A 213,230-nucleotide genomic window follows, 5' to 3' on the forward strand; every position below is an offset into this window, starting at 1 on the left:
CTCGATGGCATCCACCTTGCCGGTGCTGGTGTCGTAGTTGTTGATCGTGTCCTGGCCCCAGCCACGGCTGAAGCGATACACATCGCTACCCGCATCGCCGCTAAGGCTATCGTTGCCAGCGCCACCATCGAGGATATCGTTTCCGTTTCCACCGTATAGGTGGTCACTACCGTCAGCGCCTCTTAGTTGATCGTTACCATTTTCACCGTATAAACGATCAGAGCCCTCTCCTCCGTTTAACCAATCGTTCCCAGCTCCGCCATAGAGGTAGTCGTTACCGCCAGCTCCCTCTAAGAAATCTCCACCATCATTCCCCGCCAGCGTGTCATTAGCCTCTGCTCCAAATAGAAAGTCAGAAGAAACTCCACCAGTCAGCTTTCCATTTATAGATGCCGAGTTAGCAAATAGTATGCTACTTGCAGAACCAAGCTGTGCTTGCAATACAGCATATTGAGTCGCATCAAGCTGCCGGACCCAGTCCCCCGCCAGAGTTATTTCATCCCCGCTCCACCCAGCACGCCCAGTAAGAGCAGCTCCAAATTCGAGGAGATCAACAATAGCTTTAATTGGATTATTTTCGTGCACCTGAGTGAATCGCTCAATAGCACCACTGTAGTCCCAACTCAAGCCCGCTTCTGTTACGGATAACGAAACATTATCGTAATATGGCTTCAGACGTGTCTGCAGTAACAACCCCTCGTAAACAGACTGCATCAAGTTCTCATAAGCACTATTAAGCAGTCTAATCTGCTCAGCATTGAACGTGAAATCCTCCTCCGTCAAATAGACTGTGCGCACACTGCCTACCAGCATGCTGAAGCTACGAGAAATAGTTCCAGAACTCAGCTGGAAACTCGCACTCTCTTTTCCTGTAGCATCCGTTTTGCTAGTGCTTGAGAAATTGAAAAAATTCTGCCCATTGAAAATCTCCAATATTCGAATTTTTTCAAGCAAATTTTGCTTTTCAAGTTGCGCTGCCGTGGGCTCCTCCTGATTAGATCCACCAGTCAGTGCGCTACCGCCCCCTGCAGTGCCTCCAACAGATCCGGAGCCAACACCATCATTAACAGGACGCTCCCATGAGTAAGCGAAGCGCACGTCAAGTCGCTCGCTCCCCAGCAGTGCAATACGTTCATCCCATGTACTGAAATCTGAAGTGCCAGCCCACGCACGAACCAAAGCATCCAGGTTCGCAAACTGTTCCTGTCGTGTACTGGCAGATGCATATGCCGTCAACGCGCCAGTGAGCGCCTCACTCCCAACTATGGCTTCACGCAGGTCGCGGACAGCCCCAGAACCTTGCATGCCCGGGAGCGCTTTAGCCTGATCGGTTAGAGCGACCTGATCCGTAAACTCTCGATAGAAGGGATTGCTAGCCAAATCCAAATTGGCTGCAAGGCTCTGATTATCGCTCAGCCCCCCAACACTACCATCGCCATGAACGAAAGTACCGGTAGCATTAATGATGTTGCCATTTGAAGTTAAACGAGTAGGGCTTGAGTCGAGATTTATGGCAACAATATCCAACTCTTCCAAGCTCTTCAGCTCATTAGCTTGGGAGTTACCATCCTGATTGAGATCTTGCCAAACACGGACATTAGCAAACTGGGCATCCTGAATATCAAAAACCCCATCGGCATTACTATCCAGCTCCCGAAGAGCATCGAAACCATCCGTAGCTTTCTGGCCATTACTCTTAATTGTGTCTACACCAAACAGCTCAGCACCGGTGTCGATAACACCATTACCATTCAAATCCAGTGTAAGGAAGCCGTCATCGCCCTTGATCCAGCCTGTACCAGTTTCTAGACCATCACCGTCAAAATCAAACGTAATTCCGCTATTAGCACCTACAGTTTCAATACCATCACCATCAAGATCCAGGGCCAGAGGATCACGACGCATAACAAAATTCAGAGCCGCCATAAAATCAGAGTTGACATCTGAATCAACACTATTCTGATTTTTCTTCTTTAACCACTCGAGATAGGAGTCGGTAGTTTCGCCATTTAAATATTCCTGGGTCCACTCATCACGACTACCAGCAAGCCGCCCTAACCAAGAGTCTTCCACAGCGTTGTAAGCCGCCTCAGCAATATCTGTAATACTCTTCCCAAGAATTTTTATCTCGCCATCCAGTCCATATGTCCACCCTCCCTCAGGAGTCCACTTAAGCTCTCCAGCGACCCCGATGGATGCCACACCATTGCCGATATCCACCGCTGTAGCGGTTATAGTAACTTCAGATAAAGAGATAGAACCATCTGGATTGATTTGTGACTTTGTTTTTATCTCACCTATGCCTGCCTTAGCGGAAAGTGTTACTGTACTATCAGCCCCCACCGTAATGGTTGAGCTACCTGCGTTATAAGTTACGTTCGCAGAGCTGGGATTAAAATCCAGCTTATTCCCAAATCTATCGGTAAAGGTAACCTTGCCGCTCGGATCAATGTCAGCGCTATAACCTTCAGTATCCGTAATATGCAGACCATCCATATCAGCGGAAGAAGATCTTTCATACTGTCCAATGTAAGACATATTAAACTCCCTATTGTTTGCTAGTTAACGCTCACTAAGACTTTGATCCTGATACTCTTTGAGGGGACTCAAGAAATAGTCAATAACTTTCCGTTTATTCGTTTTCACTTCAGCTCGCACCGCCATGCCCGGTGACAGCTCAATCATGCTCTCACCGACCTGGATGCTGTTCTCCTTCAGCTGAATCCGCGTGCTGTACACCAGCCCCAGCTTCTCGTCCTCAATGGCGTCGTTGGAGATGCTCAGTACGGTACCGTGCACTACGCCGTACTTGGTGAAGGTAAAGGTCTCGACCTTCACTTCGACTTCCTGCCCAGGGCGTACGAAGCCGATATCCTTGTTCTCCAGCATCGCTTCCACTTCCACCGGCTGCCCCTTGGGCACGATGACCATCAGCGGCTGTGCCTCGGTAACCACTCCTCCTGGGGTGTGAATCGCCAGTTGTTGTACGGTGCCATCTACTGGGGCGGTGAGACGGGTAAGGCGGTCGCGCTGCTCTGCTTTGGCCAACTCCTGCTGCAAGCCGGCTGCACGCTGCTCCGACTCGTGCTGCAGATCGAGCATGGTGCGACGGGTCTGGGCTATCACGCCTTGGCGACGCCGTTCAGCCTCTAGTCTGGCAGCCTGCAGCTCAACGACGCGGGCTTGCTGGATGGCCAGTTCACGCTCCTGATCCATTCGTCGCTGCTCGCGCTCGAGGAAGGCATGCTTGCCAAGGATGCCTTTGTCCAACAGGCGCTTGTAGTCGGTAGCCAGTTGGCGAGTGATCGGCAGGGACTCTTGTAGTTTGGCCACCCAAGCTTGAGCAGCCTGCATCTCGGCCACTCGCTGGGCTATCTCGGCGTCGCTCTGCTCCAGGGAGGAACTAAGTTCGAGGTACTGACCTTGCAGCCAGGTCTGCGCGGAGTCTTGTTGCTGTGGCGAGGCTTGAGGAATGCGCACAGCCAACGAGCCAGGCGGCCGGTTGCGCTCGATCGACTCCAGCAGCGCGCTAGCTCGCGCGCTATCGACCTGGGCGGCGAGCAGGTCACTCTTCAGGCGTTCGACATCCGCACCAGTAATCTCTGCATCCAGCTCCACAAGCAGCTCTCCGGCCGTGACCGACTGACCGTCGTAGACGTGGATTGCCTTGACCACCGCTACTTCGCTGGGCTGGATGATCTTGCTCTTGCCGCTGGGCACGATCTTGCCGCTGGCGGTGGCGACCACATCTATCTCACCGACGCAGGCCCAGATCAGTGCCAGTACGGCGAAGGCGATAATGGTCCACTGGATGATCCGCGGCGCCGGGTGCACCGGCGCTTCCTGCAGCGCCAGGGCGGCGGGCAGGAACTGCACTTCATGACTCAGTCGCGCGGGGGCATCCATGGCTTTTCGCCGCTGCCAGGAATGGCGCCAGGCACTGCGGTAGCGATTGAGTAATTCACGTTTTGCGCCCATGGCTCAGCCCTGCTGGAGTCGGTGCAGGCGCGAGTAGTGGCCGGCTTGGTGGGAAAGAAGTTCGGCATGGCTGCCTTGCTCGACAATCTGCCCGCGGTCCATAACCACGATGCGGTTGGCATCGCGCACGGCAGATAGGCGGTGGGCAATGATGATCACCGTGCGCCCCTTGCAGATGGCCTGCATGTTCTGCTGGATGACCCGCTCAGACTCGTAGTCCAAGGCACTGGTGGCCTCATCGAAGATCAACACCCGCGGGTTGCCGATCAGGGCGCGGGCGATGGCGATGCGCTGACGCTGACCACCGGACAGCGAGGCGCCGTGCTCGCCAACCACTGTGTCGTAGCCTTCCGGCAGTTCGAGGATGAACTCGTGGGCACCGGCCAGTTTGGCAGCCTGGATTACAGCTTCAAGTGGCGCACCAGGATCGGTCAGGGCGATGTTCTCGCGGATACTGCGAGCGAACAGCATGTTGTCTTGCAGTACCACGCCGATCTGCCGGCGCAGCGAGGACACATCGGCCAGGGCCAGGTCCATGCCATCCACGAGCACCCGTCCACGTTCGGGGGTATAGAGGCGCTGCAGCAATCGGGTCAGGGTGCTCTTGCCGGAGCCGGAGCGGCCAACCACACCGATCACCTCGCCGGCGTTGATTTGCAGGCTGACGCCACGTAGCACTTCCGAGCCATCCGGGCGATAACGGAAGTGCACCTGGTCAAACTCGATTTGGCCCTTGAGCGGCGGCAAGGCACTGCGGGTGGCCTGGGACAGCTCGGTGCGTGCGTTGAGGATGTCACCCAGGCGCTGCACCGACACCCCGGTCTGCTGAAAGTTGGTCCACAGCTGGGCCAGGCGCATGATCGGCTGCGAGACTCTTCCCGCCAGCATATTGAAGGCGATCAACTGTCCGACTGTCAGATCGCCCTCGATCACCAGGCGAGCCCCCAGCCACAAAGTGGCTACAGTAACCAGCTTGCCTACGAAGCCCACGCTTTCATTGGCGATTGTCGACAGATTCTGAGTTTTGAAACTGGCGGCTACGTAGCCGGCCAGTTGGTTGTCCCACTTGCGGTTGATCTGCGGCTCCACCGCCATGGCTTTCAGGGTATCGATGCCGTTGACCGTCTCGACCAGGAAGGCTTGGTTCTCCGCGCCGCGCGAGAAGCTCTCGTTGAGCCGCGCGCGCAGCACCGGAGTGATCAGCAGGGATATCAGGAAGTAGAGCGGCAGCGAGAGGATCACCACCAAGGTCAGCCAGCCGCTGTAATAGAACATCACAGCGATGAAAACCACCGAGAACAGCACGTCGAGAATTAGAGTGATGGCGTTGCCGGTCAGAAAGCTTCGAATGTTCTCCAGTTCGCGCACTCGCGCTACCGAATCGCCTACCCGCCTTGCCTGGAAGTAGGCCAGCGGCAGGGTCACTAGGTGGCGGAACAGCCTTGAGCCCAGCTCCACATCGATGCGACTGGCAGTGTGGGAGAATACATAGCTGCGCAGCCCACTGAGCAGGGTCTCGAAGACCATAATGCCGAGCAAGCCGATGGCGATCACGTCTAGGGTCGACAAGCCTCGGTGCACCAGCACCTTATCCATCACCACCTGGAAGAACAGTGGCGTGAGCAGCGCGAAGATCTGTAGCACGAAGGACACTAGCAGCACTTCGCCCAGAAGCTTGCGGTACTTAACGATGGCTGGGATAAACCAGGTGAAGTCGAACTTGGACAACTCGCCGGCCAGCGAGGCCTCGGAGCGAATCAGCACCAACTCGCCAGTCCAGCGTTGCTCCAATTGCTCAAACGCCAACACCTCTGGGCGCTGTGCACGTGGATCGTGGATCAGCGCCTTGCCGTCGTCGATGCGGGCAATGATGAAGTAGCGACCTTCGTGGTCAGCGGCGATCGCAGGCAGCGGCGTGGTTTCCAAGCGACTCAGCGAGCTGCGCGTGGACTTAGCCTTGAGACCGAGTTTCTTGGCAGAGAGAAGAAGCTCCGCACGACCGAAACGGCGACCATCCTCAGCAAACTCATGGGCCAGTTGTTCGGGCGCAGCAGCCACGTTATGGAAGCGCGCAAGCATAACCAGGCACATCAACCCTGTGTCCGCCTCAGGCGGAACGCCCGATCCTTGGGGTTCGTCTAGCATCTAAACTTTGCACCTGTCTCAGAAACTTGATAGAGCAAAAGGCAAGAGACGAACAGGAGAATGCTACCGTTGGCACTCCCTTGCCTTGAGTGCTGGCAATTAACCATCACAGATGCGGAATATCAAGCATCCTCACTCGGTAATTGCGAACAGCTCCACCAAGCGGACGCTTCTAGGTAGCAGCTACCTGAATCTGCCATATGCCACTGCGAGCAGGCAGAAGGGCGCTATTCCCAAACGGGCAGCCCCACTGCGCTACGCAGTAGCTGTAGCCTCCGCATGAAACCCACTAGCGATAGTCCTTTGGCATTGCCGTCTACTCGAAGAGAGGTAGGCCAGGAGCAACCTATCGCTAATTTTCACTATCAACGACAGACGAGTGCTGTATAGAGAAAACTATAAAAAACGACCCGCAGAAATGCGGGTCGTTAACTCACTTCGACTTTGTTTTATTGCCAGCTTGCAGCAATAACCACGTTGAGTTGATCGCGCTGCGCTTGTGTCAGACTAACTTCACCAGCAACCGGGCTCCCAAAAGCAGCCATGGCATCAACCAAACCCTGAATCTGGCCTTCTAGGATCTGACTACCGCTAGAAACCTTGAAACTATCAAGGCGCAATTGTTCACCTGCATACCAGTCACCAATCTCTATGGAGCCCTCGCCCCCCAATATATCCACTCTCAGATTGTTACCAGACCGACTAAACCAGATATCTTCAAGTGAGATACTCTGGCCAAACTGGAGTGTATCAACGCTAGAGGAATCACCTCCATTATTGTAAATAACGTCACGACCATCACCACGCCCATAGATGTAGACATCGGAGCCAGCTCCGCCATAGAGAGAATCGCTTCCCTGACCGCCTACAATGGTGTCATCACCATCCCAGTCTTCGACAACATCCGCCCCATCACCTGCATTGACATAATTATTTCCAGCTCCCGTGGAAATGTAATCATCGAAAGCAGTGCCATTTATTAAATCCGAACCATCTCCACCCTCGATATTATTATAAGCACTATACAAAAGCAGCTCATAACTTACCTCTCCCCCTCCCGGGTAACTGGCAGTAAATATGACATGATCAAACCAACCCACACTCTCAAGGGTGCCCGAGACAATGCCAGTCTGCGAATCCAAACTCAACCAACCAGGCAACGATTGCCCATTACCCAGTGAGGCGGAAAAAACAGGAGCCTGATTATTTTCATCCACATCTAGAGGAAGTTGAAACGACCAAGGCTTACCACTAATCAAACTTTCACTAGACAAAAGCCTGCTCGGATTGACCCCAACCAAGTCAATTCCAAAATCGCCCATCTCAAAATCTGGCACAACAATTGACATGCCATTTATATTGATAACAAAACCATCTTGCCCCAAAACTGCAGAGTACCCACCCGTTCTCGACTCCCAATAATTCTCGCCAACGGAGACAAGCCCACTCTTATCAACTGCTTGCCCATCTATATATATACAACCCTTGCCGTCACTATCATAAATAAAAGTGCGACTTAGCGAGTCGGAAAAATTCTCAGCAAGGAAATAATAATGATCTGCCCCACCCCCTCCAGCCAATATATCCCAACCCTGGCTACCGCACAGAATATCATCGCCTCCACCACCCAGCAGATAATCATCACCAGCCCCTGAGTACAAAGTGTCATTACCTTGCATACCTTGCAAAGGAAGCCACTCATAATTCTGGTAAATATCGTCAGCCTTAAGCACCTGCCCTTCAGCAGATATATCTGGAGCCACCCCCAGACCAAAGTGATCCAGCAGTTGCTTATGCGACAACACAGTACCATCGGAAAATTGATAAAGCTCAATACCTGACCCTTGCGGGCTATCAGGCTGAGGTATAACGACTCGAATGACTTGACCACCATCAAGTGAAATATCAAGCGTTAAACACATCCTCATTGATCGATAGATGTCAAACTCACTTCTACTTCTATGATCACCAGACAGCCTTTCTTGGTTTTCACTAGGCAAAAACCATTCAGCCTTACCAGAATTCACCTCAGCTAAAGCCCTACCCCACTTAACTTCAATATTCTCTAAAGACACTTCTGGCGGCAGCACAATCTTGTCAACTTTAGCGAGCTCGGAAGTTTCTAGATAGATGCCATCCGCCTCTTTAATGAAATCAGTATAAGATGGCAACGGGAAATCATTTACTATATCTACGCCACCATCTGAGAAGAAAACATATGTATCTGCGCCTCCTCCTCCCATCAGTAAATCATCTCCCACGCCACCGACTAGATAATCATCGCTATATGTGCCCAAAAGCGTATCTTGCCCATCCCCACCCGATAGGAAAACTCCATCATCAGCAGCGCGCTTGCTATCAAAGCCCTGCAAACTTGCAAAGCCCATCATAAAATCATCCCCAGCCCCCCCTCGGATAATATTCCCCTCAGTAGCATAGAATGTCCGCCCTACATCATCACCCGTAATAACTCTGTAAATCTCATCCGTCCACGAGCTACTTTTAGTATACGTAACAATGCTTGATTGCAGTCCAGATCCTGATGCCTGCCCCTGCCCCAACCCAAAAATTGCCCCTATAAAATTATCTGGATCACTTGACGAGTAGACCGGCGCGTATACACCTGGCACTTTAAAACCAGCGCCTTGATTCGCAAAGAATAGCTGCAATTCATTAGCAGAAACGAAGGTATAACCAGATGAACCATTTGAAGAAACACCGCCGCCCGCAGCGCTATAAATTGGTCGACTTACCTCACTGCTCTCCCAATAAGAAGACGAATCCCTACTAACCCATGAATAATGAACTCCGTCATGCTCAAACCCATAAGCCTCATCAACGGAAAACTCTTCAAATACCACTCTGACAGCATCGTTTCTCTCCCACCCTCTCCCTTCGCTGTAGTGGTGGTAATACCCATCCGACCCAAGCTCAGCACCCATCCCCTCTTGATCTAGTGAAAATGAGTTCTGAATCTTCTGCTTGAACAAGCTCTCCCAAAAATTAATATCGACGACAGTATTTCCTGCGAGCTCATTAACAAATGAATCCATGGACTGCTCACTGCCACTTGCATCCACTACCTTCCAGCCATCTGGATTATCATAATAATTTTCAATACTCAAACCTTGACTGCCATCCTTGTAAGATATCAGCAAGTCATTGCCTTCTCGCCGGCTTTTCAAGTCGCTACGTTGTATTGCTGAGGTCAACTGCAGAACGGAATACTCGCCTTCAACATCTCGAATGAGATCGAATCCTGAGCCGGTGGAAAAAACATAGGTATCAATTCCCGCGCCACCTACTAATGTGTCATTCCCGGCCCCGCCAGACAGAACGTCATCGCCGTCTGCACCATCAAGTAAATCGCTGCCATCTCCTCCGGAAATCTCGTCACCCCCGTCGCCCCCCCACAAAGTATCCTCACCCGCCCCCCCAATTAGGGTGTCGCTCCCTGCATCACCTTGAAGATGATCATGACCAGAGCCACCTACCACTCGATCATCACCACTTCCCCCCAACAAACAATCATCACCTCCATTTCCATAAAGATGATCATTCCCTGCAAAAGCGGTTATGAGGTCTCTGCCTAAGCCCCCCGAAAGAATATCGTTCGAATCACTTCCCAAAAGCTCCCCGCCAGAGTCAGAAGCAAAGAGTGTAAGCCCCCCCGTCTGAGTCAGAGCCTCACGCAGAGCCAGCCTAGATCCATCAGAGAAATAAAAATCAGAAATGGCACCAGACATGCCATTTTCAACAAATATCTGCCCACCTTCATAGTTAACAGTGAGGTAGCTACGCCCTTCGAAATTATAAAACTTCCCAAAAGTCAAAGACTCTGCCGAAATACCCTCACCGAACAGGACAGAGTTAAAGCCGTCTTCGTCTTTAATAAAATCTACGCCGTCACCCAAAGAGATGAGATAAGTATCATTACCTTGCCCCCCTTGGAGCATGTCACTTCCACCACCACCACGAATGGAGTCACCGCCACTACCGCCGAGCAGCAGTTCATTACTTGAGTCACCAACAACGGAAATAGATGTATGGATAGACGCTAGTAGATCGGAAAGGGACTTCGTTTTCCCTGAAACCTCAAAATTGGTTGACAACCAGTTCTGATAATTCATGAATACCACCTCATCGCCTGTGGTATTCGCGATCTTCAGTGCATTCACACCATCAACAAGGTTGTAAACAGTGACCGCCATCGTGGCTAGGTCATAGCCAGCCCCCAAGGTGACTTTGTTGGTTCCACCTAGATCGCTGACGGTATCAACACCATCGCCGCCTTTAAATAGATAGTGGTCATCGCCCAGCCCCCCGCCTAGGGTGTCGTTGCCGGTACCGCCCTCAAAGTAGTTATTCCCATCGATGTCACTCAGAAGGTCTGCATCACTTCCTCCCAACAGGGTGTCATTGCCAACTCCGCCCCATAGAGTGTCGTTCCCAGAACCACCATCCAGGTAATCATCGAATGCGGCTGCAATGTCAGGGTTGTCGCCAATTAGCTGATCATCACCCACTCCGCCCAGAAGCGTATCCGCGCCGCCTTGACCATAGAGGGTGTCATTGCCAACGCCGCCATCGAGTGAGTCATTTCCATGCCACTCCAACTCAAGGCCAATCAGATCTCCATCTAATACATCATTGCCGTCCCCGCCTAGCAATGTATCGGCACCGCCCATGCCGATGAGCGTATCGTCCTGCCCGCCGCCATTGAGTAGGTCGCGGCCATGGAACTCTCCGGGAGTAATGCGATCATCACCAAGGAGAATGTCTTTGCCGGCCTCACCGTAAAGCTGGTCATCTCCACCATTACCGATGACACGGTCATCTCCAGCGCCGCCAAATAAAATGTCTCGCCCATGGTAGCGACCTGGTAGGCCTAAAGATTCAGTATCATCAGCGTTATCGTCATAACCATCGCCAATAAGAGTGTCATTATCCTCACCGCCTATAACAACGTCATTACCTCCACCACCAATTAGATAGTCGCTGCCCACACCACCATCAATTAAATCATTGCCACCCGCCCCATACACCCAATCATCGCCACTACCAGCCAATAATGTATCATTACCATATGCCTGCCTATCAACCCAAGAACTGGCAATTGACTCGATTGTGGTATAATTTTCGTCTCCAATTCGAATATTTACATATGCCAAAATAGGAATATTTGGCGTATTCCCAGTAAAAGTATCGCCAAAAATAACATCATTCCCTGCTCCGCCGATAACCAGATCAGCGTCACCCCCGCCAAACAACCCGTCATCTCCACCCGAGCCTGTTAAAGTGTCTTTTCCATAACCACCATCAAGCCAGTCACCAGAGATACCAATGGAGGGATTAGTACCAGCGCCTTCATCACCTATTAAATTGGCGATCAATAAATCATCACCACTTCGTCCAAATAGACGATCAATGCCTTCACCACCAATCAAAGTATCCGAGCCAGCTCCACCTGCTGCGTAATCATTCCCAGCCCCAGTATCAATATAATCACTCCCCCCCACCCCACTGCCCGAAGTCCAATTTATATAATCGTCACCCGCGTACGACAAAATCACATCATCTTGGCTTGTGTCATCAATGGAGTCGCCGCCATTATCTCCATAAATATAACTTGAAGAGCTCGGAACTAGCACATTATGAGCACCAGGTTCTTCAAGGGTTAAGCCAAGCATTCCATTTTGGAACCCCTGAATCGTGATCCCATCTCCATCTCCGTAAAGAATTAGAAGGTCTCCAGCGATTAATTTAAAAATCACTAAACCATCTACACTCAGCCATACGTCCGAACCAGCAGCCAACTTACGTGCTGTGTCATAGTGAGTACCATCAATCCAGATCTCACCCTGCCCACCAACATCTATGACCAGATCCTGTCCATCACCACTCCTGAAGTTGTAACAATCAAATCCACCCCCTCCACTTATAGTATCGGAGCCTTTGCCTCCATCAAGGGTGTCATTTCCAGCACCCGTTTCGATGACATCAGAAAATCTAGTTCCTACGACTTTTTCCAAGCCTTTAACATAAAACTGACCATTAACAGAGAAAGCACCTCCACCTAGCCCCTCCATAATCAGCGCCGCATCTGCCAATGAAGCGTCTAGCAAGTCTCCTTTGTCGCCATTTTCACCAAAATCGATGCCTAAAAAATCTTTGATCTTGCTGAAGTCCACACTCCCCAGGATCAGGGTATCGTCACCCCTCCCCAAGTAAAGATATTCAACGCCATAGAGATAGTCTCTTCCTACACCCTTATCCACTTCAACACGAAAGTCATAGTAGGCACCTGCGGCTAAATCAGTATTAAACTCTAGGACAGCCTGAAAATTAAGACCGGCATAGACAATTGTATCTACACCCTCAGCGCCATCTATAAGATCAGAATCAGCAGACGCCATGACCAAATCATCGCCCAAACCAGCATTTAGTATGTCGTCGCCGGAAGTAGTGGTTAAGCCAAAGTCGTTGCCATACGTACCTACTATATACTCCTCAGTAAACTGGGATAACTCTTTATCAAAAGGCAGATTATCCCCCGGATCAAAGCCATCGCTTTCAATTAGCCCGTAGTGCCTCCAAAAGAATGCATCCGCAGAATTTATGAGATCTTGCTGATCCGGCTCAAGCACCTCCAACTCAAAAAGGAGGCTTTGGATGCCATCATATATATTATCAAAACCCGCATTAATGGAAGCTATGCGAGAGGCCTGTATGGCTGCCACAAGATCATACGATCCAGCAATGTGCTTTACCTCGGTCAATACTCCATCAATGACTGCATTAAGCGGCGTGCTTCTGAATAAAAAATCTTCGGTAAATCTGTCGAAGCCTAGGTATGGGAATAGCAGCGACCCCGCCCAAGGTGCATAATCCCCGCTGCCATGCGGCCCCATTTGAAACACAGTACTTGCAGCCCTACCTGCATCAATCGCACCTAAGCCCTCATGACCAGGCAGCTCCCCTTCGTACTTCAAAATATCTTTGATTAGAGCAAAGGCAATTAGGTTCGAACTTGTTTGATTTAGGTCGGCCGCCAGATCCGGATTGCCACCACGAAGCATGTACTGCGCCTTCGTATATTCACGAATATAATCAGCAAAAAAGCCCTGACCAGAGTTCACATCTGGAGCCCCCTGAATCCACCGCCATACAGCAGGATCAACTCCCTCCTTAGGAACCTGCCGCTCTTGAGCACCAATGACCAATCCGAAATTATCGTATATCAATATCTCTTCTGTATCACTAATAAACCCTAACAGCATTTCATACAGTGGCTTCCCAAGACCTAGCTCTTCGTTTTTTTGCTCATAGAGACCTTCCTGCATATCAAGCAGAGCGCTAAGTTGTCCCTGCTGATCTTCAGTCAACGTAATACCGCCAGTGCCGCGAGAATAAACAACAGTATCTGCCATGCCATCCTCCTTGACTTCTATATTATTTAGCCCAGATATAATTCTTCACTCTAGCGGCCTCAATATAGCCACGCAGAGCCCGATCAAATTCCAGGAAGCTCGACATCGGTACATCTTGCCTATAGAACTCATACGATACGTTTATATTTTCTTCAAGCTTATAATCAACTCGACAAGCTCTCCCTCTGCTCGGAGACACAGATGGCCCAGTACATAGCACTGTAAGTTTTTCACCGAGCGGCGTGCCATAATGCTTGAGGCTTGTCTGATACCCCGAAATCTCCATATCCCCTGCAAGGCTTTTTTCTGTAGTTGGCTTACGACAGGATATCAAGCCAACTATTGATCTATCACAATCCCCATAGGACTTTCGTATTCTTTCAAAACCAGACTCATTCACTCGCTGCAACCCAAATCCTTCTCGACTACTTGCGATGATATGTAGACTTACTACATTTTTAGCCTCGACAGCTTTGTCCTCCCTCGTATCCTGATATCGGTATAAAATGAGGAATCCTTTCCCCCAGAGCGGATTACCTGGACAACCCTCTTGTTCTGCTTGATCCCTCCGTTTCGGTAAATTGGAGCGCGACTCAGCACTCATCCCCCGAATCGAAACAAGATCTTTATAGGAAACTTTAAAGACCGCATCCCGCACAGAGAAATAGACCATTCCCTCTGCATCTTCCTTACATTTTTCTGGATCGTAACGCAGCTGCTCATTATCACCGCCAGACCTGACCGCACCCTTATCTTCTAGCGCTGCTACAGTTCCCGAAAAAAAAATACAGCAAGCAAGTATCTGACCAAACGATAACTTAACAATATCCATACTCTTCAATGCACGCCCCCCTGATTTATACGCCGCATAAATTGGCTCGATAGCTCACTCTCACGCAACGCTTTTAAATACTTCCCAAGCCCACCAAGTGAGCTATAGTCTAAAACTGCCGCCTCGGCACAGTTACGTATGCACTTATTATTCTCATTTATGAAGCAAGTAATATTGATAGCTAGCTCCTGACTATCAAAGAAATTCACTAACATCCCATTTTCACCATGCGTTATCACTTCTCGCACCGGTGAAGTATCTGCCCCAAGTACCAAGCATCCACTCGCCAAGGCCTCCAGTAACGACCAAGACAGTACAAACGGGTAAGTTAGATAGACATGTACCGCCGACACCTGCAGTACCTTGCGGTAAATGTCGTAAGGCACCTTGCCGAGAAAATGCACTCGCTCCAGATCGACCGGATTCTCGCGCAGCATCTTGACCCGCCAGTTCGGCGCATCCTTGGGCTTGCTGCCGTAGCTCACTCCGTCGCCACCGACTATCACCACCTGACATGTCGGATGTTCTTTCAGTACTTGCGGCAGCGCACGCATGAAAGTGTGGAAGCCCCGATAGGGCTCCAGGTTGCGCGCCACATAGGTGATGATGGGCTCGCCGGCCTTGAGCACTCGCCCGTTGGGCAACGTCAGCGTGGCGTTTGGATCGGGGCCGAGCTGATCAGTGTCGATGCCTTCGTGAATGACCTCGATCTTGTCTCGATAGGCCACCGGATGCAGGCTGTGCTGCCAGTGAGTCGGGGTGATGCCCTGGTCGCAGTTCTCCAGGTTGAGCAGATGTAAGGCATTGCGACTACGGATGCGTGCGAAGTCGTCCACAGTAGGCGGAAACTCGGGATCGAAGCCCAGGTCCGCGCCCTGTGCATGGTAGTAGTACTCGCAGAAATGGATCAGCCGGGCATTGGGAAAGGCGTCCTTGGCATAGAGGGTCTCGCCCCAGCCCGGGTGAGCGACTATCACGTCGGGCCGGTACCCCCTGGCTTTGAGGTCCAGCAACAGCCGTAGCACTTGCTGGCCATGCAGCACAGCATCCTCGAAGGAGCGTGCGTAGGGATGGGTCTGTGAGCTGGCCTTTCGGTGTGGCTTGTAGCGCAATAATTTGACGCCCGGCAGACCTGGCGCAGTGTCCCGGCCGATGGCTAGCACCTGGAAATCGGGCTGTTTGGCCAAATGCGTCGCGATATGGCGAAACTGGCCAGGGAAGTTCTGGTGTATGAACAGCACTTTCATCGTGATGCGCTCTCCCTGGCATCGGTACTGTTTTAGAGTTCTCGGAGGCTCAGGCCTTGGTATTTCTTGAGCGGACTCTGCTTGGGGCGCAACTCACGCGAGGAGTGAATCTTTGCCTTGCCATTGCTGAAGCGGGCAGTGATGAAGGAATGATTTTGGGAGGCAGGCATTGCTAGAAGCGGCACTGTAGCTAAGTGCCGTAGTGAGGTACGTATGGACTTGGCCTTGAGGCTCAGCCTTTCAGCAGAAAGGAGAAACTCCGCACGATCAGAACGGAGCTCATCTCTTGCGGAGTCACATTCGAGTTGATGGGGCGAAACCGCCACATTGTGGAAGCACACCACCGCGGACATATATGCCACGCAGACATGAGGCCCGGAAACGGCTCCCGATCCTTGGGGTTCGTCCAACATCTGCATTTCCCTGCATAGACAAGATTCTTGTCACGGAAGCTACCATTTTGCCGGTAGCGGTCAAGAGGGTTATCAGCGCAACGATCTGAAGAACATCTTTATGCCTGCTTTTGGCCGATTCCAGCCGGAACAGACCAGTAACAATAGTTATAGCGAACGGTGTATTCCCAAACCGCTGACTCCAAGATTTCGTTGGCGTTTAGCCTCCCCTTGGAGTCACCTGAAAGCCCGCCTTATGGCGGGCTTTTTTGTAGGGCCCCAAAGCGCCACATCAAGTTGGTGCCAGGTAAGCTTGGATTGCACTCTCAATCCAAGCTGGGAAAGAACCCTTCGCTCCCACCAGTGCTACCCATTCACTGTCGGGCAGAAGCGCATGGAGTCTAGGTAGCGCTTTCGCGGCAAAGGCTGGACCAAGCCACTCCAATGCCCGTACGGCGTCCCCCGCTCTTGTAGCGCCCAGCGCCATCATCCATGGAGGCGCATGTCGAATTGAGACGATAGTCTTGCCGACCTGCAGCTCTCTGGATCGCCCCGTGGTTAGAAAGATATACCGAACAGGATTCTAGGTTGTCAGTCCTAAATTATTTGCGGCACTAGCCCCTGTGATGACTATCAGCTCGCCCAACGCTTTTGCCAGTGAGCGGACGACCAACACCGGTGCTGGCGGGCGTACGCCAAAACGGCCATAGACTGCAGAAACATAAAATCCCCGAGCAACACGAAACAGCTTCCCACCTACGATCAAATGGGAAAGACTTCGCTGCACTGCAGTGCGAGATCCAAGATGCAGAAATGAGCCTGGGGTTATGACTTCACCTTCTGGAAGCTCTTGAATGATGCCTAGGATCTTCTCGGGGAGAGTCTTCATTGATTGGAAAAACCTCGATTGGGCTCTATCGAGAACCCCGAGCGACTACGGCCACTATGAGCGGTTCAGGATCCTGCCGTTGTCTTGACTGCCCCAGATGTGACTGCGATCAAGCAGGCTGTCGAGGTCAAAAGGCTCTTCCCTGAATCTAAGCTTTTATGTTTAGAAGATATAGAGGTATTGAGTAAAACCATCTTCCCAAGAGCCTTAACTAGGCTACTAACAGAGCCCCTATACCCAACGCCAGCTTCGGGCAGAAAGCGGACAGCCTCCAAGGGCCGCTATGGGCCTAATACAGTCATTCAGTAGAGCCGCCCAAAACCTGTGGCGATGGGGGGGGGGCGACAAAAAACTCTCGACGCTTTTGACTACAAATTCATAAGCTCCTGAAGCTCGTCGACGTCGCTTTTATCAAGACCCGGGAGGAAATACATCATGTCGAAGTGGAGAACACCCGGTTCATCATTAACGACCATGAAGGCATTCATATCGTTCCACAGATGAATCAGATCTTTGTCGGCAGTAACAAAGAAAGCATTAGCCCTATGATTTCGAATTTCACTCAGAAACAGAATGAGTGAGTATATGTCCAGGGCACCATTGAACGAGTGACCTTCCTTGATGTAATTAGGCTTGTTGAACTTCAGCAATTTAATAATTGGATTGTGTCTCACACCAGTTACTGCTTTGAACACAATTGCCGCAAAAAACAGGTGAACATCCTGTACGTTCGCCGCCTTGGCCAAATCGAAGACTGCTTTAAAACCCTCTAGATTCTGCGTAAATTTATGACCTGACTCATATTTCATGTAAACCGCATCGATGAAATCAAGAATCGCTTCAAGGCCCTGGAAGAATATAGCGCTCGCCTTGTGCAATAGCGGAATCGACTCGTCGGTTACCTTGATGGTCAGATTCGGCGCCCGTTCCTGCATCTTGGTGGTGAAGTAAACCAACTCCTGCCGCATCTCTTCGAGTGACGGGAGCCGTTTGTCAAAGCGGTTGTTCCCCTCAAGAAGGATAGGCTTGGGATCGATAGTTATTTTTCTGTGTTGGAAAAAATCAACCACTACACTAATGGCGTTTGGCTGAGGATTGCCGTTCTTATCTATGTGCTTCTTGATCGTACCGAAGGCATTTTTGTCAAAAAGGACGATTGCGCCGTTAGGAATGAAGGCCAGAGGACGCCAACCCGCTGGCGAGAGGGCAATCGCGTCACCTTTTGCATGTATAAATCTGACAGGAATCTCAGAGTATTCCTTGAAATCCTTTTCCCCATTCATTTCATATGAAACGTTCTTGGCCTTGAGCTTGACCTCCAGACCTTCGTCATACTTCACATAGTCGTCCCAGTTGAAGTCAACGAAATTGATTTCGTTGAAACTGGCAACTAACTTCTTGTCGAGCCTAATCCAAAAAACGTCATTCTTTGGCACAAGAAACTCCCTTTCGTTTACATGGACCCTATAGTGCCCTCGGCCGCACTTAACCTGTCTTTTAGACTGCTATGGCTAATCAGGATCGCATTTATGGACGCCGCTCAACGACTGCTATGGTCGACTGCGGCCAGCCATGACAGTCCAATCCTGCCCACCAGCTGCCTTTCGGCCTTCACCTACGCATCAAACGGAAGAGATCGCGCGCGCCTGGCGTTTTAAGGGGGCAGGCATGGCAGCGTCTGGGCTGTTGCATGTCAGAACTTGAAGAACTTGCGCGCTGCGGCGAGCTGGGCCTGCAAGTGCTCGGCGGTGCAGCCTTGCAGAATGCGGGCGATCTCCTCCTCAATCTCGTCCCAGCTAGAGCCAGCCATTTTGATCAGGTTGCGTGCTTCTCGCGCCCGCTCCAGGTCTGAGGGGTGCCCCGCAAAGCGCTTGTCTACGATGCCGAATGCTTGTTTAAGTGGTTGTCTCCACATGGTGTAGCTCCTTGTTGGGGCGGCGTCATAGAGTGCCACCGCCGGCCCTGTGAAATAAACAAACACCTAGCCTAAGTTGATCCGGAAGAAGGGACTGATTTTTACCGGGATCACTGCCGGCCTCTGGCTAGATGCGATCATTGGCAGCAGGCCAAAGGCTTCTACGAAAATTTGAGGCGACTCACACTGAGCTATCCTCGGAGTAGCTTTAAGCACCAACTGCGGCAAGTGAGCTCAACCTACACAAGGATGTTTACAGTGAAGTTTGACCTAAGGAGCGCAATCAACAGCATCTCTGATGTAGTCATGAATCGGCCCGCCCCGCTGCGGGAGTTCGATCAGATCTACATGAAGGTGGCTGACATGGTCGTCCAGGCCGAGTATGTCGCCCGTGTTTTCAACAACAAGAAGGTCGTTTTCGTAGGCGATGGCGATGGCATCGCCCTGTCAGCTGCGCACCTCAAAGCACAGGGTGTGATTGACTATGGCCCCTCATCGATAACGTTGTTGGATTTCGACGAACGCATCGTCAACTCGGTTCTCCGGTTCGGCGAGAAACTAGCTCCGAAGGTGGCTATAACCGCCCACCTGTACAACGTTGCTGACCCGCTCCCGAGTGAGCATTTCGGGGCCTATGACGGCTTCCACATAAACCCTCCCTGGGGCGCGAGCAATGCCGGCCAAAGCGTCACAGCATTCCTGGAGCGCGGCAGCCAAGCCACCCATGAAAAGGGCCTGGGGATAGTAGTTATCGCGGATGATCCCGACCTAGCCTGGACTCAAGAGGTGCTCCGCGACACCCAGAAACGAGCCATCGATCTGGGCTATGTTGTGTCTGAGCTACTACCCCAGCTGCACCTGTATCACTTAGATGATGCTCCAGATTTGCGCTCGTGCTCCTGCCTATTTCGCCGTGTACAACCGGACCTGATGGAGAAGTCCTCGGAGAAGCTCTCGAGCGATCGCCTGCAGAACTTCTATGGGAAGAACAATCCGCTGACCTACAAGTACGTAAGGGAGAAGCCAGACCTTAACGTGAACCGGGAAGCAGAACAGCGCTACTCACTTGAACACTACCGGGAGTCTCCAGATGCCTAACCAGCTCGTTGAAGGACAGGGTGTGATCTTCATGAAGGTAGGCCTCCATGCTTCGGAGACCCTTGAAGATATCGTCAAAAGGAAGCAGCAAGAGTTCGAGCAGGCCGGGTCAATTTTCTGGGGATATGGCGGTAGTTCCTGCCACCCAAGAACGATGGTGCAACCTTTCGGCAAGACGATGGCGGATGCAGGCAAGCACCTCCTCATCATCATGAACGAAATGAACTCCAAGCATACTGCCCCACCCGTGGCCGCAACCGAGTACTCGGAAGATGGTGTCGACTGGCTGGCGGTGCCACAAGGGATTGAGGTCCGCGGCTCACGCTATGCCCTAGTCCTCGATGAGCTTTTGATTGATGAGTTCGACGTCAACCTCAACGACTTTGAGGTCGGGCTCGGCCAATCCCGGGGTAGAGCGGCATCTGACTATCTGCGGGGGCAGAATGATAAGGGCTGCCTGATTTTCCATGAGCCCCATATCCCCCTGCCCCCAGAGCAGCGCGTCACTAAGCAAATAGGCCTAGTGGCCAGAGTGAAGCCCCCGTATGCCGTCTTCTTAAGGAACTGACAGGGGATTGAGGATTGGGAAAAATCATCTATCTGACCGGGGCCCCGGCCACGGGAAAATCCACGCTCTCTGTAGACCTAGCTACACGAGCATCCCAGGTGACTGTTTTCACGTATAGCAAGGAGCTCGCCCGGGTTACCTCGACCCGAGTTGGGCCGGTAACCCAGAACGACATGAGGGAGCAGTCAGCCAAGCTGATCACTCGAGAAGATGTCGGAGTGGTGGATGCCGAGCTTATTCAGGAAGCACAACGCCTCAAGCAAACCGATGGCTACCTGGTCATCGATTCGCACCCTGTCACCATCGAATCCTTTGGCTTTAGGGTTACCCCCTTCACCAAAGAGCTGCTCCAGCAGCTAGCTCCAGATGTGATTGTCTGCCTTTATGCGGATGCCGATACTTTGACCTCACGCATCATGGCTGACGCTGCCGGCCGCCCACTACCTCCGAAATCAGAGCTTGAGCGGCACGTTGATCTGCAGAGCCAGATCGCCTCGATCTATGCCATCGAGACCGGTGCATCGCTGTACTTTCTGGATGCATCAAAGTCACGAGCGGAGGTTCTGAGCAACTTTCTGAAAGTCACTCGCATACCCGATCTTAAATAGCGGCGCTTAAGCCTTGGTTAGCGCTAAAAAGATCGAAGGTCATGGGGCTGCGGCTCTCCGAACTGCGCTTGCTGCGCAGCCTGGTTACAAGCTGATTCCAGTCCTCTAAGGATCCGCAGGAGGACACCTCCCCGATCGCCTCAACATCACATTGGGAGAGCAACTCGGGGTCAGAAAGCTGCACGGAATAGGGAGCAGCCATGCTGGCGATAAAGCTCACCGGATACTTCTTAGCAACGTTCCCGCTAATCGCATACTCAGCGTTTCGTACTACCGCCGTCACCTGGGATGCTCCCAGCGGTTTGTCACTTGAGAAGTTCCTCAGGAATGCGGCCGTCACCTGCATTTCCGTTCCGCCACCCAAGCGATCGAAGGATCGACAAACCAGCGCGTAGTGGCTGGATTTGCGGCGCCCCGAAGGCAAATCAGCCCGACTGGTGATCAACACATGCTTCGGCAAGGGCTGGGTATTACCTCGCTCATCTACCCAGCTATTCCAGAGAAATACATCGCCCGGCGTCACATCGATGGCCTTCGCCTTACTAGGCATGGGAGAGAACAAAACTTGAATCTCGTCATCCATGGACCCAGCTGCATCGCGAGCATTGTCGCCTAGCGATTGGCCTATACCCCAGAAAAACAGGCCATCGCCCAACTGCCGCTCCCACTCCTTTCGGCGAATGATCAGGTCGAGAGCTTCGCCTGACTCGACGCCCATTTTGGTCCAGCAAAAAGTAGGGGGAATCATCACAGGGGGTTCCAAGATTGCATGACGGTCAGTCTATCAAATTCTATTCATTTATGAAATCAAATAGCATATATTGAATATTATGAATAGAAATCACGTCCACGAATCTTATGCTCGCCTTGCCACAGCCTTACAGCAAGACTCCCGTAGCGATGCTGAAATAGCACGGCTAAGTGGGGTATCTCAGCCCACGATTTGGCGTCTACGCAATCAAAGCACAGCCAGGGTCAGAGCAAGTGGTCAATTCACTAAGCTATGCAGTTTCTACCACCTTAATGAATTGCGTGAGGCGCCTCATGGGGCTTCATTGGAGGGCGAGCTGAAGGGTGCAATAATGAATATCTGGGACGGCTCGGAAGCCCATGCGCGAGCCTTGATCAGGGTTATCCGAAGTCTCAAAGGGCTCGCTCAACCCCAGCACTCGCTCGAGACCACCAATGAAGGAGGTCGAAATGCCGAACACGCACATTGACCGTATTTTCGGGGCGCTCGAGTCTGCAGGCTATCCGCGAGACTTCCAGCATTCGCTTCTTCCTAATTGGGTCACCAGCGAGGTTCTCCAGGATGAAGGAGCAACCCTTGAGGTAGCGGCTATTTTGGCAAAGCGGCTGGGCTTGAGAGTCGCCCCCCTCTTTGCTGATAACCCTGGCCTTGAGGAGCTCCGCAGGAGGGATACGAAGTACAAGCGCTCGATCCCTAACAAATCCAAGAACCTCAATGCTGCGACATCGCTTGCTATGTTCGTAGCTGAATCGGTTGCATACGCGACCCCCTTCCAATACCAGCCGTTCCCGACTAACCCGCTTGAGCTGCGAGATGAAATCCTAGGCACTGAGGGCGGCAATTGGCTCGGCTTACGGAACGCACTGAAAGCATGCTGGCGACATGGCGTGCCAGTAATCTATTTGGATCATGTCGGGGAAGGTCTCCCCAAGATGGACGGAATGGTCACCGCCGTAGATGGCCGTCCAGTCATCATCCTGTCCAAGAAGAGCACATCTTGGGCGTGGCAGCTGTTCATCATTGCTCACGAGATTGGCCACTGCGCTCTAGGACACATAGGGCCGGACGAGATACTCATTGATGAATCTCTTGGCGAGCAATCGTATGCACTCGATGATCCGGATGAAGACGAACAAGCAGCTGACCGCTTTGCCATAACCCTGCTCAACGGCAGGGAAAACGCGTCCTATGCCTCAGAAACAACCAGCATGTCCGCGCGTGGCCTTGTACAAGCCGCTATGGATTATGGCAAAGCGAATAAGGTGGACCCAGGCCACGTAGTCCTCAACTTCGCGAAGCACAACGATGCCTGGCCCCTGGGAATGGCAGCCACAAACATGCTGCAGGAGGGGAAGCCCCCCGCGGGCATAGTCATCAATGACTTGCTATGGAGATGCATTGAGCAGAAAGCACTCCCCGATGACACCCTAGAACTGCTAAGCCGCGTGGCACCGGCCAAATAGGGGCTCATATGGCGCTCAATCTCTTCGTAGACAACGACGTGATTTTGAAGCTTGCCCAGTACGGGGTACTTGAGCGCCTACCCGAGTTGTTTAGCAATCAGGACGAGCCAGTCCAATTGATTGTTCTGGACTCTGCCAAATACAAGCTCCTACCTAAGCGCAATCGCTTGGAACTCTGTGGAACCGAGGGAGTGGCACTTCAGGTTGAGCATTTTCTTGATGTCGCGACGAAGCTATCACCCGACGCGGTTGATCTAGATACGTTAGAGATTTTCAACGCTGCGCCAGGAATTGATGTTGGAGAGGCCCTGCTTTTCGCTGCCGCCGCAGGTGATGACAACGGCAGGGTCCTAACAGGTGATAAGCGCGCACTATCCAGCCTGCTTTTGCAGGATTCCGTGCAACTGACTACCTGGTTAACCAACAAGCTGATCACTCTGGAGGCGTTGATCCAAGGATTTGCCGCCCTAGATCTACCCGCGATTCAGCACACGGTTAGAGCCAACGCTGGCGTAGATAAGGCCCTCACCAATGTGTTCGGTGTCTCTGCTCCAGCCTCCGCAGACAGCGTGCGAGCAGGCCTTAACTCCTACGTTGAGCATTTAAGAAAGCAACTGGGAGGACTCATAAACAGCGGCCCTCCGTTTACTTAGCTCGACTGCATCCCCCTTGCGCCAGCCCCACTCGCCTGCGCCCCCGGCTCGGCGCGTAGCTGCCATGAAGCATCTACGAGGGAGAACCGAGGCCGCCTCACTTCACTGAATTACTTCACTGAATTACTTCGCTGACGACTACCACCGGAACGATGTCTGTGTAGTTTTCCCGATCGGCGCTGAGGACGGCGCCTTCTGCCGACATCGCAGCCATGAAGCTGCCGAGATCGTTAAAGAAGATATGTGCTGCCGCAACGCTCGTATTCACCACACCATGCTGGTCGGGCAAAACCCTATCGACCTCAAGCTTCACAAAACCATGGGATGCCAGCTTGTCGCGGATCAGTTGAGCATGCGCGCCCTGATAGTAATGGTGATCAAACTTGTACCCTTCGGGAGGCGGGTACGAAACAGTCATACGGATCATCGTTTTCTCCAGCTGTAGTCATTCTTAAAGCGTCGAGTTACGCGCGTAGCTGGCTCGCCGTGCCGCTGAGCACTTTCAAAGTGGCCTCAATCACAATTTCGATTGGGGCCGCAAGCCACTACGCACCCAAACCACACCTGCATGTATCACTGCGCCGGCCAGGGCCACACCCACGTACTGCATCTGCAATAAATCCTGCTCGGCAGGCTGCCCACCATCGCCCTGTAGGTAGTCCATCATCAGCTCAGCTATGCCAGCCGTATAACGGTTGTACAGATCATCAAGTCGCCGGCTGATACCAAGCACTTCGCTATGGGTGATACGGGCGAACTGGGGGTTGATCAGTGCCTCGAAGTAGCAGCGCAAGCCATTGCGGATACGGGGCTCGAACTCTTCGCTTGCCTGGTCGAGCACCTGACTTAGCCGATCCCGGTAGTCCTGCATTAACTTCTCGTAGCAGGCTACGAGCAGGTCCTCCATCGTCTCAAAGGACTCGTAGAAATACCTGTTGGTCAGCCCCGTCGCCGCGGTCAGGGTCCACATGGTGGTGGCGTGGTAACCGAGCGTGCCGAATAGCTCGATACCGACCTCGATGAAGCGCAGACGCCTCAGCGCTGCTCGCTCTGTGACGGCGATGCCGGAATAGGTACGTTCTGCCGAAGCCTCGGCGGAGGAAAGTAGATCGGTCATGCGCGCATCTTAATATGTAATAACGGACGTTATCACACTCCAAAACGACATTACCGCCAGGCAGACGGCGCACGCGAACCGGTGGCATAGCGCGAGATCACTTGAATGTGGAGCTGAACACCGGCCCCATAACCCCAATGGGCAATGTCTCCGACTCCTCCTCTATGCGACCGGCTAGGATTACGTCGTCTTGAGAGGGGAAATGGCGCAAGAGGAACTTGGCTTCATTTCGCACCTCGTCTGGCATCGCACTATCTCGAGAAAGCCGCACAAGAAAGTCGCGCGTCTTCACCACCGCCCTGGACCGCTCATCTGGCATCGTCATCCAGCACCTCCGAAACATGAGCCTGCTGCCCTGCCCGGCCAACGATCATAGTGGCCTAGCAAGAAGCCTAGACGTGCTTCGCTGGCAGCTACTGATAACTGAGGCCACCGGTTAGGAAGTAGTCGTGCTTGAGGATGTACTCAGCCATTTCGGGACGACCCATAAAACCTTCTAGGTTGAAGATGGCGTCTTCAGCTAAAGCGCTTGGCGAATATCCAGCAGAATCCATCTGCCCCTCAGGGATATACCCTCCATAGATGAACGCCTCGATGACAAGCTCTGAACAGAACAATGCGTCCTTGGGCTTGTTCCGGGGAGCATGGGTCGAGCCACGATAGTGTTTACGTTGGTACTGGAGCTCTCGAAGCTCAAGCGCGGGGGACTTTAGAGCTCCTTTTCCGTTGTATGGAGTCTTGGCCATCGCATGCCGCTGACAGAACTCAACAACTTTAGCGGCCAGCCCAGGTACTCCATTGGCGTTTACACCAGGACACCTGCCAACAGCCACATAGGCGTAGCGGGCGATCACCTCGGCCAGCGAGCTCTCGACCACGCCTTCCTGGATCGCCTCCACTACCCTGCCCGCACCGATGTACACCGCGGCATGCACGTAATCACCAGATGACCCGTAGGAAATCAGGCCGTGAATCGGGTTGTCTTCTCCACCAACGCAGAACAGCACATCTGCAGGAGCAAGATCAGTCTCCTCAAGAAAGACAGGCTGGGACGGATCCATCAGGATGCCTGCATAGCGTCGATCGCTGACACACTTCTCGCGATGAAGGGGCCGCAAAAGAGCACCGAACCAGGACCGAATAGGCGCTCGATTCCGGCGCAAGAAAATGAGTTTTTTGAACCACTGCATCGTATGAAGACCTTAAAAATTCGGACCACGCCACCCAAGAGATCTTGATTGCCACTCACAGGTAGGTCTTCCGCTGGTAAAGCCCTCCCCCGTGCAGCCACAGCCTCGGTGCAGCTCAAATAAACCCATCCTGCTGCGCAACCAAGAGAGCCTCTTCAGCATCCTGCGAGGACTTGGACACATCTATTCTTACACCTGTTTTCTGCTGCTTAATCGCGCACACAACATGGTAAAAGCCGAGCGAAAGCTGAATAACGTCACCAACAGCAAGCGGTTCAGCTGCCTGATAGGTGCGCCAGTTAGCGTCATCCGCGTCAGCAAGATAGTGAACTCTATAGTTGAAATTTTTGTCGCCCGACATTACCAACCCTCGCACTATCTTTTACTAATTAATGTTTTATCTTTCGGCTTTGAGCTAAATGGCGCGGACGCATAGAAGTTCAAACCAGCCAGGCGCGTCCAGTTGTCATAGTTGACCGGCTGATCGCAGTCCAAGCCCTCTTTACCCTTCCTGGTATACCTTGCATTGGGCGTTTTTCGCAGATGGTAGGCACATCCTTTGATCTGGATATACCCATTGTTACCCTCGATATCAAAGTGACCAGCAACGCGCAGTCGCTCTCGGGCCTTGGTATCAAAGTCTAAGAAAATCCGAATTGTTGCCCCATCCTTGAAGCCTCTCACCTGGCCCTCCGGCCAATTCGAGTCGGGAATACTGAAGCTGCCAGTTAAGGTGCTGTCCGTAGCTTGCTTGAGCGTCATGATGCCCATCTGCCCGCCGACCTCGATCTGCCATGTCCCGGAAAGGTTGACCCGATTGGTGTCGCTGCTATCCAAATGGGGGGCTTCTTCAGCTTTAGGCTCAGCGATTTTGAAGCTCAAGATATTTGATTTTACCTGCAGCTCACCCGAGGAGAATGTGGCAATCACATCAGCTGTGTCTGCCGCAGCAAGGGCCTTAAACTCCGTCTTTCCGCTGACAACGGTAGATCCTTTGAACTCATCAGTTTTGATCTGCGAGCCGGACACCTTTGCCAAATGGGTAGCGTCTGCGGAAAACTCCACAACACCCTGCCTAACAGCCCGGCCACCAATTTGGTGTAGCACGGCCTTGATCTCGATATTGCTATTTACCTCTACAACTCCGGCATCAGCAGATATCTCCAACGTGGCCAATGGCGGGTCAAAATAGTCAAAAATCTCTTCTTTAAGAGCCATGAATGCAGCAAAAGTACCAGTACCAACAGCGGCAAGAAGTGCACCTGCCATTGTTAAAATACCGGCGTAAGTTCCAAACCAGCTAACCAAACGATTCATTTATTCAGAAGCCCCAAGCGCAAGCCTCTGATCAAATCTTACGGCGTTAGGAAAGTACGAAAGCCCTGTATCCCCGAAGCTCAAGCCACTTTTAGGCAACAGAATTTGAGCACCAGAGCCACCGTCCATAGCCAAGGCTCTGAGAATTTTTAGCGCGCGTCTGTCGGCAATCTTTTTATAAATCTCTGCAGATTCGAGAATCGTGGCTGCCTCTCCAAACTGCTGAAAAATTCCAACAATAAGAATGTCACCGGCATATGTAACCCCGATAGCGACCCTATTGAATGGGGCATCATGGAGATTCTTGTTAACGTCGACTTTGCCTTTGAATACGATAATCGGCTTGGACTGCACAGCCTCGGACCAGCCGCCAGCCTGCGTCGCGTTATTAGCTGGAATTATCTTCACCTGCCCTTGCTTGTCAGAGACAAGAACGCCTCCATATGACCAGGGCATAAGGGCCGTACGGCGAACACCAGATGCCCTGACCAACCCTATAGGGGTTTCATTGCCGGATCTGCTGTAACCAAAGAACCCGCCATTCACGACAACAAGAGTTTCAGGATTAATAATGCTCTGGTATGCAGACTCCGAAACATCCTTTGCCAGTATCTCGTGCACAGACATGTTTACGGCTTCAGACCGAAGAAAAATCTCTACGACCTGATAGTCATCAAAAATATGGAGGGACATTGAGCCGTTCTTGCCAAGGCTCTTATGCTCTACAGCGTGATTTTTCAAGAAGGCAGAGAACACGCCCTCGGCCTGAGAGACCGCCGGCGCTGCTGAAAAAGCAAACAACAACAGCACACTATGAATCCACTTCAAAGAAACGCTCCCTTGAAACCAAAACGCCAAATGGCTCTGTGCCATTATCTATACCGCTATAGACATAAGCAAGCCGCAGCATTGTTTTGATCGGGAGAGATTTGCAGATTCTATAGCCGGGTGCACGGGCGCTGCCATACACCACGGAACCACTACCGAACAAATTGAACGGCAGGCATAGAGAGACGCTAGAGCTAGCGCCCCAAGGGATTGGGCGCGGTGGTAAGGTAAGAGGATATCCCCATTATCATTACCAGGGTGATATCTACCATTCGATCAATTGGCCGCAGGTAGTTTTCACGAGCCCAGATTGCGGTAACGATAGAAACAGCACCCGTAATCGTGGCGCCAAGCGTTACGATATCTTCTTCTGGGATATTGAGGCCTTTTAGCTTCTCAGCATCCCCAATTGCTGTCCTCAAAATCAAATCACCATAGTTCTTCAATGCACCAAAATACATTCTATCTACGGATTCGCTAACGCCTAGTATTTCGATTTGAGTAATACGCAGGAAGGACGGATCTGTTACGGCCTCGAAATAGCATCTAATCCCAGCTCTAACCAATCCCTCAAGACTGTCATGCTCTTGTCCCAAAATGGCGTCTAGCTTCTTGCTAAAGCCGCTCATGAGATGCTCATAGCAAGCAATCAGAAGCTCTTCTTGATTCTGAAATGACTCGTAGAAGTATCGAGTAGCAAGCCCCGACTCTGTAATGATCGCCCTTACAGTGGTCGCATGGTAACCGCTCGCCGAGAAGAGCCTGATTCCTGCTTCAATGAGCCTTTGACGCCGCTCGGACTTGCGCTCTATGGCTTCCTGGCCGCCGTAGACCCGCTCGCGGGGCTTACTTTCTGCATCGCTCATAGCTCGACTCAAACCCTAATAGCTGACTGAGTACAACGATATCAAGATCCAATATATTTAACAATTTCATTTCAGAGTTATAAGTCAACCTATTTCGCACGCTGAAATCCGAGCAAACTGAAAGGCATAAAAATCCATAACCATCCCAGATAAAAAAAAGCCCCCTGCGCGTTACAGGAGGGCTTAAAGAAAGCTGAGCATTTATCGGGAGGGATGCACAGCCTTTGCATGCCCATCGATATAGGCAGCAAGCTCGGGGGCAAGCTCTGAGGTCAACTCATGCCGCATACCCTGGATAGATACAAATTTTGCACCCTTTATTGCGTTAGCCGTAGCTTCGCCACCGCTCGGGTGAACCATTTTTTCAACGTCACCATGCAACACTAGCGTGGGAGCAACAATTCTTTTGAGCTGAGCGGTTCGATCTCCCGACTTCATAATTGCCCCAATCTGTCTCCCTACAGAAAGATGCAAGCTCATTCCATCTGTTCGACCCCATGCCTGATCGGCATATTCACGACGCATTGCTTCTCTGGCTTCAGTCCAAGAAGAACCAACATGTCGAAGTACTTTCAGCATGCCATCAATTCCTTGCTCTTTATTCTTCGGAGCAAACGCAGAGGCTATCAACTTAATTGTTGATTTAGCAGGCTGCCCAACCGACCGGTCGCCTGTTGTCGAAAAGATAGAGGTGAATGTTCTCACAAGCTCTGGGTATCGCGCGGCAAGAGTTTGCCCAATCATTCCACCCAATGACATGCCAACAACATGAACTGGACCTCGCCTGATGTGCCGGATTAGCCGTGCAGTATCATCAGCCATATCGCCAATATCGTAGTTATCAGCAGGAGCCACTTTAAACAGATGGTTCAGCTTGCTCGGGCCGGAGGTGTCAACTCTGGAGGACCTGCCAACATCGCGATTGTCGAAAGCGATAACGAAGTAGTCGCGGCTAATTAGCTCTTCGATTAGCTCCCGCGGCCATGAGTCAAGCTGCAATCCAACACCTGCGATTAAAAGCAATGGTTCACCGGTCAGCGGCCCATAGGTGCGGTAACAGATGCGCATTCCATCAGCAAGAATCGCGTACATATCTCGCGTCCACACATCTTCAACAATCATATTCATTCTATATAGCCTTCACGCCTTAGCCCTGAAGCCTGCTTAAGCGAGGCTCATAAACTGAGTTTCTGCACTGTCTCTACCTCGGGTATATTCACCCAAGCTGAGGAATGAGGGCCCAGATGAAAATGAGCCCTTTCGTGCAAGTAATTTCAGCTCGCCCTGGCTTTGCGTCCCTTGCGCATCATCGATACAAGAATGCGCTGGTACAGCGCCGGCATAGTCCGCGGCATAAGATCGAAGATATATGCATCGCCACCAATAAGAATTCGGCGCTTGTCCTTCTGGACACCGTTAAGAATGACCTCTGCCGCCTTCTCTGCGGTGGTGCGCATGACCTGATCCTGGAACGCTTTACGTACCGCGTCAGGCTTGGCCCCAGTCACTTGGCCTACGCTCTCGTTCATACGAGCCGACTTTGCAATGTTGGTATGAATGCCACCCGGGAGGACGCAGCTGGCCGACACCCCGCACTCCTCCATGTCTAGTTCCTGACGCAGAGACTGAGTGAAGCCATGAACTGCGGACTTGGTCAGGTTGTATGCGCTCATACCAGGTGTGGCGAGCAGCGCTGCAGTACTTGAGACGTTAACGATATGGCCGTCACCGGTTCGTTTCAGGTGAGGCAAGAACGCTTTGGTGCCATATAGTCTCCCGAAGACCAGGGGGCTCGATCGCTCTCCCGTTGAGGCCAGAACACTTCGATAGTCGAATGAAGCGCGAAGCTAAGGCGCTGAGTGAGTCGCGCCATCCGATGCCACGACCATGAGTTTGCTCATGTACTCTCGCGAGCTTCGCAAGCATCGTCGCGTGCGACAGCGGTTCGGTTACCGCGCCCACAATTCACAGGAGTTTTGAGTTGAGCAATTTCTCGCAGAGCACGCGCGCGCACGGGAGTAACAGCCGTATGAGATGGTTTGTTGCTATCACAGTGGTCGCTTTGGTCGCGCTCTTGGTTGCAGCAGCAGTGGTTCAAAATCGTGGGCTGCAGCTTGATGCGAAGCAGTATGGGATCAGTGTGAAACTCGACCCGGCCGCGCAACCGGCTACCCCTACTATGACCACCCACAACGCAGGTTCCCCCATCGTCACTGCGCCAAATGCTCAGGTCGAGGTCCACGTCATCGGGCCAACTACATCGGCATCTGCACAACTCTCTGCAAATGACGGCATCTCCACTCGTGGAGCGGCATCACCGATCGTGACCGGGCAAGGCGCCGTGGTTAAGTCCGTAGTTGATACCCGGCCATGAGGGGGGCCACATTTCGCAGTGCAGCAGCAATGCTTTCGATGCTGATGATGCCCCCACTGGCCCTGGCGCAATCGCCAAGCATGCAGACCACGGGCCCATGCTCGTCCATCGTCAGCGGTGAGGGTGCATCGGGAACGAGCTATTGCATTGGTATCACCGACGAAGCTTTGAAACGCCTAACCAACATCACTGCAACCACCCAAGACCGCAGGCTCTTTGTTGCTGAGACTTGGCTCAGCCCGACAGCGATGTTCGGACGGCCCAGCGGTGATAAGAAATCTGTTAACGAAATAGCTTTCTTGTCAGTACGCGCGACGAACATCACCGCGGCGCCCATTGTACTGACAGCCGCCAAGTGGGAGATCGTGCAGGCGAGAAATCTGTCGAAAGCAGGCGGCTCGTACGGCTTCAAGAACTTGCTGTGGCCTGCGCTTTCAGCGAACAAGCCAATCAAGATCGAGGCCGGAGAACAGGTCGATATCAAGCTCGGTGAAGGACTACAACTGACCGGCATGGCCAGTCGACTGCGTAAAAACCGTGACTTGGACAGTGCCCCTACGTTGCCTCTCGAGCCAACTCGGCTTAACGGAGACAGACACATCAACTGGTTCGCCGAGCAGATGAGGCTGCTGTACGGAACCGATGCCAAGCTGCGACTCACGCTGTATGAAGGGGACTACAAGCCTATCGCCAGTGTGTCTCTACCACTCGCACAGGGCGTGGACTTCTTCTATCGCGGCGAGGCGGTGGATGTGAAAGGCCGTGTGCAATATGCGCCCCGCCTAGCGTACGACGCCTTCCTCGGGCAATACCTCGAAATGCGGGCAAATATGGCGCAGCCGGAAGTTTTGCGCTGAATGCTCAGGCCGCATGCAGGCGTTGAGGGGTAGCCCTTGGCACCTGGCTGCATCACAGGATCGTGCCGGCGTCTGTCGAATTTGGATTCAGCAGGCGTGAATGATTGGCTGCATTCATACAGGCACGTAGATGGTCGCTAGTCAGCCGTTTTCAGGTTCATGCGGAAGCAGAGCGGGATAATCAGTGCCGCCATGATGGAACAACTCATCACGCCCCAGTGCTGAGCCTCCTGGATAGACCCCAGGGAAAGCGCCAGACCGAACACAGCGATACCCAGAGCCCCTCCATAGTTTCGAGCGGTGGTGATGAAACCCGTAGCGGCCCCAACGTGCCGCATGGGGCTAATGATTTGGATGAACAAGATCAGGTTGGGATACAAGAATCCAAGTCCCAACACGTCACTTAAAGCACCAGTTAACTCAGCACGCCCAACGGGGCATTTAAGGTGCACATGGGGAACCTGCCAGTCCCACCATGTGCACCTCTTTTTTTCTGATGCGACAATGTGCTAAACGATCAAGCGCTATTCACATCGTCAATATTCAGAAAATAGCAATTCAATGCGATTTCAACGACGGTAATTAGGAAGGTGCGCAGCCACGAATTCTATTGATTCGCATCAATACTCCTGCACCCAGCAATATGGTTGGCTGCATAAAAATCCACGCACCTACAACATACAGCTCCACTATTGAAATTAGCCGAAAACAGTGATATCAAAACAACATCACACGGAGCGAATGGCTTAAATGATTTCTACAGATTCCCTGCGGAACGCAGCTTTCGGGCGATCAAGGTTCAATACGCAAGGCAAACTCGCTGGGCAGTCCACGATCTTTCTTTGCCATAGCCACAAAGACCAGAATCTTGCGTTCGGATTCTCGCAAATGCTGCAAAACGCAGGATGCAAGGTTTATATCGACTGGCTAGACGAAGAGATGCCGGAAACGCCAAACAAAGAGACAGCCATTCGAATTCGGCAGAAAATCAAAGAGAACGAATACTTTGTATATCTAGCGACGGAGAACTCCTCTCGCTCTCGCTGGTGTCCTTGGGAAATTGGTTATGCTGATGGGGTAAAGGTGCTTGATAGAATCATCATCGTCCCAACAAGAGATCGCGCCACATCCTACGGCCAAGAGTATCTAGGGATTTATCGCCGTCTTGATATAGCTTCAGATGGTCAACTGGCGATATTTGATCCGGTCACGAACGCCGGACGTTACGTTAGGAACATTTGGTAAACAAACGCAAAGGACTATGTGATGGCCCGTAAATGCTTCTTCAGCTTCCACTATCAACCTGATAATTGGCGCGTCAGCACCATTCGCTCAATTGGCGCAATTGAGGGTAACCAGTCCGCACTGGACAATGACTGGGAAAAGGTCACCAAAGGTGGAGATGCTCAGATCGAGAAATGGATTAACTCTCAAATGGAGGGTCGTACCTGCGCAATTATCTTGATCGGTACGAACACTGCCAAACGGAAGTGGATCGATTACGAGATCAAAACAGCGTGGGCTAAAGGGATGGGGGTTCTTGGAATCCACATCCATGGCATAAAAGACTCGCAGGGAAACACATCTCTCAAGGGTAGCAACCCATTCGCGCACTTCACCCTTGGTAGCGAGAAAACGCCACTGTCTTCAATCCTGGAGGTTTTCGACCCTACCGGAGTAGACAGCAAGGCGAAGTACAATCAGATCGCCGACAACATTGATGGCTGGATTGAAAGGGCCATCAAGATCCGCAACAAATATTAAACCTAACAAGCCGATTACTGCTAAACAGTGAGCGGCTTTCGCACGGGTACATAAAATGAAATTCAACGGCGAGATCAATAGCTTCATCCGTGACTTTGTTAAGGATCTCAGCGAGAACAATGCTGCAATTTTTGCAGGCGCTGGCCTCTCAAAGCCATGCGGTTTTGTGAACTGGAAAGAGCTTCTAGCTGACATTGCAGAAGAGCTTGAGCTCAAGATTGATCTCGAAGACGACCTGATCTCATTAGCTCAGTACCACGTCAATAAAACAAAAGGCACAGCCAAGCTCACTCGAAAAATCGTGGAAGAGTTTTCACACCAGGCTGAGCCTTCTGACAACCACAAAATCCTATCTCGGCTTCCGATCAGAACGTACTGGACAACCAACTACGACACCCTCATCGAGGACTCTCTGAAGAAGGCGTACAAGGTTGCAGACGTTAAGCACAAGCTTAGCCAGCTGAATGTCACACGCCCCAAACGGGACGCTGTAGTTTACAAGATGCATGGATGCGTCTCAGATGCTGCCCATGCCATTCTCTACAAGCAACAGTACGAAACTTACTATCGCGACCATGAGCCGTTTGTCACGGCACTCAGCGGCGATCTGGTTTCGAAAACGTTCCTGTTCATTGGGTTCAGCTTTACCGATCCCAACCTGGATTACGTGCTCAGCAGGCTTCACACCTCAACGATCAAAACGCACTACTGCTTTGTGAAGCGCGAAGACGCCGACCCTCGCGATGATGAGGAGACCCAGCAGTACAAACGAAGAAAGCAGGACTTCCGAGTAGAGGATCTCCGTAGGTACGGTATTCAGCCGCTCCTGGTAGATAATTACTCAGACATAACTGAGATTCTCGAGGAGATTGAGCGACGCTACCTCAAGAAAACCGTGTTCATCTCCGGTAGCGCTGAATCCTACGGCGCCTGGGGAAAGGACGAGGCATTGAAGTTCATTCATAACCTCTCTTCAGTGCTGGTTCTGAAAGACCGTCGCATCGTGAATGGATTCGGCTGGGGGATCGGCAGCGCCGTGATCAATGGCGCTCTAGATGCGATCTACCAGCACCCGGAGAAATTCTCCGAGGATCAGTTGGTCATGCGGCCGTTTCCGCAGTTCGCCAGCTCCGATCAGGATCTGAAGGTGCTTTGGGAAGAGTACCGCCAGCGCATGATCGGCCTGGCCGGGATAAGCATTTTTGTATTCGGCAACAAGCTCGATGGCGAAGAGATTGTCATCGCCAACGGCGCAATTCGTGAGGCCGAGATATCCATCGAGCAGAACAGGATTGTCATTCCGGTCGCAGCAACAGGGTTTGCAGCAGCCGAGATCTACAAGCTCGTGAAGGCGAAGCCTGAGCTGTATGACTCCCACAAGTGGCTTCTCACTGTCATCGATGAGATCGCAGATCCAGAGCTGCCCTGGACCACGATCGTGAAGAAGATATCCGAGGCCATTATCAAACTGGATCGGTAGCGGTAGCCCCCTGCCTTAGGGCCCTATATGAGGCCCCTAAGGCAAGCATCACCGGCGCTGAAACTCAGTTGGTGGCCATCACCACCACCCGCTGCTTGATAGAGAACCGGGTTCGCAGCATCTATCACCGACCTGTAGAGACATCCCGCCCAATGCAAGCGATCGCCGACAAGATCCGTCACTACCGCAAGACGTTCCGCCCTCAAGCCTTCTATGCGCTCGATTCACTGGCTCTGTGGCTATCCATCACACTGGCAACGACCATTCTGGGCTTGCTGTTCTTCGACCTGTACCTGCGCATCGCCGAGAGCACACATTTGCTGGGCAAATCCGACCAGGCATTGCTGATGGTTTGCGAGTTACCCATGGTGTTCGGTCTGCTGCAAACCTACTTTCAGGGCGCAGAGCGTCGCTATCGCATGCTTTACCCGGCTGCCAAGCGAGTCCAGCTCAGGACGCCGCATGACTCGCTGGCGAAAGAAAAGCGAGCCTATCTCCGTGAGACCTTCGGCCACGAGGGTGACCTCCGCGTATTGGCCAAAACCCTCATTGAGGAGTGGGAGTGGCGACGTGAGCTTAAAGCTAGAGGCCAAGAACCTTTGCTACGTCGCGCTGCAGGATTCTTCAAGCTACCGTCACCTGGCAACTTCGCCGCTTACCTGACAGGTCTTGTCGCCATCCTGGCCGGTATCGTCATCGCCACGCTGACTAGAGAAGCGCTCTTTTCCGACCTAGAGCAGTTCCTAGCGGATGCCTGGAACCTGATCCTCCAGCTCTGGCTAATTGTCGTGCTCCCAGTAGCCATCTGCATGCTGCCCAGCGCGGTGATCCTGACAGGCCTCAAGCAGATTGGTGAATCGCTCCTCGAGCGATTGGACGATCAGTATCTTAGCTACACCGACTTCTACCGGTTCATCTCAGAACTGTTGGAATTGCACGACAGAGGTGAGCGCCTGCTCTTGCGAAAGACAAGAGCGTGGGCTTACTGGACCGTTCGACTGACTATCTCCCCGATACAAGACCTACCACGCGTGGTGCGGCGTATTCGCCGCTCCAGAGCTCTGGCTCGTCGGGTAGCTAAAGCCCGGCATCCGGTCCTGCAGTAAGCCGGCCCGCAAACGAATCAGCCGGAATGGCAGCATAGGAAAGCAGCTCGTATATTCGAAGCCTCGACCAGCCCTCAGGCATCCCCATCTTGAAGAGATCATTTCGAAGCGCGCGAACCTGGTTTAAATCAACGCTGCCATTCTTTAAGCGCACTCTATTCATTGCATTATCCGTGACCGTCTTTTACCAAGGACTCTGCGCGAGCTACCGCCTGCTCGATGATGGAATGATCGAAGGCAGCGACTTCGTCACCCTAGTAATCACGGTAGTGGTAGCCAGCTTTGCCCTCGCATTCCTGAGCGAGCTTTCTGAAGTCTCGATCGGCGGCTATGTGATAAAGCTCCGCGAGGCGAAGAGAGAAGCAGAAGTAACCATCAGCCAACTCCGCGATCTACTTGTTGCGACCTTTGAGCCACAGCTCGAGATGGCCATGCAGGCGGGGGGAATGTTTGGTGACGCGCGAGCCTCAAGGGACTCTAGGGTTGACCGATTCCTTCGGTTGGTGGGGTCAATCGACAAAGCTGGGGTTACAGAGTCTTTGAAGCCTCAGATACGAGACAAGGCGACGCTGCTTGCAAAGCTTCAGTACGCCCGGGTGTCCGACCTAACGAAGGCTGAAGCCATTCGCTTTGATCCTGGTATCCCACTGCCGCTTCCAGCAGAGGTCAAAGCTGGGATATTTAAGGAGACGTCACGGGATACCGTAGCTCAGCTGTACCGTCTCACTCCCGCCGCCATGCAGGAGCTGGCCGATGACGCGGTCGAGGCCTACAGCAAGCTGTACACGCTAGCCCAGCTGTAGACCTCAATCTGTCATACCCAAACTAGAGGGAGACCAGCTCCGCCAGCTTCGCCGCGATGTTTGCCATCGAATCCTCCGCGGTATTTAGGCCACTTCTCGAACCCAGCAGCGGGCTCACTTCGCGAAGAGCTTCGTATGTCGTGCCATGAACGATGGGAACGAGCAGATCACGCGCCAGGAGTGCCGAGAGCTTCTTATCCGCAATCCCCTCTCCCGCGAGGCGACGTAGCAACGCAGGGGTCACCAGCACGACCCCTACACGCGACGCTGCCAGCCCCTTATCGATTTCGCGGAGCAACGTTGTCCCGAGAAGAACATCCTTCTCGCTGAACCAAACGGAAACACCGCGCGACTCGAGCAGGTCGTGCAGATCCATGGCCGCGCCGTTCCGGTCGTCCCATGCATGGCAAAGAAAGACGTCCCGAAGATTGCTTACAGCAGCGCGCTTTTCGACGGTCTCACGGAATGGCGTGTAGAGTCCGCGCCTCGGCCGGCGTATACACCAGGTAGGAACTTGATCGCGACCAACGAGGTTTTTACGCCGCCGCCACCTCCGGCACTGCTGCGGCCTCCCCCACCACTACCTCCGCTCACGAACGATGGATAGGGTGATGGCGAGTAGGTGAGTCGACCGTTTGTTGAGACCAAGCCTCAACCTCTCCGGAGAGAGCGAAGGTACTGGTTATGCTCATGGTGATTCCCATGTCTTATTGGTTTGTAACAGTCGCAAGGCGCATCTGAGAAGATGCCGTTATCAAAATATATCTGAGTACGACTGTTGTCAATAGTGAGCAATGGCGTGCCTAATCGCGCCCAAATCCATCCATCAAAGCCCTCTAGAATGGGCATTTCATGGCATTTGTCATTCAGGAATGGCGAGTCGGACCTGTACGAATATTCGACTGAAGCGCTATAGGTCGCGCAGCAGAATGGGGCAACCATCGGCTGATGGGCCCAGAAGGGGGCAGATTTATGAGCCTGGAAGGCTAAGCAGGTCTCGCCCGAAAACGCATGCTCGCCGGACTTGGAGGCCTACCTGATCGGTATCGACAAGAAGATGCCGAGGGAACGAGATGGAGGGCAAACCCGGAGAATCACTAGATGGTTGATCGACTGGAAGGTCAGGCCCAATCGCTCATTGGATTACTCGTGCTTGGAAGGTGCGGTACCGAAGGGGTACCGCACAGCACTGCCTTACTGCAGCCAGCTCTCTACTTTTTCGGCGCCGTACTTTTCCTTCCAGGCCTTAAGCACTTTGTGGTTCCCGCCTTTGGTTTCCACCACCTCACCGTTTTCCGGGTTCTTGTAGACCTTGACCTGGCGCTGGCGGCGCGGGCCGCGACCGGCCGAGGAAGACGGAGAAACTCGGCCGGCTTGTGGGTCGAGGACGTTAATGACATCGCGCAGGCTCATGCCATATTCACCCAGCAGCGCGCGCAGCTTTTCTTCAAACTCAATTTCCCGCTTGAGATTGCCGTCGTTTTTCAGCGCATCAAGCTGTTTCAGTTGAGCGGCGATTTGGGCTTCAAGAGCCTTGAATTCTGCAAGTTTGGACATTGATAAGCCTGCCAGATAGAAAGTTGGTATTTGCGCCTAAGGCACTGTCAATTTAACAAGACTATCTACAAATTATCCAGCTTAAAACATAGTAAAACTCTTATCCCGAAATAACTGCACTCATTTGGTTCGAATTGGAGGAGCACAGTGGAGGCAGCGTCAGCCCCATGGGTAAGAGAGCACGCCCACTAGAGCTCTTCTAAACATGAGTTAAACGCCCTCCGAAGCGTTGGCTCAAGTACTTGGCTCAACGCGCCTTGCGCTTTCACGCGCCATCTACTTTGCTGTCATGGCTGTCTGCCATCACTAAAAAGGTCGTCACGGAGGATGCCTGTTCGAGTGCTTCCGTCGCGCCACTACTCGCACGGAGCATGGAAGATGAAGGCACTTTTCTCACTCACAGGCGCAGCAGTGATGCTGACCCTCAGCGGCTGTAACCTCTTTACAAACTACAAGGTGCTTGAAGCAAACGAGCGCCTGGCAATCGTTACCGATGCGACGGAGCAAATTGGGAATGGTCAGTCCGAGGACTTCTCTATTACTTGCCCAGAGGCTAGCCCCGACGCCTTGATGATGTTGGCCGGTAGCGTCAGCGGTGAATCGAAAGCAGGCGTGAATCTCGCAGCAGCGTTCTCTGAAAACGGAGCCAACATTGGCCTTCGAACCCATTCGATACAGCTTCTGCGCGATCAGCTATTCAGCATCTGCCAGGGATACGCAAACCGAGGTCTGAGTCGATTTACCTATCAGACGCTACTGAAGAAAAACCAAGAAAACACGATCGCGCTAATGGCTATAGAGCAGTTGACCGGCGTCCTCAAAGCTCAACAGGTAACCATAAAAACTGACGCAAAAGCGGACGCCTCCTCACTAGTCAAAAAGACCGACGATCTGGCGAAGGCCCGCGACAAGCTAAAGGCTATTAAGGATCAAGAATCGCAAGAGGCTAAGGACCTAAAGACTTCGATAGCCGCCCTTGAGAAAGACCTAGAAAACAGCCAGAAATCCACAGCCACTGCTAGTGGGACCGCTGTCGTCGCCGTTCCCGAGACCAGGGACTCCAACCTAACTGCTGCTAACGTGCAGACCATTACAGCAGCCGTAACAACTCTGGCCCTTGAGGTTATAAGAAACAATAAGGCTGACATGATGTTTACGTGTTCTGACGTTCTGCAATCTCGACCGTACATACTCAAGACAGAGTTAAATGCGAAAAAGAAACCCGTGAATTTTACCCCACTTGAGTCCGCTTGCCGTGACTATGTAAAAGCGAAGCTCCTCGCTGAGACCTCCGAAGCAAACCTGCAATTAATTAAAACTGACAACACAGGCCAGACGATAAATCCGATTTTGTTTCAGAAGTTGAAGGAGTTACGAGAAACGGAGGCAGCGCCGTATACGACTCAGTGACTGAGATTCACTACCTCAAAAGGTCACGCGTCGCTTAGGAGCGTTTGAGTTAGGGGATCAGTGCTATCCTCTGCTCGCTGCCCAAGAGCTTCCTCTCCCAGACCACGTGCTGGTGATGAAACTTGGTTTCGGCGGCCTCTCGGGGCCGCCCTCCCCTCAGCGATACCAAACCCAGGTTTCACACACCTCCAGCAGCAGCGCTAACGCCTGTGTGCTGCGCTATGCCCCACCTCGACTCAAGGAAGAGCCGATGCGACGTCTGTTTCTCCTCCAACTGCTGGCATTGAGCTCTTGCACCCCGGTAGACCTCATCTCGCCTACACCAGAATCACCGCGGGAAGCTCCTGCAGTCCTTACCGACGGAGCTCCACTGGAGAAGCTCGACTATGGCCGCTTCCAGATCTGGTATGACTGCCAGCTGGGTGAGCCTCATCGCTTCACATACATCGTCGGCCGCGACACAGGGAGCCTAGTGCGGGTAGACAATTTCCGTATAGACAGAAGTCTTCCTCCAGATTGCAAAGGCCAGCACTCTGCTGAGTCATATAAGGAGCCCAAAGGATTCCATCGTGGTCACCTCGCACCGAACAACCATTTTGACGACAGTCGCCAGGCGATGAACGCCTCCAACCTGATGACCAACATCGTCCCCCAGCTCGCCTCCCATAACTCGTATACCTGGTACCAAACCGAGAAGCTGACCGAGTGCCTGCGCGATATCAGGCCAGTCCGAGTTATTGGTGGAGTGGTTTTTGGCGATGGCCCTAAAGATCTGGAGAACGACGGCTTCGTTCAGTCTCATGGCATAGCCACGCCGGAAGCTTTCTGGAAAGTGCTACTGACCGAGGATCAGGTAGGACAGCCCATAGTGATTGGGTGGTGGATACCACACGAAGCCAACCTCGGTACCAATCTTGATCCCTTTGTTCGGACGGTCCGTGAGATCGAGATCCTACTTGGCCCCTACGACCTACCGATCGACGTACCCGAGGAGCTAAAGGACATTCGCCCCTCCAGCAGCTGGCCAGTGCCTGCAGGCTGCAATACCGAGTGATCGCTTACCAAGCGATCACACTCGAAACTCGGTTTTAGATGCAGCTTTAATAGGGATAGCTGCAATCAGCACTTGGCCACTTAATTTGTTTGCAGCAAAAGCTGCAAACAAATTCTCCTTGAGATATTTACTGCTCAATACTGGATTAGCTTTAAACCCTCAGTCTCTGCAGAGTCCTTCCAGACATCCCGCAAATTTTTCACGACCACGCCTGCCTGCTCTGCTGACACAACAAAACCCCTAAAGTCATCAAACAAAGAGAACATCATTCGATAGTAGCCCTGTACAGATGAACCAACACGCCCACCCACGCGGCGACGGTACATCATTTCCTTCATTAGTTTTTTAAGCCCAGGCCTCATCCAATCCAGCACTGAATTCTGACAGTAATTACTTATGGCAAACTGTCTTGAAATGTCCTTCAGAAAGCAGAGATCGTAAAGCCGCTGCCAAACAACCTCATCTACATCATTTAAGCTGTAAGCCCCCTCATACTCACTCAAGTCCTGCAAAAATTTCGCATACTTCAACTGCAGAGGGTCTGCATTTTTGTCTGGGGCGCAATCCCTCAGAGAGACCCCGCAAGAGCAACCGTTCCACAGGACATCCATTTTTTCTTGCGACACACCATACGCCGCAGCGCAGCCAGGGCAACGAGTAATCAAATTAACATTGTGAGCGCTACAGACTAAAACATTCTCCCTTTGATGACCTCTACGCCAATATGTAAAGCCGTACGCCGCCCAATCTTGCTTAACGCAAGCGATACAAATTCTTATATCTCTAGGTCGGCATGCATATGCACCCATGAACCCTAAATCCCTACCCTCTCCCTCAAACTGCCTACCGACGTAGCAGTGGGTATGCCGCAAAGCAAATTCATAAACACCACCGCTGTAACCAATGCTTTTCGCGAAACCCTCTAATTTGGAGCGACTCCACTTTGCAGTTGGCGGACGTATCTCACCGCTGACGTATGAAATACTTCGTTTTTGGTGAAACATCTTCTGCCTATACAGGTAAGACCCAAGCGCCTCATCTACTTGAATTTTTAACTGCACATCTATCACCCAATTGCCTATTTAAACTCAGGAGAGAGCCAGCTCTAACCTGACGAAAACCTCGCCGCTGCGGCAATTTGCAAGACTACACGGTTCTTACAATGCGGCGACTCGCTGCCGTGGCGAAAGCTCGATGCTAAACAGCCCTACCAAAGCTCAGCCAGCAATCAAACACCTAACTGGGCAGGATGGAACTCTCCACCTCCCCCAGCACCCGGCCGACCACAACCCAGCGGCGGGCGACAGACTTTGTTTTTGAGCGACAGACTTTATTTCCAGGAAATAAGGGCTGCGCGACAAAAGCGCACAGCGCATCTAGAGCAATTACTCTAAACAACCTAGACTGGCGACGCCCTATAACCACAACAAGGAGCCGTCATGAACCTCTCACCCACCGCCGTCGCCCTGCTCGGGCTAGTCGCCTGGCCCCTGCTGTTGCTGTTCCTGATCATCAACCAGCGTGGCCTGCTGGTGCTGGGCGGGCGCATGCGGGTCAACGCCTTCGCCCCGGACGGCAGCAATACGCCGAGCGCCTTCGGCCAGCGCGTGATCCGCGCCCATGCCAACAGCCTGGAAAACCTGCCGCTGCAGGCCGCTGTGCTGCTCTATGCCCTGCAGGCCGGGCAGACCGCGATCACCGACCCGCTGGCCTGCGTGCTGCTCAGCGCGCGCATCTTCCAGTCACTGGCGCACCTGATCAGCACCAGCGCGCTGTTCGTCTGGCTGCGTTTCGCCGGCCTGCTGGTGCAGATGCTGGTCCTGGCCTGGTGGCTGCTGCGCCTGTCCGGGCTGGTCTGAGCCGGCGCACAGCAGCGGATCGATCAGGCGCTGCCAGGCGCCGTAACCCTCGGCATTGAGGTGCAGGCCGTCGCCCAGGTAACCCCGCGCGGTGACCACCGCCTGCACATCCAGATAGCGCCAGCCCTGCTGGCGCGCCCACTGCCGTAGTTGCCCATTCAACTCGTCCACCTGGCGATTGATGGCCTGGTGATTCACGTGCAGCGGCGTCACCCGCAGGGTCGACTGCAGGATCGGCGTGATGCCGGCGGAGTCGAGCTGCATGAGAATTGCCCGGTAGTTGTCCAGCAACACCTCCAGCGGCACACCGTGGCGCAGGTCGTTGATGCCGATCATCAGCAGCGCCTGCTCGGCGCCGGCGGCCTCGGCCAGTTGCAGATGGCTGCGCAGCTCGCCGGTGGTGGCACCGGACACGCCGAGGTTGAGCGGCACCGGGCAACCGGGGCCTGCACTCCAGCGGCGGCCGGCGGTGATGGAATCGCCGAGCAGCACCATGCGCGCCTTGCCTTCGGTGGCATGCAACCTGGCGTAGGCCTGCGCCACGCGCTGCTCGCGGCTGAGTGCAGGCGCGCTCTGCCGACCGGAATCCAAGGCCTTGTAGCAGGCAAGCAGCAGCACCGCGGCGAGAAGCAGCAGGCCGGCGCGGCGGCGGAAGTCGGGAGAAAGTGGCATGCGTCGATCTTGCCGCAGGCGCAAAGAAAAAGGGGAGGCTCCAGGCCTCCCCTTTTTCTTGTCCGTCGCGTGCAATTTTGTCACCGCTTCTTTCCTCGCCCGCCTGGTTGGGCAGTGCGGACCCGGGAGCCTGCACGATCCGGTGGGACCGCCGGCACCGCGGCACCTGATTGAGCGCCGTGGGTGGACAACAACGTCCGGGCCTTGAAACTGAGGGAAAGCTTAACGAGCAGAACCTGCCAAGGGATTGCGAATATTGCTCACCACAAGCTCACTTGCGCAATTATTCATCACTGATAGATTATTCAGCGCAATCCACGCATAAAGAAGGCGAGCAATGAACAAACTGGACCGTTATGACCTGCGCATTCTTGCCGAATTGCAGCGCGACGCGCGCATCTCCAACCAGGAGCTGGCCGAACGTATCGGCCTGTCACCCTCGCCCTGCTCGCGCCGGGTCAAGCAGCTCGAGGACGACGGCTACATCGCCCGTCAGGTCGCCCTGCTCGACCGCAAGAAACTCGGCCTGTCACTGACCGCCTTCGTCCTGATCGGCATGGACCGCCACACCCCGGAGCGCTTCGAGCACTTCCAGTCGGTGATCCGCCAGTGCCCCGAGGTGCTGGAATGCAGCCTGGTGACCGGGATGGACGCCGACTACCAGCTCAAGGTGGTGGTGCCGGACATGGACCACTACCAGAAATTCCTCCTCGGCCAGCTGACCCGCATCGAGGGTGTGACCAGCGTGCGCTCCAGCTTCGTGCTCAACCAGGTGCTGTCCAGCACCGAGCTGCCGCTGGAACACCTGCGCGGCTGAACGTCGCAGCGCCGACCGGCGTCTACTGCGCTGCGCGCGGGCGCGCGTATAATCGCCGCCCCGCCGCAGTCCCAGTCATTCCCGCGAGGTCGCCATGGAAACCGAACAGTTCGAAAACCTGATGATGTACGTCCTGGTCGGCGGCCTGATGCTGTTCATGTTCTTCATCATCTGGGACCTGGCGAAGAAGTCCAAGGCCGGCCGTCTCGGCACCGCCATCCTGTTCCTCGGCCTGGGCCTGTGCCTGTTCGCCTTCCTGGCCAAGCCGCTGATCACCTACATCATCGAAGTGACGCGCGGCATCCACGGCTGAGTGTCGATTTCCTGAGCAACGGGCGCCAGCCAGCGCCGTTGCTCGGCGGTAGCCATCGGCTCCCAGACCATCCACAGAGTCATCCACAGCTATCGGGGATATCTCGGGGTGCCGTTCAGTCCAGGCGCGCCGGCAGATCCGTCCACTCGCCCGGTTGCAGCCCGTCCAGGCTCCAGGGCCCGATACGCACCCGCACCAGCCTGAGTGTGGGCAGGCCGACGGCGGCGGTCATGCGCCGCACCTGGCGATTGCGCCCCTCGCGGATCACCAACTCCAGCCAGGCGGTCGGCACGCTCTTGCGAAAACGCACCGGCGGATTGCGCTCCCACAGCTGCGGTTCTTCCAGACGGCGCGCCTCGGCCGGCAGGGTCGGGCCGTCGTTGAGCGGCACGCCCTCGCGCAACTGCCGCAGCTGCTCCTCGCTCGGCTCGCCCTCCACCTGCACCCAGTAAGTCTTGGCCAGCTTGTGCTTGGGGTCGGCGATGCGCGCCTGCAGGCGACCGTCGTTGGTCAACAGCAGCAGCCCCTCGCTGTCGCGATCCAGGCGCCCGGCCGGGTAGACGCCGGGCACGGCGACGAAGTCCTTGAGGGTGGCGCGGCCCTGCTCGTCGTTGAACTGAGTGAGCACGTCGAACGGCTTGTTCAGCATGAGCAGCCGCGGCTCGGCCGGCGGCGCCTTTGCCACCCGGCGCGGGGCGGGAGCTGCGCTAGAACGGCGCGGAGCGGGGGAACGGGGAGGACGCGGCATGGCTGGGTCACGCTGGGGAACAAGGCGGCAGTTTAACCGAGCGCTATCAACGGCGCTGATGATGCACGCAGAAGGAGGCTCTGCGACTATGCTGCTCGCATCGAATCGACCGCAGGGGACGCACCATGAGCAACGAACTCGCCACCTTCACCGGCTGGGCCGCCACCGCACCGGGCGCCCCCCTCGAACGCCACAGCTACGACCCCGGCCCGCTGGGCGCCGAAGAGGTCGAAGTGGCGGTGGAATACTGCGGCATCTGCCACTCCGACCAGTCGATGATCGACAACGAGTGGGGCAACGCCCGCTACCCCTTCATCCCCGGTCATGAAGTGGTCGGCACCGTGGTCCGCGTCGGCGACCAGGTGCGCGGCCTCAAGCTCGGTCAGCGCGTCGGCATCGGCTGGTACAAGGGCAGCTGCATGCATTGCGGCTCGTGCATGGAAGGCTCGCATAACCTCTGTCGCACCGTGAAACCGACCATCGTCGGCAGCCACGGTGGCTTCGCCGATCGCCTGCGCTCGCACTGGGCCTGGGCCGTGGCGCTGCCGGAAGGCCTCGACCCGGCGCTGGTCGGCCCGCTGTTCTGCGCCGGCTCCACGGTGTTCAGCCCGCTGCTGGAATTCGACGTGAAACCCACCGACCGCGTCGGCGTGGTCGGCATCGGCGGCCTCGGCCACCTGGCGCTGGGCTTCCTCAACGCATGGGGCTGCGAAGTCACCGCCTTCACCTCGTCGCTGAGCAAGCAGGACGAAGCCAAGCGCCTGGGCGCACACAAGGTGGTGGCCTCCACCGACAGCGCAGCGATGAAGGCGATTGCCGGCACCCTCGACTTCCTGCTGGTCACCGCCAGCGCCGACCTGGACTGGAACGCCCTGCTCGCCACGCTGCGTGGCAAGGGTCGCCTGCACTTCGTCGGCATCGTGCCGAGCGCCATCCCCACCCATGTGTTCAGCCTGATCCCACAGCAGAAGAGCCTGTCCGGCTCGCCGGTGGGTTCGCCGAAAACCATGGCGACCATGCTCGAGTTCTGCGCCCGCCACCAGATCCTGCCGCAGGTCGAACAGTTCCCCATGAGCCAGGTGAACGCCGCGCTCGATCACCTGCGCGCCGGCAAGGCGCGTTACCGCGTGGTGCTGGACGCCAGCAAATGAGTGATCTGTTCCACTGGCGGCGCACTGCGCCCTGGCACCTGGGCGCAGTCGATCGCACCGACCGGCCGCGCCTGCTGGAAGTGTGGGAGGCGGCGGTGCGCGCCACTCACCACTTCCTCGCCGAGGAGGACATCCAGTTCTACCGGCGCATGATCGGCGAGCAGTATTTCGACCTGGTGCGCCTGACCTGCCTGCGCGACGCCGAGGGCGCCGTGCAGGGCTTCTCCGGCACCGCCGAGGATCGCCTGGAGATGCTCTTCGTCGACCCCGCCGCCCACGGTCGCGGCTTCGGCAAGGCGCTGCTGCAGGACGCCATCGAGCGCCACGGCGTGCGCCTGGTCGACGTCAACGAGCAGAACCGCGAGGCCCTGGGCTTCTACATCTCCCAAGGCTTCGAGCGCATCGGCCGCTCACCGCTGGACGGCGCCGACCGGCCCTTCCCGCTGCTGCACCTGCGTCTGCGTTGAGTGCAGTGGCGCCTGCGCGCGCCACTGTCGCAAGCCGCGCGACACACCCATCTCCAGCCCGACCAAGGCCAGCATCACCAGTGCCAGTACCAGCAGCGACAGGTAGATCGGCTTGAGCACCTGGCCGACCTGGCGCTTGAACAGCGCCACCAGAAAATCGGCCTGGAACAGTTGCTCCACCCGCGCATCCAGCACCTGCAGCATCACCTCGCGATCCACCCCGGTGTACTTGTTGGCCTGCTCGATCGCCGTATCGCGCACCAGCTCGCCGAGCAACGCCACCTGCAGGTGATTGAGCAGCTCCGCGGAGAGCCGCTCGGCCCAGGAAGCCTCTTCCAGCTCGGGAACCCGCGCCAGCAGTTGCGCCTGCAGATACTGCGCGGCCAGGTGGTTGAGCAGTTGCTGCACGCTGCTGGCCTGCAGCTCGTCGAGCAGCGCCTGCTGATCCTGCTCCTGCAGATAGCCCGAGAAGCCTTGCCAGACGCCACCCGCCACCACTTGCAGCAGCGGCGCGTAGGTATCCAGATGCTTGTTCACCTGTTGCTGGCCGCCATACAGCAGACCGGCCTGCGCGCCGAGGAGAGCGCCACCAAGCGGCAGCAGGAGGAAGTACAGTTTGAGCAGCCAGTGGTGCCAACGCCGCTGGCGAGCGAGCCAGCCATGCCGTTGCCACAACAGCACCAGCAACAGGCCGCCAACGCTGCCGAGCAGCAGGCCCAGGCTGGCGTAGCCAAACAGAGGAAGGAAACTGAACGGCTCCCACAGACCATTCAGCAGGATCTGTGCTTGATCCATGCGCGACACTCCTTGTCGTGAACGAGAGCCGCGCAGCCTAACCCAAGCTCAGGCACGGCGCGTCACGAGCATGGCGCGTTGTGCGTGAGTCGACGAACTCAGCGGAACGGCGGTTCGTCGAAGCTGCGCAGCTTGCGCGAGTGCAACGAGTCGAGCTGGCAGCGCAGCAGGTCGAGGGCGGTGATGCCGATGGCCAGATGCTGGCTGACCGCGCGTTGGTAGAAACCGGTGGCCGAGCCGGGCAGCTTAATCTCGCTGTGCAGCGGCTTGTCCGACACGCACAGCAGCGTGCCGTAGGGCACCCGCAGGCGATAGCCTTGCGCTGCGATGGTGCCGCTCTCCATGTCCACCGCTACGGCGCGCGACAGGTTGATCAGCGGCCGCTCGTGGGCCCAGTGCAGCTCCCAGTTGCGGTCGTCGTAGGTCAGTACGGTACCGGTGCGCAGGCGCTTCTTCAGCGTCTCACCACGTTCGCCGGTGACCTGCGCCGCCGCTTCCTGCAGGGCCTGCTGCACCTCGGCCAGGGCCGGGATAGGGATGTTCGGCGGCAGCACGCGATCCAGTATTCCGTCCCTGCGCATATAGGCGTGGGCCAGTACGTAGTCGCCGATGGTCTGCGACTGCCGCAGGCCGCCGCAGTGGCCGATCATCAGCCAGCAGTGCGGGCGCAGCACAGCCAGGTGGTCGGTGATGTTCTTGGCGTTGGACGGGCCGACGCCGATGTTGACCAGGGTGACGCCGTGGCCGTCGCTGGCGATCAGGTGATAGGCCGGCATCTGGTAGCGGTGCCAGACCACCGCGTCGGCCACCGCCTGGGCATCCTCCTCGCTGGCGTCGCGTTCGATGATGACGTTGCCCGGCAACACCATGCGCACGAAACGCGGGTCGTTGCGCAGCTGCTCCAGGCCGTGGCGGATGAACTGGTCGACGTAACGGTGGTAGTTGGTCAGCAGAATCCACGGCTGCACGTGGCGCCAGTCGCTGCCGGTGTAGTGCTGAATGCGCTTGAGCGAGAAGTCGGTACGCGCCGCATCGAACAGCGCCAGCGGCAGGTCGCTGTCGTCACCCCAGCCGTACAGACCGTCGGCCACCGAGTCGGTGGCGGCGGACAGGTCGGTGCTGGGGAACACCCGTGCAAGTTGAGCGGCGGTCACCCCAGAGCCGGACAGCTCGTCGCCCTGGTCGACCACATAGGGATAGGGGATGTTCTGCTGACTGAAGCCCACTTCGACGGTGACCGAGAAGTCCTCCATCAGCGGCCGCAGCTGGTCCAGCAGATAGCCGCGGAAAGCCTCCGGCTGGGTCACGGTGGCGCGGTAGGTGCCCGGCACCTGGACCTTGGCGTAGGCGCGCACGCTGCTCGGCACTTCGCCCTGGCAGTGGTAGGTCAGGCGCAGCTCCGGGTAACGGAACTGCGCACGCTCGGCCTGCCCTGGCAGGGTGCGCTCCTTGAGGTAGCGCTTGAGCGCCAGGCTCAGGGCATCGGTGGCCTGGCGATGCAGGTCGGCGAGCCGCTCGACGGCCTCCTCGGCAGTGGCGGCGACGATGAAATCGGTAGCGGGCATTGCAGTCACGGGGCAGCTTCCTGGCTGGGATCACGGCTCTATCTTGCGCTCATCGCACCGGCAGCCGCCAGTCGAGTGGCACTTTGCCGCCACTCGGCGGCTGCACGGCAAGACCGCAGCCGAGCATCTAGGCTTGCCCCATGGGTTTCGAGGAGAACCGTCGTGCGCGCCCTGCCGATCATCTGCCTGTTTGTCTGCAGCACTTCACCACTACTGGCCGCCGAACTGGACGGCCGCTACCAGGGCAGCCTCGACGAGCGCCCGGTCGAGCTGATCCTGCGCAGCCATGAGCAGCAGGTGGAAGGCGAATACCTCGAGGGCCAGCAGCGCTTCCGCGTCACCGGCAGCTTCGACGGCCAGACCCTGCAGGCGCAGATCAGCGAGCCAGCCTCCGGCCAGGTACTGGCCAACATGAACGCCAACTACGCCAACGACATGCTCGCCACCAGCCTGGCCGCGCGTAATCCGCACAACGGCGAGACGCTGCTGCGCGAGGCGATGTTCCAGCGCGTGGCACCGCCCCCACCACCGCCAGACCCGAACAAGGACCCGGCGCTGGTCGGCACCTGGGTGTACGAGCAGATGACCAACAGCGAGGGCCTGGAATACGCCTCGCTGACCATGGTCACCACCCTGCGCATCCGCGCCGACGGCAGCATCGAGCAATGGCGGCGCAGCGTGGCCGGTGGCAGCGAATGGACCTACGACCGCCCCGGCGAGCTGCAGTACAGCGGGCGCTGGCGCAGCGACAAGGGCCTGCTGCTGGTGCAGCTCAAGGGTGCACCGGAATTCCAGCCGGCGGCGCATTACCGTTTCGACACGCCCTACCTGGTGACCGAGAGCAACACCGGGCGGATGATCTGGCAGCGCCGTTGAGCGGCGCCGCGTTGACCCACCGCAGCCCGCGCCCTAGACTGCGCGCCCCGCTGAATCACCGAACCCGCTAGCCATGCTGTCGTCCGCCCACCTGCCCTGCTCCGCCCAGCCCGATCCGCGGCTGCTGGCGCGCACCTGGCCGCGTGACGCCAAGCTCAAGCGCCGGCGCAGCGTGCTGTTCGCCTTCACTTTCTCGCCTCCCTCCGCATCTCTCTGAGTCCGCCGGCGCCCCGCCGCGACTCGTCCTTCGTGCCTCGCACCCGCCCCGCCGCCGCGCGTGGGCACTCGTCGTTTTTTGGCCGCGCCCGGGCCGCAAACGGGCTGGAGAGAGAAATGAACAACCGTTATCTGCTCGGCGTGCTGATCTTCGCCGTGTCCGTGGTCGGCCTGAGCATGGGCGCCACTCTGCCGCTGGTTGCCCTGCGCCTGCACGCCGCCGGCGCCGGCAGCCTGGCCATCGGCCTGATGTCGGCCCTGCCGGCGGCCGGCATGATCCTCGCCGCGCTGCTGGTGCACCGTCTGTGCCGCCACTTCAGCGGCCGCCAGCTGTACCTGATCTGCTTCGCCCTGTGCCTGCTGGGCAGCGCCGCGCTGCTGGCGGACCAGGCCCCGCTGCTGGTGCTGGCCAGTGCACGCCTGCTGCTCGGCGTGGGCATGGGCGTGCTGGTGATCCTCGGCGAGTCCTGGGTCAATGAGCTGTGTGACGAGCGCAAGCGCGGCCAGATCGTCGCGCTCTACGCCGCCTGCTTCACCGGCTGCCAGCTCGGCGGGCCGGCGATGATCAGCCTGTTCGGCGCGAGCAGCGCCTGGCCGGTGTGGCTGGTGCTGGCGACCAACCTGATCGCGCTGGCGCTAGTCTGGCGCAGCCTGCCAGCGGACCTCGCGGAAGCCGCCGAAGACGCGCCGCGGCGCTTCTCCCTGCTCGGCTTCGTGCGCATCGCCCCGGCCCTGTGCCTGGGCGTGCTGTTTTTCGCCTTCTTCGATGCGGTGGTGCTGTCGCTGTTCCCGGTGTACGCCAGCAGCCACGGCTGGGCGGTGGGCGTGGCGGCACTGATGGCCAGCGTGATCCTCGGTGGCGACATGCTGTTCCAGGTGCCGCTGGGCTGGCTGTCCGACCGCGTCGACCGCCGTGCCTTGCACCTGGGCTGCGGCGTGCTGACCCTGTCGCTCGGCCTGGCCCTGCCCTGGCTGATCGGCCAGGGCAACCTGCTGTGGCCGGCGCTGGTGGTGCTCGGCGCGGCGGCCGGCGGTATCTACACCCTGGCCCTGGTGCTGATCGGCCAGCACTTCCGCGGCCCCGACCTGGTCACCGCCAACGCCTGCGTGGGCATGCTCTGGGGCGTCGGCAGCCTGCTCGGCCCGCTGCTCAGCGGCGCGCTGATGAGCACCGGCCCGCAGGGCCTGCCACTGGCCCTGTGCCTGGCCGCCAGCCTGTTCGTGGTGGCCGCCTTCGGCGCGCTGCCACTGGCGCGTCGGGTGTTCTCCTAAGGACTGATGGCAAGCCGCCGGCGATTGCGGCATAACGGTAGTCGACGACGACCGGGGGAGGCGTCTCGCCATGATCCATCAACTGCCACGCTGGGTAGAGGTCGGCGGCTTCTGCCTGGCGCTGATCGCCGGCAGCGTCAATGCCATCGCCCTGCTCGGCTTCAACCACCAAGGCGTGTCGCACCTGTCCGGCAGCTCCAGCCTGCTCGGCGTGGAACTGGCCCAAGGCGCGCCGGACGAAGCCCTGCACCTGCTGCTGATCCTGCTCAGCTTCGTGCTCGGCGCCGCCATCAGTGGCTGCGTGATCGGCAACCAGTCGCTCAAGCTCGGCCGCCGCTACAGCGTCGCCCTGCTGGCCGAGAGCCTGGCCCTGCTGCTGGCGATGCTGATGCTGGAGCGCGGCAGCGACCTCGGCCACTATCTGGCCTCGGCCGCCTGCGGCCTGCAGAACGCCATGACCAGCACCTACAGCGGCGCCGTGGTGCGCACTACCCACGTCACCGGACTGTTCACCGACCTCGGCATCATGCTCGGCCTCAAGCTGCGCGGGCAGCCGGCGGACCGCCGACGCATCCTGCTGTACCTGATCCTGATCGCCGGCTTCATCGGCGGCGGCGTGCTCGGTGCCCTCGGTTATGCCGGCTGGCACTATCGCGCCCTGCTCGGCCCGGCGGCGCTGGCCGCGCTACTGGCATTGATCTATCTGATCTACTGGCGGCGCCAGCAGGCCCGCTGAGTCAGGCGGGCAGATCGACCACCGCCATGGTCACGCTGGCCTTGCTGTACAGCCGCCGCTCGCCCTTCTCGTAGCCGAACACCTCGGCCTCGACCACCGTGGCCTGGCGCCCGGCCTTGAGCACTTCGGCGCGGCACAGCAGGCGTTCGCTGCGCGCCGGGCGCAGCAGGTTGACCTTGAACTCCAGGGTCAGCACGCTGAAACCCTCGGCGAGCGCCGTAGCCGCCGCCGCACCGGCGGAGTGATCGGCCAGGGTGGTCTGCACCCCGGCATGGATGAAGCCGTTCTGCTGCAGGTGACGCGGCAGTATGTCCAGCTCCGCCTCGACCCAGCCCGGACCACAGTCGAGCAGGCGGATGCCCAGGTCCTGGATAAAGTTGGCGGCGGCGAAGCCCTGTTCGACCAGCTCGCGGTAACGCGGATGGGCCTGCATGGAAGGTTCCTTTTCTCGAGGACGCCCGCGACCGGAATGGCCGCGGGGCATTGCACGGTCAGACCAAGTGAGGCGTGCTGCGAGCGACCAACGCCTCGACATCGGCGCCGCGCGGCAGGGTGCCGTAGACGCGGCCATGGCCACCCAGGCGACTGGCGATAAAGGCGTCGGAGACGGTGGCATTGCCGGCCTCCAGCAGCAGCTTGGCCTGCAGGGCCACGGCCACATCCTCGGTCAGCTGGCGGGCGCGGTACTGGATGTCGCCGGTATCGCGGAAGTCCGCCTGCAGCTGCTGGATATGCGCCTTCAGGCGCGCATCGCCGTGACCGTCGCCCAACTCGGCGAACAGTGCATCGAGCACGCCGGCCTCCTTGGACAGGGCGCGCAGCACGTCCAGGCACTGCACGTTACCCGAGCCTTCCCAGATCGAGTTGACCGGCGCCTCGCGGTACAGCCGCGGCAGGATGGTTTCCTCGACATAGCCGGCGCCGCCCATGCACTCCTGCGCCTCGTTGATCATTGCCGGGGCACGTTTGCAGATCCAGTACTTGCCGATGGCAGTGACCAGGCGGGCGAACTTGTCCTCCTGATCAATGTGCGAGTTGTCCAGGGCCTTGCCCATGCGCAGGGTCAGGGCCAGGGCGGCCTCGCTCTCCAGCGCCAGGTCGGCCAGCACGTTCTGCATCAGCGGCTGTTCGGCCAGCACGCGGCCGCCGACCTTGCGGTGCGCGCAGTGATGCGCGGCCTGGGTCAGGGCCTGACGCATCAGGCTGCTGGAGCCGATCATGCAGTCGAAGCGGGTCAGCGAGACCATCTCGATGATGGTCGGCACGCCGCGGCCCTCCTCACCGACCATCCAGGCCAGGGCGCCACGGTATTCCACCTCGCTGGAGGCGTTGGCCCAGTTGCCCAGTTTGTTCTTCAGGCGCTGGATATAGAACTGGTTGCGGGTGCCGTCCGGGCGGTGGCGCGGCAGCAGGAAGCAGGACAGGCCCTTGTCGGTCTGCGCCAGGGTGAGGAAGGCGTCGCACATCGGCGCCGAGCAGAACCACTTGTGGCCGACCAGTTCGTAGGCCTCGCCGGGGCCGCCGAGACCCACCGGGTAGGCACGGGTGGTGTTGGCACGCACGTCGGTGCCGCCCTGCTTCTCGGTCATGGCCATGCCGATGGTGACGCCGGCCTTCTGCTCGATGCCGACGTTGCGCGGGTCGTACTCGGTAGCGAGGATCTTCGGCACCCAGATCTCGGCCAGGTTGGGCTGCAGGCGCAGCGCCGGCACGGCGGCGTAGGTCATGGTCAGCGGGCAGGCGTTACCCGCCTCGGCCTGGTTGTGCATATAGTTGAGCGCGGCGCGGGCCACCTGGGCGCCCTCGCGCGGGTCGGTCCAGGGCAGCGACGGAATGCCGTGCTCGATGGCCGTGCGCATCAGCTCATGATAGGCCGGGTGGAACTCGACCAGGTCGACGCGATTGCCGTAGCGATCATGGCTCTTGAACACCGGCTTGTTCTCGTTGGCCAGGAAGCCGGCCTGCATCAGCGTCCCGCCAGCCAGGGCGCCGTAGCTGTTGAGGCGGTCTTCGGCCCAGCCGCCGCCGAAGCGGCGATTCCACTCCTGCAGCGGCAGGTCGAGGCGGTACAGGTTGGCGCCGTCCAGCGACGGCACCTGGTTGAACACTTCGTGGGTTTCGGCGAATTGCTGCAGGGACATCTCAGGACTCCGAGGCGCCGACGGCGCGCAGGCAGAAGGTGATCAGGGTTTGGCTGACGGTATCCAGGTCCACCACCGGCAGGCCGGCATCACGGGCCGCACGGGCCGGCGGGGAAAGCGGGCCGACCAGGGCCTCGGCGATGGCGCCTACCAGGCAGGCCGCCACCAGGCTGACCTGCGGCACGCGGAATTCACCGCTGCGCACGCCCTCTTCGAGCAGGTCGACGAACAGCTCGGCATAGGCCTCACGGAACAGCAGACGCTGCTCGTCCACCTCCGGGTCCACCGGCTCGGCGATCAGGGCGAAGGCCAGGCGCCGGCTGTGCCAGGCGCGCGCGGCGAACTGCTCGAGACCGGCGGCCAGGCGCTGGGTGGCGCTACCGGGGCCGCCAAGGATCGCGGCGAGGGCATCGACCTCGATGCGGCAGGCGCTGCTGAACACCTCGGCCGCCAGCTCGCCCTTGCCGCTGAAGTGGCGGTACAGGCTGCCGGTGGCGATGCCGGCGTCCTCGGCGAGGGCCTGCATGGTCAGGCTGGCGAAGCCGCCTTCGGCGACCCGGGCGTGGGCGCAGGCGAGAATGCGATCGCGCAATTCCTGGGCGCGATCGAGACGGGCGGTGGTGGTGCGATAGGCCATGAGCTGAATCCGTGTTCATGAATTCAGCTCAGTGAATCACGATTCACTTCTTGGCGAAAATGACGTTTCGGCCAAAAACCGGCCAGATCAATGTCAAAACGGTCTCAGAATCTGTTCACGATCTTCTGGATTAGAGCCAGGCAAGGCAAAAACGGCCGAGGAAGCGCAGTTTACAAGTGGTAAATGAGCATTCCGAGGGCGGTTTTAACGCCGCATGGCCGCGAGCCAGGAGATCAAGGACAGATTCTCAGGCGTTGGCGCTGCGACACAGCACCCAGTCGTGCAGCAGGGTCTGTAGCTCGAGGAACTTCACCGGCTTGGCCAGGTAGTCGCTCATGCCGGCGGCCAGGCAGCGCTCGCGATCGCCGCTGTGGCTGTGGGCGGTGATGGCCAGCACCGGCGTCTCGCCGCAACCGGGCAGCTGACGCAGCGCACGGCAGGTGGCGAAGCCGTCCATCACCGGCATCTGGCAGTCCAGCAGTACCGCGTCGATCGGCTCGTTGCGCAGCACTTCCAGGGCCTCGGCGCCGTTGTCGGCAGTACGCACGCGGTAGCCGAGCTTGAGCAGCATGCCGCGGGTCACCAGCTGGTTGATCGCGTTGTCCTCGACGATCAGCACGGTGCATTGCTCGGCATGCCGGCGCGGCGCGCCACCACTGCGGCGCGCGGCAGGCGCGACACTCGGGTGCTGCACCGGCAGGTCGAGCGCCAGGCTGATCGCGAAGGCGCTGCCCTGCCCCGGCTGCGACTGGTGCTGCAGGCTGCCACCGAGCAGGTCCACCAGTTGCCGGCAGATCGCCAGGCCGATGCCCAGGCCGCCGTACTGGCGGGTCATGGAGCCATCCAGTTGGCGGAAGCGCTGATAGAGCTTGCCGTCCTCCGGGGTAACGAAGCCGATGCCGCTGTCCTGCACTTCCAGGCGCAGCGGCATGCTGCCGGCCAGCGGCCCGGCGGCGGCCACGCGCAGCACCACACCGCCCTGGTGAGTGAACTTGATGGCGTTGTCCAACAGATAGCCCATGGCTTGGGTCAGCTTGGCGGCGTCGCCTTCCAGGGTATCCGGCAGGCTGTCTTCCAGTTCGACGCGGAAACTCAGGCCCTTGTCGGCGGCGCGGCCGCCGTACTGGGCGCGCAGGCCGTCGACCAGGCCGCGCAGGCTGAACGGCTCGCGGCGCGGGTAGAGCTTGCCAGCCTGCAGTTCGGTGAGGGAGAGGATGTCGTTGACCATGCGCATCATGTCGCGCGCCGAGCTGGCGGCGGTGCGCTGGTACTGCTCCAGTTCGACGTCCATCTTCACCGTCTGCATCAGCTCCAGGGAACCGATCACCCCGTTCATCGGCGTGCGCAGCTCGTGGGTGACGGTGGCGAGGAATTCGTCCTTGAGCCGGTTGCTGTCGGCCAGTTCGGAGTTGAGCACTTCCAGCTCGCGCCCGGCCTGCTGGAGGATGCGCGTGCGCTCCTCCTTCATCGCGTTGATGCGGTCGGCCAGGGCCAGCGACAGCAGGCCCACTTCCAGCGCCGAGCCGAACTGGCTGGCGTACATGGTGAGGTAGGTGTAGGGCAGGAAGCCCAGCACCATCAGGGTGTTGATCACTCCGCCGGCGAGGAAGGCGGTCCAGGCAAAGATGAAGTAGCGCGCCACGCGCATGCCGCGCAGCCAGGCCAGTATGCCGGCGGCGAAGATCACCACGGTGAAGGCCAGGGCCAGGTAGGTGGCCAGGCGCAGCGCGGTGGCGTAGCTGGTGGTCAGCGCCAGCACCATCACCAGCAAGCCCGTGGCCATCAGCAGGCGCAGCAGGCGATCGACCCACAGGCTGTGCTCCACGGTGTGCAGGAAGCTGCGCGCGAACTGGCAACCGAACAGCGCCGCCGAGCCGATCAGGAAGGGCGTGGAGGCGTTGGCCCACCAGGGACTGTCCGGCCAGAAATACTGGATGCCGGCACCGTTCACCGATATCTGGTACAGACCGAACGAGCCGATATAGAGGATGTAGTAGAGGTAGCTGGTGTCGCGAACGGCGATGAAGATGAACAGGTTGTAGATCAGCATCACCAGCAGGATGCCGTAGATCACCCCGAGGGTATAAATGCGCGCCGGCTGCGCCTCGATGAAGGCATCCGGCGCCCACAGGCCCAGGGGCATTTGCATCGAGCCCTGGCTCTGCGCGCGCAGGTAGACACGCTGGGGTTGGCCCGGCGTCAATTCGAGGTCGAACAGGTAGTTGTTCTGTTTGATCTGCCGGCTGGAGAAGGGCAGCGAGTCGCCGGTACGTACCGCCAGGCGATAACCGCCAGCGCCATCCGGCAGGTACAGGTCCAGCTTGTCGAGCGGCGGGTAGGCCAGCTCCAGCAGCCAGTGCTTGGCCGCCGCATTGCTCGATTGATAGTCCAGGTCGACACGCAGCCAGAACACCGAGCGCGAATAGCCGGCGTTGAGTACCGGCTTGCCATTGACGCGGAAGCTGCCATCCAGCGCCGCCGAGCTGACCTGCTCGATGGTCGCATCACCGCGCACGTCCTCGAACACCTGCATCTGCGGGCCGAGCGTGAGGTAGCGGGTCTGCTCGTCGAAGGTGACGGCGTGCGCCAGCCCGCCCACGACGAACAGCATCAGGAATAGAAAGACACGCATGCAGCCCCGCATAGATTCGCGTGCAGCCGTCCGGGAGCCCTCTTCTCCACTGGGGACGGCACACAGAATCCTTCTGGTTGGTATGAGCGGCACTCTAGCACAGGGCCAGTAACGAGGAATCCGTCTATCCGGCCAAGTTGTATACATCGATTGGGCCACTTCGCCGCCAGGTGGTAAGCTCGCCGGCCATGAACAGACACAACTCCCGCCCCGTCGTCCTCTGCTTGTCCGGCCACGATCCATCCGGTGGTGCCGGCCTGCAGGCGGACATCGAAGCCCTGCTCGCCCAGGGCTGCCACGCCGCTCCGGCGGTTACCGCGCTGACCGTGCAGGACACGGTGAACGTCTCCGACTTCCGCGTGCTGGATCGCGCCTGGGTCCTGGCCCAGGTCGACGCCATCATCAGCGACCTGCCAGTGGCCGCCGTCAAGCTGGGCATGCTCGGCTCGGTGGAGATGGTCGACACCGTGGTCGAGATCATGCAGCGCCTGCCTGGCGTGCCGCTGGTCTGCGACCCGGTGCTGCGCGCCGGCGGCGGCGGTTCGCTGGGCAAGGAAGATGTCGGCTACGCCATGCGCGAGCGCCTGCTGCCGATCGCCGCAGTGGCCACGCCGAACCTGCCCGAGGCACGCATCCTCGCCGAACTGCCGGAAGGCAGCGCCGATGAATGCGCGGCCAAGCTCGCGCCCTTCTGCCAGCACCTGCTGATCACCGGCGGCCACGGCGACGAGGCCGAGGTACACAACCGCCTCTACGTGCGCGACGGCGAATGCCACACCTTCACCTGCGCACGCCTGCCGGGCAGCTACCACGGCTCCGGCTGCACCCTGGCCAGCACCCTGGCCGGCCGCCTGGCACTGGGCGAGGATACCGCCAGTGCCGTGCGCTCAGCCCTCGACTACACCTGGCGCACCCTGCGTGATGCCGAGCAGCCCGGCCGCGGCCAGTACGTACCGCGTCGCCTGCCATTGGACTTCTGTTCGTGAGCACTGCACTGCGCGGTCTGTATGCCATCACCGACAGCCAGTTGCTGCAAGGCGGCAAGCTGCTGCCCTACGTGGAAGCGGCGCTGAAGGGCGGCGCCCGCCTGCTGCAGTACCGCGACAAGTCCGACGACCAGGCCCGCCGCCTGCGCGAGGCCTCGCAGCTGGCCGAGCTGTGCGCGCGCCACGGCGCCAGCCTGCTGATCAACGACGACGCCGAACTGGCCGCCAAGCTCGGCGTCGGCGTGCACCTGGGCCAGGGTGACGGCTCACTGGCCGCCGCCCGCGCCCTGCTCGGTCGCCAAGCGATCATCGGCGCCACCTGCCACGCCAGCCTGGAGCTAGCCGAACAGGCCGCCCGCGAAGGTGCCAGCTACATCGCCTTCGGCCGCTTCTTCAGCTCGCAAACCAAGCCCGGCGCGCCGAGTGCCACGCCGGAGCTGCTGGAGCAGGCCAGTGCCCGCTTCAGCCTGCCGATCACCGCCATCGGCGGCGTCAGCCTGGACAACGGCGCCGAGCTGATTGCCCGTGGCGCCGACCTGCTGGCGGTGATCCACGCCCTGTTCTCCGCGCTCTCCGCCACCGAGGTGGAGGCCCGCGCCCGCGCCTTCAGCGCGCTGTTCGCCAATTCCTGATTCAGAGAGACCGCCATGTCCCGTTCCGAACAACTCTTCGCCAGCGCCCAGAAACACATCCCCGGCGGCGTCAACTCGCCGGTGCGCGCCTTCCGCAGCGTCGGCGGCACCCCGCTGTTCTTCAAGCACGCCGAAGGCGCCTATGTGATCGACGAGGACGACAAGCGCTATGTCGACTACGTCGGCTCCTGGGGCCCGATGATCCTCGGCCACGCCCACCCACAGGTGCTGGATGCGGTACGCAAGCAGCTGGAACACGGTCTGTCCTACGGCGCGCCGACCGCGCTGGAAGTGGAGATGGCCGAGCTGGTCTGCTCCATCGTGCCGTCCATGGAACTGGTGCGCATGGTCAGCTCCGGCACCGAGGCGACCATGAGCGCCATCCGCCTGGCCCGTGGCTACACCGGCCGCGACGCGATCATCAAGTTCGAGGGTTGCTACCACGGCCACTCCGACAGCCTGCTGGTGAAGGCCGGCTCCGGTCTGCTGACCCAGGGCGTACCGAGCTCGGCCGGCGTGCCGGCGGACTTCGCCAAACACACCCTGACCCTGCCCTACAACGACCTGGCCGCCGTCGAGAAGTGCCTGGCCGAAGTCGGCCAGACCGTCGCCTGCATCATCGTCGAGCCGGTGGCCGGCAACATGAACTGCGTGCCGCCGGCGCCGGGCTTCCTCGAAGGCCTGCGCGAGCAATGCGACAAGCACGGCGTGGTGCTGATCTTCGACGAGGTGATGACCGGCTTCCGCGTCGCCCTCGGCGGCGCCCAGGCTCACTACGGCGTGACGCCGGACCTGTCGACCTTCGGCAAGATCGTCGGCGGCGGCATGCCGGTCGGCTGCTTCGGCGGCAAGCGCGCCATCATGGAATGCATCGCCCCGCTCGGCCCGGTCTACCAGGCCGGCACCCTGTCCGGTAACCCGCTGGCCATGGCCGCCGGCCTGACCACCCTCAAGCTGATCAGCCGTCCGGGCTTCCACGCCGAGCTGTCCGAGTTCACCAGCCGCATGCTGGCCGGCCTGCAGGAACGCGCCGATGCCGCCGGCATCCCCTTCGTCACCACCCAGGCAGGCGCCATGTTCGGCCTGTACTTCAGCGGCGCCGACGACATCGTCACCTTCAATGACGTGATGGCCAGCGACGCAGCGCGCTTCAACAAGTTCTTCCACCTGATGCTGGAAGGCGGCGTGTACCTGGCTCCGAGCGCCTTTGAGGCCGGCTTCACCTCCATCGCCCACGGCGACAAGGAACTGGAAATCACCTTCGCCGCCGCCGAGCGCGCCTTCGCCAGACTCAAGTGATGCAGTACAGCACCGCGATTAGCGATGGAATTCTGGCCCTGGCCTGTCTGGCCAGCCTGTTCTGGCTGCGCCCGGCCTTCCGCGGCCAGCCGGTGCTGCGCGCCCTGCTGCTGGGCTTCGGCCTGACCGCCACGGCGGCGCTGTGCGGCGCGGTGCGTTACGGCCTGGACCCGAGCTGGATCGACAAGCACCGCTCCTTCACCCAGCTCAGCGCCGCCCTCGGTCTGCCGCTGCTGGGTCTGGCCGCCTTCGCGCTGTCCCGCGGCCTGGCCTGGACCCGCTCGATCTGGACGGTGTGGCTGCTGGTGCTGGTCGGCCTGTTCATCGGCGCACGCGTGCTGGGCGTGGATCAGCACTATCGCCTGCTGCTCAACCTGGCCACTCTGCTGCTGATTCTCTACGCCGGTCTGAGCCGCTGGCCGCAGCTGCGCCCGGGCCTGCAGGCCATCGGCGTGGTGGGACTGTTCCTGGTCGCTGGCCTGGCCGTGGGCACCGAAGGCTTTATCGGCCCGTTACGCCGCGTCGACCTGTTCCACGCCCTGCTGACCCCGGCCTACCCGCTGCTGGCCTGGCTGCTCATGGTGCTGCGCGCACCGGTGCGCGAGGAAATCCCGGTAAAGACTTTGTAAGGACGCACCGGCTTATCACATAATGTGATGGCCGGCGCATTCAGCCGGCTGGGCATGAGGCCCGACCCGTTCCGCGAGGCGTTCCGATTTCCATGAACCGCACCGGCCGCAACCTGTTCTTCGGTTGCCTGTTGCTCGCTTCTCCCCTGCTGGCCCACGCAGGCGACAACTCGTTGCTGGTGCCGGCCGAAGGCCGTTGCTCGCTGAACTTGGCTCCCGAAGACCTGCCCCAGGCCGTGAGCACCTGCCAGGGCCTGGCCCAGCAGGGCGACGCCCAGGCCCAGTACGAACTCGGCGAATTCTTCTACGACGGCCAGCGCGCCCCGCGCGACCTGCCCCAGGCCCTGCACTGGTTCGAACAGGCTTCGCTGCAAGGCAATGCCCAGGCCCAGTTGCGCCTGGGCAACATGTTCTCTCAGGGCGAAGGCGTGCAGGCCAACAACGTGCAGGCCTATATCGTGCTGAAGATGGCGGCAGTGAATGGCTCGGACGAGGCCATGGACAGCGCCGACCAGGTGGCCGAACGCATGGGTCGGGAAGAGTTGCAGGTCGCCAGCCAGGTGCTTGGGCAGATATTCCGCAGCTACCTGCTGGAGCTGCAGAACATCGATACCAGCCCTTCTGGCTCTGGCTACAGCCCGACGCCGAGCCTGCCAGGCTCCGGCATCAGCCCGCAGGTGCCGGCCTTCGCGCCCAACTGAGGTTTACTTCTCCGGCATCGGCATGGGGAACGGCATCACGTTGCCGCCACCCTTGGCCTCGCTGATCTGCGGCGTACCCAGGCGCTCCACCTCGTCGATGCGCACGATCGAGTGCATCGGCACGAAGCTGCGCACCACGCCCTCGAACTGCGCCTTGAGTTTCTCTTCGCTGGGATCGACGACCATCTGGGTGCGCTCGCCGAAGACGAACTCCTCGACCTCCAGGAAGCCCCACAGATCGCTCTGGTAGATCTGCTTGGCGTACATCTCGTACACCTGGCCCTGGTTGAGGAAAATCACCTTGTAGATGGGTTCGCGCTTGCTCATGGATAGGAGAATAGAGGACGGCTGAAATTCGGGGGCGCGATGTTAGCACAGCCTCCGAGCCGGCAAGCCTAGGAAGCATGCGCCTTGCTCCCTATAATGCGCGGTTCCATTCGAACACCCCGACGCATTGCAGATGGCCAAGAAGCTTTATATCGAGACCCACGGCTGCCAGATGAACGAGTACGACAGCTCGCGCATGGTTGACCTACTGGGCGAGCACCAGGCACTTGAAGTCACGGAGAACCCGGCGGAAGCCGACGTAATCCTGCTCAATACCTGCTCGATTCGCGAAAAAGCTCAGGAAAAGGTGTTTTCCAAGCTCGGCGGCTGGCGTGCCCTGAAGCAGGACAACCCCAACCTGGTGATCGGCGTCGGCGGCTGCGTGGCCAGCCAGGAAGGCGCCGCCATCCGCGACCGCGCGCCCTATGTCGACGTGGTGTTCGGCCCGCAGACCCTGCACCGTCTGCCGGAGATGATCGACGCCGCGCGCACGACCAAGAAGGCGCAGATCGACATCAGTTTCCCCGAGATCGAGAAGTTCGACCGCCTCCCCGAGCCGCGCGTCGACGGCCCCAGCGCCTTCGTCTCGGTGATGGAAGGCTGCAGCAAGTACTGCACCTTCTGCGTGGTGCCCTACACCCGCGGCGAGGAAGTCAGCCGTCCGCTCGGCGATGTGCTGCTGGAGATCACCCAGCTGGCCGAGAAAGGCGTCAAGGAAGTCACCCTGCTCGGGCAGAACGTCAACGGCTTCCGCGGCGCGACCCCGGACGGTGACATCGCCGACTTCGCTGACCTGCTCTATGCAGTGGCGACCATCGACGGTATCGAGCGCATCCGCTACACCACCAGCCACCCGCTGGAATTCTCCGACGCCATCATCCAGGCCCACGCCGATATCCCGCAGCTGGTGAAGTTCCTCCACCTGCCGGTGCAATCCGGCTCGGACCGCGTGCTGGCGGCGATGAAGCGCAACCACACGGCGCTGGAATACAAGTCGCGCATCCGCAAGCTGAAGGCGGCGGTGCCGGACATCTGCATCAGCTCGGACTTCATCGTCGGCTTCCCCGGCGAGACCGAGAAGGACTTCGAGCAGACTATGAAGCTGATCGAGGACGTCGGCTTCGACTTCTCCTTCTCCTTCATCTACAGCTCGCGCCCGGGCACCCCGGCCGCCGACCTGGTCGACGACACCCCGGACGAAGTGAAGAAGCAGCGCCTGCTGATCATGAACAGCCGCCTCAACCAGCAGGGCTTCGAGATCAGCCGACGGATGGTCGGCACTCGCCAACGCATCCTCGTCACCGACTACGCCAAGCGCGACCCAGGCCAACTACAGGGTCGCACCGAGAACAACCGCGTGGTCAACTTCCGCTGCGACAACCCGAGCCTGATCGGCCAGTTCGTCGACGTGGAAATCTACGAGGCGCTGCCCAACTCCCTGCGTGGCACCCTTATCGACTAACGGCTAGCCCATTGCCGGGCGCTCGAACTTTCACCCTCAGGCGCCTAGGGTTATCCTTCGACCATCACTCCCGCCGCACAGCGGCAACCGGACCCCATTGAACGCTTCCATAGAACCGCATCGCTTCACCCTCGAACCCTACGAAGCACGCCGCTTCGCCAACCTCTGCGGGCAATTCGACGAGCACCTGCGCCTGATCGAACAACGCCTGTCCATCGAGATCCGCAATCGCGGCAACCAGTTCGAGCTGGTCGGCCCGAGCAAGCACACTCAGTCCGCCGAGAACCTGCTGCGCCGCCTGTACCGCGAGACCAAGAGTGCCGAGCTGTCGCCGGAGATGGTCCACCTGTACCTGCAGGAGTCCGGCCTGGAAGCTCTGGACAGCGGCAAGGCCGACGCCGGCGTGACCCTGCGCACCAAGAAGGGCGTGATCAAGCCGCGCGGCGCCAACCAGCAGCGCTACGTCAAGGCCATCCTCGACAACGACATCAATTTCGGCATCGGCCCGGCCGGTACCGGCAAGACCTATCTGGCCGTGGCCTGCGCGGTGGACGCGCTGGAGCGCGAGCAGGTGCGGCGCATCCTGCTGGTGCGCCCGGCGGTCGAAGCGGGTGAAAAACTCGGCTTCCTCCCCGGCGACCTGGCGCAGAAGATCGACCCTTACCTGCGCCCGCTGTATGACGCGCTATACGAGATGCTCGGCTTCGAAACCGTGGCCAAGCTGATCGAGAAGCAGGTGATCGAGATCGCCCCGCTGGCCTACATGCGCGGCCGCACCCTTAACAACAGCTTCATCATTCTCGACGAGAGTCAGAACACCACGCTCGAGCAGATGAAGATGTTCCTCACCCGCATCGGTTTCGGCTCCACCGCCGTGATCACCGGCGACGTCACCCAGGTCGACCTGCCGCGCGGCACCAAGTCCGGCCTGGCCCACGTGATGAACGTGCTGGAGGACGTGCCGGGCATCAGCTTCACCCACTTCAAGCCCAAGGACGTGGTGCGCCACCCATTGGTGCAGCGCATCGTCGAAGCCTACGAGCGCTTCGAAGAGCGACAGGAAGGCAAAGGCCGCAGCGATGCTTGAACTGGACCTGCAGAACGCCTCCAGCGCTACCGATCTGCCCAGCGAAGCGCAACTGCGCCGCTGGTGCGAACTCGCCCTGCGCCAGCGCACGGCCGACTCGGAAATGACCATCCGCCTGGTCGATGAAGCCGAAGGCCGCGAGCTGAACCACACCTGGCGGCACAAGGACTACGCCACCAACGTACTGTCCTTCCCGGCCGACGTGCCGGACGAACTACTGGATATCCCGCTGCTCGGCGACCTGGTGATCTGCGTGCCGGTGGTCGAGCGCGAAGCCCGCGAACAGGGCAAGACCAACGAGGCCCACTGGGCCCACCTGGTCATCCACGGCTGCCTGCACCTGCTCGGCTATGACCACATCGACGACGATGAGGCCGAGGAGATGGAAGCACTGGAACGGGAATTGCTGGCTGAATTGGGTCATCCCGACCCTTACGCCGCCGACGAAGAATAACTGCCAGAGAAGGCCCCGAGACTCACCATGAGCGAAGATCGATCGAGCAACGAGCAGAAGTCCTGGTTCAACAAGCTGACCCAGGCTTTTGCTCATGAGCCGAGAAACCGCCAGGAACTGCTGGAAGTCCTGCGCGATGCACACCAGAACAAGCTGCTCGACAGCGAAGCCCTGACCATCGTCGAGGGCGCCATCCAGGTTGCCGACCTGCAGGTGCGCGACATCATGGTGCCGCGCTCGCAGATGATCAGCATCAAGGCCAGCCAGAGCCCGGCCGAATTCCTCCCGGCCATCGTCGACTCCGCGCACTCGCGCTATCCGGTGATCGGCGAGAGCCTCGACGAAGTCATCGGCATCCTCCTGGCCAAGGACCTGCTGCCGCTGATCATCAACGGCGACAAGCCCTTCGACATCAAGCAGCTGCTGCGCCCGGCCACCTTCGTGCCGGAATCCAAGCGCCTCAACGTGCTGCTGCGCGAGTTCCGCGCCAACCACAATCACATGGCGGTGGTCATCGACGAATACGGCGGCGTGGCCGGCCTGGTGACCATCGAGGACGTGCTGGAGCAGATCGTCGGCGACATCGAGGACGAGCATGACGTCGAGGAAGACAGCTATATCAAGCCGCTGCCGTCCGGCGACTTCCTGATCAAGGCACTGACGCCGATCGAGAACTTCAACCAGACCTTCGACACCGAGTTCTCCGACAGCGAGTTCGACACCGTCGGCGGCCTGGTGATGAACGCCTTCGGCCACCTGCCCAAGCGCAACGAAGTGACCGAGATCGGCGAGTACCGCTTCCGCGTACTCAATGCCGACAGCCGTCGCGTACACCTGCTGCGCCTGACTCCGCTGGAGCGTTGATTCATGGGGCGCCCGGCGCCCCGCGGTCATCCGCCGATACAGGGTGCGCGCCGCGCACCCTACCCCGCCTTCCGCCCTTCCAGTACCCTTGCCCGCCTGATTCCCGATCAAGGACGCATGATGCGCTGGATCACCCAACCCGGCTGGCCGGGCAACCTGCTGGCCCTCGCCGGCGGCGCCTGCACCACCCTGGCCCTGGCTCCCTTCGATATCTGGCCGCTAGCCCTGCTGGCCATCGCCATCTTCTACCTCGGCCTGCGTGAGCTGAACCCGCGCCAGGCGCTGCTGCGCGGCTGGTGCTACGGCCTCGGCCTGTTCCTCGCCGGCACCAGCTGGATCTACGTCAGCATCCACGACTACGGTGCCGCCTCGCCGGCCCTGGCCGGCTTCCTCACCTTTGGCTTCTGCGCCGGTATCGCCCTGTTCTTCGCCCTGCCAGCCTGGCTCTGGGCGCGCTGGCTGCGCCGCAATGATGCACCGGTGACCGACGCACTGGCCTTCGCCGCCCTGTGGCTGGCGCAGGAGGCTTTCCGCGGCTGGTTCCTCACCGGCTTCCCCTGGCTCTACGCCGGCTACAGCCAGCTGCATGGGCCGCTGGCCAGCCTGGCGCCGGTCGGCGGCATGTGGCTGCTCTCCCTGAGCCTGGCGCTATCCGCCGCCCTGCTGGTCAACCTGCCGCGCCTGTTCAAGCACAAGCTGCAACTGGCAGCCGGCGTGGCCCTGCTGCTGACACCTTGGATCGCCGGCCTGGCGCTCAAGGAGCATGCCTGGACCGCAAGCAAGGGCGAGCCGCTCAAGGTTGCCGCCCTGCAGGGCAACGTCGAGCAGAACATGAAGTGGGACCCGCAGCAGCTGGACGCCCAGTTGGCCCTGTACCGCGACATGACCCTGAGCAGCCAGCCGGCCGACCTGATCGTCTGGCCGGAGACCGCCGTGCCGGTACTCAAGGAGTTCGCCGAGGGTTATCTGAAGGTCATGGGCCGCGTCGCCGCCGACCGCGACGCGGCGCTGATCACTGGCGTGCCGCTGCGCCAAATCAACCAGCGCGGCGAGAAGCGCTACTACAACGCGATCACCGTCACCGGCTGGGGCGAAGGCACCTACCTGAAGCAGAAGCTGGTGCCGTTCGGCGAATACGTGCCGCTGCAGGACCTGCTGCGCGGGCTGATCGCCTTCTTCGATCTGCCGATGTCCGACTTCGCCCGCGGCCCGGCCGACCAGGCCCTGTTGCAGGCCAAAGGCCTGAAGATCGCGCCGTTCATCTGCTACGAAGTGGTGTATCCGGAGTTCGCCGCCGGCCTGGCCGCACAGAGCGATCTATTGCTGACGGTGAGCAACGACACCTGGTTCGGTACCTCCATCGGCCCGCTGCAGCACCTGCAGATGGCGCAGATGCGCGCCCTGGAAGCCGGGCGCTGGATGATCCGCGCCACCAACAACGGAGTCACCGCGCTGATCGACCCGCAGGGCCGCATCGCCGTGCAGATCCCGCAGTTCCAGCAGGCCATCCTCTACGGTGAAGTGCAGCCGATGCAGGGCCTGACGCCTTACCTGCAATGGCGCGCCTGGCCATTGGTCGTACTGTGCATCACACTGCTGGGCTGGGCCTTCGTCGCTCGCCGCCGCCAGGTTCGCGCCCTCGCCGCGCAGGCCGCCTGAGGCGGCCCAACTCAGCGATAGAGCAGCGGGTAGACCAGCAAGCCGAACGCCTCGTTAAGCAGCCGGGTGTTCTGCCACAGGGCCTTGCCCTCTGGCAGCCAGCCGCCCAGCGGGCGCTCGTTGGCCACGCCGAGAAAGCCCAGCGGCGCCACCACCACCTCCAGCCCGGCGCGCTCGAAGCACCAGCGCGCCCGCGGCATGTGCGCCGCCTGGGTCACCAGCACCACGCGACGGATACCTTCGGCCTTGAGCAGCTCGGCGCTGAACTGGGCGTTCTCCCAGGTATTACGGCTACGCGCCTCTTGCCAGCGGGTCGGCACGCCGAAATCGCGCTGCAGCGCCTCGGCCATCAGCGCCGCCTCGCTGGGCGGTTGGCCGTAATGCAGACCGCCACTGATCAGGATGGGCAACTGCGAGGCCCGCTGCAGGCGCGCCGCATAACGCAGGCGCTCGATAGCGGTGACGCTGGGCTGGTCGCTACCCCAGGCCGGGTCGGCCTCCTCGCGTCCCGAACCGAGCACGACGATCACCTCGGCGCGCTGCGCCAAGCCGGCCCACTGCGTCTCGGCCAGCGCCGGTTCGCGCTCGATCAGGCGTGAGGCCCATTCCACCACCACCGGCAGGCTGAGCAGCCACAAGCCACCCAAACCAAAGGTCAGGCACAACGCTGCCAGGCGCGGCCGCCCCGCCCAAGCCCACAACAGCCAAGCCAGCAGGATCAGCAGCATCAGGCCGCCAGGGGGAAGGATCAGTTGCTTGAGGATGAAGCGCAGTTCCATGGGCACCTCCAGTGCCCGCAGAGACTAGCGCGGCTGGCCTGCGCGGAACAGCTTGGAGCCACAGGCGCTGCAGGGCTGCACGCCTTCGCCACGCTGGATCTGCGCAACCGCGCCACACAGGGCGCAGCACAGCTGCTGGCGTTTCTTGAGCATCGGCTTGCCACGTGGCATGGGCTTGTTGACCACGCGCGACGGCAGCTTGCTAGCGGGTTTGCCGGCATTGGCCGGCAGCTGTTCGATCACCGCCAGTTCCTCGGCAGCAGCATGCCAGCCGCGGAGCCAGTGCAGGTCCCGATCCAGATAGGCGCGGATCAACTCCAACTCGGCCGGAGTCAGGCCACGCAGCTCCAGTTCATCTGGCGGGGCATCGTGCAGATTGGTCGCGGTATCGGCCTCCTGCAGGGCCAGGGCGAGGCGCTGCAGCAGCCGCTCATAGAGCCCGCCCCCCGCTTCCTCACGCCGCAACTCCGCCATCCATCACCTCGACCGGGCACCTACCTGCGTGCCTCTCTCTGGCAAGCTTAGCGCCGCACTGCAGCGAGGCCGGATACTGCGACAAACGGCGGCGCGGCGGGCGACGAGGCGTAATCAGGGTTTCCCTGAATCGAGGGGGGTCATGTATGCTACGGCGTTTCTCGCAAGCCCTATTTTCCAGCGCCGAAGCCCATGCACGAACAGTATTCGCCCCGTGAAATCGAAGCCGCCGCCCAATCCCATTGGGACGAGCAGAAATCCTTTGTCGTAAGTGAACAGCCGGGCAAGGACACCTTCTATTGCCTGTCCATGTTCCCCTACCCGAGCGGCAAGCTACACATGGGGCACGTGCGTAACTACACCATCGGTGACGTGATCGCCCGCTACCAGCGCATGCAGGGCAAGAACGTGCTGCAACCGATGGGCTGGGACGCCTTCGGCATGCCGGCCGAGAACGCGGCGATGAAGAACAACGTCGCTCCAGCCAAGTGGACCTACGAGAACATCGCCTACATGAAGTCCCAGCTGCAAAGCCTGGGCCTGGCGGTCGACTGGACTCGCGAAGTCACCACCTGCAAGCCGGACTACTACCGCTGGGAGCAGTGGCTGTTCACCCAGCTGTTCACCAAGGGCGTGATCTACCGCAAGAACGGTACCGTCAACTGGGACCCGGTGGACCAGACCGTACTGGCCAACGAGCAGGTCATCGACGGCCGCGGCTGGCGCTCCGGCGCCCTGGTCGAGAAGCGTGAAATCCCGATGTACTACTTCCGCATCACTGCCTATGCGGAAGAGCTGCTGTCCAGCCTGGACGAGCTGCCGGGCTGGCCCGAGCAGGTCAAGACCATGCAGCGCAACTGGATCGGCAAGAGCTTCGGCGCCGACATCGCCTTCGACTATGACGTCGCCAGCATCGGCATCGACGGCCAGCTCAAGGTCTACTCGACCCGCCCCGACACCCTGATGGGCGCCACCTACGTGGCCGTGGCCGCCGAGCACCCGCTGGCTCAGCGCGCCGCCGAGAACAACGCCGAGCTGGCCGCCTTCATCGCCGAGTGCAAGGCTGGATCGGTTGCGGAAGCCGATATGGCCACCATGGAGAAGAAGGGCGTGGCCACCGGCCAGTTCGTCCTCCATCCACTGACCGGCGACAAGCTGCCGGTGTTCGTCGCCAACTACGTGCTGTGGGGCTACGGCGAAGGCGCCGTGATGGCCGTACCGGCACACGACGAACGTGACTTCGAATTCGCCAACAAGTACGGCCTGCCGATCAAGCAGGTCTACGCCGGCGAGGGCAAGGACTACGACGCCGCCACCTGGCAAGCCTGGTACGGCGACAAGGACGGCCTGCTCACCATCAATTCCGGCAAGTACGACGGCAAGGGCTTCATCGAGTCCTTCGACGCCATCGTCGCCGACCTGGAAGCCAGCGCCCACGGCACGCGCAAGACCCAGTTCCGCCTGCGCGACTGGGGCATCAGCCGCCAGCGCTACTGGGGCTGCCCGATCCCGATCATCCACTGCCCGAGCTGCGGCGACGTGCCGGTGCCGGAAGACCAGCTGCCGGTCGTGCTGCCGGAAGACGTGGTGCCGGACGGCGCCGGCTCGCCGCTGGCCAAGATGCCCGAGTTCTACGAGTGCAGCTGCCCGAAATGCGGCACTGCGGCCAAGCGCGAAACCGACACCATGGACACCTTCGTCGAGTCGTCCTGGTACTTCGCCCGCTACGCCAGCCCGAACTACGAAGGCGGCATGGTCGATCCGCAGGCCGCCAACCACTGGCTGCCGGTGGACCAGTACATCGGTGGTATCGAACACGCCATCCTGCACCTGCTGTACGCGCGCTTCTTCCACAAGCTGATGCGCGACGAAGGCCTGGTGTCCTCGAACGAGCCGTTCAAGAACCTGCTGACCCAGGGCATGGTGGTCGCCGAGACTTACTACCGCACCCTGGATAACGGCGGCAAGGACTGGTTCAACCCGGCCGATGTGGAAGTCGAGCGCGACGCCAAGGCCAAGGTCATCGGCGCCAAACTGAAGTCCGACGGCCTGCCGGTGGAAATCGGCGGCACCGAGAAGATGTCCAAGTCGAAGAACAACGGCGTGGACCCGCAGGCCATGATCGACGCCTACGGCGCCGATACCTGCCGCCTGTTCATGATGTTCGCCTCGCCGCCCGACATGAGCTGCGAATGGTCGGACGCTGGCATCGAAGGCGCCAACCGCTTCCTGCGCCGCGTCTGGCGCCTGGCCCACGGCCATGTCAGCGCCGGCCTGCCGGGCGCACTGGATATCGCTGCGCTGTCCGACGAGCAGAAGGTCGTGCGCCGCGCCATCCACCTGGCCATCAAGCAGGCCAGCAACGATGTGGGCCAGAACCACAAGTTCAACACCGCCATCGCCCAGGTGATGACCCTGATGAACGTGCTGGAGAAGGCCCCGAGCACCGACGCACAGGATCGCGCCCTGCTGCAGGAAGGTCTGGAAGCCGTGGCCCTGCTGCTGGCGCCGATCACTCCGCACATCTGCCACGAGCTGTGGCAGCAACTGGGCAAGGCCGGCGCCATCATCGATGCGCAATGGCCGCAGGTCGACGAATCGGCACTGGTGCAGGACAGCCTGACCCTGGTGATCCAGGTCAACGGCAAGCTGCGCGGCCAGATCGAAGTGCCGGCCTCCGCCTCCCGCGAGGAAGTCGAAGCCGCCGCCCGTGCCAACGAGAACGTGCAGCGCTTCACCGAGGGCGTGACCATCCGCAAGGTCATCGTCGTGCCGGGCAAGCTGGTCAACATCGTCGCCAACTAATACGGTCGCCAACTGATTCAGTCCGGCGCCACGGCGCCGGGTCTCTCAAGGGGAAGAAACAATGATGAAACGGAACATGCTGGTCATCGGCCTCGCCGTCCTGCTCAGCGCCTGTGGTTTCCAGCTGCGCGGCACCGGCGACAACGACTTCGCCATCAAGGAACTGGATCTGCAGGCACGCAACGCCTACGGCGAGACCTACAAACAGCTGAAGCAGCTGCTGGAAAACAGCGGCGTGAACGTGCACAACGGCGCGCCCTTCCGCCTGTTCCTCGCCAACGAGAGTGAGACCCAGCGCACCGCCAGCGTCACCAGCAGCGCGCGCAGCTCCGAGTACGAGCTGACCACCCAGCTGGACTACGAGATCCGTGGTGAGAAGAACCTGCTGCTGCTCAGCGACAAGCTGGAAGTGCAGAGCGTGTATGTACACGACGGCAACAACCTGATCGGCTCCGGCCAGGAATCCACCCAGCTGCGCCAGGAAATGCGCCGCGAGCTGATCCAGCAGATGTCCCTGCGCCTGCAACTGCTGACCCCGGCCCAGCTGGAGCAACTGCAGCAGGAGGCCGAAGCCCGCGCCCAGGCCGAAGCGGAAGCTGCAGCCGCAGCACGCCGCGCCGAGCAGGAGTCGGCGCCGCTGCAGTCGCCGATCCAACTGCCGATCAAACAGTAAGACGAGAGGGCCGGGTAACCGGCCCTTTTCACAAGTGACGACGCCCGGCACCCAATGAAACTCGGCTCTCAATGAAACTGAACCCCGCACAACTCGGCAAGCACCTGCAGGGCGGTCTCGCCCCCGTCTACGTGGTCAGCGGCGATGAGCCGCTGCTGTGCCAGGAGGCCGAGGACGCCATCCGCAGCGCCGCGCGGGCGCAGGGTGTCAGCGAGCGCCAGGTGTTCCATGCCGAGGCCAGTTTCGACTGGGGCCTGCTCTACGAGGCCGGCGCCAGCCTGTCGCTGTTCGCCGAGAAGCGCCTGATCGAGCTGCGCATCGCCAACGGCAAGCCCGGCGACAAGGGTACCGCGGCCATCCTCGAGTACCTGGCTCGTCCGCCGGAAGACACCACCCTGCTGATCAGCGTGCCCAAGCTCGACGGTGCCACGCAGAAGACCAAGTGGGCCAAAGCCCTGATCGACGGGCCGAACAGCCAGTTCCTGCAGATCTGGCCAATCGAGGTCGCCCAACTGCCCAACTGGATTCGCCAGCGCATGTCCCAGGCCGGCCTGGCCGCCAGCCAGGAGGCGGTGGAGCTGATCGCCGCGCGCGTGGAAGGCAATCTGCTGGCCGCCGCGCAGGAGATCGAGAAGCTCAAGCTGCTCGCCGAAGGCAATCAGATCGACGCCAGCACCGTGCAGGCAGCGGTGGCCGACAGTGCGCGCTATGACGTGTTCGGCCTGATCGATGCAGTGCTCAACGGCGAGGCCAGCCACGCCTTGCGCATGATCGAGGGCCTGCGTGGCGAGGGCGTGGAGCCGCTGTTCATCGTCGTCATGCTCGCGCGCGAGCTGCGCCAGTTGGCCGGCCTGGCCTTGCAGTTCAGCCAGGGCGTGCCGCTGGAAAAAGCCTTCGCCAGCGCCCGCCCACCGATCTGGGACAAGCGCCGTCCGCTGATCAGCAAGGCCCTGCAGCGCCATACGGCGGCGCGCTGGAACCAGCTGCTGATCGACGCCCAGCGGATCGACGCGCAGGTCAAGGGCCAGGCTCCCGGCGACGCCTGGAGCAGCCTGAGCCGCCTGGCCCTGCTGATGGCCGGCCAGCGCCTGGCGCTCAGCGAATAGCCGCTGGACAATTTTCGTACAGCGGCGCATAGTCCGCGCCGCCCGCAATTCCGCGGGCTCGCGAGGACCATCAACATGAGCAGCAAAGCCCGCAAGCGGCCGAACAAGGCCAAGTCCATCATCGCCCAGCCCCTGTTCCGCAGCCGCCAGGAACAGCCGAAGAAAGGCAAAGGCAGCTACCGCCGCGAAGCCTCCCAGCAAAACTGGGAGGCTTCTTGCTTTATGGCGGCCTGAAAAGCGGCCGACATGTTAAGGTCGCGGTCTGTTTGGCAAGACCGAGACACCGCACGATGTTCCACCTCTCCGCCAATGGACGCCTGAGCTGCCTGCTCGCCGGCGCCGTCCTCTTCCTCGGCGCCTGCGCCGAAACCCCGAACCCCACTCCCGAGCTGACCGCCAGCGCCGCCAGCAGCCAGCCGCAGCAGACCGCGCCGCGCGCCGCGCAAGTCGCGAGTCACGAGCAGCCAGCGCAAAGCTTCGAGGAATGGCGTCAGCGCTTCCGTCTCAAGGCCGTGCATGCAGGCGTCTCCCCCGCCCTGTTCGACCAGGCCTTCGCCGGTATCACCCCGGACCTGAGCGTGGTCAAGGCCGACGGCGCGCAGCCGGAGTTCACCCGCCCGGTGTGGGAGTACCTCGACGGCGCCATCTCGCCGGTGCGCGTACGCAAGGGCCAGGCCCTGCTGGCCGAGCATGCCGCGACCCTGGATGCCATCGAGCAACGCTACGGTGTCGACCGCGAAACACTGGTGGCGATCTGGGGCATGGAAAGCAGCTTCGGCCAGTTCATGGGTGAGCAGTCGGTGATCCGCTCGCTGGCCACCCTGGCCTACGAGGGCCGCCGCCCGCAGTTCGCCGAAGACCAGTTGCTGGCCGCCCTGCAGATCCTGCAGAACGGCGACATCAGCGTCGGTGGCCTGCGTGGCTCCTGGGCCGGCGCCATGGGCCAGACCCAGTTCATCCCCACCACCTATCTGACCCACGCGGTGGACTTCGACGGCGACGGTCGCCGCGATATCTGGAACTCCAGCGCCGACGCCCTGGCCTCGGCCGCCCACTACCTGCAAGCCTCCGGCTGGCAGAAGGGCCGCGCCTGGGGCATCCAGGTGGCCCTGCCCAGCGGCTTCGACTATGCCCTGGCCGACAGCGAGATCCGCAAGACCTACAGCGAGTGGTACGGCTATGGGGTGAAAGGTACGCCGACCAACGTCGACCCCAACGACACCGGCTACCTGCTGCTGCCGGCTGGGCACCGCGGCCCGGCCTTCCTGGTGTTCCGCAACTTCGGCGCCATCCTGCGCTACAACAACTCCTCGTCCTACGCCCTGGCCGTCGGCCTGCTAGGCCAACGCCTGGATGGCGCCGGACCGCTGCTGGCCAGCTGGCCGAAGGACGAGCGCCCATTGGGCCGCAGCGAGCGCATCGCCCTGCAGGAGGGCCTGAGCGCCCGCGGCTACAACCCGGGCCCGGCCGACGGCATCATCGGCGCCAACACCCGCCGCGCCATCCGTGCCTTCCAGCAGAGCCTGAGCCTGCCGGCCGATGGCTATCCGACGCCAGCGCTGCTGCAACAGCTGCGCTAAGCGCCAGGCGGCTCATCAGGCCATCGCCCACAGATGAGCCGCCACTAGCGCCCGCCAGGGCGCGAAGGACAACAGCCAGTCGCGCACGAAGGGCTGGCTGAGCTTCTCTTCTACGCCCAGCAGGCGCTGCAACTGACGCCGCACCGCGGCGTCGCCATGCAGCGAGCCATCCAGTCGGGCGAAGCCACGCAGCAACGCATAGTCCACCGTCCACGGGCCGATGCCCTTCAGCGCCAGCAGGCGCTCGCCGATAGCCTCGGCCGGCTCACTTTCCAGCCAGGCGTCCAGCGGTAGTCTTCCCGCCTCGATCTCGCGGCTGAGCAGCAGCAGGGTCTGGGTCTTCGCCTGGGAGAAGCCGGACTGGCCCAGCGCATCCTCGTCCAGCGCCGCCACTGCGGCCGCATCCGGATAGCACAGCAGGCCACTGGAATGACGCCGGCCCGCCAGCTGGATCAGCTTGCGGCGCAGGGAGATCGCCACCGGCAGGCTGATCTGCTGGCCGCTGATGGCCCAGCTCAGTGCCTCGAACGGCGTGGCCGACTGCGGCACCCGCAGGCCAGGATTGGTCAGGAGCAACCTCCCGATCTGCGGGTGATCGGCGTGAGCGGTCTCGAAGGCCTGCACCGCTTGAGTCAGCCCCAACATGCGCTCGGCCAGCCCACGCAACGCCTGCGCATCGGCCCCCGAGTCACCGTCCACCTGCAGGCTCACCTGCACTCGGCCGGCGGCGAAGCGCAGGCCCAGGCAGGCCGGCTGCCCGCCCCAGAGAATGCCCTTGTCCAGGCCAGCATCCGTGACCCGCTCGGCCAGGGCCTGAGCATCCCGGCGGTGGAAAGCCAGCAAGTCAGTGACCCGATAGTCATCCGGCAGCGTCAGTTCGAGCTCGATGCGCGACATATTTCCTCATCATGGGACGGTGGAGGTCGAAGGCTACACTGCAGGACTATGGTTTTCCTGCCGTCGACCGATAAATAGAAACGCGGTCCCTACATCATCACCGCCCTCAGGTCTCCACCCAAAGGTGCCTTGCCGATGTTCAATAAAAAGCTGAAAGAGGAGCTGGCCGAACTGCGCGAAGAGCTCACCAGCCTGCGCCAGATCAGGGACTCGGTCTATGCCGAAATGCTGGTGATCGAGATCGCGGCGGATGGCCGGGTCCGCTATGCCAACGAGCACTTCCTCAAGGAGATGGTCTACCAGCGCGAGGCCCTGATCGGCCGCACCCTGGAGTCGCTGATCCCGACGTCCTTCCACCAGGAAGCCAACTACCAGATCCTGCAGCAGGCCCTGCGCAACCACGAGCACATCTGGGGCGCCTATCGGCTGCTGCGCGGCAACGGCGAAGAAGCCCGGCTGCGCTGCATCTGGCAACCGGTGCTGGATAGCCAGGGCAAGCTGGCCTTCTTCACCCTGTGCGCCACCGACCTGACCCGCACCATCTCCACCTCGCGCGAACACGAGGGCCTGATCGACGCCCTGCTGCGCTCCACCGCAGTGATCGAATTCAATCTGGCCGGTGAAGTCCTCACCGCCAACGACCGCTTCCTCGGCGGCATGGGCTATCGCCTGGAACAGATCAAGGGCAAGCACCACCGCATGTTCTGCGAACCGGAGGAATACAACTCGCAGGAGTATCGGGATTTCTGGGCACGCCTGAACCGCGGCGAGTTCGTCGCCGGGCGCTTCAAGCGCGTCGACAGCTACGGCCGCGTGGTCTGGCTGGAAGCGTCCTACAACCCGATCCTCGATCCGCACGGCAAGCTGTACAAGGTGGTCAAGTTCGCCACCGTGATCACCGACCAGATTCAGCAGGAGCAGGCGGTCGCCGAGGCGGCGAACATCGCCTACAGCATCTCGCAGAAGACCGACGACACCGCCGACAAGGGTGCCTCGGTCGTACGCCAGACGGTCGAGGTGATGCAGCGCATCGCCCGCCAGATGCAGGAGGCCAGCGATGGCATCGAGGCGCTGGGCAAGCAGTCGCAGCTGATCAGCACCATCATGCAGACCATCCGCGGCATCGCCGACCAGACCAACCTGCTGGCGCTCAATGCCGCCATCGAAGCCGCCCGCGCCGGTGACCAGGGCCGCGGCTTCGCCGTGGTCGCCGACGAGGTGCGCCAGCTGGCTGGGCGCACCAGCCAGGCCACCGAGGAAATCGTCGAGGTGGTGCAGAAGAACCAGCACCTGGCGCAGAGCGCCGTGGACAGCATGGCCAGCAGCCGCCAGCAGGCCGAACAGGGCCTGAGCCTGGCCAACGAGGCCGGCGCGGTGATCGTCGAGATCCAAGACGGCGCCAAGCAGGTGGTGCAGGCGGTGGAACAGTTCGCCAGCCAGCTCAAGACCTGACGCTTCCTGGGCACAGCAACTGTGCCGCCGACAGCCGGTGAGGTCGTCTATGGTAGACTGCCCGCCGGCCAAAAGCCCCGCCACCGAAGCCCCTACCGGAGCCGAGATCTCGATGTCCGACACTGCCTCGCCCAAGCCCGTATCCAGCGGCGAAAAATTCCGCACGCCCCAGGGCATCACCGCGATCAAGGATGGCCAGAAGCGCCGCGCTTCCGCTTCGGCCGAGCCGCAGGTCGTCGAGCCCAAGCCGAGCTGGCTGCGAGTCAAGGCGCCGAGCGGTAGCCGCTTCGACGCGGTCAAGCGCAATGTCGGCGAGCATCGCCTGAGCACCGTCTGCCAGGAATCCCACTGCCCGAACATGGGCGAATGCTGGTCCAACGGCACCGCCACCATCATGCTGATGGGCTCGGTGTGCACCCGTGCCTGCCGCTTCTGCGCGGTCGACACCGGTAACCCGAATGGCTGGCTGGACCTGGAAGAGCCACAGAACACCGCCAAATCGGTGGAGCTGATGGGCCTGCGCTACATCGTGCTGACCTCGGTGGACCGCGACGACCTGGCCGACGGTGGCGCCGCGCACTATGCCGCCTGCGTGCAGGCGATCAAGGCCAATACCCCGCAGGTGGTGGTAGAAGCCCTGACCCCGGATTTCGACGGCGACCATGAGGCCATCGCCCGCGTGGTCGACTCCGGCCTGGAGGTCTTCGCGCAGAACGTCGAGACGGTCAAACGCCTGACCCATGTGGTCCGCGACCCGCGTGCCGGCTACGAGAAGACCCTCAAGGTGCTGGAACACGCCAAGCGCCATCGCCCTTCGGTCATCACCAAGACCAGCCTGATGCTGGGCCTGGGCGAGACCGACGAGGAAATCATCGAGACCATGGACGACCTGCGCGCCATCGGCGTGGACATCCTGACCCTCGGCCAGTACCTGCAACCCACGCGCAACCACCTGAAGGTGCAGCGCTGGGTCAGCCCGGAAGAATTCAACCGCTTCCGCGACATCGGCCTGGAGAAGGGCTTCATGGAAGTCGCCGCCGGCCCGCTGGTGCGCTCCAGCTATCGTGCCGACCGCGTGTTCGAGAAGAACAACCTGGGCCTGGCCGCACCGACTCCGGTGCCGGGCCAGCAGCAGGACAACAGCCTGATTCCGGCGCTCAACCTGAACTGAGCCTCAGCCCAGAAACAGAAAAGGCCCTGTGGCATACGCCCCAGAGCCTTTTGCTTGGTACCCACCTCAACCTCAGCGGTAACCCAGACGCTCGCGCAAGGCGCGCTCCAGGCGCTGTGCCACCTCGTCGAGCGCGGGTGGCGCCTCGAGCAGGTCCTTGAGCTGGATCATCTTCAGGCCGGCGTAGCCGCAGGGATTGATGCGCCAGAACGGCGACATGTCCATGTCGACGTTCAGCGCCAGGCCGTGGAACGAGCAGCCATTGCGTACTCGCAGGCCCAGCGAGGCAATCTTGTCGCCGTCGACATACACCCCCGGCGCATCGGCCTTGGGCGCCGCCTCGATGCCATAGCCGGCCAGCACATCGACCAGCGCCCGCTCCATGGCGGTGACCAGCTCGCGCACGCCCAGCTTCTGACGGCGCAGATCAAGCATCAGGTAGGCCACCAACTGGCCGGGGCCATGGTAGGTGACCTGGCCACCGCGCTCGACCTGTACCACCGGGATGTCGCCGGTAGCCAGCAGGTGCTCCGGCTTGCCAGCCTGGCCCTGGGTGAATACCCGCGGGTGCTGCAGCAGCCAGATTTCGTCGGGGGTCGACTCATCACGCTCAGCGGTGAAGCTGCGCATGGCCTCCAGGGTCGGCAGGTAATCCACCAGCCCCAGGTGACGCACGACGAGCTCTGCCACTAGAGCACCATATGCACGCGGCCGGTGGCCTTGAGGTCGACGTGGATCGCCTGCAGCTGCTCAACGCCGGTGGCGGTGATCAGCACCTGCACGGAGAGGAAGCGGCCGTTGCGGCTGTCGCGCACCACCAGGGTATCGACGTCGAAGCCAGGCGCATGGCGCTGGATGATCTCGACCACCAGATCGGAGAAGCCTTCGCCGGCCTCGCCGATCACCTTGATCGGGTAGCGCTCGCAGGGAAATTCGATTTTCGGGGCTTGTACTTCGGTATCTGTCATCGCGATCACTCCGGGTTGCTCACCCGTGAAATGCGAACGCCCCGATTCCGGGGCGTCCTGGTGAATCTTCAGCTCTGATCCCTAATCTGGGGCCAGAACGGCGGTGTTTCAAGACCGCCAGACGACTCTTTAGTTGAACAGTCCGTAGAAGAATAGACGGATGCCATCCCACAGGCGGCGGAAGAAACCACCCTCTTCCACCGGCTCCAGGGCGATCAGGTCGGCGCTGTGCACCACCTCGTCACCCAGCTTGACCTCGACCTTGCCGATCACGTCGCCCACTTTGAGCGGAGCGACCAGTTGCGGCTCCAGCACCATGCTGGCCTTGAGCTGCTTCACCTGGCCTTTCGGCAGGGTCAGGCTGAGGTCCTGGGCCAGGCCGGCCTTGACCTGACGAGTGGTGCCCTTCCACACCTGAGCCTGGGCCAGCTCCTGGCCCGCCTTGTAGAAGGTCTGGGTCTCGAAGAAGCGGAAGCCGTAGGTCAGCAGTTTCTGGGTCTCGGCGGCGCGGGTCTTCTCGCTGTCGGTACCGAACACCGAGGTGATCATGCGCGCGCCGTCACGTACGGCAGAGGCCACCAGGCAGAAGCCGGCCTCGGCGGTATGGCCGGTCTTCAGGCCGTCGACGGTGCTGTCACGCCACAGCAGCAGGTTGCGGTTGCCCTGCTTGATGTTGTTCCAGAAGAACTCCTTCTGCGAGTAGATCGCATAGTGCTGCTGGTCTTCGTTGATGATGGCGCGGGCCAGGATGGCCATGTCGTGTGCGCTGGAGTAGTGCTCCGGATGCGGCAGGCCGGTGGCGTTCATGAAGTGCGAGTTCTTCATGCCGAGCTTCTCGGCGGTCTCGTTCATCATGTCGGCGAAGGCGTCTTCGCTACCGGCGATGTACTCGGCCAGGGCGATGCTGGCGTCGTTGCCGGACTGGATGATGATGCCGTGCAGCAGGTCGTCGACCTTCACCTGGCTGTTGATCGGCAGGAACATGGTGGAACCGCCGGAGGCCGCGCCACCAGTGCGCCAGGCGTGCTCGCTGACGGTAACCAGGTCCTGCTCACCGATCTTGCCCTTGCGGATTTCGAGGGTGGCGATGTAGGCGGTCATCAGCTTGGTCAGGCTGGCCGGCGGAAGGCGCTGGTCGCCGTTGTTCTCCACCAGCACCTTGCCGCTGGCGCCGTCCATCAGCACGTAGGACTTGGCCGCCAGCTGCGGCGGCGAGGGAATGGCCGAGTCGGCGGAAGCGGCGAAGGACGCGCTCAGCAGAGTGGCAAGCAGGGCAAGGCGTTGGGCAAAGCGGGAGATGTTCATCCGTCTCTCTGAAGTAGCTGTTCAACAATGGCGCAGGCGGGCCGGAGCCCGCCTGCATTCACCGCCGCCCGGCGAGGGGCGACGCACGAAGTCTTTAGTCCGGCCGGACCAGGGCGGGTTCCCCGAGGTTGGCCAGGCGCACGCTGTTTTGCAGCTGCTGGGCCTCAGCCTGGGTTTCGACCGGCCCCAGGCGTACCCGGTGCAAAATCTGCTGGTTGCGCACCACCGAGCTGATAAACACCTTGGCAGGTACCGTCTCGCTCAGCTTGGCCTTGAGGAGCTCCGCAGCGTCCGGATTGGCGAAGGCGGCCACTTGGAGATACAGGCCAGATGCTGCGGGCGAAGCGTTTTTTTTTACATCAATCTGCACCGGCAGCACGGCGGCGGCATGCTGCGCCGGCGGCGGCGTGTACTGCTCGATCGGCTGAGCCGGGGCCACCGCCACTGGCTCGGCGACGGCTGGCGCGCCCTGGCTGGCCATCTTCGGCTGCGCCAGCACCATCGGTACCGGGCGGCCCTGGGCGGCCCACCATTCATGCGGGTCGATGCCCTCGACCTTGACCCGGGCGGTGCCGCTCTCGGCGTAGCCGAGCTTCTTCGCCGCGGCGAAGGACAGGTCGATGATGCGGTCGGAGTAGAACGGGCCACGGTCGTTGACACGCAGGATCACGGTCTTGCCGTTGTCCAGGTTGGTCACCCGCACGTAGCTCGGCAGCGGCAGGGTCTTGTGCGCGGCGGTCATGCCGTACAGGTCGTAGGCCTCGCCGTTGGCGGTGGCCTGGCCGTGGAACTTGGTGCCGTACCAGGAGGCGGTACCGGTGGCCGAGTAGCGGCGGCTGTCACGGATCGGGTAGTAGGTCTTGCCCATCACCGTGTAGGGGTTGGCCTTGTAGTTGCCGTAGTGCGGCATCGGCACGGCATCGGGGATGCGCGACACGTCGACGTCCCACCAGGGCGCGCCGTCGCGATGCGGGCGGCTGTAGTCGCCGGGTCCGGAAATCGGTTGCGAGCCGGGCTCGACCGGTTGCGGGCCACGGTTGTTGGAGCAGCTGACCAGCAGCAGACCGATGGTGGTCGCAGTCAGCGCACGCTGGACGAACTTCAAGGACGACCCCGCTTGGCGACCAGCTCGCCGGAGAGTTGATGGACGGCCATGGCGTACATGGCACTGCGATTGTAGCGGGTGATCACGTAGAAGTTGGGCAGACCCATCCAGTATTCCTGGCCTTCGGCGCCGTCGAAGCGGAAGGCGGTGACCGGAATGTCGTCACGCAGCACGTCGGCGCTGGTCCAGCCGAGGGCGCGCAGGTCGCCGACATTCTTCACCGGATCGAGACCCTGGGTCAGGCCGCTGTCGGCCAGCTCGCCCTTGACCTGGGCACGGCTGACCACCGGCTCGCCGCTGGTCCAGCCATGGCGTTTGAAGTAGCTGGCGACACTGCCGATGGCATCCACCGGGTTGTTCCAGATGTCGATATGGCCGTCGCCATCGAAGTCCACCGCATAGGCGCGGAAGCTGCTCGGCATGAACTGCGGCAGGCCCATGGCGCCGGCGTAGGAGCCCTTGAGGGTGAGCGGATCGACCTGCTGCTCGCGGGCCAGGATGAGGAACTCACGCAACTGCTGGCAGAAGAATTCGGCGCGCGGCGGGTAGTCGAAGCACAGCGTCGACAGCGCATCGAGCACGCGCCAGCTGCCGGTGTTGCCACCGTAGAAGGTCTCCACGCCGATGATCGAGACGATCACCTGGGCCGGTACACCGTATTCCTTCTCGGCACGAGCCAGAGCGTCGGCATGCTTGTTCCAGAAGTCCACGCCCTTGCTGATGCGTGCCTCGGTGATGAAGATCGGCCGGTAGTCCTTCCACGGCTTGACCTTCTCGGCCGGGCGGGAGATGGCGTCGAGGATCGCCTGCTTGCGCTCCACCTGATCGAACAGCACGGTCAGCTGCTCGCTGGCGAAACCATAGTCGCGGGTCATCTCGCCGACGAATTCGGCCACCCGCGGTGACCCCTGGTATTCCCCGGCGGCCTGAACCTGGCCAACCACGCCGAACAGCGCCACCACGGCGACTCCCCAGCTGCGCATTGCTTGCTTCAAATTCTGCACTCTTGTCATGCCTGGGCGATCCACTTGCGGTGCGTCTGGATCGCCATCAAAACCCCGAACCCGGCCAACAGCGTCACCAGATGGGTTCCGCCATAGCTAATGAAGGGCAGGGGCACCCCCACCACCGGCAACAGTCCGCTGACCATGCCGATGTTCACGAATACGTAGACGAAGAACGTCATGGTCAGGCTGCCGGCCAGCAACTTGCCGAACAGCGTCTGGGCCTGCGCGGTGATCACCAGTCCACGGGCGATCAGCAGCAGGTAGACGAACAACAGGATACACACCCCGACCATGCCGAACTCTTCGCTCAGCACGGCAATGATAAAGTCCGTGTGGCTTTCCGGCAAAAAATCCAGGTGCGACTGGGTGCCGAGCAACCAGCCCTTGCCGAACACCCCGCCCGAGCCGATCGCGGCCTTGGACTGGATGATGTTCCAGCCGGTACCGAGCGGGTCGCTCTCCGGGTCGAGGAAGGTCAGAACCCGCTGTTTCTGGTACTCGCGCAGCACGAAGAACCACATGCCCACCGCGATCGGCACCACCGCCGTGACCGCGCCGATGATCCAGCGCCACTGCAGTCCGGCCATGAACAACACGAAGGCGCCGGAGGCGAGAATCAGCAGTCCGGTACCCAGGTCAGGTTGTTTCAAAATGAGTACGAAGGGGATCAGGATCAGCACCAGACTGATGGCAATGTGCTTCAGCTTGGGCGGCAGGTTGTGCCGGGCCAGGTACCAGGCGATGGTCGCCGGCATGATGATCTTCATGAATTCCGAGGGCTGGAAGCGGATCACCCCGGGAATGTTGATCCAGCGCGTCGCGCCCATCGCCGTGTGGCCCATGATCTCGACCACGGTCAGCAGACCGACGCCGGCCACATAGGCCAGTGGCACCCAGCGCGCCATGAAACGCGGCTCGAACTGGGCGATGACGATGGCGGCGACCAGGCCGATGCCGAACGAGGAGCCCTGCTTGAGCACCAGGTCCCAGTTCTTGCCGCTGGCCGAATAGAGGATGAACATGCTGCCGGCGCACAGCGCCAGCAGGATCAGCAGCAGCCAGCCGTCGATGTGCAGGCGCTGCAACAGCGTGGCGCGGCGCTTGAACACGTCCTCCTGGGAGATGTTGCGATCGAATTCCTGGCGCTTCATCGCGTGGCACTCGCCTCCTCGGTTGTCGGCACGGCCGGGCGATATTCGGGCTTGAGCTGACCGTCCTCTCCCAGCAGCCAGGCGTCCATCACCTGCTTGGCCACCGGCGCGGCCACGCTGGAGCCACCCTCGCCGTTCTCGATCATCACCGATACCGCGATCTTCGGCGCCTCGGCCGGGGCGAAGGCGACGAACAGGGCGTGGTCGCGATGGCGCTCGGCGACCTTGTTGCGGTCGTATTTCTCGCCCTGCTTGATCGCCACCACCTGCGCCGTACCGCTCTTGCCGGCGATGCGGTAGAGCGAGGTGGCGCCGACCTTGGCCGCCGTGCCGCGCGGGCCGTGCATCACCATTTCCATGCCGACACGGCTGTAGTCCCAGAACTTCGGATCGCGCAGCTGGATGTCCGGCGGGGTCGGCACATGCGGCATCAGGTCCTGCTCCATCAGCTCCGCCGGGCTCATGTTCTCGGCGCGCTTGAGCAGGTGCGGGCGAATCCACTTGCCGCGCGTAGCCATCAGGGTCACCGCCTGGGCCAGCTGCAGCGGCGTGGTCTGCATGTAGCCCTGGCCGATACCGAGGATCAGCGTCTCGCCCGGATACCAGGACTGGCGGTAGCGCGCGCGCTTCCACTCGCGCGACGGCATCAGCCCCGGCGCCTCCTCGAACATGTCCAGCGAAACCTTCTGACCCAGGCCGAAGCGGCTCATGTAGTCGTGCATGCGGTCCACGCCCATCTTGTGGGCGAGGTCGTAAAAGTAGGTGTCGTTGGAGCGCATGATGGCGTACTCCAGGTTCACCGAGCCGTCACCGGTGCGATTCCAGTTGCGGTATTTGTGGGTGTTGCCCGGCAGCTGGTAGTAGCCCGGATCGAACACCCGGGTCTGCGGCGTGACCACTCCGGCGTCCAGGCCGGCCACCGCGATCATCGGCTTGACCGTCGAGCCCGGCGGGTAGAGGCCGCGTAGCACGCGGTTGTACAGCGGCCGGTCGATGGAGTCGCGCAACTCGGCATAGGCCTTGAAGCCGATACCGGTGACGAACGGGTTGGGGTCGAAGCTCGGCTGGCTGACCATGGCCAGCACGTCGCCACTGGACGGCTCGATTGCCACCACCGCGCCACGGCGGCCGCCCAGGGCCTGCTCGGCAGCCTCCTGCAGGCGCACGTCGAGGGTCAGGGTCAGGTCCATGCCCGGGATCGGGTCGGTGTGCTTGAGCACCCGCAGCACGCGGCCACGGGCATTGGTCTCGACTTCCTCATAACCGACCTGGCCGTGCAGCAGGTCCTCGTAGAAGCGCTCGATACCGGTCTTGCCGATGTGGTGAGTGCCGGCGTAATCGGTGGGGTCGAGCTCCTTGAGTTCCTTTTCGTTGATTCGCCCGACATAGCCGACCGAATGCGCGAAGTGGCCCTTCTGCGGGTAGTGGCGCACCAGCTGCGCAGCCACCTCGACGCCGGGCAGGCGGAACTGGTTCACCGCGATGCGGGCGATCTGCTCCTCGGTCAGTTCGAACAGCACCGGCACCGGCTCGAACGGGCGACGGCCCTGGCGCATGCGCTTCTCGAACAGCGCGCGGTCATCCGGCGTCAGCTGCAGCACCTCGACGATCGCGTCGAGCACCTGCTGCCAGTCGCCGGCGCGCTCGCGGGTCACGGTCAGGCTGAAGCTCGGCCGGTTGTCGGCGATGATCACCCCGTTGCGATCGAAGATCAGGCCGCGGGTCGGCGGGATCGGCTGCACGTGGATGCGGTTGTTCTCCGCCAGCGTCGAGTGGTGCTCGTACTGGATCACCTGCAGGTAATACATGCGCGCGATCAGCACGCAGGTCAGCAGCAGCACGGTGATGCCGCCCACAATGACCCGACGACGCACCAGGCGGGCGTCCTTCTCGTGGTCCTTCAGGCGTATGGGTTGCGGCATCGACTACTGCTTACTTGTGGTACGGATGGCCGGACAGCACGGTCCAGGCACGGTAGATCTGTTCGCCGACCAGAATGCGCACCAGCGGATGCGGCAGGGTCAACGGCGACAGCGACCAGCGCTGCTCGCTGCGCGCGCAGACCTCCGGGGCCAGGCCCTCGGGGCCGCCGACCATCAGGTTGACGTTGCGCGCATCCAGGCGCCAGCGCTCCAGCTCGGCGGCCAGCTGCTCGGTACTCCACGGCTTGCCTGTGACCTCCAGGGTCACTATGCGTTCACCGGGCTGTACCTTGCTCAGCATCGCCTCGCCCTCCTGACGGATCAGGCGGGTGACGTCGGCGTTCTTGCCACGGGTGGTCAGCGGAATCTCCACCAGCTCCAGCGGCAGCTCGGATGGCAGGCGCTTGACGTACTCCTGCCAGCCCTCCTCCACCCAGCGCGGCATGCGCGAGCCGACGGCGATCAGCTTGATACGCACGACGCGGGCTTACTCGGCCGGGTCCTGGTGCTGCGCGCGGCTCTGCTCGGCGCCCTGCCACAGGCGTTCCAGATCGTAGAACTGGCGGGTGGCGACCTGCATCACGTGGACCACCACATCGCCCAGGTCGAGCAGGGCCCATTCGCCGCCGTCCAGGCCTTCGTTGCCGATCGGGCGCACGCCCTGCTCCTTGACCTTCTCCAGCACGTTCTCGGCCAGGGATTTGACGTGACGGCTGGAGGTGCCGCTGGCGATCACCATGAAGTCGGTGACGCTGGTCTTGCCGCGCACATCGATGGTGGTGATGTCCTTGCCCTTGAGTTCTTCCAGGGCATCTACGGCGACCCGGACCATTTCTTCGTTTTGCATCGTTACCTCATGAAACGTCTTTCGCACGGTACAGATCGTGCGCATGGATATAGGCCAGCACGGCGTCGGGCACCAGGAAGCGCACCGAGCGCTGCTGTGCCAACAACTGGCGAACCAGGGTGGCGGACACCGCAAGGGGCGTCTGCCAGATGAAACTGATCTGCCCACCCGGCCCCGAGAGGTCGAGCGGATCGGTCACGCTGCGCCCGGCGAGCAGGTCGCGCAGTGCCTCGGGCGGCTCGCTGTCGGCATCCGGCCGCTGCAGCACGAGGATATGGCAGTGCACCAGCAGTTCCTGCCAGCGATGCCAGGTCGGCAACCCGCAGAAGGCATCCCAGCCCAGCAGGAGAAACAACTGATCGTCCGCCGCCAGCTCACCCCGCACCGATTCCAGGGTGTCGTAGGTGAACGACGGCTTGTCACGCTTCAGCTCACGGTCATCGACCGTCAGCCGTGGTTCGCCGGCCACCGCCAGCTCGACCATGGCCAGGCGCTGCTCGGCCGTGGCCTGCGGCGCCTCGCGGTGTGGCGGGCGAGCGCTGGGGATCAGCCGCAGCTCGTCCAGCGCCATGAACTCGGCGACTTCCAGCGCACCACGCAGATGACCGATGTGCACCGGGTTGAAGGTGCCACCGAGCAGGCCAATACGGCGCGCCATCAGGTACGAATGTGCCCGTCGCCGAACACCACGTACTTCTCGCTGGTCAGGCCTTCCAGGCCGACCGGACCGCGGGCGTGCAGCTTGTCGGTGGAGATGCCGATCTCCGCGCCCAGGCCGTACTCGAAACCATCGGCGAAGCGGGTCGAGGCGTTGACCATCACCGAGGATGAGTCCACCTCGGTGAGGAAGCGCCGCGCATCGCTGAAGTTCTCGGTGATGATCGCGTCGGTATGCTGCGAGCCGTATTTGTTGATGTGCTCGATGGCTGCATCCAGCGAGTCGACGATGCGAATCGCCAGGATCGGAGCGTTGTACTCGGCGTACCAGTCGTCTTCGCTGGCTTCCAGCACGTCACTGCCGAGCAGCGCGCGAGTGGCGGCGTCACCACGCAGCTCCACGCCCTTGTCGCGGTAGATGGCGGCCAGCGGCGGCAGCACCTTGGCGGCCACGGAGCTGTGCACCAGCAGAGTTTCCATGGCATTGCACGGCGAGTAGCGCTGGGTCTTGGCGTTGTCGGCGACGCGAATCGCCTTGTCGATGTCGGCAGCGATGTCGATGTACACGTGGCACACGCCGTCCAGGTGCTTGATCACCGGCACCTTGGCATCGCGGCTGATGCGCTCGATCAGGCCCTTGCCACCACGCGGCACGATGACGTCGACGAACTCCGGCATGGTGATCAGCGCGCCAACAGCAGCGCGGTCGGTGGTTTCCACCACCTGCACGGCGCTGGCCGGCAGGCCGGCTTCGGCCAGGCCGAGCTGGATGCAGCGGGCAATGGCCTGATTGGAATGGATCGCCTCGGAGCCGCCACGCAGGATGGTGGCGTTGCCGGACTTCAGGCACAGGCTGGCGGCGTCGATGGTCACATTCGGACGCGACTCGTAGATGATGCCGATCACGCCCAGCGGTACGCGCATCTTGCCGACCTGGATACCCGACGGCAGGTAGCGCATGCCCTGGATCTCGCCGATCGGGTCCGGCAGGGTGGCGACCTGGCGCAGGCCTTCGATCATGCTGTCGATGACTTTCGGGGTCAGCGCCAGGCGGTCGACCATGGCCGGCTCCAGACCGCTGGCACGCGCGGCGGCCAGGTCCAGCTCGTTGGCGGCGGTCAGCTCGACGCGGGCGGCGTCGAGGGCATTGGCGGCGGCCTGCAGCGCATGGTTCTTCTGCGCGGTGCTGGCTCGGGCGAGCACCCGCGAGGCATCGCGCGCGGCGCGGCCCAGGCGGGTCATATAGTCGAGCACTGACTCGGTCATGGTCGGCGAAGGTCTGGCAGTTGGAAAAAGTGGCTGATTATAGCGACCGCGCCCCGTCCCGCCCAGCACTGCCGGGCGGATGGTGCAAGCCATGCAACATCGCGGAACAAGATTCGCCGCCAGCGCGACCCGGCATTGTTAAGATCGCGCCGTTTTCCCCAGCCGGATTGCCGATGACCAGCACCCGCCAGCCCCTGCCCGACAGCTTCTTCGACCGCGACGCCCAGCTCGTCGCCCGTGCGCTGCTGGGCAAGATCATCCGCCACAACCACCAGGGCCACTGGCTGGCGGCGCGGATCATCGAGACCGAGGCCTACTACCTGGCCGAGAAGGGCAGCCATGCCTCGCTCGGCTACACCGAGAAGCGCCGCGCGCTGTTTCTCGACGGCGGGCACATCTACATGTACTACGCCCGTGGTGGCGACTCGCTGAACTTCAGCGCCCAGGGCCCGGGCAACGCGGTGCTGATCAAATCGGCCATGCCCTGGCTGGACGAACACTGCGCCGACGACGCCCTGCCGCGCATGCAGGCCAACAACCCCTCGGCCGCCGGCGACCAGCGCCACCCGGAACGCCTGTGCGCCGGCCAGACCCTGCTGTGCAAGGCCCTCGGCCTCAAGGTGCCGGACTGGGACGCGCAGCGCTTCGACCCGCAGCGACTGTTCGTCGATGACGTTGGCCAACGCCCGACGCAGATCATCCAGACCACTCGCCTGGGCATCCCCAGCGGCCGCGATGAGCAGCTGCCCTATCGTTTCGTCGACGCCGACTACGCCCGCCACTGCACACGCAACCCTTTGCGCCGTGGCCAGGTCGAAGGCCGCGACTACTTTCTGCTGAACCCCGAGGAGTGAGCATGAGCGAATGGTTCGCCGCCCTGTCGCACTGGCTGGAAGCCAACCCCGAGTGGCTGGGCCTGAGCATCTTCCTGGCCGCCTGCCTGGAATGCCTGGCCGTGGCCGGCATCCTGATCCCCGGCACCGTGCTGCTGTTCGCCCTCGGCGTAATGGCCGGCAGCGGCGCCCTGGGCCTGGGTGAAACCCTGCTGCTGGCCTATGCCGGCGGCCTGCTCGGCGACGCGATCTCCTACGGCTTGGGCCGGCGCTTCCACCAGGGTATTCGTGGCCTGCCGGTACTGCGTGACCACCCGGAATGGCTGGCCGGCGCCGAACACTACTTCCAGCGCTATGGCGTGGTCAGCCTGCTGGTCGGCCGTTACATCGGCCCGCTACGGCCCATGCTGCCGCTGGTGGCCGGCATGCTCGACATGCCCTTCATCCGCTTCGTGCTGGTCAGCATGCTGGCCGCCGCCGGCTGGGCCGTGGCCTACATGCTGCCGGGCTGGGCCACCGGCGCGGCGCTGCGCCTGCCACTGCCCGAAGGTTTCTGGGGGGCGGCCGGCATCGTCGCTGCCGGGCTCGGCCTGATGCTGGTTCTGGTGATCGGCAGCAGCCTGCGCGAGCAGCGCTGGGCCACTCTGCTGGCCGCCGGCAGCAGCGCGGTCCTGTTGCTGGCCCTGCTGATCGGCATTCCGCACCTGGACGCGCTGGACCGCGGCCTCAACGCCCTGGTCCAGGAACACCGCAGCACCAGCGTCGACAGCCTGGCCATGCTGATCACCGGCCTCGGCGACTTCCGCACCCAGCTGGTGGCTGCCGTGCTGGTCACCCTGCTGCTGCTGATCGCCAAGCGCTTCCACGCAGCATTGTTCCTGGCCTGCTGCACGCTGTTCACCTCGCTCGCTACCACCGGGCTCAAGCTGCTGTTCGGCCGCGCCCGCCCGGAAGTGCTGCAGCAGCCGTTGGAGACCTTCAGCCTGCCCAGCGGCCACAGCTCGGCGGCCTTCGCCTTCTTCCTCGCCCTCGGCGTGCTGGCCGGACGTGGCGCCAGCGCGCGCACGCGCCTGACCTGGCTGCTGCTGGCCAGCCTGCCGGCGCTGTGTATCGCGGGATCGCGGGTCTATCTGGGCGTGCACTGGCCGACCGACATCCTGGCCGGCGCGCTGCTCGCCGGCAGCGTCTGCGCCGCCTGCCTGGCCTGGCTGCAGCGCCGCGAGCCGATGCGCCCGCTCGGCGCGCGGGTGTGGTGGTTGGTATTGCCGGCCACCCTGGCCCTGCTCGGCGGGGTCAGCGCCTGGTCGCTGCCGGAGGCGATCCAGCTGTATCGCTACTGATCAGGACAGCCGGCCCTAGGCCGTCATCTCGCCCTGCAGCTGGTCGAGGTACTGCTGGATCAGCTGCAGGCGCTGCGCCGGCAGGTCCTGCTGCAGCACCTGCAGCTTCTCTTCGGGAGTGAATGGCAGCAGGTAGGCCAGTTGGTTGGCCAGCGCCTGCTGGCCGGCCACCACGCCACCCATGCCCAGCTCGGCCACCAGCGGATGCTCGGCCAGGGCGCCAAGCAGCGCCGCCAGGTCGGCCTGTTCGGCGAGCAACGGCGCATCACCCGTTTCTTCCAGCCACTGCACCTCGCCCAGGCTCAGCTGATCGGCCTGTACCGTCACCTCTCCGACGCGAAAGCGCCGGCCACCTTCGACGCGAATACCGAGCAGACCGTTGGAGCGCTGCTGGAAGTCGCGAATCAACGCCTCGCAACCGAGCACCGAGAAGCGCCGGGCCGCCTCACCGACTTCCGCACCTTCGAGGATGGTCACCACGCCGAAGCTCTCGCCCCGCCGCATGCAGGCGCTGACCATGTCCAGATAGCGCGCTTCGAAGATCTGCAGATCGAGGATGCAACCGGGGAACAGCACGGTATTGAGGGGGAACAGCGGGTAGCTCATTGACAGCTCCTCAGGCGACCAGGGCCACGACCAGCGGCAACACCACTGCGGTGAGCATACCCATCAGGCTCATGGCTAGGGCAGCGAAGGCGCCGCTCTCTTCGCCCTCCTGCAGCGCGCGCGCCGTACCCACGGCATGGGCGGTAATGCCCAGCGCCATGCCCTGGGCCGCCGGATGGTGCACACCGATGCGGCGTAGCAACTCCGGGCCACACATGGCGCCGATCACCCCGGTGATCAGCACGAACACCGCGGCCAGGGCCGCCACGCCGCCGATCTGCTCGGCCACCAGCATGGCGATCGGCGAGGTCACCGACTTCGGCGCGATGGTCATCAGCATCATCCGCTCGGCACCGAAGGCCCAGGCCAGGGCCACGCCCAGCGCGGTGGCGACGGCACCGGCGAACAGCAGGGTAATCAGCGTCGGCCAGAACAGCTGGCGGATGCGCTTGAGATTGAGGAACAACGGCACGGCCAGGGCCACGGTGGTCGGGCCGAGCAGCACGCTGAGCAGGAAGGTGCTCTCGCGGTATTCCTGGTAGGTCAGCCCGGCCAGCAACAGGATGCCGATCAGCACCGCCATCGACACCAGCACCGGCTGCAGGAACATCCAGCGCGTGCGCTCGTAGGCGGCCAGCGCCGCCTGGTACACCGCCAGGGTCACGCCGACGCCGAACAGCGGATGGTGCAGTACCGCCTGCAGCGCGCCCTGCCAGTCCGGAGTCATGGCCGCTCCTCGCGCCGCGCCTGGCGATCGATCAGCTTCTGCATCAGCCAGCCGGCGAACAGCAGGGAAATCAGCAGCGACAGGCCCAGGGCCCCGGCCAAAGCCCAGAAGTCGGCGGCGATCTGCTCGGCATACACCATCACTCCCACCGCCGGCGGCACCAGCAACAGCGGCAGGTAGCGCAGCAGGCCGGCGGCGGCCTCGGTCATCGGCTCGCCGACCTCGCCGCGCAGCAGGAGAAAACCGAACAACAGCAGCATGCCGATGATCGGCCCCGGCAGCATCGGCAGGAACAGCACGTTGAGGGCGGTGCCAAGCAACTGGAACAGCACCAGCCAGGTCAGGCCGCGAAGCAGCATGCGAGAGGGCTCCGGCTAGGAAAAGGCGACCATTATAGGCACGCCTGAGGGAGCGCTATAAACCGCGACTTTCGGCTTGACCCATGGCGCGCAGTCGTGATGTTGTAGGGCCAGCCTGGTTTACCAAGAACAACAACCGACCACGCATCCTCAAGGAGGAACCATGCCGTCCGTACCCGTCGCGCAACTACAAGACTATGTGGGCAAGGAACTCGGCAAGTCCGAGTGGCTGACCATCGATCAGCAACGCATCAACCAGTTCGCCGAGTGCACCGGCGACCACCAGTTCATCCACGTCGACCCGGTCAAGGCCAAGCTCACCCCGTTCGGCACCACCATCGCCCATGGCTTCCTCAGCCTGTCGCTGATCCCGGTGCTGATGGAAAAGCTGATGCTGGTCCCGGAAGGTCTGAAAATGGCCGTCAACTACGGCTTGGACAGCGTCCGCTTCATCCAGCCGGTCAAGGTCGACTCGCGCGTGCGCCTGTCCGCCAAGGTCCTGGAAGTCACCGAGAAGCGCCCTGGCCAGTGGCTGTTCAAGGTCGAGGCGACCCTCGAGATCGACGGCGAGGAGAAGCCGGCCTATATCGCCGAATCGCTTTCCCTCTGCTTCGTCTAAGCAGACCGCTGTATCCGACGGGGCGCTCAGGCGCCCCGTTTTCATTTGCCGCTGGCATACTCAGGGCAAATCGACCAGGACGTCCGCCATGCCCCGCCGCCTAGCCCCCTTGACCCTAGCCCTCCTGCTCGCCGCCTGTGGCGATGGCGAACCGCTGCTGCCGGCGGATGCCGTGTTGCCCGATGGCGGCCGCTATCGCGGCGAGGTGGTGGACGGCCGCCTGCAGGGCGAAGGCCGCATCGACTACGCCAACGGCATGTACTACCAGGGCCAGTTCAAGGACGGCCAGTTCGAAGGCCCCGGCGAATGGCACGGCCCCAGCGGCGAGAGCTACAAGGGCACCTTCCACCTCGGCCTGTTCGATGGCCAGGGCGCGCTGGTCTACAGCGACGGCACCCGCTACCAGGGCGGCTTCAAGCAGAACCGCATGCATGGCGAGGGCTACCTGCAGCAGGGCACCATGAGCTATCGCGGCGAATTCCGCGACGACCGCTACCACGGCCTCGGCACCCTCGAATGGCCGGACGGCAGCCGCTACCAGGGCCGCTTCGTGCGTGGCGAGCCGGAAGGCGAAGGCCTGCGCAGCAACGCCGAGGGCCAGTTCAGCGGCACCTTCAAGAAGGGCATGCTGCAGGGCGAAGGCAGCTACAAGGGCGAAGACGGCGAGAGCTACACCGGCGGCTTCCGCAACGACATGTTCCACGGCAAGGGCCGCTTCCAGAACGGCGACGGCGAAGTGTGGAGCGGCAACTTCGTCAACGGCGCCCTGACCGGCAAGGGCGAATTCCGCGGCACCGACGGCCGCCACTACGAAGGCAACTTCCGCTACTGGCGCTTCCATGGCCAGGGCAAGCTGAGCCTGGCCGACGGCAGCGTCTACCAGGGCCACTTCGCCGATGGCCGCTACGCCGGCGAAGGCACCCTCACCGCCCTCGACGGCAGCCGCACCCAGGGCACCTGGAGCAACGGTGAGCTGCTGCGCGGCGCCGACGGCAAGGCCCATCCGGACCCGCTGGAACTCGGCCTGCTGCGCCAGGGTCAACTATTGCAGGAAGCGCTGGACGCCCTGCCCGCCTCCACCCCGGCAGTCGAGCTGTACAGCCTGAGCCTGGCCGGCGACGGCAAGCAGAGCGTGTTCCTGCGCGAAGCCGACTATGTCAGCACGCTGCTGCGCGAGCGTTTCGGCGCCCGTGGCAACGTCACCCTGACCAACCACCGCGATCACCTGAGTGATCGCCCACTCGCCACCCGCGAGAGCCTGACCCGCGCCGTGCAGGCCCTCGCCGAACGCAGCGGCCCGGAGGATCTGGTGTTCATCTACCTGACCAGCCATGGCTCCAGCGATCACCAGCTGAACATCGACCAGCCGCGCCTGCAGCTGTCCGATCTGCCGGCCAGCGAGCTGGCCGCGCTGCTCGAACCCCTGCACGACCGGCACAAGGTGGTGGTGATCTCGGCCTGCTACTCGGGCGGTTTCATCCCGCCGCTGAAGGACGACAAGACCCTAGTGATGACCGCCGCCCGCGCCGACCGGGTGTCGTTCGGCTGCTCCGAGGAAAATGACTTCACCTACTTCGGCCGCGCGCTGTTCGCCGAGGCGCTCAACGAAACTGACGACCTCAGCCGCGCCTTCGAACTGGCCAAGGCCAAGGTCGCCGAGCGCGAGCAGGCCGAGGAGTTCGAGCCTTCCGAGCCGCAACTGTGGGCACCGCAGGCGGTGCTGGAGCACTGGAAGAAACTACGTAAGCAACAGGCCGAGCAGGCCCTGACCGCGGCGACGAAAGCGCAGTAATCGGCGATCAACTTCCACCCGGATCTGCCGATTCGCTCTAAGCTGACAGTTAATAGTGGAGGAACAAGCATGTACTTGACGCCCCAACACATCCTGCTCGCCGGAGCCACCGGCCTCACCGGCGAGCACCTGCTCGACCGCCTGCTCAACGAGCCGACCATCAGCCGCGTGCTGGCGCCCAGCCGCAGCCCGCTGGCCGAGCACCCGCACCTGGACAACCCGGTCGGCCAGCTGAGCGACCTGCTGCCACAACTGGCCGGGCAGATCGATGCGGCCTTCTGCTGCCTGGGCACCACCATCCGCCAGGCCGGCTCGCAGGACGCCTTCCGCGCCGTCGACCAGGAGCTGGTCCTGGCCTTCGCCCGCCGCGCCCGCGAACTGGGCACCCGCCACCTGCTGGTGATCAGCGCCCTGGGCGCCGACCCGCGCTCGACGGTGTTCTACAACCGGGTCAAGGGCGAGACCGAGGAGGAGCTCAAAGCAATGGACTGGCCGCAGCTGACCATCGTCCGTCCGTCCCTGCTGCTCGGCCCGCGCCGAGAGTTCCGCCTCGGCGAACGCCTGGCCGCGCCGCTGCTGCGCTGGATTCCCGGCAAGTACCGCGGCATCGAGGTCGCTGCCCTGGCCCGCGCGCTGTGGCGCCTGGCACTGGAAGAGAGCGACGGCATCCGTATCGTCGAGTCCGACGAACTGCGCCGCCTGGGTCGCTGATGGGCTTCTACGACGACAAGATCCTGCCCCACCTGATCGACTTCGCCTGTGGCATGGGCCACGTGATGAAGACCCGTGCCCAGGTGGTACCCATGGCAGAAGGCCGGGTGCTGGAGATCGGCATCGGCACCGGGCTCAACCTCAGTTTCTACGACGTGCAGAAGGTCAGCGCCATAGTCGGCGTCGACCCGGCGGCGCAGATGCAGACCCTGGCGCGCCAGCGCGCGGCAGACATCGGCATCCCGGTGGAGATGGTCGCCCTCGAACTGGGGCAGATCCAGGCCGCCGACGCCAGCTTCGACAGCATCGTCTGTACCTTCACACTGTGCACCATCCCCGATCCGCTGGCCGCGCTGCAGGAGATGCGCCGCGTGCTCAAACCCGGCGGCAAATTCCTGTTCAGCGAGCACGGCCGCGCACCGGATGCCGGCGTACGCGCCTGGCAGAACCGCATCACCCCGCTGTGGAAGCCATTGGCCGGCGGCTGCCACCTCAACCGCGACATCCCCGCCCTGCTCAGCGCCGGCGGCTTGCACATTCGCGAGGTGCAGAGCAGCTACCTGCCCGGCCCGCGCCCGATGACCTGGGTGTGGCGCGGCTGGGCCGACTGATCCCTGCAGGTTGACTCGTCCGAGCCGGCCGGCAAGCATGGCGCTTTTGCCCAAGGAAACCGCCATGAGCCTGGAATCGGTCCGCGCCTTCTTCGCCGCCAAGGCCCCCGACATCGCCATCATCGAGCTGGAAACCAGCACCGCCACCGTGGCCCTGGCCGCCGAGGCGCATGGTGTGGAACCCGGACAGATCGCCAAGACCCTGGCCTTCCGCATCGGCGAGCGTGAACTGCTGGTGGTGGCGCGCGGCGATGCCCGCCTGGACAACCGCAAGCTCAAGGAAGCCTTCGGCGCCAAGGCCAAGATGCTCGACGCAGACAGCGTGGTGGCGCTGACCGGGCACCCGGTCGGTGGGGTCTGCCCGTTCGGCCTGGCCACTGACCTGGCGGTGTATTGCGACCGCTCGCTGCTCGACTACGAAGAAGTGCTGCCGGCGGCAGGCGCCATCCACAGTGCGGTGCGCATCTGCCCGAAGCGCATGGCCGAGCTGGTGCAAGGCGAGTGGGTGGACGTCTGCCAGGCTGTCGCCTGAGTAGCGCTGCTCTTAGTTAGTTACCGCCGCTGACGCCGAGGCCTATACCCAGTTCGGCGGCCACTGAATGGCAGGTCGAGACCAGGGTATTTGGGCGCCTCGGCGCCGAAACGCTCCACTGGGCAGCAACCGCCCTGCAGCGAGTACCAATCCAGGCGCGTGCCGGAATAGATGATCGGCGCGCCCGGCTTGGCCGCACCCAGGGTACTTACGCTGGCGCAGCCGGGCAGCAGCGTGCAGAGCAGCAACACGCCAGAAACGGCGCGCGCGTTCATCAGTCGTCGCCGCTGATCAGATGATGCTCGCCCCAGCGCGGCAGCATGTCCTGCGGGATGCCCAGGCAGTTGAGGATGCGCGCCACGACGAAGTCGACCAGGTCGTCCACCGTCTGCGGTTGGTGATAGAAGCCGGGAGACGCGGGCAGTATGGTCACGCCCAGGTTGGACAGCTTGAGCATGTTCTCCAAGTGGATGCTGGAGTACGGCGCCTCGCGCGGCACTAGGATCAGCTGGCGGCGCTCCTTGAGCACCACATCGGCGGCGCGCTCGATCAGGTTGTTGCAGGCGCCGGTGGCGATGGCCGACAGAGTGCCAGTGCTGCACGGCACCACCACCATGGCCGCTGGCGCACCGGAGCCGGAGGCCGGCGGCGCCATCCAGTCTTCCTTGCCATACACGCGGATCTGCCCGGGAGCGGCACCGGTGTACTCGCTGAGGAACTGCTGCATGGCCTGCGGCTTGGCCGGCAGAGTGACGTCGGTCTCGGTGGCCATCACCAACTGCGCGGCCTTGGAGATCAGGAAGTGCACCTCGCGGTCTTCCTGCACCAGGCAGTCGAGCAGGCGCAGGCCGTACTGGGCGCCGGAGGCGCCGGTCATGGCCAAGGTGATGCGTTCCGGACCTGCCATCGTTTATTCCTCCAACGCCTTGGCCAGCTTGCCATGCAGGCCGCCGAAACCGCCGTTGCTCATGATCACCACCTGAGTGCCAGGCGCAGCCACGGCCTTGACGCCGGCGATGATCGTTTCCAGCGAATCGCAGACCTGGGTCGGCACCTTGGAGCCGGCCACGGTGGCGGCCAGGTCCCAGCCCAGATTGGCCGGGGCGTACCAGAACACCCGGTCGGCCTGCACCACGGAGTCCGGCAGGCCGTCGCGGTGGGCACCGAGCTTCATCGAGTTGGAGCGCGGCTCGATCACGGCCACGACCTGCGCAGCGCCGACGCGCTTGCGCAGACCGTCGAGGGTGGTAGCGATGGCGGTCGGGTGGTGGGCGAAGTCGTCATAGACGGTCACACCTTTCACTTCCGCGACCTTCTCCATACGCCGCTTGACGCTCTTGAAGGAGGACAGGCCGGCGATGCCCAGCTCCGGCACCACGCCGACATGCCGCGCCGCGGCCAGAGTGGCCAGGGCGTTGGCCACGTTGTGCTGGCCGGTCAGCTCCCACTCCACGATGCCCTCGACCTTGCCGTCGAACACCACCTCGAAGCGCGAGCCGTCCTCGCTGAGCAGGCGTGCCTGCCACTGGCCGTCGGCGCCGGTGGTTTGCACCGGAGTCCAGCAGCCCATCTTGATCACCCGCGCCAGGGCCTCTTCGGCCTGCGGATGGATGATCAGGCCCTCGCCCGGCACGGTGCGCACCAGGTGGTGGAACTGCCGCTCGATGGCCGCCAGGTCCGGGAAGATGTCCGCGTGGTCGAACTCCAGGTTGTTGAGGATCGCCGTGCGCGGGCGGTAGTGAACGAACTTGCTGCGCTTGTCGAAGAAGGCGCTGTCGTACTCGTCGGCCTCGACCACGAAGAACGGCGTGCCGCCCAGGCGCGCGGACACGCCGAAGTTCTGCGGTACGCCACCGATCAGGAAGCCCGGGCTCATGCCGGCATGCTCCAGCACCCAGGCCAGCATGCTGGTGGTGGTGGTCTTGCCATGGGTGCCGGCCACGCCCAGTACCCAGCGGCCCTGCAGCACATGATCGGCCAGCCACTGCGGACCGCTGACATAGGGCAGGCCCTGGTTGAGCACGTACTCCACCGCCGGGTTGCCACGGCTCAAGGCATTGCCGATCACCACCAGGTCGGGGGCCGGCTGCAGATGCTCGGGCAGGTAGCCCTGCATCAGCTCGATGCCCTGGGCTTCGAGCTGGGTGCTCATGGGCGGGTAGACGCTGGCGTCGGAGCCGGTGACGCGGTGCCCAAGCTCCTTGGCCAGCACCGCCAGGGAGCCCATGAAGGTGCCGCAGATACCGAGAATATGAATGTGCATCGATGACCTCGAAACGGGCCGGGAGGCCCCGGCAGAACTGGCCGCAGGGTAGCACAGGGCGGCACCTGACAGGCTGCCGTACCACCCCGCGAAATCTCAACTAGAGTGTCAGGAGTCTCGGAACACCGAGACGGCATGAGGTTCCTCGTCGTCCATGCCCGCAAGCTGTCAGCGACCGGATGTCCGTCTGCGCTTCGACCTCGCCGGGAGAGTTTCCCGGCCCTCGGGGGAACAACCATCCGCCATGCCGAGCATGGCAGCCGAGCCCGTCCGGGCCCTCCTCCGTACACATCCTCCTGCTGTCAGCCGCTGTGCTCCATCCCGTTTCAAGCAAGGCCGCAATTCCTACAAGAACCCGAGCCAACGCGAAATGCAGGAGAGGACCATGAAGCAGCAATCGGGAGTCAGTTACACAACGGTCGACAAGAGTTACTTCGAACAACGCGGCCTGCGCCGCTATGCCGGCGTCTGGTCACTCTGGGCGCTAGGTGTCGGCGCGGTGATCTCCGGCCATTTCTCCGGCTGGAACTTCGGCCTGGCCAATGGCTGGGGCAGCATGCTGATCGCCGCCATCATCATCGCCATCATGTACCTGGGCCTGACCTTCTCCCTGGCGGAGATGTCGCCGGCCCTGCCGCACACCGGCGGTGCCTATTCCTTTGCGCGTAGCGCCATGGGCCCCTGGGGAGGATTCCTCACCGGCCTGGCGGAGAACGTCGAGTACGTGCTCACCCCGGCGGTAATCGTGTTCTTCATCGGCAGCTACATGGGCAGCATCTTCGGCACGCCCAGCGAGTATCAGCCGCTGTGGTGGATCGGCTTCTACGTGGTGTTCATCTGGCTCAACGTGATCGGCGTGGAGCTGTCGTTCAAGGTCACCCTGGTGGTCACCCTGCTGGCCCTGGCCTGCCTTGTAGTGTTCTGGATCAGCGCCATCCCGCACATCGACTTCAACCGCTTCGCAATGAACGTCGGCCCGGGCGGTGTCGAGCTACCTGAAGGTAACGGCCCGTTCCTACCCAACGGCCTGCTCGGCGTGCTGGCGGCGATGCCCTTCGCGGTCTGGCTGTTCCTCGCCATCGAGCAGCTGCCGCTGGCGGCGGAAGAGTCGGTCGACCCGAAACGCGACATGCCCAAGGGCATCATCCTCGGCATGTTCACCCTGATCCTCTCGGCCTTCATGATCCTCTGGCTGAACCCGGCGGTGACCGGCGTCGGTGCCCACGCCCTGGGCTCGTCCGGCGAGCCGCTGCTGGACGGCTTCAAGGCCATCTACGGTGACGACATCGCCAAGCTGCTGGCGCTGGTGGCGGTGCTCGGCCTGGTGGCCAGCTTCCACACCATCATCTTCGCCATGGGCCGGCAGATCTACTCGCTGAGCCGCGCCGGCTACTTCCTGCCACAACTGTCGATCACCCACGGCCAGCGCAAGACCCCGCACGTGGCCATGCTGATCGGCAGCCTGATGGCGCTGGCGGTGATGATGACCCTGTGGTTCATCTTCGGTGAGGAAAAGGGCGGTGCGGTGATCGGCGGCACCCTGCTCAACATGGCGGTGTTCGGCGCCATGTTCTCCTACTTCATGCAGGCCCTGTCGTTCATCCTGCTGCGGCGCAAGATGCCCGACATCGAGCGCCCTTACCGCAGCCCACTGGGCGTGCCGGGCGCCGTGCTGACCATGCTGATCGCCGCCGTGACCCTGTACTTCCAGCTCACCGGCGACCCGGCCTACACCCTCGGCGTGTTCTGGGTGGCGGTGTGGTTCGGCATCGGCATCACCTACTTCGCCATCGTCGGCCGCCATCGCCTGATCCTCTCGCCAGAAGAGGAGTTCGCCATGGAACAGCGCGAAAAGAACAAGACCAATAGCTGATGAGCCCCGGCCGCGCCTATGGGCGCGGCCGACCTTTTCCGGAGACCAACGGAATGACTGCCCACCTGACCCTGGCCGGCCTGCGCGAACTCGCCGTGGCCGGCAAGATCGATACCGTATTGGCCTGCATGGTCGACATGCAGGGCCGCCTGATCGGCAAGCGCTTCCAGGTCGAGTTCTTCCTCGATAGCGCCCATGAGGAAACCCACGGCTGCGACTACCTGCTGGCCGACGACATCGACATGGAGCCGGTGCCCGGTTACGCCGCCGCCAGCTGGAAGCAGGGCTACGGCGACTTCGTATTCAAGCCCGACCTCTCCACCATGCGCGTGGTGCCCTGGCTGGAAGGCACCGCCCTGGTGCTGTGCGACGTACAGGACCATCACCATCATGACCTGCCACACAGCCCGCGCGGCATCCTCAAGCGGCAGATCGCCCGCCTCACCGAGCGCGGCTACAAGGGCATGTTCGCCTCGGAGCTGGAGTTCTACCTGTTCGACCAGAGCTACGAGAGCATCCACGGCCAGCACTACCAGAACCCGAAGACGGCCAACTACTACATCGAGGACTACAGCATCCTGCAGACCATCCGCGAGGAGCCGGTGATGCGGGCGATCCGCAAGCACCTGCAGGCCGCCGGCATCCCGGTGGAGAACTCCAAGGGCGAATGGGGGCCGGGCCAGGAAGAGATCAACGTGCGCTATGCCGAGGCGCTGGTGATGGCCGACCGGCACAGCATCATCAAGCACGCCTGCAAGGAGATCGCCCTGCTACAGGGCAAGGCCGTCACCTTCATGGCCAAGTGGAACTACAACCTGGCCGGCTCCAGCAGCCATATCCACAACTCGCTGTTCAGCCTCGATGGCGAGCAGGCGCTGTTCCATGACCCGGCCGGCGAATACGGCATGTCCAAGCTGATGCGCCAGTGGGTGGCTGGCCAGCTCAAGTACGCCAGCGACATCACCTACTTCCTCGCGCCCTACATCAACTCCTACAAACGCTTCCAGGCCGGCACCTTCGCCCCGACCCGCGCGGTGTGGAGCTGCGACAACCGCACCGCCGGCTTCCGCCTGTGTGGCGCCGACAGCAAGGGCATACGCATCGAGTGCCGCATCGGCGGCGCCGACCTCAACCCCTACCTGGCCTACGCCGCGCTGATCGCCGCCGGCCTCGCCGGCATCGACGAGCAGCTCGAACTCCCCGAGCCCTTCTCCGGCGATGCCTACCAGGACGACGAACTGCCGGAAGTGGCCAAGACCCTACGTGGCGCCGCCGACGCCCTCGACCGCTCGGAACTGCTGCGCAAGGCCCTGGGCGACGACGTGGTCGAGCACTACCTGCACACCGCGCGCTGGGAGCAGTTGGAGTACGACCGCCGGGTGACCGACTGGGAACTGCGCCGCGGCTTCGAACGCTACTGACAGGGAGAGCAGCAGATGAACAGCATTCGCCTGATTTCACCGGTGGACGGCAGCCTCTATGCCGAGCGCGCTATCGCCAGCAGCAGCGCCCTGGAGCAGACCCTGGCCGCCGCGACCCGGGCCCAGCGCGCCTGGCGCGAACTCGCCATCGGCCAGCGCGCTACCTATTGCCTGAAAGCGGTGGACGCCATGCTGGCGATGAAGGACGAAATCGTCCCCGAACTGGCCTGGCAGATGGGCCGCCCAGTGCGCTTCGGCGCCGGCGAGCTGCGCGGCTTCGAGGAGCGCGCCCGCCATATGATCGGCATCGCCGAAAGCGCCCTGGCCGACGTGGTGCCCGATGCCAAGGAAGGGTTTCGCCGCTATATCCGCCGCGAACCACTGGGCACCGTGCTGGTGGTGGCGCCGTGGAACTATCCCTACCTGACCGCGGTGAACGCCATCATCCCCGCGCTGATGGCCGGCAACGCCGTGCTGCTCAAGCACGCAAGCCAGACCCTGTTGGTCGGCGAGCGCTTCGCCCAGGCCTTCGAGCGCGCCGGGCTGCCCGCCGGACTGTTCCACAACCTGGTGCTGGACCACGGCCAGACCGCCACCCTGATCGCCTCCGGCCAGGTGCAACAGGTCAACTTCACCGGCTCGGTGGAAGGCGGCCGGCTGATGGAGAGCGCTGCCGCCGGCCACTTCATCGGCGTCGGCCTGGAGCTGGGCGGCAAAGACCCGGCCTACGTGCGCGCCGATGCCGACCTGGCCCACGCGGTGGAAAACCTGGTCGACGGCAGCTTCTTCAACTCCGGGCAGAGCTGCTGCGGCATCGAGCGCATCTATGTGGATAAAGCCCTTTATCCGGCCTTCGTCGAGGGCTTCGTCGAGCTGACCAAGCAGTACGTGCTGGGCAGCCCGCTGGATGAGGCCACTACCCTGGGCCCGCTGGTACGCAACAGCGCCGCCGAGTTCGTCCGCGGGCAGATCGCCAAGGCCAAAGCCCGCGGCGCCAAGGCGCTGATCGACCCCGCGCTGTTCGCCGCCGACGCCCCCGGCACCGCCTATATGGCGCCGCAGGTGCTCACCGGGGTGAATCACGAGATGGCAGTGATGCGCGACGAGAGCTTCGGCCCGGTGGTCGGCATCATGCCGGTGGATGGCGACGCCCGCGCCATCGCCCTGATGAACGACAGTCCCTACGGCCTCAGTGCGGCGATCTGGACCGAGGACCTGGACGCCGCCGAGCGCATCGGTCAGCAGCTAGAGACCGGCACGGTGTTCATGAACCGCTGCGACTATCTCGACCCGGCCCTGGCCTGGACCGGGGTCAAGCACACCGGGCGCGGCGCCACCTTGTCGCGCCTGGGCTACGAACACCTGACCCGGCCCAAGTCCTTCCACCTGCGCCAGCAGCTCTGACAGGAGCCCGCCATGAACAAGACCGCCAACTGGAACTACCCGACCTCGGTGCGCTTCGGCGTCGGCCGCATCAAGGAACTGCCGGAGCTGTGCAAGAGCGTCGGCATGCTGCGCCCGCTGCTGGTCACCGACCGCGGCCTGGGCAGCGCACCGATCACCACCGCCGCCCTCGACTCGCTCAAGGAGGCCGGCCTCAGCGCCGCGCTTTTCAGCGACCTCAAGCCCAACCCGGTGGAGAGCAATCTCGACGCCGGTCTAGCTGCCTACCGCGCCGGCAAGCACGACGGAGTGGTCGCCTTCGGCGGCGGCAGCGGCCTGGACATGGGCAAGCTGATCGCCTTCATGAGCGGCCAGGCCAGGCCCGTGTGGGACTTCGAAGATATCGGCGACTGGTGGACCCGTGCCGACCCGCGTGGCATTGCCCCGGTGATCGCCGTGCCGACTACCGCCGGCACCGGCTCGGAAGTCGGCCGCGCCGGCATCCTCACCGACGAGCGCAGCCACACCAAGCGCATCATCTTCCACCCGCAGATGATGCCGCGCATCGTCATCAGCGACCCGGCGCTCTCCGTGGGCATGCCGGCCTTCATCACCGCCGGCACCGGCATGGACGCGTTTTCCCACTGCCTGGAGGCCTACTGCGCACCGGGCTTCCACCCGCTGGCCGACGGCATCGCTGTGGAAGGCATGCGCCTGGTCAAGGGCGCGCTGGTTAGGGCCGTCAAGCAGCCGGGTGATCTCGACGCCCGTGCCGACATGCTCGCCGCCGCCGCCATGGGCGCCACCGCCTTCCAGAAGGGCCTGGGCGGTATGCATGCACTGGCGCACCCGATCGGTGCGCTGTACGACACCCACCACGGCATGACCAACGCCACGCTGATGCCCTATGTGCTGAAGTTCAACCGCGAGGTCATCGAGGAGCGCATCACCCGTCTGGCGGCCTACCTGCAGCTGACCAACCCCGGCTTCGACAGCTTCCTCGACCTGGTCCTGCAGCTGCGCAGCGACACCGGCGTGCCGCACAGCCTGGCCGAACTGGGCGTCGACGACAGCAAGACCATGCTGATCGCACAGATGGCGGTGGTCGACCCCTCCGCCGGCGGCAATCCACGGACTCTGACCGAGGCCAACGTCGCCCAACTGTTCGGCGATGCCGTACACGGTCGCCTCTGAGTACTGGACGAAAATCCGCCCGACCGCTGCAAGACGCGCCGGGCGGCGCTCCCGGCAATAGCCGAACAGCTTGTCCACAACTTTGCCCAAGGCTTCTGTGGACAAACTTTTCGTCACAGAATGAGGTCCCAGGCTGCACAGAAAACGCCCAGCCAGCTGCGAGCCACGGCGGCCGCGCACCTGCTGCTGGAGCGCACAGCTTATCCACAGCAAAGCCCACAGTTACTGTGCCTAACCCGTGACGTAAGTCACTGATCAAGATCGAAATTCAACCAACCACAGTCAGGCCGCGCGGCTTCTGCCCAGGCATCAGCTGCCGACAGCTTATCCACAGCATCACCCACAGCCTCTGGGGGTAAGTTGCAGCACCGGGACGTTATCCCCAGCGAGATCAAACGCTCGCTTGGATTGCGCTTTCCAGCATCTTTGGGCAGCATCGGGCTGACCGTTGGCACAGCACCTGCAGCTGCCTACTCACCACTCCACAGACGCCGAGGCCCGCCATGCGCATTGTCCAAGCCACCCTGGAGCACCTGGACCTGCTGACCCCGTTGTTCATCAAGTACCGTGAGTTCTATGGCGAGCTGCCCTTCCCGGACTCGTCGCGCAAATTCCTCGAGACGCGCATCAAGCGCAAGGAATCGATCATCTACCTGGCCCTGGCCGACGACGAGGACAAGCTCCTCGGCTACTGCCAGCTGTTCCCCAGCTATTCCTCGCTGTCGCTCAAGCGCGTGTGGATCCTCAACGACATCTATGTCGCCGAAGACGCCCGCCGCATGCTGGTCGCTGACCGTCTGCTGCAAACCGCCAAGCAGATGGCCAAGGAAACCAACGCCGTGCGCATGCGCGTCGCCACCAGCATCAGCAACGAAGTGGCGCAGAAGACCTACGAGTCCATCGGCTTCCGCGAAGACACCAAGTTCAAGAACTACATCCTCGAACTGGGCGATTGATCAGGCCGGCGAACGCCTGCGCGTTCGCCGCCCACCCGAGACAGATTCATGTGGTCATTCCGCGCCTGGCGCCGCCGGCGCATCCTCTCCCGCTCGCTCTACACCACCCGCCACTGGCATGAGGTCCGCGCGCGCCTGCCGATCCTCGATGGCCTGAGCGAGGCCGAGGAGCAGCGCCTGTTCCAGCGCGCCATCCTGTTCCTCCATCACAAGCGCCTCACCGCCCTACCCGGCGTCGAACTGGACGAGAGCGACCGCCTGACCCTCGCCGCCCAGGCCGAGCTGCCGCTGCTGCACCTGGCCGAACTCGACTGGTACCAGGGCTTCCACGAAATCGTCCTGTACCCGGACGACTTCGTCAGCCCGCAGCGCCACCGCGACGCCAGCGGCATCGAACACGAGTGGGACGACGAGCGCAGTGGCGAGGCCTGGCACCAAGGTCCGGTGATCATGGCCTGGCCCGGTGTACAGAGCGGTGGCGGCTGGGATGCCTACAACCTGGTGATCCACGAGCTGTCGCACAAGCTGGACATGCTCAACGGCGACGCCAACGGCCTGCCGCCGCTGCACCGCGACATGCGCATCGGCGACTGGGCCAGCGCCATGCAGGCCGCCTACGACGAGATGAATGCCGCGCTCGACGCCAATCCCGAGGCGCACACCGCCATCGATCCCTACGCGGCGGAGAACCCCGCCGAGTTCTTCGCCGTCACCAGCGAATACTTCTTCAGCGCCCCGGACCTGCTGCAGCAGGCCTTCCCCGCCGTCTACCAGCAGCTCGTCGGCTTCTACCGCCAGGACCCGCTGACACGCCTGCAACGGCTCCTGGCCGAGCACCCGGACTATCGCGACACGACCAACGGATAAGTACGCAGGCGTAGTAACGCCCCGGGAATGTGCCTATAATCCGCGCACTTTTTTTGGCCCAACCTGGGGTGTCCACCATGAGCTACAGCAAAGTCCCGGCCGGCAAAGACGTGCCGAACGACATCTACGTCGCCATCGAGATTCCGGCCAACCATGCGCCGATCAAATACGAAATCGATCACGACACCGACTGCCTGTTCGTTGATCGTTTCATGGCCACCCCGATGTTCTACCCGGCCAACTACGGCTTCATCCCGCACACCCTGGCCGACGACGGCGACCCCCTGGACGTGCTGGTCGTGACCCCGTATCCGGTAGCTCCGGGCTCGGTCATCCGTTGCCGTCCGGTGGGCGTGCTGAACATGACCGACGAAGCCGGCGGTGACGCCAAGCTGATCGCCGTACCGCACGACAAACTGTCCGTGATCTACAAAGACGTACAGGAATACACCGACCTGCCAGCCCTGCTGCTGGAGCAGATCAAGCACTTCTTCGAGAACTACAAGGATCTCGAGAAGGGCAAGTGGGTCAAGGTCGAAGGCTGGGGCAACGCTGACGAAGCCCGCCAAGCAATTCTGAAGGCGGTAGCGGCTTACCAAAAATAAGCCAGTACCACCCCCTGAAGGCCGGCCACAAGCCGGCCTTTTTATTGCCTGCGATTCAGGCCGGGCTGAGTTCGGCGGCCTGCTCGACCGGCTTTGGCACCTTGGCGCTGGCGAGGATCAGGTCGGCGGCCTTCTCGCCGATCATGATGCACGGCGCGTTGGTGTTGCCGCTGATCAGCGTCGGCATGATCGAGGCATCGGCCACGCGCAGGTTGGCCAGGCCACGCACCTTCAGTTGCGGCGTGACCACCGCCAGCTCGTCGCTGCCCATCTTGCAGGTGCCAACCGGGTGGAACACGGTCGCCGCGTAGTCGCGCAGGTGCGCCCGCAGCTGTTCATCGCTCTGCACATCCGGCCCCGGCAGCATCTCGGCGCCGCGCAGCTCGTCGAACTCCGGTTGGGCGAGAATACGCCGCGCCAGCTTGACGCCTTCCACCAGCACCCGCGCGTCTTCCTCGTCGGCGAAGAAGTTGAAGTCGATGGACAGGCTGCGCCCGGCGCCCAGACGCAGCTCGCCGATGCTCTTCGGCCGCAGCACGCAGGTGTGGATGGCGTAGCCATGGCCCCACTCGAACAGGCGCCCGCGATGGCTGCGGTAGCCGGGCACGAAGTGCATCTGCACGTCCGGCAGCGCGTCCGCCAGCGGCGTGCGGGCGAAGCCGCCGGCCTCGACGTAGTTGGTGGTCAGCCAGCCCATCTTCTGCGCCAGGTACTTGAACGGCGCGGCGATGATCTTCGGCAGCGCGCCAAGGGAGAAGCCCAGCGACAGCGGGCTCTTCGAACGCACGGTGACCAGGCCGTCGATATGGTCCTGCAGGTTCTTGCCCACCCCCGCCAGGTCAACGCTGCAGGCCACGCCGGCAGCCGCCAGCTCGGCCTGCGGGCCGATGCCGGACTTGAGCAGGATATGCGGCGAGCCCAGTGAGCCGGCGCAGAGAATGGCCTCGCGGCTGCACTGCAGGGTGCGCCACTGGCCGTTCTGGCGCAGCTCCACGCCCGTCACGTGGTCGCCGTCGAGCAGCAGGCGTTCCACCTCGCAGCCGGTCAGCACTTCGAGGTTGCTGCGCTCACGCACCGGGTGGACGAAGGCGCGATAGCTGGACAGGCGCTTGGCGTCTTTCTGAGTGACGTTGTAGATGCCCGCCCCTTCCAGAGTGCCGCCGTTGAAGTCGTCGTTGCGCGCCAGACCCAGACGGCCGGCGGCGCGCACATACAGCTCGGATAACGGGTTGGGATCGCGCGGCTTGTCCACCAGCAGCTCGCCCTGGGTACCGTGGTATTGCAGCGCCTGGCCGAGGCGGTTGCCCTCGGATTTCCGGAAATACGGCAGCACATCGGCCCAGCCCCAGCCGGGGCAGCCGGCGGCTTCCCAGCGGTCGTAGTCGCTGGCGTCGCCACGGATGTAGATCATGCTGTTCATCGAGCTGGAACCGCCGAGGGCCTTGCCACGCGGGGTATGCAGGCTGCGCCCGGCGAGGTTCTTCTGCGGCGCGGAGAAGTAGTTCCAGCTGAAGATCTTGCTCTTGTACAGGGTGATGGTGCCGGCCGGGGTCTGTACCCGCGGGCTGGAGTCGCTGCCGCCGGCCTCGATCAGGCACACGCGCACGCTCGGGTCGGCGCTCAGGCGGTTGGCCAGCACGCAGCCGGCCGAGCCGGCGCCGACGATCAGGTAGTCGTAGGAATCTGTAGCCATGGGAGAAGCCTCATGGTTCACGGGCGGGCTCGCGCCTTGTGGGCACGCCGCCCCAGGGAAAGGCGTGCGGCGTGCGACCAGCGCCCGCCGTGCGTGACACTCAGTGCACTTCTTCGAGGTCGTCGTGGAGCAGTTCGAGGATGTGCCGCTTCATGCGGATGAACTCCGGTTCCATCACCACTTCGAGGCTGCGCGGGCGCTCGATCGGCACCTGCAGGATCTCCTTGATCCTCCCGGGGCGCGCGCCCATCACGTAGATACGGTCGGCGAGCAGGATGGCTTCGTCGATGTCATGGGTGACGAACACCACGGTCTTCTTGCTGTTGCCCCATACCTGCAGCAGCAGTTGCTGCATCTGCAGGCGGGTCTGGCTGTCCAGAGCGCCGAACGGCTCGTCCATCAGCAGGATCTGCGGGTCGTTGGCCAGCGCACGGGCAATCGCCACGCGCTGCATCATGCCGCCGGAGAGCTGCTTGGGATAATGCTCGGCGAACTTGGCCAGGCCCACTTCGCCCAGGTAGAACTCGACGATGGTGCGGATCTCGTCCTGCGGCAGGCCGCGGCGCTTGAGGCCGAACTCGATGTTCTGCTGCACCGTCAGCCAGGGGAACAGGGTGTAGCTCTGGAACACCATGCCGCGGTCGGCACCGGGGCCGTCGACCTTCTGCCCGCCGACGTAGATGGCGCCGTCACTCGGCTCGGCGAGGCCGGCGGTGAGGTACAGCAGGCTCGACTTGCCACAGCCGGACGGGCCGACGATGACCGCGAACTGCTGGTCCGGCACCTCGAAGGACACGTTGTCCAGCGCGGTGAAGGTCTCGCCCTTGGGCGACTGGTAGCGCAGGCTGACGTTCTCGACCTTGAGCCGCGCGGTAACGTCGGCGTACTGGTCCAGCGCCGGCATGATGTAGGGTTTGGTGGCTACTGCGCCCATGCGGCAATCCTCAGTCGAAGCAGACGGAACAGCTGGTCGGTGATCAGCCCGAGCAGGCCGATGATGGCGATGGCGAGGAAGATCACGTCGACCTGGAAGCCACGCATGGCCTTCAGGCTGATGTAGCCCAGGCCGCTGGATGCGGCGACCAGCTCGGCCACCACCAGGTAGGTCCAGGCCCAACCCATGGTCACCCGCAGGGTGTCGAGCACGCCGGGCAAGGATGCCGGGCCGAGCACGTGGAGGACCACGTCGCGGCGGCTGGCGCCGAGGGTGTAGCTGGCGTTGATCAGGTCCTTGGACACGCCCTTGGACACGTCGGCGATCATCACCAGTTGCTGGAAGAACACGCCGAAGATGATCACCGCCACGCGCTGTTCCAGGCCGATGCCGATCCACAGGATGAACAGCGGCACGAAGCTGGTCACCGGCAGGTAGCGGATGAAGTTAACCAGCGGCTCGATGAAGGCCTGGACGATGCGGAAGCTGCCCATCAGCAGGCCCAGCGGCACCGCAACCAGCGAGGAGACGATGAAGCCGATCATCACCACCTCGATGCTCGCCCACACGTGCTTGCCCAGGGTGCCATCGGAGCCCAGGCGCACGGCGGCGTCGACCACCGCGCCGGGCGTCGGCAGGAACATCGACTGCACCACGCCGCCGTAGGACAGACCAGCCCACAGGCCGATCACCAGCAGCCAGCACAGCGTGCTGGCGCCCACAATGAGTCGGCCGGGCAGCTCGACCTTGGGGGTCAGGCAGCGCTGCAGCCAGGATTTTTGCGTGGCCATGCTGCCACCTCTCGAAGCGAAAATTGAACGACGGGAGCGGCGCGCGGCCGCTCCCGGTGGCGCGTTACGGCGTAACGAAGCGGGTGTCGACCAGGTCTTCGTATTTCACGTCGTAGGTCTTGCCCTGCAGCTGGGTCCAGGTCTCGTTGGCCAGCTTGATGATGCCGGCGATGTCGCCCTCTTTACCCGGGGTGCCGAGCAGCTTCTCGCTCATCGCCTGGTCGTAGAACTTCACGCCCTTGGCGGCTTCGGCCAGGTCCTTGGGATCGGCCAGGTAGCCGCCGACGCCCTTGGCCATGATCTCGTGGGCCTTGTCCGGGTTGTTCTTGGCGAACTCGACCGCCTTGTACAGGCCCTTGACCAGCGCCTTCACATCCTCAGGCTGCTTGTCGATGACGTCGCAGGACAGCGCCACCACGTCGACGATCACGCCGGGGGTCTCGCTGGAGTCGATCAGTACCTTGCCCTGGCCCTTCTGCTTGACCAGCGACAGGTGCGGCTCCCAGGTCACCGCCGCCGGTACGCGGCCAGCGATGAAGGCAGTGGCCGCGTCGTCGGCGGTCATGTTCTGCACTTCCAGGTCGCTCATGTTCATGCCCTTCTGCTTGAGCAGGTAGCTCAGCCAGAACTGCGACACCGAACCTTCGTTGACCGCCACGGCCTGGCCTTTCAACTGATCCAGGCTGGTCACGTCCTTACCCACCAGCACGCCATCGCCGCCGTGGGATTCGTCGAGCGCGGCCACGGCCTTGAAGCAGAAGTCCTTGGAGCGGTACTTGAGGATCTCGTCGATGGTCGAGGCGGAGCCGGAAATCTTGCCGGAGGCCTGGGCCGCCATGTACATGGCCGACTCCTCGATCACGGTGAACTCCACGTCCAGGCCCTGTTCCTTGAAGTAGCCAAGGTCGCGAGCCAGATACAGGGTGCCGTAGCCAACCCAGGTGGTGTGACCGAGGGACAGGGTGCCCGCCTGCGCGGTGGCGGCCAGGCCCAGGGCCAGGCCGGCGCCGAGGGCGGTACGGGCGAAACGGTTGCGCAAGGTGTTGATCATGGAGCTCTCCACAGCCTGACGGCAGATTTGTTGGTGTATGTGTGGCAGGGCTGGCCAATGGCCGAATGCGTCCCCACGCCGGCCCGCAAACGGCCGGCGGCTCTCTTCGTTGCAGCGCCCTCTGCGGGGCTTTTCTGACTTACAGCGGATATGGCGTTACAGCAGGTTCAGTTCGCGGCCGGTGCGGTCCACGGCGCGGCGGGTCTTGTCGACCAGCTCCTCCAGTTCGGCACGGGTGGCGACCAGGGCCGGGGCCATGATCATGCGGCCGAGGGTGGAGCGAATGATCAGGCCCTCGTCGAAGCCGACGGTGCGGCAGTGCCAGGCAATGTCGTTCTCGTTGGCGAAGCGCTTGCGGCTGCCCTTGTCCTCGGCGAACTGCAGCGCGGCGACCAGGCCGGCGCCCTGCACGTCACCGATCAGCGGGTGGTCCTTGAAGGTCTCGCGCAGCAGCTGCTGCAGGTAGGGGCCGGTGTCGGCTTTCACCATGTCGACGATCTTCTCGTCGCGCAGCGCGGTGAGGTTGGCGATGGCCACGGCAGCGGCCACCGGGTGGCCGGCGTAGGTCAGGCCGTGGGCGAACACGCCGCCCTCCTGCACCAGCGCGTCGGCGATGCGCTTGCCCAGTACCAGGCCGCCCATGGGGATGTAGCCGGAGGTGAGGCCCTTGGCGATGGTCAGGGTGTCCGGCTCGAAGCCAAAGTGCTGGTGGGCGAACCACTCGCCGGTACGGCCGAAGCCGCCGATCACTTCATCGGCACACAGCAGCACGTCGTACTGGCGGCAGATGCGTTGCACTTCGGCCCAGTAGCTGGCCGGCGGGAAGATCATGCCGCCGGCACCCTGGAACGGTTCGGCGACGAAGGCGGCGACGTTCTCGGCGCCCAGTTCGAGGATCTTCGCCTCCAGCTCGCGGGCGGCCTTGAGGCCGAAGGCCTCTTCGGACAGCTCGCCACCCTCGGCGAAGTAGTACGGCTCACCGATGTGGGCGAAGTCCGGCAGCATGCCGCCCATCTCGTGCATGAAGCCCATGCCGCCCAGCGCGGTGCTGCCCAGGGTGGAGCCGTGGTAGCCGTTCCAGCGGCCGATCATGATCTTCTTCTGCGGCTTGCCGACCACCTGCCAGTAGCGGCGCACGGCGCGAATCAGCACCTCGTTGGCCTCTGAACCGGAGTTGGTGTAGATGGCGTGGCTGTAGTGCTTGGGCAGCAGGCTGAAGAGCAGCTCGGACAGCTCGACCACGCGCGGGTGCGTGGTGTGGAAGAACAGGTTGTAGTACGGCAGCTCGGCCAGCTGGCGAGTGGCGGCGGCATTCAGGTCTTCGCGGCCGTAACCCAGCGCGGTGCACCACAGGCCGGACATGCCATCGAGGTAACGCTTGCCCTCGGTGTCCCAGAGATTCAGGCCCTGGCCCTTGGCGATCACCAGGGCGCCCTTCTCGTTGAGCGCCTTCTGGTCGAGGAAGGCATGGATGTGGTGGGCCGCATCCAGCGCCTGGTATTCCTTGGTGGTGTGTTTCTGGGCAGTCATCGCAAGGCTCCTTATCCGGGTTCCGGCTCTATGGCCGCTGCTTAGCGCAATTGGAACCAGGTGGTTTTCAACTGGGTGTATTTGTCGAAGGAATGCAGCGACAGGTCGCGGCCGAAGCCGGATTGCTTGCCGCCGCCGAAGGGGGTGCAGGGATCGAGGGCATCGACGGTGTTGACCGACACAGTGCCGGCACGCAAACGACGGGCCACGCGATGGGCGCGGTTGAGGTCGTCGCTCCACAGCGAGGCGGCCAGGCCGTAGATGCTGTCGTTGGCCAGGGCCACGGCCTCGTCCTCGGAGTCGAACGGCAGCACGGCGAGCACCGGGCCGAACACTTCGTCGCGGGCCAGGCGGCTGTCGGCGGCCACGCCGGTGAAGATGGTCGGCGCGACGAAATTGTCCGAACCGTTGAAGCTCAGCTGCTTGCCGCCGCAGACCAGGCTCGCGCCCTCGGCCTGGGCGCCACGAATGAAGTCCATGACCCGCGCGGTCTGCCGCGTATCGACGATGGCGCCGGCGCGGCTGGCCGGGTCCAGTGGGTCGCCCGGCTGCCAGTCGCGGGCCTTGGCCTGCAGGCGCTCGACGAATTCGTCGTGGATCGAGCGCTGCACCAGCAGGCGCGAGTTGGCCGAGCACACCTCGCCCTGATTGAAGAAGATGCCGAAGGCAGCCTTGCTCGCCGCCAGATCAAGGTCCTGGCAGTCGGCGAACACCAGGTTGGCGCTCTTGCCGCCACACTCCAGCCAGACCTGCTTGAGGTTGGACTGCGCCGAGTAGCCCATGAAGTATTTGCCGACTTCGGTGGAGCCGGTGAAGGCCAGGCAGTCGACATCCATGTGCAGGCCCAGGGCCTTGCCGGCGCTCTCGCCGAGGCCGGGCACCACGTTGAGCACGCCCTCCGGGATGCCGGCTTCGAGGGCCAGTTCGGCCAGGCGCAGGGCGGAGAACGGCGACTGTTCGGCAGGCTTGAGCACCACCGAGTTACCGGCGGCCAGGGCCGGGGCCAGCTTCCAGGCAGCCATGTCCAGCGGGAAGTTCCACGGCACCACGGCAGCGACCACGCCGAGCGCTTCACGGGTGATGGTGGCGAGGGCATCCGGCGCGGTCGGCGCAACCTGGTCGTAGAGTTTGTCGATGCTCTCGGCGTACCAGCGGAACACGCCAGCGGCACCGGGCACGTCGATGTTCCAGGCGTCCATCACCGGCTTGCCCATGTTCAGAGAGTCGAGCAGGGCCAGTTCGTCACGGTTGGCCAGGATCAGCTCGGCCAGGCGCAGCAGCTTCTGCTGGCGCTCGCGCGGTGCGCAGCGTGACCAGACGCCGGACTCGAAGCTGGCGCGGGCGGCACGTACCGCCAGGTCGACCTCGGCCTCGCCACAGGCGGCGACGTTGGCCAGCAGGCGGCCGGTGGCCGGATCGATGGAGGCGAAGGTGGCGCCGGAGGCTGCGGCAACGCGGCGACCGCCGATGATGGCCTGGTCGATGAAACGCTGTTCGCTTGCGCGCCGTTGCCAGTCGTTGAGTTGCAGCACCCTGATTCTCCCGAACCGATCCTGTGGCTTGATGCGAACCGATGGTGGCCCAAGGCAGGGGTTAGGAAAATTATTAAAAATGTCATCGGGACATACGAAAAAGCTGGTTATCGACGCACCAGATCGGCGCAGCGCGCCAGCTTTGCGTGCACAGCCCCGCTCCAGGCCGAAATGCGTTGTTGGCGTGCGTCTAGCGCGTAGACGCCCAGCCCTTACCCAACCTGGCTTTGACGCCGAACGCCAGGGCGGCAATGGCAATCAGCGCTGTCGCCGCCGAGATGCCCAGCCACGACACCGACGCACCAGCTCGAAGCACATCAACCCTCAACCAGCGCGCCATACAGCTGCGGGCGGCGGCCCTGCAGATAGGGAAAGGTTTCCGCCCACTGCGCCCGCTGCGAACGATCCAGATCGACCATGAACAGTGCCTCGCCACCGGCCACCGCGCCCAGGCGCTGGCCATCCGGCGCGGCCACGCAGGAGCCGCCGAGGAACGGCAGAGCGTTCTCCACGCCGCTGTGGTTGCAGTAGGCGACGAACAGCTGGTTCTCCACCGCACGGGTCGGCACGATCAGCTCCGGCACGGCGCGGTATTCCGGGGTCAGCGCGGTGGGAATCAGCACCAGCTCGGCGCCGGCCAGGGCGTGGCTGCGCACGTTTTCAGGGAACTCCACGTCGAAGCAGATCAGCAGGGCGATGCGCCAGCCATCCAGCTCGAAGGGCGCCTCCAGGCGCTCGCCGGCCTGGAATAGCTCGTGCTCCATCGCCCCGAACAGATGGGTCTTGCGGTAATGCGCAACGCGCCGGCCCGCGGCGTCGATCACTTGCGCCGAGTTGAACGGCTTGCCGCCCGCCGCATCGCGCTCGGCGTAGCCATAGCAGAGTGCTACGCCATGCTCGCGGCACAGCGCGGCGATACGCTGCGCCGCCGCACCGTCAGCGACCTCGGCCAATGCCGCCATCTGCTGCGGCACGTTATAGCCACCCAGCCACAGTTCGGGGCATAACAACAATTGCGCACCCGCAGCAGCCGCGGCGCGCAACTGCGGTTCGAGGGCCGCCAGGTTGGCCTCGATATCAGCGGGGAAGCCTTGGGTCTGCCACAGGGCCAGGCGCATCTGCTCTACTCCTATTCGTCATTCGTGTACGGCTCTTGCAAGCAGGATACGCATCCCATCGGTGCGGCGAGCCAGGAAAAATATCGCCTGTGCCGAGCAAAAAGCTCGCCCACCCCAGCGCACTGCGCGGCTATGGTGGGCACAAAAAAGAATGCTGTTCAGAGGTTTTGCGTGGCTTCCTACACCCTGCGTCAACTGAAGTACTTCGTCACCACCGTGGAATGCGGCAGCGTCGCCGAGGCGTCGCGCAAGCTGTACATCGCCCAGCCCTCCATCTCCACCGCCATCAAGGGCCTGGAGGAGAGCTTCGGCGTGCAGCTGTTCATCCGCCACCATGCCCAGGGCGTATCTCTCACCCCCGGCGGCGCGCGTTTCTACCGCAAGGCCCAGGAGCTGCTGCGCATGGCCAAGGAGTTCGAGCAGAACGCCCTGGCCGACAACGACGTGGTGGCCGGGCAGATCGACATCGGCTGCTTCGAGACGGTCGCCCCGCTCTACCTGCCCCGACTGATCGCCGGCTTCCGCGAGCGCTATCCGGGGGTGGAAATCCGCCTGCACGACGGCGAGCAGCAGGAGCTGGTACAGGGCCTGACCGGCGGCCGCTTCGACCTGGCGATCTTCTACGAGCACGACCTCGACGGCACCATCGAGACCGATCCGCTGATGCCACCCCAGCGCCCCTACGCCCTGCTACCGGAAGGCCATCGCTTCGCCGGGCAGAAGGAAGTCTCGCTGCGCGACCTGGCGCTGGAGCCGATGATCCTGCTCGACGTGCTGCCGAGCCGCACCTACTTCGTCAGCATCTTCGAGGAGCTCGGCCTGAGCCCGAACATCGTCTTCAGCTCGCCCTCGATCGAGATGGTGCGCGGCATGGTCGGCCAGGGCTTCGGTTTCTCGGTGCTGGTCACCCGCCCGCAGTCGGACATCACCTACGACGGCAAGCGCGTGGTCTGCGTGGACATAGTCGAGGACGTCACCGGCTCCGGCCTGGTCGCCGCCTGGCTCAAGCGCGCGCACCTGACCAAACCGGCGCAACTGTTCGTCGATTTCTGCAAGGAGCAGCTAGGCCCTCCCGCCACTCAGGACTGAGTAGCGGCGAGGCCTCAATCCGCCGCAGCGGGCGCGCAGAAGGCCTTGCTGTAGAAGCCGGAAGGATCGAAGCAGCACACCCGCTGCTTGCCGGAGGCGAGCATGTCGCAGGCGTCGTTGATGCGCTTGCTGCGGGTCTTGAGCTGCTTGGCCGAAGTGATCCAGTGAATCCAGTCCAACCGCGCCAAGGACGTAGTGCCGTTCCACACCGCCAGCGCCGCCGGGGCGGCCTGCAGGGCCTCGTGCAGGTCGGCCGGCAACTCGGGTTCCGGCTCCTGGGGCAACTGCATGATCTCCAGACTGACACTATCGCCGGCCTGCACCCCTGCTGCCTCGCAGAGCTGCCGGCTGAGGCGCAGCCAATGGCTAAGCTGGCCGTCCGGCTCAAGCATCACCTGAAAGCTCTGCTCGTTGAGCGATGCGGCCACCGTCACCCGGCCGCGGCGAGCCAGCTGCTCACTGATCTCTTTGGGCAACAGGACGAAGGCCCAGAAGGCGTCGCCGTCGGGCTTGGCCGGGCGTTGCAGGGTTGCACTGAAAGTGAGGGGCGTTGCGCTCGCGGTCATGTCCTGTCCCTGGTGAAGATCGGTGCGCGCCGGGCGACTTATCGCCACCTGGCATCGCAGACCAGTCTGCCTCAGCAGCACACGGAAACAGAACCCCAGCGACGGCTGGCAATGCGACTCAGGCGGTGTGGCGCAGCCACTGTGTCAGCCGGGCCAGCATGGCATCGCAGGCGTCGAGCTGGGCCAGGCTGACGAACTCGTCCGGCTTGTGGCCCTGATCCATGCTGCCGGGGCCACAGACCACGGTGGCGATGCCGGCCTCATCGAACAGGCCGCCCTCGGTGCCGTAGGCCACGGTGGAGAAGTCGTCGGAGCCGGCGATCAGCACCAGCAACTGCGCCGCCTCGCTACCGGCCTCGGTGAACAGGCCGGGGTAGCTGGACAGCTCGCTGAAGCGGATGTCGCTGGCCGCACTGACCGCACGCATACGCGGCAGCAGCTCGCTCTCGGCGTAGTCGCGCAGCTCGGCGGCGACCTGCTGCGGATCGTCGGCCGGCAGCGCACGCATCTCGAAGTCGAAGCGGCATTCGGCCGGCACGATGTTGAGCGCGCGACCGCCCTGGATCACCCCGGTCTGCACCGTGGAGTACGGCGGATCGAAGCGCGCATCGTGGCGCTCGGGAGCCGCCAGGCGCGTGCCGATCTCGCCCAGCTTTCCGATCAGCCGCGCCGCGTATTCGATGGCGTTGACCCCCTGCGGTGCATAGGCCGAGTGGCAGGCCGCGCCGTGCACCTCGCAGCGCATCGCCAGCTTGCCCTTGTGGCCGAGCACCGGGCGCATCTCGGTGGGTTCGCCGATGATGCAGATGCCCGGCCGCTCCGGGCTGGCGCGCAGTTGCTCGACCAGGCTGCGCACACCGAGGCAGCCGACTTCCTCGTCGTAGGAGATGGCGATGTGCAGCGGCAGGCGCAGTGGCTGGGCGAGGAAGGCCGGCACGGCGGCCAGCACGCAGGCGATGTAGCCCTTCATGTCCGCCGTGCCACGACCGTAGAGGCGACCGTCGCGCTCGGTCAGCGCGAAGGCCGGCACGCTCCAGGCCTGGCCGTCCGCCGGCACCACGTCGCTGTGCCCGGACAGCATCACCCCGCCCGCCCCGCTCGGGCCGAGGCGCGCGTGCAGGTTGGCCTTGGTCCGCTCGGCGTTGAACAGCAACTGGCTGGCGACGCCGAGCCCGCCCAGGTAGTCGCGCACGTATTCGATCAGCGCCAGGTTGGACTCGCGGCTGGTGGTGTCGAAGGCGATCAGGTCGGCGAGGATGGCGCGGCTGGTGGACATGGGCATTCCGGATCTCGGGAAAACTACTCGTCGCCCGGCACGCCGTAACTCGGCGCGGCGGTGGGATCGAGGGCGCGGGTCAGGTAATCCTGCAACTGCGGCTGGTAGGCCCGCCACAGCTTTTCTAGCTCGCCGATCGGGTCCTGCTCGGCCCAGTCGACCCGCAGGTCGGCGATCGGCCAGGTCAGCTCGCCGACCACCGAGAGCGCCGCCGAGTGTACCGGACCGGCCTCGCCGCCGGCCGCCATCGCCGCGTGCATGGCCGCCAGCAGGCGCTCGGCCAGGCAGCCGGCAGCCTGTTCGAAGGCCTCGACCATGGCGTCGATCACCGCCGGCGAACTCAGCAGGTTGCCGGCCGCCACGCACTGCTCGCCGGCCCGCGCGTTGTGCACGCCGAGCGCCTGGCTGCCGGTGAACAGCGCAGTACCGCCGTGGCTGTCGATCACCGTCACCTGGCGGTACTGGCCGTAGCCATTGCTGCCCAGCGCCTTGTCCAGCGCGGCGGAGGGTTCCAAGCCGGCTTCCAGCAGGTCGAGCACCTGCGGGCCGAGGGCCGGCAGGGTGATGTTCTGCGTCGACACCGCGCCGACCCCAGCACGCAGCCAGGGGCAACGGGCACCGACGGCGATGCTCGACGAGCTGATGGCGATGCCCAGCTGGCCGGTCTCGGCGCAGCGGCCGACGATGGAAAAGGTCATGGGCGCTCCTTAAAGCTGATCGTCAGGGATGACCGCGATCACATCGATCTCCATCAGCCACTGCGGCTGGCCGAGGGCCGAGACCACCAGGCCAGTGGAGATCGGGAACACGCCCTTGAGCCACTTGCCGACCTCGCGGTAGACCGGCTCGCGGTAGCGCGGGTCGATGATGTAGGTGGTGGTCTTGACGATGTGCGAGAGGTCGCTGCCGGCCTCTTCGAGCAGTTGCTTGACGTTCTTCATCGCCTGCTCGGCCTGCGCTGCAGGGTCACCCAGGCCGACCAGGTTGCCGTCGAAATCGGTACCGACCTGGCCGCGCACGTACACCGTGTTGCCGGCGCGCACAGCCTGGCACAGGTCGTTGTCCAGGGACTGGTTGGGGTAGGTATCCTTGGTGTTGAACATGCGGATGCGGGTATGGGTGGGCATCAGCGAACTCCTGGCAGACTGACTTTGGCCAGCGGTGCGTCGGCCTCAGCCTGGCGCTGCGCGGCATCGCGGTATTCGAGGTACTTGCGCTGGGTGGCGATGTGGTCGGCGACGTGCTTGGCGTCGTGCCACACGCCCCAGATGAAGGTGGAGCCACGCCGCGACAGCCACGGCAGGCCGACGAAGTACACGCCCGGCTCGCTGGACACGCCGCGCTGGTGCTGCGGCTTGCCCTTGGCGTCGAAGGCATCCACCTGCAGCCAGCTGAAATCGACGGAGTAGCCGGTGGCCCAGATCACCGAACCGACGCCGGCGGCGGCCAGGTCCAGCTCAAGGATCGGTTCACGCACGCAGGCCGGTTCGGCGAACACGCGGCGCGCTTCCGGCTCTTCCGGCAGGTCCAGGCCGTTGCGGGCGATATAGGCATCGGCGGCGTCGAGCAGCGACAGGTAGTTCTCGTCGCCACGCGCCAGGTTGTCCGCCAGGTCGTTCTGGAAGCGCACCACGGTGCCGGCGAAGGACTGGGTCAGGCCAACCAGGGTGATGCCCTCGCCCGCCAGGCGGCGGAAGTCGATGGTCTCACCTCCACGCGCACCGCTGACGGCGATGGTCACGTGCTCCTTGCCCGGCTGCGCGGCCTCCAGGTCCCACAGGCCGAGCACGCCCAGCCACCAGACGAAGTCGCGGCCACGGTAGCTGCGCGGCGGACGGTCGTGGGCGCCGACCGAGAGGTAGACGCGGCGGCCGGCGCGGTTCAGCTCATCGGCGATCTGCACGCCGGAGGAGCCGGCGCCAACCACCAGCACCGCGCCCTCGGGCAGCTGCTGCGGGTTGCGATAGGCCGCCGAGTGCAGCTGCTGGATAGCGCCGTCCTGCGGGGCAATGGCCGGGATCACCGGACGCTGGAACGGGCCGGTGGCAGAGACCACGCGGCGCGCCTGGATCACGCCCTCGGAAGTTTCCACGGTGAAGCCGGCGCCGGCACTGTTGCGCTCCACGCGCTTGACCTCGACGCCGGTACGGATCGGCGCGTTGAACTGGCGGGCGTAGTCTTCGAAGTAGTCGGCGACCATGTCCTTGGGCGGGAAACCATCGGGATCGATGGGAAATTCCAGGCCGGGGAAGCGGTCGTGCCAGGCCGGGCCGTTGGCCACCAGCGAATCCCAGCGCCCGGTGCGCCAGGCCTCGGCGATACGGTTCTTCTCCAGCACCAGGTGCGGCACGCCGAGCTTGCTCAGGTGCTCGCTCATGGCCACGCCGGCCTGCCCGGCGCCGATCACCAGGGTATCAATCTCGGTTACTTCCAATGCCCGCTCCGCTTGCTTGGGGAAGGCGGTTCGATTCAGCTCGGTCATGGCCTGCGTCCTCTGACTCCGATCAGTTGCAGCTTCTGTTGGCCGCATTCTGTTCAGCGCGAGGCATTCGCGAAATTATGTTTTTTGTACTCGCTGGCTAGGAAAAAGCTGCCTGCTCCGGCGCGCTGCGCCGCGCATTCATGAGATAACGGGCGCCACCGCGAACCACCGCCGGCCCGCCATGGATATCAAGCAGCTCAGATTCCTCGTCGCCCTCGACGAAACCCGCCACTTCGGCCAGGCCGCCGAGCGCTGCCACGTGACCCAGCCGACCCTGTCCATGCGCCTGCGCAACCTGGAGGACGAGCTGGGCGTGGAGCTGGTGCAGCGCGGCCAGCGCTTCGAGGGCTTCACCGCCGCCGGCCAGCGCATCCTGGCCTGGGCGCGCAGCCTGCTGGCCGCCGAGGCGGGCCTGCTGGCCGAGGCGGCCGCCTGCCGCGGGCAGATGATCGGCACCCTGCGCCTGGGCGTGGTGCCGCTGTCTGGCTTCGATCCGATGCGCCTGATCGCCAGCTTCAGCGCCGCCTACCCGCAGCTGCGCTTCCAGCTGTTCGCCCTGAGCAGCGAGGAGATCCTCGAACGCCTGGGCCGCAACCAGCTGGACCTCGGCCTGTCCTACCTGGAACGCCTGGACCGCCAGCACTTCACCGCCCTGGAGCTGGCCGAGACGCGCATGGGCCTGCTGCACGACCGCCGCCACTTCGACTTCGCCGGCGCCGCGCTGAGCTGGGAATCCCTGGCCGAGTTGCCGCTCGGCCTGCTGACCAGCGAGATGCATTTTCGCCAGTCGATCGACCATGGCTTTCGCAGCAGCGGCCTGAGCCCGCAGCCCTGGCTGGAGACCGATGCCGTGCACCAGCTGCTGCAGGCCGTGGGCCAAGGCCTGTGCTGCAGCATCCTGCCGCTGCACCACGGCCTCGGCGAACTCGACGCCAATCTGTGCCTGACGCCCATCGCCAACGCCCAGACCCTGGCGCCGCTGGGCCTGATCATGCGCCGCAGCGAGCCGCGCTCGGCCCTGGCCGAGGCCTGCTTCGCCATCGCCGAGGCTAGGGTCTGTTGACGTTTCGGCGCGACCGCGACGGAGCCAGCTTTTGCGCGGAGCTAGGCGCGAGACACGAAGTTTGGCATTCCAAATGAGCCGTCGAGTAACAACGTTCCTCGCAAAAACTGGCCCGTCCCTGCGGGTTGCGCGGAAAATCTCGCCATGCGTCGTTGCGGGACTTGGCAAGGGATCACCATTCCCTGCGTCCCGCGCCTAGCCTGGCGAGATTTTTCGCAGCAACGCGGCTTGCGCCGAAACGTCAACAGACCTTAATGCCCAGCCGATAGATGGGGTCGATCACACCATCGCCAGCAGCGATTAGACAGCCCGCCACCCGCGCCCTAGGCTGGACTCCTCTCTCTCGCGGAGGGCCCAGCCCATGCCGGTCGCCAGCGCCATCTCCTACAGCTTCAGCGAACTCGGCCCCGCCCAGCTCACCGGTGCCAGCCCCCTGGCCGATGAGTGCGCCCTAGCCATCGGCTACAACGGCCTGAACCAGGCGGTGATGATGGTCTCGCCAAGCGATCTGGAAGACTTCGTGCTCGGCTTCAGCCTGAGCAACGGCCTGATCGATAGCCCAGCCGAGCTATACGACATCCGCCTGAGCGGCGCGGGCGAGGCGCGGCGGGCCGAGGTCGAGATCGCTAGCCGTGCCTTCTGGGCCCTCAAACAGCAACGCCGGCAACTGGCCGGCAACAGCGGCTGCGGCCTGTGCGGCGTCGAGGCGCTGGAGCAGGCGTTGCCCGAGCTGGCGGCGCTGCCTGGAGCTGCCTTGCCGCCGGCGGAACATCTGCACGAACTGCGCGCCCGCGTCGCCGCCGCCCAGTTGCAGGCGCAGGCCAGCGGCGCCATGCACGCCGCGTTGTTCGTCGATGACCGTGGCGAAGTACGCCTGTGCCGTGAAGACATCGGCCGCCACAACGCCTTGGACAAGCTGATCGGCGCCCTCGCCCGCCAGCATCTGCTGGCCAGCACGGGATTTGTCGTGCTCACCAGCCGCTGCAGCCTGGAGCTGCTGCACAAGGCGGTGCGCGCCGGCATTCCGACCCTGGTCAGCCTGTCCGCACCCACTGCCCTGACCGTCGACTGGGCGCGTCGCCATCGCCTAAATCTGATTCACCTGCCCCACAGCAGTGCGCCACGGGTCTACAGCCCGGCGCCCACCACCGAAGAAGCATCCGTATGAACGACCAAGCCCGCTACCAGCCCTATGCCGGCCCCGCCGCCGGCTGGGGTGCGCTGCGCAGCGTCACGCACTTCTGGCTGGACAGCAAACAGCCGTTCAAGAACCTGCGCGCGCTGCTCAAGACCAACCAGAACGGCGGCTTCGACTGCCCCGGCTGCGCCTGGGGCGACTCGCCCGAGCGGCACATGGTCAAGTTCTGCGAGAACGGCGCCAAGGCGGTGAACTGGGAAGCCACCAAGCGCGGCATCGGCCGCGACTTCTTCGCCCGCTACAGCGTCGCCCAGCTGCGTGAGCAGAGCGACTACTGGCTGGAGCACCAGGGCCGACTGATCGAGCCGCTGCGCTATGACGCCGAGCGCGACCGCTACGTGCCGGTCGCCTGGGACGCCGCCTTCGCCCTGATCGCCGAAGTGCTCAAGGGCCTCGCCAGCCCCGACCAGGCCGAGTTCTACACCTCCGGCCGGGCCAGCAACGAGGCCGCCTACCTGTACCAGTTGATGGTGCGCGCCTATGGCACCAACAACTTTCCCGACTGCTCGAACATGTGCCACGAGGCCAGCGGCGTGGCCCTGGGCCAGAGCGTCGGCGTGGGCAAGGGCAGCGTCACCTTCGCCGACTTCGCCGAGGCCGACGCCATCCTGGTGTTCGGCCAGAACCCCGGCACCAACCACCCGCGCATGCTCGAACCGCTGCGCGAGGCGGTGGAGCGCGGCGCCAGCGTGGTCTGCTTCAACCCATTGAAGGAACGCGGTCTGGAGCGCTTCCAGCATCCGCAGCACGCCCTGGAGATGCTCGCCAACGGCGCCAAGGCCACCAGCACCGCCTACTTCCGCCCGCACCTGGGCGGTGACATGGCCGTGGTGCGCGGCATGGCCAAGTTCCTCCTGCAGTGGGAGCAGGAAGCGCCCGGCAGCGTGTTCGACCACGCCTTTATCGCCGAACATACCGATGGTCTGCGCAACTGGCTCGCAGTGGTAGAGAACAGCGACTGGGGGCAGATCGAGCAGCAGTCCGGCCTGAGTCGAGCCGAAATCGAACAGGCGGCGCGCCTCTACGTGCGCGCCGAGCGGGTGATCGCCTGCTGGGCCATGGGCATCACCCAGCATCGCCACTCGGTGGCGACCATCCAGGAAATCACCAACCTGATGCTGCTGCGCGGCAACATCGGCAAACCCGGCGCCGGCCTGTGTCCGGTGCGCGGCCACAGCAACGTGCAGGGCGACCGCACCATGGGCATCAACGAGCGGCCGCCGGCCAGCCTGCTCGATGCCCTGCAACGGCGCTTCGGCTTCGACGTGCCGCGTGCCCAGGGGCACAACACCGTGGAAGCAATCGAGGCCATGCTCGCCGGGCGCAGCCAGGTGTTCATCGGTCTCGGCGGCAACTTCGCCCAGGCTACCCCGGACAGCCCGCGCACCCACGCGGCGCTGCAGCAGTGCGCGCTGACCGTGCAGATCAGCACCAAGCTCAACCGCAGCCACCTGATGCACGGCCGCCAGGCGCTGATCCTCCCCTGCCTGGGCCGCACCGACATCGACCAGCAGGCCGGCGGCCCGCAGGCGGTGACGGTGGAGGACTCGTTCAGCATGGTGCATGCGTCTTGGGGCCAGCTGGCGCCGCTGTCGGCGCAGATGCGCTCGGAGCCGGCCATCGTCGCCGGCATCGCCAACGCCCTGCTCGGCGCCCACCCGGTGGACTGGCTGCACCTGGCCGAGGACTACGGGCGCATCCGCGAGCTAATCGCCGACACCATCCCCGGCTTCGCCGGCTTCAACGACAAGCTGGCCCAGCCCGGCGGCTTCTACCTGGGCAACAGCGCGGCACGCCGGCAGTGGAATACCGCTGGCGGCAAGGCACGCTTCGTCGCCCATGCGCTGCCCGAACACTTGCTGCCGGCGCAGGCGCGCAACAGCGGCGAGACACCCGATCTGGTGCTGCAGACCCTGCGCTCCCACGACCAGTACAACACCACCCTGTACGGCCTGGACGACCGCTACCGCGGCGTGCGTGGCATGCGCGAGGTGCTCTTCGTCAATCCCGAGGACATCCAGCGGCTCGGCTATCAGCCGGGGCAGAAGGTCGACATCCTCTCGCTGTGGGACGACGGCATCGAGCGCAAAGTGAGCGGCTTCACCCTGCTGGCCTACGACACGCCACGCGGCCAGGCCGCCGCCTATTACCCGGAGACCAATCCACTGGTGCCGCTGGCCAGCATCGGCGAGGGCAGCCACACGCCGACCTCGAAGTTCGTCGCCATCCGCCTGCAGCCGGCCAGCGCTGTGGCGCGCATCCTCTAGGCAGTTTCTGGCGGGCAGAAAAAAGGCCGCTTGCGCGGCCTTTTTTCATCGCTCAAGCGATCAGGCGAACGGGTGACGCAGAACGATAGTCTCGTTGCGGTCCGGGCCGGTGGAGATGATGTCGATCGGCGCACCGACCAGCTCTTCCACGCGCTTGATGTAGGCGCGAGCGGCCGCCGGCAGCTCTTCCAGGCTCTTGGCGCCGACGGTGGAGTCGGTCCAGCCCGGCATCTCTTCGTACACCGGCTGCAGGCCGATGTAGCTGTCGGCGTCGGTCGGTGCGTCGGTCAGCAGGTTGCCGGCGGCATCCTTGTAACCGGTGCAGATGCGGATGGTTGCCAGGCCGTCGAGCACGTCCAGCTTGGTCAGGCACAGGCCGGAGATGCTGTTGATCTCGATGGCGCGACGCAGGATCACGGCATCGAACCAGCCGCAACGACGGGCACGACCGGTGGTGGAGCCGAACTCGTGGCCCTTCTTGGCCAGGTAGGCGCCGGTCTCGTCGAACAGCTCGGTGGGGAACGGGCCGGAGCCGACACGGGTGGTGTAGGCCTTGGTGATACCGAGGATGTAGTCCAGGTACAACGGGCCGAAACCGGAGCCGGTAGCGGTGCCGCCAGCGGTGGTGTTGGAGCTGGTGACGTACGGGTAGGTGCCGTGGTCGATGTCCAGCAGCGAACCTTGGGCGCCTTCGAACATGATGTCCTTGTCGGCGCGGCGCAGGTCATGCAGCTCGGAGGTGACGTCGGTCATCATCGGGCGCAGCTGCTCGGCGTAGGCCATGCACTCGTCCAGGGTGGCCTGGAAGTCGATGGCCGGCTCTTTGTAGTAATTGACCAGCACGAAGTTGTGGTAGTCCAGCAGCTCGCCCAGCTTGGAGGCGAAGCGCTCGCGGTGGAACAGGTCGCCGATACGCAGGCCGCGGCGAGCCACCTTGTCTTCGTAGGCCGGGCCGATGCCGCGACCGGTGGTGCCGATCTTGGCGTCGCCACGGGCCTTCTCACGGGCCTGGTCGAGGGCCACGTGGTAGGACAGGATCAGCGGACAGGACGGGCTGATGCGCAGGCGCTCGCGCACCGGTACGCCCTTCTCTTCCAGCTTGGTGATCTCACGCATCAGGGCGTCGGGGGCGACGACCACGCCGTTACCGATCAGGCAGCGCACGCCTTCGCGCAGGATGCCGGACGGAATCAGGTGCAGCACGGTCTTCTCGCCGTCGATGACCAGGGTATGGCCGGCGTTGTGGCCGCCCTGATAGCGCACTACCGCGGCGGCCTGCTCGGTCAGCAGGTCGACGATCTTGCCCTTGCCCTCATCACCCCACTGGGTGCCCAGGACCACGACATTCTTACCCATAACACTTGTCCTCTTCGGAAGCTCGATGCCGGCCGCGGCCGGCGGAAAACTCGTCAAGACGCCAGCGGCGCCACTTGCCAACGTCCATCGCGCAGCTGCAGCAGGCGATCACAGCCCGCCTCGCTCGCCGCGCTCACATCCTGCCCGGGCAGTGCCTGGACCACGCGCACGCCCTCGCTGCGCAGGCGCTGTACGGCCTGCCACAGGTACAGGTCGTGATGATCCGGCGCCCAGACGCCCGCGGCCTGGGCTTCGACCTGCATGTCACCAAGGGTGACCAGGGTCTTCAGGTCGGTGGAGAAACCGGTGGCCGGGCGCGCCCGGCCGAAATTGCCGCCGACATCGTCATAGCGACCGCCCTGGGCGATGGACTGGCCAACGCCTGGGACGAACGCGGCGAATACCACACCGGTGTGGTAGTGGTAGCCACGCAGCTCGCCGAGATCGAAATATAGCGGCAGCTCGGGGTAACGCAGCTCCAGCTGGTCGGCGATGGCCACCAGCTGATCCAGCGCGGCATGCACTTCGGCCGGCGCCTCGACCAGGCAAGCCTGGGCCAGGTCCAGCACTTCGCGACCGCCGCACAGCTCGACCAGGGCACGGAGCATGCTGGCCAGGTGCGGCTGCAGGGATTCGGTGAGGGCGTCGACCTCGTCGATGGCCTTGCGCTGCAGGGCGTCGAACAGCTGCTGCTCGGCCTCGCCGGACAGGCCGGCAGCGCGGGCCAGGCCTCGATAGATGCCGACATGACCGAGGTCCATGTGCACATCCGGCACGCGGGCAAGGGCCAGGGTGTCGAGCATCAGGCTGATGACTTCCACGTCGCTGGCCGGGCTGGCGTCGCCGTACAGCTCGGCGCCGAGCTGGATCGGGCTACGCGAGGTAGCCAGGGCACGCGGCTTGGCATGCAGCACGCTACCGGCATAGCACAGGCGGCTCGGGCCTTCGCGACGCAGGGTATGCGCGTCCATCCGCGCCACCTGCGGGGTGATGTCGGCACGGAAGCCCATCTGCCGACCGGACAGCGGGTCGGTCACCTTGAAGGTGCGCAGATCCAGGTCCTGGCCGGCACCGGTGAGCAGGGATTCCAAATATTCGATGTGCGGGGTTACCACGAACTCGTAGCCCCAACGCTGGAACAGATCCAGGACCTGGCGGCGTGCCGCCTCGATCAGTGCCGCTTCCGGCGGCAGTACTTCTTCGATGCCATCTGGCAGGAGCCAGCGGTCTACCGTTGCCATTTCGCCATTCCCCTCTCGGTACGGGCGGCAAGCCTTCAGTGAAGCAGATACAGGAGGGTGGTCCCCAGCAGCATGCTGGCCAGCCCCATGAGGCGCAACTGACGGTCAGGCAGCTGTGTCAGCTGCGCGATCGCTCCGCGCCAGCGCTGCGGATAGAGGAAGGGCAGGATGCCTTCCAGCACCAACATCAGACAAAACGCGATGCCCAGTTCCTGCCACATGATTCCCGCAGACGCAAAAAAGCCGGGCTTTTTCCCGGCTGACCCATGATAACACGTTTTCCCCAGAGGTCACCCCGACGCGGCCGAACGGCCACGCCGGGGTGGCTTCGATCAGGGCTTGGGCTGCTGCAGATAGCGGAAGAACTCGCTATCCGGATCCAGCACCAGCACATCGCTCTTGCTCGAGAAGCTGTCGCGGTAGGCACCCAGGCTGCGGTAGAACGCATAGAACTCGGCGTCCTGGCCGTAAGCCTTGGCGTAGATGGCGGCCGACTTGGCGTCGCCGTCACCGCGTACTTCCTCGGCCTCGCGATAAGCCTCAGCGAGGATCACACGCTTCTGCCGGTCGGCGTCGGCGCGAATACCCTCGGCCAGCTCACGGCCTTTGGCGCGGTGCTCGCGTGCTTCACGCTCACGTTCCGAGCTCATGCGATCGAACACGCTGCGATAGACCTCTTTCGGCAGGTCGATGGCCTTGACGCGAACGTCCACCACCTCGATGCCCAGCTCCTTCTGCGCCATGGTGTTGAGCGACTTGGTGATGGCTGCCATCAGCCCATCACGCTCGCCGGACACCACTTCGTGCAGGGTGCGGTTACCGAACTGGTTGGCCAGTGCAGCGATCAGACGCTGGGACAGACGGTCGTCGGCGATCTGGCGGATACCGGAAGTGGCGGTGTAGTAACGCTGGGCGTCAGACACTTTCCACTTGGCGTAGGCATCGACCATCACCGCCTTCTTCTCCAGAGTCAGCACACGCTGAATCGGCGATTCCAGGGTTAGCAGACGCGCGTCGAACTTGCGCACCTGGTTCACCATCGGAATCTTCACGTGCAGGCCTGGCTGAACGTCCGGATTCTGGATCTTACCGAAGCGCAGCAGTACCGCTTTCTCGGTCTGAGTGACGATGTACAGGCTGTTCCAGGCCAGCACCGCGACGATCACCCCGGCGATCAGGGCAAACAGCGATTTATTGCTCATCAGCGGCTCTCCCTAGAACGCAGGTCGCCACGCTCGACGTTGTTGATGATGCGGCTGGAGGAGTCGCCAGCGGCGCTCGGGATGTTCGCCGCGTTATTGCTGGCGCCGCCACGGTTGTCGATCATCTTGTCCAGCGGCAGGTACAGCAGGTTGTTCTGCCCTTCCTTACCGGTCACCAGAACCTTGCTGGTGCTGCTGAAGACCTGCTGCATGGTGTCCAGATACAGACGCTGACGAGTTACCTCAGGCGCCTTGCGGTACTCGGTCACCAGCTTGCTGAAGCGATCCGCCTCACCCTGGGCACGAGCCACCACTTCGTCGCGGTAACCATTGGCATCTTCGATGATGCGCTGAGCCTGACCACGAGCCTCGGGCACCACGCCATTGGCGTAGGTCTCGGCCTGGTTCTTCTCGCGCTGCTCATCTTCACGGGCACGGATCACGTCGTCGAAGGCATCCTTGACCTCGGCCGGAGCCGTGGCGCGCTGGATGTTGACCTGGGTGACGGTGATGCCGGTGCCGTAGTCATTGAGGAAGCTCTGCAGGCGCTTGCTGACTTCCAGGCCCATCTGCTCACGACCGAGGGTGATCACCTCGTCCATCGAGGTGGAACCGGCGACATGGCGCAGGGCGCTTTCGGTGGCGTGCTGCAGGCTGACCTCAGGAGCATCGACGTTGAGCACGAAGTCCTTGAGGTTGCTGATCTTGTACTGCACGGTCAGCGGTACTTCGACGATGTTCTCGTCTTCGGTGAGCATCTGCCCTTCCTTGGAGAAGGAGCGCTCGCGAGTGACGTTCTCCTGGAACTTCTTCTCGAGCGGCGGGAAATAGATGTTCAGGCCCTGCTCGACGGTTCTGTCGTACTTGCCGAGCTGCAGGATCACCGCCTGCTCCTGGGCATCGACGATATAGATCGCGTTCCACAGCCAGACGGCGAACAGCAGTGCCACACCGATGCCGAGCAAACCCCAGCCACCGCCCTGGCTACCGCCGTCACGTTTTTTACCGCCACCGAAGATGCCGTTCAGGCTCTCCTGCAGCTTGCGGAAGGCTTCGTCGAGATCAGGCGGGCCCTGGCGTCCACCGCCTTTGCGGCCGCCCCAGGGGTCCTGGTTGTTCGAGTTGCCACCCGGCTCATTCCAAGCCATAGCGCTCTCCATCAGATAAAGCAAAGACGCGCCCACGGCGCGCCGCCCATGCTACCGAAAGCCCCCGAGCCGCCGCAAAAAGCACGACTCAGGCTTTATTGCAAAGTGTGTTGCGCCAGAAAGTCCTGCGGCACCAGACCCTCGCGGCTGACCAGCCGATTGAGCTCGGCGCGCGGCAGGCGAATGGCTAGCAGGGTATCCCCGACTTCATCGTGCGCCTCGCTTTGTACCGCGTTGAGCGCAAAGAACTGTGCACGCAGGCGCCCGAGGCGCTGCGGTAGACGCAGGGTACCGACGAACAGATCCTCGCCGAGTAGTTCGGCGACCGCCTGACGCAACAGCTCCAGGCCCTTGCCGTCACGCGCGGACAGCCATACCCGCTCGGGCTTGCCGTCGCCATCGCGCTGAATCTGCGGTTCGACGCCATCGACCAGATCGATCTTGTTGTACACCTCGAGCATAGGCAGCTCGTTGGCACCGATCTCGCCGAGCACCGCCAGGACCTGTTCGATCTGCTGGTCGCGCTCGGGCTCGTGAGAATCGATCACGTGCAGCAGCAGGTCGGAGTTGCTCGACTCTTCCAGCGTGGCGCGGAAGGCCTCCACCAGCTTGTGCGGCAGGTGACGAATGAAGCCCACCGTGTCGGCCAGCACCACCGGACCCAAGTCATCCAGCTCCAGACGGCGCAGGGTCGGGTCGAGAGTGGCGAACAGCTGATCGGCCGCATAGACCTCGGAGGTGGTCAGGGCATTGAACAGGGTGGATTTGCCGGCGTTGGTGTAGCCAACCAGTGAAACCGAGGGGATATCGGCGCGGCGGCGGCCTCGACGAGCCTGCTCGCGCTGGCTGCGCACCTTCTCCAGCTTCTGTTTGATCTGGCGGATACGCACACGCAGCAGGCGGCGGTCGGTTTCCAGCTGGGTTTCACCCGGACCGCGCAGGCCAATACCGCCCTTCTGCCGCTCCAAGTGGGTCCAGCCGCGCACCAGGCGCGTGCTCATGTGATCCAGCTGAGCCAGTTCGACCTGCAGCTTACCCTCGTGGGTACGGGCGCGCTGGGCGAAGATATCCAGAATCAGACCGGTGCGATCCAGCACGCGACACTCGAAGACACGCTCGAGGTTACGTTCCTGACTGGGTGTGAGGGTGTGATTGAAGATGACCAGCTCGGCCTCGGACTCCTTGACCAGGTCGCGCAATTCCTCGACCTTGCCACTGCCGATCAGGAACTTGGCCGTGGGCATGTGGCGCGACACGGTGACCAGAGCCACCATGTCCGCACCGGCCGACAGGGCCAGATCCTGGAATTCCTGCGGATCTTCGGCCGCCTCGGGGTTACTGCCTTCCAGGTGAACGAGAATTGCCCGCTCACCGCCGCCGTGACGCTCGAAGAACAAGTCAGGCTCCTATCAGGCGTTGCCCGGCTCGACCTGTTCGCCTTCGGTCGCACTCGGCAGGCGCACTGGGCGGCTCGGCACCACTGTGGAAATAGCGTGTTTGTAGACCATCTGGCTGACAGTGTTCTTCAGCAGAATCACGAACTGGTCGAAGGATTCGATCTGTCCTTGCAGCTTGATACCGTTAACCAGATAGATGGAAACCGGTACGCGTTCCTTACGCAGGGTATTCAGGTAAGGGTCTTGTAGCGAATGCCCTTTTGACATGTGCCGCACTCCTTCAGGGTCAAATAGTAGTAACGCCAATATGGCTTTATGCCGTAACAACCTTTCAAGCAAGGATAGACGGCGAATAGGCGGGTCTCATCACAATATGGAGACCGCCTCCAGGTATTTCAAGGCACGAGATAGATTGTCACCAGCCAGGCTATCCAGCCAGTGCAGCTTTTCCCAGCTGCGCAGCCAGGTGAACTGGCGTTTGGCGAGCTGGCGCGTGGCGATAATGCCGCGCTCCGCCATTTCCTCGCGACTCAGACCACCTTCCAGGTAATCCCATACCTGGCGATAGCCCACCGCGCGGATCGATGGCAGCCCCGCATGCAGGTCACCCCGCAGGCGCAACGCTTCGACCTCTTCGACAAAGCCCTGTTCCAACATCAGGTGAAATCGGCGGGCGATCCGCTCGTGCAAGACCTGGCGCTGCTCGGGGGCAATGGCAAATTGCGCCACAGTATAAGGCAAATGCCCCGCCCCAGGCGCCTCCGAGCCGCTATTTTGAGCCGTCTGGCGCTTGCGGTGCTCGGTCATGCTGAGACCGCTGACACGGTGCACCTCGAGCGCCCGGGTCAGCCGTTGCGGATCGTTGGGATGAATGCGCGCCGCCGACTCAGGATCGATGCGCGCCAGCTCGCGATGCAGCGCCTCCCAGCCCTCCGCCGCAGCCCAGGTCTCCAGCTCGGCACGTACCGCCGGATCGGCGCTGGGCATGTCTGCCAGCCCCTCCAGCAATGCCTTGTAATAAAGCATGGTGCCGCCGACCAGCAGCGGAATACGCCCGCGCGCGGTGATCTCGGCCATGGCAGCCAGGGCATCGGCACGGAATTCCGCCGCCGAATAGCTCTCGGCCGGGTCGCGGATATCCACCAGGCGATGCGGATAGCGCGCCAGAGTGGCCTTGTCGGGCTTGGCCGTGCCGATATCCATGTCGCGGTAGATCAGCGCCGAATCGACACTGATCAGCTCGCAAGGCAAGGCATCGGCCAGGGCCAGAGCCAGGTCGGTCTTGCCGGAAGCCGTGGGCCCCATCAGGAAGATGGCAGGAGGCAGGCGCTCGCTCATGATGGAATCGCGACCTCAGCGTCCGCGCAGGAACAGCTTGTCGAGATCGTCCATGCCAAGCTGGGTCCAGGTCGGCCGTCCATGGTTGCACTGGCCACTGCGCTCGGTGCTTTCCATGTCGCGCAGCAGGCCGTTCATTTCCGGCAGGGTCAGGCGGCGATTGGCGCGCACCGCGCCATGGCAGGCCATGGTCGCCAGCAGCTCGTTGAGATGAGCCTGGATACGGTCACTGGTGCCGTACTCCAGCAGGTCGGCAAGCACGTCGCGCACCAACTGAGTGGCCTCGGCTTGCTTGAGCAGGGCCGGAATCTGGCGGATTGCCAGGCTCTCCTCGCCCAGGCGCTGCAGCTCGAAGCCCAGGCGCTGGAACCACTGCGCGTGCTCTTCGGCGCAATCGGCCTCGCGCTGGCTCAGGGCGATGGTCTCGGGCACCAGCAATGGCTGGCCGCGCAGGCCCTCGCTGGCCATGGCGGTCTTCAGCCGCTCGTAGGTAATCCGCTCGTGGGCCGCGTGCATATCAACCAGCACCATGCCCTGGGCATTCTCGGCAAGGATATACACGCCCTTGAGCTGGGCCAGGGCGTAACCCAGCGGCGGGATATCGCCCTGGGTCTGCGGTAGCGCGGCAGGTTGCTCCGGCAGCGGTGCGAAATACTCGCGATAGGCACCCTGCGCCTCGGCCTGGGGGAAGGCGGCCTGCGGCTGGGGCGCCTGGTAACCGGCCCCTGGGGAGCGCCATACGGAGGAAGGCTCGGCCAGCGGACGCTCCAGCACAGTCGCCGCCAGGCCGATCTCACCTTGCGGGCCGAACTCGCCAGCGGCCTGGCCGCTCGGACGCACGATCTGGTTGACCGCCGCCGGCGCCGCCAGCTGATCCTCCGGCCGCACCTCACCGAGCGCCCGGTGCAGGGTGCCATAGAGGAAGTCGTGGACCATACGGCTGTCGCGGAAACGTACTTCGTGCTTAGTCGGGTGCACGTTGACGTCGACCACGCCCGGATCGATCTCGAGGAATAGCACGAAGGTCGGATGACGACCGTTGAACAGCACGTCGCGGTAGGCCTGGCGCACCGCGTGGGCGACCAGTTTGTCACGCACCATGCGGCCGTTGACGTAGAAATACTGCAGGTCCGCCTGGCTGCGCGAGAAGGTCGGTAGGCCGACCCAGCCCCACAGGCGCAGGCCGCTGCGCTCCACCTCGATCGGTAGGGCCTGCTCGAGGAAGGCCGGGCCACAGACGCTGGCCACGCGACGGGCACGACTGATCTCGTCCGGCGCCTCATGCAGGGCGAACACCGTCTTGCCGTTGTGGCGCAGATGGAAAGCCACATCGAAGCGGGCCAGGGCCAGGCGCTTGATGACTTCCTGCAGATGATCGAATTCGGTCTTCTCGGCGCGCAGGAACTTGCGGCGCGCCGGGGTATTGAAGAACAGGTCGCGTACTTCCACCGAGGTGCCGACCGGATGCGCCGCGGGCTGCACCCGCGCCTCCATGTCGCGGCCTTCGGTCTCCACCTGCCAGGCCTGTTCGGCATCGGCGGTGCGCGAGGTCATGGTCAAGCGGGCGACGGAGCTGATCGAGGCCAGCGCCTCGCCACGGAAACCGAGACTAGCCACTGCCTCCAGGTCTTCCAGCTCGCGAATCTTGCTGGTGGCGTGGCGGGCCAAGGCCAGCGGCAGATCGTCGGCCGGAATGCCACCACCGTCGTCGCGGATGCGCAGCAGCTTGATGCCGCCCTGCTCGACCTCGACGTCCACACGGCGGGCGCCGGCGTCCAGGCTGTTCTCCAGCAACTCCTTGGCCACCGAGGCCGGGCGTTCGACCACCTCACCGGCGGCAATCTGGTTGGCCAGCCGCGGGCTCAGCAGCTGGATGCGACGCGCCTCGCTCATGGCTGCGCCGCCAGGGCGGTGGCCGGAATGCTCAGGGTCTGGCCGACCTTGATGGTGTCACTCCTCAGCGAGTTGGCGCTGCGCAGGGCCGACAGACTGACCTGGTAGCGCTGGGCGATCAGCGCCAGGCTCTCACCGGAGGTGACCACGTGCTCGCGCGGGCCGGCGGCGATCTTGCCGGAGTCGCGCAGCATGGCGATGTAGGTGCCGGGCGGCGGATTCTGCTGGAAGAATTGGCGCACGCCGGAGGTGATCGAACGCGCCAGGGCCTGCTGGTGGCCGAGGGTCGACAGCTTCTGCGCCTCGTTGGGGTTGGAGATGAAGCCGGTCTCGACCAGGATCGACGGGATGTCCGGCGACTTCAGCACCATGAAGCCGGCCTGCTCGACCCGGCGTTTGTGCAGCGGAGTGATGTGGCCCATGTTGCTCAGCACTTTCTGCCCGACGTTAAGGCTGGACGACAGCGAGGCAGTCATCGACAGGTCGAGCAGCACGCCGGCAAGCATGCGGTCCTTGTCATCCAGGCTGACGTTGCCGGCACCGCCGATCAGGTCGGACTGGTTCTCGGCATCGGCCAGCCAGCGCGCGGTCTCGGAGGTCGCGCCACGCTCGGACAGGGCGTACACCGAAGCGCCGAAGGCGGCCGCGCGCGGCGCGGCGTCGGCGTGAATGGAGACGAACAGGTCGGCGCCCTTCTTGCGGGCGATCTCGGTGCGCTTGCGCAGCGGGATGAAGTAGTCGCCGGTACGCACCAGCTCGCCGCGGAAGCCCTTCTCGGCGTTGATCTGGCGCTGCAGTTCCTTGGCGATGGCCAGGGTCACGTTCTTCTCGAATATCTTGCGACCTGGACCGAGGGCACCCGGGTCCTCGCCGCCGTGGCCGGCGTCGATGGCGACCACGATGTCACGCTTGCCGCCCGGCACCGGCGGTAGCTTGGCCGGCGCGGTGCCGGGGGCGGTGACTACTGGCACTGGCGCGGTAGCGACGGCAGGCGCCTGGGTGACTTGCGGAGCCTGCGGCGTGCTCGGCGCACCGGCCTCCTGGTCGAACAGATCGACAACCAGGCGGTGGCCGTACTGCTGGTTGGGCGCCAGGGTGAAGCTCTTGGGAGTAACCACGGCGGACAGGTCGAGGACCAGGCGCAGGTCGGTGGGCGAGCGCTGCGCTGCGCGCACACCGGTGATCGGGGTGTTGTTCAGCGACAGTTGATCCAGCTTGGTGGACAGCTGGGCACCATTGACGTCGATGACGATGCGATTGGGCGCGGCCAGGGTGAACACGCTGTGCTGCACCGGACCGGACAGGTCGAAGACCAGGCGGGTGTTATCCGGAGCACGCCACAGACGCACGCTGCGGATTTCGGTGGCGGCGGCCATCACGTCGGCGCCCACGGTCGCCAACATCAGCCCCACAGCACCCAACAGTGCCCGCATGCGCATAGCCTTCCCCATCTTCTTTCTTAAACTCTTATAAGGCAGCACACCACGCCTCGGCCCGCGCACCATGTGGCTGCAACTGCAGCGCGCGGCCGACTCCTTGCGGGCTAATGGTAATGTCCAGGTCCGCCTTTGGCAAAACGCCGGCGCCGCGCTGCGGCCACTCGATCAGGCACAGGGCGTCGCCTTCGAAATAGTCACGGATACCGAGGAACTCCAGCTCCTCCGGGTCGGCCAGGCGGTACAGGTCGAAATGGAACACGCGCACCTCCCCCAGCTCATAGGGCTCGACCAGGGTGAAGGTCGGACTCTTCACCGCACCGGCATGCCCCAGTCCACGCAAGATGCCGCGCGACAGCGTGGTCTTGCCGGCGCCCAGATCGCCGTGCAGGTAGATCACCCCACGACCGCCGGTCGCCTGGGCGATGCGCGCACCCAGCTCGTACATGGCGTCCTCGCCTTCGGCATAGAGGGTTATTTCAAGCACGGCGCATGCTCCTGTAACAGCTGACGAATGGTCGGAATCAGATCGCTGGCCGCCAGCCCGCGGCCCAGCTCGCCCTGGCGCTGACCGGCGCCGGCATGCAGCCACACCCCCAGGGCCGCAGCCGAGTAGGCATCCAGGCCCTGGGCGCGCAGGGCGCCGATCAGGCCGGCAAGCACATCACCAAGCCCGGCGGTGGCCATGGCCGGATGGCCGAGATCACACAGCAACAGGCGACCATCAGGTGCGGCCACCAGGCTGCCGGCGCCCTTGAGCACCACCACCGCCTGGTACTTCTGCGCCAGCGCCAGAGCCGCCGCTGGACGATCGGCCTGCACCTCGGCGGTAGCGATACCGAGCAGGCGCGCGGCCTCGCCGGGATGCGGGGTGATTACGCTATCGCCCGGCAAGGCGACGCTCCCCGTCGCCAGCAGATTGAGTGCATCGGCGTCCCACACCTGCGGGCGCAGGCTGGCGGCTGCAGCGCTGAGCAGGCTGCGACCCCAGGCCTGCTGACCGAGGCCGGGACCGATCACCAGCACGTCGGCGCGCTCGCACAGGCTGGGCAGCTGGTAGGTGGATTCGGTGGGCTGGCACATCACTTCCGGCAGACGCGCCAGGCTGGCAGGCAGATGCTCGGGACGGGTCGCCAACGAGACCAGCCCAGAGCCGGCGCGCAGCGCGCTCTCGGCGCTGAGCAAGGCGGCGCCACCGAAACCACGGTCGCCACCGATCACCAGCACATGGCCGAAGCTGCCCTTATGTGCGGTACGCGCACGCGGCGCCAGCTGTGGCAGGGCGCTGCCAGCCAGGCGCAGGGCCCGGTACGGCTGCTGGGCAACCAGCGCCGGATCGGCCTGCAGGTCATCGAACACTAGCTCGCCGACCCAGTCCGGCGCATCGCCACCGAACAGGCCGAGCTTCAGGCCGATAAAACTCACGGTCAGATCGGCGCGCACCGCCAATTCGGTGACACAGCCGGTGTCGGCATTCAGCCCGGTGGGAATATCCACCGCCAGCACCGGCAGGCCGGAGGCATTGATCGCCTCGACGGCGGCGGCATAGGCAGGACGCAGCGGGCCCTGGAGTCCGGTACCAAGCAGCGCGTCGACCAGCACGCCGCGCAATTCGGCCGCCTCGACCCAGGCCTCGATAGTCACTCCCGCCGCCAGTGCCGCGGTATGGGCCGTGGCGGCATCGTCCAACAGCTTTTCCGGGGCGCCGACCGCTAGCACGCGCACGGTCCAGCCAGCCTTGTGCGCCAACTCGGCGATCAGATAACCATCACCGGCATTGTTGCCGGCGCCGGCCAGTACCGTGATCTCTCCCGCCTGCGGCCAACGTCGGCGCAGGGCGCGCCAGGCGGCATGGGCAGCGCGCTGCATCAGCTCGAGGCCGAGCGTGCCGGCAGAGATCAGGCGGGCATCCAGTTCGCGCACCTGGGCGGCACTGTATAGAGGGAGGGGCAAGGCGTGATTGGCAGACATGGTTCGGCGATTCGGGTGAGGTCTGGCAGAATTATACCCATCTCCCCTGCCCCGCCGCCCCGCCATGCCCGATTCCCGCCCCGATCTCGCTCAACTGGCGCAGTCCATCAAGGACTGGGGCCGCGAGCTGGGCTTCCAGCAGGTGGGCATCACCGACGTCGAACTGGGCGAGCACGAGCAGCATCTGCAGCGCTGGCTGGACGCCGGCTACCAGGGCGAGATGGACTACATGGCCGCCCATGGCAGCAAGCGCTCGCACCCGGACGAACTGGTGCCCGGCACCCTGCGGGTGGTGTCGCTGCGCATGGACTACCTGCCCGGCGACACGCAGATGGCCCAGCGCCTGGCCGAGCCGGAAAGCGCCTACGTGTCGCGCTACGCCCTGGGCCGCGACTACCACAAGCTGGTGCGCAAGCGCCTGCAGCAGCTGGCCGAGCGCGTGCAGGCGGCCATCGGCCCGTTCGGCTACCGCGCCTTCGTCGACAGCGCGCCAGTGCTGGAGAAGGCCATCGCCGAGAAGGCCGGGCTCGGCTGGATCGGCAAGAACACCCTGGTGCTCAACCGCAAGGCCGGCAGCTGGTTCTTCCTCGGCGAGCTGTTCGTCGACATTCCGCTGCCGATTGATGAGCCGCACGCAACCGAACACTGCGGGCGCTGCAGCGCTTGTCTGGACATCTGCCCGACTGCGGCCTTTGTCGGCCCCTATGTGCTGGACGCACGGCGCTGCATCTCGTATCTCACCATTGAGCTCAAGGGTCCGATCCCCGAGGAGCTGCGCGCGCCGATCGGCAACCGCGTGTTCGGCTGCGACGACTGCCAGATCGTCTGTCCGTGGAACCGCTTCGCCCGCCCCACCGAACAGGGCGACTTCCAGCCGCGCCATGGCCTGGACAGCGGCGGCCTGGCCGAGTTGTTCCTGTGGAGCGAAGAGGAATTCCTCAGCCGTACCGAAGGCTCGCCGCTGCGCCGCGCCGGCTATGAGCGCTGGCTGCGCAACCTGGCCGTGGGTCTGGGTAACGCGCCTTCGACCATCCCGGTACTGCAGGCACTGGAGGCACGCCGCGACTACCCCTCGGAGCTGGTGCGCGAGCACGTGGCCTGGGCATTGAGCCGCCACCATGAAAAAGGCCCGCACTAGGCGGGCCTTTTCGTCTCTAGGTCAGACCTTGAGGAAGTGCTGACGGTAGTGTTTGAGCTCGGCGATGGACTCGCGGATATCGTCCAGCGCCTGGTGGGTGCCCTGCTTCTGGAACGAGTCCTTGACCTGCGGCGCCCACATGCCGGCGAGGATCTTCAAGGTCGACACATCCAGGTAGCGGTAGTGGAAGTAGGCCTCCAGCGCTGGCATGTACTTGTACAGGAAGCGTCGATCCTGGCCGATGCTGTTGCCGCAGATCGGCGACTTGCCCTTCGGCACCCACTGTTCGAGGAAGGCGATGGTCTGCGCCTCGGCGGCGGCGGTGTCGATCTTGCTGTCACGCACGCGCTGGGTCAGGCCGCTGTCGCCGTGGGTGCGGGTGTTCCACTCGTCCATGCCGGCCAGCGTCACATCGCTCTGGTGCACGGCGATCACCGGTCCCTCGGCCAGCACGTTGAGGTCGCTATCGGTGACGATGGTGGCGATCTCGATGATCACGTCCTGCTCCGGCTCCAGCCCGGTCATTTCCAGGTCGATCCAGATCAGGTTGTTGGGGTTCTGCGACATGAGTTCGGCTCCTTCTAGAATGGCGCCAGTTTAGCCGCTCACAGGTGCCAGAGCAGCAGCCGTGAATCGCGCCAATCATTCAGTTCGATGATCTCACCGGGCGCCACGCCCGGAATCTCGAAGCTGTTGCTGATCAGCAGGGCGCCGGGGCGCATTTCCCGGCGTGCCTTGGCCCACAGTTCAGCCATCGGCGCTGGCGAGAGGAAGCAATACACGGCGTCATAGCCGGACAGATCTTCCTGCCACAGGCTGCGATAGCGCACCCGGCAATTGCGATACGGCAGGCAACGCAGCCAGGCCAGCAGGAACACCAGCGGCGCGGTCTCCACCCCGTTCAGGCGCGCCTGCGGATAATCGCGCGCCAGCTGCACCAGGGTGCCGCCCAGGCCACAGCCCAGGTCGACGAAACGGAAATCCGCCGACTGCCCCGCCAGACGCTCGCTCAGAAGCTGGCGAGTGCGCGCGCCACTGAGGTACAGCGGCACCCGCTCGCGGAAACTGTTCCAGTTGACCAGCAGCAGCAGGACGAAGGCCGCGAAGAACCACCAGGCCGGCCACTCGCGACTCTGCAGCGCCAGCAAGCCAGGGACAAAGGCCAGATTCAGCACCAGCCACCAACTGCGCAGTCCCAGCCAGTGGCCCAGACCGGCGGCCAGCACGCCCTGGGTCAGCGCCGCCTGCCACAGGGTCGGCCGCCAGCCAACCAGCCGCAGCGCAGCGAACAGCGACAGGACAACGACCAGCACGGCCAGCAGTTGAGCCAGCAGAGCCAGGACGGCGGGATAGCGGGAGCGCAGGAGTTCGAGCATGGCGCCTGTTGTACCAGCAGGCCGAGGCCGGGGCCAGTCGGAGCCCGTGCTAAACTCGCCGCCGTTTTCTTATTCATCGGAAAGGCCATGGCCAAACGCCAACTGACCCGCCGCCAGAACTGGCGCATCGAAAAAGTCCAGGAAGAGCGCGCCGCCCGCGCGGCCAAGCGCGAATCGCGCCTGCTCGACGAGCTGGAAGGCGGCGACCTGGGCCCGGAGCAGACCGGCCTGGTGATCGCCCACTTCGGTGTGCAGGTCGAGGTCGAGGCCCTGGAAGGCGAGCTGGCTGGTCAGGTTCAGCGCTGCCATCTGCGTGCCAACCTGCCGGCGCTGGTCACCGGCGACAAGGTGGTGTGGCGCTCCGGCAACCAGGGCCACGGAGTGATCGTCGCGCAACTGCCGCGCAGCACCGAGCTGTGCCGCCCGGACATGCGTGGCCTGCTCAAGCCGGTGGCGGCCAACGTCGACCAGATCGTCATCGTCTTCGCCCCGCTGCCGCACCCGCACGCCAACCTGATCGACCGTTACCTGATCGCCGCTGAGCACGCTGGCATCCGTCCGCTGCTGCTGCTGAACAAGGCCGACCTGCTGGATGAGGAAAACGGCACCCATGTGGACAACCTGCTGACCACCTACCGCCAGCTCGGTTACGAGATGCTGGAAGTATCGGCGCACCAGGGCGGCGGCATGGAACTGCTGCAGACCAAGCTGGACGGACACGTCAGCGTGTTCGTCGGCCAGTCCGGCGTGGGCAAGTCGTCGCTGGTCAACAGCCTGCTGCCAGGCGTGGACACCCGCGTCGGCGATCTGTCCGAGGTCACCGGCAAGGGTACCCACACCACCACCACGGCGCGGCTGTTCCACTTCCCCGGCGGCGGCGAGCTGATCGACTCGCCCGGCATCCGCGAGTTCGGCCTGGTGCATGTCAGCCGGGATGACGTCGAAGCCGGCTTCATCGAGTTCCGCGACCTGCTCGGCACCTGCCGCTTCCGCGACTGCAAGCACGACCGCGAGCCCGGCTGCGCCCTGCTCCAGGCCCTGGAGGACGGCCGCATTCAGCCGCAACGCATGGCCAGCTACCGGCACATCCTGGCCAGCCTGCCCGAACCCGAATATTGATTGAAGCGCTGAAACGAAGAGGCCGCGATGATCGCGGCCTCTTGCTTTATTCCTGCGGCTGGTCGAACTGCAGCGCGCCGTCCTCGAAGATGTTCAGGCGCTGGCGCAGTTCCTCGGCCTGCGCCGGGTCGTCCGGCGCGGAAGAGCCAGGCGCGACCGCCTCGGTCGGCGCCGGAGCCTCGGCGGATTCGGCCGTGCCGTCGCCGTCCTGCTCGCCCTCGATCGCGCGCTGGGCCTTCTTGGTCAGCACGATGATGTCGATGCGCCGGTTCACCGGATTGAACGGATCCTTGCGATCGAACAGCGCCGAGGAGGCGTAGCCGACCACCCGCGCCACCTTCTCGTCCGGATAGCCACCGGCGACCAGCGCCCGCCGCGCGGCGTTGGCACGGTTGGCCGACAGCTCCCAGTTGCCGAAATCACCGGCGCCGGCGAACGGCTTGGCATCGGTATGGCCGCTGACGCTGATCTTGTTCGGCACCGCCTTGATGGTCTCGGCGAGGATCAGCAGGATGTCCTCGAAGTACGGTTGCAGCCGCGCGCTGCCGAGGTCGAACATGGGCCGGTTCTCGGCATCCATGATCTGGATGCGCAGTCCGTCCTGAGTGATCTCGAAGAGGATCTGGTCCTTGAACTTCTGCAGCTCGGGGTCCTCGTCGACCTTGGTCTGCAGCTCCTGCAGCAGCAGCTCCAGGCGCTCACGCTCGACCTGCTCGGCGAGCTTCTCGGCCATGTTCTCGTTGATCTTTTCGGAGTCGCTCTCGGCCTGGTCGCTCTTCGCATCGACCGCTGCCTCGGCCGAATCCGGCGCATCCTTCAGTTCGGGGTTGAGGGTGCGGTCCGGCGCCGGCGTCGGCGTACCACCGAGGTCGATGACGTAGGGACTGGCACTCTCGGTGAAACCGATCGGGTCCTGGAAGTAGCCGGAAATCGCCTTCTTCTGCTCCGGGGTCGCCGAGGACATCAGCCACATCACCATGAAGAAAGCCATCATGGCAGTAGCAAAGTCGGCGAAGGCGATCTTCCAGGCACCACCGTGGTGACCGCCGGCGATCTTCTTGACCCGTTTGACCAGTATCGGCTGGTTGTTTTCCATGGCTCAGCGATCCGACTCAGCTGCCACGCATGGCCTGCTCAAGCTCGCTGAAGCTCGGCCGATGCGCCGGCAGCAGCACCTTGCGGCCAAATTCCACAGCCAGGGTCGGCGGCATGCCCGAGGCAGAAGCGACCAGGGTCGCCTTGATCGACTCGTACAGGTTCAGTTCTTCCTTGGCATCGTGCGTCAGGGCGTCGGCCAGCGGGGCAAAGAAACCATAGGAGGCGAGAATACCGAGGAAGGTACCAACCAGCGCGGTACCCACTTTCTCACCGATCTGGGCGTTGTCGGCGGTGGCGAGGATGGACATGGTGATCACGATACCCAGCACCGCGGCCACGATACCCATCGCCGGCATACCGTCGGCGATCTTGGACACCGCATGCGCCGGGTGTTCCAGCTCTTCTTTCAGGCTGGATATCTCCATGTCGAAGAGGTTTTCCAGCTCGTGCGGCGCCATGTTGCCGCTGGACATGATGCGCAGGTAATCGCAGATGAACGCCGTCATCTGCGCATCCTTGAGGATGCCCGGGTACTTGCTGAAGATCGGGCTGGCGTTGGGGTCCTCGACGTCGGCCTCGATGGCCATCATGCCTTCGCGGCGGCTCTTGTTGAGGATCTCGTAGAGCAGCTTCAGCACTTCCAGGTAGAAGGCGTGCGTGAAGCGGCTGCTGAACATCTTCAGCGACTTCTTGAACACCGTCATGAAGGCGCTGCCAGGGTTGGCCTGGAGGAAGGCCCCCAGCGCCGCACCGCCGATGATCATTACTTCGAACGGGTGCACCAGCGCCATGATCTTGCCGCCAGACAAGACGAAGCCGCCAAAAACACAGCCGAATACAACCAGGATGCCGATGATCTTGACCATGGGAATTTAGCTTGAAGAAACCAGTCGAAAGGGTTGTTTGCAATAACCCTTCTATTTATCGGAAGTATTGCGCCAGACTATAGGCAGTAAAGGCGAAAAGCCAGTTTGGCTCAACCCGCATGCCCACTACGAAGAACCTTCCCCGCAGTATCGACGCCTGGCTCAAGCAGCTGGACGAGGTGCGCCTGCCCATCGCCAGCCATCACCATGAGGCCGTGCGACGTGTCCTGCTGGACAGCCGCAAGTCGCTGCGCGACATCGCCGAGCGCATGCAGGACAGCCCAGCCGTGGCCCTGGCCGTGCTGCGCGAGGCCAACCGCAACACGGGCAGCCTCGGCGAGCCGGCCGAGAGCCTGGAGATGGCCCTCAACCGCCTGGGCCTGAAACGCGCGGAAACGCTTCTCGGGCAGATACCAGTACTGGATGAGGCGCAGATCCCCCTCCCACTGCGCCAGTTGCAACTGATCAGCCTGCACGCCTCGCAGCAGGCCAATGGCCTGTTTGCCGGACGCCTGGCGCGCCTGTGGCAGGAAATCCACTGGGGCAGCCTGCTGTTCCTCGCGCCGCTATGGCCGCTGGCCGCCAGCCAGCCGCAGCTTTTCGAGGCCTGGGAGCACCGCGTGCTGGGCCGCGGCGAGCCGGCCTGCAAGGTCGAGCGCGAGCTGCTCGGGGTGTCTCTGACCGCCTTATGCCTGGCGCTGGCCCGGCATTGGCGCCTGCCGGAATGGATAATCCAGGGCTACCGCCTGCTGGTCGAGGATCGTCGCCTGCTGGTCAAGGCCCTGCATATCGCCCGCGACAACGAGCACACGCTGCACCAGCAGCAGGTGCTCGATGACGACAGCAACCTGCGCCGCTGGCTGACCCAGCCCGGCAACAGCATTCTCCTGGCCAATGGCCTGGCTATCTCCAGCCACCACAACTGGAGCTGCCAACACCATCTGCGCTGGCAGCGCCTGGCTGGCCTGTACCTGCAAACGGAGCTGCCGGACCTGCAGCAGCTGATCCACCAGCAGGCAGCCCTGAGCGCTCGCCAGCACGCCCAGCCCGACCTCTGGCACCCAGCCGAGGCACTGCTGTGGCCCTGGGATGCCTGCCGCCTGAAGGATCTGCAGGCGGCACCGGCAGCGCCCAAACCCAACACCCAGCTGGACCTCTGGAAACAGCACTGCGCCAAGCTGCTGGCCCAGCCCTCACCCTTCGCCAACGTACTGCAACTGACCGACAGCGCCTGCCAGGCCCTGCAAGCAGGCGGCATGCAACGCGTACTGGTGCTGCTGGCGGACCGCACCCACAGCCGCCTGATGGCCCAGCAGGTGGCCGGCCTGCCTGAGGCGGCGGCGCAGCTGCGCCTGGACCCGGCGCAAAGCCAGGTGCTGCGTCGCCTGCTGGCCGAGCCTGGCCAGCTGCGCCTGTCGCCGGCCAACCTGGCTCAGGTCTCGGCCCTGCTGCCGGGCAGCCTCAAGGCACTGTTCAGCGGCGAGCACCTGATACTGCGCTCGATTGCCAGCAACGGTCGGGTGGTGATGCTGCTGGTGGCCGACCAGGGCGGCGGCGACATAGGCGCAACGCCACTGCAGATCTTCGGCAAGACCGTGCAATGTATCGAGCGCGCACTGGCCACCTTTGCCCGTCGCGGCGCCTGACCTTTCCGCTACAATCGCCGTTTTCCCAATTCCACCTCGGAGGCTCCGCATGTCTGCCTTCTCCGGCTTGCCACTGGTGATAGAACCGGCCGAACTGGCGACGCGCCTGCAGGCGCCAGAATTGATCCTGGTCGACCTCAGCCCCGCGGCTCGCTATGCCGAGGGGCATATCCCTGGCGCCCGCTGGCTCGACAGCAAGCGCACCCAGCTGGGCCAGCCGCCAGCGCCCGGCCTGCTGCCGGAGCTGGCGCAACTCGAGGCACTGTTCGGCGAACTAGGCCATCGCGAAGATGCCGTCTACGTGATCTATGACGACGAAGGTGGCGGCTGGGCCGGACGTTTCATCTGGCTGCTCGACGTCATCGGCCACGCCCATTACCACTTCCTCAACGGCGGCCTGCAGGCCTGGATGAGCGAAGGCCGCGAGCTGAGTCAGGTCGCACCGGCCATGACCGGCAGCAGCGTGAAGCTGCAACTGCATGATGAGCCCACCGCCAGCCGCGGCTATCTGCAGAGTCGCCTCGGCGCTGCCGACCTGGCGGTCTGGGATGCCCGCTCGCCGGCCGAATTCAGCGGCGAGAAGGTACTCGCCAGCCGTGGCGGGCACGTGCCTGGCGCGGTCAATTTCGAATGGACCGCCGGCATGGACGCGCAGCGTAGCCTGCGCATCCGCGCCGACATGGCCGAAGTGCTGGAAGGCCTCGGCATCACCAAAGACAAGGAAGTGATCACCCATTGCCAGACCCATCGCCGCTCCGGCTTCACCTATCTGGTGGCCAAGGCGTTGGGTTATCCACGAGTCCGCGCCTATGCCGGCTCCTGGTCCGAGTGGGGCAACCTGCCCGACACCCCGATCGAATCCTGATGCAAGGAACACCCATGAAACAGCGTCTGTTTATCCTCAGCCAGTACCTGCTGCCGCACCACCTGCTCTCGCGCCTGATCGGCTTCGCCGCCGAATGCCGCACCGCCTGGTTCAAGGACCGTCTGATCGGCTGGTTCGCCAAGCAGTACCAGGTCGACATGAGCGAGGCGCAGGTCGAGGACCTGACCGCCTACGAGCACTTCAACGCCTTCTTCACCCGCGCCCTGAAAGACGGCGCCCGCCCGCTGGACCAGGCGCCAGGCGCGATCCTCTGCCCGGCTGACGGTGCAGTCAGCCAACTCGGCCCGATCGAACAGGGCCGCTGCTTCCAGGCCAAAGGCCACAGCTTCAGCGTGCTGGAACTGCTTGGCGGCGACGCCGAGCGCGCCGCGCCGTTCATGGGTGGCGACTTCGCCACCGTTTACCTGTCGCCCAAGGACTACCACCGCGTGCACATGCCGCTGGCCGGTACGCTGAAGGAAATGGTCTACGTGCCGGGCCGACTGTTCTCGGTCAACCAGACCACCGCGGAGAACGTCCCCGAGCTGTTCGCCCGCAACGAGCGCGTGGTCTGCCTGTTCGATACCGAGCGCGGGCCGATGGCCGTGGTGCTGGTCGGCGCCATGATCGTCGCCAGTATCGAAACCATCTGGGCCGGCCTGGTCACGCCGCCCAAGCGCGAGCTGAAAACCACTCGCTACGATGAAGCCGCCCGCAGCGCCATCGAGCTGAGCAAGGGCGGCGAGCTGGGTCGCTTCAAGCTCGGCTCCACCGCCATCGTCCTGTTCGGCCCGCAGCAGGTACAGTGGGCCGAAAGCCTCGTCGCCGGCAGCCCGGTACGCATGGGCCAGGCCCTGGCACTGCCGCGCAGCTGAGCCCCTCCTCTATATACCTCGCCCGCATGGCGGGATGACCGCAAGGAACATCCCGTCACCGGCGCAGTCCAAATCGGCAAGACTCTGCAAATGTGCGCAGCCCTGCTGCGACGCTGCCGCGATGCTGCTAGAGTTCCGAAAAAACCCGGCGGCACGGATGCCTTACCGCCTGCTACGGATCCCCTTCCGGTATGGAAAAACAGAGCCCTCACCTGCTCCTGCGTGTACCTACCCCCGACCGACAGGGTCTGTCGTTCTGTGAGGCCACTCCCCGTGACATGAAACGCTGGATCGCCGGTCTGCCCAAGGCAAATATCGGCGAGACGGCTCGTCAGCTCTATCAGGGATTGATCGAGCTGAATCAGTTGATCACCCCCAGTGAAAATCGCCTACAGCTGCTCGAACTGTTGCGCCCCGAGGTGCACTTCGTGTGCAGCCACCTCGAGCGCCACTTCCTCAACCAGTCCATCGTCCTCGACGAGCGCCCGCGCAAGGTCGCCAACCTCTGTCAGGCCCTGCAGAACCACATGGCGATCGGCTACAAGCTGATCATCGCCCAGGAGCTGCCACGCCTGACCAAAGAGCGCGCACAACTGCTCACGGTCGGTCTACAACGCGCCAGCCATGCCCTGTTCGGCCCACTGGTACGCGCCAGCCAACTGTACTGCCCGGTGCCCGAAGGACTCTGGCTGGAGCTGCACCAGATCTCGCTGATCGCCCGCCAGCATGGCCTGCACAAGGTCCAGGTGCGCGACGGCCTGGCCCGCAATGGCCAGAGCCTGAGCCAGCAGCAGATCTATCTCGGCGCCCTGTTGCTCGGCTGCGCGCGTTGCAACCAGATGCGCCAGAGCAGCATCGCCCGCCTGGCCGAAGCCCTGGAGGACTGGAGCAACCTGGCCAGCCTGGAGCGCGTTGAAGCACCGAGCAGCCTGTTCGCCGTGGCGCCGCAGCTGGATGGCCCGCCCCGCTATAAGTCCCTGTTCGGCGAAGCCGAGCTGCACAGCCTGCTGGGCCTGGATCCGCACAGCCTGGTCGACGCGATCAAGGAATTCCTGCTGCTGCCACCGGACAGTCAGGAACCGCGCCGCCTGCCAGTCACCGAAGGCATGTCGATCGACCTGCTGCAGCACCTGGCTTCAGCCTGGGGCGACATCGCCGAGCGCACCTTCAACCGCACCCCGGGACGCGGCAGCCTGACCCTGTGCATCGGCATGTCCGCGCTGCACTTCAACCTGGCCGGCCAGCGCAGCTTCGCCGACGTGCTCAAGCGCGAAGATGTGCCGCGCAGCGCCCAGTTCAAGGCGGCCAAGCTCGGCGAGGGTAGCGGCCCGGATGTCTGGGCTGGCGCCTTCGACGCCCAGCGCAACAGCCAGTGGGAATACGGCATCCCGATGGAGGACATCCAGTACAAGGCTGCCACCAAACCGGGCGAGCAGCCTGCCGAGGAAAACGCGGAGGCCTATCCCAGCCATGAGTTGTCGATCGTCAACCACAGCCCCGGCGGCTACTGCCTGACCTGGCCCCGCGAGGTTCCGGCGCAGCTGCAAGCCGGCGAGCTCCTGGGTGTACAGGACAGTCCCGGACAGGCCTGGAGCGTGGCCGTGGTGCGCTGGATTCGCCAGGTCCGCGGTGGCGGCACGCAGATGGGCATCGAGCTCATCGCCCCGCACGCGCAACCCTGCGGCGTGCAGCTGGTACGCAAGAGCGAGCAGAACAGCCAGTACCTGCGCGCTCTGCTGCTACCGGCGATCAGCGTGATTTCGCGCCCCGCCACCGTGATCACGCCACGCCTGCCGTTCCAGGAGAGCAACAAGGTGGTGATCAATCACAACGGCGACGAAACCCGCGCCGTGCTCAGCCGCAAGCAGACCAGCACCGGCAGCTTCACCCAGTTCGAATATCGCGCGCTGGATGAGACCAAGCCACCTTCCGGGACCTCCGTCACAGCAGCGAAAGCCCCCGCCAAGCCCGGCGAGGAAGACTTTGACTCACTCTGGAAGTCGCTGTAGATTGCCGGAAACGACCATCTGTCGCCTCTTTTCGCCCGTTCTTCGGCGTTTTCCAAGCAAGTTCTGCAATGGCCATCGAGAAAAAAACCATACGCCTGCTGATCCTCGAGGATTCGCAGAACGAGGCCGAACGCCTGGTCAGCCTGTTCCGTAATGCCGGACGGGCCACCCGCGTTCACCGCATCACGTCCAGCGACAACCTGGCCGAGGCCCTGCAACAGAGCTGGGACCTGTTGATCAACGCCCCCAGTAGCGAGCACCTCGAGCCGAGCGAGGCCATCAGCGCCATTCGCCGCCAGGCCAAGGACATCCCGGTGATCCAGCTGATCGCCGACAACGACTCCGATGCCGTCACCGAAGCCCTGATGCTCGGCGCCCAGGATGCCCTGCCACAGGGCGAGGACGAGCGCCTGATCCTGGTCGCCAACCGCGAACTGGCCAACCTCGAGGAACGCCGCGCCCGCCGCAGCGCCGAGGTTGCCCTGCGCGAGGCGGAGAAGCGCTGTCAGCTGCTGTTAGACAGCTCGGTCGACGCCATCACCTACGTCCACGACGGCATGCACATCTATGCCAACCGCGCCTACCTCAAGCTGTTCGACTACGAGGATGCGGACGAGCTGGAAGGCATGCCGATGATCGATCTGATCGCCAGCGAAGATCAGGGCCGCTTCAAGGATTTCCTGAAGAACTACGCCAGCGACGAAGGCAACGCCGAGCTGAGCTGCGGCGGCGTGCGCCCGGACGGCAAGCGTTTCCAGGCGCGCATGTCCTTCTCCCCGGCCACCTATGACGGCGAGCCCTGCATCCAGGCGGTGATCCGCGCCGAGAGCGACAACGCCGAGCTGGAAGAAAAGCTACGCGAGATCAGCAGCCAGGACTTGGTCACCGGCCTGTACAACCGCACCTACTTCCTCGAATTGATGGACAGCGCCGCCCAGCGCGCCGTCAACGAGGGCCAGCCCTCCAGCCTCGCGTATATCCGCATCGACCGCTATAGCGACGCTATCGGCGAGGTCGGCCTGGCTGGCATCGACATACTGCTGACCGACCTGGCCAACCTGCTGCGCGGCCACTTCGGCGACAGCGCCGAGCTGGCGCGCTTCGGCGACGACGTGTTCACCGTGCTGCTGCCCGGGGTAACCCCACAACAGCTGCCGGAACAGCTGCAACCGCTGCTGAAGAAAGTCGAAGGGCACCTGTTCGACGTCGCCGGGCGCACCGTGCAGAGCACCCTGTCGATCGGCGTCGCCGGCCTCAGCGAGCAGACCAGCAAGGCCCAGGATGTCATCGATCGCGCCCACCGCTGCGCCGACGAGCTCGAAGGCAACGCGATCAAGGTCTACAACCCGGCCGACGAGCTAGCCGCAGCGGCTAACCGCGGCAGCCTGGTCGCGATGATCCAGCAGGCGCTGGAGAACAACAGCTTCCGCCTGCTGTTCCAGCCGATCATCAGCCTGCGCGGCGACAGCGACGAGCACTATGAAGTACTGCTACGCCTGCTCAGCCCACAGGGCGAAGAAGTGCCGGCGGCAGAGTTCCTCAGCGCGGCCAAGGGCGCCGGGCTGGCCGAGAAGCTCGATCGCTGGGTCATTCTGAATTCGGTCAAGCTGCTCTCCGAGCACCGCAGCAAGGGCCACAGCACCCGCCTGTTCGTGCACCTGTCGGCCAACAGCCTGCAGGACCAGACCCTGCTGCCATGGCTCAGCGTGGCACTGAAGGCCGCGCGCCTGCCCTCGGACGCCCTGGTGTTCCAGATCAGCGAAACCGATGCCGTGACCTACCTCAAGCAGGCCAAGGCGCTCTCCCAGGGCCTGGCGGAGCTGCACTGCAAGGTCGCCCTGGGCCAGTTCGGCTGCGCGCTGAACCCGTTCAACACGCTCAAGCACCTCAACGTCGACTTCGTGAAGGTGGACGGCTCCTTCACTCAGGACCTCTCCAACGCCGACAACCAGGAAGCGCTGAAGACCCTGCTCGCCAGCCTGCATGCCCAGGCCAAGCTGACCATCGTGCCTTTCGTCGAGAGCGCCAGCGTGCTGGCCACCCTCTGGCAGGCCGGGGTCAACTACATCCAGGGCCACTACCTGCAGGGCCCCAGCCAGTCGATGGACTACGACTTCTCCGCTGGCGACGAGTAATTCGGCCCTACAAAAAAGCCCCGCAATCGCGGGGCTTTTTCATTGCGGCGTCAGTCAGTCCTGGCCGTCACGATCACGGAAGCCGAGCAGGTAGAGGATGCCGTCTAGGCCCAGGGTGGAAATCGCCTGCTTGGCCGACTGTTTGACCAGCGGCTTGGCGCGGAAGGCTACACCGAGGCCGGCCAGGCCGAGCATCGGCAGGTCGTTGGCGCCATCGCCCACGGCGATGGTCTGCTCCAGGCGCAGGCCTTCCTTCTCGGCCAGCTCGCGCAGCAGATCGGCCTTGCGCTGGGCGTCGACGATCGGCTCGATCGCCACGCCGGTGACCTTGCCATCGACGATCTGCAGTTCGTTGGCGAACACGTAATCGATGCCCAGCTTGGCCTGCAGCTGCTTGGCGAAATAGGTGAAGCCGCCAGAGAGGATGGCGGTCTTGTAGCCCAGGCGCTTGAGCTCGGCGAACAGCACCTCGGCGCCCTCGGTCAGGCGCAGCGAGGCGCCGATCTCGGCCAGCACGGTTTCCGGCAGGCCCTGCAGCAGCGCCATGCGCTCCTTGAAGCTGGCGCGGAAATCCAGCTCGCCGCGCATCGCCCGCTCGGTGATCTCGGACACCTTGTCGCCGACGCCATGAGCCTTGGCCAGCTCGTCGATCACCTCGGCCTCGATCAGCGTCGAGTCCATGTCGAACACCGCCAGGCGGCGATTGCGACGGAACACCGAGTCACGCTGGAAGGCGATGTCGACGTTGAGCTCCTGGGCCACGCTGAGGAACTCGGCGCGCAGCGCATCGACGTCGGCCGGCTCGCCGCGCACGGAGAACTCGATGCAGCCCTTGCCCTGGTCGGCGGGGGTGTCCAGCGGCATGCGCCCAGAGAGGCGGTCGATCTGGTCGATATTGAGACCGTACTTGGCGGTGATCGAGCTGACCCGCTGCAGCTGCTCGGCGCTGACCTTGCGGGTCAGCAGGGTGACGATGTAGCGGCTCTTGCCCTGACCACCAACCCACTGCTGGTAGTCGGCTTCGGAGACGGGGGTGAAGCGCACCTGCTGATCCAGCTCGTAGCCGGTGAAGAGCACGTCCTTGAGCACGGAAGAACCGCGCTCGGTGTCCGGGATCTCGACCAGGATGCCGAACGACAGGGTGTCGTGAATCACCGCCTGGCCGATGTCGAGGATGTTCACCCCGCCCTGCGCCAGCACGCCGGTGATGGCTGCGGTCAGTCCGGGGCGATCTTCCCCGGTGATATTGATCAGGACGATTTCGCGCAAGGCTTCACTCCAGGCGTACAAATGGGTCGGCGAAAAGGCGCACATTCTACCTCTATTCCCAGCGCACTGGGCACGGGCGGCGCTTTGCCCGCCTGGGGACGCTGGTTATACTGCGCGGCAATTCAATTCGAGAAGAGCCGCGCTCTGTGAACCGGCCCGTGCAGGTCAAGCCCGACAATTTCTTCCTGTTGCTGTTCAATGCCCTGCGCCAGCGCCGCGTGCCGCTCGCCCTGCGCATTGCCAGCCACAGCCTGCTGCTGGTCGCCCTGGCGCTGGTGATCTACGCCTGGGTAATGGGCATGCAGTTCAAGCAGGCCATGCAGCAGCAAGCCGACGCCCTCGGCCAGAGCCTGACCGTGCAGACCGCCGCCTCGGCCACCGAGCTGCTGGTATCCAACGACATCCTCAGCCTCAATGTACTGCTCAGCAACCTGGCGAAGAACCCGCTGGTGGCGCATGCCGCCATCTACAGCGTGGACAACCGCATCCTCGCCGAAGCCGGCTCGCGCCCGACCCAGAGCATCCTCGGCGAGACCGAGGGCCTGTACTCCACGCCGATCACCTTCCAGGAAGTGATCGCCGGGCAGCTGCGCATCAGCCTGGACATGCAGCAGTTCCAGCAGCCGATGACCATCAGCCTGCAGAGCATGGGCCTGCTCAGTCTGATCCTGCTGGCCCTGGCCATGTCGCTCAGCCTGCGCCTGGGCCGGCACATTTCCACGCCGCTGCTGCAACTGCGCGTATGGCTGCGCGACCCGGACGATCCTGCCCCCGGTGCCGGCCGCCAGGACGAGATCGGCGACCTCGCCCGCCAGCTGCAGGCGCGCCTGGTTCCGGAGAAGCCGGAGCCCGAGCCGCAGTACGAGGAACAGGACCACTACGCCGAGCTGGATGACGAAGAACACTTCATCGACGAGCAGGCGGAACGCGAGCCGAACTTCGATATGCCGGACCTGCGTGCCGACGTCGACTACGACGAAGAGCTCGCCCCGCCTGCACCGCGCGCTGCACCCGTCGCCCAGCATGACGAAGACGACCCGTTCGCCGACCTGCGCGACATGCAGCCCAGCGCGCCCGTCGAACCCGACTTCGCCCCGCAGCCAGCGCCGAGCATCTACCAGCCGCCGCAAGCCGAACAGAACTTCAGCAGCGCCGTGCTGGCCATCCAGCTCGGCGCCCAGGAGCAACTGCGTCACCTGCCACGCACACGCCTGCTGGAGCTGCTGCAACGCTACCGCGATTGCCTGGAAAAGGCCGCCGCGCTGTACCAGGGCAAGCTGTACACCCTCAACGACGGCAGCAGCCTGATGCTGTTCTCCAGTGAGCACAGCGACGAGGACTATCTGACCCACGCCCTGTGCTGCGGCGAGCTGATGCGCGCCCTTGGCCATGCCCTGCAGATCGAGGTAGCCGACAGCGGCATCACCCTGCAACTGCAACTGGGCCTGACCAAGACCGATGAGGAGCTCAGCCCGAGCCAGGCCGAGCTGCTGCTCAGCGAAGTCGCCCAGGATGCCCTGGCCCTGGCCCAGCACAGCCGCAACCTGCTGCTGGTACAGCGCAGCGTCGCCGACGATCCGTTGCTGCGCCAGCGCGCACGCATCCGCGCTATCGCCAGCCCGGAGGGCGCCAGCTGCGTCGAGCGCCTGCTCGAGCCCTACCCCTCGCTGCTGGAGCGCCAGCTGGCACGCATGCACGAGCACTCGTGACCACGCTGATCACCCATCCGCTGCCGGTCCTGGCCTTGGGACTGGCGCTCGGGCCGCGGGTGATACCACCGCGCCTGTTGCTGGCCGGATTGCTCTTCACCCTGCTGCCGGATGCCGATGTGCTGGCCTTCAAATTCGGCATCACCTATGCCGACGCCTTCGGCCATCGCGGCTTCAGCCACTCGCTGCTGTTTGCCGGAATCTGTGGCGTGCTGGGCGCACTGAGCTGCCGTCTACTCGGCTGCGGGCCGCTCAAAGCCTTCTGCTGGATCGCCCTGGCCAGCGCCTCGCACAGCCTGCTGGACGCCGCTACCGATGGCGGCCTGGGCGTGGCCTGGCTGTGGCCCTGGAGCGAACAGCGCTTCTTCCTGCCGTGGCGGCCCATCGAGGTATCGCCCTTCGTGCATGGCTTCTTCAGCCAGCGCGGAATCGATGTGCTGATCTCCGAAGCGCGCTGGGTCTGGCTGCCCTGCCTGGGCCTGGCACTGGGCGGAACGGCCCTGCGCCTGCTGTTACGCCCGCGCCAGCAGGCGCTCTAGACCAGCCAGCAAACGCGCCAGCGCACCCTGATTGGCGCGCAACACGCCCAGCCCGGCCTCGGCCATACGCGCCGACTCACTCGAATCAGCGAACAGCGAACGCAATGCCGCGTGCAGCTGCGCGGCATCCTGCACCTCGAGCAGATCGCCAGCCGTGCGCAGCTGCGCAGCGATCTCAAGGAAGTTGAACAGGTGCGGGCCGCTCAGCAGCGGCTTACCCAGCGCCGCCGGTTCCAGCAGGTTGTGCCCACCATTGGGGATCAGGCTGCCGCCGACGAAGGCCAGGTCGGCCAGCGCATAGAGGAACAACAACTCGCCCAGGGTATCGCCGACCAGCACCTGCACATCCGCCGCTACCGGCTCGGCGCTGGAGCGACGCACCACGCTGAAGCCCTCGCGCCGGCTCATCTCGTAGGCCTGCTCGAAACGCTCGGGGTGGCGCGGCACCAGGATCAGCAGCGCATTGGCATGCTCGCTGAGCAACTGGCGATGCGCGGCCAGCACCACTTCATCCTCGCCGGCATGGGTACTGGCGGCGATCCAGACCGGTCGCGCCGCCCCCCAGCTCTGGCGCAGCGCAGCGGCACGCTGCGGCAATTCTGCATCCACGCTCAGATCGAACTTGATCGAGCCGGTCACCTGCACGCAGTCGGAGCGCGCGCCCAACTGGCGGAAGCGCTCGGCCTCGGCATCGGTTTGCACGGCGATCAGCGACAGCCGAGAGAGCATCGGCGCGGTCAGCCGCGAGAAACGCGCATAGCCGCGCGCCGAGCGCTCGGACAGGCGCGCATTGGCCAGCGCCACGGGAATGCCGCGACGATGGCAGGCCGCAATATGGTTGGGCCACAGCTCGGTTTCCATGATCACCGCCAACCGCGGCTGCAGGCGCTCGATGAAGCGCGAACAGGCCCACGGCAGGTCGTAGGGCAGGTAGCAATGCTGGATGCGCTCGCCGAACAGCGCCTGGATACGCTCGGAGCCGGTCGGCGTCATACAGGTGACGGTGATCGGCAGCTCGGGGTGGCGCGCCAGCAGCTCGCGGATCAGCGGCGCGGCGGCGATGCTCTCACCCAGCGATACAGCATGGATCCAGATGCCACCCTGGCGAAACGCCGGCAGGCCGAAGGCGAAGCGCTCGCCGATGCGTTTGCCGTAGGCCGGAGCACTCCGCACCCGCAGCCACAGACGCAGGAAGATGAACGGCAGGGCCAGGTGCAGGATCAGGGTATAGAGGGTTCTGTTCATGGGCGCGCAGCTTAACAGAGCGCTCCGCGCCCGATCAGCCCATCGCCTGCAGGTGCTCGGCGAAAGCCTCGGCTAGCCACAGTGCAGCAGGCCCCAGCGCCTCGTCGCGGCGGCAGACCAGCTCCACCAGCAGCGGCGGCGGCGTCCAGTCGCAGCTCAGCTCGACCAGCTGCCCCTGGTAGGTCGGGTACTGCACCACGTGACGTGGCAGCCAGGCCCAACCCAGATTACGCATCAGCAACTCGGCCATGGCGTAGAAGCTATCGGCGCGCCAGACCGCGGGGCTGAGCTGCTCGCCGCCAGGGTAATGGCTGTCCTGCGGCGCCATCAGCAGCTGCCGGTGACGCGCCAGTTCGCGGCGATCGACCTGACCGAGCGCCGCCAGCGGATGCCCGGCGCCGCACACGGTCACCAGCTCGATGGTACCCAGGCGCTGGCGCTCCAGCGCTGCCGGCATGTCCTCGTGGTGGAACAGCAGGCCGAGATCGGCGCGGCGCTCCAGCAGCTTGCGCGCCACATCGCCCTGGGCGCCGCTGGCCAGTTGCACTTCCAGTAAGGGGAAGGCCCTGGCCAGCGCCTCCAGGCTGTTCAGCACTGGCTGATAGGGCATCGCTTCGTCCTGGGCCAGGCGCAGGCACACTTCCTCGCCCCGCACCAGGCCCTGGGCGCGCGACTGCAGGCGCTCCTCTTGGCGCAACAGCTCGCGCGCCTCCTCCAGCAGGGCGATGCCTGCCGCCGTCAGCTTGGGCTGGCGGCCACTGCTGCGCTCGAACAGCAGCACGCCGAGATCGGTTTCCAGCAAGGCGATGGCGTTGCTCACCGCCGACTGCGCGCGGCGCATGCGGCGCGCCACGGCGGAGAAGGACTGGCCCTCGGCGACCGCAACGAACAGGCGAATCTGCTCCAGGCTCCATTGCATAACCCATCTCCAAGCAAGATAGGTAATGACTTTACCCCATCACCCGCGACTCTAGAATGGCGCGGCTCAACAGGAGAATCGACATGACCGGCTATCTCTACCTCGCCATCGCCATCACCGCCGAAGTGATCGCCACCACCTCGATGAAGGCCCTCGACGGCCTGAACAAACCCCTGCCGCTGGTGCTGGTAGTGGTCGGCTACGCCATCTCGTTCTGGATGCTCAGCCTGGTGATCAAGACCATCCCCGTCGGCATCGCCTACGCCGTGTGGGCCGGCCTCGGCATCGTGCTGGTGAGCATCGCCGCTACCTTCCTCTACCAGCAGCGCCTGGACCTGCCGGCCATGCTCGGCATGGGCCTGATCGTCACCGGCGTGGTGGTGATCCAGCTGTTCTCGCAGACCGCCGGACACTGATCGGGCGTACCGCGCCGCTCGCGTTATACTGCCGGACCGTTTTGCAGCGAGCCCTGGCATGTCCCAATCCCTCAGCACCGATATCCTGATCGTCGGCGGCGGTATCGCCGGCCTCTGGCTCAATGCGCGCCTGCGCCGGCTCGGCTACGCCACCCTGCTGGTGGAAAACGCCGCGCTGGGCGGCGGGCAGAGCCTGAAGTCCCAGGGCATCATCCATGGCGGCGCCAAGTACGCCCTGCATGGCGCGCTGACCGGTGCCTCCGAAGCCATCGCCGACATGCCGCGGCGCTGGCGCGAGGCCGTGGATGGCCAGGGCGAGCTGGACCTCACCGGCGTACGCCTGCTCTCCGAGGCCCACTACCTGTGGTCGCCAGGCAGCCTGGCCGGCAACCTGACCAGCTTCTTCGCCAGCAAGGCGGTGCGCGGCCGCGTCGACCAGGTCAAGGGCGACCAGCTACCGCCGGCGCTGCAACATCCCAAATTCAAGGGCAAGGTCTATCGCCTGGCCGAACTGGTGCTCGATGTACCCAGCCTGATCGCACACCTGGCCGAACTGGCCGGCGACAGCCTGCTGGCCGGCCGTGACATCACGCCGCTGCGCGAAAATGACGAACTGGTCGGGCTGAATGTCGACGGCCGCGAGATCCGCGCCCAGCGCGTCGTGCTCGGCGCCGGCGCCGGCAATGCTGCGCTGCTCGCCACCCTCGGCGTGGAGCAACCGCGCCAGCAGCTGCGTCCTCTGCATATGGTGCTGGTCAAGGGCAAAAGCCTGAAGCCGCTGTATGCCCACTGCCTGGGCGGCGGCCCTAAGCCGCGCATCACCGTGACCAGCCACCCGGCCGCCGACGGCCAGTGGGTCTGGTACCTCGGCGGCGACATCGCCGAGGCCGACGGCGTGGCGCGCAGCGAGCCAGCGCAGATCGCCGCAGCACAGAAGGAAGTGCAGCAACTGCTGCCCTGGGTCGACCTCTCCGACGCCCGCTGGGCCACCCTGCGCGTCGATCGCGCCGAGCCGGCGCAATCTGGCCTGGTACGCCCGGACAACGCCTTCCTCGCCGAGCAGGGCCGTCTATTGGTCGGCTGGCCAACCAAGCTGGCGCTGTCACCCGATTTTGCCGACCGCGTCATCGCCGCCCTCGAGCGTGACGGTATCAACCCAGGCAGCCACCCGGCAGCGCCGGCACTGCCACGCCCGCCATTGGGCGCGCCGGTGTGGGAGGAGTTGCTGCCGTGAGCCTGCACGACCTGCGCCGCCCGCTGGGCGACACCGGCCTGCTGGTCTCGCCGCTCGGCCTGGGCACGGTCAAGCTGGGCCGCGACCAGGGCGTGAAGTACCCCAATGGTTTCACCATCCCCGACGATGCCGCCGCCCGTGCCCTGCTCCAGCAGGCCCGCGAGCTCGGCATCAACCTGATCGACACGGCGCCAGCCTACGGCGTCAGCGAACAGCGCCTGGGCCCACTGTTGCGTGGCCAGCGCCAGGACTGGGTGATCGTCAGCAAGGTCGGTGAGGAGTTCGAGGCAGGCCAGTCGCACTTCGACTTCTCGCCGCAGCACACGCGCTTCTCGGTGGAACGCAGCCTGCAGCGGCTGGAGACCGACTTCATCGACCTGGTACTGGTGCACTCGGACGGCAACGACGTAGCGGTGCTGCGCGACAGCGGCGTGTACGAAGCCCTGGCCGAGCTCAAGCGCGAAGGCAAGATCCGCGCCTTCGGCCTCTCCGGCAAGACCGTCGAAGGAGGCCTGCTGGCGCTCGAACAGGGCGACTGCGCCATGGTCACCTACAACCTCGCCGAGCAGGGCGAGCGCGCCGTGCTCGACCATGCCGCCAGCCATCACAAGGGCATCCTGATCAAGAAAGCCCTGGCCAGCGGGCATGCGGTACTAGCCAGCACTGACCCGGTGCGCGCCAGCTTCGAGCTGGTCTTCGGCCACCCCGGCGTCAGCGCCACCATCGTCGGCACCATCAACCCGCAACATCTGGCGGCAAATGCCGCGACCGCCGCCGCGGTGATCCGCGGCTAAACTGCTGGGCTCCGGCCGTGGCCTGAACTTCGCCGCGCGCCGTCCATCTGATGCAGCCCCACCGCTGCCGACTGAGGAGCCGATATGTCGAGACTGCTGGCCCGCAAGGCCCCTGGCAACTTCAAGACCCTGCCGCTGTACGTGGAAGCCACGGCGGACGCCCTGAATTACCGCAGCCTTGGCCTGCCGCTGAATTTTGCGCAGATGCTCGAACGCCGCCGCCCTGTGCAAGTGGCCGACGGCCAGCGCTTCGCCCTGGAACTGGCCAACCTCGGCGTCTCGGTGCGCCTGACCCTATCCTGGCAGGGCCGCGACTACTGGCTAGTGGTGCGGCAAAGCCGCCCGGACCGTGGCGATACCGTGCTCAAGCTGATTTCCGGCTACGTGCCGGCCCACGAGCTGAACCTGCCGCTGCTCACCGCCATCCAGGAAGTGGCCGAAGAGTGCCTGATCGAGAACGACGGCACCTGGCTGGGCGGCCGCTACGCCGACACCTGGCTGCCGACGCCCTACCAGGACAAGCTGCGCTATCGCCAGGGCGACCACTTCCGCCTTACGCCACTTTCCGGCGCGGCGCGCCCGGTGCAGTGCGGCAACCTGATGCTGATGGAGCGCCCGCGCGCCTATGTGCACTTGCCCACCGCCTCGCTGCAACTGGTCTACGACCTGCGCCTGGAGCTACCGAAGGACTGCCGCCAGCCCAGCCTGTTCCATGTCGACGAGCGCCTGGAGGGCGATGAGCTGATAGCCCGTCTGGAACGCCGCCGCCCCGACCTCTACCTGCTGCCGCTGCACCAGGGCAAACCCATCGGCGAGCTACTCAGCCTGCGCAAGGGCGAGTTGGTGACCGCGAGTACCCGTGGAGTTTGGCTGTCGGAAAGCTTCGCCGCCCAGGACGGCTGGCTGGTGCGCGACGAGCGCATCCGCTGGAAGGATTGGCTGGCGCGGGTGAAGCAGGCAGAGAAGGAGCCTGCACGAGCAGCCGGACCAGCGCCGGGGCGTCGCGCCCTGGCTCGCGCCTAGAAGACAGGAGAAGTGGCCTCCGACGGCGGCCACGCGGCATCACTTGCTGCGGATCTTCTCGACGATGGCGGTGGTGGAGCTGTTCTCCACCAGGCCGAGCACCCGCACTTCGCCACCGTAGGCGCGCACGATATCGGCGCCAACCACCTGATCGATACCGTAGTCGCCACCCTTGACCAGCACGTCCGGCTGCACCGTGCGCAGCAGGTTCTCCGGGGTGTCTTCGGCGAAGCTCACGACCCAGTCGACTGCACCGAGGCCGGCGAGCACGGCCATGCGCCGGTCCACCGCGTTGATCGGCCGACCCGGGCCCTTGAGACGCGACACCGAAGCATCGTCGTTGACCGCCAGCACCAGGCGATCACCCTGGGCGCGAGCTTGCTCCAGGTAGGTCACGTGGCCGGCGTGAAGAATGTCGAAGCAGCCGTTGGTGAAGACGATCTTCTCGCCGTGGGCACGGGCATCCTCCAGCGCCAGCAATAGCTGCTCGACGCTGACCACGCCACGCTCGGAGCCCTGCTCGCGCTGCACCGCACGGCGCAGCTCGGGGGCGCTGATCGCCGCGGTACCCAGCTTGCCGACCACGATGCCGGCGGCCAGGTTGGCCAGGGCCACGGCCTGCGGCAGCTCCTCGCCAGCGGCGATGGAGGCAGCCAGGGTGGAGATCACGGTATCGCCGGCACCAGTCACGTCGAACACCTCGCGGGCACGGGCCGGCAGGTGCAGCGGTGCGTGGTCGGGGCGCAGCAGGGTCATACCGTGTTCACCGCGAGTCACCAGCAACGCACCCAACTCCAGCTCGCTCATCAGCTTGGCACCCTTAGCCACCAGTTCGGCCTCGTCGGCGCAGCTGCCGACGATGGTCTCGAACTCGTTGAGGTTAGGGGTGATCAGGCTGGCGCCGCGATAGATGGAGAAATCCTTGCCCTTGGGGTCGGCCAGCACCGGAATGCCCTTGGCACGGGCCAGCTGGATCAGCGCTTGATGATTCTTCAACGCACCTTTGCCGTAGTCCGACAGCACCAGCACCTTGACCCCGGCGAGCAGGCCATCGACGTCTTCGGCCAGGGCCGCGGCGTCGGTGGCGAAGGGCTCTTCGAAGTCCATGCGCAGCAGCTGCTGATGGCGGCTCATGACGCGCAGCTTGACGATGGTCGGCTGGTCGTCGATGCGCTGGAAGTGCGCCTGCACCCCCGCGGCATGCAGGCTGTCGGCAAGACTGTGCGCCGCCTCGTCACGCCCGGTCACGCCGACCAGCAGCGCCGGCGCGCCGAGAGCGGCGATGTTCAGCGCGACGTTGGCGGCACCACCCGGGCGATCCTCGATCTGCTCGACCTTGACCACCGGCACCGGCGCCTCCGGAGAGATGCGCGACGTGCCGCCATGCCAGTAACGATCGAGCATGACATCGCCCACCACCAGAACGGGGGCTTGGTCGTAACGGGGCATGGACAGCTTCATGAAGTCTCCGGGTACAGAAAGAACGGCGGCTAGTTTATCAGTCCGGCTCTACCGGTGCGCTCTCATCCATGCCCATGGCGTGCAGGCGCGCGTAGTAGCCGTTGAGCGCCAGCAGGTCGGCATGGCTACCGCGCTCGACGATGCGGCCCTGGTCCATCACCAGAATCTGGTCGGCCTTCTCGATGGTCGACAGGCGGTGGGCGATAACCAGCGTGGTGCGGCCCTTCATGACGCGATCAAGGGCCGCCTGGATGTGCCGCTCGGACTCGGTATCGAGGGCCGAGGTGGCCTCGTCGAGCACCAGTATCGGCGCATCCTTGAGCAGTGCACGGGCAATCGCCAGGCGCTGGCGCTGGCCACCCGAGAGCAGCACGCCATTCTCACCCACCAGGGTATCGAGCCCCTGCGGCAGCTTGGCCACGAACTCGGTGGCGTAGGCAGCTTCCACGGCCTCTTCGATGGCGCTGCGCGGCGAGCCGGCCAGATCGCCATAGGCGATGTTGTTGGCCACGCTATCGTTGAATAGCGTCACCTGCTGGGTGACCAGGGCGATATGTCGGCGCAGGTTGCGCAGGCGGTATTCCTCGATATCCACGCCATCCAGCAGGATCTCGCCGTGCTCATGCCGGTAGAAGCGCGGAATTAGGTTGGCCAGGGTCGACTTGCCGCTGCCGGAGCGCCCGACCAGGGCGATCATCTGCCCCGGCTCGGCGGTGAAGCTGATGTCGCTGAGCACCGGCTTCTCGGTACCCGGATAGCTGAAATTGAGGTTACGTACCTCCAGGCGCCCACTGACTCGCTCGCGCTCGATGCTGCCCTTATCAATTTCGTTCGTTTCGTCGAGTTGCTCGAAGATGCTTTCCGCGCCCGCCACGCCGCGCTGGATAGTCGAGCTGACTTCCGAGAGCTGGCGAATCGGCTTGGGCAACAGACCCGCCAAGGTGATGTAGGCCACCAGATCACCGGCCGAGGCGTCGCCACGCATGTACAGCACCAGGAACATCAGCACCGCCATGGCGGTGTAGATCACCAGCTGCAGCATCGGCGTGTAGACCGCTCCGGTCTTGGTCATGCGCAGTTGCTTCTGGGTGTTATCCAGCGACGCCGCCTCGAAACGCTCCGACTCGTAGCGCTCGCCGCCGAAGCTACGCACCACTCGGTAGCCCTGAATGGTCTCGGAGGCGATATGCGTCACGTCGCCCATCGCCACCTGGATCTTCTTGCTCTGCTTGCGGAACTTGCGACTGGCGCTGGTAACCATCAGGCCGATCAGCGGCAGGATCGCAACCATCACCAGGGTCAGCTTCCAGTTCATCAGCAGCAGCGAGGCGAACAGGAAGATCACCGTCATGCCTTCGCGGATAACCACCTTGATCGCATCGGTGGCGGCACCGGTGACCATGGTCACGTTGAAGGTGATGCGCGAGATCAGATGGCCCGAGTTGTGGTTGTCGAAGTAGCGATTGGGCAGCACCAGCAGCTTGTCGAACAGCGCCAGACGCAGGTCATGCACCAGCCCCAGCGAAACACGAGCCAGAAAATAGTTGCCCAGGTAGGAGCCGATGCCCTGCCACACGGCGATCAGGACGATCAGCAGCGGCACCGTCTGCAGCAGCTTCAGGTGCGCCAGGAACGGGATATCGGAGAGGTAGGGCACATCGGCGAAGAAACTGGCGTCCGGATTGGACAGCCCGTCGACGAAATACTTCAGGACGTAGCCCAGTGCTGGCTGGGTCGAAGCGAAGATCAGGAAACCGAGAATACTGAGCAGGAATAGGCCGATGTAGGGGCGCACGTAGCCCAGCAAACGGAAATATATCCTCATGCTGGAAGAGTGAGAGCTATCGACTGGCTGATCGGACATGCGTGCATGAATCTTGATCGTGAAGGGGGCGCAGAGCTTACCACAGGGTGCCGAACCCCCGTTGATCGACTAAGATGCGACGTTTTTCATGAAGATGGACTTTTCACGTGCCGGCACTTTCGATGCTCTCTCGATCCGCTCTGCCTTCATTCATAAATTTCACCGTTCGACGCTGGCTAGTGTTGGGCTATCTGGTGCTCCTCACCGGACTCTTCTGGTTGCCCAGCGGTAGCGCCTATACAAAGGCATTTTATGCCTTTATCGCCTTACCTGCCCTGCTGGGCTTGGTCATGACGCCAAAACGACTCGGTGACCTGCTGCGTGAACCGTTGGTCCTTGCAGTTTTGGCCCTGTCTGCGTGGCTGCTGACATCTCTCTTCTGGTCAGGGACCGATGACGACCTTGGCGGGCTGGCCAAGCGTCCTCTCTATCTTCTTCTATTCATCGTCGCCTGCTGCATGATCATTATGGAAAGCCGCGAGCTGCTACTGGGTGCGCTGCGTGCCGCCGCGGTTGTAGCTACCATCGCCGCTCTAGTGAACCTGGTCACATTCTTTATAGAGCCTCCCGTCGATGGCCGCCTTACAGGCCTTGCCGCGCTGCGTAATGCACTCCTGACCTCCCATGTGCTGGGCATGTTTTGCACCTACTGGGTAGCCAGTTGGCTGAGTCGTGACCTAGCTCGGGACTGGCTGCCGGCCCTCATGGCCATTCCGCTACTAATAGCCCTACTCGCCACCGGCTCACGCACTCCACTGATGGCACTGACACTGGTTAGCTTCTGGATGCTGCTAATGACTCCACAACGAGCTGCGATGCTAGTTGCCGCAATCGTGTCTATCGCAGCAATCTGCTTGATCGCAGCGCCCGAGCTGCTGCTGCAGCGCGGCGCCTCTTTCCGCCCACAAATCTGGGCAGACGCCCTAAGCCAGGCACAGGACCACCTATGGATCGGCTATGGCTATGACAGCACCTTCATATTCAGCGTTGAAGGCTTGGGCTATATGCGCGATCCACATAACGTTGAACTGGCAGTACTACTAGAGCTGGGACTAGTAGGACTGGGCCTATGGCTGACGATGTATGGCCTGGCACTCCTGCGCTGCCTGCGCCAGCGCATGGACAAAGGCTTTCAAATCGCATCTGCGATGCTGGTCTACGGATTCGCGGCAGGCCTCACCGAAGGCAGCAGCTTCCTCTCCCGTCCCAACGAAAGCTGGTTCCTAATCTGGATTCCCTTGGCCCTGATAATTGCCCTGTCCATCCACCAACGGAATATGGAAAGGATATGAAGACCGTAAGCGCACTGCAGCTGGAAGACCTTCTGCAAGGCTCTCAAACCATTGAAGAGGATGGCTTCGGCTTAAAAGTTGCGCGCCTAGCGAACGGGGACTTTCTCAAACTCTACCGACGTAAGCGCCTGCTGAGCTCTGCGCTCTGGTCACCTCCCGCCCTGCGCTTTGCACACAACGCCGAGCGTCTACGGCAGCTCGGTATCACCACTCCGGAAATCGAAGCCCTGCTGTTGATCCCCGAACGACAACTGAACGCCGTGCGCTACCGCCCTCTGCCAGGCGACACCCTGAGAAACCACTGGCGCATGTTGGACGACAAGAGTAGAGAGCAGGCGGTCGAACAGTTCGGCGCTTTCCTCGGCAAACTGCACCTGCTTGGCATCTACTTCCGTTCCCTGCACCTGGGCAATGTGCTGCAACTGCCCAGCGGAGAGTTAGGACTCATAGATCTTTCAGACATGAAGGTCTCGAATCGACCGCTAGCCAGCTGGAAGCGCCGCCGCAACCTGCAGCATATCCTTCGCTACCCGGAGGACGCCCACTGGCTACTACAGCAGCACCGGGCCGCCTGGATGCGCGGCTATACAGCTAGTTGCGGAAAAGCCGCCGCAGCTAGCCTGGGACGCGCCATATCCCAAATCACTGCACCCGCTAGCTGAAGAGCAACCGCCCCAACGCCCTCAAGGTCTTGTTATTCCAGCTGCGCAACGGCAATCGGCGCAGCAGCTCGCGCGCCAATGGCTTATCGTCGCGCGCGCACTTAAGCAGCATCGAGTTGAGAAAGCGCGCGCAGGTCTTGGGATAGGCCGGGTGATCGTCGAAGCGCGCGTAGGTGGCAAGCACCGTGTCGATCATGAAGCGGCGATTCTTGTAGGTGTTGGTGCCGTGCACGCGGTACTGCGCCACCACATCCGGCAGCACGTCGATGAAGTACCCCGCACGGGCGATCTTCAGCTCGACCAGCAGGTCCTCCAGGCGGATGCTGGGATCGAAGCACCCCACCTGCTCCAATACGTCGCGACGGAACAGCAGGGTCGGCGCAGGAGCGCCCGCCTTGTCGGAGCAGAATACATCCTCGAAGTCGAGCCGACGAAAGGGTCGCTGGCGATCACGCCGGGCCAGCGACTGCCCGTCGCCATCGATATGGGCGATGTTGCCCGCACAGATGCCGACCTCGGGCTTGTCCTGCAGATAGGCGACCTGCTTCGCCAGGCGCTCCGGCAGCATCACATCATCGGAGCCAAAGGGTGCAATCAGGCTGCCGCGCGCGCGCGCGATGCAATCGTTGAGGGTGCGTGCCAGACCCTGGTTGGTCTGCACACGGAAATCGAAACCATGCTTGCGCTGCAGGGCCTGGATGCGCTCGACGCTGTCATCCTTGGAGCCATCGTCGACCACCAGCAGCTCTACTGCGGGATAAGTCTGCGCCAGCACACTCTCGATGGCCGCCTCCACATAGGACGCGTGGTTGTATGAGGCGATGATCACCGTGACCAGCGGCTGCTCACTCATGCCCGGTCTCCAGCATGCCCTCGATCAGCTCGCGGTAGTGCCTACGGAAGTCGTCTATCGAGTGGGCCTGGCAGAGGTAGGCATAGGCGCGCTCGCCTTCGGCCCTACGGGCTTGCGGCGGCAGCTCGGCAATCTCACGCAGGCGCACGGCCAATTCAGCGGCATTGCCGCAAGCAAAGATTCGCCCGCCACAGTCTTCGAGGATCGGGCGCAGGCTGTCGATGTCGGAGCCCATCACCGGTAGATGCCCGCTCATGCCCTCCAGCAGGGCCAGCGGCAACCCCTCACTCAACGACGGCATAACGAAGGCATCGAAGCCGCGCACATACTGCAAGGCATCCTCCTTCGCCCCGAGCAGATGCACCCGCGCCTGCAGGCCGTGACGGGCGATGGCCGCCTCCAGGTCTGCGCGCGCGCGGCCTTCACCGATGATGGCGACCTGTGCCTGCGGAAAGTCGGAGGCGAGCTGCGCGAACGCCTCGATCAGATGGATATGCCCCTTGACCGGCACCAGGCGGCCGATGGTACCGAATACGAATGCCTCGGGCGCCAGCCCGAGCCTACGACGAGCCTCCTCCGGCGCATGCTGCAGGCCCTCAGCGCGGGCGATATCGATGGCATTGTTGATCTGCACCGTATTGGCCGCAGTAAAGCCCGCGCCGCAGCCCCGCAGGTAGTCGCGTACCGCCCGCGATACACCGACCACTCGCCAGTTGGCCCGCAGCAGCCGACGCGACTCCCAGCAGCGGTAGCTGCGGTCGAAGTCGCCGATGCCATGCTGCACCCCGATACAGCCGGGGATCTTCAGCAGCAGATTGAGGATCATCAGCATGTTCATCGGCTTGAAACGATGCGCGACGACCACGTCGAAGCGCTCGGCGCGACAGAACCGGTACAGGCGCCACAGCGCCCGCAACCGCAGGCCCTTGAGCGCGCCCTGAGAAAAGCCGAAGTAGACTGAGCGCGCCGCACGGCTCTCGGGCTCGCCCGGTCCCGGCCGGCCACGCAGAAAGCCGGTGACGACCTCATAGCGCTCCACCGGCAGACCTTGGATGACCTGCTCGGCCAGGTCCGAGGCATTAACGTTGTAGCGATTCTGCAGTTGCAGAACCTTGATGCGACGCTGACTCATGGCGGGTTCTTTTAGCTCAGCCACAGGCGCAGGGCCTTGCGGGTATAGGAAAGCTTGAGCAGCACCCGCCAGTCCGTGCGCAGGGCCTCGCGATAGTATTCGCGGGCACTGTCCCGCTCTCCAGCCAGCAGGCAGGTGCGGAACAGCGACAGGCAGCGCTGCGCGCGATAGGCGGGCTTGAGCGACTGCAGGTCCGCCGGGAGCCTGGCGAAGACCTCGTCCACCAGAGCCAGGCCAACCTTGCGCGCGGCCTCAGCGTCATGCCGCAAGCTACCGGGGTGCTTGTGGATACGCGCCAGGGTCAGCGGCAGCACCACGACCTGGCGCTGCACCAGGCAATAGGCAAAGACCGGCAGGTCCTCACTATGGCGCAGATGCTCGGGATACGGGCGCTCCAGCAACAGCTCGCGCAGGAATATCGTGGAGCCGTGACCAAGAGCGATCCACTTTTCCAGCAGGTAACCCTCGAGACGCCGCAGGGCGTCATCGGGTACCGCGCTGGCAGGGTGTTCACGCTCGCGGCCGTCGGGCTGCACGGCCACGTGGCCCGCCAGCCACAGGCCGACATCCGGTTGTTCGCGCAGCTTTGCGCAGAGCAGGGGCAGCACGCCGGGGACCAGTTCGTCGTCGGCATCAAGCAGCAACACATGGCGCCCCTGAGCCAGGCGCACGCCATTATTGCGCGCCGCCGAAGGGCCACCATTGGCCTGGCGCACACCCTGAAAGGCGGCGCCATAGCGCTGACTCAGAGTAGTGAAGACCGCCGGGGTATCGTCGCTGGAGCCATCGTCCACCACCCAGAGTTCGACCTCCGGGGTAGCCTGCGACAACACCGACTCGACAGCACGCGGGAGCACGCCCGCGTAGTTGTAGGTGGGGATGACAATGCTAAGCAGAGGCTTAGCCGACATTGTCGTACCAATCCTTGCCGTCCTTGACCACGAGGATGTCTTCCATGATCAGGTACTGCAGGTCGGAGCCGTAGAACATGTTCAGCGCGTCGGTCGGCGAGCAGATCATCGGCTCACCGCGGCGGTTGAGCGAGGTGTTCAGCGACACGCCGTTGCCGGTGAGTTTTTCCAGCTCCAGCATCAGGTCGTACCAGCGCGGGTTGAAGCGGCGCTCCAGCACCTGGGCGCGGGAAGTGCCGTCCTCGTGCACCACTTCGCCGACGCGGTTCTTCCACTCCTCGTTGACCTCGAAGGTGAAGGTCATGAACGGGCTCGGATGGTCGACCTTGAGCATCTGCGATGCCACGGTGTCGAGCATCGACGGGCAGAAGGGTCTCCAGCGCTCGCGGAACTTGATCTGCTCGTTGATGCGGTCGGCCACGCCCGGCACGCTCGGGCAGCCGATGATCGAACGGCCGCCGAGGGCGCGCGGGCCGAACTCCATGCGACCCTGGAACCAGGCCACAGGGTTGGCGTCGACCATGATCTTGGCGATGCGCTGCGCGGTGTTGTCGATGCGCTTGAACACCGGCTTGCTCGGGTGGCGAGCGCAGGCCGCGATCACGTCCTCGTTGGAGTAGGACGGGCCGAGGTAGACATGCTCCATCTTCTCCACCGGCACGCCGCGCTGGTGCGAGACGTAGGCTGCGGCACCGACCGAAGTACCGGCGTCGCCGGAAGCCGGCTGCACGAACAGCTCCTTCACGTCGTCGCGGGCGATGATCTTCTGGTTCAGCTTGACGTTCAGCGCGCAGCCGCCGGCGAAGGCGATCTTGCCGGTTTCCTTGAGGATGTCGCCGAGGTAGTACTCCATCATCTCCAGCGCCAGCTTCTCGAACAGCGCTTGCATGCTGGCGGCGTAGTGGATGTACGGATCGTCGGCGATGTCGCCCTGGCGTTTCGGCCCCAGCCACTCGATCAGCTTGGGCGAGAAGTAGTAGCCCTTGCCGTTTTCCTTGTAGCGACGGAAGCCGATGACGTTGGCGTAGTCGGTGTTGATGATCAGCTCGCCGTTCTCGAACTTGGCCAGGCGCGAGAAGTCGTACTTGGCCGCGTCGCCGTAGGGCGCCATGCCCATGACCTTGAACTCGCCGTCGAGCATCTCGAAGCCGAGGAACTCGGTGATCGCACCATACAGGCCGCCGAGCGAATCCGGATCGTAGAACTCCTTGATCTTGTGGATCTTGCCGTTCTCGCCGTAGCCGAAGAAGGTGGTGGCGTACTCACCCTTGCCGTCGATGCCGAGGATCGCGGTCTTTTCCTTGAAGCCCGAGCAGTGGTAGGCGCTGGAGGCGTGGGCCAGGTGGTGCTCGACCGGCTCGATCTTGACCTTCTTCAGGTCGAAGCCCAGCTGCTCCAGGCACCACTGAATCTTCTTGTGGTAGCGCTTGTAGCGGCGATTACCCATCAGGATCGCGTCGAGCGAGCGGTCCGGGGCGTACCAGTAGCGCTTGGCGTAGTGCCAGCGGGCCTTGCCGAACAGGCTGATCGGGGCGAACGGAATGGCCACCACGTCGACGTCGGACGGCTTGATCCCGGCCTGTTCCAGGCAGAACTTGGCGGACTCGTAGGGCATGCGGTTCTTCGCATGCTTGTCGCGCACGAAGCGCTCTTCCTCGACCGCCGCGATCAACTTGCCGTCGATGTACAGGGCGGCGGACGGGTCATGGCTGAGTGCGCCGGACAGGCCGAGAATGGTCAATGCCACGGGAAAGCCTCTTGCTGCTACGGGCGGGCGGGCCGCCACGGAAAGTGGAAGGCGGACACGAGGCCGCCCAAACAAAGCCAGGGATTATAACGGCTGCACCGGGCCTAGGGTATTCCAGCCAGCCGAAGCGCCTCAGAGCCGCGGCAGACGCTGGTCGAGCAGGCGATGCAGAGCGGATTCGGCCGGCCAGTTGCGCAGGAAGCGCGCCCGGTCGCGGGCATAGGCGCGGGAGAAAGCAGCCTGGCTGCCGTGCTGGCGCATGGCATCCAGGTCGATCAGGCTCCACTGGCCGTCGACCCAGAACAGGTTGCTGCCCTTGAAGTCACCGTGGCTGATGCGCTCGCGAATCAGCGCAGCGAACAGCCGATCCAGGCCCTGCAACTCGGCGTCCGGCGGCGCGCCATCGACATGCGCGGCGAAGCGCGCGCTCAGGCTCTCGCCGGCGCAATGCTCGGTGAGCAGGTAGGCGCGCCCGCGCAACCCGCACCAGCGCCGTTCGAGCACCGCCAGCGGCTGCGGCGTGGCGATGCCCAGCAGCTCCAGGCGATTGCCCTCGACCCAGCTATGCCAGGCCCGGCTGGGGCGCCAGAAGCGTTTGAGCCAGTGCAGCCAGCTCTTGATGTTGTAGCGCTTGAGCACCAGCGGCCGCCCCTCGCGCTGCAGCAGGGCGACAGTGGCTGTGCCGCCATCCTTGAGCAGACGGCCACCGGCGATGGCGTCGTCCGGCGCCTCCAGAACCGACGCCAGCTCGGCCTGGCGCTCGCGACGCACCACGCGCAGGCCGAATGCATTGATGCGTGCGGCGAACAGGCTGCAATCGCGGCCGATCTTCTTCAGGTAGTCACGCAGGCGCCATTGGCGCACCTTGGCCACCTCATCGAGCAGCGCCTCCAGCGGCAGGGCATGCTCGGCATTGACCAGCAGGTAGTGGACCAGCAGTTCTTCGGTGAAGGGCGCGAGCTCCGCCGGTAGCTGAGCGAAGAACACCCCGAGGTTTTCCAGCACCCGCTGACGCGACAACGGCTGACCGGGTGTCTCGACCTGGATGCCGCCGCCGTCGATCAGGAACAGCTGACCGCCATGTCGCAGCAGGTTGTCCAGATGCAGGTCGGCCTGCCACAGCCCGCGGGCGTGCAGCTGGGCAATGGAACCCAGCGCCTCGCCGAGCACTGCCTGCTGGGCGTCGCTCAACAGCGGCTCGCGCTCGACCGCACGCCAGGCATCCCACAGACTCTCGGCGCCATCCAGGAAGTCAAACAGCAGCCAGCCGCCCTGCCCTGCCACATGCCCCTCGGCCAGCAGCGCCGGAGTGGTCAGGCCCTGCTCGGCAAGCAACTTGGCGCCGGCCAGCTCACGCTGGAAGTGACGCTCGGCCTTGCCGCCGACCAGCAGCTTGGCCAGCACGGCGCGGCCCTGCCACCGGGCCAGGCCGACATAGCGCTGCCCCGGCAGCACCCGCAGCAGTCGGTCGATCTGCAGCGGCTCGCCGCCCAGCTCCAGCGTCAGCGGCAGGCTCGGCGCGCGTCCGGCCTGCGCCAGCTCGGCGAGCTGCATCAGCGCGTCTCCTTGTTGCGCCGACGGGCGCCCAGGCGCTGGTTCCAGCGACCGACGTCGCCAGCGGCGCCCAGATAGGCACTCAGCAGCTGCTGCACATCGGCCTCGCTCCATACGCTGGCGCGGCGCAGCAGGGGCTCCAGATCCTTGATTCGGTCACGCTCGCCCAGCAGCAACGGGCGAGTCTTCTCCAGGTCGATCAGCTGCGCCTCGAAGCCGGCGCCGGCCTCGCGCAGGAAGATGTGCTTGGGATAGAAACAGCCATGCACCTGCCCCGCGCCGTGCAGGCGGCGGGCCAGCTCGCCACAGGCCTGCAGGATGGCGCTGCGCTGCGCCGGCTCCAGTTGCGCCCAGTGCGGTAGCCACTGGTCCAGTTCCTTCCAGCCATCCAGGGCACGGGTGAGCAGCACCGCTCGACGTTCGCCCGGCAACCGTCGTTCGGCAAAGAAAGCGGCCTGCAGCGCCGGAATGCCCAGGCCGCTGTAGCGGCGGATATTGCGAAACTCGCGGGCGAAGGTCGGCTCACCGAGGGGGCGCAACAGGCTGCGAGTCAGGTGGTTGCTCTGCCGCTTGAGGTAGTAGGCCGCCTCGCCCAGGTCCAGGCGATAGACACTGCTCCAGCCGCCACGCTCGGTATTCGGCTCATCCACAGCTTCCAGCTTGAGCGCCCACAGCGCATCGAAATCGGCCAGTCCGTGGCGCTCGAGAATCTCGCGATCCTCGGCGGCGATGAAATCGCTCATTCCCTGCCCTCGAAGAATTTCACTATCTGAACCACGCGGCGCTTGTCGCTGGCGTTCAGCCGCGTGCGGCCACGGTACTGCAGGTAGAAGCGCAGACGCTGGCTGCGCGACAGCACCTTGCTGGCGACCTTGTCCAGGCAGGCCAGGTCCTTGACGATGCGGTAGCGCAGGAACGGCCCCCACCAGAAAGCGCCGGTCGGACAATCGATGAAGAACAGCTCGCCGGCCGGGTTGACCAGCAGGTTGCGCCACTTCAGGTCGTTATGGGCGAAGTGGTGGTCGTGCAGGGCGCGGGTCGCCTTGGCCAGCTGGCGGCTGACGCCATCCACCCAGTGCGCATCGGCCAGGCGCGGATCGCTCTGCTGGGCGATGGCCGCCAGGTCCATGGTGCCTTCCAGCTCGCGGGTGATCAGCGCACCGCGCTTGAAGGCGCCGCGCTCACGCTCCTGCCCCCAGCCCACCAGCGCCGCGGTGGGGATGCCCCACTTGGCGAAATACTTGAGGTTCTGCCACTCGGCCTTGACCCGCGGCCGGCCGAACCAGCGACGCAGGCCCTTGCCGGCGCCCCAGTAGCGTTTGACGTAGTAGCGCACGCCGGCGTGCTCTACCCGCAACACTTCGGAGAGCGGATCGCCGGTGATCCAGTCGCCCTCCAGCGCGAACACCTGGTCGAGGTCGGCGAAAAGTGCAGCAGTTTCGGCATCCAGCCCCTCGGCGAGCTTCCACTGACTCACGCTTCGCCTCCTCTGGCGTACTTGCGCTCGAAGCGCGCCAGCAGGCGTTCGGCCTTGCCCTCGAGCCAGCGCAGCAACGGCGCCTCGTCCTGCAGGATTTGGCGCAGAGACTTGCCTGCGAAGTAGCCGCGCAGGAAGCGCAGCTTGTCGCGGCGGCTCAGGCCGATGTTCAGCGCAGAGAAATACAGCCCGGCCAGGTCCTTGTTGCGCCAGCGCAGCGGCGTGGCGCCGCGTACCTGGGCGCGGTGCAGATCGATGAGGGACAGGCGCAGATCGTCCGCCGTCACCGGCTTGTCGGTGTGCAGCAGGAAGTGGCAGATGTAGCAGTCGCGGTGGTTGACCCCGGCGCGGTGCATATTGCCGGTCATCTTCGCCACCTCGGCGATCAGCGCACGCTTGAGGCGCGGCTGCGGCGGCTGCTCAACCCAATTCAGGGTCAGCTGCTCCAGGTCGGTGGTCGGCGCCAGCTCCTCGGTGACGATGAAGGAATGCTGCGCCGCCGGATTGCTGCCGCGCTCGCCGTAGGCCACGGCGGTCATGGTCGGCACACCGGCCTCGGTCAGGCGCTGGATCGCCGCCCACTCCTGGCCGGCACCGAGCACCGGCTGCTTGGCGGTGAGCAGGTTCTTGAATATCTCGCCCCAACCCACGCCACGGTGAATCTTGACGAAGTAACCACGGCCATCGACCTCGGTGCGCAACGTGCGGCGCGCCTCCAGCTCGCGGTAGACCTGGCCCTGCAGGCCCTCCACGGCGACGAAGGCATCACGCCCGGCCCACAACGACTTGAACGGCTCGGCAAGGATCAGCTTCATGCGCGCTCCGCCAGAATCACATCGGCCGCGTGCTGCGGCATGGAGTACAGGTCGGCCGAGTCGGCGAAGGCCAGGCCGTTGGCGCCCCACTTCACGCGCGCCGCGTCGTCACTGAGCATCTCGGCCAGCATGCGGTTGAGATCGTCCTGCGCGAACGGCGCCGGCACCACGCGGCCGGCGTCGGCCTCGGCGATGTAGTGGGCGTAGCCACAGACCTCGCTGACCAGCACCGGCAGGCCAGAGACCACGGCCTCCAGCAGCACGGTGCCGGTGTTCTCGTTGTAGGCCGGGTGGATCAGCAGATCGGCGCCGAGCAGGAAGCGCGGAATGTCGCTACGCCCCTTGAGAATCTGCACCTGGTCGCTCAATCCCAGCGCCTTGACCTGCAACAGGAAGGGCTTGGGATCGTCCTGACCGATGGCGATCAGACGGGTGCGCTTCTTCAGCTCGCGCGGCAGCGCGGCCAGTGCCTTGAGACTGCGATCCAGGCCCTTGGTCTTGAAGCCGGAGCCGATCTGCACCAGCAGCAGGTCGTCGTCGGCCAGCTTGAACTCGTGGCGGAACTCGGCGCGAATCTCGGCGGCATTGGCCGGCGCGCGGCGGTCCTGAGCGATGCCCGGCGGCAGCAGATGGAAGCGCGCATCCGGGGTGCGGTAATGCTTGATGAACAGCGGCTGCTGCACCTCGGAGATCATCAGGATCTCGGTCTTCGACTCGGGAGCGAACACCGCCCGCTCGTAGTCGGCGAAGTGCTTGTAGCGGCCCCAGCGCTTGTAGATCGGCGCGCGCAGGGTCTGCGCCTTGTCTTCGTAGCAGCCGTCGGCGGCGTAATAGACGTCGAGGCCCGGCATCTTGTTGAAGCCGACCACGCGATCCACCGGATCGCGCGCCAGATCGGCCGCCAGCCAGGCGCTGAAGCGCTCGTTGCGATGGTGGTTGAAGAATGCCTTGATCGGCGCCACCCGCACGTCGAAGCCGGCGGGCACCTCGCCCTCCCAGATCGGCGTGTAGACGCGGATGGCGTGGCCGCGCGCCTGGCACTCCAGGGCGATACGCATGAAATCGCGCTGCAGGCCGCCGAACGGGAAGTACTTGTAGAGGACGAAGGCCAGCTGCATCACACCGCCTCCTGCTGCGCCAGCAGCAAGGCGTTCAACTCATCGCCCACGCGCTGCGCGCCGAGGCCGTCGAAGCACGGCTTGTGGCGGTCGCCCTTGCCGGCCTGCGGCCCGCTGGCACACAGGTGCAGCTGGCCGCGGCCGTAGGCGCCGACCTTGCCGGGCAGGGTCGGGCCGTAGAGGGAGATGGTCGGCACATCGAGCGCTGCGGCCAGGTGGCCGAGGCCAGTGTCCACGGCGACGCAGGCGGTAGCGCCGGCGATCACCTTGGCCACGCCGGCCAGATTCAGTTTGGGCAGCACCGCGGCGCCCTCGATGCCAGAGACGATGCGCTCGGCGCGGGCGCGTTCGGCCTCGTTGCCCCAGGGCAGGCGGATCGCCCAGCCCTGCCCGGCCATGCGTTCGGCAAGGGCACGCCAGTCGGCTTCAGGCCAGTGCTTGCTGGCCCAGGTGGTGCCGTGCAGGAACAGCAGGTAGGGCTGCGCGGCGACGTCCATCATCGCGCCACGGTCCAGACCGTAGTCGCCCATGCCATCGGGCAGCGGGTAACCCAGGGCCTGGGCGAACAGCTGGCGGGTGCGCTCCAGCGCGTGCTGGTTCTTCGCCACGGCGTACAGCCGGTCGTAGAAGCGGCAGGCAATCGGCTCGCGCGCCGAATCGCGGTCCAGGCCGGCCACCGGTGCCTTGCTGTAGCGCGTCAGGAACGCGCTCTTGAGCAGGCCCTGCGCATCGAGCACCAGGTCGTAGTCGACTTCACCCAGACGCTGCTTGAAGCGCTTCCACTCGCCGCTCTTCCAGGTCTGCAGCGGGTGCTTGCGCCAGCGGCGGATCGCCACCGGGATCACCTGAGCCACGGCCGGATGCCAGGCCGGAATCTCGGCGAAGCCCTCCTCCACCACCCAGTCGAACTGGATGCCGGGGATGGCGCGCGCCGCGTCAGTCAGAGCCGGCAGGGTATGGATCACGTCACCGAGGGACGAGGTCTTGATCAGCAGAACCCTCATCCGGCGACCTCAATGGGGTCGGCGACCAGGCGGTCCAGCGCCTCGATCACCGGACGCGGCTTGAGCTGGCGCAGGCAGTTGTAGTGGCCGAAGCGGCAGGTGCGATCGAAGCACGGGCTGCAGTCCAGGCCCAGGCGGACGATCTCCACCTGGTCCGCCAGCGGCGGGGTGAACTGCGGCGAGGTGGAGCCGTACACCGCCACCAGCGGACGATTCAGCGCGGCGGCCACGTGCATCAGGCCGGAGTCGTTGGAGACCACGGCGCCGGCGGCGGACATCAGGTCGATGGCCTCGGCCAGGCTGGTCTCACCAGCCAGGTTGACGCTCTCCTCGCGCAGGCCCGGAATCAGTCGCGCGCGAATCGCCTCGCAGCCGGGGTGATCGTTCTTCGAGCCGAACATCCACACCTGCCAGCCGGCGCGAATCTTGATCTCGGCGACCTTGGCGTAGTGCTCGACCGGCCAGCGCTTGGCCTCACCGAACTCGGCACCCGGGCACAGCGCCAGCACCGGGCGATCCAGGGACAGGCCGAACTTGACCAGGGCCGCGGCGCGGCTGGCCTCGTCGATCTGCAGGCGCGGCTGCGGATAGGGCTGGGGAATCTCGGCATTCGGCTCATAGGCCAGCGCCATGAAGCGCTCGATCATCAGCGGCAGGCGCTCTTTGTCCAGCTTGCGGATGTCGTTGAGCAGGCCGTAGCGCATCTCGCCCTTCCAGCCGGTGCGCTTGGGGATGCCGGCGAAGAACGGCACCAGGGCGGATTTCAGCGAGTTGGGCAGCAGGATCGCCTGGTCGTACTGGCCGGCCAGGGACTTGCCGATGCGCCGGCGGGTGGCGATATCCAGCACGCCATGGCCGAGCGGGAAGCTCAGCGCCGCGCGCACCTCGGGCATGCGCTCGAGGATCGGCCGGCTCCACTCGGGCGCCAGCACATCGATCTCACAGCCGGGATGGCGCTGCTTGAGGCAGACGAACAGGGTCTGCGCCATCACCATGTCACCGACCCAGCTGGGACCTACGATCAGTATTCTCATCAGGGCTCCGGAAATGAGCGGGGAGGCTCTCGCCTCCCCAGTCACCGCCTATTTATAGTCGTTCACTCGGCCATCAGAGCGAACATGCCTCAGCATGATGGCCGATTCGTGACTAGCAGATTGGGGCGCAGTCACGCTTTTTCAATCGGTCTCACTTGACCAGGGTGCGCCACTCGCCGTGGGCGCGGGTCTGGCCGGTGACCAGGTCGAAGTAGGCCTTCTGCAGCTTCTCGGTGACCGGACCACGACGGCCGATGCCGATCTGGCGGCCGTCTACTTCGCGGATCGGCGTGACTTCGGCGGCGGTGCCGGTGAAGAAGGCCTCGTCGCAGATGTACACCTCGTCGCGGGTGATGCGCTTCTCCACCACCTTGATGCCGTGCTCTTCAGCCAGGGTCAGGATGGTGCTGCGGGTGATGCCGTTGAGGCAGGAAGTCACTTCCGGGGTGTACACCACGCCGTCCTTGACCAGGAAGATGTTCTCGCCCGAACCCTCGGCCACGTAGCCTTCCGGGTCCAGCAGCAGGGCCTCGTCGGCGCCGCCGGAGATGGCTTCCTGCAGAGCCAGCATCGAGTTGATGTAGTTGCCGTTGGCCTTGGCGCGGGTCATGGAGATGTTGACGTGGTGGCGGGTGAAGGAGCTGGTGCGCACCTTGATGCCGGTCTTCAGGGCTTCTTCGCCCATGTAGGCGCCCCAGTTCCAGGCGGCGACGATCACGTGCACCTTCAGGCCGGTGGCGCGCAGGCCCATGCCTTCGCTGCCGAAGAACACCATCGGGCGCAGGTAGGCGCTTTCCAGGCCGTTCTCACGCACTGCGGCGCGCTGGGCTTCGTTGATCTCTTCCTTGGAGAAAGGGATCTGCATGTTGAAGATGTGCGCCGAGTCGAACAGGCGATCGGTGTGCGCCTGCAGGCGGAAGATCGCGGTGCCGTCCGGGGTGTTGTAGGCGCGCACGCCCTCGAACACGCCCATGCCGTAGTGCAGGGTGTGGGTCAGCACATGGGTGGTGGCGTCGCGCCACTGCACCAGCTCGCCGTCATACCAGATCACGCCATCACGGTCGGACATCGACATCTTTGCCACTCCTCAGTCTTCATCGGTTCAGGGGAAGGTCAGCTCAGACCCAGCTCGCGCCACAGGCGCATCACGCTGCGCCGTTCGGCGGCGAACTGGTCGCCGGCGACCTTGCCCGGTTGTTTCTGCAACGCCTGCCGGTGGGCGGCGGAGCGATAGGCCTTGTAGGCCTCCTGCAGCAGTTCGACGTCGGCGGCGGGCATCAATCCCACGTCGCGCAGGCCGTCGAGAATGCGGATGTTGTCGGTGTAGCGATGCAGCTCGGGATGCTGCCGCGACCACGCCAGGGCCGCGTATTGCACCATAAATTCAATATCGACGATACCTCCGGCGTCCTGCTTCAGATCGAAGGAAGTCGCGGCCTCGAAGGCATTTTCCGCGGTGCCGGCGGCGGTTTCCTTGCTGCCCAGATTGTCGCGCATCTTCGCCCGCATCTCGCTGACTTCGGCCTGCAGCTGCGGCAGGTCGCGCGGGCGTTCGAGGATCGCCGCACGCACCCGTTCGAAGGCGCCGGTCACCCGCGCGCAGCCCACCAGCACGCGGGCGCGCACCAAGGCCTGATGCTCCCAGGTCCAGGCCTCGCTCTCCTGGTAGCGCTGGAAGGCAGACAGCGAACTGACCAGCAGACCCGCCGCTCCCGAGGGCCTCAGGCGCATATCCACTTCATAGAGCTGTCCGGAGGTAGTCTGGGTAGTCAGCAGGTGGATGATGCGCTGGCCCAGGCGGGCGAAGAACTGCGCGCCGTCGATGGGCTTGGCGCCATCTGTCTCGGCCTGCGAGTCGCCGTCATGGATGAACACCAGATCGAGGTCCGAGCCATGGCCGAACTCCAGGCCGCCGACCTTGCCGTAGCCGACGATGACGAAGTCCGGATCGCACAGGCTGCCGTCGGCGCGCCGTGGATTGCCGTATTTGGCCACGGTCTGGCGCCAGGCCAGGGCCAGCACCTGGTCGAGGATCGCCTCGGCCAGCCAGGTCAGGTAGTCCGAAACCTTCATCAGCGGCAGGGTGCCGGCGATTTCCGAGGCGGCCACACGCAGGCCGTGGGCCAGCTTGAAGTGGCGTAGCGCCTCCATCTGCTGCTCCAGATCGTCCTCGGGAATCCGCGTCAGGCGCTCGCGCAGCTCGGCCGCCAGCTCCGGTGCCAGCGGCGGGCTGAACAGGCGGCCCTCGTTGAGCAGCTCGTCGAGCAGCAGCGGGAAGCGGGTGATCTGTTCAGCGATCCACGGGCTGGCCGCGCACAGGGTGATCAGGCGCAGCAGGGCCCCGGGGTTCTCGGTGAGCAGCACCAGGTAGGCCGAACGCCGCGCCACCGCCTCCACCAACGGCAACACCCGCTCCAGCACCAGGTCGGGATTGTCATGCTCGACCGCCTGCGCCAGCAGGCGCGGAATGAAGGCGTCCAGACGCTCGCGTCCAAGGCGCTGCATGGTGCGTACCTGAGTGCCGTTCTTCAGATCGATCAGGCGCTTGAGCGCGGCCGCCGGCTCGGCGAATCCGGCCTCGGCCAGCTGGCGGCCGGCCATCTCCTCGTCCAGCGCCTCTTCCCACAACGGCAGCCATTCGCCGCCGATGCAGGTATCGACCTCGCCGTCTTCCTCGTCCGGGTCGGCGATGACCTGGCGGAAGTGCCACTCGATACGCCCGCGCCAGTACATCAAGCGCTCATGGAAGGCGGCCCAGTCGGCAAAGCCCATGATGCAGGCCACGCGCGCGCGGTCGGTGTCGTTGTCCGGCAGCATCTGCGTCTGGCGGTCGGCGATGGCCTGCAGGGCGTGTTCGGTGTAGCGCAGGAATTCGTAGCCTTCCTTCATCTCGGCGATGATCGGCGGCGGCAGGTAGCCCTGCCCCTCCAGGGTATCGAGCACCTTGAGCAGCGGCCGCTGCTGCAGGCTGAGATCGCGACCGCCGTGGATCAGCTGGAAGGCCTGGGCGATGAACTCCACCTCGCGGATGCCGCCGGAGCCGAGCTTGACGTTGTCGGTCATGCCCTTGCGCCGCACTTCCTGCTGGATCAGCTGCTTCATGGCGCGCAGCGCCTCGATGGCGGAAAAGTCCAGGTAGCGCCGGTAGACGAAGGGCCGCAGCATCTCCAGCAATTGCTTGCCGGCTGCCTGATCGCCGCCGACCACGCGCGCCTTGATCATCGCGTAGCGCTCCCAGTCGCGCCCCTGGTCCTGGTAGTACTGCTCCAGGGCGTTGAAGCTGAGCACCAGCGCGCCGGCAGAGCCATAGGGGCGCAGACGCATATCGACGCGGAACACGAAGCCGTCGACGGTGATGGCGTCCAGCGCCTTGATCAGGCGCTGGCCCAGGCGGGTGAAGAACTCCTGGTTATCCAGCGCGCGCTTCACGCCCTCGGTCTCGCCGCCTTCCGGGTAGCCGAAGATCAGGTCGATGTCCGAGGACAGGTTGAGCTCGAAGGCGCCGAGCTTGCCCATGCCGAGGATGACCAGGTGCTGCGCTTCGCCGCTGTTGCGCCCGATCGGCGTGCCGAACTGCGTGCAGTGACGCGGGTAAAGCCATTGGTAGGCGCCATCGATGCAGGCATCGGCCAGGTCGGAAAGATCGCGGCAGGTCTCGGCCAGGTCGGCCTGGCGGGTCAGGTCGCGCCAGATGATGCGCACCTGCTGACGGTTGCGGAAACGCCGCAGACGGCGGCCCAGTTCGTCCTCGTCGGCGCAGTCCTGCAGCAGCTCCAGCAGTTGGCCGCGCAGCTCACCGGCGGCGAAGCGCCGCTCCAGCTCGCCACTGTCGGCAAGCGTTTCCAGCAGGGCCGGATCGCGCACGAGCTGCTCGTAGACGAAGTCGCTGAGGGTGCAGAGCCTGCTCAGCGCCTCGCCGCGAGGCTGTGGCCAGCCCGCCGGTAGCAGCGGCCGAGCGCGTTCGGAGAGGGAATGCAGGACATCAGGAAGGGCAGCCAGTACGGGCAAACTCATGGTCTATCCTTGGGGACGGGCGGCTCGCCCTAGCTCCTAAGGCGCCCCTGCCCTCGCCGAAAATTGTAGTTTTACTACTAAAGATTGTGCCCTGGACTCCACAGACGCCATCGAAATGTAGTAAAACTACAAAAGCGACCACGAGCATATTGGTCGACCACGACTTCACGTAGCCCGCCCAAAACGCGTGCACGAGCCCAGGCCTCTGATTCTGGAAGCCTTTCCGCCATGGAGCAAGCCATGCAAGACCTCGATCCCGTCGAAACCCAGGAGTGGCTGGAAGCCCTCGAATCCGTTCTCGACAAAGAAGGTGAAGACCGCGCCCACTACCTGCTGACCCGCATGGGCGAACTGGCGACCCGCAGCGGCACCCAGCTGCCGTACGCGATCACCACGCCTTATCGCAACAGCATTCCGGTCGGCCACGAGGCTCGCATGCCGGGCGACCTGTTCATGGAGCGCCGCATCCGCTCGCTGGTGCGCTGGAACGCGCTGGCCATGGTGATGCGCACCAATCTGCAGGACCCGGACCTGGGCGGTCACATCTCCAGCTTCGCTTCCTCGGCGACCCTGTACGACATCGGCTTCAACTACTTCTTCCAGGCCCCGACCGAAGAACACGGCGGCGACCTGATCTTCTATCAGGGCCACGCCAGCCCTGGCATCTACGCCCGCGCCTTCCTCGAGGGTCGCATCAGCGAAGATCAGATGAACAACTTCCGTCGCGAAGTCGACGGCAAGGGCCTGTCCTCCTACCCGCACCCGTGGCTGATGCCGGACTTCTGGCAGTTCCCCACCGTGTCCATGGGTCTGGGCCCGATCCAGGCGATCTACCAGGCGCGCTTCATGAAGTACCTGGAAAGCCGCGGCTACATTCCCGCCGGCAAGCAGAAGGTCTGGTGCTTCATGGGCGACGGCGAGTGCGACGAGCCGGAATCCCTGGGCGCCATCTCCCTGGCCGGCCGCGAGAAGCTGGACAACCTGATCTTCGTGATCAACTGCAACCTGCAACGCCTGGACGGCCCGGTACGCGGCAACGGCAAGATCATCCAGGAACTGGAAGGCGTGTTCCGTGGCGCCGAGTGGAACGTCAACAAGGTGGTCTGGGGCCGCTTCTGGGACCCGCTGCTGGCCAAGGACACCGACGGCCTGCTGCAGCGCCGCATGGACGAAGTGATCGACGGCGAGTACCAGAACTACAAGGCCAAGGACGGGGCCTACGTGCGTGAGCACTTCTTCAACAGCCCCGAGCTGAAGGAGATGGTCAAGGACCTCTCCGACCAGGAGATCTGGAACCTCAACCGCGGCGGCCACGACCCCTACAAGATGTATGCGGCCTACCACCAGGCGGTCAACCACAAGGGCCAGCCGACCGTGGTCCTGGCCAAGACCATCAAGGGCTACGGCACCGGTGCTGGCGAGGCGAAGAACACCGCGCACAACACCAAGAAAGTCGATATCGACAGCCTGAAGAAATTCCGCGACCGCTTCGACATCCCGGTCAAGGACGACGAGCTGGAGAACCTGCCGTTCGTGCAGGCCGAGCCGGGCAGCCCGGAGTACAAATACCTGCACGAGCGTCGCGCCGCCCTCGGTGGTTTCGTGCCGCAACGCCGCGCGCAGAGCTTCAGCATTCCGACCCCGCCGCTGGAAACCCTCAAGGCCATCCTCGACGGCACCGGCGACCGCGACATCTCTACCACCATGGCCTTCGTGCGCATCCTCTCGCAGCTGGTCAAGGACAAGGACCTGGGCGCGCGCATCGTGCCCATCGTGCCGGACGAGGCGCGTACCTTCGGCATGGAAGGCATGTTCCGCCAGCTCGGCATCTACTCCTCGGTCGGCCAGCTCTACGAGCCGGTGGATAAGGACCAGGTGATGTTCTACCGCGAGGACAAGAAGGGCCAGATCCTCGAGGAAGGCATCAACGAGGCCGGCGCCATGTCCAGCTGGATCGCCGCCGGTACCTCGTACTCCACACACAACCAGCCGATGCTGCCGTTCTACATCTTCTACTCGATGTTCGGCTTCCAGCGTATCGGCGACCTGGCCTGGGCCGCCGGCGACAGCCGTGCCCGTGGCTTCCTGATCGGCGGCACCGCCGGCCGCACCACGCTGAACGGCGAAGGCCTACAGCACGAGGACGGCCACAGCCACATCATGGCCGCGACCATCCCCAACTGCCGCACCTACGATCCGACCTACGGCTACGAGCTGGCGGTGATCATCCGTCACGGCATCAAGGAGATGATCGAGCAGCAGCAGAACGTCTTCTACTACATCACCGTGATGAACGAGTCCTACCAGCAACCGGCCCTGCCGGCCGGTACCGAGGACGGCATCATCAAGGGCATGTACCTGCTCGAAGAGGACAAGAAGGAAGCCGCACACCACGTGCAGCTGCTGGGTTCGGGCACCATCCTGCGCGAAGTGCGCGAGGCGGCGAAGATCCTGCGTGACGAGTTCAACATCGGCTCGGACGTGTGGAGCGTCACCAGCTTCAACGAACTGCGCCGCGACGGCCTGGCCGTGGAGCGCTGGAACCGTCTGCACCCGGGGCAGAAGCCCAAGCAGGCGTTCATCCAGGAATGCCTGGGCGGGCGCAAAGGCCCGGTGGTCGCCTCGACCGACTACATGAAGCTGTTCGCCGAGCAGGTGCGCCAGTGGGTGCCCAGCAAGGAATACAAGGTGCTCGGTACTGACGGCTTCGGCCGCAGCGACACCCGCAAGAAACTGCGCCACTTCTTCGAGGTGGACCGTTACTGGGTGGTCCTGGCTGCGCTGGAAGCGCTGGTCGACCGTGGCGAGATCGAAGCCAAGGTGCTGGCCGACGCCATCGCCAAGTTCGGCATCGACCCTGAAAAAGCCAACCCCCTGGACTGCTGAGGAGACGCACTGTGAGCGAGTTGATTCGCGTACCCGATATCGGCGGCGAAGGTGAAGTGATCGAGCTGCTGGTCAAGGTCGGTGATCGCATCGAAGCCGACCAGAGCGTGCTGACCCTGGAATCCGACAAGGCCTCCATGGAGGTCCCCTCGCCCAAGGCCGGGGTGATCAAGAGCCTGAAAGTCAAGCTGGGCGACAAGCTGAAGACCGGCGACGAACTGCTGGAGCTGGAGGTCGAGGGCGCCGCCCCGGCCGCAGAACCCGCAGCCGCCCCGGCTGCCGCCGAAGCGCCCAAGGCCGCCGAACCGGCCCCTGCGCCTGCTGCAGCCCCTGCAGCGGCTCCGGCCGCCGCCAGCGTGCAGGACGTGCATGTGCCGGACATCGGCACCAGCGGCAAGGTCAAGGTCATCGAAGTCATGGTCAAGGCCGGCGACAGCATCGAGGCTGATCAATCGCTGATCACCCTGGAGTCGGACAAGGCCAGCATGGAGATCCCCTCGCCGGCCGCCGGCGTGGTCGAGGAAGTGCTGGTCAAGCTGGACGCCGAAGTCGGCACCGGCGACCTGATCCTAAAACTCAAGGTCGCTGGCGCAGCACCCGCTGCCGCTCCGGCACCTGCCGCCGCAGCTCCCGCCCCGGCAGCCGCTGCGTCCGTGCACAGCACCCCGCCGGGCGCCGCCCCTGCGGTGGCCGCCGAGGTTGGCGCCATCGCCGCGCTGTCCGCCGCAGCTGCAGCGGTCGCCGCGCCGGTGCGTGATGGCAGCAAGGTCCACGCCGGTCCTGCCGTGCGCATGACCGCCCGCGAGTTCGGCGTCGACCTGGCCGCCGTGCCGGGCACCGGCCCGAAGGGCCGCATCCTCAAGGAAGACGTGCAGAACTACGTCAAGGCCATGCTGCAACAGGCCAAGAACGCTCCCGCCGCTGGCGCGACCGGCGGCGCCGGCATCCCGCCGGTCCCGGCCGTGGACTTCAGCAAGTTCGGCGAAGTGGAAGAAGTGGCGATGACCCGCCTGATGCAGGTCGGCGCCGCCAACCTGCACCGCAGCTGGCTCAACGTACCGCACGTGACCCAGTTCGACAGCGCCGACATCACCGAGCTGGAGGCCTTCCGCGTGGCGCAGAAGGCGGTGGCGGAGAAGGCCGGCGTCAAGCTGACCGTGCTGCCGCTGCTGCTCAAGGCCTGTGCCCACCTGCTCAAGGAGCTGCCGGACTTCAACAGTTCGCTGGCGCCGAGCGGCAAGGCGCTGATCCGCAAGAAGTACGTGCACATCGGCTTCGCCGTCGATACCCCGGATGGCCTGCTGGTCCCGGTGATCCGCGACGTCGACCAGAAGAGCCTGCTGCAACTGGCCGCCGAGGCCGCCGAACTGGCGGAGAAGGCGCGCACCAAGAAGCTCTCGGCCGACGCCATGCAGGGCGCCTGCTTCACCATCTCCAGCCTCGGCCACATTGGCGGTACCGGCTTCACGCCGATCGTCAACGCGCCGGAAGTGGCGATCCTCGGCGTGTCCAAGGCGACCATGCAGCCGGTGTGGGATGGCAAGGCGTTCCAGCCCAAGCTGATGCTGCCGCTATCGCTGTCCTACGACCACCGGGTGATCAACGGCGCTGCCGCCGCGCGCTTCACCAAGCGCCTGGGCGACGTGCTGGCGGATATCCGCACCCTGCTGCTGTAACGCATCACGCTGTGCTTTGAGGCATCGACGCCTCACTCCTCGGCCCCGCCAATCTGGCGGGGCTTTTTTATGCGCTGGGATCGGCGATTACTGACTTTCAGTCAAATGTATTTGCCAGATACACGGCTTAATCAGCAAAGATCAAAGCGACACACTGCGCGCCATAGAAAAACCGCAACCACGTCCACTTAACCAGAGGAGAGGCGCCGTGAAGTCTTCAGCCGCTTTGTTTGCCCTGGCCATTGGCGCCTTCGCCATCGGCACCACCGAATTCACTCCCATGGGCCTGCTCCCGGTGATCGCCGACGGCATGCAGGTCGACATCCCCAGCGCCGGCATGCTGATTTCCGCCTACGCCATCGGCGTGACGGTCGGCGCGCCGATCATGACCCTGCTGTTCAGCCGCTTCGGCAAGCGCTCGGCGCTGATCGCGCTGATGCTCATCTTCACCCTCGGCAACCTGCTCTCGGCCCTCGCCCCGAGCTACACCACCCTGCTGCTGTCGCGCCTGGTCACCAGCCTCAACCACGGTGCGTTCTTCGGCATCGGCGCCGTGGTGGCAGCCAGCGTGGTGCCGCGTGACAAGCAGGCCAGTGCAATCGCCACCATGTTCATGGGCCTGACCCTGGCCAATATCGGCGGCGTGCCCGCGGCGACCTGGCTCGGCCAGCAGGTGGGCTGGCGCCTGGCCTTCGGCGGCACCGCCGTGCTCGGCCTGGTCACCATAGCCGCGCTGTGGCTGGCACTGCCCAAGGGCGAGCCGGGTACCCGGCCGAACGTGCGCCGCGAGCTGAAGGTGCTGACCAGCCCCGAAGTGCTGCTGGCCATGGGCACCACCGTGCTCGGCGCCAGCGCGATGTTCGCCCTGTACACCTACGTGGCGCCGGTACTGGCCGACCTCACCCAGGCCAGCCCGAGCTTCGTCGCCTTCGCCCTGGTCCTGATCGGCATCGGTTTCACCCTGGGCAACAGTCTGGGCGGGCGTCTGGCCGACTGGTCGCTGGAAGGCGCGACCAAGCTGATGCTCGCCGCCCTGGCGCTGATCATGCTGGCCCTGCCGCTGCTGATGAGCAGCCACATCGGCGCCGCCATCGGCCTGGTGCTGTGGGGCGCGGCCGCCTTCGGCATCGTGCCGCCGGTACAGATGCGCGTGATGCAGGCCGCGGCCCAGGCACCGGGCCTGGCCTCGTCGGTCAATGTCGGCGCGTTCAACCTGGGTAACGCCGTGGGCGCGGCCCTGGGCGGCGCGGCCATCAGCCAGGGCCTGGGCTATGCGGCGGTACCCTGGGTTGGCGCGGCGCTGGCCCTGGGCGGCCTGGGCCTGGTGTGGCTGGGCAAATCGCGCGATCCGGCCACGCTGACCTCCGCCGCCAGCTGAGCACGACTTTTCCAAGCCATAACGAAAGAGCCCCGCCGAAGCGGGGCTCTTGCATGAACAGACTGATCAGTTCTTCTGCAGGTTGCGAATCAGGAAGCTGATCGCCTTGGCCAGGTCGGCTGCGCCCTGGTGGTCGCGCAGAACGGTGATCCACGGGCTGCCGTCGGCCGGATTGCTCAGCACGCAGGTGATGCCACTGGTCGGGCACTCGTAGCGGATATAGGGATCGAGGCCGAACACCGACAGGCGCTGGTTGCTCACCGCCAGGTTGTTGCTCTGCTCCTGACGGGTCTCCTGCCGCACCAGCAACTCGCCGGGGGCGGCGATGCTCAGCTGGTAGCGCAGGTCGCTGCGCTGCGCCGGCGCCTTGCCCAGCTGGTAGCCGGCGCGCAGGGCATAGGTGTCGAGCAGCGCGTTGCTGTGCGCCAGCAGCGCCTTGCGCTCGTCCTTGGTCATATACAGTCGCTTGAGCTCGGCCAGATAACGCGCCTGCTCCTCCCCGCCCAGCTGGGCCTCACTGGCCTGCACCTGGGCTCCGGTGCCCAGGCTCAGCATCAGCAATAACCCGCTCAGTCTTCTTGTCAGTCCCAGCCGCATGATGCACCCTTGCCGAACTTGGTTGATGTAACAAACCTGTGAACCCGTCCGCGAACCGATGAACCGGCGCGCCAGGGGTTCCAAGCCTGCCCTGAAGCGGCAGCATAAGGAAGCCAGTCGTTCGATGAAAAGCCATCCCGATGCCGCCAGCCGTTCGGCGGTCGAGGTTGTGACGCAGTTGCCTGTGCCGTCACGCCTGGGCATGTTGCGCTTCGAACGAATCAACGAACCCAGCTGGACCCTGCTGTTCCTCGACCCCGCCTGTGAACGCCAGCTCGGCGTCAGCGCCGGCGAACTCTGCGCCCTGCTCGATTCGCCCTACGCCAGCCTGATGGAGCCCGAGGCGCGCTACCGCCTGCACGACGAGATCCAGCAGCAGCTGGCCAGCTCGCAGCACTACTCGGTGCGCTACCGCCTGCATACGCCCAACGGCGCCCTGCACCTGCTGGAGGTAGGCGAGAACTTCCAGCAGCGCGGGCGCTTCCTGCTGCGCGGCTACCTGCTGGTCACCGTCGAAGCCGGTGAAAGCCTGGCCGAGCAGCGCCAGCAGGAGCTCGAAGAACAGAACCAGAAACTGCAGACCTCGCTGGAGCTGTACCAGCATTCCCAGGAAGAACACCTGCAGCACCTGATCCGTTCGCGCGCCCAGCAGAGCCTGATCGTGCGCCTGGCGCGGCATCGCTACAGCGCGCTGGACCCGCTCAAGGAAGCCGCCGAGCTGATCACCCAAGCCGCCTGCGAGACCTACGACGTGGCCCGCGCCAGCGTCTGGCACCTGATCGGCGACCAGCTGGAGCCGGTGGCCCTGTACCGCCGCGACATCGACCGCCACGAAATGCCGGCGGCCATCGACGCCAGCCTGTTCCCGCGCTACCTGGAGGCGCTGCACAGCGGCCGCGCCATTGACGCGCACAACGCCCAGCGCGACCCGCGCACCAATGAACTGGCCCGCGGCTACCTCAAGCCGCTGGGCATCAGCGCCATGCTCGACGCCACCATCCGCCTCGGCGGCGAAGTGGTCGGCGTGCTGTGCCTGGAGCACATCGGCCCGGCGCGCACCTGGCAGGCCGACGAGATTGCCTTCGCCGGCGAGCTGGCCGACCAGTTCGCCCAGGTCATGAGCAACCAGCAGCGGCGCGACGCCACCAGCGCACTGTTCCTCTTCCAGCGCGCCGTGGAGCAGAGCGTCAGCGCCTTCCTGCTGTTCGACCGCGACGGCCTGGTGCAGTACGTCAACCCGAGCTTCACCTCGATCACCCAGTACGGTGCCGAGGAAGTGCAGGGCCGGCGCATCTCCCAGCTGCCGGCACTGGAGAACCTCGGTGACCTGCTGTTCGACCCGCAGTCCGGGCTGGCCGAGCGCAACAGCTGGCAGGGCGAATTCCGCAGCCGGCGCAAGAATCTCGAGCCCTACTGGGGCCAGCTGTCGATCTCCAAGGTCTACAACGACGACGGCGACCTGACCCACTACATCGGCATCTACGAAGACATCACCGAGAGCAAGCTGGCCCAGCAGCGCATCGAGCGCCTGGCCTACAGCGACAACCTCACCGGCCTTGGTAACCGCCCGCACTTCATCCGCTGCCTGGAAGAACGTTTCGCCCGCGGCGATGGCCAGGCCTTCGGCCTGCTGCTGGTGGACATCGACAACTTCAAGCGGATCAACGACAGCCTCGGCCACCAGACCGGCGACAAGCTGCTGGCCAACCTGGCCCGTCGCCTGCGCAACAGCCTGGGCAAGAACACTAGCCTGGCGCGCTTCGCCAGCAACGAATTCGCCGTGCTGCTCGATGGCGCCGACCAGGCCGCCACCCTGCAGCGCGCCCAGGAGCTGCTGGCGACCCTGGACAAGCCGCTGTTCGTCGACAACCAGCTGATCAGCGTCACCGGCTCGGTCGGCATGGCCTGCGCGCCGGTGCACGGCGACGACCCACATGTACTGATGAAGCATGCCGGCCTGGCCCTGCACAAGGCCAAGGCCAACGGCAAACACCAGGTACAGATCTTCACCGAGGCGCTCAACGCCGAGGCCAGCTACAAACTGTTCGTCGAGAACAACCTGCGCCGCGCGCTGACCCAGAACGAGCTGGAGGTCTACTACCAGCCCAAGCTGTGCCTGAAGAGCGGCCAACTGGTCGGCCTCGAGGCGCTGCTGCGCTGGCAGCACCCGGACAAGGGCATGATCAGCCCGGAACAGTTCATCAGCGTGGCCGAAGACACCGGGCTGATCATCCCCATCGGCAAGTGGGTAGTGCGCCAGGCCTGCCGCGCCAGCCTGGAGTTGGCCGCCCTCGGCCTGGGCCAGGTGCAGGTGGCGATCAACCTGTCGGCCAAGCAGTTCACCGACCCCGACCTGGTCGGCTCGATCGCCGCCATCCTCGAAGAGGAAGGCCTGCCCGCCCAGCTGCTGGAAGTCGAGCTGACCGAGAGCCTGCTGCTGGAAGGCAACGACGCCACCCGCCAGCAGGTAGCGCGCCTCAAGGCCCTGGGCCTGACCCTGGCGATGGACGACTTCGGTACCGGCTACTCGTCTCTGAGCTACCTGAAGAAATTCCCGATCGACGTGATCAAGATCGACCGCAGTTTCATCAAGGACATCCCGGAGAACGAGGACGACATGGAGATCACCTCGGCGGTGATCGCCATGGCCCACAACCTCAAGCTCAAGGTGGTCGCCGAGGGTATCGAGACCGCCGCCCAACTCGGTTTCCTGCGGCGCCAGCAGTGCGACGTCGGCCAGGGCTACCTGTTCGACCGGCCGATTCCCGGCCGCGACCTGGTCGACAGCCTGCGCCGCTATCCCTGCCGCGGCGCCTGAGCCAGGCCGACCAACGGCAGGCCAGCGCTGTAATGCCCCGAGACCCTGCGGGTCTATGCAACGGCTGCAACCGCCCGCCCGCGGAGTAAGCTATCCCCCATTCCTCATCGCACAGGAACAGCATCATGGTTCTGCGTTCGCAAATCCTCGCCCACAAGCTCGAACTGCCCAGCGCCGAGCAGGCCCTGCCGGGCCGCGCCGAGCCCCTGGCGGTCCCCGCAGCCCATTACGTCAACGGCAACCCGCTCAAGGCACCCTTCCCCGCCGGCCTGCAGCAGGCGGTGTTCGCCCTTGGCTGCTTCTGGGGTGCCGAGCGGCGCTTCTGGCAACAGCCAGGCGTGTGGAGCACCGCGGTCGGCTATGCCGGCGGCCATACGCCGAACCCGACCTACGAGGAAGTCTGCTCCGGCCTGACCGGGCATACCGAGGTGGTGCTGGTGGTGTTCGATCCGCAGCAGACCAGCTATCAGCAGCTGCTCAAGGTGTTCTGGGAGGCGCACAACCCGACCCAGGGCATGCGCCAGGGCAACGACATCGGCACCCAGTACCGTTCGGCCATCTACTGCTTCGACGCCGCCCAGCGCGCCGCCGCCGAGGCCAGCCAGGCGCAATTCCAGGCCGAGCTGGAGAAGGCCGGCCTGGGCGCCATCACCACCGAAGTCGACGACGCGCCACCCTTCTACTACGCCGAGGCCTACCACCAGCAGTACCTGGCGAAGAACCCCGGCGGTTACTGCGGCCTGGGCGGCACCGGCGTGTGCCTGCCAGGCTGAGGGGAACCTCTGCGACCTGCGTGGGGTCGACCCGATAGGTCGCCCCTTTCGGAGAAAACCGCATGGAACTGAGCAATATCGCCAGCGCCGTCTCCAACGCCAACGCCACCCAGGCGGCGGCGCAGGCTTCGCTGCTGATCCTGAGCAAGACCCTGGATCTGCAGGCCGAGAGCGCCATCGGCCTGATCCAGGCGATCCCGCAGGTCACCCCGCCGAGCAATCCGCCCAACCTGGGCAATTCCATCGACGTGATGGCCTGAGCGCTAGGCCTGCTGGCTGGCGGCCGCCTGCTCGTCAGCTGACGCTGCGCTCGCCTGCCAATCCTTGAGCAGCTTGCCCACCTTGTAGCCGCGCCAGCCAAGCATGCGCGTGGCGGTCAGCACACCGGCCATCAACGCACCGCCGACGCCGGCGGTGACGGTGTCGGCGCCGGTCAGGTAGAGGCCCTTGATCGGCGTCTGGCTGTGAATCCAGTGCTGCTCGAAACGCTGCACCGTGTGGTCGATGCCGTAGATCTCGCCCTCCTCGTTCCACTGGAACCACTCGGTGGACAGCGGCGTGGCCAGCTCGCAGAAGTCCAGGGCGCCGCGTAGCTGCGGCTGGTGGCGGTAGAGCACCTCCAGCAAATGCTCGGTGAGCTGCGCCTTGAACGCCTCGTACTCGGCGCCGCGCTTGCCCCAGGTGCTGCCCTTCCACTGCGCGAACCACTGCGGCAGGGTCGGCGCGACGATCTCCACCGTCGCCTTGTGCGGGTAGTGGGCGTCCCAGGCCGGGTCCTTGGCCGAGGGGAAGCTGATGTAGATCAGCGGCATCGCCGGGTTCTGCCCGCTGGCGAAGCTGCTCACGTTGTAGTCGTGATCGTGGGTCGGGTAGACCCAGTAGTTGGTCTTCGGCAGGCCCAGCTCGGCGGCGCTGCCCTTGAAGCCGGCGTACAGGCACAGGCTGGCGGCCGACAACTTGACCTGCTGCAGCGGCTCCAGCAGGCCATGCGCGCTGGCCACCTGTGGTTCGATCAGGCGGGTATAGGTCGGCACCAGGCCGGCGCAGCTGACGATCTGCGGCGCGCGAATCTCCACGCCGTCCTTCTGCAGACGCACGCCCACGGCGCGGCCGTTCTCCACCAGGATCTGCTCCACCCCGGCATAGGTGAAGACGTGGCCGCCAGCGGCCTCGATCAGCGGAATGATGCTCTCGGAAATCTTGGTCGCGCCGCCCACCGGGTAGTTGCCGCCGGTGATGTAGTGCTTGGCCACCATGGCGTGCATGAGGAACGACGACTCGGCCGGCGGCAGGCCGTAGTCGCCCCACTGGGCGGTGAGCACGCCGATCAGTTCCTGATTCGAGGTCAGACCTTCGAGCACTTCGCGGGTAGTCTTGAAGCAGTAGTCCGGCAGCCACAGGCGGCGCAGCTTGGCGTAGAGCATGCCCAACCCGCGCGGCAGGGCCTGGCCGGCGAAGAAGCGCGGTACCCGGGAGCTGACCTCGCTGAGCAACTCGACATAGCGGTCGATGGCCGCCGCCTCGCCGGGGAAGTGGCGCTTGATCTCGGCCTTGAACTCCTCGCGGCCGGCCACGTAGTCGTAGCTTTGCTCGCCGATGACGATGCGGTCGTAGTGCGGGTCCATCGGCGCCCATTCGATCTTGCCGTCGCTGATCACGTCGAACACCCGGCGGATCACCGACCAGGGTTTGTGCACCTCGCCGATGTAGTGCACGCCCACGTCCCACTCGTAGCCCTCGCGCTCGTAGCTGTGGGTGTAGCCGCCGGCGGTGTAATGCTGCTCGAGCACGCACACGCGCTTGCCCAGCTTGCTCAGCAGCGCCGCGGCGGTGAGGCCGCCGATGCCGGAGCCGATGATGATGGCGTCGTAGTCCTGGGCGACCAGGCGTGAGCGAAAGCGTGTACCGGTGCGTTTCATGGGGGGCTCCTGCGTCGTTGTTGTTATGCAAGATTGCTTATATGCAAGTTTTTGCATAATAGCCACGAATGCCGACCATGCAACTTTTTGCATAATTCGTATACTGCGGCGCATCTCCCCACCGCGAGTTAGCCATGTCGCTCAAGCACGCCATTCTCATTCTTCTGGAAAGCGAGCCCGGCAGTGGCTACGACCTGCTCAAGCGCTTCAAGGAGGGCCTCGGCTACTTCTGGAACGCCAAGCACCAGCAGGTCTACCAGGAGCTGAAGAAGCTCAACCAGGCCGGCTGGCTGGACAGCGAGGCGCAGGCCCAGGAGACCCGTCCGGACAAGAAGATCCACCGCCTCACCGCGAGCGGGCACGCCGAGCTGCTGCGCTGGCTGGACGAGCCGGTACAGCCGAACAAGATCAACGATGCCTTGCTGGTGAAGCTGTTCGGCGGCGCCCACACCACGCCAGGCAACCTGCACGAGGAAGTGCGCCGGCACGTGGCCGTGCACCGCAAGACCCTGGACAGCCTGTTGAGTATCGAGCACGACTACCAGGCCCTGCCGGCCGAGCAGCGCCAGGCCCTGCGCCTGCCCTATCTAACCTTGCGCCGCGGCATTCTCGGCGAACAGTCGTGGCTGGCCTGGGCGGCGGAGGTGGAGGCGGAGCTGGCTCAGATGGCCAGCTCGCCCGCTTGAGCATGGAGGCCGCCGGCTGGCGGCCTCGCGAGGGTTACAGCGTGGTGTCGGCCTCGACCGGCACGTGCACCAGCTGCAGGCGCTCGCTGCTGTAGGCGCGGATGCGGTTGGTCAGTTCCAGGTCGTCGTTCAGCTTCTGTCCGTAGGACGGGATGATCTCCTTCAGGCGCGCCTGCCACTCGGGCGAGGCAACCTTGTCCTTGAAGGTTTTCTCCAGCACCGAGAGCATGATCGGCGCGGCGGTCGAGGCACCCGGCGAGGCGCCCAGCAGCGCGGCGATGCTGCCGTCGGCGGCGCTCACCACCTCGGTGCCGAACTGCAGCACGCCACCGTGCTCGGCGTCCTTCTTGATCACCTGCACGCGCTGGCCGGCGGTGATCAGCTGCCAATCTTCGTCACGCGCATCCGGGAAGTACTCGCGCAGGGCGTGCATGCGGTCTTCCTCGCTGAGCATCAGCTGGCCCACCAGGTACTGGGTCAGGTCCATGTTGTCCCAGCCGGCGTGGGTCATCGGGCCGATGTTGTCGGTGCTGATGGCGGCGAACATGTCCCACAGCGAGCCGTTCTTGAGGAACTTGCTGGAGAAGGTGGCGAAGGGCCCGAACAGCAAGACCTTCTGCCCGTCGATCACGCGGGTGTCGAGGTGCGGCACCGACATGGGCGGCGAGCCGACCGAGGCCTTGCCGTACAGCTTGGCCTGGTGCTGGGCGACGATCTCCGGGTTCTTGGTCATCAGGAACTGGCCACCGACCGGGAAGCCGGCGTAGCCGTCGGCCTCCGGAATGCCGGACTTCTGCAGCAGCGGCAGGGCCGCGCCGCCGGCACCGATGAAGACGAACTTGGCGTTGACGCTGGTTTCCTTCTCGCCGTTGGCGAGGTCCGCCACCACCACGTTCCAGGTGTCGTCGTCGTTGCGGGTGATATCGCGCACTTCATGGCTCAGGTGCAGCGACACACCTTCGCGCTGGGTCAGCGAGGCGACCAGCTGCTTGGTGATCTCGCCGAAGTTGACGTCGGTGCCGATCGGCATACGGGTGGCGGCGATCTTCTGCGCCGGGTCGCGGTCGGCCATCACCAGCGGCACCCACTGGGCGATCTGCGCCGGGTCCTCGGAGTACTCCATGCCACGGAACAGGTTGCTGTGCTGCAGGGCGGCGTGGCGTTTCTTCAGGTAGGCAACGTTGTCGTCACCCCAGACGAAGCTCATGTGCGGCACGTTGTTGATGAAGGACTTCGGCTCCTTCAGCACGCCCTGGTCGATCTGGTAGGCCCAGAACTGCTTGGAGATCTCGAAGCTCTCGTTGATGCCCACGGCCTTGCTGATGTCGATGCCGCCGTCGGCGGTCTCCGGCGTGTAGTTCAGCTCGCAGAAGGCCGAGTGGCCGGTGCCGGCGTTGTTCCAGGCGTTGGAACTCTCGTCGGCGACCTTGTCCATGCGCTCGTAGATGTCGATGCTCCAGCCCGGCTCGAGCTCGTTGAGATAGGTGCCGAGGGTGGCACTCATGATGCCGCCGCCGATCAGCAGCACATCGACGGTTTTCTCTGGCGCTGGCGGCTGCGAGCAGCCCACTGCAACCAGGCAGCTAAGGATCAATAGAAGCTTTTTCATGGTGAACGACCATTTCCAGTTGTGCGGTTGGCAAGGCGAATCGACGGTTCCCTGGGCCGGGCCGCACTTTCTGAGGCGCGGTCGTCCGGCGGTGACGGGAGTCGTGGCGAAAGGCCGTCCAGTCGGTTGACCGCCGGACTGGCCCGAAGTTGACGGCTTTTGCCGATGACTGAGACAAAAGGTCGCGCTGCCTTTAGCAAAACCGATGCCGGCTCTGCACCCCAGGTATTTCGCGGCCTGCAGCGGATCGCCGCGCTGCAGATGGCCGAATCCCGCCAGCGCAACGGCGGCAACCCGCCAATCGCGGCGCCTCTGCCACCGGCCGGCGCCAGGGGGTAGACTGCAGGCAAAGAGCCACCAGCACCCGAACGGCATGCCCGCGACTACCCACCTCATCTCCCCCGAACAGCTCTGCGTGGGCCTGTATGTCCACCTGGACCTGAGCTGGTGGGAGCACAACTTCGCCTTCAGCAGTTTCAAGATCAAGGATGACGGCCAGCTGCAGGCCCTGCGCGAGCTGGGCCTGGCGCAGGTGCGCTACGAGCCGGCGCGCAGCGACTGCGAGCCGCTGGAGCTGGCGCCGGCCGAAGCGCAGGCGCAGGTCGAGGAACCGGCGCCGCCCAGCGCCGAGGAGCAGGCCCGTCAGTCGCGCGCAGCCAAGCTCAGCGCGCTGCGCAAGCGCCTGGCCGAGGTCGACCGCACCTTCGTGCAGGCCAGCCAGCGGGTCAAGGCGCTCAACCAGACCCTGCGCAACCAGCCGGAGGAAGCGCTCAAAGCCGCCGGCGAGGTGGTTCGCGAGCTGGTCGACGCACTGCTCGGCGAAGACGGCGCGGCGCTGCACAGCATCAATGGCAAGGCCGCCGACGATGCCTACGTGCACCCACTCAACGTCACCGTGCTGTCACTGATGCTCGGCCGCCAGCTCGGCTACGACAGCGAGGCCTGCCACAGCATCGGCCTGGGCGCGCTGCTGCACGATATCGGCAAGCTGGAAGTGCCGAGCAAGGTGCTGCTCAAGGCCGAGCCGCTGACCCGCCCGGAGCAGCAGCTGCTGCACCTGCATGTCGACTTCGGCGTGCGCCGTGGCCACGAGCTGATGCTCGACGATGAAGTGCTGCGGGTCATCCAGGAACACCACGAATTCTGCGACGGCAGCGGCTACCCCAAGGGCCTGCGCGAGGCGGCCATCGGCCGCCTGAGCCGGGTGGTGAGCCTGGTCAACGTGTTCGACAACCTGTGCAACCCACTCAACCCGCGCGACGCACTGAGTCCGCACGAGGCCCTGGCGCTGATGTTCAAGCAGCAGCGCGAGCGCTTCGACGACGTGGCGCTGAAGGCCTTCATCCGCTGCATGGGCGTGTACCCGCCGGGCAGCCTGGTGCAGCTGGAGGACGAGCGTTACGCCCTGGTGCTGGCCATGCACCCGAGCCTGCCGCTGAAGCCGACGCTGATCCTCTACGAGCCGAGCATCCCCAAGAACGAGGCACTGATCGTCGACCTGGAGCAGGAGCCGGCGCTGGCCATCGCCCGCAGCCTGCGCCCGGCGCAGCTACCGCCAGAGGCGCTGGAATACCTCAATCCGCGCCAGCAACTGAGCTACTACGTCGACCCGCGCCAGCCTCGCCGCTGAATTTCAGTGGCCTGTGCCACACCTCGCCAATGGTCGCAGTGCGGCTGTAACCCAGCTGCGCTATGGTCGCCCCCTCACCGCGGCCAGAGGGCTGCGAGATGGATATTCGCAGTCATCGACCGAGGTTCTTCCTGATGAAATCCCTATTCAGCGGCCTGCTCCTGGCCCTGCTGGCAGGCCATGCCACTGCCGCCGCCGACGGCCCCATCCTGATCAAGTTCTCCCACGTCGTCGCCGACGACACGCCCAAGGGCCAGGGCGCCCTGCTGTTCAAGAAGCTGGTCGAGGAGCGCTTGGGCGAGCAGGTGCGGGTCGAGGTGTACCCCAACTCCAGCCTGTATGGCGACGGCGACGAGCTGCAGGCCCTGCTGAACAACGAGGTGCAGCTGCTGGCGCCCTCGCTGTCGAAATTCAGCCAGTACACGCCGAAGCTGCAGGTATTCGACCTGCCCTTCCTGTTCGATGACCTGGACGCGGTCAACCGCTTCCAGAAGCGCGCCAAGGGCCGCCAGCTGCTCAGCTCCATGGAAAAGAGCGACATCACCGGCCTGGCCTATTGGCACAACGGCATGAAGCAGCTGTCCGCCACCCAGCCGCTGCAGAAGCCCGGCGCGGCCGCCGGCCTGGCCTTCCGCATCCAGTCCTCGCCGGTGCTGGAAAGCCAGTTCCAGAACCTCGGCGCCAAGGCGGTCAAGCTGCCGTTCGCCGAGACCCTGCAGGCGCTGCGCAGCGGCACCGTGCAAGGCACCGAGAACAGCTGGTCGAACCTCTACAGCCAACAATACGCGCCCGTGCAGCCGTACATGGTGGAGAGCAACCACGGCGTGCTGGACTACATGCTGGTGACCAACAGCACCTTCTGGTACTCGCTGTCGCACAGCGTGCGCATCGAGCTGGACGCGATCATCGACGAGGTCACCTACACGGTGAACCGCGCCGCCGAGGCGCAGAACCGCGAGGCCCGCGAGCGCCTGGCCGCCAGCGGCCAGGTCACCCTGGTGAGCCTCTCCGCCCAGGAGCGCGAGGCCTGGCGCCAGGCCATGCAGCCGGTCTGGCAGCAGTTCGAGGGCGAGATCGGCAGCGACATCATCCACGCCGCCAAGCAGGTCAACCGCCGCAGCAACTGACGCCTTCCGGCAGGTCGCGCCGCTGTCGGCGCGACCTCGGCCCCTCCCCCCGCTCTGCCGCAGCGGCATATGCCGCCCAGCGCCGGCACACCATCAACAAGCGAAATGAGCCTCCACCCGGCCGGGAAACACGCCTAAACTCTGCGAACTCCGCCCGTTCGCTTATCAGCAGTAGTCACGGCCAGCCATGCACAACCCGCGCTTTTCCGATCTGCACGAGATACCGCCCAAGGCCTTCAGTGCCTCAGCCATCGCGCTGCAGGTAATGCCCTGGCTGCTGGTCAGCCTCGGCGCCTGGGGTGGCCTGCCGCTGTGGATCTGCCTGTTCTGCGGCCTGTGCCTGAGCCTTGGTTTCTTGCCCGCGCTGGCCACCGCCACCCACTGGCGCGCGCTGATGCAGCCACGCCCAAGCGAGCCACAAACACCGGCCTGGCTCGCGCCCTTCAGCGACGAACTGCAAGCCCACTGCAGCCGCCAGCAGGAACAGCTCGAACGCCTGCACCAGCAGTTGCTGACCGCCCGCGGCACGCGCCAGCAGCACTGGCAGGATCTCGATGAACAACGGCAACAGCAGAGCCACAGAGCCGCCGCGCTGCAGGCCGAACTGCCGCTCGCCGATAGCGCCAGCGAGCAGCAGGCCCAGGCCGCGCTGAGCCGCCTGAAGCAGCAGCGCCAGCAGAGCCGTGAACAGGCCGGCAGCCTGGCCGAACGCATGCGTGGCATCGCCCAGCAGGCCGAGACCATCCTGCGCGCCACCGACGACATGGACGCCATCGCCAAGCAGACCAACCTGCTGGCGCTCAACGCCGCCATCGAGGCAGCCCGTGCCGGCGAGAGTGGCCGCGGCTTCGCCGTGGTGGCAGACGAGGTACGCGCGCTGTCCAGCCGCTCCACCGATTTCTCCCTGGCCATTCGCGGCACAGTGGCCGAGATGCTCGACGCCCTGCGCCAGGCCGACGCCCAGGCCAATCAACTGGCCCAGGCCGATGCGCAGACGGCAGACGAAGCGCAGCAGTGCATCGCTGCCCAGCTGGCACAACTGGGTCAATCCCAGGCGCAGGCACTGGCAGGTGCCGCTCGCCTGGCCGAGCTGCTGCAGGCCAATACGCTCACTCCGCCGCCGGAGCCGAGTGATGCCCTCGACGATCTACGCCAGCAGGAGCAGGCCCTGACCGAACTGGCCGCCCGCCTGCGCGAGCACAGCACGACCTAGCAAGCGGTAACGGGAACCGGGATGCGCGCGCTGCGGTCAATCCGCAGAACCCAGCAGTCCCCGTTCACTCCCACGCGAGGCCTGCCATGTCCGCTCCCCGCCCGCCACTCCCGCTGTATCGCTCGTTCGGCCTGCTGGCCTGCCTGGCCCTGCCGGCCGAGGCACAGACCCTGAGCGTCACCACCCTGGCCGATGAATTCGACGGTGCCTGCACGGCGCAGCACTGCTCACTGCGCGAGGCCATCAGCTCCGCCAATGCCACACCCGACAGCCCTAGCCTGATCCTGCTCGGCGCCGGCACCTATCAACTGAGCCTGGCCAACGGCCTGGACGCGCAAGGATGGCCGCGCGAGGAGAACGCCAACCTCACCGGCGACTTCGATCTGCTCGGCCAGGTCACCATTCTCGGCGCCGGCCCAGAGCAAACGCTGATCGATAGCAAGCGGCTCGACCGCCTGTTCGACGTCCAGCCAGACGCCAGCCTCAGCCTGCGCGGCCTGACCCTGACGGGTGGACTCTCGGTTTACGACGGCGGCGCCATCCGTAACCACGGCACCCTGCACGCGATGGACGTGACCCTGCGTGACAACCGCACCTACGCCTATGTCACCAACGTGCAGAGCCGTGGCGGCGCCCTGGCCAACTTCGCCACGGCGCAGCTGCACCACGTCCGCCTGGAAAACAACCTGGTGGATGGCGGCGACATGACCATGGGCCAGGGCGGCGCGCTGTACAACGAAGGCACCCTGCGGGTGCGCGACAGCCGCATCGAGCGCAACCTCTGCCTCGACTATCACGAATTCGGCATGGGCTGCGGCCTGCTCAACCGCGGCACGGCGGACCTGGCGCGGGTAGCCCTGATCGGCAACCGCGTCGGCCCCGATGGCATGGGTGGGGCCATCCTCAACCTGGGCAGCCTGGTCCTGACCAACGCCACCCTCAGCGACAACTATGGCGGCGGCAAGGGCGCCGCGCTGGACAACGGCGACCGCCACAACCCGCAACCGATGGGCACACCCAGCGCCACGTTGAGCCACGTGACCATCACCGAGAACGACGGCTACGGGCTGATCAACGAGGACGGCACGGTCAGCCTGCGCAACGTGATCATCGCCGGCAACCGTGAGCGCGAGACCGGCGAGCCGCGCAACTGCCTGCAGCAGGACCGAGCCGTGGCGATGAATGTGCGTGGCCTGCTGCTAGGCAGCGATGCCGGCAACTGCACCGGCAGCATCAGCGTCGACAACGACCAGGTGCTGGTGCGCGAGCTGTTCCCCCTGGCGGAGAACAACGGCACCCTGGCGCACGCCCTGCGCCGCAGCAGCGCCGCCCTGGACAGCGCCGAGGGCGCCTGCCCCAGCCATGACCAGCGCCGCCTGACTCGTCCGCGTGATGGTGACGGCGATGGCATCGCCCGCTGCGATCTCGGCGCCTTCGAACGCGCCGGCCCCTAGAACCTGTCCGGTTCTCTTGATCGTCGGCCATGCGTCGTTAAAAACAGACCGGGACACGGCGTCTCGGACTGCTCATTTACCGCTCGTAAACTCCGCGTCCTCGTCTGTTTTTGCCTAGCCTGGCTCTAGCTCAAAAGATCCGAAACAGGCTCTAAGACAAGGTCTCAGTCGGCGATCAGCCAGTCCAGGCGGAAGCTGCCCTGGCTCTGCGCCAGCTTCTCGGCCAGCCATGGCAGCAGCTGTTTCAGCTCGTCTTCCAGGCCCCAGGGCGCGTTGGCGATGGCCAGGCCGGAGCCAGCCAGGCGATTGGCATCGTCCGGCGCGTGGACGAACAGCTCGACGCGCAGCAGCTTGGGCGCGCTGGATTTCTCCAGGCCCTGGTAGAAACGCTTGAGCTGGCGCTCGTCCTTGATCGGGTACCAGATGGCGACCACGGTCTGGCGCATGCGGCCGATGGCCTCGTCCAGTGCGGTGACGCAGCGTTCCAGCTCGTCGGCCTTCTCGAACGGCGGGTCGATCAGCAGCAGCGCACGCTTCTCCGCCACCGGCAGCAGGGCGCGCGGCACGTGCCAGCCCTCGCCCAGGTGCACGGCCACGCGGCGGTCGCCCTTCATGTTGTCTTTCAGCAGCTGGCCGTCTTCCGGATGCTTCTCGTTGAGCAGCACGCGGTCCTGCTCGCGGGTCAGCTGGCAGGCCAGCTCCGGCGAGCCGGGGTAGTAACGCAGCGCACCGTCCGGGTTGAGCGTGCGCAGCACGCCGAAGTAGTCGGCGGTGGACTCGGGCAGGTCCGGCGCATCCCACAGGCGGGCGATGCCTTCCAGCCACTCGCCGGTGCGGGTCGCCTGATCGCCCTGCAGGTCATAGAGGCCGACGCCGGCATGGCTGTCGAGGTAGGCGAACGGCGCCTCCTTGCGTGACAGCAGGGCGATGATGCGGCTGATGACGATGTGCTTGAGCACGTCGGCGTGGTTGCCGGCGTGGAAGGCGTGGCGGTAGTTCATGACGGTTCACCTGAAGCGGGGCGCGAATTGTAGCCCGAAGGGATGACGACGGCAGGTTCTAGGCCAATATCAGGGAAGTGAATCTTGCTAGGCGGCCTCTATTCACAATCTTAGACTTCAAGAAGATCCCACCGGAGACACGTTTCATGTCCGAGTCCCTGCTCAGTTCCCGCAACCTGGCCTTCGAACTCTACGAAGTGCTGGACGCCGAAGCCCTGACCCAGCGCGAGCGCTTCGCCGACCACAACCGCGAAACCTTCGACGCGGCCATCGCCACCGCGCGCGGCATCGCCGAGGAGCTGTTCGCCCCGCACAACCGCAAGAACGACGAGCACGAACCGCAGTACGTGGACGGCGCCGCAGTGCTGATCCCGGAAGTCGCCCCGGCGCTCAAGGCCTTCCACGAGGCCGGCTTCCTCAATGCCACCCGCGACTTCGAGGCCGGAGGCATGCAGCTGCCCAACCTGCTGTCGCAGGCCTGCTTCGCGCACTTCCAGTCGGCCAACTGCGCCACCAGCTCCTACTCGATGCTGACCATGGGCGTGGCCAACCTGATCGAGGCCTTCGGCAGCGACGAGCAGAAAGCCCGTTACCTGCAGCCGATCATCGACGGCCGCTTCTTCGGCACCATGGGCCTGACCGAGCCGCACGCCGGCTCCTCGCTGTCGGACATCCGCACCAAGGCCGAGCCGCATGCCGACGGCAGCTACCGCCTGAAGGGCAACAAGATCTTCATCTCCGGCGGCGACCAGCCGATCTCCGAGAACATCGTGCACATGGTCCTGGCCAAGCTGCCGGACGCACCGCCCGGAGTGAAGGGCATCAGCCTGTTCCTAGTGCCCAAGTTCCTGGTCAACGACGACGGCTCGCTGGGCCAGCGCAACGACGTGACCCTGGCCGGTCTGTTCCACAAGATGGGCTGGCGCGGCACCACCTCCACCGCGCTGAACTTCGGCGATAACGGCGACTGCGTCGGCTATCTGGTGGGCAAGCCGCACGCCGGCCTGTCCTACATGTTCCAGATGATGAACGAGGCACGCATCGGCGTTGGCATGGGCGCGATCATGCTCGGCTACGCCGGCTACCTCTATTCGCTGGAGTACGCCCGCGAGCGCCCGCAGGGTCGTCATCCGGATGGCAAGGACCCGACCAGCCCGCAGGTGGCGATCATCGAGCACGCCGACGTACGGCGCATGCTGCTGACCCAGAAGGCCTACGTCGAAGGCGCCTTCGACCTCGGCCTGTACGCCGCCCGCCTGTTCGATGACACCCACACCCTGGCCACTGCGGAAGAGCGCGCCCAGGCCCTGGAGCTGCTTGATCTGCTGACCCCGATCGTCAAATCCTGGCCATCCGAGTTCTGCCTCAAGGCCAACGAACTGGCGATCCAGGTGCTCGGCGGCCACGGCTACACCCGCGAATACCCGGTGGAGCAGTACTACCGCGACAACCGCCTGAACCCGATCCACGAAGGCACCCACGGCATCCAGTCGCTCGATCTGCTCGGCCGCAAGGTGTCGATGAACGGCGGCGCCGCGCTCAAGCGCCTGATGGGCCTGATCCAGGACACCTGCCAGCGCGCTGCGGCGTTCGAGTCGCTGAACCGCCTGCGCGAGCCGCTGGAGCAGTTGGTACAAAAACTGGGTGGCGTGACCCTGGCCCTGCTCGGCGACCTGCTCGCCGGCAAGGTCAACCAGGGCCTGGCCAACTCGGCGCTGTACCTCAAGGTGTTCGGCCACGCGGTGATCGGCTGGCGCTGGCTGGAACAGGCGATCCGCGCCGAAGAAGGTCTAGCGCGCGGCAACGCCGCTGACACCGAGTTCTACCAAGGCAAGCTGCAGGCCGCGCGCTACTTCCTGACCTGGGAAGTGCCGAGCTGCCACCACGAGCTGGCCATCCTCGAGGCTCGCGACGACACCTGCCTGGCGATGCGCGAGGCCTGGTTCTGATCCACGGCTAAGCCGCTGATTTGCCGAGAAGAACGCCCCGCACCATGCGGGGCGTTTCCTTTTGACAGGATGGCAAAGCGGCAGGTTATTATCCGGCATGATCTCTGCTTGGGTTCTACTCGCCGCGACCGCGCGCGGGCAGAACCTGGAGCGTCGCCCCTCGCCTTTTCGCCCGGAGTACGCCCTTGGACGCCAGCACCATCAATAGCCTGTTCCTGATCGGCGCATTGCTGGTGGGAGCGAGCATCCTGGTGAGTTCGGTGTCCTCGCGCCTGGGCATCCCGATCCTGGTGATCATCCTCGCCGTGGGCATGGTCGCCGGCGTCGACGGTCCCGGCGGCATCGGCTTCAGCAACTACCCGCTGGCCTACCTGGTGGGCAACCTGGCACTGGCCATCATCCTCCTCGACGGCGGCTTGCGCACACGGGTTTCCAGCTTCCGCGTGGCCCTGTGGCCGGCGCTGTCGCTGGCCACGGTCGGCGTGCTGATCACCACCGGCCTGACCGGTATGGCCGCCGCCTGGCTGTTCGACCTGAACATGATGCAGGGCCTGTTGATCGGCGCCATCGTCGGCTCCACCGACGCCGCCGCGGTGTTCTCCCTGCTTGGCGGCAAGGGCCTCAACGAGCGGGTCACGGCGACCCTGGAAATCGAATCCGGCAGCAACGATCCGATGGCGGTGTTCCTCACCGTGACCCTGATCGACATGCTCGCCAAGGGCCAGAGCGACTTCAGCATCGCCTTCGTCGGCCACCTGCTCAGTGAATTCGGCATCGGCGCCGCGCTCGGCCTCGGTGGCGGCTGGGTGCTGCTGCAGCTGATCAATCGCGTCAGCCTGCCCAACGGCCTGTACCCGCTGCTGGTGGTGAGCGGCGGCTTGCTGGTGTTCGCCCTGACCAACTTCATGCACGGCAGCGGCATCCTCGCCGCCTACCTGTGCGGCCTGGTGCTGGGCAACCGGCCGATCCGCTCGCGCCACAGCATCCTGCACATGCTCGACGGCATGGCCTGGCTGGCGCAGATCGGCATGTTCCTGGTGCTCGGCCTGCTGGTGACCCCGCACGACCTGCTGCCCATCGCCATCCCGGCGCTGGGCCTGGCGCTGTGGATGATCCTGTTCGCCCGCCCGCTGTCGGTGGTGATCGGCCTGCTGCCGTTCCGCGCTTTCCACGACCGCGAGAAAGTCTTCATCGCCTGGGTCGGCCTGCGCGGCGCGGTGCCGATCATCCTCGCCGTGTTCCCGATGATGGCCGGCCTGGAGCACTCGCAGCTGTACTTCAACCTGGCCTTCTTCATTGTCCTGGTGTCGCTGCTGCTGCAGGGCGCCAGCCTGCCGCTGGCGGCCAGGCTGCTGCGCGTCACCGTACCGCCGGAGCCGGCGCCGATCTCGCGCGCCGGCCTGGAGATCCACCCGACCAGCGAGTGGGAGCTATTCATCTACCGCCTGGGCGCGGAGAAGTGGTGCATCGGCGCGCCGCTGCGCGAGCTGAAGATGCCGGAAGGCACCCGCGTCGCCGCGCTGTTCCGCGGCACCGAGCTGCTGCACCCGTCCGGCAGTACCACCCTGGACGCCGGCGATATCCTCTGCGTGGTCGGCCACGAACACGACCTGTCGGCCCTCGGCAAACTGTTCAGCCAGGCGCCGCAACGCAGCGCCGACCTACGCTTCTTCGGCGACTTCGTGCTGGAGGGCGACGCCCAGCTCAGCGCGATCGCTGCCCTGTACGGCCTCAAGCTCGGCGACGAGGACGGCAACCAGCCGCTGGGCCGTTTCATCGCCCACGAGATTGGCGGTCAGCCGATTCTCGGCGACCAGGTGGAATGGAACGGTCTGACCTGGACCGTGGCCCTGATGGAGGGCAACAAGGTGCGCAAGGTCGGCGTCCGCTTCCCCGAAGGCCAGGCCAAGCCCGGACTGTTCCTCTAAGGCCGATTCGCGGCGCGGGCGAACCTGCGCCGCCAACCGGCGTCAAACATGCCCTGCGCCTCGGCGCCGTCACGGCGCCTGGCATATCATTAGCCGCATTTCCTGCCACGAGCCCAGCACTCGACCATGTCTTTCCTGCGCCCCGTCTTCGCCGGTCTGTTTCTCGGCCTCTGCCTGACCTCAGCCCCTGTCTCCGCGGCCGAGCCGCCTTCGGCCAAGTCCGTGCAGGCCCAGCTCGACACCCTCGGCGACCGCAAGCTGCCGGAAGCCGACAACAACGCCATGAAGGCGCGCCTGGAAGGCACCCTCACCTTCCTCGCCAGCCGCCTGGAGAGCCAGCAGAAGCTGGAGGCGCTGAAGATCCAGCTGCGCGACGCACCGCGCCTGACCGGCGAGGCCCAGCGCGAATTCAACCGGCTGAAGAACACCGCCCCGGTGAACGTCGCCAGCCGCTACGGCAAATCCAGCGTCACCCAGCTGGAACAGCTGCTCGATGAGCGCAGCAACCAGCTGGCCAACTGGCAACAGGAACTGGCCGAGGCCAGCAGCCTGCTGATCACTGCGCAAACCCGCCCCGAGCGTGCGCAGGCGGAGATCAGCAGCAACCAGACCCGCAGCATGCAGATCAACAATCTGCTCAAGGTCGGCAAGGAGGCCGGCAAGCCGCTCTCTCCCGAGTACCGCGACCAGCTCAACGCCGAATTGGCCGCGCTCGAGGCGCAGACCGAACTGCGCCGCCAGGAGCTGGCCGGCAACAACCTGCTACAGGACCTCGGCAGCGCGCGCCACGAACTGCTGCAGGAGCGCATCCGCCGCCTCGACCAGGAAAGCCTCGACCTGCAGACGCTGATCAGCGACAAGCGCCGCGAGAGCTCCGAGCAGACGGTCGCAGAACTGTCGCGCGAGGCCGAGAAGGCCACTCCCGACAGCCTGCTGGCCCAGGAAAGCGCCACCAACCTGAAGATTTCCGACTACCTGCTGCGCGCCACCGAGCGCCTCAACCAGCTGACCCGGATGAACCTGGAAGCCAAGCAGCAGCTCGATAGCGTGCAGCAGGCCACCCAGGCCCTGGATGAGCAGGTCAGCGTGCTCAAGGGCAGCCTGCTGCTGGCCAAGATCCTCTACCAGCAGAAACAGGCCCTGCCGCGCCCGCAGCTGGACCGCAACCTGGCCGACGAGATCGCCGACATCCGCCTGTATCAGTTCGAGCTGAACCAGCAACGCGACAAGCTCGGCGACCTCAACGCCTACGTCGACAACCTGCTGGCCAGCCAGCCGAGCGAGCAGGTTACCCCCGAGCTGCGCAAGACCCTGCTCGACCTGGCGACCACCCGCAACGACCTGCTGCAGCACATGAACCGTGAGCTGAACACCCTGCTCAACGAGTCCATCACCCTGCAGCTGAACCAGAAGCAGCTGCAGGAAATGATCGGCACCCTGCGTGCCACGCTGGACGAGCAGATGTTCTGGATTCCCAGCAACAAGCCGCTCGACCTGGCCTGGCTGCAGCAGCTGCCGCACCTGCTGGAACGCCAGCTGAAAACCATGCCCTGGGGCTCCGGCGTGCGCGAGCTGGGCGCCGGCCTGGTCGACCGCCCCTGGCTGTTCATTCCCCTGTTGCTGGTGATCGGCGCGCTGCTGTGGCGCCGTAGCTGGCTGTACGACAAGCTCGGCAAGCTGAGCGAGGACATCGGCCACTACAAGCGCGACAGCCAGATGCACACGCCGAAGGCGATCCTCTTCAACGTGCTGCTGGCCCTGCCGGTGACCCTGTTCCTCACCCTCTGCGGCGTGGCCCTGCTGGTCGACGCCCGCGGCCAGAACGCCACCCTCGGCAGCGCCCTGCTGGAGATGGCCCAGGCCTGGCTGGTGTTCTACACCCTGTACCGCATCCTCTCTCCCGGTGGCGTGGCCGAACTGCACTTCCGCTGGCCGCGCCCGCAGGTGGCGCTGCTGAGCAAGCAGGTGCGCCGCCTGGGCCTGGTGGTGATGGCGCTGGTGGCGGTGGTGACCGTTGCCGAGCATCAGCCGCAGGCCCTGGCCGATGACGTGATTGGCATCCTCGTGGTGCTCACCGGCTACGCGCTGATGACCCTGATCCTCGGCAAGCTGCTGCTGGCCGAGCCGATGCGCGAGCAGACCTCGCCATTCCGCCTGCTGGTCGGCATCGGCGTGTCCTTGCTGCCGCTGGCCTTCATCGTCGCGGTCGGCTTCGGCTACTACTACACCTCGCTCAAGCTCACCGACCGCCTGATCAACACCCTCTACCTGCTGATCCTCGCCCTGCTGATCGAGGCCGCCTTCGTCCGCGGCCTGGCGGTAGCCGCGCGCCGCCTGGCCTACGCCCGAGTCCTGGCCAAGCGCCAGGCGCAGACCAAGGAGAACGAGCAAGGCGACGAAGTGGCGGTCGAGGAGCCGGGCCTGGACATCGACCAGATCAACCAGCAGTCCCTGCGCCTGATCCGCCTGGCCCTGCTCGGCGGCTTCCTCGCCTGCATGTACCTGGTCTGGGCTGACCTGATCAGCGTGTTCGCCTACCTCGACCAGATCACCCTGTACCAGTATGCCGCCGGCACCGGCGCCACCGCCACGCAGATCCCCATCAGCCTGCTCGACGTGCTCGGCGCGCTGATCATCGCCGGCATCACCATCGCCCTGGCGCGCAACCTGCCGGGCCTGCTGGAGGTACTGGTGCTGTCCAAGCTGCGCCTGGCCCAGGGCAGCGCCTACGCCACCACCACCTTGCTGTCCTACGCCATCGCCGGCATCGGCTTCGTCACCGCGCTGTCCACCCTCGGGGTCAGCTGGGACAAACTGCAGTGGCTGGTCGCCGCGCTCTCCGTGGGTATCGGCTTCGGCATGCAGGCGATCTTCGCCAACTTCATCTCCGGCCTGATCCTGCTGTTCGAGCGGCCGATCCGCATCGGCGACCTGGTGACCGTCGGCACCGTCACCGGCACGGTCAACCGTATCCGCATCCGCGCCACGCACATCACCGACAGCGACCGCAAGGAAGTGATAGTGCCGAACCAGATCCTCCTTACCAGCCAGCTGATCAACTGGACCCTGACCGATACCGTGACCCGTGTCGTGCTGGTCTACACGGTCAACCGCGGCGCGGACCTGGAGATGGTGCGCAAGCTGCTGTTGCAGGCAGCCCAGGAGAACAGCCGCGTGCTGCGCGACCCGGCGCCCAACGTACAGCTGAAAACCTACGGTGCCAGCACCCTGGAGCACGAGCTCAAGATCTACGTACGCGAACTCGGCGATCGCGGCCTGGCCACCGACGAGCTGAACCGACGCATCGACCAGCTGTTCCAGGAGCACGACATCAACCTCGCCTCGACGCCGAAGATGGACGTGGTCTTCAGCCGCAAGCCCGCCGCTCACCCAGCGGAGGCAGAAGCCGAAACCAACGCACCGCAGCAGCCGGCGAGCTGACCAGCAAACGCCGGGACCGCCCATCCCGGCGATTTCCCCCGGGCGTTGCCCGCATGACAAGCTGAGCCTATGAAGACTCTCGACGCGCTGCAGTTCGACAATCGCTTCGCCCGCCTGGGCGACGCCTTCTCCACCGAGGTACTGCCCGAACCTCTCGACGAGCCGCGCCTGGTGGTCGCCAGCTCGGCGGCCATGGCCCTGCTCGATCTCGACCCGGCCGAGGCCGACTCCGCGGTGTTCGCCGAGCTGTTCTCCGGGCACAAGCTGTGGAGCGAGGCCGAGCCGCGCGCGATGGTCTATTCCGGGCACCAGTTCGGCGTCTACAACCCCCGCCTGGGCGACGGCCGCGGTCTGCTGCTGGGCGAGGTGGTCAACGCTGCCGGCGAGCACTGGGACCTGCACCTCAAGGGCGCTGGGCAGACCCCCTACTCGCGCATGGGCGACGGCCGCGCCGTGCTGCGCTCGTCGATCCGCGAGTTCCTCGCCAGCGAATACATGCACGCCCTCGGCATCCCGACCTCGCGCGCGCTGTGTGTCACCGGCTCGAGCACCCCAGTGTGGCGCGAGCGCCAGGAGAGCGGTGCCATGCTGCTGCGCCTGGCGCCCAGCCACGTGCGCTTCGGCCACTTCGAATACTTCTACTACACCAACCAGCACGAGCGCCTGCGCGAGCTGGGTGAGCACGTGCTGGCCTGCCATTTCCCCGAGTGCCAGGCGGCAGAAAATCCCTGGGCAGCAATGTTCCGCGAGATCGTCGAACGCAACGCCGAGCTGATCGCCCGGTGGCAGGCCTATGGCTTCTGCCACGGGGTGATGAACAGCGACAACATGTCGATCCTCGGCATCACCTTCGACTACGGCCCCTACGCCTTCCTCGACGACTTCGACGCCAACCATATCTGCAACCACTCGGACGACGCGGGGCGCTACAGCTTCAGCAACCAGGTACCGATCACCCACTGGAACCTGGCCGCACTGGCCCAGGCGCTGACTCCCTTCGTCGAAGTGGAACAGCTGCGCGAGAGCCTCGGCCTGTTCCTGCCGCTGTTCCAGGCCCACTACCAGGACCTGATGCGTCGCCGCCTCGGCTTCACCCAGGGCGAAGACGGCGATGCCGAACTGATCGAGCGCCTGCTGCAGCTGATGCAGAGCAGCGCAGTGGACTACACCCTGTTCTTCCGTCGCCTCGGCGAGCAGGCTCCGGCAGAGGCCCTGGCGCAACTGCGCGAGGACTTCGTCGACCTGGCCGGCTTCGACCAGTGGGGCGCGCAGTACCTGGCCCGCAGCGAACGCGAAGGCGGCGAGCAGGCCGCACGGCGTACGCGCATGCACGCGGTCAACCCACTCTACCTGCTGCGCAACTACCTGGCGCAGAACGCCATCAGCGCCGCCGAACAAGGCGACTACGGTCCGGTGCGTGAACTGCACGCGGTGCTGGCGAATCCCTTCGAGGAGCAGCCTGGCATGCAGCGCTACACCGAGCGCCCGCCGGAATGGGGCAAGCATCTGGAAATCAGCTGCTCGTCCTGAGCCACACAGGTGCGCAGTTTTCTGCGCACCACTCCCTCTCGTCCCCGCTCCACGCCCCATCCCGCGCCCATCTGGCGCCCTGCGCAAGCCCCTGCACAGCCCTGCGCCAGTTGTTGCACAACCTTTGGTGACCTGGCGCACAAGCGCTTTTCTTGGCCTTGCCTAGCTTGGCTGTAGGCCGCGCCGTAACTGGTCTTAGGTCGCCTGGCACGTCCCTTGTACTCCTCCGAGCTCCCGGACCGATCCGGTCCTCGTCTCAATGCAAGGAGCGCAACATGCCAACA

Annotated in this window: 187 protein-coding genes and 5 pseudogenes; 89 read left to right on the forward strand and 103 right to left on the reverse strand. The window is 63.6% G+C overall.

The features are described from left to right. The 9 genes from IP89_RS22920 to IP89_RS05715 form a co-directional block, all read right to left on the reverse strand. Nucleotides 1-2,538, reverse strand: a 2,538-nt coding sequence (locus tag IP89_RS22920; RefSeq protein WP_156114990.1) for a calcium-binding protein, incomplete at its 3' end; no start/stop codon positions are given. Between the two features lie 24 nt (nucleotides 2,539-2,562). Further along, nucleotides 2,563-3,978 carry an HlyD family type I secretion periplasmic adaptor subunit gene (locus IP89_RS05685; RefSeq protein WP_043308308.1) on the reverse strand — a complete coding sequence of 472 codons (1,416 nt, stop codon included), beginning with the start codon at nucleotides 3,976-3,978 and terminating at the stop codon, nucleotides 2,563-2,565. 3 nt (nucleotides 3,979-3,981) lie between these two features. Continuing rightward, entirely contained in the window at nucleotides 3,982-6,123 is a 2,142-nt protein-coding gene (locus IP89_RS05690) for a type I secretion system permease/ATPase (protein WP_043308309.1), read from the reverse strand. Between the two features lie 449 nt (nucleotides 6,124-6,572). Next, nucleotides 6,573-13,553 (reverse strand): hypothetical protein, encoded by a 6,981-nt coding sequence (locus IP89_RS23260; RefSeq protein ID WP_156114991.1) that lies wholly within the window; start codon nucleotides 13,551-13,553, stop codon nucleotides 6,573-6,575. A gap of 22 nt (nucleotides 13,554-13,575) precedes the next feature. Next, nucleotides 13,576-14,385: a hypothetical protein gene (locus IP89_RS23265; protein ID WP_156114992.1), complete on the reverse strand. Its 810-nt coding sequence runs from the start codon at nucleotides 14,383-14,385 to the stop codon at nucleotides 13,576-13,578. A 5-nt stretch (nucleotides 14,386-14,390) separates the two neighbouring features. After that, nucleotides 14,391-15,632, reverse strand: a complete 1,242-nt coding sequence (locus IP89_RS05705) for a glycosyltransferase family 4 protein (protein ID WP_052080972.1) — start codon at nucleotides 15,630-15,632, stop codon at nucleotides 14,391-14,393. Between the two features lie 975 nt (nucleotides 15,633-16,607). Beyond that, nucleotides 16,608-16,913: a DUF6088 family protein gene (locus IP89_RS23660; RefSeq protein WP_256203107.1), complete on the reverse strand. Its 306-nt coding sequence runs from the start codon at nucleotides 16,911-16,913 to the stop codon at nucleotides 16,608-16,610. Between the two features lie 368 nt (nucleotides 16,914-17,281). Next, the gene (locus IP89_RS05710; protein ID WP_043308316.1) at nucleotides 17,282-18,349 is read right to left on the reverse strand and encodes a hypothetical protein; all 1,068 of its coding nucleotides are present in this window, start codon (nucleotides 18,347-18,349) and stop codon (nucleotides 17,282-17,284) included. Between the two features lie 257 nt (nucleotides 18,350-18,606). After that, entirely contained in the window at nucleotides 18,607-18,828 is a 222-nt protein-coding gene (locus IP89_RS05715) for a hypothetical protein (protein ID WP_043308317.1), read from the reverse strand. Between the two features lie 249 nt (nucleotides 18,829-19,077). Here IP89_RS05715 and IP89_RS05720 point away from each other — a divergent pair, with 249 nt between their 5' ends. From IP89_RS05720 to IP89_RS05730, 3 genes are read left to right on the forward strand one after another with little or no spacing between them, the layout of a single operon-like run. After that, complete coding sequence (locus IP89_RS05720; RefSeq protein WP_177326845.1) at nucleotides 19,078-19,926, forward strand: bis-aminopropyl spermidine synthase family protein; 849 nt, start codon at nucleotides 19,078-19,080, stop codon at nucleotides 19,924-19,926. Then, nucleotides 19,919-20,494, forward strand: coding sequence for a hypothetical protein (locus IP89_RS05725; protein WP_043308320.1), 576 nt, complete (start codon nucleotides 19,919-19,921; stop codon nucleotides 20,492-20,494). The genes IP89_RS05720 and IP89_RS05725 overlap by 8 nt, the downstream gene beginning before the upstream one ends. Nucleotides 20,495-20,508: 14 nt before the next feature. Then, nucleotides 20,509-21,102, forward strand: coding sequence for an ATP-binding protein (locus tag IP89_RS05730; protein ID WP_081963181.1), 594 nt, complete (start codon nucleotides 20,509-20,511; stop codon nucleotides 21,100-21,102). Here IP89_RS05730 and IP89_RS05735 read toward each other — a convergent pair. After that, nucleotides 21,095-21,850, reverse strand: coding sequence for a hypothetical protein (locus IP89_RS05735; protein WP_043308324.1), 756 nt, complete (start codon nucleotides 21,848-21,850; stop codon nucleotides 21,095-21,097). The genes IP89_RS05730 and IP89_RS05735 overlap by 8 nt on opposite strands. Nucleotides 21,851-22,287: 437 nt before the next feature. Between IP89_RS05735 and IP89_RS05740 the strand changes: the two genes are divergently transcribed. Both IP89_RS05740 and IP89_RS05745 read left to right on the forward strand, forming a co-directional pair. Next, entirely contained in the window at nucleotides 22,288-23,316 is a 1,029-nt protein-coding gene (locus tag IP89_RS05740) for an ImmA/IrrE family metallo-endopeptidase (RefSeq protein WP_256203108.1), read from the forward strand. An 8-nt stretch (nucleotides 23,317-23,324) separates the two neighbouring features. Further along, nucleotides 23,325-23,969 carry a hypothetical protein gene (locus IP89_RS05745; protein WP_043308328.1) on the forward strand — a complete coding sequence of 215 codons (645 nt, stop codon included), beginning with the start codon at nucleotides 23,325-23,327 and terminating at the stop codon, nucleotides 23,967-23,969. Between the two features lie 115 nt (nucleotides 23,970-24,084). On the opposite strand, the gene IP89_RS05750 is transcribed toward IP89_RS05745, so the two are convergent. The 10 genes and pseudogenes from IP89_RS05750 to IP89_RS22940 form a co-directional block, all read right to left on the reverse strand. After that, nucleotides 24,085-24,396, reverse strand: a complete 312-nt coding sequence (locus IP89_RS05750; protein ID WP_043308330.1) for an EthD family reductase — start codon at nucleotides 24,394-24,396, stop codon at nucleotides 24,085-24,087. A 90-nt stretch (nucleotides 24,397-24,486) separates the two neighbouring features. Further along, nucleotides 24,487-25,086 carry a TetR/AcrR family transcriptional regulator gene (locus tag IP89_RS05755; protein ID WP_043308331.1) on the reverse strand — a complete coding sequence of 200 codons (600 nt, stop codon included), beginning with the start codon at nucleotides 25,084-25,086 and terminating at the stop codon, nucleotides 24,487-24,489. A gap of 97 nt (nucleotides 25,087-25,183) precedes the next feature. Continuing rightward, complete coding sequence (locus IP89_RS23665; protein WP_371261935.1) at nucleotides 25,184-25,429, reverse strand: BPSL0761 family protein; 246 nt, start codon at nucleotides 25,427-25,429, stop codon at nucleotides 25,184-25,186. Between the two features lie 70 nt (nucleotides 25,430-25,499). After that, the gene (locus tag IP89_RS05765; RefSeq protein ID WP_156114993.1) at nucleotides 25,500-26,276 is read right to left on the reverse strand and encodes a hypothetical protein; all 777 of its coding nucleotides are present in this window, start codon (nucleotides 26,274-26,276) and stop codon (nucleotides 25,500-25,502) included. Nucleotides 26,277-26,391: 115 nt separating this feature from the next. Then, nucleotides 26,392-26,637: a hypothetical protein gene (locus tag IP89_RS05770; RefSeq protein ID WP_043308335.1), complete on the reverse strand. Its 246-nt coding sequence runs from the start codon at nucleotides 26,635-26,637 to the stop codon at nucleotides 26,392-26,394. A 14-nt stretch (nucleotides 26,638-26,651) separates the two neighbouring features. Continuing rightward, on the reverse strand, nucleotides 26,652-27,593 hold the full coding sequence (locus IP89_RS05775; protein WP_156114994.1) for a hypothetical protein: 942 nt from the start codon (nucleotides 27,591-27,593) through the stop codon (nucleotides 26,652-26,654). After that, nucleotides 27,594-28,466, reverse strand: coding sequence for a phosphodiester glycosidase family protein (locus IP89_RS05780; RefSeq protein ID WP_081963182.1), 873 nt, complete (start codon nucleotides 28,464-28,466; stop codon nucleotides 27,594-27,596). Between the two features lie 149 nt (nucleotides 28,467-28,615). Then, nucleotides 28,616-29,287 carry a TetR/AcrR family transcriptional regulator gene (locus IP89_RS22695; protein WP_052080974.1) on the reverse strand — a complete coding sequence of 224 codons (672 nt, stop codon included), beginning with the start codon at nucleotides 29,285-29,287 and terminating at the stop codon, nucleotides 28,616-28,618. A gap of 201 nt (nucleotides 29,288-29,488) precedes the next feature. Continuing rightward, nucleotides 29,489-30,415, reverse strand: a complete 927-nt coding sequence (locus IP89_RS22935; RefSeq protein ID WP_218185987.1) for an alpha/beta fold hydrolase — start codon at nucleotides 30,413-30,415, stop codon at nucleotides 29,489-29,491. 146 nt (nucleotides 30,416-30,561) lie between these two features. Further along, nucleotides 30,562-31,068: pseudogene (locus IP89_RS22940) on the reverse strand (SDR family NAD(P)-dependent oxidoreductase); the annotation flags it as partial. Nucleotides 31,069-31,268: 200 nt separating this feature from the next. Here IP89_RS22940 and IP89_RS23270 point away from each other — a divergent pair. The 6 genes from IP89_RS23270 (at nucleotide 31,269) to IP89_RS22700 (ending at nucleotide 36,868) form a co-directional block, all read left to right on the forward strand. Further along, the gene (locus IP89_RS23270; protein WP_156114995.1) at nucleotides 31,269-31,661 is read left to right on the forward strand and encodes a hypothetical protein; all 393 of its coding nucleotides are present in this window, start codon (nucleotides 31,269-31,271) and stop codon (nucleotides 31,659-31,661) included. 29 nt (nucleotides 31,662-31,690) lie between these two features. Further along, nucleotides 31,691-32,518 (forward strand): hypothetical protein, encoded by an 828-nt coding sequence (locus tag IP89_RS05795; RefSeq protein ID WP_256203109.1) that lies wholly within the window; start codon nucleotides 31,691-31,693, stop codon nucleotides 32,516-32,518. Between the two features lie 750 nt (nucleotides 32,519-33,268). Next, entirely contained in the window at nucleotides 33,269-33,763 is a 495-nt protein-coding gene (locus tag IP89_RS22945; RefSeq protein WP_081963185.1) for a toll/interleukin-1 receptor domain-containing protein, read from the forward strand. 21 nt (nucleotides 33,764-33,784) lie between these two features. Next, on the forward strand, nucleotides 33,785-34,282 hold the full coding sequence (locus IP89_RS05805) for a TIR domain-containing protein (RefSeq protein ID WP_043308338.1): 498 nt from the start codon (nucleotides 33,785-33,787) through the stop codon (nucleotides 34,280-34,282). 55 nt (nucleotides 34,283-34,337) lie between these two features. Next, nucleotides 34,338-35,762, forward strand: a complete 1,425-nt coding sequence (locus IP89_RS05810; protein ID WP_043308339.1) for an SIR2 family protein — start codon at nucleotides 34,338-34,340, stop codon at nucleotides 35,760-35,762. A 152-nt stretch (nucleotides 35,763-35,914) separates the two neighbouring features. Further along, a complete protein-coding gene (locus tag IP89_RS22700) occupies nucleotides 35,915-36,868 on the forward strand; it encodes a hypothetical protein (RefSeq protein ID WP_052080976.1) in 954 nt (317 codons plus the stop codon). On the opposite strand, the pseudogene IP89_RS23855 reads toward IP89_RS22700, so the two are convergent. Continuing rightward, nucleotides 36,840-37,037, reverse strand: a pseudogene (locus tag IP89_RS23855) (tetracycline resistance efflux system leader peptide); the annotation flags it as partial. The gene IP89_RS22700 and the pseudogene IP89_RS23855 sit on opposite strands and share 29 nt — an antisense overlap. 58 nt (nucleotides 37,038-37,095) lie before the next feature. Here IP89_RS23855 and IP89_RS05820 point away from each other — a divergent pair. Beyond that, nucleotides 37,096-37,671, forward strand: a complete 576-nt coding sequence (locus IP89_RS05820) for a hypothetical protein (RefSeq protein WP_043308340.1) — start codon at nucleotides 37,096-37,098, stop codon at nucleotides 37,669-37,671. 22 nt (nucleotides 37,672-37,693) lie between these two features. Here IP89_RS05820 and IP89_RS05825 read toward each other — a convergent pair whose 3' ends face one another. Both IP89_RS05825 and IP89_RS05830 read right to left on the reverse strand, forming a co-directional pair. Next, nucleotides 37,694-38,047, reverse strand: coding sequence for a toll/interleukin-1 receptor domain-containing protein (locus IP89_RS05825; protein WP_256203110.1), 354 nt, complete (start codon nucleotides 38,045-38,047; stop codon nucleotides 37,694-37,696). A gap of 818 nt (nucleotides 38,048-38,865) precedes the next feature. Further along, nucleotides 38,866-39,228, reverse strand: a complete 363-nt coding sequence (locus IP89_RS05830; protein WP_043308341.1) for a histone-like nucleoid-structuring protein, MvaT/MvaU family — start codon at nucleotides 39,226-39,228, stop codon at nucleotides 38,866-38,868. Nucleotides 39,229-39,606: 378 nt separating this feature from the next. Here IP89_RS05830 and IP89_RS05835 point away from each other — a divergent pair, with 378 nt between their 5' ends. Continuing rightward, nucleotides 39,607-40,638, forward strand: coding sequence for a hypothetical protein (locus tag IP89_RS05835; RefSeq protein ID WP_043308342.1), 1,032 nt, complete (start codon nucleotides 39,607-39,609; stop codon nucleotides 40,636-40,638). Nucleotides 40,639-40,888: 250 nt separating this feature from the next. Then, nucleotides 40,889-41,692 (forward strand): DNA/RNA non-specific endonuclease, encoded by an 804-nt coding sequence (locus IP89_RS05840; RefSeq protein WP_052080977.1) that lies wholly within the window; start codon nucleotides 40,889-40,891, stop codon nucleotides 41,690-41,692. 134 nt (nucleotides 41,693-41,826) lie between these two features. Here the strand turns inward: IP89_RS05840 and IP89_RS23280 are convergent, their stop codons facing one another. Further along, nucleotides 41,827-42,762: a TniQ family protein gene (locus IP89_RS23280; protein ID WP_156114997.1), complete on the reverse strand. Its 936-nt coding sequence runs from the start codon at nucleotides 42,760-42,762 to the stop codon at nucleotides 41,827-41,829. Nucleotides 42,763-43,131: 369 nt separating this feature from the next. On the opposite strand from IP89_RS23280, the gene IP89_RS05850 reads away from it, so the two are divergent. After that, entirely contained in the window at nucleotides 43,132-43,551 is a 420-nt protein-coding gene (locus tag IP89_RS05850; protein WP_043308344.1) for an MAPEG family protein, read from the forward strand. On the opposite strand, the gene IP89_RS22950 is transcribed toward IP89_RS05850, so the two are convergent. Then, a complete protein-coding gene (locus IP89_RS22950; RefSeq protein WP_081963187.1) occupies nucleotides 43,435-44,223 on the reverse strand; it encodes a GDSL-type esterase/lipase family protein in 789 nt (262 codons plus the stop codon). The two genes, IP89_RS05850 and IP89_RS22950, sit on opposite strands and share 117 nt — an antisense overlap. Before the next feature lie 337 nt (nucleotides 44,224-44,560). Between IP89_RS22950 and IP89_RS05855 the strand changes: the two genes are divergently transcribed. Together IP89_RS05855 and IP89_RS05860 are read left to right on the forward strand one after the other, a co-directional pair. Further along, entirely contained in the window at nucleotides 44,561-45,040 is a 480-nt protein-coding gene (locus IP89_RS05855) for an Lrp/AsnC family transcriptional regulator (protein ID WP_043308345.1), read from the forward strand. A 94-nt stretch (nucleotides 45,041-45,134) separates the two neighbouring features. Beyond that, nucleotides 45,135-45,353 (forward strand): DUF2788 domain-containing protein, encoded by a 219-nt coding sequence (locus IP89_RS05860; protein WP_043308346.1) that lies wholly within the window; start codon nucleotides 45,135-45,137, stop codon nucleotides 45,351-45,353. Nucleotides 45,354-45,468: 115 nt separating this feature from the next. Here the strand turns inward: IP89_RS05860 and IP89_RS05865 are convergent, their stop codons facing one another. Further along, complete coding sequence (locus tag IP89_RS05865) at nucleotides 45,469-46,038, reverse strand: pseudouridine synthase (RefSeq protein WP_043308347.1); 570 nt, start codon at nucleotides 46,036-46,038, stop codon at nucleotides 45,469-45,471. 188 nt (nucleotides 46,039-46,226) lie between these two features. Here IP89_RS05865 and IP89_RS05870 point away from each other — a divergent pair, with 188 nt between their 5' ends. Next, nucleotides 46,227-47,252, forward strand: coding sequence for an NAD(P)-dependent alcohol dehydrogenase (locus IP89_RS05870; RefSeq protein ID WP_043308348.1), 1,026 nt, complete (start codon nucleotides 46,227-46,229; stop codon nucleotides 47,250-47,252). Then, on the forward strand, nucleotides 47,249-47,719 hold the full coding sequence (locus IP89_RS05875; protein WP_081963189.1) for a GNAT family N-acetyltransferase: 471 nt from the start codon (nucleotides 47,249-47,251) through the stop codon (nucleotides 47,717-47,719). Before IP89_RS05870 ends, IP89_RS05875 begins: the two co-directional genes overlap by 4 nt. On the opposite strand, the gene IP89_RS22705 is transcribed toward IP89_RS05875, so the two are convergent. Together IP89_RS22705 and amn are read right to left on the reverse strand one after the other, a co-directional pair. Next, a complete protein-coding gene (locus IP89_RS22705; protein WP_177326842.1) occupies nucleotides 47,663-48,514 on the reverse strand; it encodes a hypothetical protein in 852 nt (283 codons plus the stop codon). The genes IP89_RS05875 and IP89_RS22705 overlap by 57 nt on opposite strands. A 98-nt stretch (nucleotides 48,515-48,612) precedes the next feature. Further along, on the reverse strand, nucleotides 48,613-50,079 hold the full coding sequence (amn, locus tag IP89_RS05885) for an AMP nucleosidase (RefSeq protein ID WP_043308349.1): 1,467 nt from the start codon (nucleotides 50,077-50,079) through the stop codon (nucleotides 48,613-48,615). A 162-nt stretch (nucleotides 50,080-50,241) separates the two neighbouring features. On the opposite strand from amn, the gene IP89_RS05890 reads away from it, so the two are divergent. The 4 genes from IP89_RS05890 to IP89_RS05900 all read left to right on the forward strand — a co-directional run bounded on the left by IP89_RS05890 (nucleotide 50,242) and on the right by IP89_RS05900 (nucleotide 53,179). Then, nucleotides 50,242-50,955, forward strand: coding sequence for a hypothetical protein (locus tag IP89_RS05890; protein WP_043308350.1), 714 nt, complete (start codon nucleotides 50,242-50,244; stop codon nucleotides 50,953-50,955). A gap of 73 nt (nucleotides 50,956-51,028) precedes the next feature. Then, nucleotides 51,029-51,172 (forward strand): hypothetical protein, encoded by a 144-nt coding sequence (locus IP89_RS23500; protein WP_177326843.1) that lies wholly within the window; start codon nucleotides 51,029-51,031, stop codon nucleotides 51,170-51,172. 116 nt (nucleotides 51,173-51,288) lie between these two features. Next, nucleotides 51,289-52,443: an MFS transporter gene (locus IP89_RS05895; RefSeq protein ID WP_043308351.1), complete on the forward strand. Its 1,155-nt coding sequence runs from the start codon at nucleotides 51,289-51,291 to the stop codon at nucleotides 52,441-52,443. Between the two features lie 70 nt (nucleotides 52,444-52,513). Further along, nucleotides 52,514-53,179: a YoaK family protein gene (locus tag IP89_RS05900; RefSeq protein WP_043308352.1), complete on the forward strand. Its 666-nt coding sequence runs from the start codon at nucleotides 52,514-52,516 to the stop codon at nucleotides 53,177-53,179. Between the two features lies 1 nt (nucleotide 53,180). On the opposite strand, the gene IP89_RS05905 is transcribed toward IP89_RS05900, so the two are convergent. The 4 genes from IP89_RS05905 to IP89_RS05920 form a co-directional block, all read right to left on the reverse strand. After that, nucleotides 53,181-53,612, reverse strand: coding sequence for a PaaI family thioesterase (locus IP89_RS05905; RefSeq protein WP_043308353.1), 432 nt, complete (start codon nucleotides 53,610-53,612; stop codon nucleotides 53,181-53,183). Between the two features lie 58 nt (nucleotides 53,613-53,670). After that, nucleotides 53,671-55,320, reverse strand: a complete 1,650-nt coding sequence (locus tag IP89_RS05910; protein WP_043308354.1) for an acyl-CoA dehydrogenase family protein — start codon at nucleotides 55,318-55,320, stop codon at nucleotides 53,671-53,673. Between the two features lies 1 nt (nucleotide 55,321). Next, a complete protein-coding gene (locus IP89_RS05915; protein ID WP_043308355.1) occupies nucleotides 55,322-55,957 on the reverse strand; it encodes a TetR/AcrR family transcriptional regulator in 636 nt (211 codons plus the stop codon). 247 nt (nucleotides 55,958-56,204) lie between these two features. Further along, nucleotides 56,205-58,589 (reverse strand): hybrid sensor histidine kinase/response regulator, encoded by a 2,385-nt coding sequence (locus IP89_RS05920; RefSeq protein ID WP_043308523.1) that lies wholly within the window; start codon nucleotides 58,587-58,589, stop codon nucleotides 56,205-56,207. Nucleotides 58,590-58,777: 188 nt separating this feature from the next. Between IP89_RS05920 and IP89_RS05925 the strand changes: the two genes are divergently transcribed. From IP89_RS05925 to IP89_RS05945, 5 genes are all read left to right on the forward strand, one after another. Then, nucleotides 58,778-59,575: a hydroxymethylpyrimidine/phosphomethylpyrimidine kinase gene (locus tag IP89_RS05925; RefSeq protein ID WP_043308356.1), complete on the forward strand. Its 798-nt coding sequence runs from the start codon at nucleotides 58,778-58,780 to the stop codon at nucleotides 59,573-59,575. An 8-nt stretch (nucleotides 59,576-59,583) separates the two neighbouring features. Further along, nucleotides 59,584-60,207, forward strand: coding sequence for a thiamine phosphate synthase (gene thiE, locus IP89_RS05930; protein WP_256203113.1), 624 nt, complete (start codon nucleotides 59,584-59,586; stop codon nucleotides 60,205-60,207). A gap of 15 nt (nucleotides 60,208-60,222) precedes the next feature. Then, the gene (hemL, locus tag IP89_RS05935; RefSeq protein WP_043308358.1) at nucleotides 60,223-61,506 is read left to right on the forward strand and encodes a glutamate-1-semialdehyde 2,1-aminomutase; all 1,284 of its coding nucleotides are present in this window, start codon (nucleotides 60,223-60,225) and stop codon (nucleotides 61,504-61,506) included. Then, nucleotides 61,506-62,135: a hypothetical protein gene (locus tag IP89_RS05940; protein ID WP_052080978.1), complete on the forward strand. Its 630-nt coding sequence runs from the start codon at nucleotides 61,506-61,508 to the stop codon at nucleotides 62,133-62,135. The genes hemL and IP89_RS05940 overlap by 1 nt, the downstream gene beginning before the upstream one ends. A gap of 92 nt (nucleotides 62,136-62,227) precedes the next feature. Then, on the forward strand, nucleotides 62,228-62,836 hold the full coding sequence (locus tag IP89_RS05945) for a tetratricopeptide repeat protein (protein WP_052080979.1): 609 nt from the start codon (nucleotides 62,228-62,230) through the stop codon (nucleotides 62,834-62,836). 3 nt (nucleotides 62,837-62,839) lie between these two features. On the opposite strand, the gene IP89_RS05950 is transcribed toward IP89_RS05945, so the two are convergent. After that, nucleotides 62,840-63,163, reverse strand: coding sequence for a DUF1820 family protein (locus tag IP89_RS05950; RefSeq protein ID WP_043308359.1), 324 nt, complete (start codon nucleotides 63,161-63,163; stop codon nucleotides 62,840-62,842). A gap of 133 nt (nucleotides 63,164-63,296) precedes the next feature. On the opposite strand from IP89_RS05950, the gene miaB reads away from it, so the two are divergent. The 5 genes from miaB to lnt all read left to right on the forward strand — a co-directional run bounded on the left by miaB (nucleotide 63,297) and on the right by lnt (nucleotide 68,689). Next, on the forward strand, nucleotides 63,297-64,625 hold the full coding sequence (gene miaB, locus IP89_RS05955; protein ID WP_043308360.1) for a tRNA (N6-isopentenyl adenosine(37)-C2)-methylthiotransferase MiaB: 1,329 nt from the start codon (nucleotides 63,297-63,299) through the stop codon (nucleotides 64,623-64,625). A 97-nt stretch (nucleotides 64,626-64,722) separates the two neighbouring features. Further along, nucleotides 64,723-65,712 carry a PhoH family protein gene (locus tag IP89_RS05960; RefSeq protein ID WP_043308361.1) on the forward strand — a complete coding sequence of 330 codons (990 nt, stop codon included), beginning with the start codon at nucleotides 64,723-64,725 and terminating at the stop codon, nucleotides 65,710-65,712. Beyond that, entirely contained in the window at nucleotides 65,705-66,166 is a 462-nt protein-coding gene (gene ybeY, locus IP89_RS05965; RefSeq protein WP_043308362.1) for an rRNA maturation RNase YbeY, read from the forward strand. The genes IP89_RS05960 and ybeY overlap by 8 nt, the downstream gene beginning before the upstream one ends. A 27-nt stretch (nucleotides 66,167-66,193) precedes the next feature. Next, a complete protein-coding gene (locus tag IP89_RS05970; protein ID WP_043308363.1) occupies nucleotides 66,194-67,030 on the forward strand; it encodes an HlyC/CorC family transporter in 837 nt (278 codons plus the stop codon). Nucleotides 67,031-67,150: 120 nt separating this feature from the next. Next, complete coding sequence (lnt, locus tag IP89_RS05975) at nucleotides 67,151-68,689, forward strand: apolipoprotein N-acyltransferase (RefSeq protein WP_043308364.1); 1,539 nt, start codon at nucleotides 67,151-67,153, stop codon at nucleotides 68,687-68,689. A gap of 11 nt (nucleotides 68,690-68,700) precedes the next feature. Here the strand turns inward: lnt and IP89_RS05980 are convergent, their stop codons facing one another. Beyond that, the gene (locus IP89_RS05980; RefSeq protein ID WP_043308365.1) at nucleotides 68,701-69,468 is read right to left on the reverse strand and encodes a YdcF family protein; all 768 of its coding nucleotides are present in this window, start codon (nucleotides 69,466-69,468) and stop codon (nucleotides 68,701-68,703) included. Between the two features lie 24 nt (nucleotides 69,469-69,492). Further along, nucleotides 69,493-69,942: a hypothetical protein gene (locus IP89_RS05985; RefSeq protein WP_043308366.1), complete on the reverse strand. Its 450-nt coding sequence runs from the start codon at nucleotides 69,940-69,942 to the stop codon at nucleotides 69,493-69,495. Nucleotides 69,943-70,134: 192 nt separating this feature from the next. On the opposite strand from IP89_RS05985, the gene leuS reads away from it, so the two are divergent. From leuS to IP89_RS06010, 5 genes are all read left to right on the forward strand, one after another. Beyond that, nucleotides 70,135-72,747 carry a leucine--tRNA ligase gene (gene leuS / locus IP89_RS05990; RefSeq protein WP_043308367.1) on the forward strand — a complete coding sequence of 871 codons (2,613 nt, stop codon included), beginning with the start codon at nucleotides 70,135-70,137 and terminating at the stop codon, nucleotides 72,745-72,747. Nucleotides 72,748-72,808: 61 nt separating this feature from the next. Further along, nucleotides 72,809-73,420: an LPS assembly lipoprotein LptE gene (gene lptE, locus IP89_RS05995; RefSeq protein WP_043308368.1), complete on the forward strand. Its 612-nt coding sequence runs from the start codon at nucleotides 72,809-72,811 to the stop codon at nucleotides 73,418-73,420. Nucleotides 73,421-73,491: 71 nt separating this feature from the next. Further along, entirely contained in the window at nucleotides 73,492-74,526 is a 1,035-nt protein-coding gene (gene holA, locus IP89_RS06000) for a DNA polymerase III subunit delta (protein WP_043308369.1), read from the forward strand. Nucleotides 74,527-74,601: 75 nt separating this feature from the next. Then, complete coding sequence (gene arfA / locus IP89_RS06005; protein WP_043308370.1) at nucleotides 74,602-74,760, forward strand: alternative ribosome rescue factor ArfA; 159 nt, start codon at nucleotides 74,602-74,604, stop codon at nucleotides 74,758-74,760. 56 nt (nucleotides 74,761-74,816) lie between these two features. Further along, nucleotides 74,817-76,106, forward strand: coding sequence for a lytic murein transglycosylase (locus IP89_RS06010; RefSeq protein WP_043308371.1), 1,290 nt, complete (start codon nucleotides 74,817-74,819; stop codon nucleotides 76,104-76,106). Between the two features lie 15 nt (nucleotides 76,107-76,121). On the opposite strand, the gene IP89_RS06015 is transcribed toward IP89_RS06010, so the two are convergent. After that, nucleotides 76,122-77,003 carry a DNA-3-methyladenine glycosylase gene (locus tag IP89_RS06015; protein ID WP_043308372.1) on the reverse strand — a complete coding sequence of 294 codons (882 nt, stop codon included), beginning with the start codon at nucleotides 77,001-77,003 and terminating at the stop codon, nucleotides 76,122-76,124. A 135-nt stretch (nucleotides 77,004-77,138) separates the two neighbouring features. Between IP89_RS06015 and IP89_RS23860 the strand changes: the two are divergent. The 3 genes and pseudogenes from IP89_RS23860 to lipA all read left to right on the forward strand — a co-directional run. Further along, nucleotides 77,139-77,915: pseudogene (locus tag IP89_RS23860) on the forward strand (PAS domain-containing protein); the annotation flags it as partial. Between the two features lie 105 nt (nucleotides 77,916-78,020). Further along, nucleotides 78,021-78,455 (forward strand): annotated as a pseudogene (locus tag IP89_RS23865) (methyl-accepting chemotaxis protein); the annotation flags it as partial. Nucleotides 78,456-78,567: 112 nt separating this feature from the next. Continuing rightward, nucleotides 78,568-79,626, forward strand: a complete 1,059-nt coding sequence (gene lipA, locus IP89_RS06025; protein ID WP_043308374.1) for a lipoyl synthase — start codon at nucleotides 78,568-78,570, stop codon at nucleotides 79,624-79,626. 72 nt (nucleotides 79,627-79,698) lie between these two features. Here lipA and lipB read toward each other — a convergent pair whose 3' ends face one another. From lipB to IP89_RS06080, 11 genes are all read right to left on the reverse strand, one after another. Next, on the reverse strand, nucleotides 79,699-80,316 hold the full coding sequence (gene lipB, locus IP89_RS06030; RefSeq protein WP_043308375.1) for a lipoyl(octanoyl) transferase LipB: 618 nt from the start codon (nucleotides 80,314-80,316) through the stop codon (nucleotides 79,699-79,701). Continuing rightward, complete coding sequence (locus tag IP89_RS06035; RefSeq protein ID WP_043308376.1) at nucleotides 80,316-80,594, reverse strand: DUF493 domain-containing protein; 279 nt, start codon at nucleotides 80,592-80,594, stop codon at nucleotides 80,316-80,318. Before IP89_RS06035 ends, lipB begins: the two co-directional genes overlap by 1 nt. A gap of 129 nt (nucleotides 80,595-80,723) precedes the next feature. After that, nucleotides 80,724-81,899 carry a D-alanyl-D-alanine carboxypeptidase family protein gene (locus tag IP89_RS06040; protein ID WP_043308377.1) on the reverse strand — a complete coding sequence of 392 codons (1,176 nt, stop codon included), beginning with the start codon at nucleotides 81,897-81,899 and terminating at the stop codon, nucleotides 80,724-80,726. 94 nt (nucleotides 81,900-81,993) lie between these two features. Then, nucleotides 81,994-83,004 (reverse strand): septal ring lytic transglycosylase RlpA family protein, encoded by a 1,011-nt coding sequence (locus IP89_RS06045; protein WP_052080980.1) that lies wholly within the window; start codon nucleotides 83,002-83,004, stop codon nucleotides 81,994-81,996. Continuing rightward, the gene (gene mltB, locus IP89_RS06050) at nucleotides 83,001-84,017 is read right to left on the reverse strand and encodes a lytic murein transglycosylase B (protein WP_043308378.1); all 1,017 of its coding nucleotides are present in this window, start codon (nucleotides 84,015-84,017) and stop codon (nucleotides 83,001-83,003) included. Before mltB ends, IP89_RS06045 begins: the two co-directional genes overlap by 4 nt. Further along, complete coding sequence (gene rodA / locus IP89_RS06055; RefSeq protein WP_043308379.1) at nucleotides 84,014-85,162, reverse strand: rod shape-determining protein RodA; 1,149 nt, start codon at nucleotides 85,160-85,162, stop codon at nucleotides 84,014-84,016. The genes mltB and rodA overlap by 4 nt, the downstream gene beginning before the upstream one ends. Further along, on the reverse strand, nucleotides 85,159-87,084 hold the full coding sequence (gene mrdA / locus IP89_RS06060) for a penicillin-binding protein 2 (RefSeq protein ID WP_043308380.1): 1,926 nt from the start codon (nucleotides 87,082-87,084) through the stop codon (nucleotides 85,159-85,161). The genes rodA and mrdA overlap by 4 nt, the downstream gene beginning before the upstream one ends. 10 nt (nucleotides 87,085-87,094) lie before the next feature. Further along, entirely contained in the window at nucleotides 87,095-87,562 is a 468-nt protein-coding gene (gene rlmH / locus IP89_RS06065; protein WP_043308381.1) for a 23S rRNA (pseudouridine(1915)-N(3))-methyltransferase RlmH, read from the reverse strand. 9 nt (nucleotides 87,563-87,571) lie between these two features. After that, on the reverse strand, nucleotides 87,572-87,931 hold the full coding sequence (gene rsfS, locus IP89_RS06070) for a ribosome silencing factor (protein ID WP_043308382.1): 360 nt from the start codon (nucleotides 87,929-87,931) through the stop codon (nucleotides 87,572-87,574). Between the two features lie 7 nt (nucleotides 87,932-87,938). Beyond that, nucleotides 87,939-88,589, reverse strand: coding sequence for a nicotinate-nucleotide adenylyltransferase (nadD, locus tag IP89_RS06075; RefSeq protein WP_043308383.1), 651 nt, complete (start codon nucleotides 88,587-88,589; stop codon nucleotides 87,939-87,941). After that, nucleotides 88,589-89,854: a glutamate-5-semialdehyde dehydrogenase gene (locus IP89_RS06080; protein WP_043308384.1), complete on the reverse strand. Its 1,266-nt coding sequence runs from the start codon at nucleotides 89,852-89,854 to the stop codon at nucleotides 88,589-88,591. The genes nadD and IP89_RS06080 overlap by 1 nt, the downstream gene beginning before the upstream one ends. 173 nt (nucleotides 89,855-90,027) lie before the next feature. On the opposite strand from IP89_RS06080, the gene IP89_RS06085 reads away from it, so the two are divergent. Together IP89_RS06085 and IP89_RS06090 are read left to right on the forward strand one after the other, a co-directional pair. After that, nucleotides 90,028-90,708: a DNA-3-methyladenine glycosylase gene (locus IP89_RS06085; protein WP_043308385.1), complete on the forward strand. Its 681-nt coding sequence runs from the start codon at nucleotides 90,028-90,030 to the stop codon at nucleotides 90,706-90,708. Nucleotides 90,709-90,710: 2 nt separating this feature from the next. Further along, the gene (locus IP89_RS06090) at nucleotides 90,711-92,027 is read left to right on the forward strand and encodes a bifunctional DedA family/phosphatase PAP2 family protein (protein ID WP_043308386.1); all 1,317 of its coding nucleotides are present in this window, start codon (nucleotides 90,711-90,713) and stop codon (nucleotides 92,025-92,027) included. Nucleotides 92,028-92,042: 15 nt separating this feature from the next. Here IP89_RS06090 and IP89_RS06095 read toward each other — a convergent pair whose 3' ends face one another. Genes IP89_RS06095 through IP89_RS06105 form a run of 3 tightly spaced genes read right to left on the reverse strand, consistent with a single transcriptional unit; the run spans nucleotide 92,043 to nucleotide 93,719 of the window. Next, entirely contained in the window at nucleotides 92,043-92,633 is a 591-nt protein-coding gene (locus tag IP89_RS06095) for an LON peptidase substrate-binding domain-containing protein (protein ID WP_043308387.1), read from the reverse strand. A 10-nt stretch (nucleotides 92,634-92,643) separates the two neighbouring features. Beyond that, nucleotides 92,644-93,360, reverse strand: coding sequence for an LrgB family protein (locus IP89_RS06100; RefSeq protein WP_043308388.1), 717 nt, complete (start codon nucleotides 93,358-93,360; stop codon nucleotides 92,644-92,646). Continuing rightward, nucleotides 93,357-93,719: a CidA/LrgA family protein gene (locus IP89_RS06105; RefSeq protein ID WP_043308389.1), complete on the reverse strand. Its 363-nt coding sequence runs from the start codon at nucleotides 93,717-93,719 to the stop codon at nucleotides 93,357-93,359. The genes IP89_RS06100 and IP89_RS06105 overlap by 4 nt, the downstream gene beginning before the upstream one ends. 163 nt (nucleotides 93,720-93,882) lie before the next feature. On the opposite strand from IP89_RS06105, the gene IP89_RS06110 reads away from it, so the two are divergent. The 5 genes from IP89_RS06110 to IP89_RS06130 all read left to right on the forward strand — a co-directional run bounded on the left by IP89_RS06110 (nucleotide 93,883) and on the right by IP89_RS06130 (nucleotide 97,984). Further along, nucleotides 93,883-94,338, forward strand: a complete 456-nt coding sequence (locus IP89_RS06110) for a MaoC family dehydratase (protein WP_043308390.1) — start codon at nucleotides 93,883-93,885, stop codon at nucleotides 94,336-94,338. A gap of 88 nt (nucleotides 94,339-94,426) precedes the next feature. Further along, nucleotides 94,427-96,130: a C13 family peptidase gene (locus IP89_RS06115; protein ID WP_043308391.1), complete on the forward strand. Its 1,704-nt coding sequence runs from the start codon at nucleotides 94,427-94,429 to the stop codon at nucleotides 96,128-96,130. A gap of 69 nt (nucleotides 96,131-96,199) precedes the next feature. After that, complete coding sequence (locus tag IP89_RS06120; protein WP_043308392.1) at nucleotides 96,200-96,841, forward strand: oxidoreductase; 642 nt, start codon at nucleotides 96,200-96,202, stop codon at nucleotides 96,839-96,841. Beyond that, nucleotides 96,841-97,452: a class I SAM-dependent methyltransferase gene (locus IP89_RS06125; protein ID WP_043308393.1), complete on the forward strand. Its 612-nt coding sequence runs from the start codon at nucleotides 96,841-96,843 to the stop codon at nucleotides 97,450-97,452. Before IP89_RS06120 ends, IP89_RS06125 begins: the two co-directional genes overlap by 1 nt. A gap of 64 nt (nucleotides 97,453-97,516) precedes the next feature. Continuing rightward, nucleotides 97,517-97,984: a YbaK/EbsC family protein gene (locus IP89_RS06130; protein ID WP_043308394.1), complete on the forward strand. Its 468-nt coding sequence runs from the start codon at nucleotides 97,517-97,519 to the stop codon at nucleotides 97,982-97,984. A gap of 16 nt (nucleotides 97,985-98,000) precedes the next feature. Here IP89_RS06130 and IP89_RS22955 read toward each other — a convergent pair. The 3 genes and pseudogenes from IP89_RS22955 to mpl all read right to left on the reverse strand — a co-directional run bounded on the left by IP89_RS22955 (nucleotide 98,001) and on the right by mpl (nucleotide 100,247). Then, nucleotides 98,001-98,259 (reverse strand): annotated as a pseudogene (locus IP89_RS22955) (YceK/YidQ family lipoprotein). Further along, nucleotides 98,259-98,891, reverse strand: a complete 633-nt coding sequence (ubiX, locus tag IP89_RS06135; RefSeq protein ID WP_043308395.1) for a flavin prenyltransferase UbiX — start codon at nucleotides 98,889-98,891, stop codon at nucleotides 98,259-98,261. The pseudogene IP89_RS22955 and the gene ubiX overlap by 1 nt, the downstream one beginning before the upstream one ends. Before the next feature lie 3 nt (nucleotides 98,892-98,894). Then, nucleotides 98,895-100,247, reverse strand: a complete 1,353-nt coding sequence (gene mpl / locus IP89_RS06140; protein ID WP_043308396.1) for a UDP-N-acetylmuramate:L-alanyl-gamma-D-glutamyl-meso-diaminopimelate ligase — start codon at nucleotides 100,245-100,247, stop codon at nucleotides 98,895-98,897. Nucleotides 100,248-100,632: 385 nt separating this feature from the next. Between mpl and IP89_RS06145 the strand changes: the two genes are divergently transcribed. The 7 genes from IP89_RS06145 to ppa all read left to right on the forward strand — a co-directional run bounded on the left by IP89_RS06145 (nucleotide 100,633) and on the right by ppa (nucleotide 108,546). Continuing rightward, a complete protein-coding gene (locus tag IP89_RS06145) occupies nucleotides 100,633-102,120 on the forward strand; it encodes an amino acid permease (protein ID WP_043308397.1) in 1,488 nt (495 codons plus the stop codon). 53 nt (nucleotides 102,121-102,173) lie between these two features. After that, on the forward strand, nucleotides 102,174-103,541 hold the full coding sequence (locus IP89_RS06150; protein WP_043308398.1) for a glutamine synthetase family protein: 1,368 nt from the start codon (nucleotides 102,174-102,176) through the stop codon (nucleotides 103,539-103,541). Between the two features lie 15 nt (nucleotides 103,542-103,556). Continuing rightward, entirely contained in the window at nucleotides 103,557-104,945 is a 1,389-nt protein-coding gene (locus tag IP89_RS06155; protein WP_043308399.1) for an aldehyde dehydrogenase family protein, read from the forward strand. A gap of 12 nt (nucleotides 104,946-104,957) precedes the next feature. After that, a complete protein-coding gene (locus tag IP89_RS06160) occupies nucleotides 104,958-106,118 on the forward strand; it encodes an iron-containing alcohol dehydrogenase (RefSeq protein WP_043308400.1) in 1,161 nt (386 codons plus the stop codon). A 503-nt stretch (nucleotides 106,119-106,621) separates the two neighbouring features. After that, nucleotides 106,622-107,074 carry a GNAT family N-acetyltransferase gene (locus tag IP89_RS06165; protein WP_043308401.1) on the forward strand — a complete coding sequence of 151 codons (453 nt, stop codon included), beginning with the start codon at nucleotides 106,622-106,624 and terminating at the stop codon, nucleotides 107,072-107,074. A 48-nt stretch (nucleotides 107,075-107,122) separates the two neighbouring features. Then, a complete protein-coding gene (locus tag IP89_RS06170) occupies nucleotides 107,123-107,941 on the forward strand; it encodes a zinc-dependent peptidase (RefSeq protein ID WP_043308402.1) in 819 nt (272 codons plus the stop codon). 77 nt (nucleotides 107,942-108,018) lie between these two features. Next, nucleotides 108,019-108,546 carry an inorganic diphosphatase gene (gene ppa / locus IP89_RS06175; RefSeq protein WP_021701809.1) on the forward strand — a complete coding sequence of 176 codons (528 nt, stop codon included), beginning with the start codon at nucleotides 108,019-108,021 and terminating at the stop codon, nucleotides 108,544-108,546. A 55-nt stretch (nucleotides 108,547-108,601) separates the two neighbouring features. Here the strand turns inward: ppa and IP89_RS06180 are convergent, their stop codons facing one another. The 7 genes from IP89_RS06180 to IP89_RS06210 form a co-directional block, all read right to left on the reverse strand. Further along, nucleotides 108,602-110,239 (reverse strand): GMC family oxidoreductase, encoded by a 1,638-nt coding sequence (locus IP89_RS06180; protein ID WP_043308403.1) that lies wholly within the window; start codon nucleotides 110,237-110,239, stop codon nucleotides 108,602-108,604. Between the two features lie 100 nt (nucleotides 110,240-110,339). Further along, entirely contained in the window at nucleotides 110,340-111,173 is an 834-nt protein-coding gene (locus IP89_RS06185; protein WP_043308404.1) for an ABC transporter ATP-binding protein, read from the reverse strand. Further along, nucleotides 111,161-111,964, reverse strand: a complete 804-nt coding sequence (locus IP89_RS06190; protein ID WP_043308405.1) for an ABC transporter permease — start codon at nucleotides 111,962-111,964, stop codon at nucleotides 111,161-111,163. The genes IP89_RS06185 and IP89_RS06190 overlap by 13 nt, the downstream gene beginning before the upstream one ends. 64 nt (nucleotides 111,965-112,028) lie before the next feature. Continuing rightward, nucleotides 112,029-113,015, reverse strand: coding sequence for an ABC transporter substrate-binding protein (locus IP89_RS06195; protein WP_043308406.1), 987 nt, complete (start codon nucleotides 113,013-113,015; stop codon nucleotides 112,029-112,031). A gap of 156 nt (nucleotides 113,016-113,171) precedes the next feature. Further along, complete coding sequence (locus IP89_RS06200; RefSeq protein ID WP_043308407.1) at nucleotides 113,172-114,545, reverse strand: aspartate aminotransferase family protein; 1,374 nt, start codon at nucleotides 114,543-114,545, stop codon at nucleotides 113,172-113,174. Between the two features lie 41 nt (nucleotides 114,546-114,586). Continuing rightward, complete coding sequence (locus tag IP89_RS06205) at nucleotides 114,587-116,077, reverse strand: aldehyde dehydrogenase (protein WP_043308408.1); 1,491 nt, start codon at nucleotides 116,075-116,077, stop codon at nucleotides 114,587-114,589. A 317-nt stretch (nucleotides 116,078-116,394) separates the two neighbouring features. Further along, nucleotides 116,395-117,195: a carbon-nitrogen hydrolase family protein gene (locus tag IP89_RS06210; protein WP_043308409.1), complete on the reverse strand. Its 801-nt coding sequence runs from the start codon at nucleotides 117,193-117,195 to the stop codon at nucleotides 116,395-116,397. Between the two features lie 171 nt (nucleotides 117,196-117,366). On the opposite strand from IP89_RS06210, the gene IP89_RS06215 reads away from it, so the two are divergent. Continuing rightward, nucleotides 117,367-118,284, forward strand: a complete 918-nt coding sequence (locus IP89_RS06215) for a LysR family transcriptional regulator (protein WP_043308410.1) — start codon at nucleotides 117,367-117,369, stop codon at nucleotides 118,282-118,284. A 14-nt stretch (nucleotides 118,285-118,298) separates the two neighbouring features. Here the strand turns inward: IP89_RS06215 and IP89_RS06220 are convergent, their stop codons facing one another. The 5 genes from IP89_RS06220 to IP89_RS06240 form a co-directional block, all read right to left on the reverse strand. After that, the gene (locus IP89_RS06220; protein ID WP_043308411.1) at nucleotides 118,299-118,850 is read right to left on the reverse strand and encodes a YdeI/OmpD-associated family protein; all 552 of its coding nucleotides are present in this window, start codon (nucleotides 118,848-118,850) and stop codon (nucleotides 118,299-118,301) included. 118 nt (nucleotides 118,851-118,968) lie between these two features. Further along, a complete protein-coding gene (gene argE / locus IP89_RS06225) occupies nucleotides 118,969-120,126 on the reverse strand; it encodes an acetylornithine deacetylase (RefSeq protein ID WP_043308412.1) in 1,158 nt (385 codons plus the stop codon). A 23-nt stretch (nucleotides 120,127-120,149) separates the two neighbouring features. Then, nucleotides 120,150-120,824, reverse strand: coding sequence for a DUF1028 domain-containing protein (locus IP89_RS06230; protein WP_043308414.1), 675 nt, complete (start codon nucleotides 120,822-120,824; stop codon nucleotides 120,150-120,152). Nucleotides 120,825-120,833: 9 nt separating this feature from the next. Then, a complete protein-coding gene (locus tag IP89_RS06235) occupies nucleotides 120,834-121,253 on the reverse strand; it encodes a RidA family protein (RefSeq protein WP_043308415.1) in 420 nt (139 codons plus the stop codon). Further along, a complete protein-coding gene (locus IP89_RS06240) occupies nucleotides 121,253-122,608 on the reverse strand; it encodes an NAD(P)/FAD-dependent oxidoreductase (protein WP_043308417.1) in 1,356 nt (451 codons plus the stop codon). The genes IP89_RS06235 and IP89_RS06240 overlap by 1 nt, the downstream gene beginning before the upstream one ends. Nucleotides 122,609-122,789: 181 nt before the next feature. Between IP89_RS06240 and IP89_RS06245 the strand changes: the two genes are divergently transcribed. The 3 genes from IP89_RS06245 to IP89_RS06255 all read left to right on the forward strand — a co-directional run bounded on the left by IP89_RS06245 (nucleotide 122,790) and on the right by IP89_RS06255 (nucleotide 127,136). Continuing rightward, nucleotides 122,790-123,671, forward strand: a complete 882-nt coding sequence (locus IP89_RS06245) for a LysR family transcriptional regulator (protein WP_043308418.1) — start codon at nucleotides 122,790-122,792, stop codon at nucleotides 123,669-123,671. A 361-nt stretch (nucleotides 123,672-124,032) separates the two neighbouring features. Further along, the gene (fdhD, locus tag IP89_RS06250; protein ID WP_043308420.1) at nucleotides 124,033-124,839 is read left to right on the forward strand and encodes a formate dehydrogenase accessory sulfurtransferase FdhD; all 807 of its coding nucleotides are present in this window, start codon (nucleotides 124,033-124,035) and stop codon (nucleotides 124,837-124,839) included. Beyond that, complete coding sequence (locus IP89_RS06255) at nucleotides 124,836-127,136, forward strand: FdhF/YdeP family oxidoreductase (RefSeq protein ID WP_043308421.1); 2,301 nt, start codon at nucleotides 124,836-124,838, stop codon at nucleotides 127,134-127,136. The genes fdhD and IP89_RS06255 overlap by 4 nt, the downstream gene beginning before the upstream one ends. Nucleotides 127,137-127,196: 60 nt before the next feature. Here the strand turns inward: IP89_RS06255 and IP89_RS06260 are convergent, their stop codons facing one another. The 12 genes from IP89_RS06260 to IP89_RS06315 form a co-directional block, all read right to left on the reverse strand. Further along, nucleotides 127,197-128,492 (reverse strand): adenylosuccinate synthase, encoded by a 1,296-nt coding sequence (locus IP89_RS06260; protein ID WP_043308422.1) that lies wholly within the window; start codon nucleotides 128,490-128,492, stop codon nucleotides 127,197-127,199. A gap of 53 nt (nucleotides 128,493-128,545) precedes the next feature. Beyond that, a complete protein-coding gene (locus IP89_RS06265) occupies nucleotides 128,546-129,733 on the reverse strand; it encodes an ATP phosphoribosyltransferase regulatory subunit (protein WP_043308423.1) in 1,188 nt (395 codons plus the stop codon). 35 nt (nucleotides 129,734-129,768) lie between these two features. Next, nucleotides 129,769-129,954 (reverse strand): DUF2065 domain-containing protein, encoded by a 186-nt coding sequence (locus IP89_RS06270; RefSeq protein WP_043308424.1) that lies wholly within the window; start codon nucleotides 129,952-129,954, stop codon nucleotides 129,769-129,771. Nucleotides 129,955-130,065: 111 nt separating this feature from the next. Next, the gene (hflC, locus tag IP89_RS06275; protein WP_043308425.1) at nucleotides 130,066-130,935 is read right to left on the reverse strand and encodes a protease modulator HflC; all 870 of its coding nucleotides are present in this window, start codon (nucleotides 130,933-130,935) and stop codon (nucleotides 130,066-130,068) included. Next, nucleotides 130,935-132,083 (reverse strand): FtsH protease activity modulator HflK, encoded by a 1,149-nt coding sequence (hflK, locus tag IP89_RS06280; RefSeq protein ID WP_043308426.1) that lies wholly within the window; start codon nucleotides 132,081-132,083, stop codon nucleotides 130,935-130,937. Before hflK ends, hflC begins: the two co-directional genes overlap by 1 nt. A 95-nt stretch (nucleotides 132,084-132,178) precedes the next feature. Beyond that, nucleotides 132,179-133,480: a ribosome rescue GTPase HflX gene (gene hflX / locus IP89_RS06285; protein ID WP_043308428.1), complete on the reverse strand. Its 1,302-nt coding sequence runs from the start codon at nucleotides 133,478-133,480 to the stop codon at nucleotides 132,179-132,181. A gap of 12 nt (nucleotides 133,481-133,492) precedes the next feature. Beyond that, a complete protein-coding gene (gene hfq, locus IP89_RS06290) occupies nucleotides 133,493-133,747 on the reverse strand; it encodes an RNA chaperone Hfq (protein WP_021701802.1) in 255 nt (84 codons plus the stop codon). Between the two features lie 99 nt (nucleotides 133,748-133,846). Continuing rightward, on the reverse strand, nucleotides 133,847-134,818 hold the full coding sequence (miaA, locus tag IP89_RS06295; protein WP_043308430.1) for a tRNA (adenosine(37)-N6)-dimethylallyltransferase MiaA: 972 nt from the start codon (nucleotides 134,816-134,818) through the stop codon (nucleotides 133,847-133,849). Between the two features lie 15 nt (nucleotides 134,819-134,833). Continuing rightward, nucleotides 134,834-136,711 carry a DNA mismatch repair endonuclease MutL gene (gene mutL, locus IP89_RS06300; protein ID WP_043308432.1) on the reverse strand — a complete coding sequence of 626 codons (1,878 nt, stop codon included), beginning with the start codon at nucleotides 136,709-136,711 and terminating at the stop codon, nucleotides 134,834-134,836. Further along, nucleotides 136,708-138,162, reverse strand: coding sequence for an N-acetylmuramoyl-L-alanine amidase (locus IP89_RS06305; protein ID WP_218185989.1), 1,455 nt, complete (start codon nucleotides 138,160-138,162; stop codon nucleotides 136,708-136,710). The genes mutL and IP89_RS06305 overlap by 4 nt, the downstream gene beginning before the upstream one ends. A 16-nt stretch (nucleotides 138,163-138,178) precedes the next feature. After that, on the reverse strand, nucleotides 138,179-138,595 hold the full coding sequence (tsaE, locus tag IP89_RS06310) for a tRNA (adenosine(37)-N6)-threonylcarbamoyltransferase complex ATPase subunit type 1 TsaE (protein WP_371261936.1): 417 nt from the start codon (nucleotides 138,593-138,595) through the stop codon (nucleotides 138,179-138,181). Between the two features lie 26 nt (nucleotides 138,596-138,621). Continuing rightward, the gene (locus IP89_RS06315; RefSeq protein WP_043308438.1) at nucleotides 138,622-140,118 is read right to left on the reverse strand and encodes a bifunctional ADP-dependent NAD(P)H-hydrate dehydratase/NAD(P)H-hydrate epimerase; all 1,497 of its coding nucleotides are present in this window, start codon (nucleotides 140,116-140,118) and stop codon (nucleotides 138,622-138,624) included. Between the two features lie 64 nt (nucleotides 140,119-140,182). Between IP89_RS06315 and queG the strand changes: the two genes are divergently transcribed. Next, on the forward strand, nucleotides 140,183-141,256 hold the full coding sequence (gene queG / locus IP89_RS06320) for a tRNA epoxyqueuosine(34) reductase QueG (RefSeq protein ID WP_043308440.1): 1,074 nt from the start codon (nucleotides 140,183-140,185) through the stop codon (nucleotides 141,254-141,256). A 21-nt stretch (nucleotides 141,257-141,277) separates the two neighbouring features. Here queG and orn read toward each other — a convergent pair whose 3' ends face one another. After that, nucleotides 141,278-141,823: an oligoribonuclease gene (orn, locus tag IP89_RS06325; protein ID WP_043308442.1), complete on the reverse strand. Its 546-nt coding sequence runs from the start codon at nucleotides 141,821-141,823 to the stop codon at nucleotides 141,278-141,280. A 38-nt stretch (nucleotides 141,824-141,861) separates the two neighbouring features. Further along, the gene (locus IP89_RS06330) at nucleotides 141,862-142,632 is read right to left on the reverse strand and encodes a class I SAM-dependent methyltransferase (RefSeq protein ID WP_043308444.1); all 771 of its coding nucleotides are present in this window, start codon (nucleotides 142,630-142,632) and stop codon (nucleotides 141,862-141,864) included. Nucleotides 142,633-142,719: 87 nt separating this feature from the next. Here IP89_RS06330 and rsgA point away from each other — a divergent pair, with 87 nt between their 5' ends. After that, the gene (rsgA, locus tag IP89_RS06335; RefSeq protein WP_043308446.1) at nucleotides 142,720-143,751 is read left to right on the forward strand and encodes a small ribosomal subunit biogenesis GTPase RsgA; all 1,032 of its coding nucleotides are present in this window, start codon (nucleotides 142,720-142,722) and stop codon (nucleotides 143,749-143,751) included. 46 nt (nucleotides 143,752-143,797) lie between these two features. Here the strand turns inward: rsgA and motB are convergent, their stop codons facing one another. Beyond that, nucleotides 143,798-144,847 carry a flagellar motor protein MotB gene (motB, locus tag IP89_RS06340; protein WP_043308447.1) on the reverse strand — a complete coding sequence of 350 codons (1,050 nt, stop codon included), beginning with the start codon at nucleotides 144,845-144,847 and terminating at the stop codon, nucleotides 143,798-143,800. A 16-nt stretch (nucleotides 144,848-144,863) separates the two neighbouring features. Next, nucleotides 144,864-145,715, reverse strand: a complete 852-nt coding sequence (gene motA, locus IP89_RS06345; RefSeq protein WP_043308449.1) for a flagellar motor stator protein MotA — start codon at nucleotides 145,713-145,715, stop codon at nucleotides 144,864-144,866. A 119-nt stretch (nucleotides 145,716-145,834) separates the two neighbouring features. Between motA and IP89_RS06350 the strand changes: the two genes are divergently transcribed. The 5 genes from IP89_RS06350 to IP89_RS06370 all read left to right on the forward strand — a co-directional run bounded on the left by IP89_RS06350 (nucleotide 145,835) and on the right by IP89_RS06370 (nucleotide 153,245). Next, nucleotides 145,835-147,361 (forward strand): HDOD domain-containing protein, encoded by a 1,527-nt coding sequence (locus tag IP89_RS06350; RefSeq protein ID WP_043308451.1) that lies wholly within the window; start codon nucleotides 145,835-145,837, stop codon nucleotides 147,359-147,361. Between the two features lie 49 nt (nucleotides 147,362-147,410). Beyond that, the gene (locus IP89_RS06355; RefSeq protein WP_043308452.1) at nucleotides 147,411-148,226 is read left to right on the forward strand and encodes a rhodanese-like domain-containing protein; all 816 of its coding nucleotides are present in this window, start codon (nucleotides 147,411-147,413) and stop codon (nucleotides 148,224-148,226) included. A 14-nt stretch (nucleotides 148,227-148,240) separates the two neighbouring features. After that, complete coding sequence (asd, locus tag IP89_RS06360) at nucleotides 148,241-149,101, forward strand: archaetidylserine decarboxylase (RefSeq protein WP_043308453.1); 861 nt, start codon at nucleotides 148,241-148,243, stop codon at nucleotides 149,099-149,101. 191 nt (nucleotides 149,102-149,292) lie between these two features. After that, on the forward strand, nucleotides 149,293-151,110 hold the full coding sequence (locus IP89_RS06365) for a hypothetical protein (RefSeq protein WP_043308455.1): 1,818 nt from the start codon (nucleotides 149,293-149,295) through the stop codon (nucleotides 151,108-151,110). 68 nt (nucleotides 151,111-151,178) lie between these two features. Beyond that, on the forward strand, nucleotides 151,179-153,245 hold the full coding sequence (locus IP89_RS06370; RefSeq protein WP_043308456.1) for an EAL domain-containing protein: 2,067 nt from the start codon (nucleotides 151,179-151,181) through the stop codon (nucleotides 153,243-153,245). 54 nt (nucleotides 153,246-153,299) lie between these two features. Here IP89_RS06370 and serB read toward each other — a convergent pair whose 3' ends face one another. Continuing rightward, nucleotides 153,300-154,514, reverse strand: a complete 1,215-nt coding sequence (serB, locus tag IP89_RS06375) for a phosphoserine phosphatase SerB (protein ID WP_043308530.1) — start codon at nucleotides 154,512-154,514, stop codon at nucleotides 153,300-153,302. A gap of 146 nt (nucleotides 154,515-154,660) precedes the next feature. Here serB and IP89_RS06380 point away from each other — a divergent pair, with 146 nt between their 5' ends. Together IP89_RS06380 and IP89_RS06385 are read left to right on the forward strand one after the other, a co-directional pair. Next, the gene (locus IP89_RS06380; RefSeq protein WP_043308457.1) at nucleotides 154,661-156,223 is read left to right on the forward strand and encodes a hypothetical protein; all 1,563 of its coding nucleotides are present in this window, start codon (nucleotides 154,661-154,663) and stop codon (nucleotides 156,221-156,223) included. Continuing rightward, on the forward strand, nucleotides 156,220-156,762 hold the full coding sequence (locus IP89_RS06385; RefSeq protein WP_043308458.1) for a metal-dependent hydrolase: 543 nt from the start codon (nucleotides 156,220-156,222) through the stop codon (nucleotides 156,760-156,762). The genes IP89_RS06380 and IP89_RS06385 overlap by 4 nt, the downstream gene beginning before the upstream one ends. On the opposite strand, the gene waaA is transcribed toward IP89_RS06385, so the two are convergent. Both waaA and IP89_RS06395 read right to left on the reverse strand, forming a co-directional pair. After that, the gene (waaA, locus tag IP89_RS06390) at nucleotides 156,736-158,007 is read right to left on the reverse strand and encodes a lipid IV(A) 3-deoxy-D-manno-octulosonic acid transferase (RefSeq protein ID WP_043308459.1); all 1,272 of its coding nucleotides are present in this window, start codon (nucleotides 158,005-158,007) and stop codon (nucleotides 156,736-156,738) included. The genes IP89_RS06385 and waaA overlap by 27 nt on opposite strands. Nucleotides 158,008-158,041: 34 nt before the next feature. Then, nucleotides 158,042-158,926 carry a LysR family transcriptional regulator gene (locus IP89_RS06395; protein ID WP_043308460.1) on the reverse strand — a complete coding sequence of 295 codons (885 nt, stop codon included), beginning with the start codon at nucleotides 158,924-158,926 and terminating at the stop codon, nucleotides 158,042-158,044. Between the two features lie 83 nt (nucleotides 158,927-159,009). Between IP89_RS06395 and IP89_RS06400 the strand changes: the two genes are divergently transcribed. The 4 genes from IP89_RS06400 to IP89_RS06415 all read left to right on the forward strand — a co-directional run bounded on the left by IP89_RS06400 (nucleotide 159,010) and on the right by IP89_RS06415 (nucleotide 162,393). After that, on the forward strand, nucleotides 159,010-159,342 hold the full coding sequence (locus IP89_RS06400) for a multidrug efflux SMR transporter (protein ID WP_043308461.1): 333 nt from the start codon (nucleotides 159,010-159,012) through the stop codon (nucleotides 159,340-159,342). Nucleotides 159,343-159,400: 58 nt separating this feature from the next. Beyond that, complete coding sequence (locus IP89_RS06405; RefSeq protein WP_043308462.1) at nucleotides 159,401-160,576, forward strand: FAD-dependent oxidoreductase; 1,176 nt, start codon at nucleotides 159,401-159,403, stop codon at nucleotides 160,574-160,576. Beyond that, nucleotides 160,573-161,370, forward strand: coding sequence for an aldo/keto reductase (locus IP89_RS06410; RefSeq protein ID WP_043308463.1), 798 nt, complete (start codon nucleotides 160,573-160,575; stop codon nucleotides 161,368-161,370). Before IP89_RS06405 ends, IP89_RS06410 begins: the two co-directional genes overlap by 4 nt. An 84-nt stretch (nucleotides 161,371-161,454) precedes the next feature. Continuing rightward, nucleotides 161,455-162,393, forward strand: coding sequence for a hypothetical protein (locus tag IP89_RS06415; protein WP_052080982.1), 939 nt, complete (start codon nucleotides 161,455-161,457; stop codon nucleotides 162,391-162,393). Between the two features lie 39 nt (nucleotides 162,394-162,432). On the opposite strand, the gene hldE is transcribed toward IP89_RS06415, so the two are convergent. Continuing rightward, nucleotides 162,433-163,854 carry a bifunctional D-glycero-beta-D-manno-heptose-7-phosphate kinase/D-glycero-beta-D-manno-heptose 1-phosphate adenylyltransferase HldE gene (hldE, locus tag IP89_RS06420; protein WP_043308464.1) on the reverse strand — a complete coding sequence of 474 codons (1,422 nt, stop codon included), beginning with the start codon at nucleotides 163,852-163,854 and terminating at the stop codon, nucleotides 162,433-162,435. Between the two features lie 37 nt (nucleotides 163,855-163,891). After that, nucleotides 163,892-165,718 (reverse strand): lipid A export permease/ATP-binding protein MsbA, encoded by a 1,827-nt coding sequence (gene msbA / locus IP89_RS06425; protein WP_043308465.1) that lies wholly within the window; start codon nucleotides 165,716-165,718, stop codon nucleotides 163,892-163,894. Between the two features lie 107 nt (nucleotides 165,719-165,825). Between msbA and IP89_RS23680 the strand changes: the two genes are divergently transcribed. Then, complete coding sequence (locus IP89_RS23680; RefSeq protein ID WP_256203111.1) at nucleotides 165,826-167,010, forward strand: O-antigen ligase; 1,185 nt, start codon at nucleotides 165,826-165,828, stop codon at nucleotides 167,008-167,010. Further along, the gene (locus IP89_RS23685; protein WP_043308468.1) at nucleotides 167,007-167,672 is read left to right on the forward strand and encodes a lipopolysaccharide kinase InaA family protein; all 666 of its coding nucleotides are present in this window, start codon (nucleotides 167,007-167,009) and stop codon (nucleotides 167,670-167,672) included. Before IP89_RS23680 ends, IP89_RS23685 begins: the two co-directional genes overlap by 4 nt. Here IP89_RS23685 and IP89_RS06440 read toward each other — a convergent pair. From IP89_RS06440 to glnE, 13 genes are all read right to left on the reverse strand, one after another. Beyond that, complete coding sequence (locus IP89_RS06440; RefSeq protein WP_043308469.1) at nucleotides 167,665-168,525, reverse strand: glycosyltransferase; 861 nt, start codon at nucleotides 168,523-168,525, stop codon at nucleotides 167,665-167,667. The genes IP89_RS23685 and IP89_RS06440 overlap by 8 nt on opposite strands. Next, on the reverse strand, nucleotides 168,518-169,657 hold the full coding sequence (locus tag IP89_RS06445; RefSeq protein WP_043308470.1) for a glycosyltransferase: 1,140 nt from the start codon (nucleotides 169,655-169,657) through the stop codon (nucleotides 168,518-168,520). Before IP89_RS06445 ends, IP89_RS06440 begins: the two co-directional genes overlap by 8 nt. An 11-nt stretch (nucleotides 169,658-169,668) precedes the next feature. Beyond that, complete coding sequence (locus IP89_RS06450) at nucleotides 169,669-170,568, reverse strand: glycosyltransferase (RefSeq protein ID WP_043308472.1); 900 nt, start codon at nucleotides 170,566-170,568, stop codon at nucleotides 169,669-169,671. Further along, entirely contained in the window at nucleotides 170,558-172,315 is a 1,758-nt protein-coding gene (locus IP89_RS06455; RefSeq protein WP_043308473.1) for a carbamoyltransferase, read from the reverse strand. Before IP89_RS06455 ends, IP89_RS06450 begins: the two co-directional genes overlap by 11 nt. Before the next feature lie 132 nt (nucleotides 172,316-172,447). Further along, entirely contained in the window at nucleotides 172,448-173,869 is a 1,422-nt protein-coding gene (locus IP89_RS06460; protein WP_043308474.1) for a lipopolysaccharide kinase InaA family protein, read from the reverse strand. Then, nucleotides 173,869-174,612: a lipopolysaccharide kinase InaA family protein gene (locus tag IP89_RS06465; protein WP_043308475.1), complete on the reverse strand. Its 744-nt coding sequence runs from the start codon at nucleotides 174,610-174,612 to the stop codon at nucleotides 173,869-173,871. The genes IP89_RS06460 and IP89_RS06465 overlap by 1 nt, the downstream gene beginning before the upstream one ends. Next, nucleotides 174,609-175,346: a lipopolysaccharide kinase InaA family protein gene (locus IP89_RS06470; protein WP_043308476.1), complete on the reverse strand. Its 738-nt coding sequence runs from the start codon at nucleotides 175,344-175,346 to the stop codon at nucleotides 174,609-174,611. Before IP89_RS06470 ends, IP89_RS06465 begins: the two co-directional genes overlap by 4 nt. Then, nucleotides 175,343-176,161 carry a lipopolysaccharide core heptose(I) kinase RfaP gene (gene rfaP, locus IP89_RS06475; RefSeq protein ID WP_043308479.1) on the reverse strand — a complete coding sequence of 273 codons (819 nt, stop codon included), beginning with the start codon at nucleotides 176,159-176,161 and terminating at the stop codon, nucleotides 175,343-175,345. Before rfaP ends, IP89_RS06470 begins: the two co-directional genes overlap by 4 nt. Next, on the reverse strand, nucleotides 176,158-177,279 hold the full coding sequence (locus tag IP89_RS06480) for a glycosyltransferase family 4 protein (protein ID WP_043308480.1): 1,122 nt from the start codon (nucleotides 177,277-177,279) through the stop codon (nucleotides 176,158-176,160). The genes rfaP and IP89_RS06480 overlap by 4 nt, the downstream gene beginning before the upstream one ends. Beyond that, entirely contained in the window at nucleotides 177,279-178,283 is a 1,005-nt protein-coding gene (gene waaC / locus IP89_RS06485; RefSeq protein WP_043308484.1) for a lipopolysaccharide heptosyltransferase I, read from the reverse strand. Before waaC ends, IP89_RS06480 begins: the two co-directional genes overlap by 1 nt. Beyond that, the gene (gene waaF, locus IP89_RS06490; protein ID WP_043308486.1) at nucleotides 178,280-179,317 is read right to left on the reverse strand and encodes a lipopolysaccharide heptosyltransferase II; all 1,038 of its coding nucleotides are present in this window, start codon (nucleotides 179,315-179,317) and stop codon (nucleotides 178,280-178,282) included. The genes waaC and waaF overlap by 4 nt, the downstream gene beginning before the upstream one ends. 151 nt (nucleotides 179,318-179,468) lie before the next feature. Further along, nucleotides 179,469-180,392, reverse strand: coding sequence for a branched-chain amino acid transaminase (locus IP89_RS06495; RefSeq protein ID WP_043308488.1), 924 nt, complete (start codon nucleotides 180,390-180,392; stop codon nucleotides 179,469-179,471). A 38-nt stretch (nucleotides 180,393-180,430) separates the two neighbouring features. After that, entirely contained in the window at nucleotides 180,431-183,331 is a 2,901-nt protein-coding gene (glnE, locus tag IP89_RS06500) for a bifunctional [glutamate--ammonia ligase]-adenylyl-L-tyrosine phosphorylase/[glutamate--ammonia-ligase] adenylyltransferase (protein ID WP_043308489.1), read from the reverse strand. Between the two features lie 240 nt (nucleotides 183,332-183,571). On the opposite strand from glnE, the gene aceE reads away from it, so the two are divergent. From aceE to IP89_RS06515, 3 genes are all read left to right on the forward strand, one after another. After that, the gene (gene aceE / locus IP89_RS06505; RefSeq protein ID WP_043308534.1) at nucleotides 183,572-186,217 is read left to right on the forward strand and encodes a pyruvate dehydrogenase (acetyl-transferring), homodimeric type; all 2,646 of its coding nucleotides are present in this window, start codon (nucleotides 183,572-183,574) and stop codon (nucleotides 186,215-186,217) included. A gap of 11 nt (nucleotides 186,218-186,228) precedes the next feature. Continuing rightward, nucleotides 186,229-187,893 (forward strand): dihydrolipoyllysine-residue acetyltransferase, encoded by a 1,665-nt coding sequence (gene aceF, locus IP89_RS06510; RefSeq protein WP_043308491.1) that lies wholly within the window; start codon nucleotides 186,229-186,231, stop codon nucleotides 187,891-187,893. A gap of 208 nt (nucleotides 187,894-188,101) precedes the next feature. Further along, nucleotides 188,102-189,271 carry an MFS transporter gene (locus IP89_RS06515; RefSeq protein ID WP_043308492.1) on the forward strand — a complete coding sequence of 390 codons (1,170 nt, stop codon included), beginning with the start codon at nucleotides 188,102-188,104 and terminating at the stop codon, nucleotides 189,269-189,271. Between the two features lie 66 nt (nucleotides 189,272-189,337). Here IP89_RS06515 and IP89_RS06520 read toward each other — a convergent pair whose 3' ends face one another. Beyond that, nucleotides 189,338-189,826 (reverse strand): hypothetical protein, encoded by a 489-nt coding sequence (locus IP89_RS06520; RefSeq protein ID WP_043308535.1) that lies wholly within the window; start codon nucleotides 189,824-189,826, stop codon nucleotides 189,338-189,340. Between the two features lie 166 nt (nucleotides 189,827-189,992). On the opposite strand from IP89_RS06520, the gene IP89_RS06525 reads away from it, so the two are divergent. The 3 genes from IP89_RS06525 to IP89_RS06535 all read left to right on the forward strand — a co-directional run bounded on the left by IP89_RS06525 (nucleotide 189,993) and on the right by IP89_RS06535 (nucleotide 193,719). Next, entirely contained in the window at nucleotides 189,993-192,686 is a 2,694-nt protein-coding gene (locus tag IP89_RS06525; protein ID WP_043308494.1) for an EAL domain-containing protein, read from the forward strand. A 125-nt stretch (nucleotides 192,687-192,811) separates the two neighbouring features. Then, on the forward strand, nucleotides 192,812-193,459 hold the full coding sequence (gene msrA / locus IP89_RS06530) for a peptide-methionine (S)-S-oxide reductase MsrA (protein ID WP_043308496.1): 648 nt from the start codon (nucleotides 192,812-192,814) through the stop codon (nucleotides 193,457-193,459). A 62-nt stretch (nucleotides 193,460-193,521) separates the two neighbouring features. Continuing rightward, nucleotides 193,522-193,719, forward strand: a complete 198-nt coding sequence (locus IP89_RS06535; protein WP_043308497.1) for a YjfB family protein — start codon at nucleotides 193,522-193,524, stop codon at nucleotides 193,717-193,719. Nucleotides 193,720-193,722: 3 nt separating this feature from the next. Here IP89_RS06535 and IP89_RS06540 read toward each other — a convergent pair whose 3' ends face one another. Then, the gene (locus IP89_RS06540; protein ID WP_043308499.1) at nucleotides 193,723-195,378 is read right to left on the reverse strand and encodes an NAD(P)/FAD-dependent oxidoreductase; all 1,656 of its coding nucleotides are present in this window, start codon (nucleotides 195,376-195,378) and stop codon (nucleotides 193,723-193,725) included. A 134-nt stretch (nucleotides 195,379-195,512) separates the two neighbouring features. Between IP89_RS06540 and IP89_RS06545 the strand changes: the two genes are divergently transcribed. Continuing rightward, nucleotides 195,513-196,064, forward strand: a complete 552-nt coding sequence (locus IP89_RS06545; RefSeq protein ID WP_043308500.1) for a PadR family transcriptional regulator — start codon at nucleotides 195,513-195,515, stop codon at nucleotides 196,062-196,064. Between the two features lie 34 nt (nucleotides 196,065-196,098). Here the strand turns inward: IP89_RS06545 and IP89_RS06550 are convergent, their stop codons facing one another. Continuing rightward, nucleotides 196,099-197,673, reverse strand: a complete 1,575-nt coding sequence (locus IP89_RS06550; RefSeq protein ID WP_043308501.1) for a malate:quinone oxidoreductase — start codon at nucleotides 197,671-197,673, stop codon at nucleotides 196,099-196,101. A 373-nt stretch (nucleotides 197,674-198,046) separates the two neighbouring features. Here IP89_RS06550 and IP89_RS06555 point away from each other — a divergent pair, with 373 nt between their 5' ends. The 4 genes from IP89_RS06555 to IP89_RS06570 all read left to right on the forward strand — a co-directional run bounded on the left by IP89_RS06555 (nucleotide 198,047) and on the right by IP89_RS06570 (nucleotide 203,097). Continuing rightward, complete coding sequence (locus tag IP89_RS06555; protein WP_043308502.1) at nucleotides 198,047-199,303, forward strand: HD-GYP domain-containing protein; 1,257 nt, start codon at nucleotides 198,047-198,049, stop codon at nucleotides 199,301-199,303. Nucleotides 199,304-199,437: 134 nt separating this feature from the next. Continuing rightward, nucleotides 199,438-200,430, forward strand: coding sequence for a TRAP transporter substrate-binding protein (locus IP89_RS06560; protein WP_043308503.1), 993 nt, complete (start codon nucleotides 199,438-199,440; stop codon nucleotides 200,428-200,430). Nucleotides 200,431-200,824: 394 nt separating this feature from the next. Then, complete coding sequence (locus IP89_RS23690; RefSeq protein WP_256203116.1) at nucleotides 200,825-201,643, forward strand: methyl-accepting chemotaxis protein; 819 nt, start codon at nucleotides 200,825-200,827, stop codon at nucleotides 201,641-201,643. 86 nt (nucleotides 201,644-201,729) lie between these two features. After that, nucleotides 201,730-203,097, forward strand: a complete 1,368-nt coding sequence (locus IP89_RS06570) for a CSLREA domain-containing protein (RefSeq protein ID WP_043308504.1) — start codon at nucleotides 201,730-201,732, stop codon at nucleotides 203,095-203,097. Nucleotides 203,098-203,261: 164 nt separating this feature from the next. Here the strand turns inward: IP89_RS06570 and IP89_RS06575 are convergent, their stop codons facing one another. Next, nucleotides 203,262-204,098 carry a 23S rRNA (adenine(2030)-N(6))-methyltransferase RlmJ gene (locus IP89_RS06575; RefSeq protein ID WP_043308505.1) on the reverse strand — a complete coding sequence of 279 codons (837 nt, stop codon included), beginning with the start codon at nucleotides 204,096-204,098 and terminating at the stop codon, nucleotides 203,262-203,264. Between the two features lie 146 nt (nucleotides 204,099-204,244). Between IP89_RS06575 and IP89_RS06580 the strand changes: the two genes are divergently transcribed. From IP89_RS06580 to selO, 4 genes are all read left to right on the forward strand, one after another. Beyond that, nucleotides 204,245-206,047: an acyl-CoA dehydrogenase gene (locus tag IP89_RS06580; protein ID WP_043308506.1), complete on the forward strand. Its 1,803-nt coding sequence runs from the start codon at nucleotides 204,245-204,247 to the stop codon at nucleotides 206,045-206,047. 185 nt (nucleotides 206,048-206,232) lie between these two features. After that, on the forward strand, nucleotides 206,233-207,975 hold the full coding sequence (locus tag IP89_RS06585) for a potassium/proton antiporter (protein WP_043308507.1): 1,743 nt from the start codon (nucleotides 206,233-206,235) through the stop codon (nucleotides 207,973-207,975). A 126-nt stretch (nucleotides 207,976-208,101) separates the two neighbouring features. Continuing rightward, nucleotides 208,102-211,416 (forward strand): mechanosensitive channel MscK, encoded by a 3,315-nt coding sequence (gene mscK, locus IP89_RS06590; RefSeq protein ID WP_052080984.1) that lies wholly within the window; start codon nucleotides 208,102-208,104, stop codon nucleotides 211,414-211,416. Nucleotides 211,417-211,485: 69 nt separating this feature from the next. Then, on the forward strand, nucleotides 211,486-212,946 hold the full coding sequence (gene selO, locus IP89_RS06595; RefSeq protein ID WP_043308508.1) for a protein adenylyltransferase SelO: 1,461 nt from the start codon (nucleotides 211,486-211,488) through the stop codon (nucleotides 212,944-212,946). Nucleotides 212,947-213,230: the final 284 nt, after the last annotated feature.

Origin of the sequence: Pseudomonas sp. ML96, from assembly GCF_000761545.1 — a bacterium.
Classification (GTDB): Bacteria; Pseudomonadota; Gammaproteobacteria; order Pseudomonadales; family Pseudomonadaceae; genus Aquipseudomonas.

Excerpts from the sequence above, each read along its gene's own strand:
- IP89_RS05685 (WP_043308308.1), bottom strand. The coding sequence starts at position 3,978 with ATGGGCGCAAAACGTGAATTACTCAATCGCTACCGCAGTGCCTGGCGC.
- IP89_RS05690 (WP_043308309.1), bottom strand. The coding sequence starts at position 6,123 with ATGCTAGACGAACCCCAAGGATCGGGCGTTCCGCCTGAGGCGGACACA.
- IP89_RS23260 (WP_156114991.1), bottom strand. The coding sequence starts at position 13,553 with ATGGCAGATACTGTTGTTTATTCTCGCGGCACTGGCGGTATTACGTTG.
- IP89_RS23265 (WP_156114992.1), bottom strand. The coding sequence starts at position 14,385 with ATGGATATTGTTAAGTTATCGTTTGGTCAGATACTTGCTTGCTGTATT.
- IP89_RS05705 (WP_052080972.1), bottom strand. The coding sequence starts at position 15,632 with ATGAAAGTGCTGTTCATACACCAGAACTTCCCTGGCCAGTTTCGCCAT.
- IP89_RS23660 (WP_256203107.1), bottom strand. The coding sequence starts at position 16,913 with ATGAAGACTCTCCCCGAGAAGATCCTAGGCATCATTCAAGAGCTTCCA.
- IP89_RS05715 (WP_043308317.1), bottom strand. The coding sequence starts at position 18,828 with ATGTGGAGACAACCACTTAAACAAGCATTCGGCATCGTAGACAAGCGC.
- IP89_RS05720 (WP_177326845.1), top strand. The coding sequence starts at position 19,078 with ATGTTTACAGTGAAGTTTGACCTAAGGAGCGCAATCAACAGCATCTCT.
- IP89_RS05725 (WP_043308320.1), top strand. The coding sequence starts at position 19,919 with ATGCCTAACCAGCTCGTTGAAGGACAGGGTGTGATCTTCATGAAGGTA.
- IP89_RS05735 (WP_043308324.1), bottom strand. The coding sequence starts at position 21,850 with ATGATTCCCCCTACTTTTTGCTGGACCAAAATGGGCGTCGAGTCAGGC.
- IP89_RS05740 (WP_256203108.1), top strand. The coding sequence starts at position 22,288 with ATGAAGGAGGTCGAAATGCCGAACACGCACATTGACCGTATTTTCGGG.
- IP89_RS05745 (WP_043308328.1), top strand. The coding sequence starts at position 23,325 with ATGGCGCTCAATCTCTTCGTAGACAACGACGTGATTTTGAAGCTTGCC.
- IP89_RS05750 (WP_043308330.1), bottom strand. The coding sequence starts at position 24,396 with ATGATCCGTATGACTGTTTCGTACCCGCCTCCCGAAGGGTACAAGTTT.
- IP89_RS05755 (WP_043308331.1), bottom strand. The coding sequence starts at position 25,086 with ATGACCGATCTACTTTCCTCCGCCGAGGCTTCGGCAGAACGTACCTAT.
- IP89_RS23665 (WP_371261935.1), bottom strand. The coding sequence starts at position 25,429 with ATGTTTCGGAGGTGCTGGATGACGATGCCAGATGAGCGGTCCAGGGCG.
- IP89_RS05765 (WP_156114993.1), bottom strand. The coding sequence starts at position 26,276 with ATGCAGTGGTTCAAAAAACTCATTTTCTTGCGCCGGAATCGAGCGCCT.
- IP89_RS05770 (WP_043308335.1), bottom strand. The coding sequence starts at position 26,637 with ATGTCGGGCGACAAAAATTTCAACTATAGAGTTCACTATCTTGCTGAC.
- IP89_RS05775 (WP_156114994.1), bottom strand. The coding sequence starts at position 27,593 with ATGAATCGTTTGGTTAGCTGGTTTGGAACTTACGCCGGTATTTTAACA.
- IP89_RS05780 (WP_081963182.1), bottom strand. The coding sequence starts at position 28,466 with ATGGCACAGAGCCATTTGGCGTTTTGGTTTCAAGGGAGCGTTTCTTTG.
- IP89_RS22695 (WP_052080974.1), bottom strand. The coding sequence starts at position 29,287 with ATGAGCGATGCAGAAAGTAAGCCCCGCGAGCGGGTCTACGGCGGCCAG.
- IP89_RS22935 (WP_218185987.1), bottom strand. The coding sequence starts at position 30,415 with ATGAATATGATTGTTGAAGATGTGTGGACGCGAGATATGTACGCGATT.
- IP89_RS05795 (WP_256203109.1), top strand. The coding sequence starts at position 31,691 with ATGCTTTCGATGCTGATGATGCCCCCACTGGCCCTGGCGCAATCGCCA.
- IP89_RS22945 (WP_081963185.1), top strand. The coding sequence starts at position 33,269 with ATGATTTCTACAGATTCCCTGCGGAACGCAGCTTTCGGGCGATCAAGG.
- IP89_RS05805 (WP_043308338.1), top strand. The coding sequence starts at position 33,785 with ATGGCCCGTAAATGCTTCTTCAGCTTCCACTATCAACCTGATAATTGG.
- IP89_RS05810 (WP_043308339.1), top strand. The coding sequence starts at position 34,338 with ATGAAATTCAACGGCGAGATCAATAGCTTCATCCGTGACTTTGTTAAG.
- IP89_RS22700 (WP_052080976.1), top strand. The coding sequence starts at position 35,915 with ATGCAAGCGATCGCCGACAAGATCCGTCACTACCGCAAGACGTTCCGC.
- IP89_RS05820 (WP_043308340.1), top strand. The coding sequence starts at position 37,096 with ATGATCGAAGGCAGCGACTTCGTCACCCTAGTAATCACGGTAGTGGTA.
- IP89_RS05825 (WP_256203110.1), bottom strand. The coding sequence starts at position 38,047 with ATGGATCTGCACGACCTGCTCGAGTCGCGCGGTGTTTCCGTTTGGTTC.
- IP89_RS05830 (WP_043308341.1), bottom strand. The coding sequence starts at position 39,228 with ATGTCCAAACTTGCAGAATTCAAGGCTCTTGAAGCCCAAATCGCCGCT.
- IP89_RS05835 (WP_043308342.1), top strand. The coding sequence starts at position 39,607 with ATGAAGGCACTTTTCTCACTCACAGGCGCAGCAGTGATGCTGACCCTC.
- IP89_RS05840 (WP_052080977.1), top strand. The coding sequence starts at position 40,889 with ATGCGACGTCTGTTTCTCCTCCAACTGCTGGCATTGAGCTCTTGCACC.
- IP89_RS05850 (WP_043308344.1), top strand. The coding sequence starts at position 43,132 with ATGAACCTCTCACCCACCGCCGTCGCCCTGCTCGGGCTAGTCGCCTGG.
- IP89_RS22950 (WP_081963187.1), bottom strand. The coding sequence starts at position 44,223 with ATGCCACTTTCTCCCGACTTCCGCCGCCGCGCCGGCCTGCTGCTTCTC.
- IP89_RS05855 (WP_043308345.1), top strand. The coding sequence starts at position 44,561 with ATGAACAAACTGGACCGTTATGACCTGCGCATTCTTGCCGAATTGCAG.
- IP89_RS05860 (WP_043308346.1), top strand. The coding sequence starts at position 45,135 with ATGGAAACCGAACAGTTCGAAAACCTGATGATGTACGTCCTGGTCGGC.
- IP89_RS05870 (WP_043308348.1), top strand. The coding sequence starts at position 46,227 with ATGAGCAACGAACTCGCCACCTTCACCGGCTGGGCCGCCACCGCACCG.
- IP89_RS05875 (WP_081963189.1), top strand. The coding sequence starts at position 47,249 with ATGAGTGATCTGTTCCACTGGCGGCGCACTGCGCCCTGGCACCTGGGC.
- IP89_RS22705 (WP_177326842.1), bottom strand. The coding sequence starts at position 48,514 with ATGGATCAAGCACAGATCCTGCTGAATGGTCTGTGGGAGCCGTTCAGT.
- amn (WP_043308349.1), bottom strand. The coding sequence starts at position 50,079 with ATGCCCGCTACCGATTTCATCGTCGCCGCCACTGCCGAGGAGGCCGTC.
- IP89_RS23500 (WP_177326843.1), top strand. The coding sequence starts at position 51,029 with ATGCTGTCGTCCGCCCACCTGCCCTGCTCCGCCCAGCCCGATCCGCGG.
- IP89_RS05895 (WP_043308351.1), top strand. The coding sequence starts at position 51,289 with ATGAACAACCGTTATCTGCTCGGCGTGCTGATCTTCGCCGTGTCCGTG.
- IP89_RS05900 (WP_043308352.1), top strand. The coding sequence starts at position 52,514 with ATGATCCATCAACTGCCACGCTGGGTAGAGGTCGGCGGCTTCTGCCTG.
- IP89_RS05905 (WP_043308353.1), bottom strand. The coding sequence starts at position 53,612 with ATGCAGGCCCATCCGCGTTACCGCGAGCTGGTCGAACAGGGCTTCGCC.
- IP89_RS05910 (WP_043308354.1), bottom strand. The coding sequence starts at position 55,320 with ATGTCCCTGCAGCAATTCGCCGAAACCCACGAAGTGTTCAACCAGGTG.
- IP89_RS05915 (WP_043308355.1), bottom strand. The coding sequence starts at position 55,957 with ATGGCCTATCGCACCACCACCGCCCGTCTCGATCGCGCCCAGGAATTG.
- IP89_RS05920 (WP_043308523.1), bottom strand. The coding sequence starts at position 58,589 with ATGCGTGTCTTTCTATTCCTGATGCTGTTCGTCGTGGGCGGGCTGGCG.
- IP89_RS05925 (WP_043308356.1), top strand. The coding sequence starts at position 58,778 with ATGAACAGACACAACTCCCGCCCCGTCGTCCTCTGCTTGTCCGGCCAC.
- hemL (WP_043308358.1), top strand. The coding sequence starts at position 60,223 with ATGTCCCGTTCCGAACAACTCTTCGCCAGCGCCCAGAAACACATCCCC.
- IP89_RS05940 (WP_052080978.1), top strand. The coding sequence starts at position 61,506 with ATGCAGTACAGCACCGCGATTAGCGATGGAATTCTGGCCCTGGCCTGT.
- IP89_RS05945 (WP_052080979.1), top strand. The coding sequence starts at position 62,228 with ATGAACCGCACCGGCCGCAACCTGTTCTTCGGTTGCCTGTTGCTCGCT.
- IP89_RS05950 (WP_043308359.1), bottom strand. The coding sequence starts at position 63,163 with ATGAGCAAGCGCGAACCCATCTACAAGGTGATTTTCCTCAACCAGGGC.
- miaB (WP_043308360.1), top strand. The coding sequence starts at position 63,297 with ATGGCCAAGAAGCTTTATATCGAGACCCACGGCTGCCAGATGAACGAG.
- ybeY (WP_043308362.1), top strand. The coding sequence starts at position 65,705 with ATGCTTGAACTGGACCTGCAGAACGCCTCCAGCGCTACCGATCTGCCC.
- IP89_RS05970 (WP_043308363.1), top strand. The coding sequence starts at position 66,194 with ATGAGCGAAGATCGATCGAGCAACGAGCAGAAGTCCTGGTTCAACAAG.
- lnt (WP_043308364.1), top strand. The coding sequence starts at position 67,151 with ATGCGCTGGATCACCCAACCCGGCTGGCCGGGCAACCTGCTGGCCCTC.
- IP89_RS05980 (WP_043308365.1), bottom strand. The coding sequence starts at position 69,468 with ATGGAACTGCGCTTCATCCTCAAGCAACTGATCCTTCCCCCTGGCGGC.
- IP89_RS05985 (WP_043308366.1), bottom strand. The coding sequence starts at position 69,942 with ATGGCGGAGTTGCGGCGTGAGGAAGCGGGGGGCGGGCTCTATGAGCGG.
- leuS (WP_043308367.1), top strand. The coding sequence starts at position 70,135 with ATGCACGAACAGTATTCGCCCCGTGAAATCGAAGCCGCCGCCCAATCC.
- lptE (WP_043308368.1), top strand. The coding sequence starts at position 72,809 with ATGATGAAACGGAACATGCTGGTCATCGGCCTCGCCGTCCTGCTCAGC.
- holA (WP_043308369.1), top strand. The coding sequence starts at position 73,492 with ATGAAACTGAACCCCGCACAACTCGGCAAGCACCTGCAGGGCGGTCTC.
- arfA (WP_043308370.1), top strand. The coding sequence starts at position 74,602 with ATGAGCAGCAAAGCCCGCAAGCGGCCGAACAAGGCCAAGTCCATCATC.
- IP89_RS06010 (WP_043308371.1), top strand. The coding sequence starts at position 74,817 with ATGTTCCACCTCTCCGCCAATGGACGCCTGAGCTGCCTGCTCGCCGGC.
- IP89_RS06015 (WP_043308372.1), bottom strand. The coding sequence starts at position 77,003 with ATGTCGCGCATCGAGCTCGAACTGACGCTGCCGGATGACTATCGGGTC.
- lipA (WP_043308374.1), top strand. The coding sequence starts at position 78,568 with ATGTCCGACACTGCCTCGCCCAAGCCCGTATCCAGCGGCGAAAAATTC.
- IP89_RS06035 (WP_043308376.1), bottom strand. The coding sequence starts at position 80,594 with ATGACAGATACCGAAGTACAAGCCCCGAAAATCGAATTTCCCTGCGAG.
- IP89_RS06040 (WP_043308377.1), bottom strand. The coding sequence starts at position 81,899 with ATGAACATCTCCCGCTTTGCCCAACGCCTTGCCCTGCTTGCCACTCTG.
- mltB (WP_043308378.1), bottom strand. The coding sequence starts at position 84,017 with ATGACAAGAGTGCAGAATTTGAAGCAAGCAATGCGCAGCTGGGGAGTC.
- rodA (WP_043308379.1), bottom strand. The coding sequence starts at position 85,162 with ATGAAGCGCCAGGAATTCGATCGCAACATCTCCCAGGAGGACGTGTTC.
- mrdA (WP_043308380.1), bottom strand. The coding sequence starts at position 87,084 with ATGCCGCAACCCATACGCCTGAAGGACCACGAGAAGGACGCCCGCCTG.
- rsfS (WP_043308382.1), bottom strand. The coding sequence starts at position 87,931 with ATGCAAAACGAAGAAATGGTCCGGGTCGCCGTAGATGCCCTGGAAGAA.
- nadD (WP_043308383.1), bottom strand. The coding sequence starts at position 88,589 with ATGGCGCGCCGTATTGGCCTGCTCGGTGGCACCTTCAACCCGGTGCAC.
- IP89_RS06080 (WP_043308384.1), bottom strand. The coding sequence starts at position 89,854 with ATGACCGAGTCAGTGCTCGACTATATGACCCGCCTGGGCCGCGCCGCG.
- IP89_RS06085 (WP_043308385.1), top strand. The coding sequence starts at position 90,028 with ATGACCAGCACCCGCCAGCCCCTGCCCGACAGCTTCTTCGACCGCGAC.
- IP89_RS06090 (WP_043308386.1), top strand. The coding sequence starts at position 90,711 with ATGAGCGAATGGTTCGCCGCCCTGTCGCACTGGCTGGAAGCCAACCCC.
- IP89_RS06095 (WP_043308387.1), bottom strand. The coding sequence starts at position 92,633 with ATGAGCTACCCGCTGTTCCCCCTCAATACCGTGCTGTTCCCCGGTTGC.
- IP89_RS06100 (WP_043308388.1), bottom strand. The coding sequence starts at position 93,360 with ATGACTCCGGACTGGCAGGGCGCGCTGCAGGCGGTACTGCACCATCCG.
- IP89_RS06105 (WP_043308389.1), bottom strand. The coding sequence starts at position 93,719 with ATGCTGCTTCGCGGCCTGACCTGGCTGGTGCTGTTCCAGTTGCTTGGC.
- IP89_RS06110 (WP_043308390.1), top strand. The coding sequence starts at position 93,883 with ATGCCGTCCGTACCCGTCGCGCAACTACAAGACTATGTGGGCAAGGAA.
- IP89_RS06115 (WP_043308391.1), top strand. The coding sequence starts at position 94,427 with ATGCCCCGCCGCCTAGCCCCCTTGACCCTAGCCCTCCTGCTCGCCGCC.
- IP89_RS06120 (WP_043308392.1), top strand. The coding sequence starts at position 96,200 with ATGTACTTGACGCCCCAACACATCCTGCTCGCCGGAGCCACCGGCCTC.
- IP89_RS06125 (WP_043308393.1), top strand. The coding sequence starts at position 96,841 with ATGGGCTTCTACGACGACAAGATCCTGCCCCACCTGATCGACTTCGCC.
- IP89_RS06130 (WP_043308394.1), top strand. The coding sequence starts at position 97,517 with ATGAGCCTGGAATCGGTCCGCGCCTTCTTCGCCGCCAAGGCCCCCGAC.
- ubiX (WP_043308395.1), bottom strand. The coding sequence starts at position 98,891 with ATGGCAGGTCCGGAACGCATCACCTTGGCCATGACCGGCGCCTCCGGC.
- mpl (WP_043308396.1), bottom strand. The coding sequence starts at position 100,247 with ATGCACATTCATATTCTCGGTATCTGCGGCACCTTCATGGGCTCCCTG.
- IP89_RS06145 (WP_043308397.1), top strand. The coding sequence starts at position 100,633 with ATGAAGCAGCAATCGGGAGTCAGTTACACAACGGTCGACAAGAGTTAC.
- IP89_RS06150 (WP_043308398.1), top strand. The coding sequence starts at position 102,174 with ATGACTGCCCACCTGACCCTGGCCGGCCTGCGCGAACTCGCCGTGGCC.
- IP89_RS06155 (WP_043308399.1), top strand. The coding sequence starts at position 103,557 with ATGAACAGCATTCGCCTGATTTCACCGGTGGACGGCAGCCTCTATGCC.
- IP89_RS06160 (WP_043308400.1), top strand. The coding sequence starts at position 104,958 with ATGAACAAGACCGCCAACTGGAACTACCCGACCTCGGTGCGCTTCGGC.
- IP89_RS06165 (WP_043308401.1), top strand. The coding sequence starts at position 106,622 with ATGCGCATTGTCCAAGCCACCCTGGAGCACCTGGACCTGCTGACCCCG.
- IP89_RS06170 (WP_043308402.1), top strand. The coding sequence starts at position 107,123 with ATGTGGTCATTCCGCGCCTGGCGCCGCCGGCGCATCCTCTCCCGCTCG.
- ppa (WP_021701809.1), top strand. The coding sequence starts at position 108,019 with ATGAGCTACAGCAAAGTCCCGGCCGGCAAAGACGTGCCGAACGACATC.
- IP89_RS06180 (WP_043308403.1), bottom strand. The coding sequence starts at position 110,239 with ATGGCTACAGATTCCTACGACTACCTGATCGTCGGCGCCGGCTCGGCC.
- IP89_RS06185 (WP_043308404.1), bottom strand. The coding sequence starts at position 111,173 with ATGGGCGCAGTAGCCACCAAACCCTACATCATGCCGGCGCTGGACCAG.
- IP89_RS06190 (WP_043308405.1), bottom strand. The coding sequence starts at position 111,964 with ATGGCCACGCAAAAATCCTGGCTGCAGCGCTGCCTGACCCCCAAGGTC.
- IP89_RS06195 (WP_043308406.1), bottom strand. The coding sequence starts at position 113,015 with ATGATCAACACCTTGCGCAACCGTTTCGCCCGTACCGCCCTCGGCGCC.
- IP89_RS06200 (WP_043308407.1), bottom strand. The coding sequence starts at position 114,545 with ATGACTGCCCAGAAACACACCACCAAGGAATACCAGGCGCTGGATGCG.
- IP89_RS06210 (WP_043308409.1), bottom strand. The coding sequence starts at position 117,195 with ATGCGCCTGGCCCTGTGGCAGACCCAAGGCTTCCCCGCTGATATCGAG.
- IP89_RS06220 (WP_043308411.1), bottom strand. The coding sequence starts at position 118,850 with ATGACCGCGAGCGCAACGCCCCTCACTTTCAGTGCAACCCTGCAACGC.
- argE (WP_043308412.1), bottom strand. The coding sequence starts at position 120,126 with ATGTCCACCAGCCGCGCCATCCTCGCCGACCTGATCGCCTTCGACACC.
- IP89_RS06230 (WP_043308414.1), bottom strand. The coding sequence starts at position 120,824 with ATGACCTTTTCCATCGTCGGCCGCTGCGCCGAGACCGGCCAGCTGGGC.
- IP89_RS06235 (WP_043308415.1), bottom strand. The coding sequence starts at position 121,253 with ATGCCCACCCATACCCGCATCCGCATGTTCAACACCAAGGATACCTAC.
- IP89_RS06240 (WP_043308417.1), bottom strand. The coding sequence starts at position 122,608 with ATGACCGAGCTGAATCGAACCGCCTTCCCCAAGCAAGCGGAGCGGGCA.
- IP89_RS06245 (WP_043308418.1), top strand. The coding sequence starts at position 122,790 with ATGGATATCAAGCAGCTCAGATTCCTCGTCGCCCTCGACGAAACCCGC.
- fdhD (WP_043308420.1), top strand. The coding sequence starts at position 124,033 with ATGCCGGTCGCCAGCGCCATCTCCTACAGCTTCAGCGAACTCGGCCCC.
- IP89_RS06255 (WP_043308421.1), top strand. The coding sequence starts at position 124,836 with ATGAACGACCAAGCCCGCTACCAGCCCTATGCCGGCCCCGCCGCCGGC.
- IP89_RS06260 (WP_043308422.1), bottom strand. The coding sequence starts at position 128,492 with ATGGGTAAGAATGTCGTGGTCCTGGGCACCCAGTGGGGTGATGAGGGC.
- IP89_RS06265 (WP_043308423.1), bottom strand. The coding sequence starts at position 129,733 with ATGGCAACGGTAGACCGCTGGCTCCTGCCAGATGGCATCGAAGAAGTA.
- IP89_RS06270 (WP_043308424.1), bottom strand. The coding sequence starts at position 129,954 with ATGTGGCAGGAACTGGGCATCGCGTTTTGTCTGATGTTGGTGCTGGAA.
- hflC (WP_043308425.1), bottom strand. The coding sequence starts at position 130,935 with ATGAGCAATAAATCGCTGTTTGCCCTGATCGCCGGGGTGATCGTCGCG.
- hflK (WP_043308426.1), bottom strand. The coding sequence starts at position 132,083 with ATGGCTTGGAATGAGCCGGGTGGCAACTCGAACAACCAGGACCCCTGG.
- hfq (WP_021701802.1), bottom strand. The coding sequence starts at position 133,747 with ATGTCAAAAGGGCATTCGCTACAAGACCCTTACCTGAATACCCTGCGT.
- miaA (WP_043308430.1), bottom strand. The coding sequence starts at position 134,818 with ATGAGCGAGCGCCTGCCTCCTGCCATCTTCCTGATGGGGCCCACGGCT.
- mutL (WP_043308432.1), bottom strand. The coding sequence starts at position 136,711 with ATGAGCGAGGCGCGTCGCATCCAGCTGCTGAGCCCGCGGCTGGCCAAC.
- IP89_RS06305 (WP_218185989.1), bottom strand. The coding sequence starts at position 138,162 with ATGGGGAAGGCTATGCGCATGCGGGCACTGTTGGGTGCTGTGGGGCTG.
- tsaE (WP_371261936.1), bottom strand. The coding sequence starts at position 138,595 with ATGTACGAGCTGGGTGCGCGCATCGCCCAGGCGACCGGCGGTCGTGGG.
- IP89_RS06315 (WP_043308438.1), bottom strand. The coding sequence starts at position 140,118 with ATGTCTGCCAATCACGCCTTGCCCCTCCCTCTATACAGTGCCGCCCAG.
- queG (WP_043308440.1), top strand. The coding sequence starts at position 140,183 with ATGCCCGATTCCCGCCCCGATCTCGCTCAACTGGCGCAGTCCATCAAG.
- orn (WP_043308442.1), bottom strand. The coding sequence starts at position 141,823 with ATGTCGCAGAACCCCAACAACCTGATCTGGATCGACCTGGAAATGACC.
- IP89_RS06330 (WP_043308444.1), bottom strand. The coding sequence starts at position 142,632 with ATGCTCGAACTCCTGCGCTCCCGCTATCCCGCCGTCCTGGCTCTGCTG.
- rsgA (WP_043308446.1), top strand. The coding sequence starts at position 142,720 with ATGGCCAAACGCCAACTGACCCGCCGCCAGAACTGGCGCATCGAAAAA.
- motB (WP_043308447.1), bottom strand. The coding sequence starts at position 144,847 with ATGGAAAACAACCAGCCGATACTGGTCAAACGGGTCAAGAAGATCGCC.
- motA (WP_043308449.1), bottom strand. The coding sequence starts at position 145,715 with ATGGTCAAGATCATCGGCATCCTGGTTGTATTCGGCTGTGTTTTTGGC.
- IP89_RS06350 (WP_043308451.1), top strand. The coding sequence starts at position 145,835 with ATGCCCACTACGAAGAACCTTCCCCGCAGTATCGACGCCTGGCTCAAG.
- IP89_RS06355 (WP_043308452.1), top strand. The coding sequence starts at position 147,411 with ATGTCTGCCTTCTCCGGCTTGCCACTGGTGATAGAACCGGCCGAACTG.
- asd (WP_043308453.1), top strand. The coding sequence starts at position 148,241 with ATGAAACAGCGTCTGTTTATCCTCAGCCAGTACCTGCTGCCGCACCAC.
- IP89_RS06365 (WP_043308455.1), top strand. The coding sequence starts at position 149,293 with ATGGAAAAACAGAGCCCTCACCTGCTCCTGCGTGTACCTACCCCCGAC.
- IP89_RS06370 (WP_043308456.1), top strand. The coding sequence starts at position 151,179 with ATGGCCATCGAGAAAAAAACCATACGCCTGCTGATCCTCGAGGATTCG.
- waaA (WP_043308459.1), bottom strand. The coding sequence starts at position 158,007 with ATGAACAGAACCCTCTATACCCTGATCCTGCACCTGGCCCTGCCGTTC.
- IP89_RS06395 (WP_043308460.1), bottom strand. The coding sequence starts at position 158,926 with ATGCAATGGAGCCTGGAGCAGATTCGCCTGTTCGTTGCGGTCGCCGAG.
- IP89_RS06400 (WP_043308461.1), top strand. The coding sequence starts at position 159,010 with ATGACCGGCTATCTCTACCTCGCCATCGCCATCACCGCCGAAGTGATC.
- IP89_RS06405 (WP_043308462.1), top strand. The coding sequence starts at position 159,401 with ATGTCCCAATCCCTCAGCACCGATATCCTGATCGTCGGCGGCGGTATC.
- IP89_RS06415 (WP_052080982.1), top strand. The coding sequence starts at position 161,455 with ATGTCGAGACTGCTGGCCCGCAAGGCCCCTGGCAACTTCAAGACCCTG.
- hldE (WP_043308464.1), bottom strand. The coding sequence starts at position 163,854 with ATGAAGCTGTCCATGCCCCGTTACGACCAAGCCCCCGTTCTGGTGGTG.
- msbA (WP_043308465.1), bottom strand. The coding sequence starts at position 165,718 with ATGTCCGATCAGCCAGTCGATAGCTCTCACTCTTCCAGCATGAGGATA.
- IP89_RS23685 (WP_043308468.1), top strand. The coding sequence starts at position 167,007 with ATGAAGACCGTAAGCGCACTGCAGCTGGAAGACCTTCTGCAAGGCTCT.
- IP89_RS06440 (WP_043308469.1), bottom strand. The coding sequence starts at position 168,525 with ATGAGTGAGCAGCCGCTGGTCACGGTGATCATCGCCTCATACAACCAC.
- IP89_RS06445 (WP_043308470.1), bottom strand. The coding sequence starts at position 169,657 with ATGAGTCAGCGTCGCATCAAGGTTCTGCAACTGCAGAATCGCTACAAC.
- IP89_RS06450 (WP_043308472.1), bottom strand. The coding sequence starts at position 170,568 with ATGTCGGCTAAGCCTCTGCTTAGCATTGTCATCCCCACCTACAACTAC.
- IP89_RS06460 (WP_043308474.1), bottom strand. The coding sequence starts at position 173,869 with ATGCAGCTCGCCGAGCTGGCGCAGGCCGGACGCGCGCCGAGCCTGCCG.
- IP89_RS06465 (WP_043308475.1), bottom strand. The coding sequence starts at position 174,612 with ATGAGCGATTTCATCGCCGCCGAGGATCGCGAGATTCTCGAGCGCCAC.
- rfaP (WP_043308479.1), bottom strand. The coding sequence starts at position 176,161 with ATGAAGCTGATCCTTGCCGAGCCGTTCAAGTCGTTGTGGGCCGGGCGT.
- IP89_RS06480 (WP_043308480.1), bottom strand. The coding sequence starts at position 177,279 with ATGCAGCTGGCCTTCGTCCTCTACAAGTACTTCCCGTTCGGCGGCCTG.
- waaC (WP_043308484.1), bottom strand. The coding sequence starts at position 178,283 with ATGAGGGTTCTGCTGATCAAGACCTCGTCCCTCGGTGACGTGATCCAT.
- waaF (WP_043308486.1), bottom strand. The coding sequence starts at position 179,317 with ATGAGAATACTGATCGTAGGTCCCAGCTGGGTCGGTGACATGGTGATG.
- IP89_RS06495 (WP_043308488.1), bottom strand. The coding sequence starts at position 180,392 with ATGTCGATGTCCGACCGTGATGGCGTGATCTGGTATGACGGCGAGCTG.
- glnE (WP_043308489.1), bottom strand. The coding sequence starts at position 183,331 with ATGAGTTTGCCCGTACTGGCTGCCCTTCCTGATGTCCTGCATTCCCTC.
- aceE (WP_043308534.1), top strand. The coding sequence starts at position 183,572 with ATGCAAGACCTCGATCCCGTCGAAACCCAGGAGTGGCTGGAAGCCCTC.
- IP89_RS06520 (WP_043308535.1), bottom strand. The coding sequence starts at position 189,826 with ATGCTGAGCCTGGGCACCGGAGCCCAGGTGCAGGCCAGTGAGGCCCAG.
- IP89_RS06525 (WP_043308494.1), top strand. The coding sequence starts at position 189,993 with ATGAAAAGCCATCCCGATGCCGCCAGCCGTTCGGCGGTCGAGGTTGTG.
- msrA (WP_043308496.1), top strand. The coding sequence starts at position 192,812 with ATGGTTCTGCGTTCGCAAATCCTCGCCCACAAGCTCGAACTGCCCAGC.
- IP89_RS06535 (WP_043308497.1), top strand. The coding sequence starts at position 193,522 with ATGGAACTGAGCAATATCGCCAGCGCCGTCTCCAACGCCAACGCCACC.
- IP89_RS06540 (WP_043308499.1), bottom strand. The coding sequence starts at position 195,378 with ATGAAACGCACCGGTACACGCTTTCGCTCACGCCTGGTCGCCCAGGAC.
- IP89_RS06545 (WP_043308500.1), top strand. The coding sequence starts at position 195,513 with ATGTCGCTCAAGCACGCCATTCTCATTCTTCTGGAAAGCGAGCCCGGC.
- IP89_RS06550 (WP_043308501.1), bottom strand. The coding sequence starts at position 197,673 with ATGAAAAAGCTTCTATTGATCCTTAGCTGCCTGGTTGCAGTGGGCTGC.
- IP89_RS06555 (WP_043308502.1), top strand. The coding sequence starts at position 198,047 with ATGCCCGCGACTACCCACCTCATCTCCCCCGAACAGCTCTGCGTGGGC.
- IP89_RS06560 (WP_043308503.1), top strand. The coding sequence starts at position 199,438 with ATGAAATCCCTATTCAGCGGCCTGCTCCTGGCCCTGCTGGCAGGCCAT.
- IP89_RS23690 (WP_256203116.1), top strand. The coding sequence starts at position 200,825 with ATGCAGCCACGCCCAAGCGAGCCACAAACACCGGCCTGGCTCGCGCCC.
- IP89_RS06570 (WP_043308504.1), top strand. The coding sequence starts at position 201,730 with ATGTCCGCTCCCCGCCCGCCACTCCCGCTGTATCGCTCGTTCGGCCTG.
- IP89_RS06575 (WP_043308505.1), bottom strand. The coding sequence starts at position 204,098 with ATGAACTACCGCCACGCCTTCCACGCCGGCAACCACGCCGACGTGCTC.
- IP89_RS06580 (WP_043308506.1), top strand. The coding sequence starts at position 204,245 with ATGTCCGAGTCCCTGCTCAGTTCCCGCAACCTGGCCTTCGAACTCTAC.
- mscK (WP_052080984.1), top strand. The coding sequence starts at position 208,102 with ATGTCTTTCCTGCGCCCCGTCTTCGCCGGTCTGTTTCTCGGCCTCTGC.
- selO (WP_043308508.1), top strand. The coding sequence starts at position 211,486 with ATGAAGACTCTCGACGCGCTGCAGTTCGACAATCGCTTCGCCCGCCTG.